203 protein-coding genes and 3 tRNA genes (2 of these 206 cut by a window edge) are annotated in these 230686 nt (G+C 63.2%); 94 read left to right on the forward strand and 112 right to left on the reverse strand.

Annotation, left to right across the window (positions count from 1 at the left end; translation table 11 throughout):
- Positions 1–981 carry the 5' portion of an MFS transporter gene (locus OX462_RS14195; RefSeq protein WP_409028750.1) on the reverse strand. 510 nt of this gene lie to the left of the window's left edge, so the window shows 981 of its 1491 coding nt (coding positions 1–981); its start codon is at positions 979–981; its stop codon lies beyond the left edge, outside the window.
- A gap of 128 nt (positions 982–1109) precedes the next feature.
- Complete coding sequence (locus OX462_RS14200; RefSeq protein WP_409026331.1) at positions 1110–1694, reverse strand: GNAT family N-acetyltransferase; 585 nt, start codon at positions 1692–1694, stop codon at positions 1110–1112.
- Between the two features lie 97 nt (positions 1695–1791).
- Here OX462_RS14200 and OX462_RS14205 point away from each other — a divergent pair, with 97 nt between their 5' ends.
- From OX462_RS14205 to OX462_RS14215, 3 genes are all read left to right on the forward strand, one after another.
- Positions 1792–2673 (forward strand): LysR family transcriptional regulator, encoded by an 882-nt coding sequence (locus OX462_RS14205; protein ID WP_070310845.1) that lies wholly within the window; start codon positions 1792–1794, stop codon positions 2671–2673.
- Between the two features lie 87 nt (positions 2674–2760).
- Positions 2761–3012: a DUF6434 domain-containing protein gene (locus tag OX462_RS14210; RefSeq protein ID WP_409026332.1), complete on the forward strand. Its 252-nt coding sequence runs from the start codon at positions 2761–2763 to the stop codon at positions 3010–3012.
- Positions 3009–3467, forward strand: coding sequence for a hypothetical protein (locus tag OX462_RS14215; RefSeq protein ID WP_409026333.1), 459 nt, complete (start codon positions 3009–3011; stop codon positions 3465–3467). Before OX462_RS14210 ends, OX462_RS14215 begins: the two co-directional genes overlap by 4 nt.
- Before the next feature lie 3 nt (positions 3468–3470).
- Here OX462_RS14215 and OX462_RS14220 read toward each other — a convergent pair whose 3' ends face one another.
- Positions 3471–4526 (reverse strand): NAD(P)/FAD-dependent oxidoreductase, encoded by a 1056-nt coding sequence (locus OX462_RS14220; protein WP_409026334.1) that lies wholly within the window; start codon positions 4524–4526, stop codon positions 3471–3473.
- A 298-nt stretch (positions 4527–4824) separates the two neighbouring features.
- Positions 4825–5091, reverse strand: a complete 267-nt coding sequence (locus OX462_RS14225; protein WP_409026335.1) for a hypothetical protein — start codon at positions 5089–5091, stop codon at positions 4825–4827.
- On the opposite strand from OX462_RS14225, the gene OX462_RS14230 reads away from it, so the two are divergent.
- From OX462_RS14230 to OX462_RS14255, 6 genes are all read left to right on the forward strand, one after another.
- Complete coding sequence (locus OX462_RS14230) at positions 5072–6379, forward strand: flavin-dependent violacein biosynthesis tryptophan-2 monooxygenase VioA (RefSeq protein WP_409026336.1); 1308 nt, start codon at positions 5072–5074, stop codon at positions 6377–6379. The two genes, OX462_RS14225 and OX462_RS14230, sit on opposite strands and share 20 nt — an antisense overlap.
- Complete coding sequence (vioB, locus tag OX462_RS14235) at positions 6376–9390, forward strand: iminophenyl-pyruvate dimer synthase VioB (protein WP_409026337.1); 3015 nt, start codon at positions 6376–6378, stop codon at positions 9388–9390. Before OX462_RS14230 ends, vioB begins: the two co-directional genes overlap by 4 nt.
- Before the next feature lies 1 nt (position 9391).
- On the forward strand, positions 9392–10681 hold the full coding sequence (locus tag OX462_RS14240; RefSeq protein ID WP_121669406.1) for an NADP-dependent violacein biosynthesis oxygenase VioC: 1290 nt from the start codon (positions 9392–9394) through the stop codon (positions 10679–10681).
- A gap of 53 nt (positions 10682–10734) precedes the next feature.
- Complete coding sequence (locus OX462_RS14245) at positions 10735–11799, forward strand: flavin-dependent violacein biosynthesis monooxygenase VioD (RefSeq protein WP_230503136.1); 1065 nt, start codon at positions 10735–10737, stop codon at positions 11797–11799.
- Positions 11800–11808: 9 nt separating this feature from the next.
- A complete protein-coding gene (vioE, locus tag OX462_RS14250; RefSeq protein ID WP_409026338.1) occupies positions 11809–12390 on the forward strand; it encodes a violacein biosynthesis enzyme VioE in 582 nt (193 codons plus the stop codon).
- A 90-nt stretch (positions 12391–12480) separates the two neighbouring features.
- A complete protein-coding gene (locus tag OX462_RS14255) occupies positions 12481–13644 on the forward strand; it encodes an MFS transporter (protein ID WP_409026339.1) in 1164 nt (387 codons plus the stop codon).
- Positions 13645–13948: 304 nt separating this feature from the next.
- Here the strand turns inward: OX462_RS14255 and OX462_RS14260 are convergent, their stop codons facing one another.
- Positions 13949–14491 carry a GNAT family N-acetyltransferase gene (locus OX462_RS14260; RefSeq protein WP_409026340.1) on the reverse strand — a complete coding sequence of 181 codons (543 nt, stop codon included), beginning with the start codon at positions 14489–14491 and terminating at the stop codon, positions 13949–13951.
- A 100-nt stretch (positions 14492–14591) separates the two neighbouring features.
- Here OX462_RS14260 and OX462_RS14265 point away from each other — a divergent pair, with 100 nt between their 5' ends.
- The 4 genes from OX462_RS14265 to OX462_RS14280 all read left to right on the forward strand — a co-directional run bounded on the left by OX462_RS14265 (position 14592) and on the right by OX462_RS14280 (position 18119).
- Positions 14592–15773, forward strand: coding sequence for a citrate synthase family protein (locus tag OX462_RS14265; protein WP_409026341.1), 1182 nt, complete (start codon positions 14592–14594; stop codon positions 15771–15773).
- Between the two features lie 45 nt (positions 15774–15818).
- Positions 15819–16310: a MarR family winged helix-turn-helix transcriptional regulator gene (locus OX462_RS14270; protein ID WP_409026342.1), complete on the forward strand. Its 492-nt coding sequence runs from the start codon at positions 15819–15821 to the stop codon at positions 16308–16310.
- Positions 16311–16343: 33 nt separating this feature from the next.
- Entirely contained in the window at positions 16344–16796 is a 453-nt protein-coding gene (locus OX462_RS14275; protein WP_409026343.1) for a PaaI family thioesterase, read from the forward strand.
- Positions 16797–16940: 144 nt separating this feature from the next.
- A complete protein-coding gene (locus OX462_RS14280) occupies positions 16941–18119 on the forward strand; it encodes a DUF7832 domain-containing protein (protein WP_409026344.1) in 1179 nt (392 codons plus the stop codon).
- Between the two features lie 1134 nt (positions 18120–19253).
- Here the strand turns inward: OX462_RS14280 and OX462_RS14285 are convergent.
- Positions 19254–20273, reverse strand: a complete 1020-nt coding sequence (locus tag OX462_RS14285) for a site-specific integrase (RefSeq protein ID WP_409026345.1) — start codon at positions 20271–20273, stop codon at positions 19254–19256.
- A 221-nt stretch (positions 20274–20494) separates the two neighbouring features.
- Here OX462_RS14285 and OX462_RS14290 point away from each other — a divergent pair, with 221 nt between their 5' ends.
- Together OX462_RS14290 and OX462_RS14295 are read left to right on the forward strand one after the other, a co-directional pair.
- Complete coding sequence (locus OX462_RS14290) at positions 20495–21517, forward strand: DNA-binding protein (RefSeq protein WP_409026346.1); 1023 nt, start codon at positions 20495–20497, stop codon at positions 21515–21517.
- Between the two features lie 10 nt (positions 21518–21527).
- The gene (locus OX462_RS14295) at positions 21528–21692 is read left to right on the forward strand and encodes a hypothetical protein (RefSeq protein ID WP_409026347.1); all 165 of its coding nucleotides are present in this window, start codon (positions 21528–21530) and stop codon (positions 21690–21692) included.
- Between the two features lie 210 nt (positions 21693–21902).
- On the opposite strand, the gene OX462_RS14300 is transcribed toward OX462_RS14295, so the two are convergent.
- The 4 genes from OX462_RS14300 to OX462_RS14315 are packed head-to-tail and all read right to left on the reverse strand — an operon-like array spanning position 21903 to position 23814.
- On the reverse strand, positions 21903–22190 hold the full coding sequence (locus OX462_RS14300; protein ID WP_121669397.1) for a hypothetical protein: 288 nt from the start codon (positions 22188–22190) through the stop codon (positions 21903–21905).
- Positions 22191–22193: 3 nt separating this feature from the next.
- The gene (locus OX462_RS14305; protein WP_230503144.1) at positions 22194–22745 is read right to left on the reverse strand and encodes a hypothetical protein; all 552 of its coding nucleotides are present in this window, start codon (positions 22743–22745) and stop codon (positions 22194–22196) included.
- Positions 22742–23176: a DUF1801 domain-containing protein gene (locus OX462_RS14310; protein WP_070288362.1), complete on the reverse strand. Its 435-nt coding sequence runs from the start codon at positions 23174–23176 to the stop codon at positions 22742–22744. The genes OX462_RS14305 and OX462_RS14310 overlap by 4 nt, the downstream gene beginning before the upstream one ends.
- Before the next feature lie 29 nt (positions 23177–23205).
- Entirely contained in the window at positions 23206–23814 is a 609-nt protein-coding gene (locus tag OX462_RS14315) for a hypothetical protein (RefSeq protein WP_409026348.1), read from the reverse strand.
- Between the two features lie 191 nt (positions 23815–24005).
- On the opposite strand from OX462_RS14315, the gene OX462_RS14320 reads away from it, so the two are divergent.
- The 3 genes from OX462_RS14320 to OX462_RS14330 all read left to right on the forward strand — a co-directional run bounded on the left by OX462_RS14320 (position 24006) and on the right by OX462_RS14330 (position 27852).
- Entirely contained in the window at positions 24006–24992 is a 987-nt protein-coding gene (locus OX462_RS14320; protein WP_409026349.1) for a VirK/YbjX family protein, read from the forward strand.
- 11 nt (positions 24993–25003) lie between these two features.
- Positions 25004–26374 carry a serine hydrolase gene (locus tag OX462_RS14325; protein WP_409026350.1) on the forward strand — a complete coding sequence of 457 codons (1371 nt, stop codon included), beginning with the start codon at positions 25004–25006 and terminating at the stop codon, positions 26372–26374.
- Between the two features lie 125 nt (positions 26375–26499).
- The gene (locus OX462_RS14330) at positions 26500–27852 is read left to right on the forward strand and encodes a serine hydrolase domain-containing protein (protein WP_409026351.1); all 1353 of its coding nucleotides are present in this window, start codon (positions 26500–26502) and stop codon (positions 27850–27852) included.
- Positions 27853–27854: 2 nt separating this feature from the next.
- Here OX462_RS14330 and OX462_RS14335 read toward each other — a convergent pair whose 3' ends face one another.
- The 3 genes from OX462_RS14335 to OX462_RS14345 all read right to left on the reverse strand — a co-directional run bounded on the left by OX462_RS14335 (position 27855) and on the right by OX462_RS14345 (position 31347).
- A complete protein-coding gene (locus OX462_RS14335; RefSeq protein ID WP_139142912.1) occupies positions 27855–28208 on the reverse strand; it encodes a hypothetical protein in 354 nt (117 codons plus the stop codon).
- A complete protein-coding gene (locus OX462_RS14340; protein ID WP_409026352.1) occupies positions 28205–29758 on the reverse strand; it encodes an EAL domain-containing protein in 1554 nt (517 codons plus the stop codon). The genes OX462_RS14335 and OX462_RS14340 overlap by 4 nt, the downstream gene beginning before the upstream one ends.
- A gap of 92 nt (positions 29759–29850) precedes the next feature.
- Complete coding sequence (locus OX462_RS14345) at positions 29851–31347, reverse strand: MFS transporter (protein WP_409026353.1); 1497 nt, start codon at positions 31345–31347, stop codon at positions 29851–29853.
- 84 nt (positions 31348–31431) lie between these two features.
- Here OX462_RS14345 and OX462_RS14350 point away from each other — a divergent pair, with 84 nt between their 5' ends.
- Positions 31432–32307 carry a LysR family transcriptional regulator gene (locus tag OX462_RS14350; protein WP_409026354.1) on the forward strand — a complete coding sequence of 292 codons (876 nt, stop codon included), beginning with the start codon at positions 31432–31434 and terminating at the stop codon, positions 32305–32307.
- Here OX462_RS14350 and OX462_RS14355 read toward each other — a convergent pair.
- The gene (locus OX462_RS14355) at positions 32304–32876 is read right to left on the reverse strand and encodes a helix-turn-helix domain-containing protein (protein WP_409026355.1); all 573 of its coding nucleotides are present in this window, start codon (positions 32874–32876) and stop codon (positions 32304–32306) included. The two genes, OX462_RS14350 and OX462_RS14355, sit on opposite strands and share 4 nt — an antisense overlap.
- A 91-nt stretch (positions 32877–32967) precedes the next feature.
- On the opposite strand from OX462_RS14355, the gene OX462_RS14360 reads away from it, so the two are divergent.
- Positions 32968–33498: a GNAT family N-acetyltransferase gene (locus OX462_RS14360; protein WP_409026356.1), complete on the forward strand. Its 531-nt coding sequence runs from the start codon at positions 32968–32970 to the stop codon at positions 33496–33498.
- Positions 33499–33511: 13 nt separating this feature from the next.
- Here OX462_RS14360 and OX462_RS14365 read toward each other — a convergent pair whose 3' ends face one another.
- The 3 genes from OX462_RS14365 to OX462_RS14375 form a co-directional block, all read right to left on the reverse strand.
- A complete protein-coding gene (locus tag OX462_RS14365; protein WP_070288342.1) occupies positions 33512–34702 on the reverse strand; it encodes a low temperature requirement protein A in 1191 nt (396 codons plus the stop codon).
- Between the two features lie 45 nt (positions 34703–34747).
- Positions 34748–35701 (reverse strand): 2-hydroxyacid dehydrogenase, encoded by a 954-nt coding sequence (locus OX462_RS14370; protein ID WP_121669389.1) that lies wholly within the window; start codon positions 35699–35701, stop codon positions 34748–34750.
- Between the two features lie 638 nt (positions 35702–36339).
- Positions 36340–37011 carry a hypothetical protein gene (locus OX462_RS14375; RefSeq protein ID WP_070308429.1) on the reverse strand — a complete coding sequence of 224 codons (672 nt, stop codon included), beginning with the start codon at positions 37009–37011 and terminating at the stop codon, positions 36340–36342.
- Between the two features lie 233 nt (positions 37012–37244).
- On the opposite strand from OX462_RS14375, the gene OX462_RS14380 reads away from it, so the two are divergent.
- From OX462_RS14380 to OX462_RS14420, 9 genes are all read left to right on the forward strand, one after another.
- Positions 37245–39461, forward strand: a complete 2217-nt coding sequence (locus OX462_RS14380; protein ID WP_070218738.1) for a TonB-dependent receptor — start codon at positions 37245–37247, stop codon at positions 39459–39461.
- Positions 39462–39546: 85 nt separating this feature from the next.
- Positions 39547–40419: a hypothetical protein gene (locus tag OX462_RS14385; protein ID WP_139143635.1), complete on the forward strand. Its 873-nt coding sequence runs from the start codon at positions 39547–39549 to the stop codon at positions 40417–40419.
- An 83-nt stretch (positions 40420–40502) separates the two neighbouring features.
- The gene (locus OX462_RS14390) at positions 40503–41630 is read left to right on the forward strand and encodes a sensor histidine kinase (RefSeq protein WP_070218736.1); all 1128 of its coding nucleotides are present in this window, start codon (positions 40503–40505) and stop codon (positions 41628–41630) included.
- A 170-nt stretch (positions 41631–41800) separates the two neighbouring features.
- Positions 41801–43255 (forward strand): circularly permuted type 2 ATP-grasp protein, encoded by a 1455-nt coding sequence (locus OX462_RS14395; protein ID WP_409026357.1) that lies wholly within the window; start codon positions 41801–41803, stop codon positions 43253–43255.
- Positions 43249–44193 (forward strand): alpha-E domain-containing protein, encoded by a 945-nt coding sequence (locus OX462_RS14400; RefSeq protein WP_409026358.1) that lies wholly within the window; start codon positions 43249–43251, stop codon positions 44191–44193. The genes OX462_RS14395 and OX462_RS14400 overlap by 7 nt, the downstream gene beginning before the upstream one ends.
- Complete coding sequence (locus tag OX462_RS14405; protein WP_409026359.1) at positions 44193–45002, forward strand: transglutaminase family protein; 810 nt, start codon at positions 44193–44195, stop codon at positions 45000–45002. The genes OX462_RS14400 and OX462_RS14405 overlap by 1 nt, the downstream gene beginning before the upstream one ends.
- Before the next feature lie 91 nt (positions 45003–45093).
- On the forward strand, positions 45094–45972 hold the full coding sequence (locus OX462_RS14410) for a proteasome-type protease (protein ID WP_121669383.1): 879 nt from the start codon (positions 45094–45096) through the stop codon (positions 45970–45972).
- A gap of 108 nt (positions 45973–46080) precedes the next feature.
- Positions 46081–47430, forward strand: a complete 1350-nt coding sequence (locus OX462_RS14415; RefSeq protein WP_409026360.1) for an alpha/beta hydrolase — start codon at positions 46081–46083, stop codon at positions 47428–47430.
- Between the two features lie 103 nt (positions 47431–47533).
- Entirely contained in the window at positions 47534–47959 is a 426-nt protein-coding gene (locus OX462_RS14420; RefSeq protein ID WP_409026361.1) for a Fur family transcriptional regulator, read from the forward strand.
- Positions 47960–47972: 13 nt separating this feature from the next.
- Here the strand turns inward: OX462_RS14420 and OX462_RS14425 are convergent, their stop codons facing one another.
- From OX462_RS14425 to zigA, 4 genes are read right to left on the reverse strand one after another with little or no spacing between them, the layout of a single operon-like run.
- Positions 47973–48491, reverse strand: a complete 519-nt coding sequence (locus OX462_RS14425; protein WP_409026362.1) for a GNAT family N-acetyltransferase — start codon at positions 48489–48491, stop codon at positions 47973–47975.
- 44 nt (positions 48492–48535) lie between these two features.
- Complete coding sequence (locus OX462_RS14430; RefSeq protein WP_409026363.1) at positions 48536–49324, reverse strand: HoxN/HupN/NixA family nickel/cobalt transporter; 789 nt, start codon at positions 49322–49324, stop codon at positions 48536–48538.
- Complete coding sequence (locus OX462_RS14435; RefSeq protein ID WP_409026364.1) at positions 49321–50325, reverse strand: CobW family GTP-binding protein; 1005 nt, start codon at positions 50323–50325, stop codon at positions 49321–49323. Before OX462_RS14435 ends, OX462_RS14430 begins: the two co-directional genes overlap by 4 nt.
- 18 nt (positions 50326–50343) lie before the next feature.
- The gene (zigA, locus tag OX462_RS14440; protein ID WP_409026365.1) at positions 50344–51570 is read right to left on the reverse strand and encodes a zinc metallochaperone GTPase ZigA; all 1227 of its coding nucleotides are present in this window, start codon (positions 51568–51570) and stop codon (positions 50344–50346) included.
- Positions 51571–51808: 238 nt separating this feature from the next.
- Here zigA and OX462_RS14445 point away from each other — a divergent pair, with 238 nt between their 5' ends.
- From OX462_RS14445 to OX462_RS14460, 4 genes are all read left to right on the forward strand, one after another.
- Positions 51809–52855, forward strand: a complete 1047-nt coding sequence (locus OX462_RS14445; protein WP_409026366.1) for a hypothetical protein — start codon at positions 51809–51811, stop codon at positions 52853–52855.
- Positions 52856–52969: 114 nt separating this feature from the next.
- Positions 52970–55066: a bifunctional 2',3'-cyclic-nucleotide 2'-phosphodiesterase/3'-nucleotidase gene (locus tag OX462_RS14450; RefSeq protein WP_409026367.1), complete on the forward strand. Its 2097-nt coding sequence runs from the start codon at positions 52970–52972 to the stop codon at positions 55064–55066.
- A gap of 56 nt (positions 55067–55122) precedes the next feature.
- Entirely contained in the window at positions 55123–55815 is a 693-nt protein-coding gene (locus OX462_RS14455; RefSeq protein ID WP_409026368.1) for a tetratricopeptide repeat protein, read from the forward strand.
- A gap of 282 nt (positions 55816–56097) precedes the next feature.
- A complete protein-coding gene (locus OX462_RS14460) occupies positions 56098–57534 on the forward strand; it encodes a catalase (RefSeq protein WP_409026369.1) in 1437 nt (478 codons plus the stop codon).
- Positions 57535–57616: 82 nt separating this feature from the next.
- Here OX462_RS14460 and OX462_RS14465 read toward each other — a convergent pair whose 3' ends face one another.
- Complete coding sequence (locus OX462_RS14465; RefSeq protein WP_141749910.1) at positions 57617–57949, reverse strand: hypothetical protein; 333 nt, start codon at positions 57947–57949, stop codon at positions 57617–57619.
- A gap of 149 nt (positions 57950–58098) precedes the next feature.
- The gene (locus OX462_RS14470) at positions 58099–59277 is read right to left on the reverse strand and encodes a chymotrypsin family serine protease (protein WP_070310791.1); all 1179 of its coding nucleotides are present in this window, start codon (positions 59275–59277) and stop codon (positions 58099–58101) included.
- Between the two features lie 241 nt (positions 59278–59518).
- Between OX462_RS14470 and OX462_RS14475 the strand changes: the two genes are divergently transcribed.
- Positions 59519–60868 carry a hypothetical protein gene (locus tag OX462_RS14475; protein WP_409026370.1) on the forward strand — a complete coding sequence of 450 codons (1350 nt, stop codon included), beginning with the start codon at positions 59519–59521 and terminating at the stop codon, positions 60866–60868.
- On the opposite strand, the gene OX462_RS14480 is transcribed toward OX462_RS14475, so the two are convergent.
- The 12 genes from OX462_RS14480 to OX462_RS14535 form a co-directional block, all read right to left on the reverse strand.
- Positions 60855–61592, reverse strand: a complete 738-nt coding sequence (locus OX462_RS14480; protein WP_409026371.1) for a hypothetical protein — start codon at positions 61590–61592, stop codon at positions 60855–60857. The two genes, OX462_RS14475 and OX462_RS14480, sit on opposite strands and share 14 nt — an antisense overlap.
- Positions 61593–61608: 16 nt before the next feature.
- On the reverse strand, positions 61609–62046 hold the full coding sequence (locus tag OX462_RS14485) for a DUF6678 family protein (RefSeq protein WP_409026372.1): 438 nt from the start codon (positions 62044–62046) through the stop codon (positions 61609–61611).
- A complete protein-coding gene (gene purT, locus OX462_RS14490) occupies positions 62046–63275 on the reverse strand; it encodes a formate-dependent phosphoribosylglycinamide formyltransferase (RefSeq protein WP_409026373.1) in 1230 nt (409 codons plus the stop codon). Before purT ends, OX462_RS14485 begins: the two co-directional genes overlap by 1 nt.
- A gap of 106 nt (positions 63276–63381) precedes the next feature.
- Entirely contained in the window at positions 63382–63879 is a 498-nt protein-coding gene (locus OX462_RS14495) for a VOC family protein (RefSeq protein ID WP_121669370.1), read from the reverse strand.
- A 66-nt stretch (positions 63880–63945) separates the two neighbouring features.
- On the reverse strand, positions 63946–65340 hold the full coding sequence (locus OX462_RS14500; RefSeq protein ID WP_409026374.1) for a TolC family protein: 1395 nt from the start codon (positions 65338–65340) through the stop codon (positions 63946–63948).
- Positions 65330–66673: an HlyD family type I secretion periplasmic adaptor subunit gene (locus OX462_RS14505; protein WP_409026375.1), complete on the reverse strand. Its 1344-nt coding sequence runs from the start codon at positions 66671–66673 to the stop codon at positions 65330–65332. The genes OX462_RS14500 and OX462_RS14505 overlap by 11 nt, the downstream gene beginning before the upstream one ends.
- Entirely contained in the window at positions 66670–68868 is a 2199-nt protein-coding gene (locus OX462_RS14510) for a type I secretion system permease/ATPase (RefSeq protein WP_409026376.1), read from the reverse strand. Before OX462_RS14510 ends, OX462_RS14505 begins: the two co-directional genes overlap by 4 nt.
- Before the next feature lie 102 nt (positions 68869–68970).
- Complete coding sequence (locus OX462_RS14515) at positions 68971–72015, reverse strand: calcium-binding protein (RefSeq protein ID WP_409026377.1); 3045 nt, start codon at positions 72013–72015, stop codon at positions 68971–68973.
- Positions 72016–72316: 301 nt separating this feature from the next.
- Entirely contained in the window at positions 72317–72832 is a 516-nt protein-coding gene (locus OX462_RS14520) for a DUF6000 family protein (protein WP_409026378.1), read from the reverse strand.
- 80 nt (positions 72833–72912) lie between these two features.
- Positions 72913–73449 (reverse strand): hypothetical protein, encoded by a 537-nt coding sequence (locus OX462_RS14525; protein WP_409026379.1) that lies wholly within the window; start codon positions 73447–73449, stop codon positions 72913–72915.
- 94 nt (positions 73450–73543) lie between these two features.
- A complete protein-coding gene (locus tag OX462_RS14530; RefSeq protein WP_409026380.1) occupies positions 73544–75124 on the reverse strand; it encodes a methyl-accepting chemotaxis protein in 1581 nt (526 codons plus the stop codon).
- 292 nt (positions 75125–75416) lie between these two features.
- Positions 75417–75851: a hotdog fold thioesterase gene (locus tag OX462_RS14535; RefSeq protein ID WP_409026381.1), complete on the reverse strand. Its 435-nt coding sequence runs from the start codon at positions 75849–75851 to the stop codon at positions 75417–75419.
- Positions 75852–75993: 142 nt separating this feature from the next.
- On the opposite strand from OX462_RS14535, the gene lpxO reads away from it, so the two are divergent.
- From lpxO to fdx, 3 genes are all read left to right on the forward strand, one after another.
- A complete protein-coding gene (lpxO, locus tag OX462_RS14540) occupies positions 75994–76893 on the forward strand; it encodes a lipid A hydroxylase LpxO (protein WP_070218708.1) in 900 nt (299 codons plus the stop codon).
- A gap of 84 nt (positions 76894–76977) precedes the next feature.
- Entirely contained in the window at positions 76978–77376 is a 399-nt protein-coding gene (locus tag OX462_RS14545; protein ID WP_409026382.1) for a DUF6331 family protein, read from the forward strand.
- Between the two features lie 61 nt (positions 77377–77437).
- Positions 77438–77770: an ISC system 2Fe-2S type ferredoxin gene (fdx, locus tag OX462_RS14550; RefSeq protein WP_070310802.1), complete on the forward strand. Its 333-nt coding sequence runs from the start codon at positions 77438–77440 to the stop codon at positions 77768–77770.
- Positions 77771–77801: 31 nt separating this feature from the next.
- Here the strand turns inward: fdx and OX462_RS14555 are convergent, their stop codons facing one another.
- Both OX462_RS14555 and OX462_RS14560 read right to left on the reverse strand, forming a co-directional pair.
- Positions 77802–79850: a M13 family metallopeptidase gene (locus OX462_RS14555; RefSeq protein ID WP_409026383.1), complete on the reverse strand. Its 2049-nt coding sequence runs from the start codon at positions 79848–79850 to the stop codon at positions 77802–77804.
- Between the two features lie 119 nt (positions 79851–79969).
- Complete coding sequence (locus tag OX462_RS14560; protein ID WP_409026384.1) at positions 79970–80695, reverse strand: hypothetical protein; 726 nt, start codon at positions 80693–80695, stop codon at positions 79970–79972.
- A 156-nt stretch (positions 80696–80851) separates the two neighbouring features.
- On the opposite strand from OX462_RS14560, the gene OX462_RS14565 reads away from it, so the two are divergent.
- Positions 80852–81088: a DUF7661 family protein gene (locus tag OX462_RS14565; protein ID WP_070218704.1), complete on the forward strand. Its 237-nt coding sequence runs from the start codon at positions 80852–80854 to the stop codon at positions 81086–81088.
- A gap of 12 nt (positions 81089–81100) precedes the next feature.
- On the opposite strand, the gene OX462_RS14570 is transcribed toward OX462_RS14565, so the two are convergent.
- From OX462_RS14570 to OX462_RS14595, 6 genes are all read right to left on the reverse strand, one after another.
- The gene (locus tag OX462_RS14570; protein ID WP_070288282.1) at positions 81101–81670 is read right to left on the reverse strand and encodes a DUF1439 domain-containing protein; all 570 of its coding nucleotides are present in this window, start codon (positions 81668–81670) and stop codon (positions 81101–81103) included.
- Positions 81671–81886: 216 nt separating this feature from the next.
- Positions 81887–82825, reverse strand: coding sequence for a hypothetical protein (locus tag OX462_RS14575; RefSeq protein ID WP_409026385.1), 939 nt, complete (start codon positions 82823–82825; stop codon positions 81887–81889).
- A gap of 35 nt (positions 82826–82860) precedes the next feature.
- Positions 82861–83304, reverse strand: a complete 444-nt coding sequence (locus OX462_RS14580) for a hemerythrin domain-containing protein (protein ID WP_070218701.1) — start codon at positions 83302–83304, stop codon at positions 82861–82863.
- A 105-nt stretch (positions 83305–83409) separates the two neighbouring features.
- Positions 83410–84765, reverse strand: a complete 1356-nt coding sequence (gene prsR / locus OX462_RS14585) for a PEP-CTERM-box response regulator transcription factor (protein ID WP_070310808.1) — start codon at positions 84763–84765, stop codon at positions 83410–83412.
- 15 nt (positions 84766–84780) lie between these two features.
- Positions 84781–86883 (reverse strand): XrtA/PEP-CTERM system histidine kinase PrsK, encoded by a 2103-nt coding sequence (prsK, locus tag OX462_RS14590; protein ID WP_409026386.1) that lies wholly within the window; start codon positions 86881–86883, stop codon positions 84781–84783.
- Complete coding sequence (locus OX462_RS14595) at positions 86880–88268, reverse strand: TIGR03013 family XrtA/PEP-CTERM system glycosyltransferase (protein ID WP_409026387.1); 1389 nt, start codon at positions 88266–88268, stop codon at positions 86880–86882. Before OX462_RS14595 ends, prsK begins: the two co-directional genes overlap by 4 nt.
- A gap of 205 nt (positions 88269–88473) precedes the next feature.
- Between OX462_RS14595 and nadB the strand changes: the two genes are divergently transcribed.
- The 6 genes from nadB (at position 88474) to OX462_RS14625 (ending at position 93939) form a co-directional block, all read left to right on the forward strand.
- Positions 88474–90087 (forward strand): L-aspartate oxidase, encoded by a 1614-nt coding sequence (gene nadB / locus OX462_RS14600; protein ID WP_409026388.1) that lies wholly within the window; start codon positions 88474–88476, stop codon positions 90085–90087.
- Positions 90088–90226: 139 nt separating this feature from the next.
- Positions 90227–90412, forward strand: coding sequence for a hypothetical protein (locus tag OX462_RS14605; protein WP_409026389.1), 186 nt, complete (start codon positions 90227–90229; stop codon positions 90410–90412).
- Between the two features lie 249 nt (positions 90413–90661).
- A complete protein-coding gene (locus OX462_RS14610) occupies positions 90662–91453 on the forward strand; it encodes a hypothetical protein (RefSeq protein ID WP_409026390.1) in 792 nt (263 codons plus the stop codon).
- A gap of 198 nt (positions 91454–91651) precedes the next feature.
- Positions 91652–92146, forward strand: coding sequence for a DUF1579 domain-containing protein (locus tag OX462_RS14615; protein WP_121669353.1), 495 nt, complete (start codon positions 91652–91654; stop codon positions 92144–92146).
- Positions 92147–92992: 846 nt separating this feature from the next.
- Complete coding sequence (locus OX462_RS14620; RefSeq protein ID WP_121669352.1) at positions 92993–93418, forward strand: hypothetical protein; 426 nt, start codon at positions 92993–92995, stop codon at positions 93416–93418.
- 83 nt (positions 93419–93501) lie between these two features.
- Positions 93502–93939, forward strand: a complete 438-nt coding sequence (locus OX462_RS14625; protein ID WP_162995642.1) for a hypothetical protein — start codon at positions 93502–93504, stop codon at positions 93937–93939.
- Positions 93940–94093: 154 nt separating this feature from the next.
- Here the strand turns inward: OX462_RS14625 and OX462_RS14630 are convergent, their stop codons facing one another.
- The 5 genes from OX462_RS14630 to OX462_RS14650 are packed head-to-tail and all read right to left on the reverse strand — an operon-like array spanning position 94094 to position 100582.
- Positions 94094–95449 carry a toxin-antitoxin system YwqK family antitoxin gene (locus tag OX462_RS14630; protein WP_409026391.1) on the reverse strand — a complete coding sequence of 452 codons (1356 nt, stop codon included), beginning with the start codon at positions 95447–95449 and terminating at the stop codon, positions 94094–94096.
- Complete coding sequence (locus OX462_RS14635) at positions 95434–96780, reverse strand: toxin-antitoxin system YwqK family antitoxin (RefSeq protein ID WP_409026392.1); 1347 nt, start codon at positions 96778–96780, stop codon at positions 95434–95436. The genes OX462_RS14630 and OX462_RS14635 overlap by 16 nt, the downstream gene beginning before the upstream one ends.
- Before the next feature lie 9 nt (positions 96781–96789).
- Positions 96790–99129, reverse strand: coding sequence for a hypothetical protein (locus OX462_RS14640; protein WP_409026393.1), 2340 nt, complete (start codon positions 99127–99129; stop codon positions 96790–96792).
- Entirely contained in the window at positions 99126–99884 is a 759-nt protein-coding gene (locus OX462_RS14645; protein ID WP_409026394.1) for a PP2C family serine/threonine-protein phosphatase, read from the reverse strand. The genes OX462_RS14640 and OX462_RS14645 overlap by 4 nt, the downstream gene beginning before the upstream one ends.
- Positions 99885–99898: 14 nt before the next feature.
- Complete coding sequence (locus tag OX462_RS14650; RefSeq protein WP_070310824.1) at positions 99899–100582, reverse strand: vWA domain-containing protein; 684 nt, start codon at positions 100580–100582, stop codon at positions 99899–99901.
- A gap of 276 nt (positions 100583–100858) precedes the next feature.
- Between OX462_RS14650 and OX462_RS14655 the strand changes: the two genes are divergently transcribed.
- The 4 genes from OX462_RS14655 to OX462_RS14670 all read left to right on the forward strand — a co-directional run bounded on the left by OX462_RS14655 (position 100859) and on the right by OX462_RS14670 (position 103246).
- The gene (locus tag OX462_RS14655; RefSeq protein WP_409026395.1) at positions 100859–101593 is read left to right on the forward strand and encodes a helix-turn-helix transcriptional regulator; all 735 of its coding nucleotides are present in this window, start codon (positions 100859–100861) and stop codon (positions 101591–101593) included.
- 186 nt (positions 101594–101779) lie between these two features.
- Positions 101780–102229, forward strand: a complete 450-nt coding sequence (locus tag OX462_RS14660; protein WP_409026396.1) for a hypothetical protein — start codon at positions 101780–101782, stop codon at positions 102227–102229.
- A gap of 33 nt (positions 102230–102262) precedes the next feature.
- Complete coding sequence (locus tag OX462_RS14665) at positions 102263–102655, forward strand: hypothetical protein (RefSeq protein WP_070310827.1); 393 nt, start codon at positions 102263–102265, stop codon at positions 102653–102655.
- A gap of 63 nt (positions 102656–102718) precedes the next feature.
- Positions 102719–103246, forward strand: a complete 528-nt coding sequence (locus OX462_RS14670) for a hypothetical protein (RefSeq protein WP_409026397.1) — start codon at positions 102719–102721, stop codon at positions 103244–103246.
- A 26-nt stretch (positions 103247–103272) separates the two neighbouring features.
- Here the strand turns inward: OX462_RS14670 and OX462_RS14675 are convergent, their stop codons facing one another.
- Positions 103273–103728, reverse strand: a complete 456-nt coding sequence (locus OX462_RS14675; protein WP_409026398.1) for a tellurite resistance TerB family protein — start codon at positions 103726–103728, stop codon at positions 103273–103275.
- Positions 103729–104047: 319 nt separating this feature from the next.
- Between OX462_RS14675 and OX462_RS14680 the strand changes: the two genes are divergently transcribed.
- Together OX462_RS14680 and OX462_RS14685 are read left to right on the forward strand one after the other, a co-directional pair.
- Positions 104048–104776 (forward strand): lipid II flippase family protein, encoded by a 729-nt coding sequence (locus tag OX462_RS14680; RefSeq protein WP_409026399.1) that lies wholly within the window; start codon positions 104048–104050, stop codon positions 104774–104776.
- 33 nt (positions 104777–104809) lie between these two features.
- Entirely contained in the window at positions 104810–106507 is a 1698-nt protein-coding gene (locus OX462_RS14685) for an ATP-dependent nuclease (protein WP_409026400.1), read from the forward strand.
- A 115-nt stretch (positions 106508–106622) separates the two neighbouring features.
- Here OX462_RS14685 and purL read toward each other — a convergent pair whose 3' ends face one another.
- Positions 106623–110660, reverse strand: coding sequence for a phosphoribosylformylglycinamidine synthase (gene purL / locus OX462_RS14690; RefSeq protein ID WP_409026401.1), 4038 nt, complete (start codon positions 110658–110660; stop codon positions 106623–106625).
- 184 nt (positions 110661–110844) lie between these two features.
- Entirely contained in the window at positions 110845–111909 is a 1065-nt protein-coding gene (locus OX462_RS14695) for a GGDEF domain-containing protein (RefSeq protein WP_230503463.1), read from the reverse strand.
- 350 nt (positions 111910–112259) lie between these two features.
- Between OX462_RS14695 and OX462_RS14700 the strand changes: the two genes are divergently transcribed.
- Positions 112260–113885 carry a response regulator gene (locus OX462_RS14700; protein WP_070288250.1) on the forward strand — a complete coding sequence of 542 codons (1626 nt, stop codon included), beginning with the start codon at positions 112260–112262 and terminating at the stop codon, positions 113883–113885.
- A gap of 158 nt (positions 113886–114043) precedes the next feature.
- On the opposite strand, the gene OX462_RS14705 is transcribed toward OX462_RS14700, so the two are convergent.
- A complete protein-coding gene (locus OX462_RS14705; protein WP_409026402.1) occupies positions 114044–114796 on the reverse strand; it encodes an SDR family oxidoreductase in 753 nt (250 codons plus the stop codon).
- Positions 114797–114907: 111 nt separating this feature from the next.
- Between OX462_RS14705 and OX462_RS14710 the strand changes: the two genes are divergently transcribed.
- Positions 114908–115831 carry a LysR family transcriptional regulator gene (locus OX462_RS14710; RefSeq protein ID WP_409026403.1) on the forward strand — a complete coding sequence of 308 codons (924 nt, stop codon included), beginning with the start codon at positions 114908–114910 and terminating at the stop codon, positions 115829–115831.
- A 79-nt stretch (positions 115832–115910) separates the two neighbouring features.
- Here OX462_RS14710 and OX462_RS14715 read toward each other — a convergent pair whose 3' ends face one another.
- Positions 115911–116213 carry an HNH endonuclease gene (locus OX462_RS14715; RefSeq protein ID WP_070310833.1) on the reverse strand — a complete coding sequence of 101 codons (303 nt, stop codon included), beginning with the start codon at positions 116211–116213 and terminating at the stop codon, positions 115911–115913.
- A gap of 452 nt (positions 116214–116665) precedes the next feature.
- Here OX462_RS14715 and OX462_RS14720 point away from each other — a divergent pair, with 452 nt between their 5' ends.
- The 4 genes from OX462_RS14720 (at position 116666) to OX462_RS14735 (ending at position 119458) form a co-directional block, all read left to right on the forward strand.
- Positions 116666–117013, forward strand: coding sequence for a hypothetical protein (locus OX462_RS14720; RefSeq protein WP_230503471.1), 348 nt, complete (start codon positions 116666–116668; stop codon positions 117011–117013).
- 990 nt (positions 117014–118003) lie between these two features.
- On the forward strand, positions 118004–118639 hold the full coding sequence (locus tag OX462_RS14725; RefSeq protein ID WP_409026404.1) for a hypothetical protein: 636 nt from the start codon (positions 118004–118006) through the stop codon (positions 118637–118639).
- Positions 118640–118779: 140 nt separating this feature from the next.
- Positions 118780–118974 carry a hypothetical protein gene (locus tag OX462_RS14730; RefSeq protein WP_143450122.1) on the forward strand — a complete coding sequence of 65 codons (195 nt, stop codon included), beginning with the start codon at positions 118780–118782 and terminating at the stop codon, positions 118972–118974.
- Positions 118975–119101: 127 nt separating this feature from the next.
- Positions 119102–119458: a hypothetical protein gene (locus OX462_RS14735; protein WP_409026405.1), complete on the forward strand. Its 357-nt coding sequence runs from the start codon at positions 119102–119104 to the stop codon at positions 119456–119458.
- Between the two features lie 412 nt (positions 119459–119870).
- Here the strand turns inward: OX462_RS14735 and OX462_RS14740 are convergent, their stop codons facing one another.
- The 3 genes from OX462_RS14740 to OX462_RS14750 form a co-directional block, all read right to left on the reverse strand.
- Positions 119871–120506 carry a TetR/AcrR family transcriptional regulator gene (locus OX462_RS14740; protein WP_409026406.1) on the reverse strand — a complete coding sequence of 212 codons (636 nt, stop codon included), beginning with the start codon at positions 120504–120506 and terminating at the stop codon, positions 119871–119873.
- 11 nt (positions 120507–120517) lie between these two features.
- Entirely contained in the window at positions 120518–122944 is a 2427-nt protein-coding gene (locus tag OX462_RS14745) for a membrane-bound PQQ-dependent dehydrogenase, glucose/quinate/shikimate family (RefSeq protein WP_409026407.1), read from the reverse strand.
- A 299-nt stretch (positions 122945–123243) separates the two neighbouring features.
- On the reverse strand, positions 123244–124290 hold the full coding sequence (locus OX462_RS14750; RefSeq protein WP_409026408.1) for an NAD(P)-dependent alcohol dehydrogenase: 1047 nt from the start codon (positions 124288–124290) through the stop codon (positions 123244–123246).
- 178 nt (positions 124291–124468) lie between these two features.
- Here OX462_RS14750 and OX462_RS14755 point away from each other — a divergent pair, with 178 nt between their 5' ends.
- Positions 124469–125428, forward strand: a complete 960-nt coding sequence (locus OX462_RS14755) for an AraC family transcriptional regulator (RefSeq protein WP_409026409.1) — start codon at positions 124469–124471, stop codon at positions 125426–125428.
- Here the strand turns inward: OX462_RS14755 and OX462_RS14760 are convergent.
- The gene (locus tag OX462_RS14760) at positions 125410–128982 is read right to left on the reverse strand and encodes a hydantoinase B/oxoprolinase family protein (protein WP_409026410.1); all 3573 of its coding nucleotides are present in this window, start codon (positions 128980–128982) and stop codon (positions 125410–125412) included. The two genes, OX462_RS14755 and OX462_RS14760, sit on opposite strands and share 19 nt — an antisense overlap.
- 130 nt (positions 128983–129112) lie before the next feature.
- Between OX462_RS14760 and OX462_RS14765 the strand changes: the two genes are divergently transcribed.
- The gene (locus OX462_RS14765) at positions 129113–130666 is read left to right on the forward strand and encodes an NAD(P)H-hydrate dehydratase (RefSeq protein ID WP_409026411.1); all 1554 of its coding nucleotides are present in this window, start codon (positions 129113–129115) and stop codon (positions 130664–130666) included.
- Positions 130667–130776: 110 nt separating this feature from the next.
- Here the strand turns inward: OX462_RS14765 and OX462_RS14770 are convergent, their stop codons facing one another.
- Complete coding sequence (locus OX462_RS14770) at positions 130777–131538, reverse strand: ABC transporter ATP-binding protein (RefSeq protein WP_409026412.1); 762 nt, start codon at positions 131536–131538, stop codon at positions 130777–130779.
- Between OX462_RS14770 and OX462_RS14775 the strand changes: the two genes are divergently transcribed.
- On the forward strand, positions 131537–132226 hold the full coding sequence (locus OX462_RS14775) for an arylesterase (protein ID WP_409026413.1): 690 nt from the start codon (positions 131537–131539) through the stop codon (positions 132224–132226). The two genes, OX462_RS14770 and OX462_RS14775, sit on opposite strands and share 2 nt — an antisense overlap.
- A gap of 167 nt (positions 132227–132393) precedes the next feature.
- On the opposite strand, the gene OX462_RS14780 is transcribed toward OX462_RS14775, so the two are convergent.
- The 8 genes from OX462_RS14780 to tig all read right to left on the reverse strand — a co-directional run bounded on the left by OX462_RS14780 (position 132394) and on the right by tig (position 141699).
- Positions 132394–134316: a SurA N-terminal domain-containing protein gene (locus tag OX462_RS14780; RefSeq protein ID WP_409026414.1), complete on the reverse strand. Its 1923-nt coding sequence runs from the start codon at positions 134314–134316 to the stop codon at positions 132394–132396.
- Positions 134317–134726: 410 nt separating this feature from the next.
- A tRNA-Asp gene (locus OX462_RS14785) sits at positions 134727–134803 on the reverse strand.
- A gap of 17 nt (positions 134804–134820) precedes the next feature.
- Positions 134821–134897 (reverse strand) — tRNA-Asp (locus tag OX462_RS14790).
- 125 nt (positions 134898–135022) lie between these two features.
- Complete coding sequence (locus OX462_RS14795) at positions 135023–135295, reverse strand: non-specific DNA-binding protein Hbs (protein WP_010398442.1); 273 nt, start codon at positions 135293–135295, stop codon at positions 135023–135025.
- Positions 135296–135499: 204 nt separating this feature from the next.
- Complete coding sequence (gene lon, locus OX462_RS14800) at positions 135500–137911, reverse strand: endopeptidase La (RefSeq protein ID WP_034751007.1); 2412 nt, start codon at positions 137909–137911, stop codon at positions 135500–135502.
- 276 nt (positions 137912–138187) lie between these two features.
- Positions 138188–139456 carry an ATP-dependent Clp protease ATP-binding subunit ClpX gene (clpX, locus tag OX462_RS14805; protein ID WP_010398446.1) on the reverse strand — a complete coding sequence of 423 codons (1269 nt, stop codon included), beginning with the start codon at positions 139454–139456 and terminating at the stop codon, positions 138188–138190.
- Between the two features lie 199 nt (positions 139457–139655).
- Complete coding sequence (gene clpP, locus OX462_RS14810) at positions 139656–140273, reverse strand: ATP-dependent Clp endopeptidase proteolytic subunit ClpP (RefSeq protein ID WP_369811567.1); 618 nt, start codon at positions 140271–140273, stop codon at positions 139656–139658.
- A gap of 85 nt (positions 140274–140358) precedes the next feature.
- Complete coding sequence (gene tig, locus OX462_RS14815; RefSeq protein ID WP_046685568.1) at positions 140359–141699, reverse strand: trigger factor; 1341 nt, start codon at positions 141697–141699, stop codon at positions 140359–140361.
- 599 nt (positions 141700–142298) lie between these two features.
- On the opposite strand from tig, the gene OX462_RS14820 reads away from it, so the two are divergent.
- Positions 142299–142481 carry a hypothetical protein gene (locus OX462_RS14820; RefSeq protein ID WP_070218671.1) on the forward strand — a complete coding sequence of 61 codons (183 nt, stop codon included), beginning with the start codon at positions 142299–142301 and terminating at the stop codon, positions 142479–142481.
- Positions 142444–144015, forward strand: coding sequence for a hypothetical protein (locus OX462_RS14825; protein WP_409026415.1), 1572 nt, complete (start codon positions 142444–142446; stop codon positions 144013–144015). The genes OX462_RS14820 and OX462_RS14825 overlap by 38 nt, the downstream gene beginning before the upstream one ends.
- 74 nt (positions 144016–144089) lie before the next feature.
- On the opposite strand, the gene OX462_RS14830 is transcribed toward OX462_RS14825, so the two are convergent.
- From OX462_RS14830 to OX462_RS14840, 3 genes are all read right to left on the reverse strand, one after another.
- Positions 144090–144172: transfer RNA gene (locus OX462_RS14830), tRNA-Leu, on the reverse strand.
- Positions 144173–144347: 175 nt separating this feature from the next.
- Entirely contained in the window at positions 144348–147446 is a 3099-nt protein-coding gene (locus OX462_RS14835; RefSeq protein ID WP_070218669.1) for an efflux RND transporter permease subunit, read from the reverse strand.
- Entirely contained in the window at positions 147443–148606 is a 1164-nt protein-coding gene (locus OX462_RS14840; RefSeq protein WP_083287531.1) for an efflux RND transporter periplasmic adaptor subunit, read from the reverse strand. Before OX462_RS14840 ends, OX462_RS14835 begins: the two co-directional genes overlap by 4 nt.
- Positions 148607–148897: 291 nt before the next feature.
- On the opposite strand from OX462_RS14840, the gene hpnC reads away from it, so the two are divergent.
- From hpnC to OX462_RS14870, 6 genes are all read left to right on the forward strand, one after another.
- A complete protein-coding gene (gene hpnC / locus OX462_RS14845) occupies positions 148898–149779 on the forward strand; it encodes a squalene synthase HpnC (protein ID WP_070218668.1) in 882 nt (293 codons plus the stop codon).
- A 46-nt stretch (positions 149780–149825) separates the two neighbouring features.
- Positions 149826–150659: a presqualene diphosphate synthase HpnD gene (gene hpnD / locus OX462_RS14850; RefSeq protein ID WP_070311986.1), complete on the forward strand. Its 834-nt coding sequence runs from the start codon at positions 149826–149828 to the stop codon at positions 150657–150659.
- 7 nt (positions 150660–150666) lie between these two features.
- Positions 150667–152037, forward strand: coding sequence for a hydroxysqualene dehydroxylase HpnE (gene hpnE, locus OX462_RS14855; RefSeq protein ID WP_409026416.1), 1371 nt, complete (start codon positions 150667–150669; stop codon positions 152035–152037).
- 124 nt (positions 152038–152161) lie between these two features.
- Entirely contained in the window at positions 152162–152317 is a 156-nt protein-coding gene (locus OX462_RS14860) for a hypothetical protein (RefSeq protein ID WP_162995637.1), read from the forward strand.
- A gap of 28 nt (positions 152318–152345) precedes the next feature.
- Positions 152346–153137 carry a DUF1700 domain-containing protein gene (locus tag OX462_RS14865; protein ID WP_409026417.1) on the forward strand — a complete coding sequence of 264 codons (792 nt, stop codon included), beginning with the start codon at positions 152346–152348 and terminating at the stop codon, positions 153135–153137.
- A 10-nt stretch (positions 153138–153147) separates the two neighbouring features.
- On the forward strand, positions 153148–153954 hold the full coding sequence (locus OX462_RS14870; RefSeq protein WP_070218664.1) for a head GIN domain-containing protein: 807 nt from the start codon (positions 153148–153150) through the stop codon (positions 153952–153954).
- A 160-nt stretch (positions 153955–154114) separates the two neighbouring features.
- Here OX462_RS14870 and OX462_RS14875 read toward each other — a convergent pair whose 3' ends face one another.
- A complete protein-coding gene (locus OX462_RS14875) occupies positions 154115–155356 on the reverse strand; it encodes a TIGR03862 family flavoprotein (protein WP_409026418.1) in 1242 nt (413 codons plus the stop codon).
- A gap of 154 nt (positions 155357–155510) precedes the next feature.
- Here OX462_RS14875 and OX462_RS14880 point away from each other — a divergent pair, with 154 nt between their 5' ends.
- Positions 155511–155744: a hypothetical protein gene (locus OX462_RS14880; RefSeq protein ID WP_070218662.1), complete on the forward strand. Its 234-nt coding sequence runs from the start codon at positions 155511–155513 to the stop codon at positions 155742–155744.
- 47 nt (positions 155745–155791) lie between these two features.
- Here the strand turns inward: OX462_RS14880 and OX462_RS14885 are convergent, their stop codons facing one another.
- Genes OX462_RS14885 through thrC form a run of 3 tightly spaced genes read right to left on the reverse strand, consistent with a single transcriptional unit; the run spans position 155792 to position 158764 of the window.
- On the reverse strand, positions 155792–156046 hold the full coding sequence (locus OX462_RS14885; protein WP_409026419.1) for a MoaD/ThiS family protein: 255 nt from the start codon (positions 156044–156046) through the stop codon (positions 155792–155794).
- A 10-nt stretch (positions 156047–156056) separates the two neighbouring features.
- Complete coding sequence (gene glp, locus OX462_RS14890) at positions 156057–157283, reverse strand: molybdopterin molybdotransferase MoeA (RefSeq protein WP_409026420.1); 1227 nt, start codon at positions 157281–157283, stop codon at positions 156057–156059.
- Positions 157283–158764 carry a threonine synthase gene (thrC, locus tag OX462_RS14895; RefSeq protein WP_070218659.1) on the reverse strand — a complete coding sequence of 494 codons (1482 nt, stop codon included), beginning with the start codon at positions 158762–158764 and terminating at the stop codon, positions 157283–157285. The genes glp and thrC overlap by 1 nt, the downstream gene beginning before the upstream one ends.
- 269 nt (positions 158765–159033) lie before the next feature.
- On the opposite strand from thrC, the gene OX462_RS14900 reads away from it, so the two are divergent.
- Entirely contained in the window at positions 159034–159774 is a 741-nt protein-coding gene (locus OX462_RS14900; RefSeq protein WP_070311981.1) for an AAA family ATPase, read from the forward strand.
- 167 nt (positions 159775–159941) lie between these two features.
- Here the strand turns inward: OX462_RS14900 and OX462_RS14905 are convergent, their stop codons facing one another.
- Genes OX462_RS14905 through kbl form a run of 3 tightly spaced genes read right to left on the reverse strand, consistent with a single transcriptional unit; the run spans position 159942 to position 163603 of the window.
- Positions 159942–161342, reverse strand: coding sequence for an L-serine ammonia-lyase (locus tag OX462_RS14905; protein ID WP_409026421.1), 1401 nt, complete (start codon positions 161340–161342; stop codon positions 159942–159944).
- 48 nt (positions 161343–161390) lie between these two features.
- Positions 161391–162356, reverse strand: coding sequence for an L-threonine 3-dehydrogenase, SDR-type (locus OX462_RS14910; protein ID WP_070311979.1), 966 nt, complete (start codon positions 162354–162356; stop codon positions 161391–161393).
- 20 nt (positions 162357–162376) lie between these two features.
- Positions 162377–163603, reverse strand: a complete 1227-nt coding sequence (gene kbl, locus OX462_RS14915; RefSeq protein ID WP_409026422.1) for a glycine C-acetyltransferase — start codon at positions 163601–163603, stop codon at positions 162377–162379.
- A 222-nt stretch (positions 163604–163825) separates the two neighbouring features.
- Here kbl and OX462_RS14920 point away from each other — a divergent pair, with 222 nt between their 5' ends.
- From OX462_RS14920 to OX462_RS14945, 6 genes are all read left to right on the forward strand, one after another.
- Positions 163826–164401, forward strand: a complete 576-nt coding sequence (locus OX462_RS14920; RefSeq protein ID WP_070218654.1) for a helix-turn-helix domain-containing protein — start codon at positions 163826–163828, stop codon at positions 164399–164401.
- A 169-nt stretch (positions 164402–164570) separates the two neighbouring features.
- Entirely contained in the window at positions 164571–165497 is a 927-nt protein-coding gene (locus OX462_RS14925) for an STM4015 family protein (protein ID WP_070288214.1), read from the forward strand.
- Between the two features lie 15 nt (positions 165498–165512).
- Positions 165513–166601 (forward strand): STM4014 family protein, encoded by a 1089-nt coding sequence (locus tag OX462_RS14930; protein ID WP_083287530.1) that lies wholly within the window; start codon positions 165513–165515, stop codon positions 166599–166601.
- Positions 166594–167439 (forward strand): STM4013/SEN3800 family hydrolase, encoded by an 846-nt coding sequence (locus OX462_RS14935; protein ID WP_409026423.1) that lies wholly within the window; start codon positions 166594–166596, stop codon positions 167437–167439. Before OX462_RS14930 ends, OX462_RS14935 begins: the two co-directional genes overlap by 8 nt.
- Positions 167436–168815: an STM4012 family radical SAM protein gene (locus OX462_RS14940; protein WP_409026424.1), complete on the forward strand. Its 1380-nt coding sequence runs from the start codon at positions 167436–167438 to the stop codon at positions 168813–168815. Before OX462_RS14935 ends, OX462_RS14940 begins: the two co-directional genes overlap by 4 nt.
- On the forward strand, positions 168809–169696 hold the full coding sequence (locus OX462_RS14945; RefSeq protein WP_409026425.1) for an STM4011 family radical SAM protein: 888 nt from the start codon (positions 168809–168811) through the stop codon (positions 169694–169696). The genes OX462_RS14940 and OX462_RS14945 overlap by 7 nt, the downstream gene beginning before the upstream one ends.
- Positions 169697–169789: 93 nt before the next feature.
- Here OX462_RS14945 and OX462_RS14950 read toward each other — a convergent pair whose 3' ends face one another.
- The gene (locus OX462_RS14950) at positions 169790–171985 is read right to left on the reverse strand and encodes a prolyl oligopeptidase family serine peptidase (protein ID WP_409026426.1); all 2196 of its coding nucleotides are present in this window, start codon (positions 171983–171985) and stop codon (positions 169790–169792) included.
- A 410-nt stretch (positions 171986–172395) separates the two neighbouring features.
- Between OX462_RS14950 and OX462_RS14955 the strand changes: the two genes are divergently transcribed.
- Entirely contained in the window at positions 172396–174183 is a 1788-nt protein-coding gene (locus OX462_RS14955) for a GGDEF domain-containing protein (protein WP_121669317.1), read from the forward strand.
- 18 nt (positions 174184–174201) lie between these two features.
- Here OX462_RS14955 and OX462_RS14960 read toward each other — a convergent pair whose 3' ends face one another.
- The 5 genes from OX462_RS14960 to OX462_RS14980 all read right to left on the reverse strand — a co-directional run bounded on the left by OX462_RS14960 (position 174202) and on the right by OX462_RS14980 (position 178784).
- Positions 174202–174645 carry a DUF6386 family protein gene (locus tag OX462_RS14960; RefSeq protein ID WP_409026427.1) on the reverse strand — a complete coding sequence of 148 codons (444 nt, stop codon included), beginning with the start codon at positions 174643–174645 and terminating at the stop codon, positions 174202–174204.
- Positions 174642–175118 (reverse strand): DUF4262 domain-containing protein, encoded by a 477-nt coding sequence (locus OX462_RS14965; protein ID WP_070218649.1) that lies wholly within the window; start codon positions 175116–175118, stop codon positions 174642–174644. Before OX462_RS14965 ends, OX462_RS14960 begins: the two co-directional genes overlap by 4 nt.
- A gap of 101 nt (positions 175119–175219) precedes the next feature.
- Positions 175220–176608, reverse strand: coding sequence for a tetratricopeptide repeat protein (locus OX462_RS14970; protein WP_409026428.1), 1389 nt, complete (start codon positions 176606–176608; stop codon positions 175220–175222).
- A 176-nt stretch (positions 176609–176784) separates the two neighbouring features.
- Positions 176785–177414 (reverse strand): 3'-5' exonuclease, encoded by a 630-nt coding sequence (locus tag OX462_RS14975; RefSeq protein WP_409026429.1) that lies wholly within the window; start codon positions 177412–177414, stop codon positions 176785–176787.
- A 119-nt stretch (positions 177415–177533) separates the two neighbouring features.
- Positions 177534–178784, reverse strand: coding sequence for an Hsp70 family protein (locus tag OX462_RS14980; RefSeq protein ID WP_070218648.1), 1251 nt, complete (start codon positions 178782–178784; stop codon positions 177534–177536).
- A 445-nt stretch (positions 178785–179229) separates the two neighbouring features.
- On the opposite strand from OX462_RS14980, the gene OX462_RS14985 reads away from it, so the two are divergent.
- A complete protein-coding gene (locus OX462_RS14985; protein ID WP_070218852.1) occupies positions 179230–180255 on the forward strand; it encodes a LacI family DNA-binding transcriptional regulator in 1026 nt (341 codons plus the stop codon).
- 165 nt (positions 180256–180420) lie between these two features.
- Here OX462_RS14985 and OX462_RS14990 read toward each other — a convergent pair whose 3' ends face one another.
- Positions 180421–180807 carry a YidB family protein gene (locus OX462_RS14990; protein WP_205602352.1) on the reverse strand — a complete coding sequence of 129 codons (387 nt, stop codon included), beginning with the start codon at positions 180805–180807 and terminating at the stop codon, positions 180421–180423.
- 295 nt (positions 180808–181102) lie between these two features.
- On the opposite strand from OX462_RS14990, the gene OX462_RS14995 reads away from it, so the two are divergent.
- From OX462_RS14995 to OX462_RS15005, 3 genes are all read left to right on the forward strand, one after another.
- Positions 181103–181315: a hypothetical protein gene (locus tag OX462_RS14995; protein WP_034751103.1), complete on the forward strand. Its 213-nt coding sequence runs from the start codon at positions 181103–181105 to the stop codon at positions 181313–181315.
- 103 nt (positions 181316–181418) lie between these two features.
- Entirely contained in the window at positions 181419–182126 is a 708-nt protein-coding gene (locus tag OX462_RS15000; RefSeq protein ID WP_409026430.1) for a hypothetical protein, read from the forward strand.
- Positions 182127–182199: 73 nt separating this feature from the next.
- Complete coding sequence (locus OX462_RS15005; protein ID WP_409026431.1) at positions 182200–182673, forward strand: DUF6328 family protein; 474 nt, start codon at positions 182200–182202, stop codon at positions 182671–182673.
- A 19-nt stretch (positions 182674–182692) separates the two neighbouring features.
- On the opposite strand, the gene OX462_RS15010 is transcribed toward OX462_RS15005, so the two are convergent.
- Both OX462_RS15010 and OX462_RS15015 read right to left on the reverse strand, forming a co-directional pair.
- The gene (locus tag OX462_RS15010; protein WP_070218644.1) at positions 182693–183151 is read right to left on the reverse strand and encodes a DUF421 domain-containing protein; all 459 of its coding nucleotides are present in this window, start codon (positions 183149–183151) and stop codon (positions 182693–182695) included.
- Positions 183152–183181: 30 nt separating this feature from the next.
- Positions 183182–184105 (reverse strand): LysR family transcriptional regulator, encoded by a 924-nt coding sequence (locus OX462_RS15015; protein WP_070218643.1) that lies wholly within the window; start codon positions 184103–184105, stop codon positions 183182–183184.
- 103 nt (positions 184106–184208) lie between these two features.
- Between OX462_RS15015 and OX462_RS15020 the strand changes: the two genes are divergently transcribed.
- The 3 genes from OX462_RS15020 to OX462_RS15030 all read left to right on the forward strand — a co-directional run bounded on the left by OX462_RS15020 (position 184209) and on the right by OX462_RS15030 (position 187162).
- Positions 184209–185225: an aldo/keto reductase gene (locus tag OX462_RS15020; protein ID WP_121669312.1), complete on the forward strand. Its 1017-nt coding sequence runs from the start codon at positions 184209–184211 to the stop codon at positions 185223–185225.
- Between the two features lie 19 nt (positions 185226–185244).
- Positions 185245–185661, forward strand: coding sequence for an SRPBCC family protein (locus OX462_RS15025; protein WP_070288205.1), 417 nt, complete (start codon positions 185245–185247; stop codon positions 185659–185661).
- Positions 185662–185944: 283 nt separating this feature from the next.
- Positions 185945–187162, forward strand: a complete 1218-nt coding sequence (locus OX462_RS15030; RefSeq protein ID WP_083287090.1) for an MFS transporter — start codon at positions 185945–185947, stop codon at positions 187160–187162.
- 51 nt (positions 187163–187213) lie between these two features.
- On the opposite strand, the gene OX462_RS15035 is transcribed toward OX462_RS15030, so the two are convergent.
- The 6 genes from OX462_RS15035 to OX462_RS15060 all read right to left on the reverse strand — a co-directional run bounded on the left by OX462_RS15035 (position 187214) and on the right by OX462_RS15060 (position 192337).
- Positions 187214–187969, reverse strand: coding sequence for an aspartate/glutamate racemase family protein (locus OX462_RS15035; protein WP_409026432.1), 756 nt, complete (start codon positions 187967–187969; stop codon positions 187214–187216).
- A 142-nt stretch (positions 187970–188111) separates the two neighbouring features.
- On the reverse strand, positions 188112–188336 hold the full coding sequence (locus OX462_RS15040) for a hypothetical protein (protein WP_409026433.1): 225 nt from the start codon (positions 188334–188336) through the stop codon (positions 188112–188114).
- Between the two features lie 68 nt (positions 188337–188404).
- Entirely contained in the window at positions 188405–188926 is a 522-nt protein-coding gene (locus OX462_RS15045) for a hypothetical protein (protein WP_409026434.1), read from the reverse strand.
- Between the two features lie 183 nt (positions 188927–189109).
- Complete coding sequence (locus OX462_RS15050) at positions 189110–189952, reverse strand: hypothetical protein (protein ID WP_409026435.1); 843 nt, start codon at positions 189950–189952, stop codon at positions 189110–189112.
- A gap of 10 nt (positions 189953–189962) precedes the next feature.
- Positions 189963–191495, reverse strand: a complete 1533-nt coding sequence (locus tag OX462_RS15055; RefSeq protein WP_409026436.1) for a hybrid sensor histidine kinase/response regulator — start codon at positions 191493–191495, stop codon at positions 189963–189965.
- An 11-nt stretch (positions 191496–191506) separates the two neighbouring features.
- A complete protein-coding gene (locus OX462_RS15060; protein ID WP_409026437.1) occupies positions 191507–192337 on the reverse strand; it encodes an alpha/beta fold hydrolase in 831 nt (276 codons plus the stop codon).
- A 238-nt stretch (positions 192338–192575) separates the two neighbouring features.
- Here OX462_RS15060 and OX462_RS15065 point away from each other — a divergent pair, with 238 nt between their 5' ends.
- Together OX462_RS15065 and OX462_RS15070 are read left to right on the forward strand one after the other, a co-directional pair.
- A complete protein-coding gene (locus OX462_RS15065) occupies positions 192576–193823 on the forward strand; it encodes a PepSY-associated TM helix domain-containing protein (RefSeq protein ID WP_070288526.1) in 1248 nt (415 codons plus the stop codon).
- A gap of 311 nt (positions 193824–194134) precedes the next feature.
- Positions 194135–196465 carry a TonB-dependent receptor gene (locus tag OX462_RS15070; RefSeq protein ID WP_409026438.1) on the forward strand — a complete coding sequence of 777 codons (2331 nt, stop codon included), beginning with the start codon at positions 194135–194137 and terminating at the stop codon, positions 196463–196465.
- On the opposite strand, the gene mdcH is transcribed toward OX462_RS15070, so the two are convergent.
- Genes mdcH through mdcA form a run of 9 tightly spaced genes read right to left on the reverse strand, consistent with a single transcriptional unit; the run spans position 196462 to position 203754 of the window.
- Positions 196462–197400, reverse strand: a complete 939-nt coding sequence (gene mdcH / locus OX462_RS15075; RefSeq protein ID WP_409026439.1) for a malonate decarboxylase subunit epsilon — start codon at positions 197398–197400, stop codon at positions 196462–196464. The two genes, OX462_RS15070 and mdcH, sit on opposite strands and share 4 nt — an antisense overlap.
- A complete protein-coding gene (locus OX462_RS15080) occupies positions 197397–198005 on the reverse strand; it encodes a malonate decarboxylase holo-ACP synthase (RefSeq protein WP_409026440.1) in 609 nt (202 codons plus the stop codon). The genes mdcH and OX462_RS15080 overlap by 4 nt, the downstream gene beginning before the upstream one ends.
- The gene (gene madM / locus OX462_RS15085) at positions 198005–198769 is read right to left on the reverse strand and encodes a malonate transporter subunit MadM (protein ID WP_070311222.1); all 765 of its coding nucleotides are present in this window, start codon (positions 198767–198769) and stop codon (positions 198005–198007) included. The genes OX462_RS15080 and madM overlap by 1 nt, the downstream gene beginning before the upstream one ends.
- Positions 198762–199181, reverse strand: a complete 420-nt coding sequence (gene madL, locus OX462_RS15090; RefSeq protein ID WP_409026441.1) for a malonate transporter subunit MadL — start codon at positions 199179–199181, stop codon at positions 198762–198764. Before madL ends, madM begins: the two co-directional genes overlap by 8 nt.
- 54 nt (positions 199182–199235) lie before the next feature.
- Positions 199236–200048 (reverse strand): biotin-independent malonate decarboxylase subunit gamma, encoded by an 813-nt coding sequence (gene mdcE, locus OX462_RS15095; protein ID WP_121669304.1) that lies wholly within the window; start codon positions 200046–200048, stop codon positions 199236–199238.
- Positions 200045–200899 (reverse strand): biotin-independent malonate decarboxylase subunit beta, encoded by an 855-nt coding sequence (locus tag OX462_RS15100; RefSeq protein WP_409026442.1) that lies wholly within the window; start codon positions 200897–200899, stop codon positions 200045–200047. The genes mdcE and OX462_RS15100 overlap by 4 nt, the downstream gene beginning before the upstream one ends.
- Positions 200896–201204, reverse strand: coding sequence for a malonate decarboxylase subunit delta (locus OX462_RS15105; protein WP_409026443.1), 309 nt, complete (start codon positions 201202–201204; stop codon positions 200896–200898). Before OX462_RS15105 ends, OX462_RS15100 begins: the two co-directional genes overlap by 4 nt.
- Entirely contained in the window at positions 201191–202078 is an 888-nt protein-coding gene (locus OX462_RS15110; RefSeq protein ID WP_409026444.1) for a triphosphoribosyl-dephospho-CoA synthase, read from the reverse strand. Before OX462_RS15110 ends, OX462_RS15105 begins: the two co-directional genes overlap by 14 nt.
- On the reverse strand, positions 202078–203754 hold the full coding sequence (gene mdcA / locus OX462_RS15115) for a malonate decarboxylase subunit alpha (RefSeq protein ID WP_409026445.1): 1677 nt from the start codon (positions 203752–203754) through the stop codon (positions 202078–202080). The genes OX462_RS15110 and mdcA overlap by 1 nt, the downstream gene beginning before the upstream one ends.
- 116 nt (positions 203755–203870) lie before the next feature.
- Between mdcA and OX462_RS15120 the strand changes: the two genes are divergently transcribed.
- Positions 203871–204803 (forward strand): LysR family transcriptional regulator, encoded by a 933-nt coding sequence (locus tag OX462_RS15120; protein ID WP_409026446.1) that lies wholly within the window; start codon positions 203871–203873, stop codon positions 204801–204803.
- A 174-nt stretch (positions 204804–204977) separates the two neighbouring features.
- Here the strand turns inward: OX462_RS15120 and OX462_RS15125 are convergent, their stop codons facing one another.
- The 3 genes from OX462_RS15125 to OX462_RS15135 are packed head-to-tail and all read right to left on the reverse strand — an operon-like array spanning position 204978 to position 209842.
- Positions 204978–206798 carry a glycoside hydrolase family 15 protein gene (locus tag OX462_RS15125; protein WP_409026447.1) on the reverse strand — a complete coding sequence of 607 codons (1821 nt, stop codon included), beginning with the start codon at positions 206796–206798 and terminating at the stop codon, positions 204978–204980.
- 3 nt (positions 206799–206801) lie between these two features.
- Positions 206802–207566, reverse strand: coding sequence for a trehalose-phosphatase (gene otsB, locus OX462_RS15130; protein WP_409026448.1), 765 nt, complete (start codon positions 207564–207566; stop codon positions 206802–206804).
- Positions 207566–209842, reverse strand: a complete 2277-nt coding sequence (locus OX462_RS15135) for an alpha,alpha-trehalose-phosphate synthase (UDP-forming) (protein ID WP_409026449.1) — start codon at positions 209840–209842, stop codon at positions 207566–207568. Before OX462_RS15135 ends, otsB begins: the two co-directional genes overlap by 1 nt.
- 260 nt (positions 209843–210102) lie before the next feature.
- Between OX462_RS15135 and OX462_RS15140 the strand changes: the two genes are divergently transcribed.
- From OX462_RS15140 to OX462_RS15155, 4 genes are all read left to right on the forward strand, one after another.
- Positions 210103–211218 (forward strand): mechanosensitive ion channel family protein, encoded by a 1116-nt coding sequence (locus OX462_RS15140; RefSeq protein ID WP_409026450.1) that lies wholly within the window; start codon positions 210103–210105, stop codon positions 211216–211218.
- Between the two features lie 49 nt (positions 211219–211267).
- Positions 211268–212563: a cation:proton antiporter domain-containing protein gene (locus OX462_RS15145; RefSeq protein ID WP_230506021.1), complete on the forward strand. Its 1296-nt coding sequence runs from the start codon at positions 211268–211270 to the stop codon at positions 212561–212563.
- 120 nt (positions 212564–212683) lie between these two features.
- Positions 212684–213865, forward strand: coding sequence for a serine hydrolase domain-containing protein (locus tag OX462_RS15150; protein ID WP_409026451.1), 1182 nt, complete (start codon positions 212684–212686; stop codon positions 213863–213865).
- Positions 213866–213956: 91 nt separating this feature from the next.
- A complete protein-coding gene (locus tag OX462_RS15155) occupies positions 213957–214127 on the forward strand; it encodes a hypothetical protein (protein WP_162995635.1) in 171 nt (56 codons plus the stop codon).
- Here OX462_RS15155 and OX462_RS15160 read toward each other — a convergent pair.
- Positions 214124–214507 (reverse strand): YkvA family protein, encoded by a 384-nt coding sequence (locus tag OX462_RS15160; protein WP_046685558.1) that lies wholly within the window; start codon positions 214505–214507, stop codon positions 214124–214126. The genes OX462_RS15155 and OX462_RS15160 overlap by 4 nt on opposite strands.
- 92 nt (positions 214508–214599) lie before the next feature.
- Here OX462_RS15160 and OX462_RS15165 point away from each other — a divergent pair, with 92 nt between their 5' ends.
- Positions 214600–215715 carry a DNA topoisomerase IB gene (locus OX462_RS15165; protein WP_409026452.1) on the forward strand — a complete coding sequence of 372 codons (1116 nt, stop codon included), beginning with the start codon at positions 214600–214602 and terminating at the stop codon, positions 215713–215715.
- Here the strand turns inward: OX462_RS15165 and OX462_RS15170 are convergent.
- Complete coding sequence (locus tag OX462_RS15170) at positions 215669–215899, reverse strand: hypothetical protein (RefSeq protein WP_139143618.1); 231 nt, start codon at positions 215897–215899, stop codon at positions 215669–215671. The genes OX462_RS15165 and OX462_RS15170 overlap by 47 nt on opposite strands.
- 264 nt (positions 215900–216163) lie before the next feature.
- On the opposite strand from OX462_RS15170, the gene OX462_RS15175 reads away from it, so the two are divergent.
- Positions 216164–219538 carry a hypothetical protein gene (locus OX462_RS15175; protein WP_409026453.1) on the forward strand — a complete coding sequence of 1125 codons (3375 nt, stop codon included), beginning with the start codon at positions 216164–216166 and terminating at the stop codon, positions 219536–219538.
- Between the two features lie 6 nt (positions 219539–219544).
- On the opposite strand, the gene OX462_RS15180 is transcribed toward OX462_RS15175, so the two are convergent.
- Genes OX462_RS15180 through OX462_RS15190 form a run of 3 tightly spaced genes read right to left on the reverse strand, consistent with a single transcriptional unit; the run spans position 219545 to position 222649 of the window.
- A complete protein-coding gene (locus tag OX462_RS15180) occupies positions 219545–220366 on the reverse strand; it encodes a ferritin-like domain-containing protein (RefSeq protein ID WP_070313649.1) in 822 nt (273 codons plus the stop codon).
- 43 nt (positions 220367–220409) lie between these two features.
- Complete coding sequence (gene dsdC, locus OX462_RS15185; RefSeq protein WP_070313648.1) at positions 220410–221330, reverse strand: DNA-binding transcriptional regulator DsdC; 921 nt, start codon at positions 221328–221330, stop codon at positions 220410–220412.
- On the reverse strand, positions 221330–222649 hold the full coding sequence (locus OX462_RS15190) for a D-serine ammonia-lyase (RefSeq protein WP_409026454.1): 1320 nt from the start codon (positions 222647–222649) through the stop codon (positions 221330–221332). The genes dsdC and OX462_RS15190 overlap by 1 nt, the downstream gene beginning before the upstream one ends.
- 288 nt (positions 222650–222937) lie before the next feature.
- Between OX462_RS15190 and OX462_RS15195 the strand changes: the two genes are divergently transcribed.
- Entirely contained in the window at positions 222938–223126 is a 189-nt protein-coding gene (locus OX462_RS15195; RefSeq protein ID WP_409026455.1) for a hypothetical protein, read from the forward strand.
- A 43-nt stretch (positions 223127–223169) separates the two neighbouring features.
- Here OX462_RS15195 and OX462_RS15200 read toward each other — a convergent pair whose 3' ends face one another.
- The 4 genes from OX462_RS15200 to OX462_RS15215 all read right to left on the reverse strand — a co-directional run bounded on the left by OX462_RS15200 (position 223170) and on the right by OX462_RS15215 (position 228515).
- Positions 223170–223391, reverse strand: coding sequence for a hypothetical protein (locus OX462_RS15200; protein WP_139142896.1), 222 nt, complete (start codon positions 223389–223391; stop codon positions 223170–223172).
- 226 nt (positions 223392–223617) lie between these two features.
- Positions 223618–225705: a TonB-dependent receptor gene (locus OX462_RS15205; protein WP_409026456.1), complete on the reverse strand. Its 2088-nt coding sequence runs from the start codon at positions 225703–225705 to the stop codon at positions 223618–223620.
- A 98-nt stretch (positions 225706–225803) separates the two neighbouring features.
- Complete coding sequence (locus OX462_RS15210) at positions 225804–226199, reverse strand: DUF2946 domain-containing protein (RefSeq protein ID WP_409026457.1); 396 nt, start codon at positions 226197–226199, stop codon at positions 225804–225806.
- A gap of 180 nt (positions 226200–226379) precedes the next feature.
- Positions 226380–228515 (reverse strand): TonB-dependent siderophore receptor, encoded by a 2136-nt coding sequence (locus tag OX462_RS15215; protein WP_409026458.1) that lies wholly within the window; start codon positions 228513–228515, stop codon positions 226380–226382.
- 245 nt (positions 228516–228760) lie between these two features.
- Here OX462_RS15215 and OX462_RS15220 point away from each other — a divergent pair, with 245 nt between their 5' ends.
- Positions 228761–230686 carry the 5' portion of a DUF748 domain-containing protein gene (locus OX462_RS15220; RefSeq protein ID WP_409026459.1) on the forward strand. It continues 1536 nt past the right edge of the window, so 1926 of the gene's 3462 nt are visible here — the first part of the coding sequence; the start codon lies at positions 228761–228763; its stop codon lies beyond the right edge, outside the window.

Consider the following 230686-nt stretch of genomic DNA (forward strand, 5'->3'; position numbering starts at 1 on the left):
CAAGACCTTGGCCTTGTCGGCGCGCGGCAGCATGAAACCCGTCAACGGACCGGCAAACACGGATGCCAGCGGCAGCGGCAACAGCAGCAGACCCGCTTCCAGCGGCGACAGCTCACGCACCAACTGCATGTGCTGGCTCAGCGCCAGTTCCATGCCGATCAGGGCGGCGGACGCCACCATGGCGGCGGCCACGGCGCTGGAAAACGGCAGTTCGCGGAACAGGGCGAAGTCGATCAGCGGCCGGGCTTGGCGCTTCTGGCGACGGACGAATTTGAGCATGAAGAAGGCGCCCACGGCGAAAGCAAAGGCGGCCAGCGCATACGACGGCTGCGACTTGCCCAGCTCCTTGATCGCATACACGCCACCAAGCAAACCCATCATGACTTGCAGCGAGCCCTTCAAGTCCCATGGCTTGTCGCGGTTACCGGCCCGTTTCGGCAGGATGACAGTGGCCAATACCAGGGTCAGCAGCACGATGGGCACGTTGATCAGGAAGACGGAACCCCACCAGTAATGTTCCAACAGGAAACCACCGAGCACGGGGCCGAACGCGGCGCCGCCGGAGGCAATCGCCGCCCACACGCCGATGGCGAACGAACGCTCGCGGTTGTCCGTAAAGGTCAGGCGGATGATGGACAAGGTGGCCGGCATCATCAGGGCGGCGCCGATGGCCAGCAGCACGCGGGCAAAGATCAGCCATTCTGCAGCCGGCGAAAACGCGGCGCACAGCGAGGCGATGCCGAACACGGCCAGGCCGGCGAGGAAAACGGGTTTGTGGCTCAAGCGGTCACCGAGGGTGCCGAGGCCGGGCAACAGACCGGAGACGACCAGCGCGTAGACGTTGATGATCCACAGTTTTTGCGAGGAAGTGGCCTGCAAGTCGCGCGTCAGCGCGGGCAAGGCGGTGTAGAGCACGGTCATGTCGACCACGATCAGGAACAGGGCGCTGGAGACGATGGCCAGCGTCAGCCATTTTTTCATTGGATGCATAAACAACTCATGGGTTTTAGTGTAACTTTTAACAACTGTCGGTTTGGATAAATCTGGTGCTGCGCAAATACTTACGTTCCAGGCTGCCACGGGCCTGGCCTTGTCGGGGGCGGCGGGCGTCAGCCACGGTCGCCATCCTTGTCATCCACGGCGGCACTCGCTGTAGTTGCGTCGAGTTCGCGCAGCATGACGACGGAAACGTGCTTGAAGCCGCGGCCCTGGAAGAATTGTTGTGCCGTCAGGTTGTGCGCGCCGCATTCAAGGAACAAGCGGGCGATGCCGTGGCTGCGCAGCTCGTCGGCCACCCACTCCACCAGCAAGCTGCCGATGCCGCTGCCGCGCACGGAAGGCAGCAAGACCAGGTCATCCAGCGCGGCGAACGATTTCGAGGCGCGCTGGCGCGTGTCTATCGATACGAGTGCCATGCCGACGATATCGTCGCCGGACGTGGCGACGGCCAGCAGGGTCGAATCGCCATGTGCCCAGTCGTGCGACAGGGCGGCGCGGATTTCGCCGCGTATGACTTCAGGCAAGTCCGCGCGCCAGTTGCCGGGGGCATCGGCGCGTTCGCCCTGCAGCTCCGAATGGGAGATATAGTCGGCGCTGACGTTGTCAAGATAGAGCTTGCACAGCGCATCTTCGGCGCTGACGTCGTGACACCAGCTGAAGCGGATGGCGGGGGTATGGGCTTGGGCGTTTTTCATGGCGGATCTCGTGTTATTGAATTAGTAAAAGCATTTTATGTCGCCCCTGAATGGCATTCAAGTTAAAATCCATCTGTAAAACAGATAGGTGGATGCCATGCAATGGACTTTGGAACAAATGCGCTACTTTGAAGCGGCTGTCGCGGCCGGTTCTTTTTCGGGCGCGGCGCGCCGGCTGGGCCGCGCGCAATCGGTGGTCAGCACCTCGATCGGGCTGCTGGAAGCGGAATTCGGCGTGGAACTGTTCGACCGTTCGCGCCGCAGCGCCGTGCTGACGGAAGCGGGCAAGGTGATGCACCTGGAAGCGTGCGAACTGCTGCGCCAGGCCGAGCGCTTGCAGCTGCGCGCCCAACTGCTGAGCGAGGCGCCCGAAGCGCAGCTGACCCTGGCCCTGGACGAAGCCCTGCCCTACCTGGCCATCGGCACCCTGGTCAAGGAACTGGCGGCGCGCTACCCGGCGCTGGAACTGGTCATGCTCAACGCCACGGCGTCGGAGGTGGCGCAATACGTGGAGCAGCAGCAAGCCGACGTGGCTTTTCATTTTGACCGTGGCCCGATCTCGCCCGTGCTGGAACAGCAGCACATCGGCAGCGTGGCGCAAGGCGTGTTCGTGGCCAAGGGCCACCCGATGGCGCACGGACAGGAAGTGAGCCGCAACGAGCTGACCCGCTACCGCCAGCTGATCATGGATTCCGAGCTCAACCGCGAACAGGCCTTCAGCCCCGCCGTCTGGTTTTCCGACAGTTTTTACAGCATCGCGGAAATGGTCGCGGACGAGCTGGGCTGGGCGATTTTGCCCCTGAACATCGCCAATTACGACAATTACAAAGGGTATTTGCAGGAAGTGCCGTGCCCTGCCCTGGCTTTATCCAGGCTGCCCGTGCGGCGGCTGGCTATCCATGGCAAGAAGCTGAGCGAGACGAGTTTGTGGCTGACGACCAGGCTGGCGGAGTTGTTGGCGGATGGGCCTAGGGGGTGAGACAGTTGGACGGTCGCTGAACTGTTGCCCATGATCTAGAATGGCACGCTCTGGCCATTCAAGGTAATACAGCAAAGGAAATACAGCATGGAATTCGATTGGCACGGCGGCATTATTTCCCGCCACACTGTCGTTGATGTGCACTACAGGAATACGCAGAACGTCAGGCGCTTCTTGCTTGCCCAATGCGGACCGCAATTTACGTTCCAGCGCGATTTCATGGCCTGGATACGCGACGGCGCCGCGAAAACCATGGGCGATGTTGCCGATGAGTGGCTACGCCTCCACCGCATTGCCCGCCAGCCGCTTGCACGCACGAAAATGGAAAGATTGACATGACGCTATCAACGGTGCTCAGCCACTGGCTCACCATGGCCAAAGACGATGCCGTGGAGATTGATCCCGACGACATCAACCACGAAGCCAGAACCAATATGTGGAGCTTTTCGCCCACGGACGAGGAAACGCCGCAGATTCATGCAGCCGATATCGTCGCCTTCATCGGTGAGGTGATCGCGGCCCGCAGCAGCGCGCTCGCTGGCGAGGACATGCTGTTCTATTGCTGGCACGACGCGCAATGCCGCCAGCTGCGCTTCAGCCTGGTGTCGCGCTCGCATGGACGGCTGCCGTTTCGCTGCGCGCTGCGCGAAACGCAGGATTTATCTCTGATCGCCGAGCGCGTGGTGAACGGGGACTGGCGCAACGAGCACTATATGCAGGCCCCGTCGAAGGACGGCGATGCGCAGGAGCCGGAGCCATTCATCCTGCCCGTGTTCGTGGCGCGGGTGCCTTAAGAATCAGCATGCCAGAAAGCGCGCGGGCCGGCACGCCTCCAGAGCTGGCGCCGGCTGGCCATCGACGATTTCCCCGCTGGCCAGGTGGCCCACGATGGCCGCCAGCACCACGCCCGGATGCATGGCGCACACGTACACGCCGCTCACTTGCGGCAAGTAGCCGATGACGGGTACGCCGTCTGCGGGCATGGGGCGCAGGCCGACGCAGGCGAATGCCGGCACGATGGCTTCGGCGCCCGCCAGTTCTGCCCTAATCGCGCTGGCCGTGCGCTGCGCCATGGCGGCCGGCTGGTTTTCCGGCGCGTCGTCCAGATAATCTTCCGCTGCCAGCATGGTCCCGTCCTCGGCTTGCCGCACTTCCATTGCATGGCTGGAAATGATGCCGCGCACGAGGCCCGGCGGCGCCTGGTAGCGCAGGAAGATGGCGGGCGAGGCGTGGATCTGCAGGCTGGCGCCCAGCTTTTCCGCCAGCGAAGCAGTGCTTGTGCCCGCCGCCAGCACGACCATATCGGCCTCGATGAGGCCCGCGGCCGTTTCCACGCCCGTCACCTGCGCGTCCTGAACGGTAAAACCCAGCACGGGCGTATGCGTGCGGACGGTCGCACCGAGCGCCTCGGCCGCTGCCAGCAAGGCGTGGGTTGCGGCAACGGCGTCGAGCGCGCCCTGCTCCGGTTCGTAGATAGCCTGTTCCGGCGGCTGCCGCAGCTGCGGTTCAAGCCGGGCGATGCGCGAGCGATCAATCAAGATGGATTCGGGCGACACACGCCCATCCTGCGTGCCATACGACAAGGCGCCGTGCCAGCGCATCGTCAAGCCCGGCACCTGCGATTCCAGCTGGCGCCAGGCCGCGATGGCGCCGCCGCGCAGGGCCGCGATGGGATCAATCCCCGCGCAGGAGGTGTTAATCCACGCAAACGAGGTGCCCGTCACGCCGGACGCGATGGCGCCCGCCTCGACCACGGTGACTTGTGCGCCCTTGCTGGCCAAGTGGTAGGCGAGCGACGCGCCGACGATGCCGGCGCCGATGACGACGACGCGTTCTGGAGCACTTTGATTCATAGTTGACAACTTTGCTTATTTATCACAAGAGCGAGTCTACCACGGGCGCCGCAACTCCAGCGCATAGGCATGGCCATCGACAACCTTGCCTACCACGATGGCGATATCTAGAACCCGGCAAGGCGCCGCGCAGCCGTGCGCGAACCCACCAGCGACGCCACCAGCAGCGAAGCAGCCATGGCGGAGCATTGCAATAAGTCGATGAATTCGGACATGGTGCCTCCTGTTTTCGATGAGCGTAGCAACATTCGCGCTTGATCAGCGCGCGCCTTGCAGACGACAACTACATTGATATTTATCAAACTGACAGCCCGATACCCGGGCTATTGTCGGTGCCATCTTTGATTTGAAACAGAAACTCTGCTGCCAAGAATCGACCATACCAGACGCAACGCCAGTTCTCGCCAGGCTCTTCATTTCCCAGCCGATAACGCTCGCCAAGTGCGGTAACACCCAGCGTTCCCCCTCTCTTGCCTGCACGTGCCGGGGAAACTTTTGCTAACGATTTTGCAGCTTTTTTAATGAACGTTAAAAAGGAATTTCGTATGAGCACGTATTCTGACATTTGCATCATCGGCGCCGGCATAGGCGGCCTGACTTGCGCCAATCGGCTGATCGACGGCGCCGCCGGCAGGAAGCTGCGCATCCACGTATTCGACCTGAATGCCACCGTCGGCGGCCGCATCCAGTCGCGGAAAATAGATGGCGAGGAAATCGCCGAACTGGGCGCCGCCCGCTACTCGCCGCAGCTGCATCCGCATTTCCAGCAACTCATGCAGGGTAGCGGATTGCCGCATGCGGTCTACCCGTTCACCGAAGTCATCTCCCACGATAGCGTGCTGGAAGAGCTGAAGGCAACACTGGATGACCTGAGCCCGATGCTGAAAGAGCATCCGAATGACTCCTTCCTCGCGTTCGTCAGCCATTACCTGGGCGCCGCCAAGGCCACCCACATCATCAAGGCGACCGGCTATGACGCATTGCTGCTGCCGATGGTGTCGGCGGTCATGGCCTACGACATCATCAAGAAACACCCGGAAACGCAGCACTTTACGGAAAACGCCGCCAACCAGTGGCACTATGCGACCGACGGCTACCACGCGTTGCTGTGCCAGTTGCAGCACCAGGCCCAGGCCGCCGGGGTGGAATTCCGGCTCGAACACCGCCTGCTGTCCGTTGAAAAATCCGGCGCCGAGCATGTGCTCGCCTTCAGCCACCATGGCGACACGCAGATGCACCGCACACGCCATCTGGTGATGGCCATCCCGCCGTCCGCCATGCCGCGCCTGAGCCTGGATTTCCCGCACGCCTGGAGTCCATTCCAGTACGACTCGCTGCCCCTGTTCAAGGGTTTCCTGACGTTCGACACGGCCTGGTGGGACGCGTTCGGGCTGACCGACAAGGTGCTGATGGCGGCAAATCCCCTGCGCAAGATCTACTTCAAGAGCGACAAATATGTGCTGTTCTATACCGACAGCAAAAGCGCCGCCTACTGGCGGGACAGCCTCGAGCTCGGTGAAGACGTGTACCTGGAGCGTGTCCGCAGCCACCTGGAAGAAGTGCTGCCGCTCGACGGTCAGCCGCTGCCGCAGATCAAGGCGCACTTTCACAAGTTCTGGCCCCATGGCGTCGAGTTTTGCGTGGAGCCGGAAGCCGAGCACCCGGCCGTCCTGCTGCACCGGGACGGCATCATTTCCTGTTCGGATGCGTATACCGCGCATTGCGGCTGGATGGAAGGCAGCCTGATCAGTGCCCAGCAAGCCAGCGGCCTGTTGCTGCAACGGCTAGATCAGCTGGAAGACGTCGCCGCCGCCAACGATACCTTCATCACTACCTCGACCGAGCGCGCATGAGCCTACTTGACTTCCCCCGCCTGCATTTTCGGGGTTTTGCCCGCGCCAATGTGCCGACCGGGAATCGCAATACGCATGGCAACATCGATATCGCCACGAATGCGGTATCGATGGCGGGCGAAGCTGTCGACCTGAGCCGGCCGCCGGCCGAATTCCATGCGCACCTGAAACAGCTTGCCCCCCGTTTCAATGCGGAGGGCAAGCCCGATCCGGACGGTATCTTCAGCCAGGCGGCGGGCTATAACTTTTGCGGCAACAATCATTTCTCGTGGGAGAACGCGAGGATCACGGGCGTCCAGCTGCGCGATGGCGAGGTCGATACGCAAGACGCGCTGGTGGGCGCCAAGCTGGCGCTGTGGGGCCACTACAACGAGTATCTGCGTACGACGTTCAACCGCGCCAGGTGGATCGACAACAACCCGGCCCAGCCGGACACCACGCTGATCTACGCCGGCCAGTTCACCTTGAGCGACAAACTGGCCACGCCAAACACGCCCACCTTGTTCACCGCCGACATCGCGCAGGCGCATTCGGTGCGCTGGCTCGGCAGCGGCCATATCACGGAACGCAGCGGGCATTTCCTGGATGATGAATTCGGCCGCTCCAGGCTGTTCCAGTTTTCCGTGGCAAAGGGGGACCCGCATTTCCTGTTCAATGCGGACCTGCCGCTGCCGGCCAGCATGCATGCCTTGCAGCAAGCCCTGGCCGACGACGAGGTGCTGGGACTGACGGTGCAGTATTGCCTGTTCAACATGTCCACGCCGCAAAAACCCGACTCGCCCGTGTTCTACGATCTGGCCGGCAGCATCGGCCTGTGGCGGCGCGACGAGCTTGCCACCTATCCGGCCGGCCGCCTGCTGCAGCCGCGCCAGGGCAGCCTGGGGCCGGTGCTGGTAAAAGTACATGCGGACCGCGTCTCGTTCAACATGCCGACCGCCATTCCGTTCACCACGCGCGGCACGGGCGCCGTCTCGGAACAGCATCCGACGCATGCCCTGGGCGGCAAGCAGGCGCTGGGCGAGCTGTTGCTGCATGACGGCGCCGGCACCTTGCTGGCCCGGATTCCCGAGCAGCTGTACCGCGACTATTGGCGCCATCACGGCGTCTTCGATGTGCCGCTGCAACATGCCGCCGCCTCGGGTTCGCTCAGCCTGGGCAGCGCACAGGCGCAGTGGGAAGAAGCCGACTGGGTGCTGCAATCGGACAGCAACCAGCTGTACCTGGAAGCGCCGAACCGGAAAAAGCACGAGCAATTTCCGCAGACGATCACCGTACAAAGCCGCTTCCGCGGCGCGCTGGCGGCACCCGCAGACCTTTCGGCGCAGGCCGAGGACGGTGCGCTGCTGGCCGTGCAGCAGCAGCCGTCGCCGCTCGGGCATGGCTATACGGCGCTGACCCTGACGGGCCGCCAGCCGGGCGCGACCAGGATCGTGCTGGGGACCGGCAACGACAAACAGTACCTCGGCGTGCGCGTGCTGCCTGACGACTGGGACCTCGACGACGTACCGGCCGAACAGGTCGACTACGCCTTCCTCTACCGGCATGTGATGAGCTACTACGAGCTCGTGTACCCCTTCATGTCGGACAAGGTCTTCAGCCTGGCGGACCAGTGCAAGTGCGAAACGTATTCGCGCCTGATGTGGCAGATGTGCGATCCGCAGAACCGCGACAAGAGCTATTACATGCCCAGCACCCGCGAACTGTCGCTGCCGAAGTCGCGCCTGTTCCTCAAATACCTGACGCAGGTCGAGGCAAAGGCCAAGGCGGCGCTGCCGCAACCGGCGGCACAGCATGTCATCGGCGGCAAGGCGGAGCTGATCGACGAGCTGAAGAAGGCCATCGACCTGGAATTGTCGCTGATGCTGCAATACCTGTATGCCGCGTATTCGATTCCCAATTACGCGCAGGGGGCGGCGCTGGTGCGGGCCGGCCGCTGGCTGCCGGCCGAGCTGGAACTGGCCTGCGGCGGCGAAGACCGGCGCCGCAACAGAGGTACGCGCGGCGCGCTGCTGGAAATCGCCCATGAAGAAATGATTCACTACTTATTAGTCAACAATGTGTTGATGGCGCTGGGCGAACCGTTTTATAGCGGCACCCCGGTGCTGGGCCAGCAGGCGCGCCAGCGTTTTGGCCTGGACACGGAATTTGCTTTCGAGCCATTTTCCGAACACGTGCTGGCCCGCTTCGTGCGTTTCGAATGGCCCGACTATATTCCCACGCCGGGCAAATCCATCGCGACCTTCTATACGGCGATCCGCCAGGCCGTGGCCGAGCTGCCCGGCCTGTTCGAGAGCGGCGGCGGCAAGCGCGGCGGCGAACACCACCTGTTCCTGAAAGAACTGACCAACCGCGCCTATCCCGGCTACCAGCTGGAGGTGTCCGACCGCGACAGCGCGCTGTTCGCCATCGACTTCGTCACCGAGCAGGGAGAAGGCGTGGCTGTCGATTCGCCACATTTCGCCTCGTCCCATTTCCACCGCCTGCGTGCCGTCGCCGGCAAGTTTTCAGCCTGCGACAAGCCGTTCGAGCCGGCCCTGCCGGCGCTGAAGAATCCCGTGCTGGAAGCGCGCGCGGACTGCAGCGTGGTGACCGACCCGAAGGCGCGCGCGCTGATGCGGCTGTATCAGGGGTGCTACGAACTGACCTTCCTGCTGATGGCGCACCATTTCGCGCAGCAGCCGCTGGGCAGCCTGCGCCGCTCGCGCCTGATGAACGCCTCGATCGACATCATGACCGGCCTGTTGCGCCCCCTGTCGGCGGCCCTGATGAACATGCCGTCCGGCTTGCCCGGCCGCCACGCGGGACCGCCCGTGCCCGAGCCGGTCGGCAGCCGGGTCAGCAGCGACTACAGCCTGGGCTGCGACATGCTGGCGCAGAAATGCCTGGCGCTGGCGCAGTACGCGCGCAGCCTTGAGAGCGATGTCATCGGCATGGCGCCGATAGAAATGTTGGAGTTTTTCAATCAGCAACTTACCGATTTATCTCGGGGAAAGATGTCAAGAGAGGCCTGAAATGCATAAAATCATTATCGTCGGCGGAGGCCTGGCAGGTAGCCTCAGCGCCATTTATCTGGCGCAACGGGGACACGATGTCCACGTTGTCGAAAAACGCGGCGATCCGCTGCTGGAGAATGCCGCAAACGCCGACCCGGTCAACTCGCGCGCCATCGGCGTGAGCATGACCGTGCGCGGCATCAAGGCCGTCCTGGGAGCCGGCATCAATAAACAGGAGCTCGACCAGTGCGGCGAGCCCATCGTCGGCATGGCGTTCAGCGTGGGCGGCCGGCACCGGATACGCGAGCTGACCCCGCTCGAAGGCCTGTTTCCCCTGTCGCTGGACCGCACGGCCTTCCAGCGCCTGCTGAACCGGCATGCCGTCAAGCACGAGGTGAAGTATTACTTTGAGCATAAATGCCTGGATGTCGACCTGGAAAGAAAGAGCGTACTGATCCAGGCCCCGGACGGCGCCGTACGGCAGCTGGATGGCGACCTGATCATTGGCGCAGACGGCGCCCACTCCGCAGTACGGCGTGCCATGCAAAGCGGCGTGCGCCGCTTCGAGTTCAGGCAGAGTTACTTCCGCCATGGCTACAAAACCTTGGTGTTGCCGAACGCGGCGGACCTGGGATTCAGGAAGGATTTGCTGTACTTCTTCGGCATGGATTCCAAGGGGCTGTTTGCCGGCCGCGCGGCCACCATTCCGGACGGCAGCATCAGCTTTGCCCTGTGCCTGCCCTACACCGGCACACCGAGCCTGGGCACGCTGAACCGCGAAGCCATGGCCGACTTCTTCAGCCGCTACTTCGGCAGCCTGCCGCCGGAGCATCGCAAGGAGATGCTGGACCAGTTCATGACGCTGCCCAGTAACGACCTCATCAATGTCCGCTCCAGCACCTTCCACTACAAGGCCAATATCCTGCTGATCGGTGATGCGGCGCATGCCACCGCCCCCTTCCTCGGGCAGGGCATGAACATGGCGCTGGAAGACGTCCACGTCTTCGTTTCCCTGCTGGAAAAGCACGGCAATGCCCTGGGCCCCGCCCTGTCCGAATTCACGCAGCAGCGCAAGGTGCAGGCCGACGCCATGCAGGACATGGCGATCGCCAACTATGAAGCGCTGAGCAATCCGAATCTGATTTTCTTCCTGCAGACGCGCTACACGCGCTACATGCACAAGAAATTCCCCCGTGTTTATCCGCCAGACATGGCGGAGAAACTGTACTTCACATCGGTTCCCTACGATGAACTGCAGCAAATCCAGAAGAAACAAAACGTTTGGTACAAACTTGGAAGGGTAAATTAATGAACATTCTCGTTATCGGCGCAGGACCCGCAGGACTGATCTTTGCCAGTCAGATGAAACAAGCCCAACCCGGCTGGAATATCAGCATTACGGAAAAAAATACCCCGGAAGAAGTGCTGGGCTGGGGCGTGGTGCTGCCGGGACGGCCGCCGCGCCATCCTGCCAATCCGCTCTCCTACCTGGAGCAGCCGGAACGGCTCAATCCGCAGTTCCTGGAAGAATTCAAGCTCGTGCATCACGACCAGCCCAACCTGATGAGCACCGGCGTGACCCTGTGCGGCGTGGGACGCCAGGCCCTGGTGCAGGCCTTGCGCGCCAAGTGCGTGGCGGCCGGCATCGCCATCCGCTATGAAACGCCGCCGGCGGACAAGGCGCAGCTGGAAGCCGAGTACGACCTGGTGGTGGTGTCGAATGGCGTCAACTACAAATCGCTGGACTTGCCGCCCGCGCTGGCGCCGCACATCGATTTCGGCCGCAACAAATACATATGGTATGGCACCACCCAGCTGTTCGACCAGATGAACCTGGTGTTCCGCAGCAATGACCAAGGGATTTTCATCGGCCATGCCTATAAATACTCGGACACGATGAGCACCTTTATCGTCGAATGCAGCGAAGAAACGTACGCCAAGGCGGGGCTGGAGGCGCTGTCCGAACGCGACGCCGCCGCGTATATCGCCCAAACCTTCAAGGCCGAACTCGGTGAGCACGGGTTGCAGAGCCAACCGGGCCAGGGCTGGCGCAACTTCATGACTCTCAGCCGCGACCGGGCCTGCGACGGCAAGTTCGTGCTGCTCGGCGATGCGCTGCAATCGGGGCATTTTTCCATCGGCCATGGCACCACCATGGCGGTGGTGGCAGCCCTGCTGCTGGTCAAGATCCTCCATACCGAAGCCGGCACGGCGGCCGCCCTGGACAGCTTCAACGCGCGCGCCGTGCCCCTGATGCAATTGTTCAAGGACCACGCCAACAGCAGCCGCCTGTGGTTTGAAAGCGTGGGCGAGCGTATCGGACTGAGCAATGAAGAGCTGACCGCCAGCTTCGACGCGCGCCGCAAGGACTTGCCATCGCTGCAGGAAGCGCTGATGGCCAGCCTCGGCTACGCGCTGGGTCGCTAGGGAGCTGCCATGCCGACACACCTCGCCCCGCCGCTGCTGCCGCTGCAATGGAGCAGCGCCTATATCTCCTACTGGACACCGATGCAGGAGGACGACCAGGTCACGTCCGGCTATTGCTGGTTCGACTATGCGCGCAACATCTGCCGCATCGATGGCCTGTTCAATCCCTGGTCGGAAAATGAACATGGGCACCTGCTGTGGATGTCGGAAATCGGCGATGCCAGGCGCGAACAAAGCCGCAAGCAGAAAGTGGCCTACGCAAGGCAGGCGCAGGCAACTGGCGAGCAGCTGCAGGGCACGGCGCTGGCCGACGAGGTCACGCCATTCCATGACTTGTTCCTGCCGCAAGCCGTGCTGCTGGACGGCGGCGCGCGTCACGACGGCCGCCACACCGTGCTGGGCCAGGAGGCGGACGCCTGGGTAGTCGAGCGTGCGGGCAAGCCGCCATCGGTCTTTTACCTGGAGGCCGGCGGCAACCGCCTGCTGCGCATGGTCACCGGCAATGATCCGCAGCACCTTTCGGTACGCGACTTCCCCAACCTGCTAGTCGGCGACATTCCGGATAGCGTCTTTACGTCTTGCAACACCTGACCAGGATGTGGCGCGCGCCCGAGCCCCATGCGGCCCGGGCGCGCGCCCGCCTGGCGAGTGTTTTAGTTATTAATCTCGAAGGATATTGCTATGCCGCTGGTTGTTTACATTCTGGGGTTGACGATCTTTTCGTTAACGACATCCGAATTCATGGTGGCGGGCATGATGCCGTCGCTGGCCCTGGCCATGGACGAACCGGTGACACGGATCGGCTACCTGATCTCGCTCTATGCCATGGGCATGGTCATCGGCGGGCCGCTGAGCACCATTGCCTTGCTCAAACTGCGCGTGCCGAACAAGAAGGGACTGCTGTGGCTGCTGGGCTTTTATATCCTTGCCCAATCCGTCGCCGCGTCGGCCACCAGCTATGACATCCTGGCCATCGCACGCGTGGTCACGGGCGTGGCGGCCTCCACCTGCTTTGGCTTGTCCCTGGCCATTTGTGCCGACATCGTCAACCCCACCGCGCGCGGACGCGCCGCCGCCGTCGTGATCGGCGGCCTCATGCTCGCTTCGGTGGTCGGCGTGCCGGTCGCCACGCTCATCGACCAGCACCTGGGATGGCGCGCCAGCTTCTGGCTGGTGGTACTGCTGGCGCTCTTGTGCCTGGCGCTGATCACCGTGCTGGTGCCGCGCGCCAAGCCGTCCGAAATCGTCAGCCTCGGCAAGGAACTGGGGGAGTTCCGCAACCGCCACCTGTGGGCAGCGTATGCCAGCAGCGGCCTCATCATCGGCGCGATTTTCGCGGCGTTCAGTTACTTTGCGGCCATCCTGACGGAAATTACCGGCTTTCCAGCGTCTTCGATCCCCTGGCTGCTGGGCGTCTATGGCATCGCGAACGTGGTAGGCAATGGCGTGGTCGGCCGTTATGCGGACCGCTACACCACGCCCATCATGGTCTGGGGCATGGTCATCCTGAGCATCAGTCTGGCACTGTTCGCGGTCTTTGCGCACGACAAGGCCATCAGCGTCGCCTTGCTGGTCGTCACAGGCCTCGTGGGCATGTCGATGAATCCCGCCATCATCGCCCGCGTGATGAAAACCGCCCATCCCGGGCCCCTGGTCAACACCGTCCATACCTCCGTCATCAACATCGGCCTGGGCGCCGGCTCATGGCTCGGCGGCCTCGGCATTGCCGCCGGCTACGGCTTGCGCTCCCCACTGTGGGTCGGCGTCGCGCTGGCAGTGCTTGGATTAATCAGCTTGTTGCCTTACCTCGGGCACAGGTCGCGCGATTCGGTGCTGTCGCATTAACGGTATGCGTGCGGACCGTGGCGCCGAGCGCCCCGGCCGCTGCCAGCAAGGCGTGGGTTGCGGCAACGGCGTTGATGGCGCCCTGCTCCGGCTCGTGGACAGCCTGTTCCGGCGTTTGCCGCAACTGCGGTTCTAGGCAGGCAAATCAGGTCCCCGTCACGCCGGACGCGATGCCGCCTGCCTCGACCACGGTGACTTGTGGCCCTTGCTGGCCCGGTGGTAGGCGAGCGACGCGCCGACGATGCCAATGCGTCCTGCGCGTTTTGGGTCCTCATGATTCATATCTGTCAACGTTGCTTATCTATCACCTGGCAGAGTCTACCCCAGCCGAGCGCAACTCCAGTGCATAGGCATGGCCATCGACAACCTTGCCTTCCACGATGGCGATATCGGGCACAGCCATTCCCTGTATGAAACCGCAGCGCTCCAGCACGCGGATCGACGCCGCATTGCCGTCGATGGCGTAGGCGCACAGGCTGGCCAGCTGCCATTCGTTTTGCGCCAGATCAATCAAATGGCGCAGCGCGGCTGTGGCCAGGCCCTTGCCCGCCTGCTGCTGTCCGATGCGGTAGCCGACTTCGGCCGTTTGCGCCTGCCCATCGATATCCTTGAGGTTGGCGCGCCCGATCAATTGTCCGTGTTCGTCCACGATGATGCAGGGATGCATGCGCCCCTGGGCGTGTTCGTCCAGGAATTGCGCGACATGCGCCTGGATGCCGTCGACGCTGTAAAACTCGTCGGGGCGCCGGTCGATATGGCGCTCGAACCAGGCCCGGTTGGCTTGCTCGAAGGCCAGCAGCGGCGCGGCATCGTCGGGGCGCAGGGTGCGAATGGTGTGTGTACTCATGGAGACTCCTGGAAAGGCATGAGTCTAGTGACGCGCCGCCCGGCCCGTCAATCTTGATTCCATCAATCAATATAAAGTGACAGCCGCTACAATGGCCGCCATGAACAACGATCTGTCCGCTGCCGATGCTGCGCGCCTCTTGAACGTCAGCCTGCCCACCCTGTATTCCTATGTGAGCCGGGGCTTGCTGGCCTCCGTCAGCAATGGCGCATCGCGCCGCAAGCGCTATCCGCAGGAAGACGTGCTGCGCCTGGCGGCCCGCAAGAACGACGCCAAACGCGGTGGCCAGACGGCCGTGGCCGCCATGCACTGGGGCTTGCCTGTGCTGGAGACGCGGATTTCCCACATTTTCAATGGACGATTGCTGTACCGGGGCTGCGATGCGACGGCATTGGCCGAGTCCGCGACGCTGGAAGCGACTGCCGGCCTGCTGTGGGACGATAACCTTAGCGACTATTTTCAGCAGGACGCGCCGGCCCTGCCGCCAGGACTGGCCAGCGCGCCGGACGCGCCGCCGCCGGCGCGCGCCATGCTCGCCCTGGCCATGCTGGCGTCCACGTCCGCGAATCTGCCTGCAAGCATGCTGTCATCCGGCCCCGCCCAGATGCGCATCCTGGCCGCCGCCCTGCTCCGGACGCCGCCGTCCGCCCTGCCGCTGCACCTGCAGCTGGCCTGGGCGTGGCATGCCGATGCGCAGCAAACGGAATTGCTGCGCGCGGCCCTCGTGCTGCTGGCCGACCACGAATTGAACGCGTCGACCTTTGCCGTGCGCTGCGTCGCTTCGACGGGCGCCAGCCTGCCCGCCGCGCTGATGGCCGGGTTGGGTGCCTTGTCCGGAGACAAGCACGGCGGCGGCAGCGCGGCGGCCAGGCGCATGTTGACGCAGGCGCTGGCCGCACCGGACGCCAGGGCCGCCATCGGCCAGTATTACAAGACCATCGCACCGGAATTTGCCGGCTTTGGCCATCCGCTGTATCCAGACGGCGACCCGCGCGCCGCGTATCTGCTGGACCGCTTGTCGGTGCTATCGCCCGGACACCCCCATCTGTCCGCCATTCTGTCCGTCTGCGCCACGGCGAGCAAACGGCTCAATGCCCGCCCGAATGCCGACCTGGCGCTGGCCGCCATGGAACTGGCGTTCGGCTGGCCCAAGGGCGCGGGCATGGTGGTGTTTGCGCTGGCCCGCTCGGCCGGCTGGATAGCACATGCCGCCGAGCAAGCCTCCAGCGCGGCACTGATACGGCCACGCGCACGCTACGTGGGGCGCCACCAGCGCGACTGAAAATAGTCGCTTGATTTATTACGCATACGTAGTAGTATACTTCGCATGCGTACCAATACCTCCCCCCTGCCAGACCTTCCCGATGCCGCCGCCTGCCCGCTGGGCGAGCGTTCGCCGCGCCTGTTCAATCTGCTCAACCTGGCCCGGCAGAACCTGTTCCGCTCGGCTGATGCGGTTTTCACCAGCGAACTGGGCTTTTCCGGCACGCAAGTGGTCGCCCTGTTTGCCCTGAAGGGCGAGGAAGGCTGCCAATTGAAGGATCTGGGGCGGGCATTGCAGCTGAAAAACTCGGCCGTAACGGGCCTGGTGGCGCGCATGGAAGAAAACGGCCTGATCGTGCGGGGCCAGTCGGCGCTCGACGCGCGCGCCGGCACCCTGCACATGTCGGCCAAGGGCGGCGAGGTGCTGGCCCATGCCCTGCCCCTGCTCGACAGCCTGAACGAACAACTGAAAGCCGGTTTCAGCGAGGAAGAGCTGGCCATCGTCGCCCGCTTCCTGCTGCACGCCTCGCGCCTGCGTTTTACGCAGGACGTCTGATTCATTCCCCCATCACCACCACAGGAGTTACCCATGCACCCCAACGACATGACCGGCTTGCAACTGATGCAAGCATTCGCGCAAGGCCTGTTCCCCCGGCCCGGCATTTCCAAGACCATGCCCATGGATGCGCACACGATCGAGCACGGTCGCGTGATCTTCACGGCCACGGCGAATGAAAACCATACGAATCCCATGGGCGGCGTGCACGGCGGTTTCGCCGCCACCGTGCTCGACACGGTCACGGGCTGCGCCACGCACACGGTCTTGCCGGCCGGCGAAAGCTACGGCACGACGGACCTGAACATCAAGATGTGCCGCCCCCTGCCCTTCAACGTGACGGTCTTTGCGGAAGGCAAAGTCATCAATGCAGGCCGCAACCTCGTCATTTCGGAAGGCACGATCCGCGACGAAGCCGGCAAAGTGTACGCGCACGCGACGGCCACCTGCATGATCATCCGTCCCCGGGAACAAGCGGGCGCCTGATAAGGCTATTGGAAATCGCCTGGTGGAATCGCCCGGTAGAATGGATAGGCCGGCACCTCGAAACTCAGGGTGTTGGCAGACACCTTGGCAATTGCGCTGCAGTAATAAACAATTGCCATTTCGATATTCTCATGGGGTTACACAATGGCATATGACAGGATTGATTGGCATTCTGGTGGAAAATATCCCGATGATTTGCCGGAAGAGCATGGCGGCATCCATATCGGCATGTTCCTGGCTTGGCTGGTTCACCAGGACATGGCGAGCAATTTCCACCGCACGGATTCCGCCGGGGAGTTAAGGCGCCTGCTCAGTCGGGAAATTACCGGACTACAATTTCTGATCGATGCTTGCGATGGCAAACTATGGGAAGAAGATCTCAACGATCAGGGCAATGCTTTCGCCGTTGACTATTACGACGCAAAGTCGGCATTTGCCCGACAGCATGGCAGTTTTCTGCAAGACTATTGCGACGTGTTCAACCGTCACGCCGCCGCGCACGGCTTTGAGTATCCGAGCGTCTATCACGTCGAGAATACCTGGGAGAAATTCGATCAACTGAAACCCATCCTCGACCAGCGCTACAGCCAATGGCAAGCGTGGTCGGCCGATCCCGTCAACCGTCATGGCGATCCAAAAGCCCAGTTTCTTCACGCTTGCCAGGAAGTGGGGAAATTTCTCGCGTCCCATGGCTTTAAGCCCAACAAGGCAGGAACCGTTTGGAAGAAGGTGGCTGCCGATAAGGACACCGTTTTCGAGGTGTCGTTCGAACCCGAGCGCTATAATTCCCGCAGCGATGTGCGCATGCAGGTGGCCCTCTCCATCGCCAGCAAAGCCCTGAAGAAGTGGCTTGCGGAGAACAGGGGCGGAACCGCTTGCAATGGCGCCGTGCTATTCGGCGGCTTGCTTCGGTCCGAAAAAGATGCCAGCTCCATGATCTGGCAAGTGGCGGGTTTGACGGCGCGCTCCTCGATTGAGCAGATGGGCCAGTTGTTTGTCGAACGCGCCCTGCCGCTTTTCTCCTTGTTTGCCGATCGTCCGCGGGCGCTTGAACATCTTGCGTCGCATGGGGGCGGCTTTCCCGCCATTTGCGATCCATCGCCTACCCCTTTGTCATTCCTGTTGTGCTTTGGGACCCAGGAACAGGCGCAGCGGTTTTTCACTGGATACGTTGCTTCCAGACCATCCCCGTGGCGTCGCAATATCTTTCAGACATACACCCAGCTGCAAGCGAACGAAGTGTGGGAATCTTCCGCCTACTCGCACGAAAGCGACATCAAGCTGGCGTTTCAAAGCGGCCTGGTTTTGCCGCAAAAGTCCTGACTTTGCGGGAGGACTCGCGCCAAGCCAGATTTGCAGACGGTCCGGCAGCTACGTTTTACACATAAATACACGATACACTACCGTTACACGAACAGCTTGCAGCGGTAACAGATGAACCACGTTTCTGAAGTTTGTCCGGGCGGAGCGGCCTGTATCGCCGCCCTAGCAGTCGTTCGACTGATACAGCATATGCTTGTACGGAACGCCTACCTGGAAGAACGCCTGCGCGCAGGCGCGGGCGCGCGCTCAAGGCTGGCCCGCGCCTGCGACGCCGCCAGCATCGAGAGCAAGGATGCTTAAAAGGATTGCTTTTATTGCTCTCGGATTCCTGGCGGGCATTGTCTTCGATATGCTGCCTCATGCGTTTGAGGTCCTTGCAAAGACCAACGTTTGTCGCGAATCATGCTCCAGTTTGCTGAAAGTCATGTCAACCGTCATCTATGCGACCTTGCCAATAACATGGGGCGTGCTCTTGGGCATAGTGACAGGAAAGCCTCACGTGACAAGGATATTGTTCACCAGTGCGCTATTTTCCTTGCTTGTCATGGCAGTATTGACCTGCTTGCTCTACAAGCAGCAACACCCATGATTTTCAAGCTTGTCACAAGACAGGAATCAAGATGCTTTCCTCCTCGCTGGCGGGCAAAAGAATTCGCGTATCAAGTGTTCATGTTCCCCACACCTCCATTGGCACCGCGGACGTGAGCAACGCGAGGCGCACCCTGTCTTGGGAGGTCGAGTGAAACGCATAGGCTTGTCGGTTGGATTTCTCATTGTCGGACTGCTAACAACCTGGGCTGCAATGTATGCCGGCAGTCACATGGCGTTCAGGTTTCATTTCAAGCTGTTGCACCGCGACTCCGGAGATTGCTACGAGATAGGGCCGTGTTCCGTGTCCTGGTGGGTCATTGCCGCGCTGGTGGCCTATCTTCTTGGCCCATCATTCATTTTTACGGTGACGGGATGGCTTAGCGCACGGCCCGGCGTTACCGCATCTAGAAAATTGCGCAGACTCTTGCTGCTGACAGTCCTTACCACGCTACTGTATTTGCTGGGGTATGCCATCAGTTGAGCTGGCATGAACATGTGCGACGGAATAAATGGCGGTCCGCTGCGAGCTGTTGTCGGGCAGCCTCAGCCCGCTGGCGCCTTTTTCCCCTTCAACAAACTCCCCGCCGCATTTTCTTCAAAGCGGCCCGCCTCTTCTATATAGCCATGCACGGTGCCGTCGTGGCGCCAGCCGCCTTGGCGCTTGATGGCCTGGAAATCAGCGCCGGCCCGGTGCGCGCTGGTGGCCATGCCGCGGCGCAGGCTGTGGCTCGATAGTTCCGGCACGTAATCGAGCCCGGCCAGCCGGGCGCAGCCTTCCAATATCGTATTGATGCTGCTCGCGTGCAATCCCTTTCCTCCCACATGGCCCCACTGGTTGACGGTGCGCAAGAGTGGGCCGGCCGCGATGCCCGCCACGCCCAGCCAGGCGCGCAGGGCCGTGGCCGGGCAGCAGACGCCGTCGCCGAACGGGATCGCCTTGACGATGCCCTCCCCCAGTTGATCCGTTTTCGAGCGGGGCAAGGTGATCACCATGCCCTGCGGCTCCCAGCGGATGTCTTCCAGCTTCAAACTTACCAGTTCGCTGCGGCGGAAAGCGCCAAAAAAGCCCAGCTGCAGCAAGGCGCTGTCGCGCAAGGCCTTGTTGGTGCCCAGGGCGGCCAGCCTGGCGACGATCAGTTCCAGGTCTTCCAGCGGCAGCGCCCTCGCCTTCTTTTTCGGCTTGCCGTGCAGGCGGGCGATGCCGGCCAGGGTCTTGCGCACGGTGGGCGTGGACGCGGGGTCGGCAAAGCCCTGGTACACATGCCATTGCGACAGGGCCGTCAGGCGCAGGGCCAGGGTGCGCGCGTTCAGGCTGTCCGCATAGGCCATCAGATAGCGGATGACGGTGGACTCGTCGGCAGGCAGCGCCCCGCCCCAGGCCTGGAAGTGGCGGATGGCGGAACGGTAGGTGCGGCGCGTGTTGTCGGACGTGGCGGCGGCAAGAAACGCCTGGTGGCGCGCGGCCAGCTCTGCATCGACGAGGGCGCCGTGTAACGGCACGGGAGCCAAGGCGGCGCTTTTTGTCACGGCAAGGCGGCGTTTCGGGACAGGCAAATCGGGCATGGCGGCGGCGAAATCGCGGTTTTGTACTGGGAGACACACAGAATAGCATGCAAAACACCTCCATAACATGCGATAAGCGATCTTATCGTGCTTTATATTTTTCAAAAACGATGAAAATTTATATCGTAATATTATGCGATATTACGTATCATGTAATACGTTACTAAATTTCGCTCATAGGTGATTTCATGGCCCGCACCGGCATTCTGTACTCTGATGTTATGAAAGCAGCCCAAATCGTCGCTGCCGATGGGCGCAACCCCACGGTCGACAATGTGCGCGAAGCGCTGGGCAGCACGGGCAGCAAGAGCACCATCGCACCCTTGCTCAAGCGCTGGAAGGAAGAGTTTCAGGGCGCGGGCGCCGTGAAAACGGAGTCAGGCTTGCCGGCCGAACTGATGGAAGCGATGCGCGGCGTCTATGAAAAGCAGCAGCGCGACGTGGCGCAGCAACTGGAAACGGGCATGCAGCAGAACCGCGCCGAACTGGACGCGGCGCTGGACAAGCTGAAGAAGACGGAAAGCGAACGGTTGAAATTGACGGAGGCGCGCGCCGCCCTCACCCAGGAATTGCGCGCCACCCAGCATGCGCTGGCGCAACTGAAGGAAGAACACCATTTCCGCGCCGTCACCCTGGCCACCCTGCACAGCGATAACGCGGGCCTGACGCAGCGCCTGGCCGACCGCGGCGAGGAAATCGCCGCCCTGAACCGCCAGCTGGCGCAGGTGCGTTCGCAGTTCGACCATTACCAGGAAGCGGCCGCGACCCAGCGCAGCGAGGAACGGGCGCAGGCGCAGCAACGGATCAGCCGTCTGGAGCAGGATAACGCGCAGTTGCAGCAACGCCTGCAAGGCCAGCAGGCGACCCTGGTGCAGCAGGACATGCGTTTGGCGCAACTGCAGGCCGAACACACGCGCCTGGCTGATGAAGCGGCCGCCGACCGCGAGGCGCTGGCCACCGTGCGTCCCGAGCGCGACCAGTTTGAATTTCAATATTTGCAGGCGGCCGCCTCGGCCGACGCCCTGCTGGCCAAGCTGGACACGGCCTTGCTGGCGCTGAACGACGCCAAGGTGGCGCTGGCTGCACAGGACAGACAGCTCGACATGCTGGCGGAAAATACCCAGGCAGCGCAGCAGCGCGCCGAAGCGCTGACGCTGGAACGCGATACCTTGCTGCGCGACAATGCCGGCATGGCGGCAAGGCTGGCCCTGCTCATGGATAGCCAGGAGAAACGCGCTGTTTGAGCTTGCCTACATGGTATGGGATCTCTATGACGGTCGCGGGACGGGCCTGGCCAGCGTTCGAGGCTTGCCCCAGTATTTCGCCTGCCAGATGACGGCCGGCGGGGACGAGTACGCACAGCATTTCACCTTGACACCGATCAATGCGACGCTGCTGGCGCTGGCAACTGAGCAATGAGACATCTTCCGCCGCCGGGAGCTGCAATTTCAAACGGGCACCAGTCGCACTGGACAGCCATCGCGGACACCGTGGCGTCGACGTCCGCCAGGATGCGCTCGAGGACGCCATCCAGGCTGCCCTGGTGCCGCTGCTGCGGCAAAGCCGCGCTGCGCGCCACTTTTTACATCTTTTCCTGGATGCCGCCGAGACCAAGCCGTGCCGAGAGTATCAAGCAGGCCGGCGGCGCGCCAGCACCAGGCCGAGCGCCGTATCGGGAAACTTGCGCCATCGCCTGGGCGGCGTGGCACGCACGCGATTCTCGACCGCTGCCAACTGCTCGGCGTCGTCCGCTTTCAGGGTGGACGCCAATAGTTGCTCTTGCGTATGTCTCTCCATGCGATTCGCCCGTGCCTTGGCGGCGTGAATCGCCTTGCGCGAGGATTTACTGTTTTCGCCATAAGTATTGCGGCGGTCTTTGGCGTAACTGAGGTGTTTCTTTTCTTGTGGCGTTTTCATGGGCTACAAACGGCGGTTCAGCACGCTGTCGATATCGTGGGTTTTCAGCTCGGCCTGGACCGCGCCATCCTGCAGCCAGTAGCCTTCGCTTCCCTGTTGCAGCGCGTCCATGTCGAGCGCGCCCAAGGTTGGCGCGATGGCGCCGGCAAGCAAGGCCGCCGCGTCGTCCCATGCCGCATACAACAGTTTCAGGTACCAGCCGTCGTCGTGCGCAAAGGCGAGAAAGCGGCTGCGCAAGGCGGCAGGCGGCGTGAGCGCGCCACGATGGTCAAGCATCGCGGCCACGTCCGCATCGCCGGGGGCCGGCGGCGCGCCCTGCCAATCGGCCCAGGCGTGGCTGCCCCAGGCATGGATATCTTCATGCGCCAGCGCTGGCAATTGCTGCCGCGCCAGGGTCTGGTAGCCAGCAGGTTTCCTGGGCGTCCCGGCGCTGCCCTTGCGCAGCACGATGCCGTCCGCGTCCAGGAGCGCGGGGATGACATCGTTGAATTCGATGCCGGAGGCGACCAGCATGCGCGCGGCCGGGTCGTGCCAGATATACAGATAATGTCTCAAGTGTTCGTTCGCTTTGGTTTTGGCGCCGTATTTGCGGCCACGGCGGCGCGTATCAACGCCTTGAACGCCGCGGCATCGAGATGCTCGCCTTCGTGGATGTCGATGGCCCGGCGCGTGTTGCCGTCCAGGCTGGAATTGAACAGGCCGGCCGGATCGGGCAAGGCGGCGCCCTTGGCGAAGGTGAGTTTCACGGCCAGTTTATACGTTTCGCCTGTGCAAATCATGCCCGCATGCGACCAGACGGGCACGCCGCGCCATTTGACTTCCTCGACCACCTCCGGGTCCGCCTGGTGGATCAGCGCGCGCACGGCGGCCAGGGTCTTGCCGCGCCAGTCCGCCAGCGAGGCGATTTTCGCGTCGATCTGGCTGGCTGCCGGTTCGGTGCCTGCCGCTTCCCCGGCGGGCGGCGTACTTGTTGCGGCTTTTTTCATGGTTCACGTCTCCTTCCTGTGCGCTTGTCTTACTGCGCAGGATCGGCCATGCAGTTGGCAAGCGAAGCAATGAATTGGTCGCGCAAGGCCTGGTATTGGGCGTCCGTGGCAAAGTCGCGCGGGTCGGCCGGCTGGTTCAGCACGTAGGCGCTGGCGACCGTGCCGCTGGCGGCATGCAGCAGCGTATAGAAACTGATAATGCCCGGTGTCTTCGCGATGCTGGCGTTATTCAATCCTAGCACTTCCACGCCCTGGCGCGCGTCCGTTTCCAGCGGCACCTGATGCGACGGCTTGCTGCTGGCCGACATCTCCTGCATTTGCGCCACGATGGTCTCGCGGTCGGCGGCAAACTGGCCTGCGGCGCTGCGTTCGATCTTCAGATTCGCGAGGGGCAAGCTGCTCTTGCGGAACAGCATCAGCCGGTAGCCATCGGCCGTCGAGACCCGGCGCTCCCCCGCCGCCATCTTGACGACGCGCGTGGTCGCGCTGGCCGGCAAGCGGTCCTGCGTTTTGAACTGGAACTGGCTGCGGTTGATGCATTGCGCCAGCGGCGCCAGAGGATCGGCCGTGCGGTCCTGGGCATGGGCGGCCTGCGCGGCGAGCAGCATGGGGATGGCAAGCAAATGGCGGAGTTTCATGGGGTGCAATCATTTCATCGGGTCACAGTGACGCGAGCATAACCGGCGACGTTGCCAAAAGGCAAATGTTTAGTTTCCATCCTCTAAATATCCGTGGGGATAGCTTCTTAATATGAAATTCACCTGGCCCGCGTAGCATTCAAATTGGCAAGGCTCTCATTGTGCAGCGCCTGCCATTTTCCGGCAGAACCATGAATGACATCGCTTTGACCTTGCACCACGGCGCCGCCGTGCCGCCCGCCACGCCACCCGCAGTGCCACTATATTCCGCCAGCGGCCACCGTCTGAAAGCGGCGCTGGGCGCCCTCTTCTTTCCCCGCCAGCGCACGCGCTGGCACGCCTTCCTCGGCAGCATGCCGGGCTTGAACTCGCTGGCGCAGCTGCATCCCTGCCTGCGCTTCAAGATTTACCGCCCATACGCCTCCCGCCGGCTCGGTTGCGCGGATCGCCTGGCATTGCTGGAAGGACATTACCGCTTCCTGTGGCAGGCGGGTGCGCGTGCGCTGGTCGAACGGGCCGCGCGCGAACCCGTGGTGCTGGCCGCGTTCGACGGCAAGGACGGGGCGCAATACCGTTTGCAGCTGACGGCCATCCACGACAGCTACCGCGAGGGTGAACTGTGCCTGCGCCTGACGCGCGACGGCCTGCCCCTGTACCTGGCCAGCTTTTTGTTCGTGCCGCGCGCCGATGGCGTCTCGCTGCAGCTGGGCGCGCTGCAAGGCTTGCGCTCGGAGGCGGGCAAGCTGGCCGTCAAGGACGCCACGCGGGCGCTGCACGGCTGCCGTCCGAAAAACCTGATGGTGACGGCCTTGCGCGATTTTGGCGATTTCTTTGCCTGCACCAACCTGTTCTTGATCAGCAATGACAACCGCATCGCCCTGAATGCGCGCCGGCGGCGCCATATCGCCGCCGATTACGACCAGGCGTGGCAGGAATTGCATGCCTTGCGCATGCGCGACGGCAATTATCACTTGCCCTGCGCGGCTTACCGCATGCCGGATCTGGCCGGGGTGCCATCAAAGAAACGGGCCGATGCACGCCGGCGCGGCGAATTGCTGCTTGGCATGGCCGCCGACATGCGCGCGCAGCTGGCGGCCATGATCGCCGCACCATCTTGCCAAAACGGCTATCTTGCCAGTGATGCTATTATGCTGTATTCCCACCAATCACTTTCCTGACGGAATCGACGATGCCTCCACGCTTACGCACCCTGCTGCTGCCCCTCCTGTCCCTGTCCGGCGGTGCCGTGGCCGCGCCCACCCTCGACGCGGCCATGCGGGAACGGGCGGAAACATTGGTGCGTGACGGCAAGCATGCGAGCCTGGTCATCGCCGTGATCGACGGCAAGGACAGCGCCGTGTACGGCTTCGGCCGCGTGCGGCCCGGCGACCAGGGCGTGCCCGATGCCGACACCGTGTATGAAATCGGCTCCGTGACGAAAACCATGACGGGCTTGCTGCTGGCCGACGCCGTCGTGGCAGGCAAGGCGCAACTGGAGCAGCCGGTGGCCGAACTGCTGCCCGCCTATGCCATCCCCGCGCTGGCGGGCCAGAAAATTACCGTGGGCCAGCTGGCCACGCACTTTTCCGGCTTGCCCCGCCTGCCCGCCAACCTGGTGCCGGCGGACATGGCCAATCCCTACGCCGGCTATGGCGAGGCGCAGCTGCGCACCTTTTTGGCCGGCCATGCGCTGGCGCGCGCGCCGGGCGCCGCGTATGAATACTCGAATCTCGCGTATGGCTTGCTGGGCACGGCCCTGGCCACGCAGGCCAATATGTCTTACGAAGAACTGCTGCAAGCACGCATTTTCCGTCCGCTGGGCATGGCCAGCAGCTCGGCAGTGACGACGCCCGCCCTGCGCGCGCGCCTGGCGCCCGGCCACCTGGCCGATGGCAAGCCGGCCGCGAACTGGGATTTCCAGGCCATCGCGGGGGCTGGCGCCGTGCGCTCCAGCGCGCGCGACATGATTGCCTACATGCAATCGTACATGCGGGCGGCCAGTCGCGCGCAGCAACTGGCCGTGCAGCCGCGCCGGGTACTCGTCGGCGAAGGCGATGGCGACGGCGTGAAAAAGATCGGCCTGGCGTGGATGCTCGACCAGGCCAAGGGCCAGCCCTTTGCCTGGCATAACGGGCAGACGGGCGGCTATGCCAGCTTTGCCGGTTACACCCTGGACGGCAAGCGGGGCGTGGTGGTACTGAGCAGCACGGCGCGCGACGTCGACGCCCTGGGCGTGGGCGTGCTGGTGCCCGGCAGCCTGCCGCCGCCGAATGCCCCGGCGCCGAAGGAAATCGCCATCGCCCCGTCCGAACTGGGGCAATATGCGGGCCAGTATGCGCTGGCGCCCACGTTTGTCCTCAGCGTGCGCCAGGGTCCCGACGGCTTGCTGGTGGGCGCCACGGGCCAGCCCGAAGCGCCCGTGTACGCGAGCGCGAAGGACACCTTCTTTTACAAGGTGGTCGAAGCGCAACTGGTGTTCCAGCGCGACGCCCAGGGTGCCATCACGGGCGTCGTCCTGCACCAGAACGGCCAGGCCATGCCGGGCAAGCGCAAACCTTAGCAAAGCGGCAAAAGTGGCATAAAACTCAGGCGCCCTTCATGTTGGCGCCGTATGCTTCCCAGGGCATGCCAGCCATCTTATCCAGGTGCCGGCGTGCATTCGGCCCACCCTGGACAAGGTTACCCATGACACCCACTTTCGCCCTTCTCCCCCTTTGCCTGCTCGGCAGCGCCGCCCTGGCCGCGCCCGTCCTGGACGACGCCGTGCGCCAGCGCGCCGAGGAACTCACGCGCACGGGCATGCTCCCCAGCATCGTCATCGCCGTGATCGACGGCAAGACCAGCGCCGTCTACGGCTTTGGCAGCGTGCATGCAGGCAAGAATACCAAGCCGGGCGCCGACACCGTCTACCAGATCGGTTCCGTCACCAAGACCATGACGGCCTTGCTGCTGGCCGACGCCGTCGTCGAAGGCAAGGTCAAACTCGACGAACCGGTGGCGGCAGTATTGCCTGAGTACACCATGCCGGCCTTCGACGGCAAGCAGATCAGCCTGCTGGACCTGGCCACGCATTATTCCTCGCTGCCGCGCCTGCCCGACAATTTCGCGCCCAAGGACCCCGCCAATCCGTATGCGGACTACACGGAAGCGAAGCAGCGGCAATTTCTCGCCGCCTACCATCTGCCCCGCGCGCCGGGCACCAAATTTGACTACTCGAACATCGGCTATGCCGTGCTGGGCACGGCCCTGGCCGCACAGGCCGGTACCAGCTATGAAGCGCTGCTGCAAAAGCGCATCGCCGTGCCGCTGGGCATGCGCTCGACGTCGAACACGCCCACGCACGGCATGCTGGCGCGCCTGGCGCCCGGCCATTTGCTGTCGGGCGAGCCGACACCCGCCTGGGATTTGAACGTGGTGGCGCCGGCCGGCGGCGTATATTCGAGCGCGCGCGACATGGTTGCCTACCTGCAAGCGTACATGTTCAAGCCGCTGCGCCCGTATGCGCTGGCGCTCAAGCCGCAGCGGCAGCTGGCACCGGACAGCGAGACGAAAATCGGCCTGGCGTGGCTGCTGGAGCAGCGGCAGGGTCAAAGCTACGCCTGGCACAGCGGCCAGACGGGCGGCTACACCAGCTATGCGGCGTTCACGACGGACGGCAAGCGGGGCGTGGTGGTGTTGACGAACGCGGCGCGCGATATCGACGCGCTGGGCTTGTCCGCCCTGCTGCCCGGCACGCCCTTGCCGCCGCTGAAAAAGCCGCCGGCCGCCATCGAATTGCCGCGCGCCGCGCTGGCCGAGTACGTGGGCGAGTATCCATTGGACAAGGATTTCACGTTGACGGTAACCCTGGGCAAGCAGGGACTGGAAGCGGCAGGCACGGGCGTCGGCTCAGCCCCCTTGTTTGCCAGCGCGAAAGATCAATTTTTCTTCCGCGCCATCGAGGCGGACCTGGCCTTTACGCGCGATGCCGCGGGCAAGATCGCCGGTGCCGTGCTCACGCAAGGCGGGCAGGACGTGGTGTTGCCGCGCAAGCAGTAGACCTAGGCTGCCGGGTCCTGCATGAATTGCTCGACCCGGGCGACGAATTGCGCCTTGCTGCGCGTGCGAAATTCACCGAGGAAGGCGTCGCTGCCCTGGACGATCTTGCCGTGGCGGTCGTATGCCACCTTGCCCATCTCCAGCACGAATTCGCCGGCAGGATCGTCTTCCGGCTCGAAGTGCGAATTGAAACAGTAACCGCTGTCGCGGCAGCTGCCCCACAGCAGCAATGCGCTGCTGAACCATTGCATGGTGTCGGGCCCCGGCTCGACCTCGAACAGGGTGTTGACGGTGATGTGCCAGCCGCCCGGGACGCGCAGCGGCTGCAAGGGATAGGGAAAGCGTGGCTGTTTCATGTGGGCGATGGCAGGCGGCGGCTTGCGTAAAAGGCGAGGAAGTCCAAGGCCGGCAGCGCTTTTGCAAACAGCCAGCCCTGGCCGAATTCGACCTTGCGTTCCAGCAAATAATCGGCTTGCTGCCGCGTTTCGATGCCTTCGGCCACGATCAGCATGTTCAGGGTGCGGGCCATGTCGATGATGTGCGGCGTGACACTGCTGGTGGCCGCGTCCGTGCCGATGGTGTCGACGAAGGATTTATCGATTTTCAAGGCGTCGAGCGGCAGGTTTTGCAGGCTCGACAGGCTGGAATAACCGGTGCCGAAGTCATCGATGGCCACGGCGTGGCCCCGTGCCCTGGCTTTTTCGATGGTGGCGCGGGCCGCTTCCACGTTGATGAAGCCCCGTTCCGTCGCCTCCAGCCAGACCTGCTGCGCCTCGATGCCCGTGCCGGCCAGCGCGCGTTCGAGCACGTCGAGCACCCGGCCCGTTTCGATATCGCTGGCGCACAGGTTGATGGCGATGTGCAGTTCGCGGTCGGCCAGCAGCGCGGCGCGCATGTCGGCGATGACGCAGGCGATCACCTGGTCCGTGATGGGCAGGATGAGGTCGCTTTCCTCGGCCACAGGGATGAACAGGTCGGGCCGTATCATGCTGCCGTCGGGACGGCGCCAGCGTATCAGCGCCTCGGCGCCCACGCACACGCCCGTGTCGAGCGCGATGATCGGCTGATAATGGACAAAGAATTCGCGCCGCTCGACCGCCGTTTCCAGTTCGCCGCGCAAGGACAGCCGGCGGCGCGACAGCCAGATGACGATGCCGACGATGAAGGCGGCCATCAGCAGGCCCAGCGGCAAGAGCAGCAGCTGTTCGCGCCGCAGCCTGTCGTTGAGCTTGCTGCGCGGCTCGATCATGACGGCCGTCAAGCCGTCGCGGTACAGCGTCGCATGGATGTGGCCGTCCGCCGCTGGCTGGCCGGCGAGCAGGGCCTGCACCACGGCCGGGTCGGGATGATGGAGGGTGTCGAGCACGCCCTGCTTGCCGATGGCCACGGCCATCTGGATATCGCTGTCGACGATGACGTCGGAAAAGCGTACGGGATCGATCAGCACCTTGTAGGCGCGGTGGGACAGCCCCACCATGCGCTTGCCGCCGCTGACGACGGGCCGCAGGTTGAAATCGATGCCCATGCCGTTGGCCAGGGTGAAACCGGCAGGCGTGACGGCGATGCGCGCTTCTTCGATGCCCGTGGACGTGCATTTGAGCAAGCCATTTTCCACGTAGCCGATATCGTCGATGCTGCGCGTGGTGATGGTGATGCGGCGCAACTGCAGGATATGCGCCTCCGAGCACGGCGCCAGGTCCAGCGCATCGGCGCTGCGCAGGGCGAGCCCGGCCGACGCGATGGAACGGTGGGCGCGCTCGAGCGCGTAGCCGGCCAGCAGGCGCAGGCGTTCCTGCTCGCCCTGCTCGGCGCGCACGGACGACAAATAGAAGGCCAGGCTCAGGGGGGCGGCCACGCCGATGACGGCGACCAGCACGCTGGTCACGATAATGCGTTTTCTGCGCATGCTACTCCCTGCGATAGTTATATGATTGCCATGTATTTCTCGATGGCATCATATTACAAGTGCGGGCGGCGCACGCGCATCTTGCTGAACAGTTACACTTTTTCCAGCGGCCGCGCCAGCACGAACACCAGCGCCGCCACCACGGCCGCCAGCCCGCCGGCCAGATACAGCACGCTGGCAAAGCCGTCGATGAAAGCGTGGCGCGCCGCTTCCTGCGCCACGGCTTGCAGCGCGGGCGGCAGCTGGCCGAAGGCGTCGGCCGCGTTGCCGGCGACGATGCGCCCTATCATCTCGGGCGAGGCTTTCAAGCCGTGCAGCCACGCCAGTTTCTCGAACGAGGCGGCCGTGCGCATGGCCAGCACGGCGCCCAGCGCGCCCACGGCCAGCACGATGCCGACGAAGCGCGTGGTGGTGCTGATGCCCGAGCCCATGCCCGTGCGCTCGCGCGGAATGCAGGCGAGGATGGCCTTCTGGGTCGTGCCGTTGAGCAAGCCCGCGCCCGCGCCCGTGACGACCATGCCGGCTGCCACCCAGCCGTACTGCAGGCTGGCGGCGGCCAGCGCCGTGGCGACGTTGCCCACGGCGACGATCAGCAAGCCCGTCACCAATATGCCGCGGTCGTCCAGCACCCGCATGGCGCGCGGCGCCAGCCTTGACAACACCACCATGGCGACGGCGAACGGCAGCATGGCGCAGCCGGCCAGCACGGCGGAAAAGCCGAAGCCGTTCTGCAGGTACAGCGGCAAAAAGGTCATCATCACTTGCGCGGCGATGGCATAGCCGAACATGCCCAGCACGGCGCCGACGAACACGCGCCGGCCAAACAGCGATAAATCGACCATGGGCGCGCGCTGGCGCCGTTCCACCAGCACGAACACTACCAGCAGCGCCGCGCCCGCCGCAAAGCGCAGCATGGTGGCATGGCTGGACCAGAGCGCCACGCTGGCGTCGATCAAGCCCCAGATGATGCAGAACAGGCCGGCGGAAAACAGCAGCGCGCCCCATGGATCAAAACTGGCGTTGGAAGCGTCCTTCGATTCGTCCACGTGCCTGCCTACCAGCCACATCAGGATGGCGACGACGGGCAGGTTCAGGTAGAAAATCCAGCGCCAGTTGATGGCGCTCGTGACGAGGCCGCCCAAGAGCGGCGCCACCGTCATGGCCACGCCCATGGCCGCGCCCCACACGGACCAGGCGCGCGCCCTCTCCTTTTCCGCATGAAACGTGTGGCCGATGACGGCCAGCGCGGACGTCAGCAGCAGCGCGGCACCGAGTCCCTTGACGGCGCGCGCCACGTTGAGCACGAACGGCGTCCATGCCAGGCCGCACAACAAGGAGGCCAGCGCGAACACGGCCAGGCCGAACAGCATGACCTTGCGCCGCCCCAGGCGGTCGGCAATGCTGCCGGCGGGCAACAAAAACGAGGCGAACGCCAGCATGTAGGCGCTGACCACCCATTCCACGTCGACGAAGCTGGCGTTGAGCGAGCGGGCGATCGACGGCAGCGAGACGGCGACGACGTTGGTGTCGAGCATGATCAGCGCGCACACGCCCGAGCAGGTATAGAGGGTCCAGTTGGTATTCTTCATGCCTGTATTTTAAGCAGGCTGATGTTATTTCCTGTTATAAGACAAGCGCCTTATAATTTACCCATGGTGAATACAGAAAAAGACATGGAATTGCGGCATTTCCGCTGCGTGCTGGCCGTGGCGCACAGCCTGCACTTCGCGCGGGCGGCGGCGGAGCTCGGTATTTCGCCGCCCGCGCTGACCAAGCAGGTGCAGGAAACGGAGCAGTTGCTGGGCACGCGCCTGTTCCAGCGCAGCAAGCGCGCCGTGTCCCTGACGGCGGCCGGAGAACTGTTCGTGCTGGAAGCGGCGCGCGCGCTGGAGCAGCTGGCGCAGGCGCAGGACGTGGCGCGCCGGGCGGGACGGGGCGAGCTGGGACGGCTGGAAATCGGCTACGTGGCCTCGGCCGCGTACTCAGGCGTGCTGCAGGGCCAATTTGCCCGCTTTCGCGCCAGCCACCCCGGCATCCACATCGGCGCGCGCGAATACGCGATGGACGCCCTGCCCGGCTTGCTGGACCAGGGCAGAGTCGACCTGGCCTTCGTGCGCCCGCCCCTGCACTTGCCGGAAGGAATCGACAGCGTAATCTTGCTGCGCGACCGCTTCGTGCTGGCCGTGCAGGCGGACAGCCCGCTCGCCCGGCTGGAGGTGGCGGCACCGGCCGCGCTGGCGCAGCAGGCCTTCATCGTGCCGGAACAGGAATTGGGGACATTGGAGGTGAGCCGGCGCGGCGGCTTTGCGGCGCAGGTGGTGTCGCGCCCCGGCAGCCTGGTGGCCGTGCTGACGGAAGTGTCGCTGGGCGTGGGCTGCGCCATCGTGCCCCACTCCGTGATGGCCAGCGTGCAATTGCCCGGCGTGGTGTTCCGCGAACTGGCAGCGCCGCAGATCAGCTCGGAAATCGCCGTGGCTTTCCGCCGCCACGAACAGGCGCCCGCCGCGCGCGCCTTCATCGCCCAGCTGCGCTCGGCGGCGCTGGCTTAGCCTCGGTTCTTCAGGACGGCCACGGCGTAGGTGCAAGCGGTGGCCGTTTCATTGCGGAATACGCAGTCGGCCGGCGGACCCAGTTCCAGGCAATCGCCCTCGTCCAGCACGTGGCGGGCCTCGCCTTCGATGAAGACGAGGCTGCCGCTGAGCGCCCAGATCAGCTGGCGCCGCGCCACGTAGGCGGCGGCCGGCATGGCCACCACGGCGCCCGGCGGCAAGGTAATGTGCACGAGGTCGAGCGGCATGTCGGACGCAGGCGACACGTGGCGCCGCACATAGCCGCTCTGCGGGTCGACCCACACGGGCTGCTCAAGCTTGCGCAGCAAGCGGCCCTCGCGCATCTCGGCGCGGGCGATCAGTTCGGACATGCTCAGGCCGAAGGCGCCCGACAGGCGCGCCAGCAAGGTGGCCGTGGGGCTGCAATCGCCGCGCTCCACCTTGTGCACCATCGCGCGCGACACGCCCGAACGGGCCGCCAGGTCCGTCAGCGACCAGCCCAGGCTTTCCCGCTCGAGGCGCACCCGGGCCCCGATGCGCTGGTTCAATTCGTCTGGTTTAGTGGACATGTATCGGCATCCATTCGGATTTTATTGGACAATCAATGAGCTGCGCTCTATGATTTGTCCATTATAGTAGACGACCAGCAAGGAGATCAACATGCACATACGCGATGCCCACGCGGGCGATATCGAGGCCATCACGGCCATCTACAACGATGCCGTCAGCAATACGCTGGCCATCTGGAATGAACGAACGGTCGATGCGGCCAACCGCGCCGCCTGGCTGGCCGACCGCGAGCGGGCCGGCTATCCCGTGCTCGTCGCCATCGATGCAGAGGAAAAGGTAGCTGGCTACGCCTCGTTCGGCGACTGGCGCCCGTTCGAGGGTTTCCGCCATACGGTCGAGCATTCCGTGTATGTGCGCGCCGACCGCCGCGGCGCCGGGGTCGGCAAGGCCTTGATGGGGGAACTGATTATGCGGGCGCGCGGCCTGGGCAAGCACGTGATGGTGGCGGGCATCGAGGCGGGCAATGCCGGCTCGATCGCCCTGCACAAGCAGCTGGGCTTCGAGGAAGTCGGTTTGATGCGCCAGGTGGGCACCAAGTTCGGCGCCTGGCTGGACCTGGCGTTTTTACAGCTGCAACTCGATGCGCGCAGCGATCCGGACGACATCGCGCCGGCCGGATAAGGTCAGGCCGGCATCAGGGATCGATCTCCGGCGGCGGGCGGCGCAGCGCCATATGTTCCCACACGGCCACCAGTACCAGCACGCAGCTCGTGATGCAGGCCAGGATCAAGGGCGAATACAGGCGGCCGTAGGCCATCGGGATCAGCGCCAGGATGATCAAAATGCCCAGCAGATGCGACAGCGGCGGCGCGGTGCGGTCGCTGCTGACCCATTTGAACAGCGCATTGCCCAGCAGATACAGGATCGGGCCGCCCAGCAAGGCGCTGATGCCGGCGAAGCTTGCTTCATCCGGATGCACGAGGGCCAGTTCATCGGCCACGGCACTGACGATCACGCCGCCCACGATCAGCACGTGGATATACGTGTAAGCCTTGCGGGCGATGCGGCCCGGGTCCTTCGAGTGGGCGATGCGGTGGTGGCCCGCTTCGGCGCCCGTGTCGAAATAAATCCACCACATGGCGATGCTGCCGACCAGAGCAGACAAGAAGCTCAGCCAGTTGCCGGCCGTCCATTCCAGGCCCGCGAACGTGGCGCCCGTCACCAGCAAGGATTCGCCCAGGGCGATGATGACGAACAGGCCGCAGCGTTCGGCCATGTGGCTGCCATCGACGTCCCAGTCGGCCGTCGTCGAGCGGCCCAGGCCCGGCATGCCGAACAGCATCCATGGTCCGGCCAGGTCGATCAGCAGGGCCGCTGCCCACCAGAAGATGCGCTGCTCGGGCGACGCGATGCCGCCGGCGATCCAGAAGATGCCGGACAGCACGGCCCACAAGGCGATGCGCTGGAAATTGCGGCGGCGCGCCAGCGCTTCATGGCGCACGGCCCACCAGGCGAACAGGGGCCGGCCCACCTGCATGGCGACATAGGCGCCAGCAAAGCCCAGGCCCCGCGTGCCGAACGCTTCCGGTATCGAGGCCGACATGATCAACCCGCCCAGCATCAGCGCAAACAGGCTGATGCGCACGGGAATGCGCTCGGGGTCGAGCCAGTTGGTGATCCACGAGGTGAAGATCCACACCCACCAGACGGCCATCAGCAGCAAGCCCGTCTGCAGCCAGCCCATGGCGCTCAGGTGCGCCAGCAAGCCGTGCGACAGTTGCGTGACCGCAAACACGAACACGAGATCGAAGAACAGCTCGATCATGCCCACCTTGCCGCTGTCCAGCCCGCCGCGCGTGCGCAACAGCGATTTACTTAATTCCATAGCGACTCTTTCATTCATGCTTGATTAAAACGGTGCATTCCGGGCTTATGCGCTTGCTGGTGTCATTAAGGGCAAGCCGGCGAAGTGGGCGGCCAGGTTATCGACGACCAGTTGTCCCATCGCATGGCGTGTTTCCACGGTCAGGCTGCCCACGTGCGGCGTGAGCACGACGTTGGGCAAGGCGCGCAAGGCGTTTGGCACGCGCGGTTCGTCCGCAAACACGTCGAGGCCGGCCGCGCCCAGGTGGCCATCCTGCAAGGCGGCGATCAGGGCGTCTTCGTCGATCAGGGCGCCACGGGCGATATTGATCAGGGTGCCTTGCGGCCCCAGCGCGTCGAGCACGGTGCGGTCGACGATCTTGCGCGTGGCCGGCGTGCCCGGCGCGCAGACGATCAAATAATCGCTTTCCTGCGCCAGGGCCAGCAAGGACTCCGCGCGCGGCACTCTGGTGCCGGCAATGGCGCGCGGCTGGAAGTAGCGCACATGAATGCCGAAGGCGGCCAGGCGCAGTGCGATGGCTTGCCCGATCTGGCCAAAACCGAAGATGCCGGCCGTCTTGCCGCGCAAGGTAGATGCGGGGGCGATGGCCTCGCGGCGTTCCCAGCCCCCATCGCGCACGAAACGGTCGAGTGCCACGACATGCCGCGCGCTGGCCAGCAGCAAGGCCAGCGCCATGTCGGCCACGTCGTCCGTCAGCACGTTCGGCGTGGTCGTAACGGCAATGCCGCGCTCGCGCGCCACGTCGAGCGCCACGCCATCGAGGCCCACGCCATTGACGGCAACGATTTCCAATGCGGGCAGCAGGCCCATGTCGGCGGCGTTCAAGCCCAGCGCGCCCGTCGTGACGACGGCGCGGATACCGGGTGCGCGTTCAGCCAGCCAGGCGCGGCGTTCATCCGCCGGCACTTGCCAGGCATGGTGGCAGGTATATTGCTGTTCCAGCTGCGCGTTGACGGCAGCCGAGGGACTGGGGGCGAGGATGAGGAGTTCGGGTGGCATGGGCGTCCTGGGTCGTGTCGACAAGATTTGCAGACGCAACTTAGCATATTTGAGACCCAGCCGGGGATGGCATACCCTAATACGCCCCTAAAACCCTGCGCGCCGCGCGGTCTTTGCCTGCGTCGGACTGCCCGATTCGGCCGCAGGTCGGCTTAGCCCAACGGGCGTAAGCCGACAAGCGCTGCCACGCAGCCTGTCAGATTACGCTGCGCTAATCTGACCTACAACTGCGCGCCGCGCGGTCTTTTCCTGCGTGGAGCCACCCGATTCCATCGTAGGTCGGCTTAGCCCAACGGGCGCAAGCCGACAAGCGCCGCCACGCAGCCTGTCAGATTACGCTACGCTAATCTGACCTACAACTGCATGCCGAGCGGTCTTTGCCTGCGTCGGGCTGTCCGATTCCGCCGTAGGTCGGCTTAGCCCGCAGGGCGCAAGCCGACAAGCGCCGCCACGCAGCTTGTCAGATTACGCTGCGCTAATCTGACCTACAACTGCATGCCGCGCGGTCTTTGCCTGCGTGGAGCCACCCGATTCCATCGTAGGTCGGCTTAGCCCAACGGGCGTAAGCCGACAAGCGCCGCCACGCAGCCTGTCAGATTACGCTACGCTAATCTGACCTACATAGCATTCAATCCGGCTCAACCAGGGCAAGGCACGCGTTTGATCTTGCCGCCCGTCTTGAACGGGTCGGCGCCCGCGCCCGGGTTCGCATCCATGCCAAAGCACGTGGCGCCGCCGGGGTTGACGACGCGCGTGGCGGGACGCCCATCGGCCGTCAGGTATTCCTCTACGCGGATGACGGGGCCGCCGCGCCAGGCGGAGGCGACCTGTTTCTGGAACGCGCTGTCGCCTGTGAGGTCGGCCGCGGCCAGCCAAGGCTGTTGTTGCTTGAGTTCGCCGCGCAAAGCCTTGTCGGCGGCGCCCGCAGCCAGCCTGGCGCGCGTGCGCAAATCGGGGCCAGCTGGTGCGTTCGGGGGCGCGACGGACAATTCCTCGGTGGGCATGGTGATGGCTTCTGCTGTCACGGGCGGCATGTCAGGCACGACGGACGGAACCTGAGCCCGCGCGCGCGGCACGGGAATCGGCATGGGTGGCGGCATGGCCATCGGCGGCGCCTGCGGCGCGGGCCGGGGCGGCAGCAAGGTCATGAAGGCCACTTCCGTATATTGCTTGAGCTGCCGCGCCGGCAGCAGGAGGAAATACAGGCCCAGCACATGCATGGCCAGGATCAGCGCGACGGCCGCGCCTTTGAAGCTCAAGCCGCCCCGTAGGCGCATGGAAGCGGACTGTAGATGGCGGTGCAATGGCATGCGGTTTCCTGTGGGCGCCGGGCGCGATGGCTTATTTTAGCGAAACTTGACCATAGGCATTAATAAATCCACAAGGTATCGCCTGGCGCGCCTTTTCTCGCCAGATTCCGGCACCCTGGGGTATCGGATGTTGCACAAATGACGACTTTTTCATCGCTTTCTCACACTTTCCCACGCGCCGCACCGCGCTGGAATATAATGATAATCATTCTCATTAATATCCAGATAACTCCATGCGCACCTTCCACCTCGTCCCTACCCCGTTCGCCCTGGCCGCCTTCCTGCTGGCCAGCGCCGCCGCCCACGCGCAAACCAGCACCGCAGCAGCGGCCGGCGACGCGCCAACCATGCCCACGGTAGTCGTCAATGCCTCGGCCGACGCGTCGGCGCAAGGACTGTCGAAAGCGTATGCGGGTGGCCAGGTGGCGCGCGGCGGGCGCATGGGCATCCTCGGTGCCGTGGACATGATGGACTCGCCATTCGGCAGCACCAGTTATACACAGCAATTCATTGCCGACCAGCAAGCGCGCAGCGTGGGCGACTTGCTGCAAAGCGATGGCGCGGTGCGCATGTCTCGCGGTTACGGCAACTTCCAGGAAGTGTATGTGATCCGCGGCTTCGCCCTCGATTCGGACGACGTGGCGTACAACGGCCTGTACGGCGTCCTGCCTCGTCAATATGTCTCGCCGGAATTACTCGAGCGCGTGGAAGTGTTCCGCGGCGCCAGCGCCTTCCTCAACGGCGCGGCGCCGGGCGGCAGCGGCATCGGCGGCGCCATCAACCTGATGCCCAAGCGCGCCGGCAACACGCCGCTGACGGAATTGACCGTGGGCGTGGAATCGGGCGGCCACGCCTACGCGGCCATCGACGTGGCGCGCCGCTTTGGCGAGCAGCAGGAATTCGGCGTGCGCGTGAATGCCGCCAAGCGCCAGGGCGAAACCGGCATCCAGCGCGAAGACCACGACGTGGGCATGTTCTCGGTCGGCCTCGACTACCGGGGCCGCGGCTACCGCCTGTCGGCCGACGCTGGCTACCAGAATTTCGATTTGACGGCGCCGCGCCCTTCCATCAACACGGGCAGCCTGACGGCCTTGCCAGGCGCACCCGATGCGTCGAAGAACTTTGCCCAGCCATGGAGCTATTCGAAGGAGCATGACGTGTTCGGCACGGCACGCGCCGAAGTCGACCTCGCCAAGGATGTCGTAGCCTGGGCCGCGTTCGGCAGCCGCTCGACGAAGGAAGCGAACAGCCTGGCCCAACCGACGTTGAGCGCGCTCAATGGCGATGCCAGCGTGTACCGCTTCGACAATGCCCGCAAGCAGGAAATCCGCACGGGCGAACTGGGCGTGCGCGGCAAGCTCCATACCGGCGCCGTCCGCCACACCCTGGTGGCCAGCTGGTCCGGGCACTGGAACGAGGCGAAAAATGCGTATGCGATCAGCGATTACGCGGGCTTGCCGACGAATATCTACCATCCGCTGGACGTGGCCATGCCGCCCACCGTGCCCGCGAACTCGGGCGGCGTGATGAGCGACCCGCGCCTGACGCAAAAGACTATCCTCAACAGCTACGCCGTGGCCGATACCATGGCCTTCCTCGACGACCGGCTGCTGCTGACCGTGGGCCTGCGCCGCCAGCAGATCCGCGATGCGGCATATGCCTATGGCACGGCTGTGCAATATTCCAGCTATGACAAGAGCGCCACGACGCCCGTGGCCGGCATCGTCTACAAGGCCGGCAAGAACGTGTCGGTCTACGCCAACTACATCGAGGCGCTGGTCAAGGGCCCCGTTGCCAGCGGTACCTATTTCGATGGCCAGAACGACGTGCCACTGAGCAACAAGGGCGAAGTCTTCTCGCCCTACAAGTCGAAGCAGAAGGAAATCGGCGTCAAATATGACGGCGGCAGGCTGGGCATGAGCGCCGCGCTGTTCTCGACCGCCAAGCCATTGCCGGCCGTGGTCGGCTCGCGAGCCACCTTGTCGGGCGAACAGCGCAACCAGGGCCTGGAACTGTCCGTCTTCGGCACGCCGATGGCGGGCGTGCGCCTGCTGGGCGGCCTGACCTGGCTCGATACGGAACAGCGCAAGACGGACAAGCCGGCCAACAATGGCAAGAACGCCATCGGCGCGCCAAAAACACAGCTCAGCGTGGGCGGCGAATGGGACGTGCCCGACGCGCCAGGCTTGAGCCTGAATGCCCGCACCGTCTACACCTCGACGCAGTATGCGGATCTGGCCAACAGCAAACAGTTGCCGTCCTGGACCCGCGTCGACATCGGCGCGCGCTACCTGACGCAGGTGGCGGGCCATGACGTGACCTTGCGCGCGCGCATCGACAACGTGGCCGACCGCAGCTACTGGGCCTCGGCCGTCTCCTCGTTCGACGCGGGCAGCCTCGTGCTGGCAGCGCCGCGCACCTTCGTCGTATCGGGCAGCGTGGCGTTTTAACCGGACCGACGCGAAGCTGCCCCTTCCCCGGGCCGCTTCGCGTGCGCGCCTGTGCCAACGGCCGGATATGGGCGACAATGCCCGCATGAAACTCCCTGCCCTCCTGTTATTGCTCTGCCTGTCCCTGCCCGCCGCTGCCCAAAAGCAGGCCGCCTGCCCTTACGCGGCCTGGAAAAGCGGTTTCAAGGGCGATGCGCGGGCGCAAGCCATGTGTCTGCTGCGCCCCGTGAAACTGTATGCGCGTCTGGGCGACAGTGCGCCGCTGCCGGCCTTTCTTGCCGCCCACGTCGGCCAGCGCACGGGCATCGCCCCCGTCGCCCTGCGCGCCTGGCTGGCGGAACAAGGCATCGCCGAGGCGGACGCGGGCGGCGCCGTCGATGCACCGCTGTCGCGCGCCGTGGGCCGGCTGGCCGCGCCCATGGCCCGCTATTTCGTCATCCACGACACCAGCTACCCGAATTTTCTCAACGAAACCATTCCCGATCACATCAACGACGCCAGCTGGGATTTCAACGATTTCAACTTGCGCAATCCGGCGCTCGGCGGCGGTCCGAAGGGCCATGTCTACGTGAACCGCCTCGGCGATTCCCTGGCCGTGCGCGACTTTGGCACGGCCGGCTATGCCAGCAAGCTGGAAAAGGACAAGCCGTCGCTGACGGGTCTGTTCCTGCACGTGGAACTGGTGCAGCCGCGCAACTCCGTGCCCGGCGGCGGCAAGGGCAACGATGGCCTGGCGCCCGATCCCGGCTTTACGCCGGCCCAATACGACCGCCTGGCCCTGCTGTATATCGCCGCCAGCGTGCGCAAGGGCACGTGGCTGATTCCCGCCTTCCACGCCGTGCTCGATACGGGCTTTGCGAACGGTCATGACGACCCGCAAAACTTTTCGCTGGAGCAATGGGATGCGGCCCTCAGCCATTTGAGCGCCGTCATGACGGGCGCCCACGCGTCAAATTGAACGCCACCTGCGCGCCGATTTGGAGGATACTTTAGCTCCCGCCTTGCATCGCGCGGATGCCGGGATGTCGATGGGGAGCCGCGATGACCTATGCCTCTGACCAGAAAATGCTTGCGCTGGACATGCCCGCCCGCACGCGGCGCATCTTCAGCATGCGCGATGCCGTGCTGACGCAGTGGGAGCACGAGGTGCGCGCCAAGGTACGCGGCGCCGATGCCTTGCTCACGCCCATCCTCATCAACACCTTGCCCGCCTTCTTCGACAACCTGGCCGAAGCGCTCACGCCAGGCTACCCGCGCGACGACGCCACCAGCAACACCAACGCGCCTGCCGTGCATGGCAACGAACGGGCGCGCATGACCAGTTATGGCCCGGAACAGGTAATTCAGGAATACCAGATTTTCCGCGACTGCTTCGCCGCCGCCGCGCTGGAGGCGGGCGTGCCGCTGCGGCGAAAGGACTGGAAGGTGATCAATGCCTCGATCGATACGGGCATCCGCGAAGCCATCCTGGAATTTACCGCCATGCACGAAAGTTTTCAGCGCCGCATCGCCGCCGGGCTGTCGCACGACATGCGCAATCCCCTGTCCGTCATGCTCAACAGTGCACAGCTGCTGCAGCGGCGCGCGCAACAGCCGGACGTGGCGGCGCTGGCGCTGAAAATTATCGAGCACGGCAAGCGCCTCGACGACATGATCCAGGAATTGCTCGATACGCTCAGCTACCACCGGGGACAAAAGCTGCCCCTCGTCCTGCGGCGCCTCGACGTACTGCCGCTGGCACGGCAGGTTGCCGACAGCGTCAATATCGGCCATCCGGGCAAATGCGTGGTCAGCGGCACCTCCGTGACGGGCTGGTGGTGCGAAAATTCGCTGCGCCGTGCCCTGGAAAACCTCGTCGTCAATGCCGTCAAGTATGGCGACGACGGTCCCATCCATATTCATATCGACAGTTTGCGCGAACGCATGATCTTGAGCGTGCACAACACGGGCAGCAATATCGCGCAAGACCAGACGCAGCGCATCTTCGAATACCTGCGCCGCGAGCACGAAGGCAACGCGCCCGGCTGGGGTATCGGCCTGCCCTTCGTGCAAAACGTGGCGGAAAGCCACGGCGGCAGCGCGCTGGTCGACAGTGCGCCGGAAACGGGCACCACGTTTACCATCGACCTGCCGATCGATTGCCGGCCCTTCGTCACGCCAGGCACCTGATCGCAGCTGCGCCCCATCTGCCGGCAAAATCGCTGCCGTAGCGCACCAAAGCGGTGCGGATGACGGTTTTACGCCACAAAAGTGGTCATTTTTTACATACTTTCGGGCGTGCGCCATTGGCACGCTTCCTGCTGAGCTATAGTCAGACACGGCTCAAGGGAAATCACAACATGGCAAATTTTTTCAATGAAATGACTGCAGATGACGTGGGTACGGACAGCAAGGTACGTGAACACTATCGTGAATTCAACAACTGGCTGGAACAGCAATCGCCCGAGACCATCGCCCGCAAGCGGGCCGAAGCCGACCTGACGTTCCGCCGCGTCGGCATCACGTTCGCCGTCTACGGCGACGATGCCGGCACGGAACGCCTGATTCCGTTCGACACCATCCCCCGCATCATCCCCGCTGCCGAATGGGCGCAGATGCAGACGGGCCTGATCCAGCGCGTGCAAGCCTTGAACATGTTCATCCATGATATCTATCATGAACAAAACATCATCAAGGCGGGCATCATTCCGGCCGAGCAAATCTACAAGAATGCCCAGTACCGCCCGGAAATGCAGGGCATTGCCGTCGCTTCCGACATCTATGCGCACATCGCCGGCGTCGACATCGTGCGCGCGGGCCAGGGCGAATTCTATGTACTGGAAGACAATCTGCGGGTGCCGTCCGGCGTATCCTACATGCTGGAAGACCGCAAGATGATGATGCGGCTGTTCCCGGAACTGTTCGCCCGCAACCGCATCGCCCCCGTCGACCATTACCCGGATATGCTGCTCGACAACCTGCGCTCCGTCGCACCCATGGGCGTCGATGACCCGACGGTCGTCGTCATGACGCCCGGCATGTACAACTCCGCCTACTTCGAGCACGCTTTCCTGGCCCAGCAAATGGGCGTGGAACTGGTCGAAGGCAAGGATTTGTTTGTCAACGACAATTCCGTCTACATGCGCACCACGCGCGGGCCCAAGCGCGTCGACGTCATCTACCGCAGGGTCGACGACGATTTCCTCGATCCGCTGGCCTTCCGCTCCGATTCCTCGCTGGGCGTGCCGGGCCTGCTGTCCGTGTACCGCGCGGGACGGGTCACCTTGGCCAACGCCATCGGCACGGGCGTGGCCGACGACAAGTCGATCTACCCCTTCGTGCCCGACATGATCAAATTCTACCTGTCGCAGGAACCGATCCTCAACAACGTGCCCACGTACCAGTGCCGCAAGGCGGCCGACCTGTCCTACGTGCTGGCCAACTTGCCGAAACTCGTCGTCAAGGAAGTGCATGGCGCGGGCGGCTACGGCATGCTGGTGGGGCCGGCGTCGAGCCTGGCGCAGATCGAGGATTTCCGCCAGCGCCTGCTGGCCAATCCGGACGGCTACATCGCCCAGCCGACCTTGGCCCTGTCCGCCTGCCCCACGTATGTCGAGGCCGGCATCGCGCCGCGCCACATCGATTTGCGCCCGTTCGTGCTGTCCGGCAAGACGATTTCCATGGTACCGGGCGGCCTGACCCGCGTGGCGCTGGGCGAAGGCTCGCTGGTGGTCAATTCATCGCAGGGAGGCGGCACCAAGGATACCTGGGTACTGGAAGCCACATCCGCCTTTGCAGGAGAAAAAACATGCTGAGCCGCACTGCCGATCATTTGTTCTGGATGGCCCGCTACACGGAGCGGGCGGAAAATACGGCGCGGATGCTCGACGTCAACATGCAAACGTCGATGCTGCCCCAGTCCGAGCAGGACGCGGAGCAAGGCTGGCGCGCCACCTTGGGCATTTCTGAGCTGCAAAGCGCGTACGACCACAAATACGGCCGCTTCCATACGCGCGACGTGCTCGACTTCATGGTGCGCGACCCGAACAACCCCTCGTCCATCCTGGCCTGCCTGACGGGCGCACGCGAAAACGCCCGCGCCGTGCGGGGGACCCTGACGACGGAAGTGTGGGAAATCCAGAACGCCACCTGGCTCGATATGCAGAAGCGCCTGAAAAGCAATCTGCTGGAAACGGACCCCAGCGCCTTCTTCGAATGGGTCAAGTACCGCTCGCATCTGTCGCGCGGCGTGACCCTGGGCACCATGCTCAAGGACGAAGCGATTTATTTCATTCGCCTCGGCACCTTCCTGGAGCGGGCCGACAACACGGCGCGCATCCTCGACGTGAAGTTCCATGGCGCGCGCGATACGTCGAAAGACATCACCCAGCGCGACTTTTACTACTGGGCGGCCCTGCTGCGCTCCGTTTCCGGCTTCGAGATCTACCGCAAGGTCTACCGCGACGTCATCACCCCGGAACGGGTGGCGGAATTGCTGATGCTGCGCGGCGACATGCCCAGGTCATTACTTGCCTGCATGGATGACGTGGTGGAAAACCTGAAACATATCCGCAACGACGTGTCGGCCGATACGGAGCGGTTCGCCGGCAAGCTGCATGCGGAACTGAAATTCGGCCATATCGACGACATCATGAAGGCGGGCTTGCACCATACCCTGACTGAGTTTCTGGAAAACATCTATGAGCTGGGCAACCGGGTCAGCCGCGACTTCCTCGTTCCCCTGGCGGCCTGATGCAGCTCACCATCCGCCACGAAACCCGCTACGCCTACAGTGCGCCGCTGGCCTACACCATCCAGCAGCTGCACCTGACGCCGCGTATCGAGCCGCAGCAGCGGGCCCTGTCCTGGCAAATCACGACGCCGGGACAGTGCCACGCCTATACGGATGCCTACGGCAATCTGTCGCACATGCTGACGATCAACGGCAGCCATCAATCGCTGAGCCTGGTGGCCCAGGGCGTGGTGGAAACCATCTACCCGCACAAGGGGCGGCTGAACCTGGTCGATACCCTGTCGCCGCTGCTGTTTACCATGCCGACGCCGCTGACGGAAGCGAACCCCGCCATTGTGGAACTGGCGGCCGCCAGCCTGCCGGACCGCCGCGTAACGGCCGGCACGGGCCATCTGCTGCGCCTGGCCGAGCACATCGTCGGCAAGGTGGCCTATGAAAGCGGCGCCACCATGGTCACCACCACGGCCGGCGACGCCCTGGCCCTGGGGCGCGGCGTGTGCCAGGATCACGCCCATCTGTTCCTCGCCTGCTGCCACGCCTGGGGCATCCCGGCCCGTTATGTGTCCGGCTACATCGACCCGGGCACGACGGGCCACGCGGCCAGCCACGCCTGGGTCGACGCCTGGACGGAAGACACGGATTTCGCAGGCTGGGTCAGCATCGACGTGACCCACGCGCGGCTGATGACGGATGCGTATTGCCGCCTGGCCATCGGGCGCGACTACGATTCGGCCGCGCCCGTGCGCGGCGTGCGCCAGGGCGGCGGCACGGAAACGCTGCACGTGGATGTACAGATCGTGCCCGTGTAAATAGGCAGGAATGAGGCTGGCCGGGGCTTGCGGCGGATACTCAAGCCCCGGCTGGTGTAGAATGCTCCCCCTTTGGATTTGATTTACGACGATGACTTATTGCATAGGTATGCGCCTGAACGAAGGCCTGGTCTTCCTGTCCGACTCCCGCACCAACGCCGGCGTGGACCAGGTGGGCACCTTCCGCAAGATGAGCGTGTTCGAGAACCCGGGCGACCGCATGCTGGTCCTGATGACGGCCGGCAACCTGTCGATCTCGCAGGCGATCCGCCAGATCGTCTCCGAACACGTCGATGCGGACGGACGCAGCATCTGGAACGTGGCCAGCATGTACGACGCGGCGCGCATCGTGGGCGAAGCCGTGCGCACCGTGCACCTGCGCGAAGCGAAGGCCCTGGCCGACTGCGGCATCGATTTCAACGTCAGCATCATTGTGGGCGGCCAGATAGGCGCCGAGCGCTGCCGATTGTTCCAGGTGTATTCGGCCGGCAATTTCATCGAATCGCATGATGAAAACACGTATTTCCAGATCGGCGAAGCCAAATACGGCAAGCCCATCATCGACCGGGTCATCAACCCGTTCACGCGCCTCGATGAAGCGGCCAAGTGTGCGCTGATCTCCATGGATTCCACCTTGCGCTCGAACATTTCCGTCGGCTTGCCGCTCGATCTGCTCGTCTACGAGACGGGCAGCCTGGCCGTCACGCGCTTCGTCACCATCGATGAAAAGAACCAGTATTTCCGCATGATCCGAGATACCTGGGGCGAGCAATTGAAACAGGTGTTCGAAGGCATCGTCGATCCCGTGTGGAATGCGGCGCCAGAGACCACGACGAACGTGCTGTCGTCAAGCAACATGCACAGCAAGCCGGTGCGCGTGGCCATCCCCGAGCATGTGAGCCGCGGCGGCCTGACGGTGGCCCCTCTGCAATCCTTGGCGCAGCAGTTCAGCGACGACAAGCAGCATTGACCTGCCGCGCACCGCGTGCGCGCGGTGCTGGACAAGTCGCTTTCCGCGTGCTTTTATGGCAATATGAGTTGATATTTAATTCATACTGATCAGAGAGGCAGGTAGCGCATGGACTTGATTACTTCCGCCGTCGTGGCGGCCATCGAACATGGCGCGCCGGGCCACGCGCCGGAAGCCGTCGCCAGCCACTATCAACGCCTGAAGCTGGCCATCGCCAAGTTCGACAGCGCCGCCGCCATCCTGGCCGCCATCGCCGCGCTGGAGGCCGAACCCGCCAATACCCAGCTGCAACTGGCCCTGTCGGCTGCCCTCTCCACGGCGAAAGTACCCGATGACATGGAAACCCTGTTCGCCGCGCAAGGCTTGCTCGATGCGCTGCGTCCGCCCGTAGCCCTGCCGCCGGCAGCGCCTGCGGCGCAAACGGCGCCCGCCCCCGCCGACAAAAGCGCCGTCGTGTCGAACTACGCGGTGGTGAAAGTGTATTTCGCCACGGACCGCCAGCGCGACGTGGGCAAGCCGCCGGCCCAGCGCTTCAGCGGCGAACGCAACGTCATGGGAGGCAATGGCCCGCTCAGCTATGGCAGCTGCGACATCAGCATCCCGCGCGACCACCGCATGGGCCAGCTGGAATCGCCGTCGCTGTGGCGCCTGGAATTTCGCGACGACCCGGCCAAGCACGTGGTGGTGCTGTCGGCCGACGTGCAGGACCACGACAACTTCTTTGCCGCACTGAAAACCCAGATCCGCGCGTCGGCCGGCAAGAGCGCCTTTATCTTCGTGCACGGCTACAACGTGAGTTTCGAGGATGCGGCGCGGCGCACGGGACAAATGGCCTACGACCTCGGTTTCGACGGCGCGCCCGTGTTCTACAGCTGGCCGTCGCGTGGTGAAGTGGCCAGCTACACCATCGATGAAAACAATATCGAATGGAGCACGCCCCACATCACGGCTTTCCTGGGCGACTTTCTCGCCAGCACGGAGGCGGCGCAAGTCTATCTGGTAGGCCACAGCATGGGCAGCCGGGGCCTGGCGCGCGCCGTGGCCGACTTGCTGGCCGCGCAACCGCAACTGGCGCAAAAGATCACGGAAATCATCCTGTCCGCGCCCGACATCGACGCCGCCATCTTCAAACAGGATATCGCGCCCAAACTGGCCGGCGCGCGCAACCCCGTCACTTTATATGCCTCTTCGCAAGACCTGGCGCTGGCCGCCTCGAAAGCCGTGCACGGCTACGCGCGGGCAGGCGACAGCGGCGCCGGCATGCTGATCGTGGCGGGCGTGGAAACCATCGACGCCACCGGGGTCGACACGAGCTTCATGAAGCACTCCTACTTTGCGGAAAAACGCTCGGCCCTGTCCGATATGTTTTATCTGATACGCAACCATGCGCGCGCCGACCAGCGCTTTCTCGAGCCCGTCGATACGGCCGCCGGCCGCTATTGGACGTTCAAACCATGACGCCGTTCCATCCGGTGCGGCACGCATGCTAAGATACGGCCCATAGGGTGGCAACGGGCACGGCGATGACGCCGTCAGCCGATCCCCCGCAAGCAGGCTTATCATGTTGACATCATCTTCTACACCGCACGCCGAATCGCTGATCCGCAACACCAACGCCCGCGTCACCAAGACGCGCGTGAAGGTGCTCGACTTTTTAATGACGCAAAGCCGTTCGCTGACCCACCATGAAATCCAGCAAGCGCTGTCACAGGACAGCGATATCGATTCCGTCACCCTGTACCGGGTGCTGGAATGGCTGACGGAAAATGAGCTGGTGCACCGCATCGCGGGCGCCGACCAGGTGTGGCGCTTCAGCGCCGGTGCCGGCCACCAGGCGCACGAGCACGCGCACTTCCAGTGCACCAAATGCGCGAACGTCACCTGCTTCAACGAAGTCAAGCTGCCGCCGCCCGTGCTTCTACCGGAAGGTTTCAGCGGCGGCGAAGTCGATTACCTGATCAAGGGCCTGTGCCCGCGCTGCAAGTAAGACCCTTCTGACATCAATTGAGCAGCAAGGCCAGGTGATGCTCGTCATAAAACAGGTTGCCCACACGCATCGAGCGCGGCTCCGTGCCATACGCGATAAATCCCAGGGACTCATACAGCCGAAGGGCGGCATTGTTTTCCGCATTCACGCTCAAGTGCACTTGCATGATGGCAGGGTCCGTCTCGGCCAGTTCGATGCAGGCGTTCACCAGACGCCGCGCCACGCCATGGCCCCGCTGCGTCACATCGACAAACACGCCCCATAGCACGGCCTTGTGCGACAACTGGCGCAGCGATTCGCGCCGCAAGCCGGCAAAACCCACGAGACGATCGCCATCGAAGGCGCCAAAGCCGCGCTGCAGGGTGCCGCCGGCGATGCGCTGCACGTGTTCCTCCGGCGTGCGCGCCAGTTCATCCTCGCGCGACGCCGAAAACGAGCTGGGCGAATCCAGGATGGCGCGCAGGCGCAGCGCGCAAAAGGCGGTGGTGTCGGCTGGCGTCAGCAGGCGGATAACGATATCGGGTGCGGGCATGGGAGGACTCGGCAGTTTTTTCCCATTATACCCACGCCCTTCCCTTACGCACGCACGCGGCGCAAGCCCAGCAAGGTCCAGCCGTACAGGGCCGCCATCAGCAAGACCATGGCCGCGCCCAGCGCCGCCGTCCAGCTTTCCGGCAGCGACCAGGCCGGATCAAGCTTGCCGGCAGCCATGCAAGCGGCCATCGCCACGCAGATGGCGACGATGGGCCAGCCCAGGCGGCGCCGGAACGCCCGCACGACATCAAGCTTGCCGGTGCGCATGACCTTTGCCGTGACCCAGCCATCGAAGGTATCCGTCACGCCCATGCCGACGGCAAACACCGTCCCCGTCAGCAAGGCTGGCCCCATGCCGCCCAGCGCCACGGCCGCGTAGCCCCAGGCCGCCGCCTGCAAGGCAGTGTCGAACACGAGCGCGAACAGCATGCCGACGAGGATGGCGCCCAGCGGCCCGGACGCGCGCCGCAGCCAGCCTGGCAGCAGCCGGCCGCGCACCTCGGCCAGTTGCGTGCCGGCCAGCAAGCTGCGCGCATTCAGGGCGGCTATCACCAGCAGCAAGACGATGGGCAGCCATTCCAGCCAGCCGAACACGCTTTCCGAAGGAGTGAATTGCCTGGATGCCAGGGCGGCAACGGCCACGATGACCAGCACGCAGACGCCATGGCCGAGGGCAAACAGCGCCCCCATCCACGGCGTCCAGCGCGGGTGGGCCGCCTGGCTGCGCAAGGTGAGGCCATCGACGGCGGCCAGGTGGTCCGGTTCCAGGCCATGCCGCATGCCAAGCAGAAAGATCAGCGCCAGGGCGGGCAAGCCCGCTTCCACGCTCATGCGGCCACCCCGACGGGACTATCCGCCTTGACCACGCAGCGGTCGAGGCCCCGGATCAGCATCTCCTGCGGCAAGTCGCGGCCGATAAAAATGATCTTGCTGGCGCGCGGCTCATCGTCGCGCCACGGTGCGCCCAATTCCGAGCCCATCAGCATGTGCACGCCCTGGAACACGGCGCGGCATGGCAAGTCGGCAACATACAAAATGCCCTTGTAGCGCATCAGCTGGGCGCCGAACAGCTGCACCACGGCATCGAGAAAGTTTTCCACCTGGAGCAGATCGAGGGGCTGGGCCTGGTGGTAGACGAACGATTGCACGCCGTCCCCATGGCGGTGGCCCAGTTCTCCGAGGAAATTCGGCTCCAGCTCGACGATGGCGTTCAGATTGAAACCGCGGATGTTCAGGATATCGCGCAGCGGCACATTGCCAAAGCGCACTTTCTGTATGCTGGCGCGGCCATTGATGGCGACCAGGCGCTGGCGCAGCGCGGCCAGCGCTTCCTTGCCGACCAGGTCCGTCTTCGACAGCAGGATGCGGTCGGCAAAGCCCACCTGCTCCTGCGCTTCCTTGTGCGCCGTCAATTGCTGCTGCGCATGGCGCGCATCGACCACCGTCAGGATGGCGTCCAGCATGTAGCACTCGCTGACGCTGGGTTCCGCAAAGAAGGTTTGCGCCACGGGGCCGGGCGCGGCCAGGCCCGTCGTTTCGATGATGACGTGATCAAACGTGATGCTTCCCGTCACGCGCCTGGCGTGCAATTCGCCCAGGATGCGGATCAGGTCGCCCCGCACGCTGCAGCAGATGCAGCCATTGTTCATTTCCACGATCTGCTCGTCGCTGTCCTGCACCAGCAAGCCATGGTCGATGCTTTCGGCGGCGAATTCATTTTCGATCACGGCGATGCGCACGCCGTGATCGCCCTGCAATATGCGCTTGAGCAAGGTCGTTTTCCCGCTGCCGAGAAAGCCCGTGATGATGGTGACGGGGATCAGTTCTGTCATAGTGTGTTCCTGTTCAAGTTAGTCTTCGAGTTCTTCCATGCGTTGCCATAGTGGAAACGGGTCGGGCAGCTGGCGCCAGGCGGCCATGCCCTGGCGCGTTTCCGTGGTGTTGAGTTGACATTTCTTCAAGTCCGCCTCGATGGCCGCCTGGTCCATGTCCTGGCCGATGAAGACGAGCTCCTGGTAGCGGTCGCCGTACGTTTCGCTCCAGCCCGCCTTCACTTCCGCCAGCGAGGCGGCATCCGTGGGCCAGCGCTCCTTCGGCACGGACGCCCACCACAGTCCCACGGGCTCGATATTCATCAGCTTGCCCGCGCCGGACAGGCTGGCCACCCATTCGGGGCGGCTGGCCAGCCAGAAATATCCCTTGCTGCGCACCACGCCCGGTATCGGCTGCGAAATGTAGTCGTGCAGGCGCTGCGCGTGGAACGGTTCCTTCGCCCGGTAGACGAAGCTGGCGATGCCGTAGGCTTCCGTCTCCGGCGTGTGGCTGCCGGCCAACTCCTGGGCCCAGCCCGGCATGGCGGCCGCCTGCTCCAGGTCGAACAAGTGCGTGCCCAGGATGGCGTCGAGCGGCACGATGGACTGGTTGGTTTCGATGATGCGCGCGCCGGGATTGAGGGCTTTTAAAATGGCCAGCACGCGCCGGCGCTCGTCCGCCGCCACCATGTCGACCTTGTTGAGGACGATGACATTGGCAAACTCGATCTGTTCCGTGAGCAGGTTGGCCAGCTGGCGGTCGTCGCCCTCGCCCGCCGTTTCTCCCCGCTGCTCCAGGCTGTCTTCGCTGTGAAAATCCGCCAGCAGGTTGGCGCAGTCGACGACGGTGACCATGCAGTCGATGCACGCCACGTCGTTCAGGCTGTCGCCGTGCTCGTCCTCGAAGTCGAAGGTGGCGGCCACGGGCATCGGTTCGCCCACGCCCGTCGATTCGATCAACAGGTAATCGAAGCGGTCTTCAAACGCCAGGCGCCGCACTTCCAGCAGCAGATCGTCACGCAGGGTGCAGCAGATGCAGCCGTTCGACATTTCCACGAGTTTTTCTTCCGTGCGCGACAGTGCCGCGCCGGCCGCCTCGGCACTGTCCTTGACGAGCGACGCGTCGATATTGACTTCGCTCATGTCGTTGACGATGACGGCCACGCGCTTGCCTTCGCGGTTGCGCAGTATGTGGTTGAGCAAGGTGGTCTTGCCGGCGCCGAGAAAGCCGGACAGGACGGTGACGGGGAGTTTGCGCTGGGGCATGGGGAATCCTTCGAATTGGTGGGTGCGTGACGGCGGATGCAAATGCAGTTCAATTGCATTTGCGAATTATAATGCAACTTACTTGCATTGAGCATGCTAATCGTCACCTGCCATCCTGAACACGCCGCGCAGTCCAGGCCACCTCCTCAAGGTGCTATAGTGGAATCGCACCGGCTCTGCTATCGAAGCAAGCGCCTGGCGACTGAACAGCTAAATTCTCACAGTGCCCAAGGAATCGATGATCTTACGCAGCCATACAACGTTTTTTGCATTAGTTATTTTGATCATGGGCAGTGCGATTGCCGCGGAAATAAAGCACCCGATCAAGCACTATATTTACTTCAATCACCGGGAACCGCACGGGGAAAACATCCGCGCGGATAAGGCATTAAGCGATCCGCGCTTCAGCGGTGCTCAAATCGTGTACACCTGGCGCAGCCTGGAGCCGGAACAGGACCGTTACGATTTTGCGCCGATCCGCCACGACATCAGCTATCTCGACTCGATCGGGAAAAAGCTGTGGATACAATTGCAGGAAAAATCATTCACGCCGCGCCACAATGTGCCGGCCTACTTGCTCAGCGATCCTCGCTACCAAGGCGGCATCATCAAGCAAAGCATGCTTTCCGCACCGGAACGCGACCCGCATAAAGCGGTCACCGATGATGAATATGGCTGGTCGCCAAAAATGTGGGAAGCGCCGGTACGCGAGCGCTATCAACGCTTGATCCAGGCGCTGGGCAAGGAATTTGACGGGAAAATCGAGGGCATCAATTTCAGCGAAAGCTCGATCGACATTGGCGTGGAAGACGGCAAGGGAAATACGACGTTCCCCGATGATTTCAAGCCGCAACACTATGTCGATGCCATCAAGGACAACATGCAGGTACTGGCCGCGGCTTTTCCCCACACCACCACCATGGTGTATCTGAATTTCCTGCCCGGTGAATGGCTGCCGTGGACCGACAAGGGCTATATGCGCGGCCTGTTTGCGCAAGCGCAAGCGCTGCGGATGGGCGTCGGCGGTCCTGACCTGATGCCGTATCGGAAAAGCCATATGGGCCAGAGTTACGGTTTTATCAAGGACTATCCGGCGAACCTGGTCAAGGGCATGGCCGTACAGGACGGCAACCTGCGCCAAGTCAATCCCCGTACCGGGAAAAAGAATTCAGTCGAAGACTTGCTCGACTTTGCCCGCAACTACCTGGGCCTCGACTATATTTTCTGGGTGGAAGACGAGCCTTACTTCAGCAATGAAGTGCTGAAAAAACTGCCGGCACATTGACAGGCGGTCGCGCCATCGCGCGCGACCCTGTCTCCATGCGCCTTGCACGGCTGTCATCGCCGCGTCATATGGCGGCGTTACAGTCGCGTCCTTTGAATCTTTCCGAGGGCGGTAATGAAAACAAATTGGGTCATGCTGGCGGCGCTGGCAAGTGCGGGGCTGGTCGGTTGCAACGGCAGTTCGAATACAGCGCCAGCCATTCCCGAGGGCACGACGGTCACCGTGGCATTGCTGGAAACGACCGATATCCACTCGAACGTGTTGAGCTACAACTATTACGCGCTGGCCGAAGACACGAGCCTGGGCCTGGAGCGCACGTCGACCCTGATCCAGGCGGCGCGCGCGGAAAACCCGAACAATGTGCTGCTCGACGATGGCGACGTCATCCAGGGCACCTTGCTGGCCGACCTGCAAGCCGTGGCCGCACCCGTTCCTTGCAGCGGCACGCTAGCCGTGCACAAGGCCATGAACGCGCTGAAATACGACGCGGGCGGCATGGGCAACCATGAATTCAACTATGGCTTGCCCTACCTGAGCCAGATCACCAACACGGATTTCGGCATACCGGGCGTGGCCAAGCCCACGGGCACTTGCGGCGCGCCGGCCTTCCCTTCCGTGCTGAGCAATGTCGTCGGCGTGAGCAGCGGCAAGCCCATCTTCCAGCCCTACGCCCTGCTGCCCCGCGATTTCGCCGCCACGGCGCCCGACGGCAGCAAGCTGACCGTGAAAATCAATGTGGGCGTGCTGAGCTTTGTGCCGCCGCAAATCCTCGAATGGGACCAGAAAGTGCTCGCCGGCAAAGTCAGCGTGACGGGCGTGCAGGAAGCGGCGAAACAGTATGTGCCGGAATTGCGCAACAAGGGCGCCGACCTCGTCGTGGCCCTGTCGCATGGCGGCCTGGACACGAGCGCCTACAGCCCGAAGATGGAAAACGGCAGCTATCACTTGACCAGCACGGGCATCGACGCGCTGATGATCGGCCACTCGCACTTGATCTTCCCGAAAGGCAAAGAGACGGGCGCGGCCGCGCTGGACGCCTCGTTCGCCGCCTTCCCCGCCAGCGCGAAGATCGACGCCGTCAACGGCTTCGTCAATGGCGTGCCCACCGTCATGGCGCAAAGCTGGGGCCGCCGCCTGGGCATCATCAAGTTGACGCTGATGTATCAAGGCGGCAAGTGGGTGGTGCAGCCGGCCAGGACGACGGTGGAATCACGCGGCTTCAAGTACACGGACGGCACGACCCTCGTGAAAGCCGACCCGGCCATCGCGCCACTGGTAGCCACCGAGCACGCGGCCACCATCGCCTACGCCAAGCAGCCGCTGGGCATCAGCACGGATTTCGAGATGTCCGCCTACTTCGCGCTGGTGGGCGACGTCAGCGCCATCCAGCTGGTGAACCAGGCACAGCTCGATTACGTGAAAAACTTCATCGCCACCAGCACGGATGCGACCTTGTCCAGCTACAAGAATATCCCCGTCATCTCGTGCAGCGCGCCATTCAAGGCGGGCCGCAACGGGCCGTCGGACTTCACGGACGTGGCCGCGGGCGCGACGCCGGCCGCGCCGATCGGTTTGCAGGTGCGCAATCCGGGCGACCTGTATTTATATAGCAATAACAACTTGCAAGCCGTGAAGATCAAGGGCGCGGACTTGAAGGCGTGGCTGGAAACGTCGGCCAGGCAATTCGCGCAGATCGATCCGAGCGCCACGGCGGAGCAGGACCTGGTGCCGTCGTATGGCACGATCTACAACTATGACGTGTTCTATGCGGAAAACAATGCGCTCACGTACCAGATCGATGTGACGAAAAAGGTCGGCAGCCGTATCGTCAACCTCACGTACAAGGGCGCGCCGGTCGCCGATGGCGATGATTTCATCGTCGCCACCAACGATTACCGCGCCGGCGGCGGCGGCGCCGTGCCGGGCATCGACGGCAGCAAGACCATCATCAAGTCGCCCGATGCGAACCAGGCCGTGGTCAGCAACTACCTGGCGTCGCTCAGCACCAAGGGCGGCAAGGTGACCCTGGCGGCCAATGGCAGCGCGCGCAGCTGGAGCTTCGTCAAGACGGCCACGGCCGGCCCCGTGATCCTGCGCTCGGCGCCGGGCCACCTGGCGCTGGCGCAAGGCAGCGGCATCGCCAGCGTGGCGGCCGAAGGCGGGCTCGATGCCAGCGGTTTCGCCAAGTACCGCATCGACCTGAGCAAATAAGGTCCATGGGCCGGGACTGCGGCAGTTCCGGCCTGTCTTGATGAAAGCTGATCCAGATGAAACACGCACTCTCCCTTCCCGCCGTCGTGCTGGCTAGCGTCCTGGCCGCCTGCCAGGCGTCACCGCCGCCCACGGCGGCCGAAATCGAAGCCGTCGCCATGCATGCGCGCCAGGCGGGCGACCACCAGGCCGAGCGCCAGGTACGCAGCTGGGCCGGCAAGGACATGCCCGTCGCCGAGCGCGAACTGGCGCTGATTTACCAATCCCGTCCAGAACGCCGCGCCGATGCATTGAATCTGTTCGAACAGGCGGCCCGCGCCGGCGATACGGAAGCGGCGTTCGAGCTGGGCCAGATGCTGCGTGCGGCCACGCCGGCCCAAGCCTGGCTGTGGTACCGGCAAGCGGCGCAGCAAGGCCATGCGAAGGCGGCCCTCATGCTGGGTCTGCTGGCGGCGAATGGCGAAGGCGTGCCGCAAGATCCCGTCATAGCGGCGCACTGGCTGGCCAAGTCCAGCGAACTGGGCAATCCACACGCCATGTTCCTGCTGTACAACGCCTACCGCGAAGGCCGCGGCGTGCCGCGCGACCTGGCCAAGGGCCGTGAATTGCTGGAGGAAGCGGCCCACCACGAATACCCGCCCGCCCTCCAGGAACTGGCCATGACGCTGCAGGCGGACGACGCCCTGCGCGCGGGCCACCTGATGAAGGAAGCGACGGAGCACCGGCATAACAACTGGAACAAGTTTTAAGAACTGGGCAAAAGGCCAGTGGCGTGATCGTCGCCTGCCTTTATATACTGGCAACTTGCAAGCGTGCGGGAGCGGCAGCGATGGAGCGCTTATGATGCAAGTACGCCGGCTGAGCTTGCTCGGACGGCGTGGCAAGCCATCCCGTACCAAAAAGTTTACACTGGTTTGCATTTTAGAAATTTTACTCTGGACCAGCCCCGGTGAGTGTGCATTCAGCCCAGCCAGTGTTTGAGTAGCGCCGGTGCGTCCATTGCTCTGCCTAGCCATGAAAGAAAGAGTCCAATGAAAAAGCTGACCACCGCCTTTGGCGCGCCTGTCGTCGACAACCAGAACATCCAGACGGCCGGCCCCCGCGGCCCCGCCCTGTTGCAAGATGTCTGGTTCCTGGAAAAGCTGGCCCACTTCGACCGTGAAGTGATTCCCGAGCGCCGCATGCATGCCAAGGGATCGGGCGCGCACGGCACGTTTACCGTCACGCACGACATCACGCGCTACACGCGGGCCAAGATTTTTGGCGCAGTGGGCAAGCAAACGCCGATGTTTGCGCGCTTTTCCACGGTGGCCGGCGAACGGGGTGCGGCCGATGCGGAACGCGATATCCGCGGCTTCGCCCTGAAGTTTTATACGGAAGAAGGTAACTGGGACCTGGTCGGCAACAATACGCCCGTGTTTTTCATGCGCGACCCGTTGAAATTCCCCGATTTGAATCACGCCATCAAACGCGACCCGCGCACGGGCTTGCGCAGCCCCAACAGCAACTGGGATTTCTGGACTTCGCTGCCCGAAGCGCTGCACCAGGTGACGGTGGTGATGAGCGACCGAGGCTTGCCACGCAGTTTCCGCCACATGCATGGCTTCGGCAGCCATACCTTCAGCTTCCTGAATGCACAAAACGAGCGATTCTGGGTCAAGTTCACCTTTAAAACCCAGCAAGGGATACAAAACCTGACCGACGCGCAAGCCGAGGAACTGGTCGGCAAGGACCGCGAAAGCTCGCACCGCGACCTGTATGAAAGCATCGAAAACAAGGATTTCCCGCGCTGGACCCTGTACGTGCAGATCATGCCGGAAAAAGAGGCAGGCACGTATCACCTCAACCCGTTCGACCTGTCGAAAGTGTGGCCGCACGGCGACTACCCGCTGATCGAGGTGGGCGTGCTGGAACTGAACCGCAATGCGGACAACCATTTTGCGGAAGTGGAACAATCGGCCTTCAACCCGGCCAACGTGGTGCCCGGCATCAGCTTTTCGCCGGACAAGATGCTGCAAGGCCGGCTGTTTTCGTATGGCGACGCGCAGCGCTACCGCCTCGGCGTCAACCACAGCCATATTCCCGTCAATGCGCCGAAATGCCCGTTCCACAGCTACCACCGCGACGGTCAGATGCGCGTCGACGGCAATCAGGGGGGAACGTTGGGCTATGAACCGAACAGCGAGCAGGAATGGGCCGAGCAGCCGGACTTCCGCGAACCGCCATTGAGCATCGAAGGCGCGGCCGACCACTGGAACCACAGGGTCGACGAGGATTACTATTCGCAGCCGCGCGCCCTGTTCCAGCTGATGACGCTGGCACAGCAGCAGGCGCTGTTCGACAACACGGCGCGCGCCATCTCGGGCGCTTCGGAGCAAGTCAAGCAACGCCACATCGGCAATTGCACGCTGTGCGACCCCGCCTATGGCGCGGGCGTGGCCGAAGCGATCAGCCGCCTGAGCAAGTAAGGCAGGCTGAAAGGAACCCGGAAGGCCTGGCAACAGGCCTTCCGCCGCAACGATCCGCGGCCAGGCGGCCAGGCCTGCCTGCCTACCAGCGCTGGATATCGATCTGGCCAGTGACGCTCGTTTCCACCGGATAGCCCTCGACCTGCGACGGCACGCGCCGCTTGACGGACGAGTCGCGCAAATACACGACGAGCGCGTCCTTGCCCACGGCCGTGTGTCCCACGCTGACGCCTTCCACGCCGTCGATGGCCATCAGCGCCCGCTCGTTGCGCCGCTTTGCCGCTTCCAGGCGGCCGTGGGGCGCGGCCGGGGTGTACTGCCCCATGCCCTGTCCAGGAATTTCATCCGGTAAGTACGGCATGGCAGCGTCTTCGAAGACGGCATATGGCGATGGTACGAATTTACTGTTTGACATGACAACCCTCCTGAGGCATTCCATGATACACCCGACCATCCGGCGCTGCAGCGCCGTTCGCCGGGCACAACCATGCATGGCTGCGGCCTCTCATACAATCATCATCGTGCAAAAAGCAGCGTTATGCAAGGCGGCACCTGGCAGCGTGCTCAGGTGTACAAATTGATGTCGAGCGCCGCCACCACGCGCCGCATCTGGTTGGCAAACGTGATGTTGTTGCCGCCCGCAAACAGCAGGCCGACGGGATTGCGCTGCTGGTTCCAGGTCCAGATGGACGAACCCGAATCGCCGCCCGCGCTGAACGCCCCGCTCACGCCCGTGATGGCGATCTGGTCCTGGAACAGCGCGATCCTGCCGCCGCCGTAATTGACGTTGATGGTGGCGCCCAGGCCCGTGATGCGGCCCTGTGTCAATTGCGTCGTGCGGCCGGACTTGCCGACCATCATGCCCAACGCGGGGGCCACCAGCGCATTGCTGATACGGAAGTAGGCGGGCACGCCTCCGCTCAGGTAGACCAGTTCGGGCCGCACGCGGTCAGGCCAGGCCCAGCCGGTGGCGCAATCGACGTAATTGACGCCGCCGCTGAAATTGATGGGCACGAAACGCTCGAGCACGGCCACCTGGTCTTGCGGACAACGTCCCCCGTCGATGGGACCAGGCTGCACGATGCAATCGTTGAACACGCCGCCGTTGGAATTGGCCAGCACGTGATTATTGCTCAGGATCATCAAGCGCCCGCTGCGCGGCGCGCTGCGGCCCACGGCCAGGCAGCCGATGGTGCCAGCCGTGATGCGGAAATGCCCGACCGACACGCCGCCCGGCGCCGGGCGCAAGCGGAAACGGTGCGGTTGCGCATCGATCACGCCCGTGACGACGATATTCACGGGCACCTTGTCGCTGGCCACGGCGCGCACGCCCATGGCCCCCACGATGGCGGCCTTGGCGCGGTCGACGGAGGTGGGTTCGGCCACGTACAGGGTCAGGGCCGGCAAGCCCGGCTCGCCGGACGAGCTGTCGCTGGCGCCCTCGCCCAGGCCGATGGACACGCCCTGGATATTGCCGCCGTCGCTGAAGGCATCGGCCGCGCGCACGCCGCCCGCCTGCGAAATGCTTTGGCGCATGCCGTCTTCGATGCTGCGCTTGATTTCCAGCAATTCCATGCTGACGCCGCTCAAGGCGTCGGGTACCTCCGAGACGGACGCGCTCTCGATCGTATTGTCGTCTTCGCCGGGGGCGGCAAACTGGCCGACGGCCTCTTCGTCGTCCGCGCTTTGTCCCCTGCCGCTGCCGCCAGGCGGGGCGCTGAAACCATTCTCGTTACCTATCATTATGTTCTCCTCGTGGGTCGTCGCAAGACCAGTGTGGACGTGCCGCGCAGGCCAGTATTGATCTGGATTGAACCGCGCTGACGCATGGCTGCCTTGTCTCAATGGGCGCAGCGAGGATAAAAATAGTTCCCTCGTCAAGGTTGAGCGAGATCAGTCGTGCGGGCAGAGGCAGCGTCGTATACTTGACTGGCAGGCTGGAACTGGGCCTGCACACGGCAGCAACGGTATGGATGGGAAAATAATGACGATTCCTGGTAGGCCACACCAATCCGATGACGACGCGCCTGCGGGCGAGCAAGGCCAGCATGCGGGTTTTGTGCACGGCATGGCGGCCTGGGCGGAAAAACACCGCATCAGTCCCTGGCGTGGCAGTTTTGCCGACTTCATCGAGCAAATCCTGCCCGGCCGCGCCGGCCTGCTGACGCGCAGCGCGCACCAGTATCTGTGGGACATGATGCGCTGGAACGGCCAGACCGACGACAGCGGGCGCTTCCGCTGCCGCCTGTTCGACGACGAGCTGTTCGGCATCGACGAGGCGATCGACCGGGTCGCCGCCTACTTCAAGGCGGCCGCCGCCGGCTCCGAAGTGGGCCGGCGCATGCTGTTGCTGCTGGGCCCGCCATCGGGCGGCAAGTCGACCATGGTGATCCTGCTCAAGCGGGGGCTGGAAGAATACAGCCACAGCAGTGAAGGCGCGCTATATGGCATCGCCGGCTGTCCCGTGCACGAATCGCCGCTGCATCTGGTGCCGCACAGCATGCGCGCCGACTTTCGCGCCAGCTATGATGCCGAACTGCACGGCGAACTGTGTCCCCATTGCCGCGCCCGCCTGGAAGAACAGTACGGCGGCGACTTCCTGCGCATGCCCGTCGAACGCATCCACCTGTCCGAGGCGGGCCGCTGCGGCATCGGCACATATGCGCCGCACGATCCCACCACGGCCGACCTGGCCGACCTCGTGGGCTCCGTCGACCTGTCGAAAGTGGCGCAGTACGGCGACGAAGGCGATCCGCGCGCCTGGTCCTGGTCGGGCGCCGTGTATGCGGCCAGCCGCGGCATGCTGGAAATGATCGAAATCCTCAAGGTCAAGCGCGAATTTCTCTACACCCTGGAGCACTTCCCGAACCACCACCGGGCGCTGGCGTCGATGGCCAAGCTGGGATTGCGGCTGAAAAGCGCGCAGCCGGTGGGCGCCCGCTACACGGTCAGTTGCTACTTCGAACGGGCGATCGCCTTCGCGCCGCAGGACGTGACGGCGCGCATGGTGTTTGGCAACTACCTGCTGGCCACGGGCCAGGATGCGATGGCGCTGGAACAGCTGGATGCGGCCAGCCGCCTGGCGCCCGAGCAGGCCACCATCCAGTACAACCTGGGCCTGATGTACGTGAAAAAGAAGGAATACGACAAGGCCAGTGCGCACGCGCAAAAAGCCTATGCGCTGGGCTTCCCCTTGCCGGGGCTGAAGAACAAGCTGAAGGCGGCGGGCAAGTGGCGCGAGCCGCCGCCGGCGCCGGCCATCGTTGAAGCGAAGGAAGCACGGAAAACCGAGGAACCGGCCGTGCCGCCGGTCGAAGAACCTAGCGGGGAATGACGGCCGGCCGCTGGGCCACGCTCCAATGCCCCGTCGGCGAGGCGGCTAGCGCGGCGGCCAGGTCGCGCCGCGATCGCGCCTTGTCGGCGGCCTCGCTGATGAACGCCAGTTCGGCCGGCTGCAGCGCGGTGACGGCGAGCAGCATCACTTCGCCATATGGCGTATCGAACGATGGCGCGATGCTGCTTGCGCCCTGGGCCAGCAGCACGCCCACCTGTTCGTCCTCGTCTTCGAGGCCTGCCGGCGCATCGCGCACGTCCAGCACCATCGAGACGCTGCCGTGGCGCTGCACCAGCAAGTCGATGGAGCCATGGTCGGCCACGTTCTGGCTGACCTGGTAGATCAGGTCGAACAGCCAGGAATACGCCACATCCTTGCCGTCAAAGGCGGACAGCGGCGCCTCGATGCACACTTCCAGCAGGTGGCCGCGCGGCACAAACACGTCGTCGTCATCCTCGAACGGATCGCTCAAGCCATCGCTGGCGATGATGATGGTATCGGCACGGCGGATCACCCTCCAGGCCTGGCGCAGCGATGGCCAGCGGGGGCCTCCCATGAAGGCCGGGTTGACCAGCGGCGCCAGCACGTCAGTGTCTACGGTGCCCAGGGTGGCATAAAAGGCGTCGCGCGCGGCGCAGGCCGCGGCCAGCATCTGCGCGCCCGCTTCCTTGCCGACGACGGCGTCGTCCGGTTGCGGTACTTGTGGAATATCGTTGTCAGGCATATCAATACTCATTGAATTAGTCGGCAGGCGGGAAGTCATGGTAGGAACGGGGCAGATAGCCCCAGATGCGCGCCACCCGGTCCCGCACCTCGAAATCGAAGCCGATGCGTTGGAGCTCCGGCACGATCCACACGCCATGGTCGATGATTTTCTTCGGCAGCAGCATGGCCACGTGTTCTTCCGAGTACAGGCTGATGTCGAACCATTCCACGCCCAGGAACGGGAACGGCGGGTGGTAATCCCACTCCGTGTCCCAGCGCGACACGTAGCCGGACACGGAACCGTAGCGGTACGACGGCACCCAGTCGGTCCGCCCGCGCATGAAGGCCAGCAGTTCGTTCCACTTGCAGTCGTTGGCGGCGCCGGCCAGGTTGCGCCGCGCGATGTGGCCGCGCAGCTTGCGCTTGATGTCGTCGCCGCCGGCGTCGGCCAGCGGCAGGCTGGCCTCTGCCATCAGCGGGCCACCGGCTTGACTTTGGACGCGGCCAGCACGGCGCGCTGGCGGGCCGTGTCGGTATCGTCAGCCGTGGCCAGCGCCACGCCCATGCGGCGGCGGGCGAACGATTCCGGCTTGCCGAACAGGCGCAAATCGGCGCCCGGCACCTTCAAGGCGTCGGCCACGCCTTCGAAGGCGATGCCTTTCGCTTCCAGCTGGCCGTAGATGACGGCCGAGGCACCGGGCGAACGCAGCGCCACGTTGACGGGCAAACCGAGGATGGCTTTCGCGTGCAGCTCGAATTCGCTCTGCACCTGGCTGGCCATCGTGACCATGCCCGTGTCGTGCGGACGGGGGCTCACTTCCGAGAACCACACCATGTCGTCCTTGACGAACAGCTCCACGCCGAACAGGCCCAGGCCGCCCAGGTTGTCCGTCACCTTGCGGGCGATCTCGCGCGAACGCTCGAGGGCCAGCGGCGCCATGCGGGCCGGCTGCCACGATTCCACGTAGTCGCCGTGTACCTGCAAGTGGCCGATCGGCTCGCAGAACTGCGTTTCGATCTGCCCCGAAGCACCGACGGCGCGCACCGTCAGCAGGGTGATTTCGTAGTCGAAGTCGATGAAACCTTCGACGATGACGCGGCCCGTATCGACCCGGCTGCCGCTGGCCGCATAGGCCCATGCGGCGTCCACGTCAGCGGCGCCATCGAGTTTGGACTGGCCCTTGCCCGACGACGACATCACGGGTTTCACCACGCACGGGAAACCGATCTCCTGGCAAGCGGCCTGCAACTCCTGCAGGCTGCTGGCGAAGCGGTATGGCGACGTGGCCACGCCCAGGGTTTCGGCCGCCAGGGTGCGGATGCCTTCGCGGTTCATCGTCAGCACGGCCGCGCGCGCGTTCGGGATGCACGTGATCTGCCCGGCCGCTTCCAGCGCCGCCAGGGTGTCCGTGGCGATGGCTTCGATTTCCGGCACGATCAGATCCGGCTTTTCCAGGTCGATCAGGGCGGCCAGCGCCACGCCGTCGCTCATGTCGATCACGTGCGAGCGGTGCGCCACGGGATGGCCCGGCGCGTTCGGATAGCGGTCGACGGCGATCACTTCCACGCCCAGGCGCTGCAGCGCAATGATCACTTCCTTGCCCAGTTCGCCGGAACCCAGCAACATGACTTTGATGGCGGTGGAAGACAGCGGTGTGCCGAAGGTGCGCGGGGCGATGGTGTTGCTGGTGCTGATAGTCATGGGCAGGGTCAATCTGGCAATGGAAAGATGGCCGGAACTATAGCAAATGCCGGCCATCTTGGACAGGGTGCGCCGCTGGCGTGCGCCCCCTGCCCCGCGTGGCAGGCTAGCCCGCGTACGCCCGCTTGATCTGCTCGATGTCGATTTTTTTCATGCCCATCATGGCCTTCATCACACGCCCGGCCTTGACGGGATCGGGGTCGCCCAGCAGCTTGATCATCAGGGTGGGCACGATTTGCCACGACACCCCGAACTGGTCCTTGAGCCAGCTGCATTGCTGCGCTTCCGGCGGCCCGCCCCGGGACAGCAGGTTCCAGTAGTGGTCGACTTCATCCTGGGTTTCGCAATTGACCTGGAACGAGATCGCTTCGGAAAACTGGAATTGCGGCCCGCCGTTCAAGCCCGTAAACGTCTGGCCATCGAGCTCAAAGGCCACCGTCAGCACGCTGCCCGGCTCCTGGCCGTGGATTTCCTTGCCTTCCTCGCCATAACGCAGGATCTGGCCGATCTTCGAATTGGGAAATATTTCCATATAAAACCGGGCCGCCGCCTCGGCGTTGCCGTTGAACCATAAACATGGGGTAATCTTTTGTACGCTGTGCATGATGTCTCCCTAGTCCGAAACAGGAACGCCTTCCCTGTGCGGGAAGGACCGCCACCAATATAGTCATTATTGCGCCGCCGGGGCGCGCAATTTGCCTCCCCCTTGCGCGACATCGTCGCGCGCCAGCATGCCGGCGCTGGCCAGCAGCCGCAGCCGGGCCGATCGCCATTCCGCCTGGCAACGGATGCGCTCCTGCTGCGCCTCGAGCAGCGCCGACTGCGTGTTCAGCATTTCCAGGATATCGGCCGCGCCCAGGCCGAACCTGCGCCGCACGCTGGCCAGCGCATCCTGCGCCGCATCCAGCCACGCTTGCGACGCGGCCAGGTTGGCCAGCGCCATGCTGGCTTCCGCATGCGTTTTCACCAGTTCCATCAGGGTCTGCTGCTGCACTTCCTCAGCCTCGGCTTCCCTTTGCCCCGCCTGCGCCTGCGCGCCGCGCACCTTGTAGTGGCGCGCAAAGCCGTCGAACAGGGGTATGTTGAGCGAGATGCCCACCAGCGTTTCGCGCGTGGAAGCCGGCGACAAGCCCTGGTTGGGCCGGCCGTTCTGGTAGAGATTGGCCGTCAGGTCGATGCTGGGGCGGCCCTCCGAGCGGGCAATCTCCACCCGTTCGCGCGCCGCCGCCAGCTGCGCCTGCGCCGCCAGGATGGCCGGATGGCGCTCCCTGGCCCTTGCCAGCCAGGCGTGCAGCTCATCCTGCAAACCCCCGTGCAGGCCCGCCGCCGCGCCGTCCGCGTCGTCCAGGGTCACGCCCGCATCGGCCGGCAAGCCCAGGGTGTAGACCAGCACGGCACGGGCCTTGTGGAACTCGCCGTCGGCGCGGTTGGCGCCCAGAGCCGCCTTGGCCAGGGCGCTGGCCGCCTGCAGGGTGTCGCTGTGCGAGCCGAGACCCCGCTGGGCGCGGCGCTGCGTGGCCTGCACCGTTTCATTGGCCAGCGCCTGGTATTCCTGCCGCATGCGCACGCTGGCGCGCGCCGTCTGCGCCTCGAAATACGCGCTGACCGTCGCCGCCAGGGTCTTTTGCAGCACGGCGTCGCGGTTGGCCAGGGCCGCGTCAAGCATGGCTTGCGCGGAACGCTGGCCCGCCGCGCGCCCGCCGAAGTCGAACAAACGCCAGGACAGACTCAGCGAACCCGTATTGCTGTTCAGGCTGCCGGAAGGCGTGTCCGCGCCCGGATAGGCGGTGCGGTCGTGCACCCGGCTCAAGCCCCCATTCAGGGTGGGCAGATAGGCGGCCCTGGCCTCGCCCACGCCGGCCGCCTGCAGCCGGATGCCGGCCCAGGCGCCGTGCACCTGCGCGTTGCGGCACAGGGCCAGGTCGACGGCCGCCGGCAGGGTCAATGGGACTGCGGCTTCATAGGTAGATGGACATGGCGCGGCGTCCAGCATCTGCGCCCGGACTGGCGCGGCGGCCAGGAACAAACCGGCGGCGAAGAAAATGGCGGCGTGCCTAGCGTTCATGCAGCGCCTCCTTCTGGTGCCGCACCAGCGGCGAGAGCACGTATTCGACCACCCTGCGCGTGCCAGTGCGGATTTCCGCGCGCACGGCCATGCCGGCCGACAGCGGCACCAATCTGCCGTCGATAACGATGGCCGGCTGGCGCAAGGTGATCCTGACGGCGTAGACGGGCCCCTTTTTTTCATCCTCGATGGCGTCGCGCGAGACGCTGCTGACGACGGCGGGCACGGTGCCATACTTGGTGTAGTCGAAGGCGTCGATCTTGACGGCGACAGCCTGCCCTGCCTGCACGAAACCCACGTCGCGGTTTTCCAGCATGGCGTCGATTTCCAGCTTGCCCTGGCGCGGCACGATCTGCATCAGCGCCTGCGCGGCCGGGACCACGCCGCCCACCGTATGCAGTTTCAGTTGCTGCACCGTGCCGTCGACGGGGGCCGTCAGGCGCAGCAGGCTGCCGCGGGCGCCCGCACGGCGCGCATCCTGGCCGCTGGCGGCCGCCACTCGCGCCCCTTCCGCCAGCGCGTCGTACGCATCTTTCCGCGTTTGCGCCACCAGGGCCGCCCGTTCGCTGCGGGCCGACGCCAGCTGGCCGGCCAGGTCGATGCGCGCCTGTTCCTTCTCCAGCCACGCGTGTTCGGCCACGTCGCGCGTGGCCAGCAGCGCCCGGTAATCGCCGGCCCGCTGTGTCGCCAATGGCAGCGCCTGCGCGTAGCGGGCGATTTCGCCGTCGAGGTGCGCCAGCCGGGCGCGAAAGCTCGCGTACTGGCCATCCACGTGCGCCTGCGCGGCGGCGCGCTCGAGGGCCGGGATCGCGTCCGGCGCCGCCAGCTTCGGCATCGTCAGGGTGTCGACGGCGGCGATCAGCGCACGCGCGCGGGCCATTTGCAAGGTGGCCGCCACGGCGTCGCCGGCCGCCTTGTCGCGCTCGGCGTCGGGCCCCCGGCTGTCGAGTTCCACCAGCAGCTGGCCCGCCTGCACGGCCTGTCCCTCGCGCACGTGCAGGGCGCGCACGGCCGCCACGTCGACGGAGGCGATGGTCTTGGTGTTACCTGATGGAATGATCTTGCCCGCCGCATGGACAATGATGTCGACCTTGCCAAAAACGGCCCACAGCACCACGCAGCCGACGAGCAGCATCAGCACCCTGGCAGTCAGGCGCAGCGACGGCGACACGGGCCGCTCCTGCAGCGCCAGCGCGGCCGGCAGGAAGGCCGCCTCGTCTTCGCTGAGCACGGGGCCGCTCAACGCAGCGCGGTTGCGCCAGCTGTGCCGCAGTACCTGGCAATAGCGTTTGAACAATTCGCCATATGCGGCGAGACGGTGGCCGGCGCTCATGTTGCGTCCCCTGTTGCGCTCCCGTGCGTACCCTGCTGCAGGCTGTACAAATGGGCATAGATGCCGCCCGGCCGTTTCAGCAGCGCGTCGTGGCTGCCCAGTTCCGCCACCTGCCCCCGCTCCATGACGACGATGCGGTTCGCTTCGCGCACGGCCGACAGGCGGTGGGCGATGATGAGCACGGTGCGTCCCGCGCAAATGCCGCGCATATTGTCCTGGATAATCTTTTCCGACTCGTAGTCGAGCGCGCTCGTCGCCTCGTCGAAAATCAGGATGCGCGGGTCGCCGATCAGGGCACGGGCGATGGCGATGCGCTGGCGCTGGCCGCCTGACAAGCCCGTGCCGTGCTCGCCCACCATGGTGTCATAGCCTTCCGGCAGCTCGCAGATAAAATCGTGGGCGCCCGCCAGTTTCGCCACGGCAATAACCGCATCGATGGGCAGCGCCGGGTCGCTGAGCGCGATATTGTCGCGCACGGAACGGTTGAACAGGATGTTTTCCTGCAGCACCACGCCGATCTGGCGCCGCAGCGACGCCGTGTCGATGACGGCGATATCCTGCCCGTCGATCAGCACCTTGCCCCGCTCGGGGATGTACAGGCGCTGCGCCAGCCGCGTCAGCGTGCTCTTGCCCGAGCCGGAGCGCCCGACGATGCCGATCACCTCGCCGGGCGCGATGGCGATCGACACCTCGCGCAGCACTTCGGCCGCGTCCGGGCGGTAGCGGAAACCCACCTGCTGGAAGTCGATGGCGCCGGCGATGCGCGGCAGGCGCGCCTTCTGGTTGCCCGCGTTTTGGCTGCCCGCTTCCGTGCGGGCGTTGAGGATGTCGCCCAGCCGGCTCATGGAGATGCCCACTTGCTGGAAATCGTTCCACAGCTGCGCCAGGCGCAGGATGGGCGAGGCCACCTGCCCCGCCAGCATGTTGAAGGCCACCAGCTCGCCCACCGTCATCCTGCCGTCGATGACGAGCGTGGCGCCCCACCACATGATGGCCGCCGTCACCAGTTTACTCACCAGGGTGACGCCGCCGCTGGCCAGCATGCCGATATTGTTCGCCGACAGGCCCGCCGAGACATAGCCGGCCAGCTGCTTTTCCCACTGCTGCTGCCAGCGCGGCTCGACGGCCATGGCCTTGACGGTATCGACGCCGCTGATCGTTTCAACCAGAAAAGACTGGTTTTCCGCGCTGCGGTTGAATTTGTCGTTCAAACGCCCCCGCAGCACGGGCGTGAGCAGCATCGACAGGACCGCGTAGACGGGGATCGACGCGAGCACGACCACGCTGAGCGCCGCGCTGTACCACAGCATGGCGGCGATGAAGATGAAGGAAAACAGCAGGTCGAGCACCAGGGTCATCGCGTTGCCGGTAAGAAATGAGCGGATGTTTTCCAGTTCATGGATGCGGGCCACGGAATCGCCCACGCGGCGCGCCTGGAAATACGCGATCGGCAAGGCCAGCAGGTGGCGGAACAGGCGCGCGCCCAATTCCACGTCGATCTTGCTGCTGGTGCGCGCGAAAACATAGGTGCGGATGAGGCCCAGCACGGCTTCGAAGACGATGGCGCAGACCAGGCCGATGGCCACCACGTTCAAGGTCTGCATGGCGTGGTTGACCAGCACCTTGTCCATCACCACCTGGAAAAACAGGGGCGTGGCCAGGCCGATCAGCTGCAGCACGAAGGAAATGAGCAGCACTTCGCCCAGCAGCCTGCGGTATTTGACGATGGCGGGGATGAACCAGCTGAAGTCGAAGCGGGCCGTCTCGCCCGCATAGCTGGCCTTGCTGGTAAAAAAGATCAGTTCGCCCGACCAGGCGGCGAGGAAAGCGTCGCGGCCGAGGATCTGCGGCGGCTGGCCCGGATGCTGGATCAGCACCTTGCTCACGGCGCCGTCGCTGCTGTCGACCTTGCCGAGAATAAAGAAACGCCCGTCGTGACCGATGGCGATGGCGGGCAGCGGCGCTTGCGCCAGCCGTTCGGGCGCCTGGCGCACCTGCTTGGCCGTCAAGCCCAGCCCTTTCGCGGCCAGCAGGACGGTTTGGCGCGTGAACACGGCCTGGCCGAAAGCGTGCTTGAGCTGGGCGCCGTCGGCGGCGATGCCGTGCAGGCTGGCCATCAGCAGCAGCGACAGCAGGCCCGTGTCGGGCGCGGGTTCGGTGGACGAAGTGGCGTGGCGATATGGAAGTACGGTCATCGGATCATGTCGGAAATCAATGGCGCAGCCGGGCCGGCACGTGCAAGGCCGGCCCGGCTGCGCGGGAGTGGAACTACGTGCTCAAGCGATCAACGTAAGCGATCATTGCGCCGCCGCCAGCTGGATCTGCGTCGACGGGTTGCCGTGGCCGGACCAGGGCGCCGATGCGGCCGCGGGCACGGCAAAGCCGGCCATCGCTTGCACCAGCTGCGCCGGATCGGCTTGCCAGGCAGAGGAACCGCCCTGGCTGGCCGCGCCGAATTGCTGCGCGGCACGCCAGTTTTGCGCCAGCGCCGGCGCCAGGATGGCGGCCGTGCCGGCAGGCAAGGTCAGCTGGCCGGCCGGCGGCGGCGTCAGGCCAGCCATCGCCTGCACGAGGTTTTGCACATTGCTACCCAACAAGACGCGGCCATCGGCCATGCGGAATTCCTCGATGCGCACGGCCGTATCGGCAAACCAGTTATTCACGGTGATCTTGTCCGTGGTGCCGATGGTGCTCACTTCCAGGTTGGCGCCCTCCCGGCGGAACCACAGCTGCTCGGCGCTGACGCCGGCCAGGAAGGACACGACGTCATGGCTGCCCGCCTCCTCCGTCTCAGCGATGATGTCGGCGCCGTCGCCGCGGGCGAAGATATAGGTGTCGTCGCCCGCGAGGCCGGCCAGAGTGTCACCGCCCTTGCCGCCTTGGAAGATATCATTGCCGAAGCCGCCAAAGAGAATGTTCTTGAGCTCATTGCCGATCAGCACATCGTCGAACTTGCTGCCGAACAGCATGCCGAAATTGGACAGCACGTCTACGCCGGGACGCGCGGTCAAGGGGCCACCAACGGGCGCGAAGACGGCCGTCACGCCTGTGCTGGCGCCGCTGTAAGTGACCGAGTTGCCGGCACCGGCGCCATCGAGCACATTGCCGCCGGGGGTATCGACATAAAAGACGTTGTTGTTATAGGCGCTGCCAGTCACCTTCAGGCCGGCAGAGGCGAGGCGCACGTATTCGACATTGTCGGCCACCGTGTAATCGACGCTGGTGTAGACGGTATCGTTGCCGCCGTTGCCCCGCTCGACGATGAAGTCGCCACTGTGGTTGACGTAATACGTGTCGTCGCCGCCCAAGCCTTCGAGCAGGTCGGCGCCGGCCGTGCCGTTGATGACATCGGCGTTCGCCGTGCCGACAAAGTGCTGCCCCGTGGGCTGCGTGGGACCGTTGAAGTGCCAGGCCTGGGCCAGCACGGGCGCCAGGGCAGCGGCCGTGGCGGCCGGCAGGGTCAGCTGGCCCAGCGGCGGCGGCGACAGGTTCGCCATCGCCTGCACCAGCAGCTGCACGTCGGCGCCGCGCATGACGTGGCCGGCGGCCGTGCGGAATTCCTCGATGTTCGGTGCAGCCGCGTTCCAGCTGCGGATGGTGATCTTGTCCGTCGTGCCGATGGTGCTCACTTCTAGATCCGCGCCCACCTGGCGGAACCACAGCTGGTCGATGTTCACGCCGGCCAAAAAGGCGATGCTGTCGTAATTGGCGTCGGCCGAGGGCTCGGCGATGACGTCGGCGCCGTCGCCGCGCGCAAAGACATAGGTATCGTCGCCCAGGCCGCCGGTCAGCACGTCGTCCCCCTTGCCGCCTTGCAAGGTATCGTTGCCGAGGCCGCCGGACAGGGTGTTGGCCAGTTCGTTGCCGGACAGCACGTCGTCATGGGCGCTGCCTGTCACGTTGGAAATATTGACCAGCACATCGCTGCCCGGGCGCGCCGTGGCGTCACCGTTGACGGCGATCATGGCGGCCGTCACGCCAGCCTTGGATGCGGCATAGGTGGCCGAAGTGTTCGCGCCGACGCCGCGCAGCACATTGCCGCCGGCGGCATCGACGTGGAAGACGTTCGCGTTGCCGTTGCCCGTCACCGTCAGACCGGCGGCGCTGACATGCACCTCTTCGACGTTGGCGGCCAGGGTGTGATTGACGGTGGTGTAGACTGTGTCGCGTCCGCCGCCCGCCTGTTCGACGACCGCGTCGCCGCCATGGTTGACGTAATAGATATCGTCGCCGCCCAGGCCGGCCATCACGTCGGCGCCCGCCGTGCCCTTGATGATGTCCGGGTTCGCCGTGCCGGTGAAAGTGCCGTTTGTCGGCTGGTTCGGCCCTTCCGTGCGCCAGTTCTGCGCCAGCGCTGGTGCCAGCGCGGCGGCGATGCCGGCCGGCAAGGTCAGCTGGCCCGCCGGCGGCGGCACCAGGACGGCCATCGCCCGCACCAGGTTTTCCACGTCGCTTCCCAGCAGCACGCGGCCGTCGGCTGTGCGGAATTCATCGATGCGAGGAGGCGAGCCGGCGTTATACCAGCCATTGATGGTGATCCTGTCGGCCGTGCCGATGGTGCTCACTTCAAGGTTCGCGCCCACCTGGCGGAACCACAACTGGTCGGCGCTGACGCCTGCCAGGAAGGAGACGACGTTGCGGCTGCCCGCCTCCACCATCTCGGTGATGTTATCGGCGCCGTCGCCGCGGGCGAAAATGTAGGTATCGTCACCCATCGCGCCGAACAGGCCATCGTCGCCTTTGCCGCCCTGCAAAATGTCATTTCCATAACCGCCGGCAAGGAAATTCCTGAGTTCGTTGCCGGTCAGCACATCATTGAACTTGCTGCCGACGATGCTGGCCACATTCCTCACTACGTCAGCGCCAGGACGCGCCACTAGTGGGCCGTCCGCAGGCGCAAAGACAGCCGTCACTCCCGCGCTTGCGCCGCCGTAGTTGACCACGTTGCCCGTGCTGCCGCCATCAATCACGTGCCCGCCAGGGACATCGACGTAAAAGATGTTGTTGGTCGTGGCGCTGCCCGTCACCGTCAGACCTGCGGCGGTCAGGTGGACGTTCTCGACGTTCTCGGCCACCGTGTAGTTGACGCTGGTGTACACGGTATCGGTGCCGCCGTTGGCCAGCTCGACGACCACGTCGCCGCTATGGTTGACGTAATACGTGTCGTCGCCCGCCAGTCCTTCGAGCACGTCCGCGCCCGTGGTGCCGGTGAGTACATCGGCGTTCGCCGTGCCCACGAAACGCTGCGGGGCCGCCAGGCTGTTCAGATAGGCGTCAATGGCGGACACGCCGGCCGCTTCGGAAGATTGCGCGAAGGCGGCGGATTCAAATTTCTTAGTCATATTGCAGTTTCCTGTCGTTAAACTTAAAAAAAATCACGCGTGGATATGCCAGCGCAAGCCGGCATGGAAGACAAAGTCGTGCCGCGTCGAAAGGCAGCTTCGGCATGCACCCTGCAGTGACAGATCAGGCGGGGAAACACTGCCATTTGTCACGCAAATGTCATGAAAGCGGGATGTGGGGAGGGAGTGGCCGTACGGCGTGGGGATGGGACGTCGGCGGCTGGAGCGATGCTAAGTAACTAACCCCCAAGAAATTATTGTGATTTCTGACTTTCAAAACTTCACAAGAATTTCCTGAGGATTACTTAGCGGGCGCCCTGAGAGCTTGCAGCGTGCGCAAGCGGTCCATACTGGCCGCAAACGCCGCGAGTGCATCGTCCAGCGCCAGACCCGGCCGGCTGGCCGCGAAAACGGCCCAGGCTGGCGCGTGGCGCGCCGCCTCATCCCGGCCGTGCTGGCCATCGAGCCAGGCGATGGCAGCCATGGCTTGTTCCTGATCAAAGTACAACTGCGGCTGGCGCAGGTAATGTTCGAGATAGCGGTGCAGGTAGTCGCGGCTGGCAGGCGTGTCGAAAACGGCCAGCGCCAGGCAATACGCGCTGCCCGCGTAGCAGGCCTCGCTGGCCAGCAGCAGGCCGCCCAACTGATCCGTGAAGGCGCCCTGCCCGGTTAGCGCGGCCAGGTAGGCGCCCGCCGCGCGGCTGCGCCAGTCGAATTGCCCCAGCAGGCGGGCGATGACGGCGGCGTCGGCCTGCACCAGCCGCGCCACGCATGCGCTCGCCTGGGGCTGGTGCAAACCCATGTACAGGGGCAGCACCCAGTCGTCGCGCAGGGCCGCCGTCAGCGCTTCCTGCGGCTGCAGCGGCGCGATGCTGCGCAGCAGGTTTTGGAAGGCGTCTACGCGTCGAGGCCGTAAAACACGGCGACAAGGATGGCGATGTTGTTGCAGGCGCGGGAAAAGGTCGTTGTCGCGTAGGCCACGGCCACAGTGGGCGCGCGGTAGCGCAGGTAGACAAAGCTGAACATGGCGCCTGAACCGAGCGCGACAATCGCGTGCAGCAAGCCGCCGCTGATGTAATGCACGATGGCCCACAGGATGGCGCCGATAAAAATGCTCAGCTGCCGGGTGGCGCCCAGGCGCTTGAGGATTTCCAGCGGCAGCAACTGGCCGAGAAACGTTTCCAGGATGGGAGAATAGATGACGACCCAGAACACCAGCAGCGGCAGCGACATTTCGCGCTTGAACTTGGACAGGCCCGTGTGCGCGCCCCAGTATTCGGGCGGCAGCAGCCATTTCGTGAGGAACAGGATGGCAAAGCACAGCGTGCAGGTGAGCAAGCCCCAGCCGAGACCGGCAAGGGCCAGCTGCAGCACGGGCGGCGCCGGCTTGTCGTCGTCCGGGCTGGATAGATCATGGCTGCTGCGCACTTGCATGAGTAGTCCTGGCGGTGATCCAGCGCTCATTGTAGCGCGGAATACGACTATTGGCGCATGGCTGCCGGCGCGCCGTGCCGCCGTGCCATCGGCGTCAGGCCGCTAGGCGCAAAGGGCCGTTCGCCGGCGGGGCCAGTTTGAAAATGCCCACTTCCTGCTCCAGCTGCGCCGCCTGCTGCTGCAATTCGTGCGCGGCGGCGGCCGCCTGCTCGACCAGGGCCGCATTTTGCTGGGTTACGCGGTCCATGTCGACGATGGCGCGGTTGACTTGCTCGATGCCGGCGCCCTGCTCCTGCGTGGCATGGCTGATCTCGGCCATGATGCCCGTCACCCTGCCGATGCCGGCCACCACCTCATGCATGGTGGCGCCCGCCTGCTCGACGAGCACCGTGCCCGTGCCCACCTTGCTGACGGAATCGTCGATCAGGGCCTTGATTTCGCGCGCGGCGGCGCTCGAGCGCTGCGCCAGGTTGCGCACTTCCGTTGCCACCACGGCAAAGCCGCGCCCCTGCTCGCCCGCGCGCGCCGCTTCCACGGCCGCGTTCAGGGCCAGGATATTCGTCTGGAAGGCGATGCTGTCAATCACGCCGATGATGTCGACGATCTTGTTCGACGAGGCATTGATGAGACCCATGGTGTGCACCACTTCGGCCACGGCCTTGCCGCCCTGCTCCGACACCTTCGACGCTTCGCGCGCCAGGTGGTTCGCCTGCTGGGCATTCTCCGCATTCTGGCGCACGGCTGATATCAGTTCTTCCATCGATGACGCCACTTCCTCGAGCGAACCGGCCTGCTGCTCCGTGCGCTGCGACAGGTCGCGGTTGCCGGTAGCGATCTCGGTGGAGGCTGTGGCGATGCTTTCCGTACCGTGGCGCACCTTGCCGACGATGGCAGCGAGGTTGTCGCGCATGGTCTTGATGGCGAACAGCAGGCTGCTGTCGTCGCCGTGGCGCGTATGCACGTCGATGGCCAGTTCCCCGAGCGCGATGCGTCCGGCAATCGAGGCCGCATACGCCGGTTCGCCGCCCAGCTGGCGCAGCAATCCCCGCGTGATGACGGTGGCGACCGCAATACAAATGAGCACGCTGAGCGCGGCCAGCACGCCGATCCAGCGCAGCGACTGGCCGTAGATGGCGCGCGCGGCCACGCTGGCCTGCTCCGATTCGCGCTGCACGTTTTTCAGGACGGCATCGATATCGGACACGATCTGGCGCCGCAGAGGGCTGCACTCCTCGACGAGGAAAGTGCCGTACTGCTCCATCTGTCCCGTGGCGCGGAACTGGCGCGGACGCAGCAATTCCTGCGCCATGGTTTTCAGGCCCGTGCTGACCTTCTCGAATTGCGCATCGCCGGCGAACTGCGGCGCCAGCTTCGCCAGCGCTTCCAGGTACAGCGCTTTCTGGGTGTCGAGGATGGCCAGCTCTTTTTCGGCGGCGGCCTGGTCATGGAAGATATACGCGTTGCGGGCCGCCAGGCCCGTCTGGTCGAGCGCTTCGCGCGCCACATACAGAGGGTCCAGTTTCTCCAGCTGTACTTTGTTTTGCGCGTCCATAGCGCCGGAGATGGCGCCGATGCGCAGCAGCGCGAAAGCGGCCAGCACCAGCATGAGCAAGACCAGCAGCCCGAAGCCTGCGCTCAGGCGCGCGCCTATCGTCAAACGATTGAATGACATCATTGTTGTTATTGCCCTGTATAAAGTTGATTGTTGCCGGTTCCGCCAGGCAAGCCCCGCTAGGGCTCGCCAGACACCGGCGATCTGCTCGCCGTCGTGTTGCCTTTCCCGCATGGCGCAGGATGGGTATCTAACTGGCGTTTTTTGGGCAGTCAGCTTTTAATTTCGGGCAATGTAGTTGCGCGGCTGGAAACCCCGCGCAATACAACAGCACACTGAATTATAAGCGAACAGCGTTATGGATGATTCCACGCGCTCGCTTTTAGTGCCTTGATGCAAGTCAAGAGCCGCCGCGTCAGCCTGCGCCCGGAGTGTCGATAACGGCCATGGTGATGCGCGAGATGCAGCACAGTTTGCCGTCATCGTCGCTGATGCGGATTTCCCAGACCTGGCTGGTGCGGCCCCGGTGGATGGGCGTGGCGCGCCCCGTCACGTGGCCGCCGCGCACGCCGCGCACGTGGTTGGCGTTGATTTCCTGCCCCACGCTGACCTGCTTGCTGCTGTCCAGGCAGGCATTCGCGGCCATGCTGCCCAGGGTTTCTGCCAGCAGGACGGACGCGCCGCCATGCAGCAGCTTGAAAGGCTGCATGGTGCGGTGGTCGACGGGCATGGTCGCCTCGATCCAGTCGGGGCCGAAGGCCGAGAATTCGATGCCCAGGTGGCGCATGGCCGTGCCCTCGCTAGCGGCGTTGAGGGTGGCCAGGTCGAGCGGTGCGTGCCAGATTTCCATTGTTACCCCTTCATTGATGAAATAAAGCCATTGTAGGACAGAGCTCCAGCGCGCGCCGCTTCATCGTTCCTTCACCGTGGCACGGGGTAGCCGGGACATTAACTGGTTATAATTGCCCCATTCTTTCAAAACGAGGTTGTGTATGAAGTGGGCCTTGCTGGGCATTTTTGTGTTTTCTGTTTTACATATTCATTTTCGGGGCAAGGTGCGCCTGCCGTTTCGCCGCCAGATCTTCGACCACTCCTCGTTCATGGCGCCGCTGAACCTGTTCATGCACACCTTTTCCAAGGTGCCGGCCACGCCCTATCTGTCCGTCGATCAATTCCCGGAACTGGCGCCGCTGCAGCAGAACTGGCAAATCATCCGCGATGAAGCGCTGCGCATGCAGGAAATGAAAAAGATCAAGGCGGCTGAAAAGAACAATGACGTGGGCTTCAATTCCTTCTTCAAGTATGGCTGGAAGCGTTTCTACCTGAAATGGTATGACGCCAACCACCCGTCGGCACAGCAGATGTGCCCGCAAACCTATGCGCTGCTGCAATCGATTCCCTCGATCAAGGCCGCCATGTTCGCGGAACTGCCGCAAGGCGGCAAGCTCAACCCGCACCGCGACCCGTTCGCCGGTTCGCTGCGCTACCACCTGGGCTTGCAGACGCCGAACGACGACCGCTGCTTCATCGACGTCGATGGCGAGCGCCACAGCTGGCGCGACGGCCAGGCCGTGATGTTCGATGAAACGTATATCCACTGGGCCCGCAACGATGCCGACAGCGACCGCATCATCCTGTTCTGCGACATCGAGCGCCCGATGCGCTACCGCTGGGCGCAAGGCTTGAACCGCTGGCTGGGCCGCACGCTGATGACGGCCGCCGCCTCTCCCAACGAACTGGGCGACCAGGTGGGCGGCGTGAGTAAATTGTTCCAGATTTCCTGGACCATGGGCCAGTACCGCCGCCGCTTCAAGGCGTGGAACAAGACGGCCTACCAGGTCACCCGCGTGGCGCTCGTGATTGGCATCATCGCGCTGATCTATTTTATTTAAGCGCCTGCTTGCACCGCATGGGAAAACCGCCTTCGGGCGGTTTTTTTTATAATGCGATGCCACCGACCCGGAGAATGTTGAAAAATGACCGAACGCGACCGCCAGTACGATATCCAGATCGGCGACGACGCCTGGATCGAATTCATCGATCTTGACGGCCGCTATGACCAGGCGATCGACATCGATGCCTTGCTGGGGGAACTGTGGCAGCTGATCTGCCGGCTGGAAACGCATTGCGTGGCCGGCTGCTGCGGCATGGATGCCTACGATTTTACGCGCGCAGCCATCGATACGGCCTTGCTGGAACTCGATCGCGCGCAGCTGCATGCCGCGTGCGCGCAGGCCAGGGCCGTCGTGACGGCGGTGGCCAGCGATGTCTTGACGAGCGCCACGATGAATCACTTTGCGGATAAACGCGTGTTCTTGCAATTGCTCGATCATCTCGACGCGTGCATCGTCGCACAGGATCGCGCAGGGGCTTGACCTTGCCAAGGCGGGAAGGCCCAAGGTGACGGTATTGCAAGATAACCGAGGAGAATCCCGCATGCCAAAAATCACCGTCCTGCCCCATCCCGAGCTCGCTCCCGACGGCGCCGTCTTCGACGCGCCCGAGCAAATGAGCATCTGCGACGCCTTGCTGCTTCACAAGATAGACATCGAACATGCCTGCGGCCAGGTGGGCGCCTGTTCCACCTGCCACGTGGTCGTGGTGCGGGGTTTCGACTCGCTCAACGCACTGGGCGACAATGAAGAAGACATGCTCGACCAGGCCTGGGGCTTGCAGCCCCACTCGCGCCTGTCGTGCCAGGCGCGCGTGTCAAACGAAGACCTGACGGTCGAACTGCCCCGGTACACGCTCAACCACGCCAAGGAATAGTCCCCGGCGCGGCGAGCCGCTTAAACCATGCTTACCACATGATCACGCGCTGCTCGGGCGGCAGGTACATCGGGTCGCCCGGCTTGATGCCGAACGCCTCATAAAAGCCGGGCTGGTTCTTGACCGTGCCTTTGGCGCGGAATTCGCCCGGCGAATGGGGGTCGCTCTTGATCTGCGCGATCGCCGCTTCGGGACGCAGTTTCGCGCGCCATTTCTGCGCAAAGCCGATGTACAGGCGCTGTTCGCCCGTCAAACCGTCGATGACGGGCGAGGGCTTGCCGCCCAGCGAACGCTGGTAAGCCTTGTAGGTGATCGACAGGCCGGAATTGTCGCCGATGTTTTCGCCCAGGGTCAGCTCGCCATTGATGTGGTAGCCCGGCACGGGGCTGTAGGCGCCGTACTGCTTGACGAGGCCGGCGGCCAGCGCCTTGAAGGCCGCGCGGTCTTGCGCCGTCCACCAGTTGCGCAGGCGGCCCTTGGCATCGTACTGGCTGCCCGAATCATCGAAGGCATGGCTGATCTCATGGCCGAAGGTGATGCCCAGCAAGCCGTAATTGACGGCGTCTTCCGCTTTCACGTTGAAGAATGGCGGCTGCAAAATGGCGGCCGGGATGGTGATGGCGTTCAGCGCCGGGCTGTAGCTGGCGTTGACGGTTTGCGGCGTCATCGACCATTCGTCGCGGTCGACCGGCTTGCCCAGCTTGGCCAGGTTTTGCTGGCGGCTCCACACGCGCGAGGCGCGCACGTTGGCGATCAGGTCGTTCGGCTGCGTCTGCATGCTGCTGTAGTCGCGCCAGGTATCCGGGTAGGCGATCTTCGGCTTCAGGGCTGCCAGCTTGAGCTGCGCTTCCTTCTTGGTTTCCGGGCCCATCCAGTCGAGCTGTTCGATGCCATCCTTGAACGAGGCGACGAAATTGTCGAACATGGCCATCACGCGGGGCCGGGTTTCCGGCGGCAGATACATGTCCACGTAGCGCTTGCCGACGGCATCGCTGATGGCGTTATCCGTGAAGCGCAGCGCCAGTTGCCACTGCGGTTCGCTTTGCGGCACGCCGCGCAGCACCGTGCCGTCGAAGGCGAAACGCTCCTTGACGGTGGCGCTGTCCAGGTAGGAAGCATAGCTTTCGATGATGCGCCAGTTCAGGTAGCTCTTCCACGATGCCAGCGGCACGGCGGCCACGGCCTCGGAAAAACCGCTGAGGAAGCTGGGCTGGCGTACCACGCCCGAGCTTTCCTTTTTCGCCAGGCCGGCGGCGGCAAAGTAGGCTTTCCAGTCGAAGGCCGGCGCCAGTGCCGCGAACTTGTCGAAATCGACGCGGTTGTACGACTTGACGGGATCGCGCATCTGCACGCGCGTCCACTGCACGGCCGCCAGGCGCGTTTCGATGTCGAGGATCTGCGCCGCGTGTTCGGCCGCGGCCTTGTCGCCGCTCATGGCCAGCATGGTCTCGATATGCTTGAGGTATTTGGCGCGCACGGCTTGCAGCTTGGCGTCGTCATCCTTCAGGTAGTAATCGCGGTCGGGCAAGCCCAGGCCCGACTGGCTGATGTTGACCGTGTAGCGCTCGGGATCTTGCGCATCGGGCGCCACATAGGCGGAAAACGGCGTCTGGATGCCATTGCCTTGCAAATAAGCAAACAGCGCCGGCAAGTCCTTCTTGTCCTTGATGGCGGCGACGCGGGCGAGCTCGGCCTTCAGGGGCTTGAAGCCGGCCGCATCGCGCGCCTTGTCGTTCATGAAACTCGTGTACAGGTCGGCGATCTTGTGCGCCTCGCTGCCGGGCTTGCCCGGGTTCTTGACGGTGGCATCGATCAGGCCGCGCAACTGGCCTTGCGCGATTTCACGCAATTCGATATACGTGCCCCAGACGGATTTGTCAGCCGGGATTTCCGTATTGCGGGTCCACACGCCGTTGACGTAGCCGTAGAAATCATCCCTGGGACTGACGGCCGGGTCCAGCGTTTTCAGGTCGATGCCGGAGACGGGCGCAGCAGCAGTTGCGGCTTGCTGGGCGTACAGCGATGGCGAAGATAAGGCGAGCAAAGCGCAACAGGCGGCGCTGATAAGCGAACGTTTCACGAAGATTCCTTTAATTGTTTTCACTTCATGTTGGAGAACATGCTGTGTCCAGGCATGCGAGGCAGGATTATAGTCGGCCTGCCATCGTGGAAACAATGTCCGTTGAACAATTCCAGTGATCAGCGGCTCAGGAGCTCAAACAGGTCTGCGCCTTGCTTGGCGCCCTGATTGCGCTGCATGTCGGCCAGCGAACCCGGCGTAGGCGCGCCATCGCCGGGCGCGTGATTGAAATAGTTAAAATCGAGCTTGATTTTGTCTTGCAGGCCGCTCGCGTAATTCTCAGGATACTGTGCCTGTTCCAGCTGCGGCAATGCATTGAAATGCGCCAGCGCCGACTTGAAGAAATTGGTCATCTTGCCGGTGGTATTGTATTCCTGCATGGCTTGCGCCACGACCTGGCTGCGCCACGCCTGCTCTTCATCATAGGCCTGCGTATAGGCGGCGCGCCGCTCGTTGACCGTAAATGTCCCGCTGTCGTCGTGCGTGATGGTGGCCAATTGCTCGCGCGACAAGCCCGCAAACGGATTGGGACCCTTGTTATCGATAAACGCGGTCGCGGCAGCGGCCGACCTGGCCGATGCCGCGTCATTCGGTTGCGGCAGCTGCTGTGCGGCGGCCGCCTTGTGTCCGGCGTCCAGCGGATACAGGATGCTGCTGATATTGTCATTGACCCATGCGCCCAGCGATCGATGATCGTAACCCTCGATAGCGGCGCTGGTCGCCGTCGCGGCCGTCGACAAACGCCCGGCCAGGGTCGAAATCACGACCTCGTCCGCGACGGCGCCGACGCCGGCTGGCGCCTGGGTTGTCTGGGCCTTGTCCGATGCTGCCTTGCCTGATGACACCTTGTTGCCTTCCGCGGCAGACAGTGCCCCTGGTTGGATTCCCGCCGTGCTGATATTGACCATTGTCTGCCCCTGGATCAGTAAATGTTACTATATAAGTAAATATTACTATAGCACAACAAATGTCAAACCTGAGCAAGGGAATGGAGCAGCTTGATGCAGGAATACAGATTCAATATTTTCGGCACGCTGATCGCCATCCGGGGCAATCCGGGAGCATGGCGCGCCTTCTACCTGGGTGCGGAAGGCAAGCGCCGCCCCGCCGATTTCATTATTCCGGACGATATTCAAGCAGATGCGCTATGCGAATACCTGGCCGACCTGTTCCATGAAGAGGCGACGCCGCGCAATAACACGGCCAAGCAACTCACCGCTCCCGCATTCCGGGCCTAAGCTACTTCACCGCTACTTCACCGGCTCGAACGTCACCGTCAGCCCGTTGCCCGTGGTCCTGATCTGCGTGGGCACGAATTGCACGCCCGCATAGCGCAATTCGTCGGGCTTGAACGTGTAGATCGGCGTTTCATGCATGAGCTGGTCGGCCACCAGGCTGGCCACCTTGGCGAACTGGCGCTGCTGCGCCTCGTCCATGCCGTCGATGCTCACCTTGTCCACGCTCGCTTCGCTCAGGTAGACGGCGTTGCGCTGCGCGTCGAGCACCAAACGGCCCGACATGGCCAGACTGCCGCGCCAGGTCTGGCGGATGAACGGCGGCATCACGCTGGCGTCCACGCTCAAGGCGACCCGTTCGCGCTCGGGCTGCAAGGACAGCTGCGGGCGGGTCAGCTTGACGTCCAGCACGGACAGCACCCGTTTATCGATGGGAAAGCGGCGCTCGAGGCCTTGCTGCATCTTGCTGAGCGACACATTCACGTCACGCGGGCCGATCAGGGTGGAACACGAGGCCAGCACGCTGCAGGCAAAGGCGGCGATGGCGGCGGTTTTCAGCAAGGGACGGATGGTGCTCACGTTCATGGATAGTCTCGGTGGAAAGATGGCGTCATCTTACACATGCGCCTGCTTTCACGCAAAAACCGGCGCCCACCTTGCGGCGGGCGCCGGTTTTTCTCATGTTGGCCCGCTTAGCGGACGAACAGGGCGATCAGTATGACGATGGGTAATGGAATACCCAACAGCAGCAAGAGGATGGAACGCATGGCAGACTCCTTGATTTAACTAATAGGTAGGGGTTCAGATGGTGACGTGGCGCAGCACGCGCTCATGGTCGCGCTGGCGGCCGCCGAACGTTGCCGCCAGGCTGGCAACGAAAGCGCCGAGCAGCAAGGCGACGAACATCCACAGTGCCGTGTGGGCGCCGGCCTTGCGGGCCGTTTCCGCCGCTTGCTGGGCGGCAGCCTTCGCATCGGCGGCAGCTTTCACGGCACGCGCATAGACGGCGTCGACGCGCGCTTCCGCTTCAGCCTGCGTCACGCCCATGCGGCTGGCCACGACCTGGCCCAGGTAGGCGCGGTCATCGGCGGCCAGGCTGCCCGTGGACAGGCTGGTGGCGAAGATCTTGCCGATTTCCATGCGCTGGTCGGCGACGGTCGCGCCCGGATTCGCCACCGCTGGCGTGCCGGTGGCAGCTGGCGCTGGCGCCGCGCGCAGCAGCATGTCCGAGAAATAATCGAGCGGATTGGCGCCGCCGCCCTCGCCTTGCCTGGCGCTGGCTGCACCTGCAGCACCTGCGCCCGCCCCTACGGCCGGGCCAACTGCCGCCGCCACGCCGCTGCCCGCATCGATGGCGCCGCTCAGCACGGCGCGCGTGCCGCCGGCCAGCACGGCCACGGTGATCAGGGTGGCCACGGCCCAGGCCAGCAAGCCGTGCGCCGTATCGCGGAAATGCACTTCATCCGTATGAATGGCGCTCCATTTCACGCGCAGACGGCCCGCCATGTAGCCGCCGATGCCGGAGGCGGCCAGTTGCATGAAGGCCAGCCAGGCGATGGTCGACACGCCGATGGCCGTGGCGTTGAACGACCACGGCGATACGGACGACAGGCCCAGGCCCACGCCGAGGATCAGCAGGATGAAGGACAAGGCGGCCGCCGCGGCGGCGCCCGCCAGCACGGCGCCCCAGGACACGCCCGGATTGTTCAGGTCCGATACGGACAATTGTGTAGCTTGCATGAAATACTCCCTTGGTTGTTGATTTTTTATGCCGTTCAGGCGGCGACGCCCGTCAGCTGTTCCTTGCGCGCGGCCATTTCCTTGCCCAGTGCGTCGAGGTCGACGGCCGTATCGCGTACCTTGGGAAACATATCGCCCTCTTCTTCCTGGACGTGGTGTTCGATCTGCTCGGACAGGACCTTGACCTTGGCGTCGTACAGGTCGTCGGCGGGGTCCATCGCGGTAATTTGCGCGATGAGTTCCTTGGCGCTCGCGTGCTCGACGAGGGCTTCATCCATCAGGTCGCCATCGTGGATGGGACGACGCACGGCCGGGTAGAAGATTTCTTCTTCCAGCTGCGTGTGCACGGTCAATTCCTGGCAGATCTGGTCGGCCAGCTTTTTCTTGGTGGCAAATGAGCGGTCGCTCAAGCCTTCATATTGGGCAAACAGGGCTTTGACGGCCTTGTGGTCCTGCATTAATAAACTGATCGCATTCATGACGCCTCCTCGTTGTTGATGAGGCTAGGATGCGCCACGGCGGCGCCTGCGTATGTGCGACGCCTTACACAATCTTGATATTTGATACACATCAGTGCACGGACACTATTTGATGCCGTGGTGGTTCATCAAGTCGTACAGCGTGGGCCGGCTGACACCCAGCAGTTCGGCCGCCTTGGCGATATTGCCGTCGGCCCGCGCCAGCGCGCGCACCATGACCTTGTATTCGGCTCCGTCGCGTGCCTGGCGCAGGTTCAGCGATTCGTCCTGGGGCGCCGCCTGGGCGCTGGCGGGCAAGCCCAGATCGTCGGCGGCGATCTGCGGCCCGTCGCTCATGATGACGGCCCGCTTGATGCAGTTTTCCACTTCGCGCACGTTGCCGGGCCAGCCATAGCTTTCGATCAGCTGCAGCGCGCCGGCGCTGAAATGCAGGCTGCCGCGGCCTTCGCTGGCGCAGAATTTGTTCTTGAAATGATGGGCCAGCAAGGCCGCATCGCCAGCCCGCTCGCGCAGCGGCGGAATGCGCAGCACGATTTCGCTAAGGCGGTAAAACAGGTCTTCGCGGAAACGGCCCTGTTCGGCCAGCACCTTTAAATCCTGGTGCGTGGCGCAGACGATGCGCACGTCGACGGCGATCTCGGCCCGTCCGCCCACCCGTTCGATGATTCGCTCCTGCAGGAAACGCAGCAGTTTCGCCTGCAGCGCCATCGGCATGTCGCCGATTTCATCGAGAAAGAAAGTGCCACCGTGGGCCAGCTCGATCTTGCCCAGCGTTTGCCGCGCCGCGCCCGTAAACGCCCCCCGCTCATAGCCGAACAGCTCGCTTTCCAGCAAGTTTTCCGGGATGGCCGCGCAATTGATGGCGACAAAACGCTGGGCATGGCGGCTCGACAGCGCATGCAAGCCCCGCGCGATCAGTTCCTTGCCGCTGCCCGAGTCGCCCAGCAGCATCACGCTGGCCGACGAAGGCGCGACTTTTTCCACGCTGCGGCACAGTTTGAGCATGCCGGGATCGCGGCTGACGATGCCCGCCAAGGGGGAATCGGCCTGCGTCTGCAGCATGCGGCGGTTTTCCTGCTGCATCGCGTGCAGGTAAAACGCGCGGGCGATGACGAGGCCCAGCATGTCGGCCTCGAACGGTTTCTGGTGGAAATCGTAGGCGCCCAGCGCGATGGCTTTCAAGGCATGCGCGCGTTCCTGATTGCCCGACAAAATGATGACTTTCGTGTCCGGCGCCAGCGCGAGGATTTGCTGCAGCGTGGCCAGGCCTTCCGTGGCGCCGTCCGGGTCGGGCGGCAAGCCCAGGTCCATCGTCACGACGGCCGGCTGGTGGCGCCGCACCAGCGCCAGCGCCGCCTCGCGCTCGCCCGCCAGCAAGACCTCATAACCGTCGAAACTCCAGTGCAGCTGCTTTTGCAGGCCGGGATCGTCTTCGATGACTAGCAACTTTTGCTTGGCCATGCGTATCAGCTCCTGTCAGTGAATAGGGCAACGGAAGTCTGGGGTCAGCGCCGGCGGCTCTGCCCCCAAAGGCGCATGCAGCGGCAGGATCACGCGAAACGTCGTGCCCACCTGCGGTTCGCTGCGCACTTCCAGGCTGCCGCCCACTTCGCGCAAGTATTCGCGGCTTTCGAACACGCCGATGCCCATGCCCGCCGTCTTGGTCGTGTCGAACGGCTTGAACAAGCGTTCGCGGATGAACTGTTCGCTCATGCCCTGCCCCGTATCGTCAAGCTCGACCACGGCCGTGTGCTGCTCGCGCCGCAGCCGCACGTCCACCTTGCCATCGCTGGCCGTGGCCTCGATGGCATTCTGGATCAAGTGGCCCAGCACCCGTTCCAGCCGCGCGCGGTTGGCCAGCACCGTCAGTTCGCCATCGACGATTTCCAGCCGGGGCGCCGGCGCCAGGCTTGCCTTGGCGGCCACGGCCTGGCGCAGCAAGCCATCGAGCAGCAGCGGCGCGGGCGCTTCCGGCGCTTCGCCGCGCGCCAGTTTCTGTAGCAGGGTCTTCATTTTCTGCACGGAATGGTCCAAGGTGCCCAGCATGTCTTCCTGGAAAGCGGGATTGGCACGGTGCTTTTCTGCATTGCTCAGTAACAGGGATAGCTGGAACACGAGGTTCTTGAGGTCGTGCACGATGAAAGTCGACATGCGGTTGAACGACTCGAACTGGCGCGCCACCGTCAGCGTATCGAGCGATTCGCGGTGCGCCAGATAGCTGGCGGCCTGGCTGCCGGCAATTTTCAGCACGTCGAGGATTTCCCAGTTCAAGCCGATGTGCGTGCGGGGCCGCGCCAGCGCGACAAAGGCGAACAGCTGGCCATGCAGCATCAGGGGCACCAGCAGCCACACGTCGGGCAGCGCCAGCAGTGCGGGCGGCAACAGCAAGCCGCCGTACTGGCGCGGGTTGTGCTCGCAGTCGGGCACGTCGATCACCCATTGCCGCGCCTCCAGAAACTGGCACAGGCTGCCGGACGCCGGCTCGCTCCACGTGCTCGGCGGCCAGTTCCAGCTGGCGGCCGGGGCAAACAGGCCAGGTTCGCGCAGTATCCACAGCGCGCCGGCGCGGCTTTCCACCAGTTTCGCCATGGCCTGTATCGTGCGTTCGCCCAGGGCCGGCCCGTCTTCCGACAAGGCCCGCGTAAACCGCAGCCATTCTTCGCGGTAGTCGAAGATGGCATTGTAAAAATGTTTATTGATAGTCACCTTGAGCTTGGCGCGCAGGCTGCCCGAAAACAGCACGCCCGCCAGCAGCAGGGCCGCGCCGCCCAGGTAAGCCATCTGCATCAAGGAACCCCAGGTGCCGCCGAAGTAGCGCAAATAATAGGCGCTGGCCGCCATGGCCAGCAGGTAAATAGCCGAGCCCAGCAAGGCGGCCGAGCGGTACAGCATCTGGCGCGAGACGGACAAGCCCAGCGCCCAGCCCGGATTGCGCGCCGCCGAGACGGCCAGCAGCGGCGCGCACAGGGCGTCGACGATGCCGCGCGCGGCCCAGATGTCATCGTTGACCGCGCGAAACAGCAAGGCGTCGCTGTACAGATAGAAATCGTAGGCAAACAGCCCGCCCACGCCCAGGCACGCAAACTTGATGCCCCAGCGTTTCAAGGGCGGCGTGTTGCGGTACCACTGTTCCACCAGCAACATGCCCAGCACGGCCAGCAGCAAACGGCAGACACTGGCGATGATGCGCGCCGGCAAAGGCAGCGCCAGCCAGGAGGAAGCCATGGAGAGCAGCCAGGGCGCCAGCGCCGTGAGAACGATGCCGGCCAGCACGAGGCGCAAGCGGGGCCGCGACGGTTCGATCAGCAGCAGCAAAAACACCAGCCAGGCCAGGGTGCGCAGCAATTCGAGCGCGTCGCCGGCCAGCGCGATGCGCTGCCCCAGCAGCACCAGCACCACCGTGCCCGTGGCCCAGACTCCCGTCGCCAGGCACGCGACCAGCAAGGCGCGCACGTTCTGCCGCGCACGCCAGTTGCTGATCAGCAGCAGCGCCAGCACGAAGAAAGCCAGCGACGCCAGGCCATGGCTGAGCGCGGCCGCGTCGGCCGCCGCCAGCCAGGCCGACTGTACCCGCATCATCGGCTGCCCTTGCCAAACAGCACCACCTGCACCGTGTCGAGCAGGATCAGCAGGTCCAGGAACAGGCTATTATTTTTCACATAATACAGATCGTATTGCAGCTTCTTGACGGCATCGTCGACGGAAGCGCCATACTGGTAGCGCACCTGCGCCAGACCCGTGATGCCAGGCTTGATGTTGTGACGAATGTTGTAGTACGGCACCTGCTCCTTCAATTGCTCGACAAAATACGCGCGCTCGGGACGGGGGCCCACGAAACTCATTTCACCGCGAAACACATTGAGCATTTGCGGCAGTTCGTCGATGCGCAGCTTGCGGATCAGATTGCCCACGCGCGTGATGCGCGCGTCGTTGGCCAGCGCCCAGATGGGCCTGCCGTCGCGCTCGGCATCGCAGCGCATGCTGCGAAATTTCAGTACCTTGAAAGGCTGGCCATCGCGCCCCACCCGCTCCTGCTGGTAAAACACGGGGCCGCCGTCTTCCAGGCGGATGCACAGGGCCGTCACCAGCATTACGGGCAGCGTGGCAAGGCAGATAACCGCGCTGGCCGCCAGATCGAACAAACGCTTCGACGCGGCGCGGAAAAAACTCTGGTCGAAACCGCCGCCATAGATCAGATAGCTCGGTTGCAAGGAGTCGATGCGGATCTGGCATGCTTCGCGCTCGAAAAACGTGGCCGCGTCGATCACCTTGACGCCGCCCAGCGCGCATTCCAGCAATTGCTTGGCAGGAAACGCGCCATTGCGCCGGTCACTGACGGATACGACGATTTCATGCGCGGCATGGCGCTGCGCCGTGGCCAGCAGCGACGGTCCGGCCGGCAGCAAGGCCGAGGCCGGCACGCAGCATTGCTCGCCCGCCACATCGATGCAGCCGACCACCGTAAATTGATGGAAGCCGATCTTGCTGGCCGCCAAGTCCATGCATTCGCGCGCCAGCGCCCCGCCGCCCACCAGGATCAGCCGGCCTTCCATCAGCGCCGATTGCGAGGATTTGAATACCACCAGGCGCGCCAGCAGCACGCCAATGGCGCCCAGGCCGAAGATCATCGCACTGCCGCGCCCGAATTGCAGCGCCGGAATGAAGCGTATCAGGACGCTGAGCACGGCAAAACCCAGCGCGAACGAAGGCAGGATGCGCAATAAGGTGTTGCGGATGTCTTCGCGCGAGCGGTGCTGGTACATGCCCAGCGCACTCATGCTCAGGACGATGACCAGCGCAAAGATGGCGGACGACAGGTAAATATCGCCCACGCGCAGCACGCGGCTGCCGTCCGCCAGCCACAGCAAGGACGTCAGGGTGGCCGACAGCAGCAGGAGCAGGATTTCCAGCAACAGCAAGATAAACGCTGTTTTCGAGACATAATGGCTGAAGATGCGGATCATGGTTCCCCCTGCGGCAAAAAGCACCAGGCGGCGCGCAAGGCGGGCCGCTGCTGGTCTTGCCATGATGGCGAACTGTTCCAAGAAGACATTGATGCGCCACAAGCTACAGCCCCAGCTATCTTTCGCTGGCAGAATTTATCTCAATACATTACCGAATGAGGGGAAATGGCATATAGTATGCTTCCCCTAAAAGAAGATAAATGTCATGAAATTTGATGTAGCGATTGTCGGCAGTGGCCTGGCGGGTTTATCGGTTGCACTGCATTTAGCTGAGACGCGCACCGTCGCGATCATTTCCAAACGCGCGCTGCTCGATGGCGCCAGCAACTGGGCGCAGGGCGGCATCGCGGCCGTGCTGGACTCGGGCGACAGCCACCAGCAGCACATCGAAGACACCCTGATCGCCGGCGGCGGCCTGTGCGACGAGAGCGCCACGCGCTACATCGTCGAGCACGGCCGCGAAGCGATCGAATGGCTGATCGAGCAAGGCGTGCCGTTTACGCGCGACGCCTCGGCCGAGCTGGGTTTTCATTTGACCCGCGAGGGCGGACACAGCCAGCGCCGCATCATCCACGCGGCCGACGCCACAGGGCACGCAGTGCAAGTGACCCTGGAAGAAAAGGTGCGCGCCCACCCGAACATCAGCCTGTTCGAACACCATTGCGCCATCGACCTGATCACCTCCGACAAGCTGGGCATGAAACCAACGCAGCGCAATGCGCAACCGCATTGCCACGGCCTGTACGTGCAGGATGAGCAAACGGGCAAGGTGCACACCTTTGCCGCCGAGCACACCGTGCTGGCCACAGGCGGCGCCGGCAAGGTGTATTTATATACGACGAATCCCGACACGGCCAGCGGCGACGGCATCGCCATGGCCTGGCGCGCCGGCTGCCGCGTGTCGAACATGGAATTCATCCAGTTCCACCCGACGTGCCTGTACCACCCGTACGCGAAATCGTTTTTGATCACCGAAGCCATCCGTGGCGAAGGCGGCTTGCTGAAACTGCCGCCCGAAGCGGGCGCGGCGGCAGGCACGCGCTTCATGCTGGCCCACGACGAGCGGGCCGAACTGGCGCCGCGCGACGTGGTGGCGCGCGCCATCGACTTCGAGATCAAGAAACGGGGCCTCGACTACGTGCATCTGGACATCAGCCACAAGCCGGCCGAGTTCCTCATCGAACACTTCCCGACGATTTACGCGCGCTGCCTGGAACTGGGCATCGACATCACCAAGCAGCCGATACCCATCGTGCCCGCCGCCCACTACACGTGCGGCGGCGTGGTGACGGATTTGTCCGGCCGCGCCGACTTGCCGGGCCTGTACGCCGTGGGCGAGACGGCTTGCACGGGCCTGCATGGCGCGAACCGTCTGGCGAGCAATTCCTTGCTGGAATGCATCGTCATCGGCCGCGCCTGCGCGCAGGATATCGAAAGCAAGGAAAAGCTGGGCACGCCGTATTTGCCCGACTGGGATGAAAGCCGCGTCACGGATGCGGACGAGGAAGTGGTGATTTCCCACAACTGGGACGAGCTGCGCCGCTTCATGTGGAATTACGTGGGCATCGTGCGCACGACCAAGCGCCTGGAGCGGGCCCAGCACCGCATCGCCCTGCTGAAGGAAGAGATCGACGAGTACTACCGCAACTTCCGCATCACGCACGACTTATTGGAATTGCGCAACCTGGTCGACGTGGCCTCGATGATCGTCAACAGCGCCCTGTCCCGCCGCGAAAGCCGCGGCCTGCACTTCAGCCGCGATTATCCGGAAACGTTACCTAAGGCCATCGCCAGCGTGCTGACGCCGCCGCACCGCTAAGCCACCAGGCGCTTCCATCATGGAACTCATGCAAGGTCCGGGGTCGTACCCTGAGGGTACGACCCCGGACTGTGTCTTGGGGGAACGCCATTTGCCGGAGGCGCCCCCGCTTCAGGCATCGCGCAATCACCGAAACGTAATGCAAATGTTGAATAAAAGACTTTTTGATGCCATTGCATCCGCGGCGGACCTGGATGACCCTGCAGAACAAACTTCAGCTCAGCGCTTCATGATTGATGCTATTGGAAGAGTGACTGCGCAATTGCCTGAGGTTGCCAGGTCAACAGCAGCTGTGGCGAATCGATACATCACCGGTGAAACGTAGGATGTATGTTTTAGGGCGGAACCGGGTAACGACGGCAACCGGCCATAAGCAGACAAAAAACCACGGGAAAGACCATGAAGATCAAACCCTTTCCTATGAAATCCTTGTCGGCCGAGGTGGTAACGTACTACAGGGATCAAGGCCATATCACCGGCCCGTTTAGGATCAGCGCCTGGACCGGCCCCGGGCAGTACACGGTCACGTAGCGTCAGGCTTGACTGCCTGTCGCCCATCATTTAAGTTGATGCAATGGAAAAACAGACTGAAACGACGCCACTCGATCTGCGTTCTGCCGCATGGGCAAGCCTGACGGATGGTTACGGCGGCGCTGAAAAAATTCCCGCGCTGCTGCAGGACCTGCGGCGGGGCGACGCCGAGGCCCTGGACGATTTGTATGGCCATATTTGTCACCAGGGTTCGATTTATCCGGCTTCGGTCGCCGCATTCCCGCACCTGGTTTCCCTGGCGGCGACGCTGACTTCGCCGGACCTGCGCGCCGGCGTGCTGTCGCTGGCGGCCTCGATTCATGAAAGCGCCGGCTTCGACAAGGAATTGAAGGCATCCCCTTATGCCGCGGCCTTTAATGCCGCAGTCCCGGCCGCGCTCGTCATGGCAACCGCCGACCTGCGGCAGGTCGAAGACACGGTGAGCGGCATCTACCTGCTTAAGGCCGCCGCATCATTCGCCGGATTTGCCGGCGTGGCGCAAGTGCTGGGCGGCTTTGCCAACGAGGAGTTCTGCCTGGCATGTCCTGCCTGCGGCGTAGAGCTCTATGTGTGGCCGGTAGCGCAAGGGCTGTCGGTCGCCGCCGAGGATCCCGTCTTTACGCCAACAGCGAAAACGCTGCTGGTGATTGCCGGCCCTGCCGACAATTCACCCCACCTTGCCGCCTTTGCCTGGTTGCAAGCGCAAACGGACGCTTTGCCATTGCTGGATGACATCGCGTTTCGCTTGCCTTTCCTGTTTGGCAGCGCATGTTGCGCCGGATGCGGTCACGCTTTTTCACTGATGGATGCGCTGCTTAACGATGCAGTGGATTAATCCGGCAGCCTCACTGGAGCGCGCTTATTAAAGTCAGACACAAAACAACAATGTTTGACACAGGAGGCTGAGGTAGACATGGTCTCGGGAAGTTCCGCTTTCGGCCAATAGCGGACAGTTGAATATTTTTAACAGGGCCGTAGCTTTTACAATTTTCCCATGCAAAAATAACCATTTAATCCTCAGTCAGGAAAAACAATGGCATTGGAAACCCTCGCATCAGCGCCGAACGACTTTGACTTTGTCATAGGCGACTGGGCAGTGATTCATAAACGACTCAAACAGCGACTCGCGGACTGCCACGAGTGGGTGGAGTTCGACGGAGCAATGTCGACACAGAAGATTTTAGGTGGCTTTGGCAACCTTGAAGACAATGTTCTACATTTTCCGGAAGGAGAATTTCGAGCAATCGCACTGCGCTCTTATGACCAGTCAACAAAAAAATGGTCAATCTGGTGGCTTGATGGTCGATTTCCTGGTCAAATCGATGTTCCAGTCGTGGGCGAATTTAAAGACGGCGTCGGTACGTTTTTTGCAAAAGATACTTTTGCAAACTTGCCTATCACGGTTCGATTCTTATGGAGTCAGGTAGGGCCGGATGAACTTCGCTGGGAGCAAGCATTCTCGACCGATGACTGCAATACTTGGGAAACCAATTGGACAATGAGCTTTCATCGTCGCCTATCAATTTGACACGATATCCGGAACTATTGGAGGAAATCCGGGCATCGCTGACTTCGGATTTTCGAAAGGCAGCTAAGGGGCGCAACCTGCCAACGACGGCAACCGGCCAAAAGCCGACGTTGCCGCCAAAGATGACAACATATTGAATCGACATTGATGACGCCGCGAGAGATTCAAACCCTGATGAGAAAGTTTTGCTACTTCCGCGTTTCAGCGGCGGACGGATATCACCACCTCATAAAAGAGAACGTACTCGACGTGAATTTGGTGGATTCTTTGATTAGGGAATATGTAGGCACGAAGGACGTCATTGTTTACGCAAGTTCGCACCAGTGCGCCTTAGTCTCGTGCACTGAGGCTTACGAGCTTATCTGCGAATACAGGCGCAACGACGCCTCCGCAACTGTCCAGGTGGTGGCATCTGATTTTTCCGGGCGGGTCATGGTTGAGCCAATAGGTACAGGCGTTGGGGAACATCGCAAGGTGCTATTCTGACCTCCGACAGTATCCGGCCAGAAGCAGACGTATTCACGCTTTCGCATATACTGCACTGAACGAAGTGCCCCGGGAGAGGATGATGACTGAGAATAATGCACGACGACTTGCCTTCGCTGGTGCGTCATTGATCGCAGGTTTGATTTTGTTATGTGCGATGTTGAACTTCACTTTTCCGGAAGAGAGAATCTATAGAAATGGCTTTTGGATCTGCTTAGGCCTACTTTTTCTTTACGTGCGAACCGTGCCGAAAAAAATTTGGGTTCCCGATTGATTGGTTCGACTCAACCGCTCCTGCTCCCGGTGACGACAGCATACGGCCAAAAGCAGACAGGGCTGAAACGGCGAATAAGGAAAAAAATGAGTTACGTTGACGACGCGCTATTAGAATTGGATCGCCTCTATTGGCCTCGTACTATCATGGCGAGCTTATCTGGTTTGTATAGGCAGTACGAGGAACCAGAACGACAGATCAACACAATGAACCAAGGGCTAAAAACATTGCCGTTCATTTCGTATGCAAAAATCGGCTCGTTATTTGGATATGAGAAAGACGCAGTCGCTGCATATAACGACGCGGTTAAGTTGGCTTACTCTTGCATTGGGTGGGAGTTTGTTGGACTGTGCTCTGCCCTAGTCTATGGCGCACCCAAAACACGACGTCCTTGGGATGAGTATGTGCAATCCGGCGAAGAGTGTCTTAATGCGTACTTCCTTTCAAACGAAGCGTTTGATGATTTTGAAGCCTATATTTTGGAGCCGGCCAGGAGTGTGCTAGCCGATTAGCCGTTACTTCGACCCACTGAGGATTATGTCCGGTTTGGGGCGGAACCTGCCAACGACAGCTGCCGGCCAGAAGGAGACCTTCAATGAGCGCCAAAAATACAATACCAAGCCGTCATCAGTCGGTTTTGAAAGCTTGCTCGGTCCCCTTAGACTGGCGGGAAAAACGTAGTGATTCTCGAATAGAACTTGCACTTCAATCTGGAATAAGAATCTATCTTCAAGACTTGAGTGTTGAAGAAATTGTGGATTGTCTTGATAAACACCCTCAACTTGTCCGTGAATGGGAGATTGATATCGAAGACAGACGTGGTTCTGGAGGGTGGTCCTACGGTAAAAATGGCGATATATACGAGCTTGGAGAGGTGGGTAATGGCATGGTTTTTAAAAAAGTAGCTACTTTCGAAAGTAGACTAGAGGTCTGCGCAGTATTTGCTTTACTCTCAATCGCTGTATATTTAAATACTGAAATACCGGCAGCTGACTTGGCGCTGAAGCGTAGACGACTCTATCAGACGTCTTAATCGCGAGGGTCTGCAACGGGGCGGAACCTGCCGACCACAAAAGGCCCGGTCCGGCACAAACGGCCATGCGCCAAGGTCTCGTCCGGGCTGGCAGCGGTGTTTTACGCCAGCAGCACAGTGCTGCGACCGGACGAACCGTGGACGCCAACCAGTGTCATTCCCGTACCTGTACCTGTACCTGTGTGTACGACATCTTGGCAGACGCACCCATACACTCCCCCTGCGGCTCGTCCGCCACATAGCGGCATTCGCTTTCCAGGCTGCCATCTGCGCGCCAGTGCCGGGTCCAGCCCTGGCGCTCGCCATCGACGTATTCGATCAGCTGCTTCGGCTTGCCATCGGCGTACCAAGAGCGCAATGCGCCCTCCTCGCGGCCGCCCTCGTTCCACTGTTTCTGCACGAGCAACACGCCTTGGGGGCTGAAGCGCTGTTCGCTGCGCAGCACGTAATGGCCGCTGTGCGTGCGCTTGCTGGCGACCTTGCCGTCCGGATAATATTCGACGCTGTCGCCGGCGGGCTTGCCGTCCACATAGCTTACCGTGCTGCGTACCTTGCCATCCGGGAAATAGCCGGTGCTGGGGCCCGTCATGATGCCATTCACATACAGGCTGCGGCTTTCCACGCTGCCATCGGGATAGAACAGCAGCAGCTCGCCGTCCGTCTCGCCCTTGACCCGCGTCATGCGCGTGCGCAGCTTGCCGTTTTCATCGAACGTTTCCACCACACCATCGGCGCGGGCGCCGTTGCGGTAGGTGCGCGACTCGATCAGCTTGCCACTCTGGTGATAAGTCTGCTCTTCGCCTTCCTGCACGCCATTGCGCCAGCTGCCGCGCATGGAAACCTGGCCGTCCGGGTAATAGCGGGTCTGCACGCCTTCCTGCACGCCGCGCCCGTCCTGCTCCACCAGCATTTCCAGCTGACCATGCGGGTAATACATGCTGTAGTTGCCCACCAGCTTGCCGCGCAGGTAATCGGGGGCGTCGACCTGGCCCGTCAGCCGCTTCGGCTCGTCTTCGCGCACATGATAGATCTCGACTTGCCAGGTGCCCGGCGTCTTGCCGGGCGGCAGCGGAACGACCAGCGTATAGCGCGCATGTTCCTTCACTTCGCCGCGCGACAGATGGTGATTCAAATACAGGCGCGCCTTGCCGTCCGCACACGCTTGCGGCTCGCAGCCGCCCAGCTTGCTGACTTCGGGCATGGCGAGCGCTGCGCCGGGTGCCGGACACGATCTGATGCGCATCAGCAAGGGCGTCGCCTCGCGTATCAACGGCGCCAGCTGCTGCTTCATGGCCGCGTATTGCGCTGCGTCCAGGTGCACGGACAAGGCATCCATGCGCACCTGGCGCCCGCCGCAACCGTTGTCACTGGCCAGTGTCAGTACATCGCCGCCGCCCTTGCCGGCCTCGGCCTTGATCGCGCTGACCACTTGCCGCTGTTCGATCTCGGCGTGGGCCAGCACCGGCAACAGCAGCATGGCGCCAAGCACGTGCTTCACAAGGCGCGCCATGCTTGCTCCTTGCGCTGCAGTTCCGGCGCCGGCGGCGCCTCCCCGCATGCGCCCTGGGCCTTGCCGGCCACATAGCGGCATTCGCTTTTCAGGCTGCCATCCTCGCGCCAGCTGCGGCTCCAGCCGTCGCGCCGGTCGTTCACATACTCGATGGCTTGCTCGGGCTTGCCGCTTTCGTACCACGAGCGCGACGTGCCCTGCTCGCGCCATTGCGCATCCCAGCGTCGTTCCAGCACCAGCACGCCCTGCGGACTGTAGCGCTGCAGGCTCAGCAGCCCGCCCTTGGCGCCGTACCGCTGGCGGCTTTGCACCTTGCCGTCGGGATAGAACTCCAGCGCTTCCCCGACCGGCAAATCGTCGACCTGCGTCATCCTGGCGTGCACGGCGCCATCGGGGTAGTAATTCGTCGTCACGCCATTGGACTTGCCGTCCTTCATTTCTGAACGGCTGGAGATTTTTCCATCCGGGAAATACGTGAGCATCTCGCCTTCCATCTTGCCGCCACGCAAAGTGTAGCTGGTGCCGGGCTTGCCATTTTCATCGAAGGTTTGCACGGGCCCGTCCAGGCGCTGGCCGTCGCGGTAGCTGCTCGTCTCGCTCAGCTTGCCCGTCGCGTGATAGCGCTGGTGCTCGCCCTCGGGCATGCCGTGGCGCCAGTTGCCGCGCAGCTCCAGCGTGCCGTCCGGATAATACTTGCTGCCGATGCCGTGCTGGCGGCCTTGCCCATTCTGCGCCACCTGTTTCTCGACCTTGCCATTCGGGTAATACGTGACATAGCCGCTCACCAGCTCGCCGGAGGCATAATCGGCGCGGTTGACCTGGCCGGACAGGCGCAGCTTGTGGTCGGCGACGCTATAAATATCGACCTTCCACGTGCCTGGCAGCTTGCCTTTCGGCAAGGGCAACAGCAGCACGTTGGGCGCTTTTTCCTGCTCGATGGGGTAGAAACCTTCGTGCAGGTACAGCCGCGCCCGGCCATCGGCACAGGCGGCTGGCGTGCAGGCGGCGATCTGGCGCACGATGGGCACGCTTGCATCCTCGGGGCATTTTTTCAGGGTGACGAGCATGGGCGTCTTGCTGCGGATGTGCCGGGCCAGATCGGCTTTCAGCGCGTCGTACGGCGCCTCGTCCAGATTGACCGAGCGGGCATCCATGCGGATCTGCTTGCCGCCGCAGGCCGTCGTGCCGGCAATCGTGAACACGTCGCCGCCTTCGCTGTCGGGTTCGACGGCCATGCTTGTCAGCAGTTGACGCTGCACGATGTCCGCCTGCGCCAGACCCGGGGTCAGCAGGCAAGCGCCAAGCAGCGCACATAAGGTCTTGATTTTCATGGTATTCCTTTAATTTTCCGTCGTGGCGGCCACGCCGGCCGGCACGAAGCTGACCCGGCCGTTACGATAGCGCACCAGCACCACCACCTTGGCCTCCCGCAATTGACCGTGCTGCACGGCCGGCAAGTAGGTCCAGCGCTTCACGCTGTCGAGCAGCACCTTGTTGAGCATCGGCTCCATCGGCAACTCGGCCGCCGCATAGCTGAGCGTGCCGTCGGCCGCAATGGTCAGGGTCAGGCGGTTTTCACCCGTTGCATGCTGTTCGTCCAGCACGCCGTAAGTCACGGTCGTCATCGTCTCGCGCTGCACGCCGCCGACCTGGTCCCGCAGCGGTGGCATGGCCTTCAGTCTGGCCGCCAGCAGCGCGCCATCGGCCAGCGCCTTGTCCCAGCGCTTCTGGTAATCCCACCCCTGAACCAGGCGCAGCATCTTGGCGTTCAGGTCCATGCGTTGCATCGTGCGGGCGACGCCATTGTCGGACGGCTGGCCCGGCTCGGCGGGCAAGGCGTTCTGCACGGCATAACGGTAGGCCGTCAGCTGCGCCAGCGCCACCATGTTGACGGCATCGCGCTCGTCGCCGCCACGCAGCAGCGCCGTCGCCGCGATGCCCAGCCAGGCCGTGCCATCGGTCGGGCGTGCCCACAAGGCTTGCTCGAAGTACTGGCGCGCGGCCTGCGGTTCGTTCAGGCTCAGGTGCATGCGCCCCATGGCCGCCGCCACCAGATGGTCGCGCGGGTTCGCTTGCAGCAAGTCAAGGTAGTTAGCCACCAGCGCCGGCTCATAGCCAGGCACCCAGCCCAGGCCTTCCAGCAAGGACGCACGCAGCTGCGCCTGGACAGGGTCGCCGCCGTAGACAGACGATTTTTGCTCTCCGGCACGGTACAACAGCTGCAAGCCCCGCGTGACGGCGTCATCGTCGCCCTTGCTGACCGCTTGCGACAGGCTGCGCACGGCCTTGCGCGCATCGGACGGCTGGAAACCGGCCGCCTTGCGGGGGCGCCAGCTGAATACTTCCAGGCTGGCCGCCTGGTCGGCTTGGGCCTGCATCGCGGCCTTGTCCTTCGCCTCGTCGGGCGACGAGGTCCAGGCCGTAAAGCCGATCAGGAACAGCACGATCAGCAGCACCACGACGGCCCAGCCCTTGCCCGTGATGCCGCCCCCCGTGTTGCCCGCCACGGGGATGAACACCGGCGCCTGGCCCGGCGCCGTATGGTGCGCGCCGCGCTGCTGCGGCAACGATGGCTGTTGCGGTTGCATCTGCTGCGCCTGCACCGAGGCTTGCGCGGCCGAGGCTATGACCTTGTCGCGCGCGCAGGCCGTGCAGCCCTGGCCCGCAAAATGCTGATGTTCGGGATTCACGGCGCACACTGTCAACTTGCCGCCGCTGCGCTGCGCATAGCCTCGCAGCAATTGCGCCCAGTCGGCCGCAGATGGCCGCTGGGAGTTTGGCGACTGGGAAAACGCGCGGTCGAACATGGCGCGCAATTCGGGCGGCATCAGCGCGTGGCCGCTGGTGGCGTTCGGCGCCATGTTCTTGTGGCGCTTCACGCCATACGCGTAATAACCGTCGCGGATGCGGCCGGGAATGTCGGTGGGTGCCTGCGCATTGCCGGGCCGCCCGCTGTACGGGTGGATGCCGAAGTTGAGCAACTGAAAGATGACGACGGCCAGGGCAAAGCGGTCTTGCGCCAGCTCCGTGCCCGCAGGCATGCCCTTGCGCTGGAATTCCGGCGCCAGGTAGTCGGCCGTAAATTGCTCGGCAGGAAAACGCTCCGCATGACCCTGGATGCTGAAACCGTCGCAGTCGAGCATGGCGATGTACAGTGAATCGCGGTAAAAGCGCAGGTTCACGGGTTTTAAGTCGACCACGTAATGCTGCTGCTGGTGCAGCGCGTCGAGGACGGCGGCCAGATTGGCGGCCAGGGTCAGCTTGGGACCGAGTCCCGTGGGCAAGCCGGCCGCGCGCGCTTGCCGCTCCTGCATGATCTGTTCCAGCTCGGCCGTCTGCGCCATGTCCAGCAGGGGCATGACGAAACCGGCGAAGCCGCCCTGGCCGTCGAACACGGCCGCTTGCGGCCACGCGATCTGCACATAGCGCTTGCCGTTTTCCAGCTGGTCGGGCAATTCGGGCAACAGTTCCAGCATCGCTTCGAGCTTGCGCCGGTTGGCGGCCCGGTCCAGATGCGGGTGGTACAGCTTGGCCACCTGCGCGGGCGCGCCGGGCAGCAGATACACGCTGCCCGCCCCGCCGCTTTTTATCAGTTTGCCCAGCACCAGGCTACGGACTTTATCCAGCCATATCTTGCCGCCCGGACTCAGACCGGGCGTGACTCCCTGCTTCCGGCTCATGCGCGCAAGGCCAGCAGCAGGGTCTTGTCGTCGCCCGTGATCTGATGCGTGCGCGGGTCGGCCAGGGTGGACGCCAGCGCCGTATTGCCCAGCTCGCTGCTCTCGACCGTGCGCAGATAGCCTTGCACGGCATCCATGAACGGCGCGTACAGCGCTGCATTGTTCTTGCTCATGGCAAACGGCATGCAGCCGTCCGACATCAGCACGACGCCGCGCACGGCTTGCGGAATCGCCAGCAGGCGCAGCTGTTCGCGCCAGCGCTCGCCGCTGATGAAGTAGGTTTCATTGGCGTATTCGCCATTCGCAGGCAGCGAGATCAGTTCGCCACCGTCCATCAGTTGCGCCACGCCCAGGCCATCGCCCAGGTGGAAGAAGAAGCCGGCCTCTTGCCCCATGACCACGCCGACGACCGTGCAGGCGTAGTCGTCCAGGGTGGCGTTGGCGGCACGGGCGATGTCGTCGAGCGCGGCGCGGATCTGCGCCAGGGTCGCCGCCAGCGCGCCGTCATGCAGATCCTGCACGGTGGCGCCCTGCTCCAGCCGTCCGGCCAGCGCCTGCACGGTGTGCGCCGCGACAAACTGCGCGCCCTGCTCGCTGAGGCGGGCCGAACCGGCGCCATCGCAGACGATGGCCACCAAAACGTCGTTCACGACGGCGTGCGCGTGCGCATCCTGGCAAGGGATGTCTTTATCCAGGTGCGCCTTGCCCGTGACGGAGGCGCCGAACACGCGCCAATGCTGATTTGCTATCGCCATGGATCAACGGGCTTTCACGTACTCACGACAGACCAGCCGTCCGTCGAAGCCAGCTGCGCCTGCGCGCCGGGGCGCGACTGCGACACCACCTGCATGCTGGCGCTCAGCCACAGGAACAGCTCGCGGAATTGCAAGCCTTTCAGCTGCTTCACGCCCCGTTCGCCACGGCTGGAAAACTGCCCCAGCGTATCGATGTTCGCATGGTCGCCCACGGCGATGGGGAAGATCGCCACTTTATTCGCCTGTTCAGCCGCGCGCGCCTGCTCGGCGCCGCGCTGCCAGCGGTCCGTCGGCTCGCCGTCCGACATCAAAAACAGCCACGGCCGCGTGTACGCCACACCCGCCGCGCGGAAGCGCTGCTTTTCCTGCTCGATCTCGGCCAGGGCCAGTTCGACAGCCGCCCCGGTCGGCGTGGTGCCGTTCGCTTCAAGCCGGGGCGCCGTGAAATCCATGGCGTCGCACCAGGTGCTGGCCACCACGGCTTCATCGTGGGCGCCGTATTGAATCACGAGGATGCGCACGCGCTTGGCGGCGATCACATCGGACTTGAGTTCCTGTTCCAGCAAGGCCAGGCCATCGTTGAGCAGCGCGACGGGTTCGCCCGCCATGCTGCCGGAGCAGTCGAGCACAAGCACCAGCGGCGTGCGTTGTTCGGTGTTGTCGACCAGGGCGACGTCGGGAATCATTATTGAACTCATGGGCAATCGGTAAATGTGAAATCGGACATAGTGCGAATCTTACATCATGGCCGTGATTTACCCGCGCGAGTTTCCTACAGAACACTATCCAGAAGGACAGGCGCGAACCATTGCGGCACCGATATCTTTGTACTATCTTGATAGTTGCCCAGGACAGAAGGCAGCGAACAGACCTTCCTCACAAAGGTGGGACGAATCGCTGCGCAACACCGCCCTTACCCAGTTCCGCACCTGCGCGCCTGCGGCACACTGATGTAGTCAGAATTGGGGGCAAGCATGGACACAGGTACAGCAACGGCGGATGTGGGGAAACTGATCGCCGCCATGTACGACTCGGCCTGCGGCGCGGGCGACTGGCCGCAGCTCGACAGCGCTGACCTGAATGGCCAGCAATGGCAGGAACTCTTGCCGCATCTGCAACGCGCCCTGTGCCTGCAGCAGCGCCTGCGCGAAGCGCAACTGGCCAGCCACTGCGCGCTGGCGGCGCTCGACGCCATGGGCGCCATCGTGCTGGTGCTCGACGCCAACCTCGGACTGCGTTTCGCGACGCCCGCCGGCCACGCCTTGCATGCGGCGCAACTGGCGCACGGCGCGCCGCCCGACCTGGCGCGCGCCGTGCGCATGGTCATCGCCAGCACCGGCGGCGCAGCGCAATGCCAGTCGCTGCGCCTGGCGCGCAAACAACAAGGTCCCCTGGCCCTGACAGTCACCCCGCTTGCCGATTGCCAGCCCCCATGCGCGCTGCTGATCGCGCGCGATCCCACCCAAGCGAGCACGTCTGTCACTGCCTTGCGGCAGCTGTTCGACTTGACGCAAGCCGAAGCGCAAGTGGGCAAGGCACTGGCGCAAGGGGCCACCATCGAGGAAATCGCCGCGCGCGGCGGCATCAGCGTCAATACCGTCAAGACGCATCTGCACCACACCTATTTGAAGACCGACACGCGCCGCCAGGGCGAGCTGATCGCGCTGATCCACAGCGCGACGGCGCACCTGACCGTGTTGGATGCCTGAGGCCGTGTCATCCGATCGGATGATGTGCGCGGCATCTTGCCTGCCTACACTGGCAAGACCGGGCGCCCCCGCCTTGCCAAGGTCACCACGGCGCATGCGGGCCACCCGGCGCGATTTCCCTGGCATCGACAACAATATCGCCGCGCCGGCAGCGGACGGCATCAAAGTTCAAGGATGGGTAGAAAAATGAAAACATGGATCTTGGCCGGCACCCTGGGCATCTGCGCCCTGCTGGCAAATGCACAAACGCTTCCCGACAGCCAGACCGTCGTCATTCCAGGCGGACGCATGCAGACGATCGAACTGCCCGCCCACAGGCACTTCATGAGCGCGCAAGAATTTTCTCCGTTCCGCGGCGGCTATGAGTTGTCGAACGGCCAGGTGCTCCACCTGCGCAATATAGGCAGCATCGGCGCCATGATGTATGCGCGCATCGATGACCAGGAAGAACACCGCATCGTCGCCAGCAGCAGCAACAGCTTCGTGGCGCTCGACCGGCAACTGGCCATGCGCATTGACTTGCGCGACGATGGCAGCGTGGGCGGCGAAGTGCTGATGGTGGTGCCGGCCGAAAAACTGGCCAGCGGCGACATCGTGCCCGCCCATGTGCAAAGCATGAGCCTGGCATCGCGTTGACGCAGCAAGCCGCCTTCCGCATGGGTGACAGCCATGAGCAAGCAATATTCTGTGCAACAGCAAAACGCGCTGACCCTGGCCGCCATCAAACAGACGGCGGCCTGGTGGCGCGCCCGCCCCCTGCCCGACGCCTTGCGCCAGTGCGCGGCCAGCCATGGCGTGGCGCTGGACACGGCCATCATGCTCGACCTGCAACTGGCCTTCCCCGACCTCCCCCTCGTCTGCGGCAAGCTGCTGAGCGCCGATGGCCGCTTCATCCATTTCGAAATGGACCTCGACGACGACCTGCGACCCTTGCCTGGCAGCGTGGCGTGGGACGACATCAGCGCCAGAGTTGACTTGGCCCCACACAAGCGCGGCACGGGCGTGGGCTATGGGGTGTTGTGCAAGAAAGTGCTGCAGGAATTGAATCGCGGCGCGCCCTAGCCGAACCGCTGCCGGCACATGCTATGATCGGCGCCCCGATCATGAGACAGATGGCAACGGCACATGCAACACTCACCCGGCAACAATCCGCTCTCGACGCTGCTGCGCGGTGGCCTGCGCCTGCTGGCCTGGCCCCTGCTGGCGCTGGTCAGCGCCGCCTGCACCAGCACCACGCGCCATCCGGCCAGCGAACCCACGCAAGTGACCCTGCGCTTTACCTATGACGACGGCAAGCCGATGCGGCATGACGATTACCTGGCCCAGGCGCGCCAGGAAACATACATCAAGCGCTGCAGCAAGATAGGCAGCACCACTGTCTGCGACGTCGGCTCGGATCCACTGTTCATGGGCGGCGACGCCCCGCTGGACGCCAACGGCGAAGTGCGCGTTACCCTGCACTCTACCGGTCCCATCGGCAACAATCCGACCACGCATTGCATCAAGGGCAAAGGCTACGTCTTTGATTCCGGCGACTGGAAGCGCGGTCCCTTCAGCCCCGGCCAGGTGATCGAGATCCGCTACAGGATACGCGAAGTGGACATGGCGTGCCCCTGGTCGTCGGGCACGCCGCCGTGGTGGGACAAGAGTTAAGCCAGCCGGGGCCGGCTGGCCTGGCTTTACTGCAACTCGAACTCCGCTGGAGTCAAGCCCAGCTCGCGCGCGATCTTGCTGGCAACGCGCTGCTCATTGGCGTCGAAATTGCCGTCCGACGAAGCGACGGCGATAATCATGCGCACCAGCAAGCGCGACGCCTCCACATTCGACTTCATCTTGCCCAGCGCCTGATACGCCTTGGCTTCGCCGATATCCTTGTCGAACTCCAGCTGGCCGACATAGTCCTGGAAAGCCTTGATCACGTCCGTGGCGGTAAACACGGATAGCGCATCATTGCTTTCAATAAACTTCACCATCTTCTGCTTCTCTTCCGCACTGACGCTGCCGTCGGCCATGGCGATCAGGGCCGATCCGGCCATCGCGGCGTTCAGGAAATCCTTGTTCTTGTACTTCAGTGCCTCGGTTTTCAGTTCACTTGCCTTGGACTTCAGCTTGCTCAAAAAGGAATCGAAACTCATGGCGTACCTCCGGGTTGGTGTGGGTGCGGCAGCGCTCTACGTTGCCACTCCCACCCAACTGAGGGCACATGCCTCAAATGCAAGCGGCGGGAACGAGCCTTGCCTCCGATAAAAGCATGGCCAAACCCAGAACAAGTGCCGGGGTCAGACCCGTCGGGTCTGACCCCAGTTTCTGCCTTGGGGTGAAAAACTGCCGTCAGCATACAAACACACAAAACATGACGAAAACGAATTAACTTGAAAATTGCCTTATTCGCAGTTGAAAAATAAATAATTTCATGGCAGCATGGAATTACATTTTCCATACTGCAAGGTTGTGATGGACAAGCAATTGCTGCTGATTTGCGCGCTGACGTTCATCATCCACATCATCGGCACCCTCGCCTATTCCGTGCGCATCGCCGGCATCCGCACGCGGCGCATCGCTGTGTCGCTGGCCCTGTTCAGCATCCTGATGCTGCTGTCGCGCACGTCGAACTCGTTCCTGGGACCATTCATGGCCAAGCGCGTGGAAACGGGCATAGACCAGCATGTCGCCGCCAGCACGCTATTGCTAGACTTCCGCTGGCTGCTGTTCTCCGCCAGCCTGGCGACGATAATCGGCGCCATACTGATCCCCACCTTCCAGCGCGCCTTCTGCCGCGCCGTCGAGCATTTCCAGGTTCACAGGTCGGTACCGAAACTGCTGCTGCACGCCGTCTTCAAGGGCGGCTTGTCCTACCTCAAGACCTCCGCCAGCCTGCCCAAGCCCGCCAACGTCACGGGCCTGCGCCAAAAATCCGGCGTCTCCGTCTCCATCGTCATCGCCACGGCCCTGTGGACGGTCGGCGTCTTCGCCGCCCTGTACGCGGGCGTGCTCGACCCCAGCGTGCGCGTCACCTCCAGCACCCTGTCATCGATCATCAACGGCGGCGCCACCATCATGATGGCCGTCTTCAACGACCCGCACATGTCGGGCATGACGGATGACGTCATCGAAGGAAAGATCGAAGAATCGCAGTTTAGACGCGCGGTGGTGATTGTGGGGGTGCAAACGTTTTGCAAATGAAAAATATATTTTTAAATTTTAAGAAAAATTAATATGAAACTAGAATCCATTAAGATAAGAAACTTCCGCACAATAAGAACCGAACAGACTATAGATCTAAGTAACGGCCTAACGATAGTTGGCCCAAATAGCAGCGGAAAAACAAATATTTTAAAGGCCATTGAATTAGTATTCACTGGATACGAAAATTCTGCAGGCTATAACTACGATTCAGATTTCTCCTTCGACTCATCCGGCCAAACCAGTATCGTTGCCAATTTCAGCGGCGATATTCATGGCGAAGACTCTGACTTCTTCGTCATATACAAGGAACTTTGCTTATTACTAGAAAAGGAAATTGATGTCCTTCCGAAATTTTCTTTATATCTATCATTCGCCTCAAAGTCTAGCAACCCTAGCTATAGACTATTTTCAAATGAAAAATACAAAGCTGGGGCACAAGCAAAATTCTCAAAAAAACAAATTCAAGCAATAAATTTACTTCTAAATAAATTCATCTGCCACTATGTACCATCATCAAAAAGCATAAATGATTTATACTCCTCCCTTTTATTGCCATTCGTCAAAAAATCCATATCAAAAATAATAGATGAAAAAAATTCAGAAATTAAGATAAGACTAAAAGAAATATCAAGCCATTTGGATTCTCAACTGAAAATAGCAGGTCTTGGGCACATAAATTCCGAATTTAGGTATCCAAGCGATTCACTTGAATTGTTACTGGGGTCTTTTGAGTTTCATTTATCGGACCCCTCTTCGACCCCAGTCGACAGAAAAGGTATGGGAATTCAAGCGGCCTCCATATTGGCATCATTTCTTTGGATCACAAAAGAAGAAAGAATATCAAAAAAGAATACAATATGGTTAATTGAGGAACCCGAGTCATACCTTCATCCGCAGTTAACAGAATCTTGCTTGGGCATGCTCAATGAGATCGCCAAAGAATCCTTACTTGTCTCTACAACGCACTCTTTAGGGTTTGTTGACAAAAATCCGAATAAAATATTAGGAACTGAAGTAGTAAACGCTGAGACAAAAACCAAAACATACAGCAACTATCTTGATGCCACCAATTCAATCAGAAGATCATTAGGTGTAAAGTTCAGTGATTTTTATAATTTAGGATTAATAAATATATTTGTTGAAGGCAAAAGCGATAGAGAGATTTTTAGTTGGGCCTTAGAAAAAATACCTGACGATGGAAAAGGAAACACCTTATGGAAATACTTAAGAAATGCAGATTTCTTAGACTTCACCGGCGTATCCGGCCTAGAAGGATTCATGAAAGCCACATATGAATTTATCCAAAAAGAACGCCCAGTAATTGTGGTTATGGATGGCGATGATGCAGGACAAAAGGCACTTAAAAATCTACAACAATATTTCGGCCAAAAGAAAATCCCTTTTGAGGCGAACAAAGATTCCATAAGCCTACCAACCGGCTTTACTCTCGAGGGTCTTTTCCCTCATGATTGGATTGCAACCGTGTATGCAGAACATCCAAACTGGTTTATTAGCTACTTAATAGATGTCGACGGGAAATTACAGTCATTTGACATGAAAACTGAAGCAAACAAAGATCAATTGAGAAAACACCTAGTCAATAAAGCTGAAATTTCCGAAAATTATGACTGGGCACAAAAATTTAAAAAAATATTTTCAGTACTAGATGCGGAGCTTGAAAAAAAATACATAAAATTATACGGACACGAAATAAGTCCCGCAACATAATATTACTTACAGTATTATTAGTAAACAAAAAGCCGCTGTCTCCCGGCAGCGGCTTTCTCACTCCTACCCCAGCAGCAGCGCCTTGAACTCCGGCGCTGCCCTGCAAGCGAACTAATTACCCCACAAACTTCCGTGCATTCCTGAACATGCGCATCCACGGCGAATCCTCGCCCCACGCTTCAGGGTGGTACGACTGCTGGACGCTGCGGAACACGCGCTCCGCGTGCGGCATCAGCACGGTGAAGCGGCCGTCTGGCGTAGTGACGGAGGTGATGCCTTCCGGCGAGCCGTTCGGGTTGTACGGATACGCTTCGGTGGCGGCGCCCTTGTTGTCGACGAAGCGCATGGCTTTGGTGACCTGGGTGATGTCGCCCGTTTGCGAGAAGTCGGCGTAGCCTTCGCCGTGGGCGATGGCGATGCCGGCTTGCGTGCCGGCCATGCCGTTGAAGAAGATCGATGGGGAATCCATCACTTCGACCATGGCAAAGCGGCCTTCGAATTTCTCCGACTTGTTGCGCGTGAATTTCGGCCAGGCGTGGGCGCCGGGGATGATCGATTTCAGGTTGCTCATCATCTGGCAGCCGTTGCAGATGCCCAGGCCGAAGCTGTCCGTGCGGTTGAAGAAGCGCGCGAACTGTTCCGCCAGGCTGGCGTTGAACAGGATGGTTTTCGCCCAGCCTTCGCCCGCGCCCAGTACGTCGCCGTAGGAGAAACCGCCCACGGCGATGACGCCCTGGAAGTCGTCCAGTTTCACGCGGCCCGCGATCAGGTCGCTCATGTGCACGTCGACAGCGGTAAAACCTGCCTGGTGCATCACGTACGCCGTCTCGATGTGTGAGTTGACGCCCTGCTCGCGCAGGATGGCGACACGCGGACGCACGCCGGTGGCGATGAATGGCGCGGCGATGTTCTCGTTCTGGTCGAAGGTGACGATCGGCGACATGCCCGGGTCTTGCACGTCCAGCAGGCGGTCGTATTCGGCGTCCGCGCAGGCAGGATTGTCGCGCAGGCGGGCGATGCGCCAGCTCGTTTCGCTCCACAGGCGGTGCAGGTCCGCGCGCGGCTGGGTGTAAATGAGCTTGGCGTCGCGCGTGAATTCGATCACGTCGCGGTCGTTCAATTTACCGATGATATGGCTGCAGGCGCCCAGGTTGAAGGTGCGCAGCACGTCCATGACCAGGGATTTTTCTTCCGCGCGCACCTGGATCACGGCGCCCAGCTCTTCGCTGAACAAGGCGCGCAGGGTCAGTTCGTTGCGGCGTTCCGCCACCTGGCCCGTCCAGTTCTTGGCGTCGCCCCAGTCGCTCGAGTGCTCGCCTTCCATGGTCAGCATGTCCAGGTTGACGGACATGCCCGTGTGACCGGCGAAGGCCATTTCCGTCAGGGTGGCGTACAGGCCGCCGTCCGAACGGTCATGGTAGGCCAGCAGCTTGTCGTCGCTGTTGAGCTTTTGGATGGCGGCGAAGAAGCCTTTCAGGTCTTCCGCGCTGTCCACGTCCGGCGTTTCATTGCCCAGCTGCCCCATGACTTGCGCCAGGGCGGAGGCGCCCAGGCGGTTCTTGCCGCGACCGAGGTCGATCAGGATCAAGGACGTATCGCCCTGGTCCGTTTTCAGCTGCGGCGTGAGCGACTTGCGCACGTCCGTCACTGGCGCGAACGAGGAAACGATCAGGGACACCGGCGAGGTGACGGATTTCGCCGCGCCCGTGCTCTCGTCTTTCCAGGTCGTGCGCATCGACAGCGAATCCTTGCCGACGGGGATGCTGATGCCCAGCGCCGGGCACAGGTCCATGCCGACGGCTTTCACGGTGTCATACAGGGCCGCGTCCTGGCCAGGCTGGCCGCAGGCGGCCATCCAGTTGGCGGACAGCTTGATGTCGGAAATGTCGGCAATCGCCGCGGCGGCGATGTTGGTGACGGCTTCGCCCACGGCCATGCGGCCGGAAGCTGCTGGGTCGATGACGGCCAGCGGCGTGCGTTCGCCCATGGCCATCGCTTCACCCAGATAACCTTCGAAGCTCATGGTGGTGACGGCGCAATCGGCCACCGGCACTTGCCACGGTCCCACCATCTGGTCGCGCACGGTCATGCCGCCCACGCTGCGGTCGCCGATGGTGATCAGGAACGATTTGTCGGCCACGGTCGGCAGCAGCAGCACTTTTTGCGCTACGTCCACCAGGTCCATGCCCGTCAGGTCGATGGCCGGGAAATCGTTGGCCACATGGACCACGTCGCGCTGCATCTTCGGTGGCTTGCCCAGCAAGACGTCCATCGGCATGTCGACCGGTTCGTTACCCAGTTCCGGGTCGATTAGTTTCAGTTGACGCTCTTCGGTGGCCACGCCCACGGCGGCGAACAGGCAGCGTTCGCGTTCGCACATGGCTTTGAACAGAGGCAGGCTTTCCGGCGCGATGGCCAGGACGTAGCGTTCCTGCGATTCATTGCTCCAGATTTCCTTCGGCGCCATGCCCGATTCTTCCAGCGGGATCTTGCGCAGGTCGAAAATCGCGCCGCGCTTGGCGTCGTTGGTGATTTCCGGGAACGCGTTCGACAAGCCGCCCGCACCCACGTCGTGGATCGAGATGATCGGGTTGTCCGCGCCCATTTGCCAGCAGGCGTTGATGACTTCCTGGGCGCGGCGTTCCATTTCAGGATTGCCGCGCTGGACGGAATCGAAGTCCAGGTCGGCCGTGTTGCTGCCGGTGGTCATCGACGAAGCGGCGCTGCCGCCCATGCCGATGCGCATGCCCGGGCCGCCCAGCTGCACCAGCAGGCTGCCGACGGGGATGTCGTTCTTGTGCGTGTGCTGCGCCGAGATATTGCCGATGCCGCCCGCGATCATGATGGGCTTGTGGTAGCCGAAGACGGCGTCTTTGTCTGCGCCGACGTTCTGCTCATACGTGCGGAAGTAACCGCCCAGGACCGGGCGGCCGAATTCGTTCGAGAACGCGGCGCCGCCCAGCGGGCCTTCGATCATGATCTGCAGCGGCGACGCGATGCGTTCCGGCTTGCCGTATTGATCTGCATCCGTACGGCCCGCCAGCGGCGCCGTCACGGAAGCGGCCGTTTCCCAGCTGCGCACGGCGTCCGGCAGCGACAGGTTCGACACGGTGAAACCCGTCAGGCCAGCCTTCGGCTTGGCGCCGCGGCCCGTCGCGCCTTCGTCGCGGATCTCGCCGCCCGCGCCCGTGGACGCGCCAGGGAAGGGAGAAATCGCCGTCGGGTGGTTATGCGTTTCCACCTTCATCAGCGTGTGCGTCAGTTCCGTCGATGCCGCGTATTCGTGGTTCGCACCGCGCGGGTAGAAGCGCGAGACCGTAGCGCCTTCCATGATGGACGAGTTGTCGCTGTAGGCGACGACGGTGCCTTTCGGCTGCAGTTCATGCGTGTTCTTGATCATGCCGAACAGCGACTTGGGCTGCGCCACGCCGTCGATGGTCCAGTCGGCGTTGAAGATCTTGTGGCGGCAATGCTCGCTGTTCGCCTGCGCGAACATCATCAGTTCCACATCCGTCGGATTGCGGCCGGCCTTGGTGAAGGCGGCATCCAGGTAGTCGATTTCGTCTTCCGACATCGCCAGGCCCAGTTCCGTGTTCGCCGCTTCCAGCGCGCGCTTGCCCTGCCCCAGCAAGTCGATCGATTCCAACGGACGCGCTTCCAGCGTGCGGAACAAGTCCTTGGCGTCGTCGGCGCTGCGCAGCACGGATTCCGTCATGCGGTCGTGCAGCAGGTCGGCCACGGCCTGTACTTGCTCGTCCGTCAGTTTGCCGGCGCCGATGGCGCTGCCCAGGATGCCCGATTTCAGGTTGATGCGGAAAGCGATGCCGCGTTCGACGCGCTTGATGTGCGCCATGCCGCAGTTGTGCGCGATGTCGGTGGCTTTCGAGGCCCACGGCGAGATCGTGCCGAAACGGGGGATGACGAAGAATTCTTCGGCAGCGCCTTCCGTATTGTCGGCCTGGGCCGGCTCGCCGTACGTCAGCAAGGCGCCAAGGCGCGTGCTGTCGTCGGCCGTGAGCGGCGCGCTGGCATCGATGAAATGGACATAGCGTGCTTGCACGGCAACGATCGCAGGCGAGACGGCTTGCAGTTGGCTTAACAGACGGTGGCTACGGAAATGGGACAGGGCATTGGAACCCGGCAGTATCAACATGATTGGAAGGTGGTTGATGCAGCGTGGCTGCGGGTTAAAGGTAGGTATGACAATATCTTTCGTACGGCAAATTTCCTTTGCGCGCATTATACCCGTTTTACCCCTGCTTTATTACCGGAACTTATGGCTTTCCGGCCATTTTGCCCCTGAAAGCGGCAGTTTTTGCCAACTTGCAACAACAGGATCAGGCAATCACATAGCGGTTCTTGCCCTGGCGCTTGGCCAGGTACAGCGCCTCGTCGGCCAGGCGGTAACTGTGGCTCAGCTCCTTGTCCCGGTCCAGCTCGGCCACGCCCACGCTGATCGACACGAACTGTGCCGCATGGAAAGCCTGGCTGACGGCGGCGACCAGGGCGCCGGCGAAGGCGCGCACGGCCTCGCGGTCGCCCGCGTAGACGATGCCGAATTCCTCGCCGCCCAGGCGTCCGCACAGATGGCTTTGCGCCTTGTCCGCGATGATGGCGGCCGTGCGCATGAGCACCGCGTCGCCCGCATCGTGGCCCTGCTGGTCGTTGATGATCTTGAAATCGTCGATGTCGATCATCAGGAAATGCAGCATGCCGCCGTGGCTTGCGCCATGCATCTGCTGGGCCCGCTGCGTGAACATGCGGCGGTTGTTCAAGCCCGTCAGGCTGTCCTGGAAGGCCAGCCGCGTCAATTCCACCTTGGCGTGATAGTTACGCAGGCGCAATAAGCTGAAGCTGACGTTCAGCGCCAGCCCGAACAGCACGCTGACGGCGATCATCAACGGCACCCAGGGCTGGTCGGGCAAGCCAGCGTTGACCGGATACAGGCCGTGGCCCACGTTCCACCACACGCCCGCCACCACGGCCAGGTAGCTGAGACCGCCATTGAAGATGGAAGCGATGGCCAGGGTCATAAAGACACCCACGGGCAAGACCCAGAAGCTGGCGTGGTGGACAGCATCGGCCATGGTGCGCAAGCCGAAGGTCAGCGCCAGCACGGCGCAGGCACCCGTCATGGTCAGCACGGGCAAGGTGGTGCAGCGGGCGCGCACGGCCAGACTCGCCAACATGCCCAGCAAGGCCAGCACGGCGTGCGTCAGGTTCGGATGGTAGGCCGGCGGCATCAGCAGCCAGGCCAGACTGAAGGCGATGATGCCCATCACTTGCGTGATCAGGCCGACCCGGTGCAATTCCGCAAAATACGTATGCTGCTGTTCGCTGTTGCCGCCAAAGGCAAGGGGAACGGCAATGCGCCGCAAGGTAGACAGTTCAGGAACGCGCATGACGGGTATCGACACCAGAGAGGGATAAAGCGCCCGTTAAAGCCTTGCGCATGCCTTGCCGCGACGTGGTGCGGCATGCAACAGGTGTTGCATTTTAGAATACTATCACGGTAGTCAGGGAATGGCCGGAAAAACAGGCGCCCGCACCGTCGCAAGGGGCGCTCATGTCATGAAATACAACGCCGGACGGCGCTGGACGCGCCTGCCCTTGCGCACGGCACCCGATTGCATGCATTTTGCTGGCAGTGTCGGGCGGCTTTGCAGTATGCTGATAAAAAACAATACTGCCAGGCAGCTACATATAAGAAGAGTTCCCGCAAATGACCGAACAGATGAACGAGAGCTGAACCATGCCAGAAACTAGCGACTTATCTGTCCTGATCGTCGACCCGAACCCCAGCATGCGGGGCAATCTGCACAATATGCTGAACCAGGCCGCCATCACCAAGGTGGAATATGCCGTCAATGCCGGCACGGCCATCCGCTTGCTGATGAAGAAACCGTTCGACATCATCCTGTGCGAATACGACCTTGGCAGCGGCACGGATGGCCAGGATGGCCAGCAATTGCTGGAAGACTTGCGCCACCATAAGCTGATCGGCCTGTGGACGATCTTCATCATGCTGACCTCGGAGGCCATCCACAGCAAGGTGATCAGCGCAGCGGAGCTGACCCCGTCCGACTACATATTAAAACCGTTCACCGTCGACGTGCTGAGCGGCCGCATCGCGCGCGCCATCGAGCGGCGCGCCGTTTTTCTGCCCACGTATCAGCTGATCGACAAGGGTGACCTGCGCGAAGCCGTGAAAAGCTGCCGCGCGGCCGAACTGCAGCACCCGCGCCTGGCGGCCGATTTCGCCCGCCTGCGCGCCGAACTGCACATCAGCCTGGACGAATGGAAGGAAGCGGAACAGCTCTACGCCGACATGCTGGCCACGCGGCCCATGGCCTGGGCGCACCTGGGCCTGGCGCGCACCCTGTTCGAACAGCAGCGCCACGAGGATGCGCAGGAAGCGCTGCTGGAACTGGTGGAGACCTATCCCCGCTTCATGGCCGCCTACGACTTGCTGGCGCAAAACCATGAAGCCATGGGCCAGCAACTGCAGGCCAAGAAAATCCTCGAGGACGCGGTGGCCATCTCGCCGCACATGGTACGCCGCTTGCGCCACCTGGGCGGCATCGCCTTCGACACGGGCGACATCGGCGCGGCCGAACGAGCGTATAAACAGGTCGTCACGAAGGCCAAGTACTCCGAATTCCGCGACCCGGAAGACCACGTCAACCTGGTAAAAACGCTGGTAAAAAAGGGCGACGCGCCGCAAGCGAGCGGCGTGCTGCGCGACATGGAGCGCTCCCTGCGGGGCAGCGCCAACGTGGAAGCATGCCGCGCCATCTCGGCCGCCATGCTGCATGAACTGTCGGGCAACGACATCGCCGCCGCCACCGAACTGCAACTGGCCGCCGCCGCCCTGGACGACGCGCGGGGCCTGTCGACGCAGCTGAAGGTGGGCCTCGTGCAAAGCTGCCTGAAGAACAACCTGGAACAGGCCGCGTCCGACGTCATGATGAAACTCGTCAACGAAGCCGACAGCGACGTGACGATGGAAGCGGCCGTCGATGTCTTTGAAAAAGCGGGCCGCCACGACCTGGCGCAAGGCATGGGTCAGCAGATCACGAACCAGGTGCAGGAATTGATGCAGGATGCGGCCAGCAAGGCGGAAAGCGGAGAACTCAAGGGCGCCGTCTTCGTGCTGCGCCAGGCCCTGCGCAAGACGCCGGGCAACCTGCCCGTGCTGTTCGCCTCCGTCGAGGCCATCCTGCGCCAGCTCAACATGCTGGGCTGGGAAGCCCCGCTCGCTGAACAGGCGCAGCACCAGATGCAGGTGATCCGCAAGATCGACCCCAGGCATCCGCAGCTGGAGTCGCTCAAGCAGCAGTATGCGGCTACGCAGCACAAGTATGGTATTGCGACCTGACTCTTGCCTGCGCCCTGCCTGTCAATCGACAACAAGCCGTTCGACAAGGTGGGCCGTCCCATCGCCGCCGTTTGCGCAATTGAATACTCTGTTTCAAAATGAAGCCCGCTCACGCATTCGGAGCGGGCGCATCCGTATAGTTCGGCAGTTGTGTGACGTCAACCGTTAAGCGTACGGCCGCCGTCAACGATGATTTCGGAGCCGACAGTCCAGCGGGACTCGTCGGAAGCGAGGTATAACACCGCCTTGGCCACTTCCTCCGGCGTGCCGAAGCGGCCGAACGGAATCGTTGCGGTAATGTCCTTGTTGAGCTGATCGCGGTAGGCATCCGGGATGCCGAGCTTGTCGTACAGCGGCGTTTCGACCGGGCCGGGACTGACGGCGTTGACGCGAATGCCGCGTGCCAGCAGTTCGCCCGACAGCGTTTTCGACAAGTTCAAGAATGCGGCCTTGGTCGCGGCATATACCGATGAATGCGCCGAGCCCACGTGCGCGCTGACCGATGTGTTGAGCACCACCGATGCGGGGTTCGCGAACACTGGCAGCAGCGCCTGGATCAGGAAATAGGGACCCTTGACGTTGATGTCGAACGAACGGTCGAACATTTCCTCCGTCCACGCTTCGATCGGTTTCCAGACGGATACGCCAGCGTTGAGAAAAGCGATATCGAGCTGGCCGTAGTGCGCCTGGACGGCTTGCGCCAACTCCTGTTGGGCGGCGAAACTGGCGGAATCGGCGCGCAGCACGAGAACCTCGGCGCCAAGTTCTTTCCTGGCCTTCTCGATGGATTCCGGATTGACGCCGGTGACGATGACGCGCGCGCCTTCGGCGAGGAACTGCCTGGCTGTTTCAAGGCCGATGCCGCTGGTGCCGCCGGTGATAAGAGTACGTTTTCCTTGCAAGCGGGACATAAAATTCTCCTGTAGGTGATTCATGGTCAACCAGCGTTGGCTGACCTGCCGCGGGAAGAACTATGCGCTCATGCTTGAAATTCGATAAGATCGTATCTTTGCATATGATTCATGCTCAAATTGCATGAATCGGGGAGAGTAACTTTGGACCGGTTTCTTTTGATGACATGCTTCGCGCGCGCGGTGGAGACGGGGAGCTTCTCCGCTGCCGGCCGCGACCTGGGCCTGGGGCAGCCCAACGTCAGCCGTCATGTGGCGGCGTTGGAAGAGCATCTGCAGACGCGGCTGCTGCACCGCTCCACGCGCAAGCTTGCCCTCACGCCCGAAGGGGAACGCTACTATGCGGAAGTGCGGCGCATCCTTGACGCCGTCGACGAGTCCGAATCGTCCTTCAGGGAGAACGTCGATCCGTCCGGATTGCTGCGCGTCGCATGCCCGACCGCTCTGGCGCATGCATTTGTGTTGCCGCATGTCCCCGCCTTTCTGGAGCGCTATCCCGGCTTGGCGCTCGATCTCCAGATCAATGATCGCTATGTGGGTCTCGTCGATGAAGGAGCGGAACTGGCAATTCGGATCGGCCATCTGGAAGACAGCGCCCTGCGCGCGCGGCGCATCGGCCTGTTCGAGCGCGTGTTCGTCGCCAGCAAGGGCTATCTCGCCAGACGCGGCGTGCCGGTCACGCCCGATGATCTGCGCGGGCACGATTGCGTGATCTACACGCTGCTGTCGTCGGGTGCCACATGGCGCTTCCGCGATACGGAAGTAGCAGTATCGGGAAAGGTACGGGTAAACTCACCCGAGGCCGTGCGCGAACTGGTCAATGCGGGACTCGGTATCGGACATGGGCCGCAGTGGCTGTTCGAGGAAGGACTCAGGAATGGCAATTTGCAGCTGCTCCTGACGGCGCACACTGCCCTGCCCGTTCCGGTTCAAATCGTCTATGTCGCAAACAGGCTGCTGCCAACGCGGGCCGTCGTGTTCATGGACTTCATCGCGGAAGCGTTTTCAAAGGTACCGGCACTGAACATCCGCTGAGCGGCCTCTGTCCGCCGCTTGCCGCCGCAAGCCAGAGCGGCGCCGTGAACACCCGTTCACGGCACAGGGCAAGGTTCGATCAGCGCGGGAGTTTATACCGTACCAGCAGCGTCGGTCCCTTGCCGCCGGATGGCGTCAGCAGAATCTCGTCACCGGGCTGCATCTCTTCATACATCACCGTGCAACAAGTCGGCATCGAGTGGCCGCGCGCCGGATACACGCCAACGTCCGTGTGCAGGGTCGCAGCGCGTACGTCCACGCTGGACTTGCCAGCCTTTCCTTCTTCTTGCAGCTGCTTGCGCAGTGCGGTGACGAAGTCCCCTTTGCTGAGCCTGGCAGGTGCCTGGCTGGCTGGCGGGCGAGTGCTTGCATCGTTTTTCATGGTAGTTTCTTTCAGTGTATACATTTCCGCCACTATATCATTCGCCCCTGGTGCAACGCGACCCGGGGCGGAACGAGTCCATCGCCCCGGCCGGAGCAGCCGCGGCAGAGCGCCTGCTTCTGCGCGTGATAACGTTACAGTTGGCGACAACAGCCTGGCCCATCTTCTGCCGGGAGCGCTCGATGGGACCGGCGATTTTGCATGCTGATGATGCAGTTGCCATCAGAATCGGCGCGACATGGCGTCTGGCGTCTGGCCCAAGCAGAAGCTTGCGCTGGCCGCTTGACTTTAGCGTACTCCAAGGTGCTGCGACCACCGATAGAATCCGCCGCCACAAACGGCCATTCACGTTGAGGTGACAATGCGTGACTTTTCTCGCTTGATAATTCGTTATGCTCGTGGGCCGCTGGCGGCCAGCAGCGGACGCCCAACTCGCGACTTAAAGGAACTAAGTGGCCTATCATCTGATGATATTTAAACAGTCTACAGCGATTGAGCCAACCATCAATCTGTACTTGGGTTCCGCTCAGACCGTGTATCTCTATTGGGAAGCCGCTAGCTTCGATATCGGGCTGCCAACGATTAGTACAATTACAGAACGAGCTGATTCTGAGGCGGGATTCTGCCTTTCGGGTGCCACGCTTACTGCTTTTAAGGTGGAGTTGGAGATGCTATACAAACACTGGAATACATCACACAAAGGCCACGAATTGCCGCCTACGCATTGTGAACTGATGCGTGCAGTGATTTTAGCATTGGACGATGAGTCGTTTGACAACGCAACGCTGATGATTGCATAGCTCGCTGGTAGGATTTGAGAGTCCACTTTGGGGCGTAACCTGCCAACGACGGCAACCGGCCAAAAGCCGAAGCTCGCCGTGGCCGCAAACAACGTGTAGTCGTATAGAGGTTTGAAGATGCGAAATACATGCAGTATATGCAGTCGAAAACTGGACCAGAAAGATGACCCTCTATCAGTTGACTGTGGTGGCGACTGTTGGGGCTGCATCGGTGAAATTGAAGCAGACATGGGCGACGAGTATTCGTTAACCAAGGTAAGGGAGGAGTTTGCGAAAGGACTCCGCCCACGATGGGTTGATACGAGCTCCAATTTATCATCAGAGGTTAAGATATAACAAGACGGCAACCGGCCAGAAGCGGACGACTGACGTTACCCTTCATTACTCAATTTAAGTATGCCAAGTTACGTAAAAAGACACTGGGACTAGACTAGAGGTGACAGGTACGATGCATGGGGTACGTCCTGGTGGTACTTTGAAGTCGATGGTGCAGGCTGGGTTACCCGACAAATAGAACAGTATGATTCTGGTCCGCTGCTTTGCTATAGTGCCGAGCATGAGAGCGACGAATTTGGCGGGATCTCAGAAAAGCCTCTCGATTTATCGGAGTCAGGGTACAGTGCGATTTCCCATCAAGAGTTCGAATCAATTTGGAGAGCCGCATAGTGCTTCCGTTATCGGCCAGGAGCAGACTGTCATTTTTATAGCCGGAAAACAGGATAGTATTGATGGTTAGCATCGAGATAGAGAAGAGAAAGGCTGTTCGACTACAGTATCGTGAGCTCTTCGATGCGCTATCAAAGCTACTGTTCGAGGCTGACCCAATTGGTATTAATTTTGAAACGAACACAGACGAATACGAACCAGAGGTCGGGACAATTATTCCCCGACTGAGGCATGCCAAATCTGAAGCCGATGCGCAACTTTTAGTTCACGAGGAATTTTGTAGATGGTTCGACAGCGAGACTGCCGGGCCGATAAGCGATTATCGTGACCTCGCTTCTCAAATTTGGGATGAATGGCTACGATGCAAATAATTGCAGTGGGGCTGACGGCGGCCTTCGGCCAAGAGCAGCCATTCGCGTTGACGTGACAATGCGTGACTTTTCTCGCTTGACATTTCGCTATGCTCATGGGCCGCTAGCGGCCAAAAGCGATTCACGCGACTTTATTAATTGCCATCTGTCCGGTTTGAGGCCATTCATGATTCAAGTAGAAGTTCTCGACGAAAGCGTTTCATGGCCATTCACAATTCCTCCCGGCCGGAGCAATCACGATGGGGCTCCACCGCGTGTGGCCGAACTCTGCGTAGATGCCAAGTATTGGCATTTAATTGGGTGGAAGGACTGTAGTTCGAACTCCATTGGAATAGCCAGAAAAAACCAAGTAATTTCAATTGACGTTGAAAACATAGAGGCCTTATCAGTCTGCTTCATGCGCAGAGCGAAGGGTCCTGGCTTTGTTTCATTTGAGGTAAGGATGTTGGAAAATCGACGCTCTGTGGTCTTCTTCGCGGCGGACCATTTTAATGAAGATGCATTACTCTGGCTTCAGAGCAATGCCAACAGACTGGCGGCCTTATTTAGTATGCCAATAACAATCAACGACTATGGCTCGGACTACTAGCTATCAGTCCAATCGCGAAGGTCCGAATTGGGGTGGAACTTGCCAACGACGGCAACCGGCCAGGAGCAGACGGACGAAAGATAGTGAAACCGCGTCGAGCAGAGATAGGTATGGTAAAAATTAACACAACAGGAACTATCATGAATTCTGAACATCCAACTCATCAGGTTCGAGTTGAGTATGACCCGGAAAAAACAGGAGGCTATTTCATCGTTGAATGGTGGGACGGTAGTGGAGGTCCAAATCCAAATCGTGCTTTTGATTCATGGGTGGAGACTTTGAGCGGCGTGTCTCAGTTCATTGCCGAGTCTGGATGGAAAATCCGTTGGCAATAAAATATAAGGCTTAAACCGGCCAGAAGCAGACGGACTACTGGACGTCGATATCATCTCAACTGTAGTGGAGGCGAGAATTCAAAGCTATCTATTCGCATCGTCAAACGAACCAAGTGCAACAGCGTCTTTGTCGATTGAAGCCTTAATGGCGGCGGCCTGTGCCGAGTTTTTCTCGGTTACGCTCGCCAGTGACGACGAATTGGAGTTGCTGATGGGTTTGCTCGGCATTGAACCATTGCGCTCAATATCGTTGCGGCCTAACACTGAGTTCCTTGCCATCTTTGATTATACCGATAAGTTTTTACCTCAAATGACTCAGGAAGACTTTGACGTATTTTATGAAAAATGGCTACGCTTAACTCACCGAGATTCAAATATGGATGAGTATGGACAGCTGTTATTTCTTCAAGGGCGGGCTGCTAGCTGGAACCGGATGGCGAGCAGGTTCATACTCCGTGAAGCCCCAATGACATCAGCAGAGTGACTCCAACCGGCCAGGAGCGGCCATTCGATAATTTCCAAGGAACGCGATGACCGAAGATCTGTGTCTCAGGATTGCTGAGAAATATTTGTCGTCAAATGCCATTGAGTACATCCTTCCTGGCCGGATTGGCAGCAAAGAGCCGAGCAGGTGGGAGGCGATTTACGTCGTTCCAGCAGTAACGGACCCCACGGTGGCAGTTGTCGATCCTCCAGATGTACGAGTTTGGGTCACACTTCTTGACGGTCAAGTGGAATGGATACACCAAATGTGAACGGCTGCTTTGGGGCGATAGCGGACGTACACGGCAGTCAGCGACACGACAGTCAGCGACAGGATGACCGGCGGGTTCTTGGGAGGAGCGATGCTATGGCTAAAGCATGCTGCCCGATGGGCTCAAGTCTCTTTTCGCCGCTTACCTGCGCTCCACCCTCGCCACCACCAGCTCGATCAGCTCCGCGATCAAGGGCCGGAACGTGGCGGCATCGCCGCCCTGCCCCAGCATGACGGTGCGCGTGGTCAGGTGCGAGAAGACGGCGTCGAACAGGATCTGCGGCAGATTGGAAAACGAGGTGGCGGGCGCGATGCGGCCCTGCGTGCGCTGCTGCTCCAGCAGGCGCAGGATCAGGGCGTGCCACACTTGCGGGCCGTGCTCGTACCAGGTCTGGCCCACGGCCGGCACGGCGGCCGCGCCCGTGACGACAAGGCGGTAGAAATCCACGTGGCGGGGGCTGGTGACGACGGCCACCAATTCATCGAGGATCAGCTGCAAACCCTGCTCCAGGCCCGCCTGCGACGTATCGAGCTGGCGCAGCGCGATGATGAAGTCGGCGCACAGGTACTCGACCACGGCCACCAGCAGTTCCTGCTTGCTGCCGAAGTAGCGGTAGGCGGTGGCTTTCGAGCCGCCCGCCTCGGCCACGATGGCGTCCATGCTGACGCCGTCGTAGCCGGAGGCGAGGAAGAGGTCCGCCGCCGCCACCAGCAGCTTGCGCCGCCGCTCCTCGCTTCGGGTACTCGGGGAAGCGGGAACGGTGCGCAACTGGGGCATGAAGCAAACTCTTACTGTGTCTTGGGAAGCGCGTATGCTATCACGTAATCCCCCCGGTCCGGGCTCTGGCGGGCACCGCCCGCGACCACCACGACGTACTGGCGGCCCGACGTGGGCGACACATACGTCATCGGCGTGCCTTGCGAACCGACGGGCATGCGCGCCTTCCACACTTCACGGCCGGTGGCGATATCCATGGCGCGCAAATAGTAATCCTGCGTGCCCGCATAAAACACCAGGCCGGACGCCGTACTGACGCCGCCGCCCAGGGTCGGCATGCCCAGCGGGATGGGCAGGCTTGCGCGCACGCCGTGGATGACGGCATCGCGCACCGTGCCGGCCGGGCGCTCCCACACTTTCGTGCGCGTTTTCAGGTCGATGGCGGCAAACACGCCCCAGGGCGGGCTTTGGCACGGTATGCCCAGCGGCGAATTGAAGGCCTTGTGATCGATGACGAACGGCGTGCCATCCATCGGATAGGTACTGCCCACGCCGTGGCCAGCCGTCAGCTTGGCCACGTCCACCGTTTCGCGCGGCACCAGCCTGACCACCTGCGGCATGCGGATATCGTTGACGAACATATAGCCGTTTCTTTCATCGACGGCCGCGCCACCCCAGTTGAAGCCGCCGTAGTAGCCTGGATAAATCAAGGTCTCTTGCGTGCTTGGCGCCGTGAACTCCCCTTTGTAATTGAGCTTGCGGAAGCTGATGCGGCAAGCCAGCTGGTCGAAGAAGGTGGCACCCCACATGTCGCGTTCCGTCAGCGTTTCCGCGCCGAGGGCCGGCATGCCGGTCGAATATGGCTGCGTTTTGGATACCCAGTCGCCGGCCGCATGCTCTTGCGGCACGGGCTTTTCCACCACGTCCGCAATCGGCTTGCCCGTGCGGCGGTCCAGCATGAAGATCTGGCCCCGTTTGGTCAGCTGCACCAGCGCGGGTATTTTTCCACCCTTGCCGTCCGGGACGTCGTACAGGGCGGGCTGCGCGGCCACGTCGTAATCCCAGATATCGTGGTGAACGGTTTGATACGTCCAGCGCTCGCGGCCCGTGGCCATGTCGAGGGCGACGATGGCCGACGAATACTTCTCTGTCAGCGGCGGACGCTTGCCGCCCCAGAAGTCCGGCTGCTCGTTCCCCGTCGGCAGGTAGACCAGGCCCAGCGCATCATCGAACGCGGGCGCCGACCACATGTTCGGCGTGCTGCGCGTGTAGGTCTGCCCTTCCGGCGGCAGCTTCGTGATGGCCGGATTACCGAGGTCCCAGGCCCACACCAGCTCCCCCGTGTCGGCGCTGTAGGCGCGCACGACGCCCGACGGTTCATCGGTCGAGCGGCCGTCGAAGACCCAGCCGCCGAGGATGATCAGGTTGCGCGCCACGGTGGGTGCGGACGTATAGGCGTAGTACGGCACGTTCATCTTGACCTTGCCCAGGCCGACCGTCAGGTCGACGGAGCCCTTGTCGCCAAAACCCTCGCACTGCTTGCCCGTCTGCGCGTCGATTTCGATCAGGCGCGCATCCATGGTCACCTGCACGATACGCTTCGCGCACGCGCCCGCCACCGGCGCACTGGCCGCCTGCATGCCCTCGAACTGGAACGGCTTTGTCACTTTCGCCGGCTCGTAGTAGCCGACGCCGCGGCAGCGGTTCCACGTCTTCGTGTTGGCCGGCTTCGGATCGAAGGTCCAGCGTTCCTTGCCCGTGTCCGCGTCGAGCGCGATGACCTTGCTCGTCGGCGTGCACGTATAAATGGTGTCGCCGATCTGCAGCGGCGTGTTTTGCGATTCGGATGCCCCTTCGGCCAGCTCGCCCGAGCGGTAGGTCCACGCCACTTGCAGCTGCTCGACGTTGGCCTTGCCGATCTGCGTGTACGGCGCAAAGCGTGTGCCCGACGGTCCATAGCCGTAATGCGCCCAGTTGGCGCTGCCGTCATTGATGGCCGCCACCGCATCCTGCTGCGGCTGCGCCGTGGCCTCCGTCACGCCATGCGGCTTGAACATCGAGGCGAAACCGGCCGCCAGCACGACGGCAAACAGCGCCGCGAAACCGCGCGACTGGCCACCGTGAGCACGCCCGGCCAGCCACGGATGCAGCAAGGCGGCCACCAGGCCGATGACGAGGAACGGCGCCAGGCGCGGCACCATCGGCCAGAAGGCAAAGCCGATTTCCCACACGGCCCAGCTCAGTGTCGCGACGAGCAACGCGGCGATGACGGCACTGGCCAGCGGTTTGCGGCGCAGATACAGCACGCCGGCGAGAATGAGGCCCAGGCCGGCCGGCAGGTAATACCAGGAACCGCCAAGGGTGATGAGTTCGATGCCGCCCGCCGCCAGGGCCAGGCCGGAAAAACCAAGAAAGATACCGAAAGCCGTCAGGGCAAGCCGCTTGCCCCTGAAGACCGCCGGGATCGCCGGCGCGCCTTTATTTACTGAAGTGTCCATTTTTTATCCATGACGCCTCCCCTGCCCAGGCAAGCACGCCGGGGATGGCTGGTTTTTTAAATCTACGTAGTGAAACTGTACTGTACGGTTTCATTTTATGCCGATTTTTGACGCAAGGAAAGAAAAATTGACATTGGTGCTTGATTTTGGGCGGGGATGGGGAACTGGCAGGGTTGTCGGATTACGCGCCTAGGCGCTAATCCGACCTACCGCACTAATCAGACGAACCGGACCGCTGGACATGCGTAGGTTGGATTAGCGCAAAGCGCGTAATCCAACAAACACGGGGGCGCCGGGTGTTACAGGGATGCCATGTCGATCACAAAACGATACCTGACGTCGCTCTTGACCACGCGCTCAAACGCCTCATTGATATCCTGGATGCGGATGATCTCGATGTCGGACACGATATTGTGCTTGCCGCAGAAATCGAGCATTTCCTGGGTTTCCTTGATCGAACCGATCATGGAGCCGGACAGGCTGCGGCGCGCGCCCACCAGGCCGAAGGCGTTCACGGGCGGCACGGCGCCATCCGGGATGCCGACGATGACCATGTTGCCATCGACTTTCAGCAGGTTGATGTACTGGTTCCAGTCGATGGCCGCGCCCACCGTGCAAATGATCAGATCGAAGGTGCCGGCCAGCTTGCTGAACGTTTCCGCGTCGTTGGTGGCGTAGTAATGGTCGGCGCCCAGGCGCAGGCCGTCTTCGCGCTTCGACAGGGTCTGGCTCAGCACCGTCACTTCGGCGCCCATGGCGTGGGCGATCTTGACGCCCATGTGGCCAAGGCCGCCCATGCCCAGGATGGCGACCTGCTTGCCGGGGCCGGCCTTCCAGTGGTTCAGCGGCGAGTACAGGGTGATGCCGGCGCACAGCAGCGGCGCGGCCGCGTCCAGCGGCAGGTTGTCGGGAATCGACAGCACATAGCCTTCCTTGACGACGATGCTGTCCGAGTAGCCGCCCTGCGTGGCCGTCTTGCCGTCCGCTTCCAGGCCGTTGTAGGTCTGGATCAGGCCCGGCATGTACTGCTCCAGATCCACGTTGCGCGTTTTGCAGGTGGTGCAGGAATCGACGAAGCAGCCCACGCCCACGTGGTCGCCCACATTGAACTTGCTCACATTGGCGCCGACGGCCGTGACGACGCCCGCGATTTCATGGCCGGGCACCATGGGGAAGGCGGCACCGCCCCATTCGTCGCGCGCCTGGTGGATGTCGGAATGGCATACGCCGCAGTATTTGATCGAGATGGCCACGTCGTCTGCGCGCGGGGCGCGGCGCTCGAACGTGAACGGTTGCAGTGCGGAAGTCGGGCCCAGTGCGGCGTAGCCTTTGGCGATGGTGGTCATGAAAACTCCTGTATCTGTAATGTGTGGCGAGGGGTGACGCGTGCCGTGCATGCGATTGCACAAGTGTGCCCCAGATGCCGCGCCGCCGTTACCGCGATCCTGCAAGACCTTTGCACGATCCTCCAAATCTGCGTAAGATCAGCCCCTGCCCTCCCTCGCCTCACGCATACTGACCTCCATGCCCACGCCACTTACTCCGCAAGATGAAATCGCCGCCCTGATCATCCGCCACGCGCCGCGCACGGGCGACTTCACGACGGCCATCGGCAACCTCACCTTCCACCGCCAGTCGTCCGTCACGGAATCGCTGTTCCATGCGGCGCGTCCCAGCGTGGCCATCATCGCGCAAGGCGCGAAGGACGTCACCCTGGGCAGCGAAACCTTCCACTACAGCCGCATGCAGTATCTGCTGACGTCCGTCGACCTGCCGGTGCAGGTGCGCGTGGTGGAGGCGAGCGTGGAGCAGCCGCACCTGTGCGTGGTGCTGGGCATCGACATCGCCGACGTGGCCGCGCTGCTCGACAGCGAAAGCGCCAGCGGCGCAGCCGGCGCGGCGCAGCAGAAAATCCTGCCCGCCACGCGCGGCATTTCCGTCAGCGACGTGTCGGCCGAACTGCTCGACGCCATGCTGCGCCTCGTGCGCCTGCTCGACAAGCCGGAGGAAATCGCCACGCTGGCGCCCTTGATCCGCCGCGAGCTGACCTACCGCCTGCTCAATGGTCCCGTCGGCGCGCGCCTGCGCCACATGGCGCTGGCCAGCAGCCAGTCGCACCAGGTGGCGCAAGCCATCGACTGGATCAAGCACCACTACGCGCATCCGCTGCGCATCGAGCACCTGGCCGGCATGGCGAACATGAGCATGTCCTCGCTGCACCACCACTTCAAGGCCATTACGGCCATGACGCCGATGCAGTACCAGAAGCTGCTGCGCCTGCAGGAGGCGCGGCGTTTGATGCTGGTCGAGCAGATCGACGCGGGCACGGCCGGCTACCGCGTCGGCTACGCCAGCGAATCGCAGTTCAGCCGCGAATACAGCCGCCAGTTCGGCCGCGCACCCATGCGCGACGTGGGTCAGGTGCGCGCGCAGCTGAGCGGAGCCAGTGCCAGCGCTGACCTGGCCTATTCCGTCTTGCCGTAACCGCCGCCGCCCGGCGTCTCGATGACGAACACGTCGCCGGGGCACATATCGGTCTTGCCGATGTGCGCGAGCTGCTCCACCGTGCCATCCGCGCGCTCGACGTAGTTGCGCCCCAGCGCGCCTGGCGCGCCGCCGTCCATGCCGAACGGCGGAAAAATGCGGTTGTTCGACAGGATGGCCGCCGTCATGGGTTCCAGAAAGCGCACGCGGCGCACGCCGCCATTGCCGCCCTGCCAGCGCCCCGCGCCGCCGGAACCGGCACGGATGCCGTAGCTGTCGAGGCGCACGGGGAAGCGCCACTCGAGGATTTCCGGGTCCGTCAGGCGCGAATTGGTCATGTTGGTCTGCACCACGTCCGTGCCGTCGAAACCGGGACCGGCGCCCGAGCCGCCCGATATCGTCTCGTAATACTGATATTTCTCGCTGCCGAACGTGAAATTGTTCATCGTGCCCTGCGAGGCGGCCATGGCGCCCAGCGCGCCGTACAGGGCGTTGGTGATGCAGGTCGAGGTTTCCACGTTGCCCGACACAACGGAGGCCGGATACTGCGGATTGAGCATGGAGCCGGACGGAATGATCACGGTCAATGGCTTCAGGCAGCCCGCATTCAGGGGAATCTCGTCGTCGACCAGGGTGCGGAACACGTACAGCACGGCCGCCATGCAGACGGCGGACGGCGCATTGAAATTGTTCGGCAGCTGGCCGGACGTCCCCGTAAAGTCGAGGACGGCGCTGCGCTGCGCCACGTCCACCTTGATCGCCACCTCGATGCGCGCGCCGTTATCCAGGTCCAGCGCGTAGCTGCCATCCTTCAAAGTGGTGATGACCCGGCGCACGGCTTCCTCGGCATTGTCCTGCACGTGGCCCATGTAGGCTTGCACGACAGGCAAGCCGAAATGCGCGACCATGTTATGCAGTTCGTCGGCCCCCTTCTGGTTGGCCGCCACCTGGGCGCGCAGGTCGGCCAAATTCTGCTGCGGGTTGCGCGCCGGCCAGCTGGCGCCCGCCAGCAGGGCCAGGGTTTCCGCTTCGCGCAGCAAACCGGTGGCGCCGTCGACCAGCTTGAAATTGTCGATCAACACGCCCTCTTCCTCGATGCGCGTGGAATCGGGCGGCATGGAGCCGGGCGTGGTGCCGCCGATATCGGCATGGTGGCCGCGCGAACCGACATAGAACAGGATGGCGTCGCCCGCTTCGTCAAACACGGGGGAAATGACCGTCACGTCGGGCAGATGCGTACCGCCGTGGTACGGGTCGTTCAGCATGAAGACGTCGCCGGGCCGCATGGCGCCCGCATTGCGCGTCATGACGGTGCGGATGCTCTCGCCCATGGAACCGAGGTGCACGGGCATGTGCGGCGCGTTGGCGATCAGGTGGCCTTGGGCGTCGAAGATGGCGCAGCTGAAATCGAGCCGTTCCTTGATGTTGACGGAATGGGCCGTGTTCTGCAGGCGCAGGCCCATCTGCTCGGCGATCGACATGAACAGATTATTGAAAATTTCCAGCATCACGGGGTCGGCATTCGTCCCGATGGCGACACGCTCCGGCACCGCGACGACTCTGCGCAAGATCAAATGGCCGTGCGCCGTCACGTCCGCGCGCCAGCCCGGCTCGATGACGGTGGTGGCATTGGCGTCGCTGACGATGGCCGGGCCGTCAATAGTATCGCCGGGCCGCAGGCTGTCCGCCCCATACAGGCTGCTGTCGCGCCACGCGCCGGCGCAGTACATGGCCACCGTCTGCACGGGCGCCAGCGCGCCTTCACGGGGCGCATACGCGGGCGCGGCCGGTTCCGGCGCATCGGACGCGCCGATGGCTTCCACGGAAATGGCTTCGACGATCAGGGCGCGCGCCGGCATCAAAAAGGAAAAGCGTTTTTTGTATGCAGTTTCGAATTGCGCCTGCATGCCGGCGGCCGTGTCGAACAGCACGACGAGGGACGTATCCGTGCCTTCGTAGCGCAGGTGCACGCGATGCACGAGCGCGATGCGCTCCCCGTCCACGCCCTGGCGCAGCAAATCGTCCCGCGCCTGCGCGCCCAAGGTCTCGAAATGGCGCGCCAGGTCCACGCCCAAGGCCGCCTCGATGGCCCGTTCGCGCATGGCGCTCTGGTCGGCCAGGCCCATGCCGTAGGCCGACATCACGCCCGCCAGGCTGTGGATGAAGACCGTGCGCATGCCCAGCGCGTCGGCCACGAGGCAGGCATGCTGGCCGCCCGCGCCGCCAAAGCTGGTGAGCGTATAGTCGGTGACGTCGTGACCGCGCTGCACGGAAATCTGCTTGATGGCGTTGGCCATATTGCCCACGGCGATGGCAATATAACCTTCGGCCACCTGTTCCGGCGTCGAGTCCACCGTGCGCGCCAGCGCTTCGAACTGGGCGCGCACGGTGGCCGCGTCCAGCGCTTCGTTCGCGTCGGGGCCGAAGACACGGGGGAAGAAGGCGGGCTGCAGCTTGCCCAGCATGACGTTGCAGTCGGTGACGGCCAGCGGGCCGCCGCGCCGGTAGCTGGCGGGGCCGGGATTGGCGCCCGCGCTGTCCGGCCCCACCTTGTAGCGGGCGCCGTCGAAATGCAGGATGGAGCCGCCGCCCGCCGCCACCGTGTGGATGCTCATCATGGGGGCGCGCATGCGCACGCCGGCGATCTGCGTCTCGAACACGCGCTCGAACTCGCCCGCGTAATGCGACACGTCCGTCGAGGTGCCGCCCATGTCGAAGCCGATGACTTTATCGAAGCCGGCCAGCGCGCTGGCGCGCACCATGCCGACGATGCCGCCGGCGGGGCCGGACAAAATGCTGTCCTTGCCCTGGAAGGCGCGCGCATCCGTCAAACCGCCGTTCGACTGCATGAATTGCAGGTGCACGCCGGGCAGCTCCATCGCCAGCTGGTCGACATAGCGGCGCAGGATCGGCGACAGGTAGGCGTCGACCACCGTGGTGTCGCCGCGCGCCACCAGTTTCATCATGGGGCTGACCTCGTGCGACACGGACACCTGCGTAAAACCGGCATCGCGCGCCAGCTGCGCCAGCCGCGCCTCGTGCGCATGGTAGCGGTAGCCGTGCATCAGCACGATGGCGATGGCGCGCACGCCACGCGCATGCGCGTGTGCCAGCGCCGTACGCGCGGACGACTCGTCGAGCGGCGTCACCACCTCGCCATGGGCGCCCAGGCGTTCATCGATCTCGATCACGTCGCCGTACAGCAGTTCCGGCAGGATGATCTGGCGCGCGAACAGCTGCGGACGGTTCTGGTAGGCGATGCGCAAGGCGTCGCGAAAACCGCGCGTGATGGCCAGCACGGTGGGCTCGCCCTTGCGTTCGAGCAGTGCATTGGTCGCCACCGTCGTGCCCATCTTGATGGCGCCCACCTGTTCCACGGGCAAGGGCGCGCCGGACGCAAGGCCCATCAGCTGGCGCATGCCGGCCAGCGCCGCGTCGCGGTACTGGCCCGGATTCTCCGACAGCAGTTTATGCGTGGCCAGGCTGCCGTCAGGACGGCGCGCCACGATGTCCGTAAAGGTGCCGCCCCGGTCGATCCAGAATTGCCAGTCCATCGTCCTGCCCCCGTGCTTATGTGAGATGGCTATTGTAGCCGCCAAACAGGGACGCGTTTCAGGCGTGCGCGCCTTGCCTTTCGCCCGCTTCGGCCTTATGTTGAAGGCATGCTGACTAACGGAACACCCCATGACCCCGATCGACTTTGCCGGTAGCACCCTTGCGCTGTACTCCATCGCCGAACTGCGCGCCATCGAACAAGCGGCCCTGCGCGACCTGCCGCAAGGGCTGCTGATGCAGCGCGCGGGCCAGGCCGCCGCCAGCGCCGCCCTGAAGCTGCTGCACGCCCAGGAGGATGGCGACGAGGCGGGCCACCGGCGCGTGCTGGTGCTGGCCGGCCCCGGCGACAATGGCGGCGACGCGCTGGAAGCGGCCGCGCACCTGGCCGCCAGTGGCACCGAGGTGCTGATATGGCTGGCGCCCGAAGCAGCGGCCACGTCGCCCGAACGCGAACAGGCCCTGAACCGCGCCCGCAACAGTGCCGCGCGCTTCATGGATGCGGCGACGTCCATGGCCTCGGCCGCCGTGGGCGCCGCGCCGTGGCACCTGGTCATCGATGGCCTGTTCGGCATCGGCGCGTCGCGCCCCCTGGAAGGCGAATGCCGCGACATGGCGCAGCTCGTCAACAATCTCGATTGCCCGGTGCTGGCCCTCGACGTGCCCAGCGGCCTGCATGCGGACACGGGCGCCATCGACGGCGTCGCCATCCGCGCCACGCACACGGTCACCTTCATCGGCGACAAGCCGGGCCTGCACACGGCGAATGGCCGCGACTACGCGGGCGAAGTGGAAGTGGCGGCGCTGGCCATCGACCCATCGCTGCTGCCCGAAGCCAGGGCCCAGCTGGGCGGCCTGCACCTGTTCGCGCGCCAGTTGCAGCCGCGCCGGCAAAATACGCACAAGGGCAGCTACGGCAGCGTGGCCGTCATCGGGGGCGCGCAAGGCATGGCCGGCGCGCCCATCCTGGCGGCCCGCACGGCCCTGCATGCGGGCGCGGGAAGAGTCTACATCGCCTTTCCCGACGCGCCGCCCGCCTTCGACAGCGGCCAGCCGGAGCTGATGTGCCGCCGCGCCCAGGACGTGGATTTCTCGGGCCTGCACTTTGCCGCGCTGGTGGCGGGTCCGGGCCTGGGCGACGATGCCGATACGGTGGAACTGCTGCAGCGCGCCATTGACAGCGACAGCCCGCTGCTGCTCGATGCCGATGCGCTGAACCTGATGGCGGCCGAGCCGGAGCTGCAATCGGCGCTGGCCGTGCGCACGGGCGCGGGCGCGACGATATTGACGCCGCATCCGCTGGAAGCGGCGCGCCTGCTCGACATGACGGTAGCCGAGGTGCAGGCCGACCGCCTGGGCGCGGCGCGCCAGCTGGCGGCGCAGCTGGGCGTGATCGTCGTATTGAAAGGGTCGGGCACGGTGATCGCCGCGCCCGATGGCCAGGTGGTCGTCAACAACACGGGCGGCCCCGCGCTGGCCACGGCCGGCACGGGCGACGTGCTGTCCGGCCTGTGCGGCAGCCTGCTGGCGCAAGGCTGGCCGGAATGGGAAGCGGCGCTCGGCGCCGTCTGGCTGCACGGGGCGGCGGCCGATGCGCTGGTGGCGGCAGGCAGCGGCCCCATCGGCTTGACGGCGGGGGAATTGATCCCGGCGATACGCAGCTTGATCAATGCCTTGTCGGCATAGGTAGGCGGTGCGGTGGTGTTGGATTACGCTGCGCTAATCCAACCTACGGCCCGGAAGTCGGGTAGGTCGGATTAGCGCGCAGCGCGTAATCCGACAATCACCACCAGCAATCACACCAGCCTGCCCGCCGCAATCGTGATGGTGCGGCCGCAACGGGCCGCAATTGAGCTGTCGTGCGTGACGAGCACCAGGGTTGAACCCCGTTCACGGTTCAACTCGAACATCAGCCGGATCACGGCCTCGCCCGTGGCGGCGTCCAGGCTGCCCGTGGGTTCATCGGCGAACAGCAGCGGCGGTTCCGTGACGAAGGCGCGGGCCAGCGCCACGCGCTGCTGCTCGCCGCCGGACAGGTATTTCGGATAGTGTTTCAGGCGGCTGCCCAGGTTGACTCTGCCCAGCATGGCTTGCGCCTTTTCCTTCGCATCGGGGTCGCCCCGCAATTCCAGCGGCAGCATGACGTTTTCCAGCGCCGTCAGGTGGGCCAGCAGCTGAAACGATTGGAACACGAAACCGAGCTTTTCCTTGCGGAAACCGGCGCGGCCATCTTCGTCGAGGGCGAAGATATCGGTACCGTCGAGTACCACCTTGCCGTCGCTGGGCGTGTCCAGCCCGGCCAGCAAGCCCAGCAAGGTGGACTTGCCGGACCCGGAGGCGCCGACGATGGCCAGCGTCTCCGCCGTTTGCACGGTAAAATCGACTTGATGCAGGATGGTCAGCTCACCATCGGCATCGGGTACGCGCTTGGCCAGCTGGACCACTTCGATGGCCGGCCGGGCATTTTGGCTGTTTTGACTGTTGAGTGCGGCAGGCCGCTGGGCCGCCGCGTCGGACGGGAGAAAACTGGTGGAAGTCGCTTTAGGGAATTCGGGCATGCTGATCTATCTTAAAAAATTTCGTGAACAAATAAGTGTCAAGGGCGGCAACCGCCTGCGGCGGCGCACGCTGTCCCTGCTTCCTGCGGCAGCCCTGCTCCTGGCCTCAGGCATGACGAACGCCTATTCTGCACCAAAAACGCTGCTGGTGCTCGGCGATAGTCTCTCGGCCGAGTATGGGCTGGCACGCGGTACTGGCTGGGTGGCGCTGCTGGAACAGCGGCTGCAAGCGCAAAAGAACGACACGCGCATCGTCAACGCCAGCATCAGCGGCGAGACCACCAGCGGCGGCCGCGCCCGCCTGCCCTCGCTGCTGGCCAAGCACCAGCCCGACGTCGTGCTGATCGAACTGGGCGCCAACGACGGCTTGCGCGGCTTGCCCGTGGCGGCCGCCGAAGCGAACCTGCGCGCCATGGGCGAGGCGGCAAAAAAATCGGGCGCGCAGGTGGTGCTGGTGGGTATGCGCATGCCGCCCAACTATGGCCGCGCTTACGGCGAGCAGTTTTATGGCGTGTACGGCAAGCTGGCCAAGGAATGGAAGGCGCCGCTCGTGCCCTTCATGTTCGAGGGCATCGCCGACCAGCCGCAGCTGTTCCAGGCCGACCGCATGCACCCGAATGCCAAGGCGCATCCGACCATTTTGAAAAATATCTGGCCGCGGCTGGCGCCGTTGCTGGGGGCGAAGTAAGCCGGTTCATAAGCTCACTCAATTTTCACCCCGAAGGCCGAACTGCCGGGGTCGGACCCTGAGGGTCCGACCCCAGTCTTACGCCGGTGGGTTAAATAAAGTTCCCGACTCACAGACAAAAAAATAGCCGCTTGAGAGCGGCTATTTTTATGCGTGGAAACTAAATCTTACGGTGCCGGCGCTGGGGCCGCTGGCGCGGTGACCGGTTTGACGATCTTCACCTTGGCCTTGGCTTTCAGGTATTCGACGTAGTCGAACATTTCCTGTTGCGCCAGGATGCCGCTGATCTGGTCTTTCTCTTGCTGGCGGCGCGCCGCGTCCACTTGCGCCGGCTGCTGCACCTTGGCGATGCGGTAGATGCCGTAACCCAGGGCTGGCAAGTCCACGCCCACGTACGCTGGCAGCTTGCTCGTGTCCGCCTTCATGACTTGCGCGATGGCGGCGCGGTTGATACCGTCCAGCTTGCTGCGCGACACCCATTGCGCCGCGCCGAAACCGCTCGCATCACCCGAGGCTTTCAAGGCGGCGAGCTTGGTCTCGCCCGCTTTCTTGGCCAACTTTTCCGCTTCTTCCATGGTCACGCGCTGACGGATCATCGCTTCGACTTCGGCCAGCGGACGCTTCGAGGCGGGCTTGAATTCCACCACGCGGCCGGCGATCAGCACGTTCGGTGCGACGGTGACGGCTTCCGTGTTGCGCTTGTCTTTCAGCGAATCGTTCGAGAAGATGGCGGTGAGGAACTTGGCGTTGTTGAACGGCGCCTTGCCCAGTGCCGGCGACGGCGTGCGCGACAGGTTGGCGGCGGTTTCCACTTTCAGCTTCAGCTTGTCGGCCACCGGTTTCAGGCTGTCCGATTGCTCGTAGACCGTGTTGGTGAACGTTTCCGCCATTTCCGAGTATTTCTTGGCAGCAAATTGCTTGCGCAGGTCGGCCGTGATTTCGCCGCGTACTTCATCGAGCGCACGCACGTGCTGCGGCTTGAGCGAGGTGATCGTCAGGATGTGGTAGCCGAAATCGGAAGCGACGACGTCGCTGATTTCGCCTTGCTTGAGCTTGCTTACAGCGCTCAGCAGCGGTGCCGGCAAGCCATCCTTGCCGATCACGCCCAGATCGCCGCCCTGTTCGGCGGATGCCGGATCTTCCGACTTGGCTTTCGCCACGGCGGCGAAGCTGGCAGGCGCCTTGCGTACTTCCGCCAGGATCGCTTCGGCCTTGGCCTTGGCGGCGGCCTTGTCGGCGGCCGATGCGTCTTTCTTGACGGCGACCAGGATGTGGCTGGCCTGACGCGCCTCTGGCGTCGTGTAGGCTTTCTGGTTCTTCGCGTAGTAGGCAGTCACGTCAGCGTCGTTGACGTCGACTTGCTCGCCCGCAGCGCTGTCGTCGAGCACGACGTATTCGATCTTGGCTTGTTCCGGGATTTCGAAGAACTTGCTGTTCTTGTCATAGAAGGCCTTGATCATGGCGTCCGTCACTTTGACTTCCGGCACGTACTGGGCGATCGGCAACAGCAGTTCCTGCACTTCACGCTCTTCCGAGGTGATGTCGGACAGGCGCTTGGACACGGTGTTCGGGGCGAAGGCCGTGCCTTGCACGGCGCCGACTAGTTGCTGCAGGGCCAGGTCGCTGCGGCGGCGCGCATCGTATTGCTGTGGGGACATGCCTTGGGCGGCCAGCATGGCCTTGTAGCGTTCCAGGTCGAATTTACCGTCCGGCAAGGTCAAGCCTGGAATTTCCAGCACTTCCTTTTGCAGCACGGCATCGCTGATGACCAGGCGGCTACGGCCCACTTCGGCGGCCACGGCGCGCTCGGCGATCAGGTTGTCGAGGATGCTCTTGCGGGCTTCCGGCGTGTCAAACATTTTCTGGTCGAACTGCTCGCCCATCATCTGGCGGTAGCGGTCGATCTGCTGGCGTTGCGCTTCTTCATATTGCTGCTGCGTAACGACCTGGTCGCCGACCTTGGCGATGGTGTTCGCGCCATCGCCGAAGCTTTGGTAGCCGCTGATACCGACCAGTGCAAAAGACGGGACGATGACCAGCATCAGAAGAAACTGCATCAAGCGTCGATGGGTACGAATAAATTCAAACATGGTCAGCCAATTCGGGATGAGTGGATCACTATAAAAAAAGGCGAACATGCGTTCGCCTTGATTTCTTCGGCGGAATGGACGGGACAGATGTCCACTTCCCCTTTAGATTCAACAACTTGGCGCTGGAACTAAAGCAGGATTCTGACGCCCAAGCCATTATCTCCTGATTCTACAATGCCCATAGCGCTATAGCAAGGGTAAATCAGGGCGCGCGCCCTGCCCTGGCACCGCCTGAACGGCAAGGCGCCAGGGCAGGCATTAAACCGGGCGCAGCTTAAAGCGGATTTAAATCGAGGTGCGTTTTATTCAAAACGGCAGGAAGGGATTCTAAAAGACGTCGCACCGAGATAATCTGGCGCTGAAAAAGAAAAACCCGCGCTACTTATTCAGCAGCGCGGGCTTCTATATTCTGGCGGAGCGGACGGGACTCGAACCCGCGACCCCCGACGTGACAGGCCGGTATTCTAACCAACTGAACTACCACTCCTTAAGAGCGTATTTTTTTGGCGGAGCGGACGGGACTCGAACCCGCGACCTCCGACGTGACAGGCCGGCATTCTAACCAACTGAACTACCACTCCGAAAAATACACAGTACTGCTTGCATTTGCATTCAAGGCTGCAATTCGCAGAACGTCAACCTTGAAATCGCGGCACCCGAAGGCGCCGCCAAATGTTTCCGGTGATTGTCACCTCACCGAAGTCCGTTAGTTTACAGCATCCTTCAAAGCTTTACCAGCTTTAAATTTTGGAACTTTTGCTGCTTCGATCGTGATCGCTTCTTTGGTACGCGGATTGCGGCCGGTACGTTCAGCGCGTTCGCTGACCGAGAAAGTGCCAAAACCAACCAGCGTTACGCTGTCGTTGTTTTTCAAAGTTTCCGTCACGCCGCCGATAACAGCGTCGAGTGCGCGCGCAGCGGCGGCTTTGGAAATGTCAGCTTTTTCAGCAATGTGGTCGATCAATTCAGTCTTGTTCACTAGCATCCCCAATTACAAAGGTATAAAACGTTTACCGTATCGTTGCGGCACTTTTGGCACCACAGCTGTCCGGCGAAAAAAATGTGCAGGCGTATTAAACAAGCCACACTGTATATGTGTCAAGCGCTTTGGGGGCGCAATTCACGTTTCAATATAAAACAAGCGCTCTAAAAGCGCTTGTTTGGGGAAAACAGGGGTAAAACGTTAGTGTTTTACTACCTCGCCGGCCGCGTCAGGCTTGGCCGCGGCGGCCGTGACAGCCTCCACCGCAGCGACGTCCGCCAACGCTTCAGGCATGCGTTCGAGGGCGATTTCCAGCACTTTGTCGATCCAGCGCACCGGTACGATCTCCAGCTTGTTCTTGACGTTGTCCGGAATGTCGGCCAGGTCTTTCACGTTTTGCTCTGGAATCAGGACCGTCTTGATGCCGCCGCGATGGGCTGCCAGCAGCTTTTCCTTCAGGCCGCCGATCGGCAATACTTCGCCGCGCAAGGTGATCTCGCCCGTCATCGCCACGTCGGCGCGCACGGGAATGCCCGTGAAGACCGACACCATCGCCACCGTCATGGCCGCGCCAGCCGAAGGACCATCCTTCGGTGTCGCGCCTTCCGGCACGTGGATGTGGATGTCGCTCTTTTCGAACACGTCCGCCTTGATGCCCAGGCGCTGTGCCCGGCTGCGCACCACCGTGCGGGCTGCCTCGATCGACTCTTTCATGACGTCGCCCAGGGTCCCCGTGCGGATGATGCCGCCCTTGCCCGGCATCGACACGGCTTCGATGGTCAGCAGATCGCCGCCCACTTCCGTCCATGCCAGACCGACCACCTGGCCCACCTGGTTTTCTTTCTCTGCGACACCGAAATCATAGCGGCGCACGCCGAGGAACTTGTCCAGGTTCTTCGAGTTGACGATGACTTTCTTGTCGGATTTCTTCAGCAGCAGCATCTTGACCACCTTGCGGCAGATCTTCGACACTTCACGCTCGAGCGAACGCACACCGGCTTCCCGCGTGTAGTAGCGGATGATGTCGCGCAGGGCCGACTCGGCCACCGAGATTTCCTCTTCCTTCAAGCCATTGTTCTTGATCTGCTTCGGCAGCAGGTAACGCTGCGCGATGCTGGTCTTTTCATCTTCCGTGTAACCGGACAGACGGATCACTTCCATGCGGTCAAGCAAGGCTGGCGGAATGTTGTACGAGTTCGACGTGGCCACGAACATCACGTCGGAGAGGTCGAAATCGACTTCGATGTAATGATCGGAGAACGTGTGGTTCTGTTCCGGGTCCAACACTTCCAGCAGGGCCGACGAAGGATCGCCACGGAAATCGGCGCCCATCTTGTCGACTTCATCGAGCAGGAACAAAGGATTGCGCACGCCGACTTTCGACAGCGATTGCAGGATCTTGCCCGGCATCGAGCCGATGTAGGTGCGGCGATGGCCGCGGATCTCGGCTTCGTCGCGCACGCCGCCCAGGGCCATGCGCACGAACTTGCGGTTCGTCGCGCGGGCGATGGACTGGCCCAGCGAGGTCTTGCCCACGCCCGGAGGACCGACGAAGCACAGGATAGGCGCTTTGAGCTTGTCGACGCGCTGTTGCACCGCGAGGTATTCCAGGATGCGTTCCTTGACCTTGTCGAGGCCGTAATGGTCGCCTTCGAGCACTTTTTCCGCATTCGACAGGTCGTTATTGACCTTGGATTTCTTTTTCCAAGGCAAGTTGACGAGGGTGTCGATGTAGTTGCGCACAACGGTGGCTTCGGCCGACATCGGCGACATCAGCTTGAGCTTTTTCAACTCGTTGGTGGCCTTGTCGAGCGCTTCCTTCGGCATCTTGGCCGAAGCGACTTTTTTCTCCAGCTCGTCGAGGTCGGCGCCATCTTCGCCCTCGCCCAGTTCTTTCTGGATCGCCTTGACCTGCTCGTTCAGATAGTACTCGCGCTGCGACTTTTCCATCTGGCGCTTGACTCTGCCGCGGATGCGTTTTTCCACCTGCAGGATGTCGAGCTCGCCTTCGAGCTGGCCCAGCAGGTGCTCGAGGCGCTTGGCCACGCTGAAAATTTCCAGGATGACTTGTTTTTGCTCCAGTTTCAGGGGCAGATGCGCGGCCACCGTGTCGGCCAGACGGCCGGCATCGTCGATGCCCGACAAGGATGCCAGGATTTCCGGCGGGATCTTTTTGTTCAGTTTGACGTACTGGTCGAACTGCTGCACGATCGCGCGGCGCATGGCTTCGACTTCCGACTCGTCGCCAGGCTCGGACTCGAGCGGCGTCAGGTCGGCGATGAAGTGCGTCGGCGCATCGCTGATGTGGTTGATACGGGCACGCTGCGCGCCTTCGACCAGCACCTTGACGGTGCCATCGGGCAGCTTCAGCATTTGCAGAATATTGGCAACACAGCCAATTTCATAGATATCCGAAGGAGACGGCTCGTCCTTCGCGGCTGCTTTTTGAGCGGCAAGCATGATGCTCTTGCCCTGCTCCATCGCAGCTTCCAGCGCCTTGATCGACTTTGGACGGCCAACGAACAGCGGTATCACCATATGCGGGAAAACGACGACATCCCGCAACGGCAATAACGGCAGTTGAGTTTGCTCAGTTAATTTGGAAGTTGTCATGGCGTACCTTATAGAAAGCGTGTTTACGATGTTGGCGCTCGCTGCCAAAACACAAGACCGGCGAGAATAAATAATTCTGTGAAACAAACATTTTTCTGTCTATTTCGCAAAACACACCCGCATGACGGTAATAAATGCAGTTTTCACAGTAAAAAAGCCACGCGCAGCTAAGCGCCGCGAGTGGCTTTCCGATTGAAGCCTGCACTCATTGATTTAAATTGTACTGCCATGCATTAAGGAATCAAAATCCTTTTTATGCATTTGTCTCGGCAGTAATCAATTTTCTCCGGAGGCCTTGGCAGTCTCTTGATAAATCAACAAAGGTTTGGCGCCACTGGTGATGGTATTTTCGTCGATGACGACCTTCACCACATTTTGTTCGCTCGGCAGTTCGTACATGACGTCCAGCAAAGCATGTTCCAGGATGGAACGCAGGCCACGGGCGCCGGTCTTGCGCGCCAGCGCCTTCTTGGCGATCGCATGCAGGGCGGCCGGACGAATCTCCAGTTCCGCGCCTTCCATCTCGAGCAGCTTCGAATACTGCTTGATCAGCGCATTCTTCGGCTCGACGAGGATCTGGATCAGCGCCTCCTCCGTCAATTCCGCCAGGGTGGCGATGACGGGCAGACGGCCGACCAGTTCCGGGATCAGGCCGAACTTGACCAGATCTTCCGGCTCCGCTTGCAACATCAGTTCGCTGGCCGAGCTTTGCGACTTGCTGCGCACCGTGGCCGAGAAGCCGATGCCGCTCTTTTCGGAACGGTTGGCGATCACTTTCGACAGGCCGTCAAAGGCGCCGCCGCAGATGAACATGATGTTGGTCGTGTCGATCTGCACGAAATCCTGGTTCGGATGCTTGCGGCCGCCTTGTGGCGGCACGGAAGCCATCGTGCCTTCGATGAGTTTCAACAAGGCTTGCTGCACGCCCTCGCCCGACACGTCGCGCGTGATGGACGGATTGTCGGACTTGCGCGAAATCTTGTCGATTTCATCGATGTAGACGATGCCGCGCTGGGCTTTCTCGACGTCATAGTTGCAGCTTTGCAGCAGCTTCTGGATGATGTTTTCCACGTCCTCGCCCACGTAACCGGCTTCGGTCAGCGTGGTGGCGTCGGCGATCACGAACGGCACGTTGAGCATGCGCGCCAGGGTCTGTGCCAGCAGGGTCTTGCCCGAGCCGGTAGGACCGACCAGCAAGATGTTGCTCTTGGCCAGTTCGATGTCGTCTTTCTTGCCCAGGTGCTTGAGGCGCTTGTAATGGTTGTACACCGCCACCGACAGGATGCGCTTGGCAGTCTGCTGGCCGATCACGTACTGATCGAGCAAGGCGGCAATTTCTTGCGGCGTCGGCAGGTCGGATTTGGTACCGGTCACCGTCTCGATGCTCGACGTTTCATCACGGATGATGTCGTTGCACAGGTCGATGCACTCGTCGCAAATGAATACGGACGGGCCGGCGATGAGTTTCTTCACCTCGTGCTGGCTTTTGCCGCAGAACGAGCAATACAGTAATTTTTCGCCGCTAGAGGATTTTTTGTCTGACATAAGGCATTTTGGTTGGAACTGCATTAACAATATTGCAAAATCGCAAGCCGGAGTGCGGTAGTTGCCGGAAAGGCAGCTACCCATGGCGCAAGTCAACAACGTGCACAAGCTCCATGCTACCCGAAATAAAAGCGAAACGCCCGAACGTTTGATCGCCCGGGCGTTTACTTACTTGCTTAGCAATACCGGTAGGGGCTCATCAAGCGCGGCTGGTCAACACTTTGTCGATCAAACCATACTCAACGGCCTCGTCGGCGGACATGAAACGGTCGCGGTCGGTGTCCTTGGCGATCTGTTCGATCGTCTGGCCCGTGCGCTCGGCCATGATGCCGTTCAAGCGGGTGCGCAGGTAAAGGATTTCCTTCGCCTGGATCTCGATGTCGGACGCCATGCCTTGCGAACCACCGGACGGCTGGTGAATCATGATGCGCGAGTTCGGCAGCGAGAAACGCTTGCCCTTGGCGCCAGCGGCCAGCAGGAAAGCGCCCATCGAAGCAGCCATGCCCGTGCACAGGGTCGAGACGTCCGGCTTGATGAACTGCATGGTGTCGTAGATGGCCATGCCGGCCGAGACCGAACCACCTGGCGAGTTGATGTAGAGCGAGATTTCCTTTTCCGGATTTTCGCTTTCCAGGAACAGCAGCTGGGCGACAACCAGGTTGGCCATCTGGTCATTGACCGGGCCGACCATGAAAATCAAGCGTTCCTTCAGCAGGCGCGAGTAAATATCATACGAGCGCTCGCCGCGACCGCTTTGTTCCACCACCATCGGCACCAGGCCGAGCATCTCTGTGTCCAGCGCCGGATTACGGTTCATACCTGTCATTTCATTTCCTTGTGAAGCAGTTAGAGGGCGCCGCCCCGGCCTGACGGCCGGGAGCGGCATCCGGATACCAACTGGTTTACGCTTGTGCGTTGCTTCCCATCAGTTCGTCGAAAGCAACTGCTTTCGTCGTGACTTTCGACAGGCCCAACACGTAAGTGACGACGTTTTCTTCCAATACAAGGGCTTCGATCTCACCCAGACGACGACGGTCGCTGTAGTAGTACTTCAGCACTTCGCGTGGATCTTCGTAGCTTTGGGCGAAGTCTTCGATCTGCGCCTTGACTTGCTCAGGCGTAGCCTGCAGGTTGTTATCGCCCACCAGTTGCGACAGGATCAGGCCCAGGCGTACGCGACGCTCGGCTTTTTCCGCGAACAGTTCTGCTGGGAAAGGCACGTCCTTGACGTTCATGCCGCGCTGCGCCATGTCCTGGCGGGTCATTTCGGCCAGGCGCTCGGAATCCTGAGCGATCAGCGTTTTTGGCACTTCCAGCTCAGCAACTTTGATCAGCGCGTCCATGACGGCTTCCTTGTTGCGTGCTTTTACGCGGCCAGCGACTTCGCGCTGCAGGTTGACTTTGATGTCTTCGCGCATTTTGGCCAGGTCGCCATCGGCAACGCCCAGCGATTTGGCGAATTCGGCATCGACTTCCGGCAGGTGCGCCCATTCCAGCTTTTGCAGCGTGATGGTGAACGAAGCGGTTTTGCCGGCCACGTCTTTACCGTGGTAGTCCTCTGGGAACGACAACGGGAAAGTCTTCGACTCGCCCACTTTCAGGCCCAGGGTCGCTGCTTCGAATTCCGGCAGCATGCGGCCTTCGCCCAGCACGAAAGCGTAGCCTTCAGCTTTGCCGCCTGGGAATTCAACGCCGTCGATCGAGCCGACGAAGTCAACGGTCACGCGGTCGCCGTTGGCAGCGATAGCCTCACCGCCGTCGCCGTGTTCGCCAGCTTCGCCCTTGGTGTGGAAGTGCACGCGCTGCTTGCGCAGGATGTCGATGGTCTTGTCGATTTCGGCTTCCGACACGTCGGCTTGCACGGTTTCGATTTCAACGGCCGTCAGGTCGCCGATGGCGACTTCCGGATACACTTCGAACGTGGCGTCGAAAGCCAGCTGGCCTTCGGCGGCTTCTTCTTTCGGCACGATGTTCGGGAAACCGGCCACGCGCAGATTGTTTTCGTTGGCGGCGTCGTTGAACGCGCGGCCGACTTTGTCATTCAGCACTTCGGATTCAATTTGGTAGCCGTATTGTGCTGCGACCATTTTCAACGGCACTTTGCCCGGACGGAAGCCCGGTGCCTTAGCCGTACGGGCTTGCACTTTCAGGCGCTTCTCAACTTCCGTGCGGACGTCCGTCAGCGGGAAGGAGATCGTGATACGACGTTCGAGTTTGCCCAAGGTTTCGACTGCAGTTGCCATGTAAAAAATCGTCCAAAAAATAAACACTGTTGGTGCGAGAAAAGAAGACCCGACCCCTTGCGCCATCACTGGCGCAAGACATGGGTCCAGCTTCACTCGCTCGCATATTCATCTGTAAAAGCACTGAAAACAGGACGATGGACCTGGTCTACCCGGCGGAGGGAAAAACCCGCACCAGGCACCAAACAATCCGCCGCTTCCAGTACTGCGACAGGGCTCCGAGCGTCCAACCCTGCTTCTCAGTAAATGCAGGGCCGGCCATCATTCGGTAAAGCGTGGCATTATAACAAAGGACTTCGGGAAAGTGGCTGGCTTTGCAGCCACGCCACAGAGGATACCGGCGGCGGCGAACGAATCGCTACAGCCTGGATGGCCCTGTCTTTACTCTTGCCCCGGCATTCTTTATTTCGCCAGAGACAGGCTTTCCAGCCTGCTTCGTTCATTAGTATATGCGAACTGGCGCCCCGTCCGAAACAAAGAAATGCGCTCCTGGCGAAGATTTCGGCCAAAAAACCTTTGATTTACCTCAATTTGGCCATTTTTCAGGCAAACCTAAGCCGCGCATCCCCTCTCCAAGTGAATTTAAAGGAGAAAACATCATGAGCGATAGCACATCCAGCAACTCCAGCAATGCCAAAGCCAAGCTGCAAATGGTCCTCAGCCGCCTGCTCGACGGCGTCACGGACGACGATCTGCAAAAAATCCAGACGGAAGTCGATGAAATGGAATTGCGCATGAAGGGCGATGGCCACCACGACCACGACCACCCTACCGTCGCCTGACCCGGCAGTGGCTGCGCCTACCCTGCGAGCCGCTCCACCGGATGCGGACGTGCTGGCCGCCGTGGAAACGGCGCTGGTGACCCACCGCGCCTTTGGCGACAGCGGCTACATCCGCGACCAGCTGGCCGTCGCCTACCGGCGGCGCCTGCACAAGCTGGGCGGCACCCTGCCCGAGGCCGAACGGCTGGCCGGCGCGCTCGATACGGCGCCGCCCGCGCGCCAACGCCAGTTACTGGGCGACACGGTGCTGCGCTGCGCCGTCCAGCACGCCATGCGCCAGCTGCACTTGGGTGACGAGTACGGACTGCCCCTGCCGCAATGCGCGGCACTGTTCCGGGCGGCCAGCGAGCACCTGGAAGCGGGCCTGCCCGGCGGCCCGCTGGTGGCCCATCTGCCGCCCGTGGCACGCTTGCACGAGGGGCGCACCATGGAAGAAGCGGACACCGAATGTGACACCTGCATATGGCATGCCTGGCAGGAAGGCACGCCGTATGCGCGCGCTTTCCTTGCCGTGATGGACGATAACTACGGCGCACCGCTGGCCACGCCCACGCCGCAGGAACGGGCGCTGCTGCGCCGCGGGCTAGGCTTGCTGGAAACCCTGCTGCCCCGCCTGACGGCCAGCGCGCTTTCTCATGTCCAGTTGATCGCCCTGTTTCCCAAGCTGGGCACGTGGCGCGGCAAGGCGTCCAGCTCGCAATTTCGCGTCAATGGCAGCGTGTTCCTGAACCAGGAGCTGATCGGCAACCCCTGGTGGCTGGCCGAGCACTTGCTGCACGAGTCGCTGCACCAGAAACTGTACGACTTCCGCCACGGCCACAGCCTGCTGGCGCCCGACTATGCGCGCGACGACGGCGCCAAGGTCTGCTCGCTGTGGAACGCGCCCGATGATGACGGCAATCACTACTGGGATGCCCATCGCACCCTGGCCGCCTTTCATGTATATGTCCACCTGGCGTTGCTGTGCCTGCTGGCCGAGCGCCAGGAAGCGGCGCTGGCGCCACAGTACGGCCCCATCGGCCAGCACATGAGCGGCAGCCGGCGCGCCATCGACCGCGCCCGCTACCTGGGCGAACAATTGCACAGCACCACCTGGCCGGAACTGGGATTGGCCGGGCGCCAGATGACGCATTGGCTGCTGCACGTGCTCGACGCACTCGACACGCAACGGCGGCCCAGCGGCGCCACCTTGCACCTGCTGCTCGACCTGTACGAACGCCAGAGCCGCAAGCTCGACACTTTCCTCGCGCGGCAGCCGCCGCCCCGCAGCGACACGCTGGCCGCCCAGGCGCAGCAAGAGGTCGCGATGACGCGCGAGGCGCTGTACCTGCTGGATCAGGAAGCACCGCAGTCAACCCATGCGCAGGAGTACAACTGGCCGCAGGCACGGCAGCGCGTCTTGCAGGCACTTTGGCCGCTGACTGAAGATGATAAATTAATGAAAAGAAGCGGCTACCCGCAGGCGCAGGCACTGATTGCGCAGATGGTGCAACAGTCGAGCCGGCAACTGGGCGCACTCGGCGCACTGGGCTGATGAAACTGGGCTGATGAAATAAGTTCAGGGAAAATTTTGATGGTGCTGCACTTCCGGGCTGGAACAACCCGGATTGGTGCGGATGGGGAGACTCGAACTCCCAAGCCGAAGCACTGGCTTCTAAGACCAGCGTGTCTACCAATTCCACCACATCCGCATTTGTACTACTTTGTGCTACTTGCCACAGGCTGCTGCCCCTGATTTTAACAACTCGTGGGCGATCTGGCTACCGTGGACTGATAGAGCAAGCCCTCGGTAAAGCAAAGGCGGCATTCTACTGGATTTCCCAGAGGAATGCCGCCTTTTTTATGACTGCACCTTGGCGTTGCCTACTAGCCCTCTTTTGCGGTCGCAGGCTCCGGCTTCTTGACCCGGAACCAGGCCGCATACAGGGCCGGCAGGAACAGCAAGGTCAAGGCCGTTGCCAGGATCAATCCCCCCATGATGGCGACCGCCATCGGTCCCCAGAAGACCGAACGCGACAGCGGGATCATGGCCAGCGCCGCGGCGGCGGCCGTCAGCACGATGGGTCGGCAGCGGCGCACGGCCGAGTCGATGATGGCGTCCCATGGCGTCGAACCGTCATTGATGTCTTGCTCGATCTGGTCGACAAGGATCACCGAGTTGCGGATGATCATGCCGAACAGCGCGATGATGCCCAGGTTGGCCACGAAACCAAGTGGCCGGCCCAGCGCCAGCAAGGCAAACGCGGCACCCGCCACGCCCAGCGGCCCCGTCAGGAAGACCAGCAAGGAACGCGAGAAACTGTGCAGTTGCAGCATCAGCAAGGTGAAGATGATGAAAATGGCCAGCGGCAAGTTCGCCGAGATCGACGCTTCCGCCTCGCCGCTGTCGGCCGCCACGCCTTTCACGACGATGCGGTAACCGGCCGGCATTTTGGCGCGCAAGGCATCGAGCTGCGGCGCCAGTTGCGTCGACACGGTGGCGCCCTGGATGCCGTCGATCACGTCGGACTGCACGGTAATGGCCCATTCGCGCTTGTCGCGCCAGACCACACCCGGTTCCCATACAAAATGCGCGCGGGCCAGCTGCGAGATGGGCACGGACTTGCCCGTCGCCGTCGGGATATTCGTGTCATTCAGCACGGAAATCGTCGCCCGTTCGGCCAAAGGCTGGCGTACCTGGATATCGATCAGCTTGTTGTCTTCGCGGAACTGGCCGATGACCGTGCCCGACAGAATTGTATTGGCCGCCTGCATCACCGTTTTCGAGGTAACGCCCAGCGCACGCATCTTGTCCTGATCCAGGTCCAGGCGCAGCACTTTCACCGATTCATTCCAGTTATCGTTCACGCCCAGGGTGTTCGGATTGGCGCGCATAATGTCCTTGACCTGGTCGGCAATGGCCCGCACACCGGCCACCTCCGGCCCCATGACGCGAAATTGCACGGGATACGGCACCGGCGGCCCGTTCGGCAACAGTTTCACCCGGCCCCGCACTTCCGGGAAATCTTTCTTGAAGACGTCGACGATTTGCTGGCGCAAGCGTTCGCGGTCGGCCAGGCTCTTCGGCAAGACCACCACTTGCGACACGTTGGTCTGCGGGAAGATCTGATCGAGCGGCAAGTAGAAACGGGGACTACCCGTGCCCACGTAGCTGGTGACGCTTTCCACGCCGTCGAGCTTGCCAACAAAAGCCTCGAATTTCTTCACCTGTTTCTCGTTAGCAGCAAACGTCGTGCCTTCGGGCGACCACAGTTCCACCATCAGCTCCGGACGGCTGGAATCGGGGAAGAATTGCTTTTCGATAAAGTTAAAGCCGTAGATACCCAGCGCAAAGATGGCCAGGGTGGCGGCAATCGTCGTCTTGCGCCATTCCACGCACCAGGTGACGGCGCGGCGGAAACGGCGGAAGTTCGGCGTGTCGAACAATTCATGGTCGTTATGCGCGTGCGGTTTCACCTTCAGCAAGATGTAGCCGATATAGGGCGTGAAGACGACGGCCACCACCCACGAGATGATCAGGGCCAGCGCATTGACGGAGAACAAGGAGAACGTGTATTCACCGGCGGCCGACTTGGCCAGGCCGATGGGCAAGAAGCCCGCCACCGTGATCAGGGTGCCCGTCAGCATGGGCATGGCCGTCGACGTATAGGCGAACGTGGCCGCATCGAAGCGGGACATGCCCTCTTCCATCTTGCGCACCATCATCTCGACGGCGATGATGGCGTCATCGACCAGCAAACCCAGCGCGATGATCAGCGCGCCCAGCGAAATCTTGTGCAAGTCGATGTCGAGCAGGCGCATGAACAGGAAGGTGACGGCCAGCACCAGCGGGATGGTCAGCGCCACCACCAGGCCCGGGCGCACGTCGATGCGCAGCGGCTTCGTGTGCAAGCCCAGCGCGACAAAGCTGACGGCCAGCACGATCAAAATGGCTTCGATCAGGGTATGCACGAATTCGCCCACGGAAGCGGACACGGCTTCCGGCTGGTTCGACACGCGCTGCAATTCTATGCCAACCGGCAACTCGCCCTTCATGCGCGTCACCGTTGCCTGCAAGGCCTTGCCCATGTCGATGATGTTGCCGCCCTTTTCCATCGACACACCCAGGCCGATCACTTCCTTGCCATTGAAACGCATCTTGTCCTTGGGCGGATCGACGAATTCGCGTTTCACCGTGGCAAAGTCACCGAGGCGGAAGGTGGTGCCGTTGGCGCGCAATTCCAGGTTTTCCAGGTCCTTGACCGTCAGCATGGCGCCCGTCACGCGCACTTGCAGATTGTCCGTCGGCGTCACCAGCACGCCCGTGGCGTTGATGCTGTTTTGCTCGGACAATTGCTGCACGATGGCGTCGAAAGGAATGCCCAGCTGGGCAAATTTCTTGTGCGAAAAGATAATATTAATCTTTTCATCCTGCACGCCAAACAGTTCCACTTTCGACACCTGCCCCACGGCCAGCAGTTCCTGGCGCACCTTGTCCGCGTAATCCTTCATTTCGGCATAGGTAAAACCGTCGCCGGACAGGGCGAAGATGGAGCCGTAGGTGTCGCCGAACTCGTCGTTGAAGAACGGGCCCACGACGCCGGCCGGCAAGGTGCCCTTGATGTCGCCGATCTTTTTGCGCACCTGGTACCAGGCGGCGGCCGTTTCCTTGGGCGGCGCCGATTCGCGCAGCTCCAGCAGGATCAAGGTTTCGCCCGGCTTCGAATAGCTGGTGATCTCGTCGATGTATGGCGTTTCCTGCAGTTTCTTTTCCAGCTTGTCCGTCACCTGCTCGGCCATCTGCAGCGCCGTGGCGCCGGGCCAGTACGCTTGCAGGACCATGGCGCGGAAGGTGAACGGCGGATCCTCATCCTGACCCAGGTTGGCGTAGCTGAGCATGCCGCCGATCAGCAGCACGGCCATCAGGTAGCGCGTCAGCGGGATGTGTTCGAGGGCCCAGCGCGACAGATTGAAGCCGCCCTTCATTTGGCCGCACCCACGCTGACGGCGGCAGCGGCGACATCCGGCTTGCTGGCCAGTTCGGCGCCGAGGATGGTCACTTTCTGGCCAGGCTTGAGCAGGTTGACGCCGGCCGTGACCACCGTCTGCCCCGCTTTCACGCCCGAGGCCAGCAGCAACTCATTGCCCGCCACGCCGCCCACCGTCACCGGCACGAGCTTCACGGCGCCGTTTTCCACCACCCAGACGGAGCTTTGCGACTTTTCATTGAACAGGGCCGTCAGCGGCACCTTGATCTGCGGCGTGGCCGTCTGGGAAGCGAACTGCACCACGGCCGTCATGCCCAGGCGCACTTGCGGCGCGTCCGGGATGCTCACCTTGGCAGTATAGGTGCGCGTGGCCGCATCGGCCACGGGCGACACTTCGCGGATCTTGCCCGGCAGCGCCTGCTTCGGGTCGGCCCACAGACGCACGACCACATCCTTGACACTGCGCAAGGTTTCTACCTTGTCTTCAGGAATGCCGATCACCACTTCCTTCTCGCCGCTCTTGGCCACCACCACGACGGGCGCGCCGGGCGCCACCACCTGCCCTACTTCCGCATCGATGCGCGTGACGACGCCGTCCGCATCGGCCAGCAGGCTGGCATAGCCGGACTGGTTCGCCTGGCCCCGGTACAGGGCTTGCGCCGCTTCCACGTTTGCCTGCGCCGCCTTGTAGGTGGCGTCCTTGCCATCGAGCACAGCCTGACTGACGAAATTTTTCTCGCGCAAGTCCTGGTAGCGCTTCAATTCCGCGCGCGCCAGGTCGCGGTTCGTTTCCGCGCTGACCAGCGAAGCCTTGGCCTGCGCCTGCGACAGCTGCAAGTCGACAGGATCGAGTTGCATCAGCACTTGCCCCTTCTTGACGCTGGCGCCCACGTCGACCTTGCGCGCGACGATCTTGCCGCCCACGCGGAAACCCAGCTGCGACACGACGCGTGGCACGACTTCGCCCGACAGCTCGGCACTCACGTCAACATTACTACTAGACAACACGATGGCACGGACGGGACGCACGTCTTCCACTTTGACGGCAGGCTTGGAACAGGCCGCCAGGGTAGTCGCAAGGGCCGCGGCGGCAATCAGCCGCAAGGCAGGAAGTGCGGATGCGCCGGTCTCGCGGCGCAGGGTTTTCAGGGCAAACAAGGTATTTTCCTTTACTATGCGGGCTGCAATATTTTTATGCGGAGAAACTTTTTGCCTGTCCTTTGGGCCAAGCCAAACTTTTTCGCACGCGATATCCTTAAATTTGTGACAATATCAGTTTGGTCGTAGCGGGGGACGATTTTCCGCTAATGACTTTCTGGTTATTAATTATAATCGTGCGTAAAAGTTTTTAGTGACTTTTGCGTCATTAATCTTGAGACGTACAACGTCCGGCCACATTCCAGCGTTTGCGGGAGTGCCGGACAAACGCAAGACTAGAGAAGTGTGTTCATGCCTGTAGACCATTACGAAAATTTTCCTGTTGCATCATTTTTACTGCCGCGCCGCCTGGTGCCCGCCGTAGAAGCCATCTATGCCTTCGCCCGCAGCGCCGACGACCTGGCCGACGAAGGCGACGCCACACCGGCCGAACGCCTGGCCTTTCTACACGCCTACGAAGAGGCGCTGGGCCGCATCGCCCGCCAGGAAGGCCATGCCGGCGAGAACGCCGCCATGTTCGAACGCCTGGCCGCCGTCATCGCCAAGTTCCAGCTGCCGCTCAAGCCGTTCCACGATTTATTGTCCGCCTTCAAGCAGGATGTGGAAACGACGCGCTACGCCAGCTACGATGACGTGCTCGATTACTGCGCCCGCTCCGCCAACCCCGTGGGGCTGCTGATGCTGCATCTGTACGGTGCGGCCGATGAACAGAATGTACGCGATTCCGATGCCATATGTTCAGCTTTGCAACTAATTAATTTCTTGCAAGACGTTGCCATCGACCAGCAAAAAGAGCGCATCTATCTGCCGATGGAAGACTTGAGCCGCTTTGCCGTCTCCGCCGCCGCCTTCGAGCGGCCCGAGGCGCACGGCAAGTGGAGTGCCCTGATGCGCTTCGAAGTGGCCCGCGCGCGCGCGCTGATGCTGTCCGGCGCGCCGCTGGCCCTGCGCTTGCGCGGACGCATCGGCTGGGAACTGCGCCTGGTGGTGCAAGGGGGCTTGCGCATTCTCGAATGCATCGAAGCCGTCAATTACGACGTGTTCCGACGCCGTCCCAAGCTGGAGAAACGCGACTGGCTGATCATTTTCTGGCGCGCCCTGCGCATGTCGCGCAAAAGCCTGCATCAAGAGACACAAGTAAAAACGGCTTTTCCCCCGTCGCCCACTCTGTAAGACGATAGAATAGCGGCTTCGATCTGCAACCCTTGCTCTTTTGACTATGTCTCCCGACGAATACTGCCAACAAAAGGCCGCCCAGAGCGGCTCCAGCTTCTACTACAGCTTCCTGTTCCTGCCGGCCGAGCGCCGCAAGGCCATCACGGCCCTGTACGCCTTCTGCCGCGAAGTCGACGATACGGTCGATGAATGCACGGACGAAGCCGTGGCACGCACCAAGCTGGTCTGGTGGCGCAAGGAAGTCAAGGCCATGTACGAGGGCAACCCCACACATCCCGTGATGCGCGCGCTGCAGCCGCACCTGGACATGTATCAGCTGGAAGAAAAGCATTTGCAGGCCATCATTGACGGCATGGAAATGGACTTGAACCAGACCCGCTACCTCGATTACCAGGCCATGAGCCGCTATTGCTGGCACGTGGCCAGCGTGGTCGGTATCTTGTCGGCCAGCATCTTCGGCGCGACCCGCCCGGAAACCCTGCTGTACGCGGAAAAGCTGGGCCATGCCTTCCAGCTGACCAACATCATCCGTGACGTGGGCGAAGACGCGCGCAAGGGTCGCATCTACCTGCCGATCAGCGAATTGCAGCAATTCAATGTGACGGCGGCCGATTTGCTGAACGCGCGCCACAGCGAAAACTTTGAAAACCTCATGCGCTTCCAGGTGGCGCGCGCGCAAAAAGCCTACGACGAAGCGTTCGCCCTGCTGCCGGCGGAAGACCGCCGCGCCCAGCGCCCGGGCCTGATCATGGCCGCCATCTACCGCACCCTGCTCAACGAAGTCGAGCGCGACGGCTATCACGTGCTGAACCAGCGCATCTCGCTCACGCCGATCCGCAAACTGTGGCTGGCCTGGAAGACCTGGGTTCGTGGCTGACAGTAGCGTGAAGCAACGCTACGCCGTCATCGGCGCCGGCTGGGCCGGCTGTGCGGCGGCCATGGAACTGGCGCGCGCCGGCCATGCCGTGACCGTCTACGAGGCGGCGCGCACCTTGGGCGGGCGTGCGCGCCGGGTCGAACGGGAAAAGACGGTGCTCGACAACGGCCAGCACATCCTGCTGGGCGCGTACACGGAAACCTTGCGCCTGATCAAGCTGGCGGGGCAAGACCCGGCCGAGCTGATCCTCACCCTGCCCCTGCAGATGCGCTATCCGCCCGGCACCAAAGGCATGGATTTTCTCGCGCCGCGCCTGCCTGCGCCGCTGCACCTGGCATGGGCCTTGCTGCGCGCCAAGGGGCTGCAGCGCGCCGACAAGCTGTCCCTGATGCGTTTTTCCACCGCCATGCGCTGGATGGGCTGGCAGCTGTACAACGATTGTACGGTAACCGAATTGCTGCAGCGCTTCGACCAGACGGACACCTTGAACCGCCTGATGTGGCACCCGCTGTGCCTGGCAGCCTTGAATACGCCGCCCGAGCGCGCGTCGGCCCGCGTCTTCATCAACGTGCTGCGCGACAGCCTGGGCGCATCGCGCCGCCGCGCCTCCGACATGCTGATCCCGAAAGCGGACCTCTCCACCCTGTTGCCCGACGCGGCCGCCCGCTATGTGGAACAGCATGGCGGCGCGGTGCGCACGGGCGCCAAGGTGGCCGCCTTGCACGCCTTGCCCGATGGCCGCTGGCGACTCGATGATGGCGTCGATGATGGCGAACACTATGACGGCGTCATCGTCGCCACCTCATCCGTGCAAGCGGCCAGTCTGCTGCAAGGCGTGCAGGACGCGCGCCTCGATGACGTTATTACCAAAATGCAGGCCTTCACACCGGAAGCCATCAGCACCTGCTACCTGCAGTACGACGCCAGCGTGCGCCTGGACTTGCCATTTTACGCGCTTGTCGATGCGCCAGAGCAACAGCACTGGGGGCAGTTCGTCTTCGACCGGGGCCAGCTCGACGCGAATCAGGCGGGCTTGCTGGCCGTCGTCATCAGCGCGTCCGGCCCTGCCGCCGAGCAAGGCCATGGTCCGCTGGCGCAGGCGATCGCCGCGCAGCTGGCGCAAGTGCTGCAGCGCCCGGAACTGGCGCAACCGGCCTGGAGCCAGCTGATCACGGAAAAGCGCGCCACCTTTGCCTGCACGCCGGACCTGGCGCGCCCCGGCAATGCCAGCGGCATGCCGGGCCTGCTGCTGGCCGGCGACTACACGGCCAATGACGACCGGACGCAGGACTATCCGGCCACCATCGAAGCGGCCGTGCGCAGCGGCGTGGCGGCGGCCAGGATGGCGAACACGGGCAAGGCGGCAAAACAGACTTGACGGTGCATCCCGCCCTGGTGTCGCTCGCCCCCGCGAAATTGCATTCTGTCGCACCGTGCTGGTGCGCTCGCGTGCGCTTGGGTACAGTCTGATCATCGACAACGGCCATGCCACGGAAAATACCATGCACACCACCTTGCACTTGAAAAACAGCTTGAAAGCCGTGGCGCTGCTCGCTTGTGTGCTGCTCGCCACCGTCATCGTCATTCACGGACAGCAAGTGCCACAAACGCCATTGCTGCTGAGCCAGGCAAGCATGCTGCTGCCGGCGGTGGGCTGAGGCGGCGAAGCGGAGTAACAGGAAGAATATGATGAACAAGCAAGACTATCTCGAGGCACTGCGGCGCGCGCTGGCAGGCTTGCCGCCGGACCTGGTGGCCAAGACCCTCGATTATTACGAACAGACCTTCATCGAAGGCGCGGCGGCCGGCCGCAGCGAGCACGAAATCGCCGACGACCTGGGCGACCCGAAAAAGATCGCCCTCACCTTGCGCAGCAGCACCCACCGCCAGGCGTTCGAGCAAAAGAAAACTCCCGTCAACCTGCTGCGCCTGCTCGTCTCGCTGGTGGGCCTGGCCATCTTCAACCTGTTCATGGTCGTGCCCGCCGCAGTCTACGCAGCGCTGCTGGCCACCCTGTATGCCGCCGGCCTGAGCTTTTACCTGGCCGGCATCGCCATCACGGCCAGCGGCTTGTCCGGCGCCAACGAACTGGTGCTCGAGGGGCCGCTGCGCCACGTCTTCATTCATGGCGACGAGGGCGGCGAAGGCGACGAACGGCGCGAAACGCGCATCACCATCGGCGACAAGGGCATCGAAATCGACCATGTGCCCGGCCCCTTGCAGCGTGAACCGGCTGAAGCGGAGGCACCCGGCGCTTCGTCGCGCATGATGGAGCGGGCCGAAGCGCTGGCCGGCGGCGGCATCCGCATCTCCACCGACATGGACCGCGATGCGCGCACCACACAAACCGTCTTCGGCGTCGGCATGCTGCTCGGCGGCATCGCCATATTCCTGCTCAGTCTGGTGGTCACGCGCTATACCTTGATCGGTATCAAGCGCTATATCGCCATGAATGTCTCCCTGCTCAAAGGTCACTAGAAAGGCTGCCATGAAACGCTTGCTCAAAGTCGGCCTGTCCATGCTCTTGCTGGCCATGGTCCTGATCGCCATGTCGTATGCGGCGCTGCGCGCCAAGGGGATCAGCAATCCCAGCAGCGCTGCCGGCCGCGCCGTGCGCAGCGACACGCGCCCGATTTCCGCCAATATCAACAGCATCGATCTGGCCGGTCCCATCGACCTGGTGCTGCGCCGCGGCGCCACGCCATCGCTGAAAGTGAGCGGCGAACAACGCCTGCTGTCGAACGTCGACACGACGGCCGACGGCACGACCCTGCATATCGGCCCGAAAGGCATGCTGTTCCACCATCGCCAGCCGCTGCAGGTGGAACTGGTGCTGCCAACCCTCGTGCGACTGGAAGTGCACGGCAATGGCGACAGCAGGATCACGGGATTTTCCGGCGACAGTTTCATCCTGGAACTTATGGGTTCAGGCGACGTCAGCTTCACGGGCCGCTACAAGCAAGTGCAAGCGACTGTCAACGGCAGTGGCGATCTCGACATCAATGCCGGCAACAGCGACAGCGTCGTGCTGGAAATGGTCGGTTCCGGGCGCATCGCCGCCAGCGGCAACACGAAATTCCTGCGTGCCGACCTGAGCGGCTCAGGCGACATCGATGCCGAACACCTGGCGGCCGACAAGGCCAGCGTCAGCCTGCAAGGTTCGGGCCAGAGCACCGTCTTCGTGCGCGACGCCGCCAACCTGACCCTGCGCGGCAGCGGCGACATCCACGTGCACGGCAACCCGCGCCAGCGCGAGACCCAGAAAAGCGGGTCGGGCGACATCATCTGGCATTAATGATGACGCAGTTCACAATCTACTGCGCGGCGCGATTTGCGGCTGGCGATGCTCGCTGCCTCGGCGGCCCCGTACCAGAGTACAGCTGCGCTTCTCAGCCACAACTCGGGGCCGCTCGCTACGATTGTGAGCTGCGTCGTGGCGTTGAAGCATTTCTCTTTCAGCAATTCTTTTCCAGCCACGCCACCGCCTGCTCGCCGGCCGCCTTGCCTTGCGCCAGGCAGGCCGTCAGCAGGTAGCCGCCTGTCGGCGCTTCCCAGTCCAGCATTTCCCCCGCCACGAACACGCCAGGCATGGCGCGCAGCATGCTGCCGTCGATGCCGTCGAAGTCCACGCCGCCGGCGCTGCTGATCGCTTCATCGATGGGGCGCGCACGCTTGAGCGTGACGGGCAGCAGCTTGATGGCGGCCGCCAGCCTGGCTTCGTCGGCAAAGTCGGCCGCGCTCAGGCATTCGCGCAGCAAGCCCGATTTCACGCCCTTGATGCCCAGCCGGCTATTCAGGTGGCTGGACATGGAACGGGCGCCGCGCGGGCGCGTCACTTCCTCGAACACGCGTTCATGCGTGTGGTCGGGCGCCAGGTCGAGCCAGATGGTGGCGTGGCCGTCGCGTGCGATCTGCTCGCGCAGCGCGGCCGACAGCGCATAAATCAGGCTGCCTTCGACGCCGCCCGCCGTGATGACGAACTGCCCCTGGCGCTTGATGATCAAGCCGTCGATGTCATGCGCCGTGATGGCCACGGTCGCCAGCGGTTCGCCCGCATGGCGGCTGCTGAAATGTTCGCTCCAGTCCACGTCGAAGCCGCAATTGGCCGGCGCCAGCGCTTCCACGGCCACGCCCTGCCCTTGCAGCAGCGGCACCCAGGCGCCGTCCGAACCAAGCCGCGCCCAGCTGCCGCCGCCCAGGGCCAGGATCACGGCGTCGAAGGCGCACAGGCATTCGCCGTCCGGCGTGGCGAAGGCCAGCTGGCCGTCGCGCCAGCCCGTCCAGCGGTGGCGCATGTGAAATTGCACGCCCGCTTCGCGCAGGCGGTGCAGCCAGGCGCGCAGCAGGGGCGCCGCCTTCATGTCCGTGGGGAAGACGCGGTTCGAGGAGCCGACAAAGGTCTCGACGCCCAGGCCGTGCACCCAGTCGCGCACCTTTTGCGGCCCGAACTGGTCCAGCGCCGGTTTCACGCGGTGCGCCTGCCGGGCGTAGCGCGAGACGAAGGCCTGGTAGCCTTCCGCGTGCGTGATGTTCATGCCGCCCCGCCCCGCCAGCAGGAATTTGCGGCCGACGGACGGCATGGCGTCGAACAACTCCACCCTCGCCCCCTGGTCGCTGGCCGCCTGGGCGGCCATCAGGCCGGCGGGGCCGCCGCCGATGACGGCGATGTGAAAGGGAGGAAGGCTGGAATCGGTCATGGCAGGCTGAAAGACGGTGAAAACCCCGGCATTTTAGTCGAGATAAGGCCCGGAGATGGCAAGAATGCCGAAAAATGATGCATACTGCGCGCAGAGGCCGCAGCGACCGGCGGCTTGACTTCACGCGACAACGCGACGACAAGAGGAGAAACACATGGGTGCAGGATTCTGGATTTCCCGTTATTTGCTGGCCAGCTCGATCTTATTCATCATCCTGACGGTGGTCGAGTACAGCAAGGGCACGACCAGCCAGACCGACATCCTCAGCGCGCTGGCCTGGTCGCTGGTGGCGTCGGCCATCTTCATCGGCTCGAAATACTGGCGCTACAGGAAGGCCGTCGCCTGCGCCACGTGCAGCGGGGACAAACCGAAAACCAGATCGTCATGAAAAAACGGCCACTTCGATGAAGTGGCCGTCTTGTTTGAGAAACGGGATCAGCCGCCCGTTACGGGCGGGAAGAACGCCACCTCGTCGCCTTCGCCGATCACGGTGTCGGCATCGCACATCACCTGCTTGTGCGCCGTGCGCAGCGCGCGGCCCTGGGCCAGCGCGTACTCCCAGTTGCCGCCCCGGGCAATCAGCAGGTTTCTCACCTCGCCCACCGTCAGCGGCCCGGCCACTTCCAGCACTTCGTGACCCTTGCCCACCAGTTCGCGCACGCTGGCAAAAAATCGCAGATTGATCTTCATCGATACTTCCTTAGTACAGCAATTCGTTAAACGGGATAAAACGCAGCATGTCGCCGCGCGCAATCGACAGCCCCGGCGGGCAATCGATCAAACCGTCGCCCCACACGGTGGAGGTCAGCACGCCCGAACTCTGGTTGGCGAACAATTCCAGCTCGCCCTCATCATTCACTTTGGCGCGCAGGAACTCGTTGCGCTTGTCCGCCTTCAGGCGCTCGAACGCGGCCGGCAGCTTGTAGCTGCGCGGCGCCAGGTTGCCCGCCACGCCCTGCAGGCGCAGGATGAACGGGCGCACGAACAGCAAAAATGTGACGAAGCTGGAGACGGGATTGCCGGGCAAGCCGATAAAGAACGCCTCCCGCACTTCGCCAAACGCCAGCGGCTTGCCCGGCTTGACGGCGATCTGCCACATGTTCAGCCGCCCTTCCGCTTCCACGGCCGGCTTGATGTGGTCTTCCTCACCCACGGACACGCCGCCCGAGGTGATGATCAAATCATTGCCCTGCGCCGCCTGGCGCAGCACGGCGCGCGTCGCTTCCAGGCTGTCGGGCACGATACCCAGGTCCGTGATCTCGCAGCCGAGGTTTTCCAGCAGGCCGCGCAAGGTAAAACGGTTCGAGTTGTAGACGGCGCCAGGTGCCAGCGGTTCGCCCGGCATGGCCAGTTCGTCGCCCGTGAAAAACACGGCCACGCGCAGCTTGCGCAGCACGGGCAGCTGCGCCAGGCCCACGGAAGCGGCCAGGCCCATTTCCTGGCTGCGCAGGCGCCGGCCCGCGCCAAGGATGATGCCGCCGGCGCGGATATCCTCGCCCTGACGGCGCACCCATTCCCCGGCTTTCGGCACGTGGTTGACCGTCACCACGCCGTCCGCCGCCGTGCACTGCTCCTGCATCACGACGCAGTCGGCGCCTTCGGGGATCAGGGCGCCCGTAAAAATGCGCGCCGCCGTCCCCGGCTGCAAGGGCTGGCCCACGTGACCGGCCGCGATGCGCTGCGACACGGGCAGGCTGGCCGCACCGCTGGCGCAATCGCTGGCGCGCACGGCATAGCCATCCATCTGCGTGTTGTCGCGCTCGGGCACGTTCAGGGTCGACGTTTGCGCCGTGGCCAGCACGCGGCCGTTGGCGCGCATGGTGTCGACCAGCTCCACCTCGGTCACCGGGCGCGCCGCGCCCAGCATGAAGGCTTGCGCTTCGGCCACCGACAGCATGGGTTTGCGTACAGTGCTGGCGTCCGTCATCACAAGCCCGTATTGGCGGCGATATACGCCTTCATTTTTTCCACGTCCGTGCCCATCACAACGAACTTTTGCGGCAAGTCCTCGATGTTTTCGAAGCCGGCCGGGCGTTCCGCGTCCACGCCCAGCGCTTCGAGGATGGTTTCGTTGAACTTGGCCGCCAGCGCCGTTTCCAGCACGATCATCGGCACGTTCGGCTCCAGGTGTTCGCGCGCCACCTTGATGCCGTCGGCCGTGTGCGTGTCGATGGTGATGCCGTAGTCGTCGGCGACGTCGCGGATGGTGTCGAGGCGGTCCTGGTGCGTGGACTTGCCCGACTTGAAGCCGTATTTGGCTACCAGCTTGAATTCATCGCCGTCGCTGCCAGGCTTGCCGGAGAGGTCAAAGCCGCCATGCGTTTCCACTTTCGTGAACAGGGCGCGCACACGCTCGCTGTCGCGGCCCACGAGGTCGTAGACGAAGCGCTCGAAGTTCGACGCTTTCGAGATATCCATCGACGGGCTGCTCGTGTGGTACGTCTCGGCCGACTTGCGCACGCGGTAGACGCCCGTGCGGAAGAATTCATCGAGCACGTCGTTTTCATTCGTCGCCGCCACCAGTTTCGAGATCGGCAAGCCCATCATGCGGGCGATATGTCCGGCACAGATATTGCCGAAGTTGCCCGACGGCACCGTGAACGACACTTTCTGCTCGTTGCTGGTGGTGGCCGCCAGGTAGCCGCGGAAGTAATACACGACTTGCGCCACGACGCGCGCCCAGTTGATGGAATTGACGGTGCCGATCTTCTGTTTGGCCTTGAACGGCAGGTCGTTCGACACGGCTTTCACCATATCCTGGCAGTCGTCAAACACGCCTTCGACGGCGATATTGTAGATGTTCGGGTCTTGCAGGCTGAACATCTGCGCCGTCTGGAAGGCGCTCATTTTCTTGTGCGGCGACAGCATGAAGACGCGGATGCCCTTCTTGCCGCGCATCGCGTATTCGGCCGCGCTGCCCGTGTCGCCCGAGGTGGCGCCGAAGATATTGAGTTCGGCGTCGTGCTTGGCCAAGGTGTATTCGAACAGGTTGCCCAGCAGCTGCATGGCCATGTCCTTGAAGGCCAGGGTCGGGCCGTTCGACAGCGCCTGCAGCATCAGCGTGGTCGATCCGCCCTTGACGACGTTTTCTTCGAGCACGCGCAGCGGCGTGATGTCGGCTGCGTTTTCGCCGGCGCGGGCGTTCTTGTAGACTGCCTTGGTATAGGTTTTCGCCGTCAGTGCCTTCAGGTCCGCGGCCGGGATATCGGTGGCGAACTTCTTCAGGATTTCGCAGGCCAGGTCGGCATACGACAATGTGCGCCAGGCATTGAGCTCGGCACCAGTGACTTGCGGGTAGTGTTCAGGGAGATACAGTCCGCCATCGGGGGCCAGGCCGCCCAGGAGGATGTCGGAGAATTGCTGCGGATTCGATGGCGCTTTGTCAGCGCGGGTAGACACGTAATGCATAGATTTGAAGAGTCCAGTTGAGCTGAGTGCGGTTGATCATGAATGGCAGCGGATATTATAGTGCCAGCGGCCGTCCAAGGCGAATCGCGTGGCGCCAGCCTGATCAAGATGTGACAATTGGAGAGCCTGCTTATTATCAAACAAGCCATAATTGTATGAGATCAAGCCCGGCGAACATGACCCGCGTATGCACTGGCGCGCGCCGACGATTTAGGCCACACTGAGCTTTCTGCCCTGCAAAGTGCCAATAATGGAGTCGAAAACCGGCCATGTCGCTGAGTAAAAAACCATATCTGCAAAGCGCCGCGCTGCGCTCCGACGCTGTCGTCGACCTCGATCACTATCCGTTCACCATCCCCGCCATCCGCGACTTCGTGCACATGGATTTCCACCCCGACGTGACGTTTTTCGTGGGCGAGAACGGCAGCGGCAAGTCGACCATGCTCGAGGCGCTGGCCGTGGGGCTGGGCTTCGGCAAGGATGGCGGCACGCGCAACGTGCGCATCGCCCTGCCGTCGGACGAGGAATCGGGCTTGCATGCACACTTGCGCCTGAGCAAGAGCTATAAAAAACCCGAGGACAGCTATTTCCTGCGCGCCGAAAGCTTTTTCAACGTCGCCACCTACATGGACGCCATGCCGGAATACCTGGGCAGCTACGGCGGCAAGTCGCTGCACGCGCAGTCTCACGGTGAAGCGTTCATGGCGACCCTGATCAACAAGCTGCGCGGCAAAGGCTTGTATTTGCTGGACGAACCGGAGGCGGCCCTGTCGCCCAGCCGCCAGATGGCGGCTTTATCGGTGATCCATCAGCTGGTGCAGGACGACTCGCAGCTGATCATCGCCACCCACTCGCCGATACTGCTCGCCTACCCGAACGCGAAAATCCTGATGTTTACAGGCGGCGGCATCCATGAGGTGGCGTATGAAGACACGGAACACTATGCCGTGACGCGTGATTTTTTAAATAACTACCCGCGGAGGCTGGAGCAGTTGTTTGAGGAGGAGTGAGGTGGTGGCTTGCTGCTTTGGTGATGTCGGCTTACTTATTTGGTGATGTCGGCTTACGCCCTGCGGGCTAAGCCGACCGGCGCCGACATGCGCCAACCTGCGTTGCTTGCGTCATGGCGTAGGTCGGATTAGCGCTGCGCGCGTAATCCGACGCCACCACCAGCGCATCAGCAAGCGGCGTGGTTGACTGTAATCACGTGGATGGCCAGGCCGCCCAGGGACGTTTCCTTGTACTTGTCCTGCATGTCCGCGCCCGTCTGGCGCATGGTTTCGATGACTTCGTCGAGGCTGACGAAGTGCGTGCCGTCGCCCTTCAACGCCAGCGAGGCGGCCGTAATCGCTTTCACGGCGCCCATGCCATTGCGCTCGATGCACGGGATCTGCACCAGGCCGCCGATGGGGTCGCACGTCATGCCCAAGTGGTGCTCGATGCCGATTTCGGCCGCGTTTTCGATCTGCTCGTTCGTGCCGCCCAAGGCCGCCACCAGGCCGGCTGCCGCCATGGCGCAGGCCACGCCCACTTCGCCCTGGCAGCCCACTTCGGCGCCCGAGATCGAAGCATTGCGTTTGCACAACATGCCGATGGCCGCGGCCGTCAGCATGAAGCGGCGCACGCCGCCGACCGGATCGCTGGGGCGGCAATCCTGCGCGTAGTAGCGCAGCACGGCCGGGATGATGCCGGCGGCGCCATTGGTCGGCGCCGTGACCACTCGGCCGCCCGCCGCGTTTTCCTCATTGACAGCCATCGCGTACAGGCTGACCAGGTGGACGGCGTCGTGCGGCAAGTCGTTGGCGCGGTTGTCCGACGCTTTCGCTTCCTGCGCCAGGCGCCACAGTTTGGCGGCGCGGCGCTTGACGTTCAAGCCGCCCGGCAGGTTGCCCGTCGTTTCCAGGCCGTGCGCGATGCAGTCGCGCATGACGTGCCAGATGCGGTCCAGGCCCGCGTTCAATTCCTCGTCGCTGCGCTTGACGCACTCGTTCGCGCGCAGCATTTCCGGGATCGACAGGCCGCTTTCCACGCCATGCGCCAGCAACTGCTCCATGGTGTCGAAGGGGAAGACGACGCGGGCGGACGCGGCCGATTCCACGGCAGCTTCCGCCTGCGCCTCGCCTGCCTCGCGGATAAAGCCGCCGCCGATCGAGTAATACACCTTGTCGACGCGGCTGCCATCAAGCAGTTTCAACGTAAAACGCATGCCGTTCGGGTGTTCGGGCAAGGATTCGCTCTTGTGCCAGATCAAGCCCGTGGCCGCCGTAAACGGCACCACGTGCGTGCCCAGCAGCGCGATCTCGCCGGCCGCCTCGATGGCGGCCAGCTTGCTGTCGACTTCGTCGGGTGCCACGTCTTGCGGCGTTTCGCCCATCAGGCCAAGAATGACGGCCTTGTCCGTGGCATGGCCCACGCCCGTCAGCGCCAGCGAGCCATACAGGGCCGCCTCGACGCCCACCACCTGGTCCAGCGGACCGTATTCGACCAGAAAACGCCGCGCCGCCACCATCGGCCCCACCGTGTGGGAACTCGACGGCCCGATGCCGATCTTGAACAGGTCAAATACGCTCATATCCATGTAGTGTCTCTTTATATTAGTATGTTTTTATGAATGCCGGTGCTGAATTCAGGCCGCCTTGGCCGCCTGCCCCGCATCGACATTGGCCAGCATGTCGGTGACCATCTGCTCGACGCCGATCTGCGCCTTCCAGCCCCAGTCGGCGCTGGCCTTGCTGTCGTCCAGGCTTTGCGGCCAGCTGTCGGCGATGGCCTGGCGGCTGTCCGGCTTGTAGCTGATCTTGAAGTCGGGCACCATGCGCACGATCGCCTTCGCCAGCTGCTCGGGGTTGAACGACACGCCGGCCACATTGTAGGACGAGCGGATCTTGATCGATGCCGCCGGCGCGTCCATCAGTTCGATGGTGGCGCGGATCGCGTCGGGCATGTAGATCATCGGCAGCGTCGTACTCGCATCGAGGAAGCAGTCATAGCGCTCGCCGCGCAAGGCCGCATGGAAGATGGCGATCGCGTAATCGGTGGTGCCGCCGCCCGGAGGCGACTTGTAGCTGATGATGCCAGGGTAGCGGATGCTGCGCACGTCCACGCCATACTTGTTGAAGTAGTATTCGCACAGGCGCTCGCCGGCCAGCTTGCTGATGCCGTACATCGAGGTCGGGTCCATCACCGTCATTTGCGGGGTGTTCACTTGCGGCGTGTTCGGGCCGAAGGCGGCAATCGACGACGGCCAGAAGATGCGCAGCGGCTTGCCCGCTTCGCCGCGCTCGCGCGCCAGTTCCAGGATATTGAGCAAGCCATCCATGTTCAGGCTCCACGCCTTCAGCGGGGCCGCTTCGCCCGTGGCCGACAGCATGGCCGCCAGCTGGTACACCTGGGTGATGTTCTCGTCGGCGATGATCTTCGCCAGGCCGTCCTTGTCCAGCACATTCAACTGCGCGTAGCGCCTGGCCTGGTACAGATTGTTCGTGCCGATGTCGCTGGCGATGACGTTGTCAGCGCCGTGCTGCTGCGCCAGCGCGCCCACCAGTTCACTACCGATTTGGCCGTTTGCGCCAATGACTAAGATGCGTTCCATGCTATTTTCCTGAATTCTTGTTAGTTGGTCGTGGTAGTGGCGGTCAGCAGACCCAGTTCCTTGCCGGCCTGCTCGAAGGCGGCCAGCACCTGCACCAGCTGCTCGCGGGTATGCGCGGCGGACAGCTGCACGCGGACCCTGGCCTGGCCCATCGGCACGACCGGGTAGAAGAAGCCCGTCACCAGCACGCCCAGTTCATACAGGCGGGCGGCGAATTTCTGTGCCACGGGGGCGTCGAACAGCATCACGGGAACCACCGGATGGGTGCCCGGCTTGATGGTAAAGCCGATGCGTTCGATCTCGCTGCGGAAGAACGCCGTGTTGTCATGCAGGCGGTCGCGCAGTTCCGTCGACTTGGCCAGGCGCTCCAGCACCGACAGCGAAGCGCCGGCGATCGATGGCGCCAGCGTGTTCGAGAACAGGTAGGGGCGCGATTTCTGGCGCAGGGTGTCGATGACTTCCTTGCGCGCCGAGGTAAAGCCGCCCATGGCGCCGCCCAGGGCCTTGCCCAGGGTGCCCGTGATGATGTCGATGCGGCCCATCACATTGTGGTGTTCGTGCGTGCCGCGGCCCGTCGCGCCCATGAAGCCCGAAGCGTGGCATTCGTCGATCATCACCAGCGCGCCGTACTTGTCGGCCAGGTCGCAGATCTTGTCGAGTTGCGCAATCGTGCCGTCCATCGAGAAGACGCCGTCCGTGACGATGACTTTATGGCGCTTGCCGGCGGCAACCGCCGCCTGCAGCTGCACTTCCAGGTCGGCCATGTCGTTGTGCGCATAGCGGTAGCGGCCGGCCTTGCACAGGCGGATGCCGTCGATGATGGAAGCGTGGTTCAGCGCGTCCGAGATGATGGCGTCGTTCTCATCGAACAGCGGTTCGAATACGCCGCCGTTGGCGTCGAAGGCGGCTGCGTACAAGATCGTGTCCTCGGTGCCCAGGAAGGCGGAAATCGCCTGTTCCAGTTCTTTATGTACGGTTTGCGTGCCGCAGATAAAGCGCACGGACGACAGGCCGTAGCCGTATTTTTGCGTGGCGGCAATAGACGCTTCCTGCGTCTGCAGGTCGCCGGACAGGCCCAGGTAGTTGTTTGCACACATATTGATCAGGGTGCGGCCATCGTCGCACACCACTTCAGCGCCCTGGCGCGAGGCGATCACGCGCTCGGGCTTGTACAAGCCCTGCTGGCGCAGTTGATCGAGATTCTGTTGCAGACCGCTGAAAAAGGTGTTCTTCGCTTGCTCGCTCATGATATTCCTTGTGTCCCTGATGTATGCGTGTGGTGTGCGTGTGGTTTCAGCCGCCATAGGGAAAAAGCCGCCGCTTGACCGGTGCGCGCACAATGCTGTACCGTGAAGCGCTGTTTGAAGTCTACACGTTTCCATGTTTTTCTTCAAAATCCACTATTTCGAACTGAAATTCAATATAGTGGATATTACCCAAGCCTTTTGAACTTTGCAAGCCACCTGCCGATGAAAACCAGCGTTTCGACCAATTCTCCCCCTGAAGTGGGTGCCACCCTGCAACGGCTGCGCCTGGCGCGCGGCCTGACACTCGAGGATTTGTCGCGCATCGCGGGCGTGTCGAAGTCCATGCTGTCGCAGATCGAGCGCGAAAAAGCCAATCCCACCATCGCCATCACGTGGCGCCTGGCCAACGCCCTGGGCGTGCAGATCGGCGAATTGCTGTCGAGCGCGGAAAAAGCCGTGGAAACCATCCGCATCACGGATGCCCACGAAACCCCCACCCTGCCCGGCGACCACGCGGGCTACGTGCTGCGCATCCTGGGACCGATGGAACTGGCCGGCAAATACGAGTGGTATGAAGTGACCCTGGCGCCCGGTGGCGAACTGGCGTCGCAGCCGCACGACCCGGGCACCACCGAGCATTTGACGGTCATCCACGGCAACCTGGAACTGGAAGTGGGCGCGGCGAAGAAAAAGGTCAAGAATGGCGGCACGGCACGCTATCCGGCGGACCAGCCGCATACGATACGCAACCTGGGCAAGACCGAGGGCAAGGCTTTGCTGGTGGTGATCCATCGATAAGGCACGCCAGCAGTGCGCAATATGTCCATATGGCTATGCTAAGATTTTAGTATAGACAAGATTTCCAGGCCTGGATGTCTTCGCAGAGCGTCGCGGCACATCCCGGCTCGTCCCTCCGCCACACTGCGCGCGGCATCCAGGCCTCCACCGCCTACACGGAGCCACAGCGATGACCATTTCCGACAGCACCACCACCTTCCACAACAAGACAGTCGTCCAGTACGACCCCGACCTGCCGTTCGATGCGTCACCGGGCATCGTCTACCGCCTGTCGCTCGAATACGACGACAAGCGCAAGATGGACGAGCTGATCGCCGGCTTCCTCGACAAAGCCGACAAGGGCGCGCTCGAAGCGCTGATCATCGGCATGTGGGGCGACCCGTACGAATCGGGCGCCGACGAAGTGATGGCCGCGCTGATCGCCCACGCGCCGCAGCTGCCGAAGCTGCGCGCCCTGTTCATCGGCGACATGACTTACGAGGAATGCGAAATCTCGTGGATCGTGCAAGGCAGTTACAAGCCCCTGCTGGACGCCTTCCCGCTGCTGGAAGAATTGCGCATCCGTGGCGGCAATGAGCTCGTCATCGAGCCGTTCGCGCACCAGCACCTGCGCCGCTTCACCATCGAAGCGGGCGGCCTCGATCAAAAGATCGCCGAAGCGCTGGCCCAATCGAGCATGCCGCAGCTGGAACACCTGGAGCTGTGGCTGGGCACGGACGACTATGGCTTCTCGGGCGACGTGGACCTGTACCGCAAGGTGCTGGCGCAGCTGACCGTGCCGACCCTGCGCTACCTGGGCTTGCGCGACGCGGAAATCGCCGACGACCTGGCCGTCTGGCTGGCCGAGGAACCGCTGGTGGCGCAGCTCGACACGCTGGACCTGTCGCTGGGCACCATCGGCGACCTGGGCGCCGTGGCCGTGCTCAATCACACGCAGCTGGGGAACCTGAAGCGCCTGGACCTGTCGCACCATTACATTTCCGAGGAAAACCAGGCGAAACTGAAGGCGCTGCCTTTCGAGGTGGTGCTGGACGACCCGCAGGAAGCGGACGAGGACGACGGCGAAAGCTACCGCTACGTGGCCGTGGGCGAATAAGCGGAGCTTCGCCCTTTGCACACGCAACTCACCCTGCTGGCGACACAGGGCAGCAAGCGCGTGCGCCTGATGCAGGCGGCGCGCGCGCAACTGCGCCTGCCGCCCGCGCAAGTGCTGGAATGGCGCGACTGGCTGGCGCAGCCGGTGCTGCTCGATGTTGCACTGAGCCAGCCAGGCTTGCTGAAAATCGAACCGCCCGGCGACGATCCCGCCGCCCACCGGCTGTTGCTGCAGGCAGGCTGCAGGCTGCTGGAGCGTCCGCCGGTCGCTGCGCCCGAACACGGCGAACTGCTGGCCATGGATGCGTGGTTTGCCGGTTTTACGGCGGCCATGGCGGCCCTGGCGGCGCAATTGCTTGAGCTGCCGCACACGCGCGTATTCAATGCGCCGTCCGACATCAGCCGCATGACGGACAAGCTGGCATGCCAGCGCCACCTGGCCGCGCACGGCGTGCCGATACCTGACTTGCTGGGACCAGTGCACGGCTACGAGCATCTGCAGGCGCTGCTGCACCAGCATGACCTGGACCGCGTCTACCTGAAACCGCGCTACGGCTCGTCCGCATCGGGCGTCGTCGCCTACCGGCGCAACCGGGCCGGGCGCCAGCAAGCCACCACCTCGGCCGCCTTGCAGCATGGGGACGGCGCGGCGCGCCTGTTCAACGTCAAGCGCATGGCGCGCTACGAGACGACCGCCGACATCGCCGCCCTCGTCGACGCGCTGGCCGCGCAGGAGCTGTACGCGGAAGGGTGGCTGAACAAGCCCCGCTGCGGCGACAGCCATTACGACCTGAGAGTCGTGACCGTGGCGGGCCAGCCAGCGCACCGCGTGGCGCGCATCGGACAGCAGATGATGACGAATCTGCACCTCGACAACCGGCGCGGCGACGCGTCCGGCCTCTTGAACGCAGCCGATCTGGCCGCGCTGGAAGACACCGCCGCCCTGGCCGCGCGCGCCTTCCCCGCCAGCCACGTGACGGGCTACGACCTGGTCGTGCGCCACGGCCAGGCCCATGTGCTGGAAGCGAACGCCTTCGGCGACCTGCTGCCCGGCCTGCTCTGGCAAGGCATCGATACTTACACGGCACAACTGGCCCATGCTTAAAGAAACACCGATCATCCCCGACATGCACGCCGTCGTCGGCAGCCACGACATCGTCTTCCTCACGCTCGACACCCTGCGCTTTGACGTGGCGCAAGCCCTGTACGAGGCGGGCGAATTGCCCGTGCTGGGGCGCTTTTTACCACCGGGCGGCTGGGAACGCCGCCACTCGCCCGCCACGTTCACGTATGCGGCGCACCAGGCCTTCTTCGCGGGCTTCCTGCCCACGCCGGCCGCGCCGGGCCGCCACCCGCGCCTGTTCGCCAGTGCTTTTGCGGGCAGCGAAACGACGTCGACGCACACGTTGGCCTTCGAAGAGGCCGACCTTCCCGCCGCGCTGGCCGCGCGCGGCTACCGCACCATCTGCATCGGCGGCGTGGGTTTCTTCAACAAGCAGACCGCCTTGGGCTGCGTGCTGCCGGCGCTGTTCCAGGAAAGCCACTGGAGCGCGGGCATGGGCGTGGCCGGCCGTCATTCGACGCAAAAACAGGTGGCGCTGGCGACCCAGCTGCTGGCGCAAAACGATCAACGCACTTTTTTGTTCATCAACGTGGCCGCGCTGCATACACCCAACCGCGCCTACCTGCCCGGCTGCCGCGCCGACTGCCTGGACAGCCATGCCGCCGCCCTGCGCTATGTGGACGGGGCGCTGGCGCCCCTGTTCGCCGCCTGCGGCGCGCGTGCGCCCACGTTCGCCATCGTCTGCTCGGATCACGGCAGCGCGTATGGCGAAGACGGCTACCGGGGCCACCGGGTCGCCCACGACAGCGTGTGGAACGTACCTTACGCGCACTTTTTCATTGATTCTTTACCACCGCATTCCAAGGGAGCCGCACCGTGAATCCATCCGAACAGCCGGGCACCCTGGCGCAGCGCATGCGCCACACGCCCTACCAGGCGTATTCCTATTCGTATCCGCACAAGGCGGCCTACCGCGCCTTGCCGCAGGCGGCACCCCTGGCGCCCCTGTGGGCGCAGCAGGACCGTTCCGCCCTCTTCGCCTACATCCACATCCCGTTCTGCGAGATGCGCTGCGGCTTTTGCAACCTGTTCGCCATGGCCCGCCCAAGCGCCGACATGGTCGAGCGCTACGTGCAGCAAGTGCTGGTGCAGATGCGCGCACTCAACGGCGCACTGGGCGAACGGCGCTTCGCCCGCTTCGCGCTGGGCGGCGGCACGCCCACCTATCTGTCGCCCGCGCAGCTGGGCACCCTGCTGTGCGGCGCGCGCGACATCCTCGGCATCGACCTGCAGCACACGCCGGCCGGCATCGAAGCGTCGCCCGAAACCATCACGGCGGAACGGCTGGCCGTGTGCCGCGCGCATGGCATCGACCGGGTCAGCCTGGGCATCCAGAGCTTTGCCGCAGGCGAAATGCGCGCGCTGGCCCGTCCGCAGCAAAACGCCACCGTCCATCACGCCATCGGTCTGATACGCGCGGCCGGTTTTCCCACCCTGAACCTGGATCTGATCTACGGCATCGCGGGGCAAACCGTCGCCAGCCTGCTGGCCTCCATCGACAGCGCGCTGGCCTTCCGGCCCGAAGAGCTCTATCTGTATCCGCTGTATGTGCGCGAACAGACGGGTCTCGGCAAGGTAGCGCGCCGCCAGGGCGCGCAGTCGCTCAACCCCATCATGCTGGCGCGCGATGGCGACAGCCGTCTGGCCCTGTACGCGGCCGCGCGCGACCATTTGCGCGCGCAGGGCTATGAGCAGGTCTCGATGCGCATGTTCCGCGCCCCCCATGCGCCGGAACAGAATGGTCCTTCGTACTGCTGCCAGAACGACGGCATGGTGGGCCTGGGCGCGGGCGCCCGCTCCTACACGTCGCGCCTGCATTATTCGAGCGAATACGCGGTGGCGCGGCTTGACACCATCAACATCATCGACAACTACCTGGCGCTCGACGAGGCGCGCTTCGCGCAGGCCGAACACGGTTACCAGCTCGATGAAGAAGAACAGCGCCGGCGCTACGTGATCCAGTCGCTGCTGACGGAACCGGGCCTGGACCGCGACGCCTACGCGGGGCGCTTCGGCTCCCGCTGCGAAGCAGACTTGCCGCAGCTGGCCGAGCTGCACGCGCTGGAATTAGTGGAAGAAAATGGCCCGCTGCTGCGCCTGAATGACCGGGGCTACAGCTACGCCGACACCATCGGCCCCTGGCTGGCATCCGAGACGGTGCGCGCGCTGATGGCCGAAGGCGGCCAGACGTGCTGACAACGCAGCCTGGCGCTTTGTCCCTGCTGTACCGGGGCACGCTGGCCAGCTGCAATTACGCCTGCGGCTACTGCCCGTTCGCCAAGAAGCGCGACAGCCGCGCCGCGCTGGCCCGCGATGCGCGCGAAGTGGCGCGTTTTACCGGCTGGGTGGCGCAGCAGACGCGCCCCATCGGCGTGCTGTTCACGCCTTGGGGCGAGGCGCTGGTGCGGCGCCACTACCGGAGCGCGATGCAGACACTGGCGGCGCTGCCCCACGTGCGCCAAGTGGCGCTGCAGACGAATCTGTCCGGCCCCCTGGACTGGCTGGAGAACATGGACGCGCTGGAAAAGGTCGGCCTGTGGTGCACCTACCACCCGGACCAGACGACCTTGCCCCGCTTTCTCGCCCGCTGCGCGCGGCTCGATGCCATGGGCGTGCGCTATTCCGTCGGCGTGGTGGCGATGAACGAGCACCTGGACGCCATCCGCGCCCTGCGCGCAGCGCTGCCCGCCCACGTCTACCTGTGGCTGAACGCCTACGACCGGCGTGGCCCCGGCTATTACAGTGGGGAAGACCTGGCCTGGTTTGATACCGTCGACCCGTGGTTCGCGCAAAACCGGCGTCCGTCTCCCTCGCGCGGCAAACCGTGCCTGGCGGGTGAAGCGTCGCTGTCCGTCGATGGCGACGGCGAACTGGCGCGCTGCCACTTCGTGCCCGAGCGGCTGGGGAATTTATATGAGGATGACCTGGCCGACATGCTGCAGGAACGCCGCTGTCCGCGTTTCAAGTGCGATTGCTACATCGGCTATGCGCAGCGCAAGGATTTGCCGTTTCAGGCGGTGTTTGGAGAGGGGGTATTGGCGAGGATTACGGAAGCAGGCCAGCGTAGGTCGGATTAGCGGCGGCACGCCGCGTAATCCGACATCGTGCTGACATGACAGGTGGTGTCGGATTACGCACGGCGATGCCGCGCTAATCCGACCTACCCGGTTTTACTGCGCCGCCACCTTGGCCGGCTCCGCCACTGCCGGCGTCATCTTCAGCGAACGGCTGAGGAAGCCCCAGCGGTCGGCCACTTCTTCGATCTGCTTGGTCGTCGGCTTGCCGGCGCCATGGCCCGCCTTGCTGTCGATGCGGATCAGCACGGGTGCCGGACCGCCTTGCGCTGCCTGGGCAGCGGCGGCAAACTTGAAGCTGTGGGCAGGCACGACGCGGTCGTCGTGGTCGGCCGTGGTGATCATGGTGGCCGGATAGCAGCCGCCCGCCTTCAGGTTGTGCAGCGGCGAGTATTTCACGAGCGCCTTGAACTGTTCGGCGTCGTCCGACGAGCCGTAGTCAGGTACCCAGCCCCAGCCCACGGTGAACTTGTGGAAACGCAACATGTCGAGCACGCCCACCTGCGGAATCGCCGCGGCGAACAGGTCGGGACGCTGCGTCATGGCCGCGCCCACCAGCAGGCCGCCATTGCTGCCGCCGCCGATCGCCAGCTTCGATGGCGAGGTGACCTTGTTGTCCACCAGCCACTGCGCCGCGCCAATAAAGTCGTCGAACACGTTTTGCTTGTTCAGCTTGGTGCCAGCCTGGTGCCACGCTTCGCCGTACTCTCCGCCGCCGCGCAGGTTGGCCATCACGTAGACACCGCCCATTTCTACCCAGGCAAGATTCGCCACGGAGAAGCTCGGCGTGAGCGAAATATTGAAGCCGCCATAGCCGTACAGGTAGGTCGGATTCGTGCCATCGAGCTTCATGCCTTTTTTCGAGACGATGAACATCGGCACCTTGGTACCGTCGCGGCTGGTGAAGAATTGCTGGCGCGTTTCAAAGGCATTCGGGTCGAAATCGACTTTCGGCTGGCGGTACACCGTGCTCTTGCCCGACTTCATGTCGTAGCGATAGATGGTCGCCGGCGTCGTGAAGCTGGTAAACGAGTAGAACGTTTCCGTGTCGCCACGCTTGCCCGCAAAACCACCGGCCGAACCGATGCCCGGCAAGGCCACTTCACGCACCAGCTTGCCGTTCAGATCGACGATCTTGATTTGCGTTTGCGCATCTTTCAAGTAATCGAGCACCAGCTGGTTGTTGATCAGGTTGACGGCGACCAGGGTTTCCGCGCTTTGCGGCACGATCTCTTTCCAGTCGGCAGGCGCAGGTTTGCGCGTATCGATGGCGATCACGCGCGATTTCGGCGCCTTGTTGTCCGTCTTGAAGAAGAAGACGGGGCCATCATTGTCGATGAACGAGTACGATGCGTCGAACTCTTCCAGCAAGCCCACAACCTTGGCATTCTTCTGGCGCAAGTCCTTGTAAAAGACGCGGTTCTTGCGTTCCGTGCCCTGCGTGGCCGTGATGATCAAATAATTGCCGTCATCGCTGACGGTGCTGCCGCCAAACGCCCATTCCTTCTGGTCGGGACGGTCGAAGACGAGCACGTCGTCGCTTTGCGGCGTGCCGATCTTGTGGAAATACAGTTTCTGGAAATAATTGATATCGGCCAGCTTGGTCGCTTCGTTCGGCGCGTCATAGCGGCTGTAGAAGAAACCGGTGTTGTCCTTGGTCCACGAAGCGCCCGAGAACTTGGCCCACTTGATGTGGTCCGTCAAATCCTTGCCCGATTCGATGTCGCGCACTTTCCACTCGTTCCAGTCGGAACCGGACGCGGACGTGGCGTAGGCCAGGTACTTGCCGTTCGGGCTGATCGAGGTGCCGGCCAGCGCCACCGTGCCATCGGTGGACAGGGTGTTCGGGTCCAGCAGCAGGCGCGGTTCGTCCGTCAGCTTTTTCACCGTGTACAGCACGGCCTGGTTCTGCAAGCCGTCGTTGCGGCTGTAGAAGTAGCGGCCGCCCTGCTTCGTTGGCGTAGAGAAACGCTCATAATTCCACAGCTTGGTCAGGCGCTGCTTGATCGCCGCGCGCTCGGGGATGGTGCCCAGGTACGACTGCGTCAGCTTGTTTTGCGCCGTAACCCACTCGCCCGTTTCCGCGCTGTTGGCGTCTTCCAGCCAGCGGTACGGATCAGCGATGGTGGTGCCGAAATAGCTGTCTTGCTGATCGACTTTTTTGCTGACCGGATACGTCACGGGAGCGCCGTCGCCGGCCGGGCACGATGGCATCGCGGCGTTTTGCGCCAGGGCATTGCCACCGAAAGCGGCCAGCAAGCTGCATATGAGGGTTGCACTACGTAATTGCATGGGTTGTTGTCTCATTGTTGGATGTCGAGGAAAGCAAGCCGCACACACACCGCGGCTGCCCATGTTGACTTTCGCCAAGAGAAATCATAGCGCGGATTGCTACTTTTAAAGCACAGTTATCCGATGGATTTGCCGTCTTTTGTTTGGCAAATTCACATGGATTACCATGATAAATCTCGCTTTCGGTGGAATCGGCAAACTGACGTTCACACAAGAAACATTATCAAAAGCAAAGTCGTTTCATCAAGCTGTCATAAATCTTCTTTACTATCGGCAACATGTTCATGGCCCGTCCAGAGGCCGTGCCGCCACGTCCGCCTATGTACACTCTCGCCCTCCCCTCCGCCACCGCCGCGCCGGCCCCCGCGACGCCATCGAACGTGGCTTACCTGAAGCCCCCATCGGCCAGCATGAGCATCGAAGGGACGGATGCCTTGCACGACATCCTGGCGGGCCGCAAGCTCAGCGCGCTGTTCCAGCCCATCATCCACATGCACAGCGGCGACATCATCGGCTACGAAGGCTTGATACGGGGTCCGTCCGACAGCCCGCTGCACGCGCCGATGAATCTGTTCAAGGTGGCGCGCGCGCACGACCTGACCCTGGAAGTGGAACACCTGTGCCGCCAGGTCGTGCTTGAACGCTTCGCCGAGCTGCAGTTGCCAGGAAAACTGTTTCTCAACGTCAGCCCCGAGTGTTTGTTGCTGCGCAATGCGCGCCATGGCGAAACCCTGGAATACATCGAACACATCGGCATCAACCCGGACCGTGTCATCATCGAGCTGACGGAAAACCAGCCCACCTATGACTACGAGCTGATGCGCGAAGCGGTACTGCATTACCGCAACATGGGTTTTCAGATCGCCATCGACGACCTGGGCGAAGGCTTTTCCAGCCTGCGCCTGTGGTCGGAACTGCGGCCTGAATACGTGAAGATCGACATGCATTTCATCCAGGGCATCAACAACGACCCCGTGAAACTGCAGTTCGTGCGCTCGATCCAGGAAATCGCGGAAAAATCGGGCACCCTGGTGATCGCCGAAGGCATCGAGGCGCAGACGGAATTGCTGGTCTTGCGCGACCTGGGCGTGGCGTTCGGGCAAGGCTACCACCTGGGCCGGCCCAACGCGGTGCCGGCGCGCGCGCTGCCCGCCGAAGTGGTGCAGGCGCTGGGGCGCAATGGCGTGGCCGTGTATCCGCAACGCAGCAGCCTGGAAAAGAACGGCGCCAGCATCCGCAAGCTGCTGAACAAGGTAGCGGCCGTCTCGCCGCAGTTCAATAATAACGAGGTCTACGACATTTTCCTGAAAGAACCAAAGTTGATGATCATCCCCGTCGTCGACGACGGCGTGCCGCTGGGCCTGATCAGCCGCTTCGAAATGATCGACCACTTCGCCCGTCCCTACCAGCGCGAACTGTACGGCAAGAAATCATGCAGCCTGTTCATGGATGCCACGCCCCTGATCGCCGACCACGAGACGAGCTTGCAGGAACTCAGCTACACCATGGTGCAGTCTGATGCTCACCACCTGTTCAACGGTTTCATCATTACCGAACACGGCCGCTACCTGGGCATGGGCACGGGCCACGACCTGATGCGCGAAATCACGCAGATGCAGATCAATGCGGCCCGTTACGCCAACCCGCTGACGCAACTGCCCGGCAACGTCCCCATCAACGAGCATATCGACCGTTTATTGCACAGCGGCAGCCGCTTCTGGGTCTGCTATTGCGACCTCGACCACTTCAAGCCCTTCAACGATGTGTACGGCTACCGCAAGGGCGACGACGTGATCCAGCTGACGGGAGAAATTCTCAGCAGCCATTGCGACCCGAACCGCGACTTCATCGGCCACATCGGCGGCGACGATTTCATGATTCTGTTCCAGAGCGAAGACTGGGAAACGCGCTGCCAGGCCATGCTGGACGACTTCGCGGCCGCCATCCCCGCCTACTACAGCACCAGCGACTGCGAACGGGGCGGCTACATCAGCGAAGACCGGCAAGGCAAAAAAGTGTTTTATTCCTTGATCAGCCTGTCGCTGGGCGCGATCAAGGTCGAGGCGCACCAGTATTACACGCACCATCAGATCGCCACCCAGGCGGCGGAAGCGAAGAAACAGGCGAAGAAAATCCACGGCAACAGCCTGTTCCTGGACCGGCGGCAAGGCGCGGCCGTGGCCCGCATGGACGCCTAGCCAAGGTGCAACGGCGCATCAAATACGCACGAGGTCGGCAAACGCATTGCTGCTGCGCGCATCGGGCACGAATGCCAGGCTGATGCGCGCGCCATCGCGGCGTGCCTGCACGCGGTAGCTGCCCACGGGCACGTCCACGAACAGGCCGCCGTATGCCGTGTCCGGTTCCAGGCCGCCGCCCGTGACGTCTTCGCCGGCGCCGATGAAGATGCGGCCCGAGGCCACAACCAGGTGCACGCTCGCATGCGGCTCGGCAAGTTCCCCGTGCAAAACCACGTCATACGCGCCGTCGCCGCCCACGTTGAAAAACGCCGCCTGACCCGCATTCACGGCCGCAAGTTCCGCGCTGGGGAGGCTCCACCAATCGCAGTCATCGTCGAGCTTGTGGCGCAAGAGGGCCGGGTCGAACACGCACAAGGTCGCCGTGCCGGTCAGAATGCGGACGGAGGTGCCTGCCGTCATGCGGCCAGTGGCGCCGGCCCCAGCAGGGGCTGGCTCTCCACATACTGCGCGCTCGCTTGCGCCTGCCACGGAAAATGGCCATCGCGCGACGGCCAGACGATCTGGTACAAGGTAAAATCATCGCCCTGGTAATACCAGCGCGCATAGCCGACGTAGTTGCGGTATTGCTCGACGGGCACGCGCACGAAGGCGCACGGATGGCCTTCGAGCAAGGCGTCCGTGGTGGCCGTAAAATCCGTGATGGCGCCGCTGCGCACGGCATCGAGCGCCACGTCGAGTATCTGGTGGGCCATGGCGCGCGGCAAGCCCATGATCAGCAATTCAGGCTGGCCAAAGCTGTGGCCGGCGCCTATGGTAAACGCATAGCCGGGCCCCTCTTCATCGGCGCCGATATGGACGCCATGCCAGCCATGCGTGGCGATGTCGTCGATAACTTTTTGCTCGGATGCATCCTCACCTGCCTGCCTTACCATGCTCCACCTTTCACTTTGCCGAAAACCGCGCCGCCTTCGCGGCATGCTCTTGGGCAATTATCGCATGCAGCGCGCATCGCTGCGCGCACGGCGCCGGCGCGTCATTCGACCGGCGGCAACGGCGGCGAGCGCACCTGATGCCATTGCCGCACGCGCTGCTGCGCCTCCTGCAGCTGTGCCGGCGCCAGCCTGGTGGCGGCCGCTTCCCTGGCCCTGATCGCCCCGCTATCGCCCCCCTCGGCCGCCAGCGCCAGCCACATATAGCCGCAGACGCGATCCTTCTCCAGGCCGCGCCCGCTGTTGTACATGCCGCCCAGGTTGTACTGGGCCAGCGCATGGCCCTGGCCCGCCGCGCGCGCATACCAATGCACGGCCAGGCCATCGTCTTGCGGCACGCCATGACCATTCGCATACATGACGCCCAGGTTATTTTGCGCGCTGGCATCGCCCTGCTCGGCAGCCGTGCGGTACCAGCGCACGGCGCACACCTCGTCACGCTCCACGCCCTGGCCGTTGGCATACATCACGCCCAGGTTGAATTGCGCATTCGACGCGCCTTGGGCCGCCGCCTTCGCATACCAGTCCAGCGCCTGGCGCAAATCGCGGGCAACGCCGCGCCCGCCGGCAAACATGCCACCCAGATTGTATTGCGCCATGCAATGGCCTTGCAGGGCGGCACGCCTGTACCAGACGACGGCGCGCGCCTCGTCCTTGTCCACGCCCTGGCCGCGCGCCAGCATCAGGCCCAGGTTGAACTGGGCGTCGGCGTCATCCTGTTCAGCCGCCCGCTGCAGCCAGGCATAGGCGCGCAGCTGGTCGGGCGCCACGCCCAGCCCTTCCGCATATGCCACGCCGAGTTGCCGCTGCGCCACGGCCAGGCCCTGGGCGGCGGCCTGGCGGAACCAGGCCAGCGCCTGGGCATCGCTTTGCACCACGCCTTGCCCGCGTTTGTAGACGAGCCCCAGGTTCAGCTGCGCCTGGGCATCGCCCTGCAAGGCCGCCTTGCGGAACCAGGCCAGGGCCAGCGCATCGTTTTTTTTCGCTCCCAGCCCCTGCGCATACGCTTCGCCCAGCAAGGATTGCGCACTGGCCACGCCCTGCTCGGAGGCGCGGTAGAACCACGCCAAGGCCAGCTCGTCGCTCTGCAGCACGCCGCGCCCCTTGCGGTACATCTGCCCCAGGTTTTGCTGGGCCGAAGCATCGCCCTGGGCGGCCGCGCGGCGAAACCACAGCACGGCGTCTGCATCGCTCTGCGCCACGCCGCGGCCGTGGTAATACAGGGCGCCCAGATGGTTCTGCGCGAAAGCCAGCCCTTGCAGCGCGGCCAGGCGCAGCCAGACAAAGGCGCGCGCATCGTCCTGCGCCACGCCTTCGCCCTTCTTGTACATCAATCCCAGGTTGAACTGGGCATACGCATTGCCCTGCTCGGCAGCCGTGCGGAACCAGATATATGCTTCGTGGCTATCTCTGGCAGTATGGTGCTTGTCCATGTGCGCCCCCATCCACATCGCGCTTGCCGGCGGCACGCGCAAAACGGCGGCCCAGGGTGGCGAAATCGTGTGTTGCTTAAATTTTAAATTCGATGCGGGGGAAGGACTTGAGCAGGCTCAAAGGAAATAACAAAATTATATCGTTTTGATGAGCCTGCTTAGACAGGCTAAGGCGCTCAGCGGCGCGATGGATGCTTTTGCAGGAATTGCGGCACCTTGGCGGCGGCCAGCTTGTTCAGCGACACCAGCAGGTCGGCATCGACATCGGCGATGCCGTAGCTGCTGCGCAAGTGGCGGCCGATATGGATCAGCACTTGCGCCGCCACTTCCGCATCCGACTCGGCCCTGTGGGCGGCGCTCTTGAAGGCGATACCCAGCTGGCTCGACAGCAAGCCCAGCTTGTAGCTGGCCATGCCGGGAAACACGCGGCGCGACAGTTTCAAGGAACACACGAGCGACTGGTACGCGGGCGTCAGGTTCAGCCTGGCGCTTTCGGCGCGCAGGAATTTTTCATCGAAGCTGGCATTGTGCGCCGACAAGGCGTCGCTGCCGATAAAATCCAGCAATTGCGGCACCACCTCGGCCACGGGCGGCGCCTTGTCCACCATGGCCTGCGTGATGCCCGTCAAGCCCGTGATGAACGCGGGAATGCGCGCATTGCAGTTGATCAGGGTCACATAGCGGTCGGTGATCCGCCCGCCCTCGATGCGCAGCGCCGCCACTTCCGTGATGCGGTCGCCCATGTCGGGCGACAAGCCGGTCGTCTCGAAGTCGATCATGACGATCGGTTTGTCAAACACATGCATGGGGCGCTCTTTCGTGGGTGCAACAGTGGGTGTATCGATAAAATGCGCAGGGCAAGGCACCGCGTCGCAGACAGTACACTAGTACGGCAAGACGCGGCAACGCCGCCATGCACATTTTATCAACCAAATTTACGTACCGCGTCCAGCGCGAGGCCCGCACCGATGCTGCCGAACAGATCGCCCTCGACCTTGCGCGCGGCCGGCACCAGGGCGGCGATCTTTTCGCGCAACAAGCGCACACCGCTCGAGCCGCCCGTGAAGAACACGGTGTCGACGGCGTCCGGCGCCACGCCCGCGTCGCGCAGCAGCCGCAGCACGGTTTCTTCCACGGAGCCGCACAGGTGGCCGATGGCGTCGTCGAATTGCGCACGTTTGAGCAACAGGCTTTGCGCGGGCGACAAACGGTCCAGCTCCAGCTGCACTTCGGCCGCGTCGGACAGGGCGATCTTGCCCTCTTCCACTTTCATGGCCAGCCAGTGGCCGGCGCGCTCGTCGATCAGCGTTTGCAGCCGTTTCACTTTGTCTTGCTCGCGTGCATCGCGGCACACGTCGGCCAGCTGTACCCAGATCTTCTTCGTGTAGGCCAGGTTGATCGTGTGCCAGGTTGCCAGGTTGAAATAATAGCTGGACGGCACTTCGCTATTGTTGTGCAGGCGGCTGCCATAGCCGAGCAAGGGCATGACGGAGGACAGGCTCAGGTATTTATCGAAGTCCGTGCCGCCGATGTGCACGCCGCCCGTGGCGAGGATATCGTCGCGCCGTTCCATTTTTTTCGCCCGTTCCGGCGACAGGCGCACGAGCGAAAAGTCGGAAGTACCGCCGCCGATGTCGGCGATCAGCACCAACTCTTCCTTGTCGATTTGCGACTCGTAGTCGAAGGCGGCGGCGATCGGCTCGAACTGGAAGGCGACGTCCTTGAAACCGACGGAGCGGGCCACTTCGGCCAGGGTATCCTGCGCCAGCTGGTCCGCTTGCGCATTATCGTCGATAAAGAAGACGGGACGGCCGAACACGGCGGACGTGAATTCGCGGCCGGCGGACTGCTCGGCACGGCGTTTCACTTCGCCGATGAATTGCGCCAGCAACATGCGGAACGGCAAGGCGCGGCCACCCACTTCCGTCTGGCCATCGATGAGGCTGGTGCCCAGCAAGCTCTTCAGCGAGCGCATCAGACGCCCCTCGTAACCGGCCAGATAGCCGGCCAGCGCCGCGCGGCCAAAACTGACTTCCTCGTCTTCCGCATTGAAGAAGACAACGGACGGTAAGGTCGTCTTGCCATCTTCCAGGCCAAGCATGGTGCTCTGCCCGGGACGCGCCCAGCCTACCGTGGAATTTGACGTGCCGAAATCGACGCCGCAAGCATTGGCCATGTCGACCCTTCCCTGAATAAAGGGGCGTTATGTTATCAGAAGGCAGGCCATTGCACCAGAAAAACCCGTTCAGCCCGGTGAACATCCCAAGCTTGCTTTGCATTCGGTACGGGCCCCACGCAAAAGCTCCTGTTGGAAAATTGATGCCGGGACCCGCCGGGACGCCTCCGCCCCTATGGCAGCGGCCCCTGCGACAGTGCCGATTGCGGGGCCAGCACACCACTTGCCATTCAATCAAATTATTTGCAACATGGATAAGAAAACAGTCTTGCCACATGGAAATATTTTCGCTATGCTCATTTTTCCCGCCCAGGCCGCCACAAGCGGCCGGGCCTGCAGGAATACTTTGAGACAGGTTGCTTGCCAGACCAATATGCGAAAAAAGAATACTGTAGCCCGGACACCCGGCACCACTGCCCGCGCCATACCCGGTGCCGGACGGCGCGTGACCTCGTATGACGTGGCCCTGCTGGCCGGCGTGTCGCAATCGGCCGTGTCGCGCTGCTTCAAGCCGGGCGCCAGCGTCTCGCCCGCCACGCATGCCAAGGTCATGCAGGCAGCCATCACCCTCGATTACATCCCCAACGCGGCCGCGCGCAGCCTGATTACGCGCCGTTCGAACCTGGTGGCCGTCATCATTTCCAACCTGGCCAATCTGTACTATCCGCAAGTGTTGTCCGACCTGAGCCAGCAAATCGCCCGCCAGGGCAAGCGTTTATTGCTGTTTACCCTGGAGCGCGAAGCGGACATCGGCAAGGTCTTGAGCGACGTGTGGCAATACCAGGTCGATGGCGCCGTCGTGGCCGCCTGCCTGTCGGACGAGCAGATGGCCGAATTCGGCCGGCGCGACGTGCCGCTGGTGCTGTTCAACCGCAGCCCGCGCGAACACGCCGTGCACGCGGTGCTGTGCGACCAGGGCGAAGCGGCGCGCCTGCTCGTCTCGCGCCTGGCCGAGGCGGGCCACCGCCAGTTCGCCGTCATCGACGGCCCCGGCGACTCGGCCGTCGCGCAGGAGCGCAAGACCGGCGTGCTGGACCGGCTGTTCACACTGGGCTTGCCCGCGCCCATCGTCGTCAGCGGCAACTACGATTACGCCAGCGGCGGCCATGGCTTGCGCAAAGTCATCGACCGCCTGGGACGCGTGCCGGACGCCGTCATTTGCGGCAACGACATCATGGCCATCGGCTGCCTGGACACGGCACGCCACCAGATGGGCATCCAGGTGCCGCTGCAAATGTCCGTGGCCGGCTTCGACGCGCTGGAAGCATCGGGCTGGCTCAGCTACGACATCACCACCCTGCGCCAGCCCGTGCAAAAGATGGCCGCCGATGCCGTCGCCATGCTGGGCGAGCTGATGGAGCGGCGCGGCGGCATCGCCGAGCGGCGCCGCTATTGTTCCTATCTGGTCGAGGGGAGTACGGCCAGGCTGACCGGCGCGCCTCCCCACTTCGGCATGATGGCCGCCGCCTGAAAAACGCCCATGGCGTTGTTGCCTGCCCCTCGCCGTACTCGCGTACTGTCTTCGGGGCGGCGCCTAGCCCTGGGCGTTTTTCAGACGTTCATAGTTCGCACACAAAACCTTGCACATAAAAAAACCTCGCATCGCTGCGAGGTTTTTTGTTGTGGCATCGGCTGCTCAACCGAAGATCTTGCCCTTGAGCATATTCAAGCCCTGGCTGACCAGGTCATTGCCTTCAGGTACTTGACCGTTCGGCGTCAGCTTGTCGATCAGCTGGGGCAGCAAGGCGGCCAGGCCGCCCGAGGCCGCGTCCGGGGCGACGCCCGCTTTTGCAGCGATCTCGGTGATCGTGTCGGCGCCCAGCGCATCCTTGATCTGATCGCCGGAGACGGGCGCATTGGCGCCGGTGCCGATCCAGCTGGCCACTTGGTCGCCCAGGCCGCTTTCCTGGAATTTCTGCAGCAGGCCGGGCAAACCGCCATGCTGGTTGACCAGGTCCATCACGCTGGCCATCAGTCCCGACGAGGCTTCGCCGTCCGCACCCTTGTTGCCCAAAGCGCTCATCGCCTGTCCTGCAAGTTGATCTAGCAAACTCATCGTATTCTCCTGAACGCTGTCAATTGGTGCCGCATACAGCGGCATCCGGTAAGGCCGGCGCATAGTCGCCGACACACGCAACAATTATACTATACATAATTCAAATGCTATAATTACAATTTAACAGGCGGAACAAAACCAGGCTCGGCCGCAGCCTCACCCACCTCCATCATATTTAGTTCGGCACAACATGCAAGCGTAAATTGACGAGTTACAAAACCGTGTAGAATTAATTTTCCTACTTACTGAGGAGTATCAACACATGAACATCAATAAAGCGGTAGACAAAGCCTACGAAAAAAAGACGTTCAAGGAAATTGCCGATGCCCCCGTCGATGCGCTGCAAGGCGTGAGCGAGAAGGATGCGGAACTGCTCAAGCAGGCGTTCAATATCAAGACCGTGCGCGATCTGGCGAACTTGAAATACTCGAAGTGGGCGCGCGCCATCGTCACCCTGGCCGATACGGAAGAATAAACCGGGCCATGCCGCAGGCATTCCCGTCAGCACGGCCCGCCCCAGCCGGCGGGCTTTTTTACGCCATGGCGGCTGGCAAGCCGGTCGCCGCGCGGAGGCGCGCTTGCCCACGCCGCTGACCCTGCCCGGCATCTGCTGGCCCCTGCAAGCGAGCACGGGCCATCTCGCCGTCACCACGCAGCATATCACCGGGCACTTTCGCGCCGGCGCGGGCTGCGATGCCATCGTGCTGTGCGACATGCTGCCGACTGGAAAATTTCGCAACGGCGCGGCGCGCCACTGGTGCCGCACGCACCAGTGCTACTGGGGCGCCAAGGCCGACCTGGCCGACTGGCAGGCGACGCGGCAGATGCGCTGCCGCCAGCACGCCAGCCCCATGGGCTATGTGCTGTATCCGGAACTGTTCGACCCCGGCCGCTTTCACGCCACCACCTTGCGCCTAGCCCCCGATGGCTTGCTGCAACTGCGCGCGCTGGCCAATGACGGCGGCAGCCTGCTGGCGCGCGACGCGGCCGCGCTGGCCATCGATTGCCGCGCCCTGCCTGGCCTGTTCCCGCCCGACATCGTCCAGCTGAACCTCACGCCGCCCGCCGCGCAAGCCTACGCCGCCGCCTTGCAGGCAGGCACGCCGCTGGACTGCAGCGACTGCGCCCGCTGCGGCCATCCGCACCTGGACCTGGGCAGCTTCGCGCGGGAGCCGCACCGCCGCCACAGCTGCGGCCATTGCGGCCATGACGCCTCGCACAGCGCAACGGCCATCGTCTCGACACCGCTGTGGCGCTTGCGCCAACACATCGCGCATTGCTTCTGAAGGTGCGCGCGCCCACAGTCAGCGCGGGCGCCTGCGCGTAGACTGGTCCCTTCACTACCTCAAGGACCACCCCATGCCACACGCGCGACAGCAGCAAAACGATGACCAGCCAAGCGACGAAGGCGACCTGTCCGACCTGCTCAGCGAGTTGCGCATCCTCTTGCCGGGCGCGCAGATGCTGACGGCCTTCCTCATCATCCTGCCCTTCAACGGCGGCTTCGCGAAGATCGTGCAGACGGAAAAGGTCGTCTTCCTGCTGACGTTTTTCCTGTCCATGACCAGTCTGGTACTGCTCAGCGCGCCAGCCATCCAGCACCGCGTGATGCGCCCCCTGCAAGACCGCGAACGCTTCAAGCGCGTGGCCGACCGCATCATGATGTGCGGCGCCTTTTCGCTCGCGCTGGCGTTTATTCTGGGCACCAATCTGGTGATGTCGGAAGTCTTTGGCCACCTGCCCGGCATCGTCGCCAGCATCCTGATGGGCACGCTGATCGTCTGTATGTGGTGGCTGCTGCCCCTGCACTTAAAACGCAGCAAGAAAATATAGGCGTGGCTGGCCGCCGCGGCTATTTTTGCAGAATGGTGATCTTGCCGTCCGCTTCCAGGAACGCGCATTTCATGTCCGGCAAGGGACAATCGGCCTCGCGCAGCGCTTGCTCGACATCGCCGCCCGCCACCCTGCATTTCTTGACGACATCATCGAAAATCACGCCATCGCGGCCCAGCAGCACGGGCGTGCCATCGACCAGCTCGGCGAGCTTGCGGCTGCGCGAGGTGATCCACGCAATCAGCATGTTGAGGCAGATCAGGGTCAAGGCCAGCACCAGGCCGGCGGGAACGGAATCGTCGCCACCGGACAAGGCATTCGATACGGCTTCGCTCAGCAACATGACCACCAGCAAGTCGAACGGCGTGAATTGCCCCACCGTCCGCTTGCCCGTCATGCGCACCATCAGCAGCAAGGCAAGGTAGACGATGACGGCGCGCACCACCAGTTCCCACACCGGCACCTCCAGATCGAACATGGCAATCCTCCCGACAGATGATTGCCTTATTTATACGTCTTTTTGCCCCGCCATGGCCACACCGCTGGCTTGTTCCAGCAAGGTTGCACGGAAGATCCCCACCAGCGGGCGCAAATTCACCTTGTGCCAGGCCAGCCACAATGGCGTGCGGTAGCTGAACCACGGCAGCTCGCGCACGACGACGCCGGCCGGCGCGTGCTGGCGCAGGCTGTGCTGGATCATGGCCATGCCCAGGCCCGCCGCCACCAGACCCAGCGCCGTCAGCGGCTCCGTTGCTTCCATGCGGATATCGGGCGTAAAGCCGGCGCGCGCGCAGGCGGCGATGAAGTTATCGTGTTTCAGCACGCTTTCTTTGTGCAGCACGGCAATCCACTCCTGGCCCGCCAGGTCCTCGGGCGTCAGATCCGCCTTGTGCGCCAGCGGATGCGTCTCCGGCAAGGCGAGCAGCATGGGGTCGCTCAGCACCTGCGCGCAATCGAGGTCCGGGTCGTTCGGCAGCGGCGGTTCGCACAGCAGCGCAATATCGAGGCTGCGCTGGCGCAAGCCCTCGATCTGCTCGGCCGAATGCAGGTTATACAGGGCGACGTGCACTTGCGGCCGCGTGGCGCGCAAGGTGCGCAAGCCGTCCGGCAAGACGCCCGCATGCATGGCATTTTCGATGTAGCCGATGCACAAGCCCCCTTCATCACCGCGCCCCAGGCGCTTGGCCAGCGCTTCCAGCCGGTTCCCGTGGGTAATAAAAGCGCGCGCTTCGGCCAGGAAAGTATGGCCGTCGCGCGTCAGGCGGATGCGCTGGGCGCTGCGCTCGAACAAGGTCAGGCCCAGCTTCTCTTCGAGCTGGGCGATTTGCCGGCTCAGCGGCGATTGGGAAATATGCAGGCGCTCGGCGGCCCGTCCCACATGTTCTTCCTCGGCGACGGCGATGAAATATTGCAATTGGCGTATGTCCAACATGTCAGACCTTTCAGGACTCAAGTTGCGCCAATTATGTCTTGGACAGGCTTAACTTGTCCAGCTATTCTGTCTCCATTGACTCACTCATTGAAGGAAAAACACCATGACGATCAAACACTTACTGACAGGCAAACTCGGTTTCGGCACGGCGCCGCTGGGCAATATGTTCCGCAACATTCCCGAGGCAGAAGCGCTGGCCACCGTTGACGCCGCCTGGGAATCAGGCATCCGCTATTTCGATACGGCCCCGTTCTACGGCGCCGGCCTGGCCGAGCTGCGCCTGGGCGCCGCCCTGAAGCAGCGCCGCCGCGACGATTACGTGCTCAGCACCAAGGTCGGCCGCCTCATCCTCGACGAACTGGAAGACCCGGCTGCCCGCGAACTGGGCGAAAAAGGCGGCTTGTTCGAATTCGGCCGCAAGAACAAAATCGTCGACGACTATTCGGCCGACGCCACCCTGCGCTCGATCGAAGACAGCCTCAAGCGCCTGGACACGGACCGCCTCGACATCGTCTGGGTGCATGACATTGCGCAAGACTTCCATGGCGACAACTGGCTGGCGCAATTCGAGATTGCCCGCACGGGCGCCTTCCGCGTGCTGACCCGCTTGCGCGAAGAAGGCGTCATCAAGGCCTGGGGCGTGGGCGTGAACAAGGTGGAACCGCTGGAACTGACCCTGGATTTAAGCGAAGCGCAGCCCGATGCCTTCCTGCTGGCCGGCCGCTACACCCTGCTCGACCATGAACGGGCGCTGCAGCGGATGATGCCGGCCGCGGCAAGCCAGAACGTCGACATCGTCGTGGGCGGCCCCTACAGTTCGGGCATCCTGGCCGGCGGCGCGCACTTCGAATACCAGAAAGCCTCGCCCGCCATCATTGCCAAAGTGGAACGTATCAAGGCCATTGCCGCGCGCCATGGCGTCAGCGTGAAGGCAGCCGCCCTGCAATTTTCCTTGGCCAATCCGGCCGTGGCCGCCGTGATCCCCGGCGCCAGCCGTCCCGAACGCCTGGCCGAAGATCAGCAAGCATTGCACAGCGTCATCCCCGCCGCGTTCTGGCACGACATGCGCGCCGAACAGCTGGTAGCCGCCCATGCTCCGCTGCCAACCGGCTCCAACTAATAGATACAAGGAACGCACCATGGCCCATACCACCACCTCCATCGACATCGCCGCCACACCGGAAAAGGTCTGGCAACTGATCGGCGGCTTCGACTCGCTGCCCGACTGGCTGCCCTACATTCCCAGCAGCACCTTGAGCGACGGGGGCCGCATCCGCCACTTGGCCAATCCGGCCGGCGACGTCATCGTCGAGCAACTGGAAGCGTACGACAACACGGCGCGCAGCTACAGCTATTCCATCCTGCAGGCGCCGTTTCCCGCCAGCGATTATCTGTCCACCCTGCAAGTCGAACCCCTGGCAGGCGGCGCTGGCGCGCGGGTCACCTGGTCGGGCCGCTTCACGCCCGTGGGCGCGAGCGAGCAGGAAGTAACCGACTTGTTCCACGGGATCTACGTGGCGGGACTGGAAGCGCTGCAGCAAACGTTGGCGAAGTAAGACCATTTCCGCCACAGCCAGGTTTTCTTCGCCTGCCCTGTGGCGGAATCGCGCGCATTCCGTGTTATCGTTAACAACAAGCGCCATCGCTGTTGTGTGCAGTGCAGCAGATTTTAGCCGCCGCCCAGCAGAGCTTGCCCGAATCTTTTACAATGTTGTCCTTGGGCAGTTGTTATAGCCCGAAAATACCGGCCAGCCGTCGACTCTGGTGGCGCATTGCCACTTCCGGCCGGGCCACTGCGCGCCTCTCCACCCTGTCATTCTTTACCCAAACAACAAGAACATGCACGCCTCCGTAGACCCATTGATTCCGCGCGTCACCGCGCCTTTTGGCGCTGGCTATGCCGACCTGGCCCTGGCCATCGGCGGCCTCGCCATCGGCACGGGCGAATTCGCCTCCATGAGCATCCTGCCCGTCGTGGCCGACGACCTGGGCACGACATTGCCCCAGATGAGTCACATGATCAGCGCCTACGCGCTGGGCGTGGTCATCGGCGCGCCCCTGATCACGATCTTCCTGGCGCGCATGCCGCGCCGGCTGATGCTGATCTGTTTGATGCTGATGTTCGCTGGCGGCAACCTGCTCAGCGCCATCGCCCCCAACTACGGCTTGCTGGTCGTCGCCCGCTTCGTCGCCGGCATCCCGCATGGCGCGTATTTCGGCGTGGCAGCCTTGGTGGCGGCCGCCCTGGCCGAACCGGACCGGCGCGGCCAGGCCGTTGCCCGCGTGCTGATGGGCCTCACGGTCGCAAATATCTTCGGCGTGCCGCTGGCCACCTATATCGGCCAGACCCTGGGCTGGCGCTCGGCCTTTTTGCTGGTCGCCGCGCTGGGTTTGCTGACCATGCTGATGGTGCGCATCTTCGTGCCGATGGTCGCCGCCGGCGATTCCAGCCCGCGCCGCGAACTGGGCGTGTTCCGCCGCCTGCAAGTGTGGCTGACCCTGCTGATGGTGGCGATCGGCTTCGGCGGCATGTTTGCCGTCTACACGTTTATTACGCCAACCTTGCTGGAAATCACGAAAGTCTCGCCCCTCGTCATCTCGATCTTGCTGGCCATCATCGGCGTGGGCATGACGGTGGGCAACCTGATCGGCGGCTGGCTGGCCGACCGCTCGCGCCTGTGGACCATCTTCGGCGTACTGCTGTGGAACGTGGCCGCGCTGGCCGCGTTTACTTATACCAGCAGCAATGTCTGGCTGACGGCGATCAACCTGTTCGCCATCGGCGCCGGCATCGCCGTCGCCCCGGCCGTGCAGACGCGCCTGATGGACGTGGCCGGCGACGCGCAAACGGTGGCCGCCGCCCTCAACCATTCCGCCTTCAACATCGCCAACGCCCTGGGCGCCTGGGCCGGCGGCATCGCCATCGCCATGGGCATGGGCTTGCGCTCGACGGGCTGGGTCGGCGCCATGCTGGCCTGCGGCGGCATCGTCGTGCTCGGCATTTCCGTGCTGGTGGAAAACCGCAGCCGGAATGTGGGCGGTGTGCAGCCGGCTTGATGGTGTGAAATGAGCGGCAGCCCCCTGCGGGCGCCGCGCACATGCAAGCGGCTAGTCTTCGACGGCAAACGCCACCGCCGCCTCGCAATGAATGGCTGTGGTATTAAATAGCGGCAAGTCGATATCGCCGGGCTGGATCAGCAGCGGAATCTCCGTGCAGCCCAAAATCACGCCCTGCGCGCCTTGCCGCCGCAGTTTCTCGATGATCTCCAGGAAAATGTTCCGGCTCGCATCGGTAAAGATATTCTGCACCAGTTCCGTGTAGATAATATCGTGCAGGATATCCTGGTAGGCCGCGTCGGGCGTCGCCGTCGCGATGCCCTGCTGCTCCAGCGCATCGCGATAAAAGCGGCCCGCCATCGTTTGCTTGACGCCCAGCAAGCCAACCTTGCGCACACCCGACTGCCGCACCCGCTTCGCCATTTCCTCGACGATGCTGATAAAAGGCAAGCCGATGCGCGGCACGACGGCCGGGGCGAAACGGTGGGCGCCGTTTGCGCACAGCAGGAAGAAATCCGCGCCCATGCCTTGCAGGCGACGCCCTTCCGCGACGAGGAATTGCTCGATGGCGCGGGAATCGGGCTGCGCCGCGTGCGCGACGAAATCGGCCTGGTCGATGCTGACCAGCATGATGCGCGCGCTATGCGCGGGGCCGAGGCACGCCACCAGCATTTCATTAAGCAAACGATAATATTCTAGGGTGGAAGCCCAGCCGATGCCGCCGATGAGCCCTATCGTCTTGTTTTGCATGTACCTTATTCCCCGCAAAATGATTGCGAAAATTATACGGCGGCCATCGCCAGCCATGTTCTGCCCATCAGGCGTCCAGCCACAGGAACAAGGCTTTATCCGGTGTGGCGGATCGATGCCAGTTCGCTTTCAACTCCATCAGGAATCCTGCCAGATCGACGGGATTGACCTCCAGCCCGGCCCATGGCGCGGTCTGCTCCTATGCCACCGCGATATCGGCCAGATCGTCGGCCGCCATCCGCTCGAACGCCTGCGCAATCGCAGCGCTGAACATGTACAGCTCGCGGCCCGGAAAAGGCACATGCCGGATGGCAGGCACCGTCGAGAACGTCAGCAATTGCCCCAGCGACACAAAATCCAGTTCGCCGGGCAAGGTGATGCCGGTGACGGGAAAGAATCGAAAGCATCCTGCCAGCTGGCACATGCGCGCATCTCGGCTTCGGAACAGACAAAAATATCGATTTTTTTCATAGTACAGTCAGATGCCCCTTCTCAAGCACAGCCCACATCATGCCGGTCCGACGTCGCGCGGCTGTATTCGCCCTCAAACGCGGCCAGGCTCTCCGCCTGCGCCCACAGGCTGGCGATGTAGCGGAATTCATCCTCGAACGGCTGCTCAAATTCGGGCACATCCGTCGCATACTCGCAATTGCGGCTCAGCATGACCAGCCAGTCGGGATAGCGAAGCGCCGGGTACAGGCGGGTCAGGATGGCGTCGAGCGACGACACGCTTTCCCGGCCTGCCAGATAGGCGGCGCGCAATTCGACGATGAATTTTCCCGCCAGAAACTGGTCACTGAGACGCTGCACACCCCGGTAGCGCTCGATGATGGCCTCGGCCAGGGGCAGCACCTCATCGCGGCCGCGGGCGCTGGCCAGCAGCACGACCTCGAGGTCGTCGCCTTCCTCATCCAGGCGCAAACGCTCCACGGCCCAGTCGACACAGCGGTCCGCCGGGCCAAAACCCATGTGCAGTTGAAAAAAGGCGATTTCCAATTCTGTCAGTTGTTCCATGTTTTTCCATTCAATACCGGTGATTGTCATGCCGACACCGGGTGGAGTTCGCTTGCATCCCGTATCGCGGTTTCACGCATTTGTTCCCCGCCTGCCGCTGCCGAGCAAGGCTGACAGCCAGCGCGGCCACCGCTCCCGCACGCCGCCGTTGTCTGCCGAATCGCGCCAGCAGTCGTCATAGGGCTACAGCTCATCATGGGCCTTCGTGCTGCTGACCAGGCATCGCTGCGTCAGCAGCTCAATTCTTTCCGCCAGGGTCAGCACCGGAAACCGGCCGTCATCTGCCGTATCGGCCCCTTTCGTGGCCAGATCATACTTGCCATCCACATTGTAAAGTCGCGTATCGCCGACGACATAGTCGCGGCGGAATGACGTGCGCCATTGCGAATTGCTGCCCCATCCATCCGACAGGTCGTTGACAGGGCGTCCCTTGCGGCGGTCAGCCCAGTACAGCGTCGATGCGTCGGCGATGCCGGGCTTGAAAATTGTCTTGCCAGCGCAGACATCGACGCCGCCACGCGAAAACAGCATGTTGCCGAGCATCACGCACGGCCATCGCCATGCCAAGATCGCGGCGCGCGCATGCGCAGACCCAGCGGGCTGCAGCTCGACTATCTCGTGATAAAAAGGCGAAAATTGTGCCGGCCGCAGCACCGTCATGCCCAGCGCCTCGACGAAAGCCTCATACTCGGCGAGCGACAGCGGTGGTCCGGCCCAGCCTTCGCCATTGCCGCGCCCCTGTTGCAAGGGCAAGACCAGCACCTGGCCTATGCGGCTGAACGCGTGGAGTACCCACAATTCCTCTTTGCTTGCCGGCGGAACAGGATTTCCTTGCCTTTGCGCAAATGAACGCAGCCAGCCCAGTAGCTGCGGATTGTCGCGCAACCAGGGAAGGAGCAGGTCCGCATACACGCCATCGCCTGCATAATTGAGCAAGGCATCGTGCAGCGCGCGGGCGCCATCCAGCAAGTCAGGCAGATGCCATTCTTCCTGGATCACGCTGCGCGATGATTGTTGATACAGCATATGGCGCTCACTACGCCTGCAGCATCTTTTGCAGCACCGCATCGAGCTCATAAAAATCTACGGGCTTGGTCAGGTGCAAGTCAAAGCCCGCGTCGGACGCCATCTTGCGGTCCTTGTCCTGGCCCCAGCCCGTGACGGCCACGAGGATGGCGTGCTGGCCGCAGGGCTCGCTGCGCAACAGCCGCGCCACGTCGTAGCCGTTCATGTGCGGCAGGCCGATGTCGAGCAGGATCACGCGCGGCATAAAAGTTTGCGCCGCCGCCATGCCAGCCGCGCCATCGTAGGCCGTGCGCACTTCATAACCGAGGATGTCGAGCGCCAGCGCCAGGCTTTCTGCCGCGTCGGCGCTGTCGTCGATGACCAGCACCTTGCCCTCGCGCGTGCCGGCCAGCAAGCGTCGGTTGGGCTCGGGCGGCGCCTGCAGGGGCACGGCGGGCAGCGGCAGGCGCAGTTCGAACGTGCTGCCCTGCCCCACGCCGTCGCTGCGCGCACTGATGCTGCCGCCATGCAATTCGGCCAGGCCCCGCACAAGCGACAAGCCGATGCCCAGGCCGCCCTGCGCGCGCGACAGGGCCGGCTCCAGCTGCGAAAACATGTCGAAGACGGTGTCCAGGTGCTCGGGCGCAATGCCGATGCCCGAATCGCGCACGCGAATGTGCACGTCATTTTCCGTACAGGCCACTTCCAGCCCGATGACGCCGTTGGCGGGCGTGTACTTGACGGCGTTGGTCAGCAGGTTGGCGATCATCTGCCCCAGGCGCGTGGCGTCGGCGTCGAGCCAGATCGGCTGCGGCCATTGCTCCACGTGCACGCTGTGGCCCGACTGCGCCGCCAGCTCCGCCACGCTGTGCAGGGCCGCTTCCACCACGGGCGCCAGCTCCACGCTGGCGCGGCGCAATTCCAGGCGCCCCCGCGTGATGCGCGACACTTCCATCAGATCGTCGACCAGGTGCGTCATGTGCCCCACTTGCCGCCCCAGCACGTCGCGGGCCCAGCGCAGCTGCGGATCGTCCAGCTGCGCCAGGCGCAGCACTTCCAGCACGTTGCGGATCGGCGCCAGCGGATTGCGCAACTCGTGCGCCAGGGTCGCCAGGAACTCGTCCTTGCGCCGGTCGGCGGCCGCCAGTTGTTCGTTGAGCTCGCCTGCTTCCTTGCGCGCCAACTGCAGCTGCTGCTCGTATTTGCGGCGGTCGCTGGCGACAAAGACGGCGATCTCGTCATAACGCACGCCCTCGTGCACGCGCCGCACGGCGTTGAACAGCATGGGGATGGATTGCCCGTGGCGCTGGCGCATGTCGAGCAGGATTTCCGACACGCTGCCCTGCACCTGCATCAGCGGCAGCCAGTGCGTCTGATGGAACACGCGCCCGCCGATGGTCAGCAAGTCCTGCAGTTTCTTTTTCCCGAGCAATTCCCCGGCGCCATAACCGAGCCAGCCGCAAAAGGTGGCGTTCGCCTGCACGATGGTCCCGTCGGCCGTGCACAGCAACAAGCCGCAGGCCGCGTGCTGGAACAAGGTACTGGTATCAGGCAAGGAAGGCATCGCGTCCCGCATTACAGGTGCAGGCCGTCGAGAAAGTGGCGGATGGCGCGGTAGCTGGCATCGGGCACGCTCATGTGCGGGCAATGGCCTATATTCTCGACCACGTGCAGGCTGCTGTGCGGCAGCGTTTCGCGCAAGTACACGCCCACGGGCGGCGGCGCGATGAAGTCGTCGCTGCATTGCACGATCAGGGCCGGCGTGCGGTTGTGCGGCAAGCTGGCGCGGTGATCGGACAAAAACGTGGCTTGCGCGAAATGCCGGGCGATGGCGGGGTCGGTGCGGCAAAAGCTGCTTGCCAGGTCCTCGCCCAGCGCCGGCTGGCCGGGTGCACCCATGATGGCCGGCGCCATGCCGGCGGACCAGCCCAGGTAATTGCTGTCCATGGCATCGAGCAAGTCGTCGATATCGGCACGGCTGAAGCCGCCCCGATAGCCGGCCGCCGCATCGTCGACATAGCACGGCGACGGCGCCAGCATGACTTGCGCGGCGAACAGCTCCGGCTCGGCGATGCTGGCCAGCAAGGCGCTCATGGCGCTGACGGAATGGCCCACGCAAATGACGGGGCCGCCGCCGACGGCATGGATGACCTGGCGCAGATCGGCGCCATGCGCGTCAAGCCGCGCATAGCGATCAAAATCATAGGCACCCAGATCCGAAGCGCCGCTGCCGACCAGGTCGAACAGCACGGTGCGGTAGCGGGGACGGAACAGCGGCTCCAGATAGCGCCACATGGTCTGGTCGCAGCCAAAACCGTGCATGAACACCATTGTGGCTGCCGCGCCCGCCTGCGATGCACCGCTGCGTTCGCTTACGCGGACATTGTTCCGATCTTCTATACGCATGCCGCTTCAGCCTTGGATATTTCCATGTGGAATGTAAATTAATTTATTGCTAGCATCTTAACATGCGCGATTTGACCTTGGGCAACACCATTGGCGCTGGACAAACGCCTGGCTACGGCGGATAATGAGAACGATTCCCATTATCAAACTACCAGGCGTATGCCTGGCGTTTTCCTGTGCGCCGCTCTGGCGCCTGCTGGCGGCAACAAGCCGGTTTCATGTTGAAGGTTTGTACCGCATGCGCGCTTTCTGGACTGTCATACACCGCTGGGCCGGCCTGACCATCGCCCTCTTCCTCATCGTCGCGGGACTCACGGGCGCCGTCACGTCGTGGGACCACGAACTCGATGAATGGCTCAACGCCGACATCATGGACACCCCGGGCCGCGGCCCCCTGCAGGCGCCGTTTGCGCTGGCGCACAAGGTGGCCGCCGCCGACCCGCGCGTGGAAGTCAATTACATGACCCTGGGCCTGGAAGAAGGCCATGCGGCCGCCTTCATGGTGCGCCCATTGACCGATACGGCCACGGGCAAACCGTTCGTGCTCGGCTACAACACCGTCTACATCGACCCCGTCACGGCGCAGATCACGGGCACGCGCGATTCGACGGCCATTTCCCTGTCGCGCCGCAGCCTGATGCCGTTCTTGCGCCATCTGCACTACAGCCTGCACGTGCCCGCCTTCTGGGGCACGGACCGCTGGGGTTACTGGCTGATGGGGAGCGTGGCCCTCATCTGGCTGCTCGACAGCATGGTGGCCTTGTATCTGACCACGCCGCGCCGTTTGCGCCAGCGCGCCCCGGACGAAGCGCCGCGCCACCGCGACGCCGCCAGCTGGTGGCAACGCTGGAAACCGTCGTGGGTGGTGCGCTGGGCGGCCGGCGGCTACAAGCTCAATTTCGATCTGCACCGCGCGGGCGGCCTGTGGGTGTGGGCCGTCATCATCGTCGTCGCGTTCACGTCGTTCTCGCTGAACCTGTACCGCGAAGTGTTTTACCCCGTCATGTCGCTCGTCTCCACCACCACGCCGGGACCGTATGAAACGCAGACGCCGGCGCCGTACGGCAGTTACATCACGCCCGTGATCGGCTTCGAGCAGGCGGTGGACATTGCGAAAAAGCAAGCCGTGCAGCGCGGCATCACGGCGCCCATCGGCGGCATTTATTATGGCGGCAATTATTCGTTCTACAACGTCTCGTTCTTCGACCCGGCCGACGAGTTCGGCACGGCCGGCATGGGCTTGTCGAACCTGTACGTCGACGGCATGGACGGCAGCATCATCGGCCAGCACAAACCCTGGGAAGGCACGGCCGCCGACGTCTTCGTGCAACTGCAATTTCCCCTCCACTCGGGCCGCATCCTCGGCTTGCCGGGGCGTATTTTGATGTCCTGCATGGGGCTGATGGTCGCCATGCTGTCCGTGACGGGCATCGTCATCTGGGAAAGAAAGCGCCGCGCGCGCCGGCTGCAGGCGAAAAGCCGCTGACACCCGCCTCAAGTAGCGCCCCATAGGGCGCAGGCGGACTGACTCAGCCTGCGCCGCACGCATTGCCACCGGCACGATCATGTGCAACGCGCAACGCCCCTCGCACCTCAGCACTTTGCACCACAGTCGCCGGCACATGCCGGCCGTCTGCGCTGCGCGCTTGCCGTGCGCCAGACATCCCAAACCCTCAAATGCAGTTTACTTGCATTAGCATGGCGTGCCGGCTATTATTGCAACTCGATTGCATCTATACCATCGCGCTGCGCCTGCATCCCGCGCCAGCACCCCATTCCGCCTTTTTAGAGAGATCCATGCGCCATCACGTATTCGCAGCTGCCATGCTGTCCACCGCCCCACTCGCTTATGCGGCAGACGACGTCACCCTGCAAACCATCAAGGTCCGGGCAGACAAGCCTTCAAACATCGACAGCGTCGTTCTGGTCGAGAATACGCAAGCCCAGAACAGGACGCTGGGCGGCATGCTCGAGCATGTCTCGGGCGTGCAAAGCAGCGCCTTCGGGCCGAATGCGGGCGCACCGGTGATCCGCAGCCTGAGCGGCAGCCGCGTGCAGATCCTCGAAGACGGCCAGTCCATCCTCGGCATGAATGCGCTCAGCGGCGACATCGACATCCCGTTCGATCCCCTGTTTGCGCGCAGCGTCACCGTCAACAAATCATCCGATAGCGTGCGTTTCGGCGGCAATGCGATCGGCGGCAGCGTCGACGTCGATTCCGGCCTCGTTTCCCGCAAGATGGAGAGCACGCGGAAGGATGTGGAACTGGTGCTGCGCAAGGGCTTCAATGATGCGAACGCGCAAGGCTTGCGCGCGAACTTCAACGACGGGCAGCGCTTTTCGACGAATCTGCAGCTGTCATTCCAGAAGATCGGCCATTACGATATTCCCGGCAACAGCAAGGCAGGCGTGTGCAACAGCCAGCTGTTCCCCGCGAAGGGCGGCGTGAATACCTTTCTGGCCGACAGTTGCCAGAAGGAAGCGCGGATCCAGCAAGTCTACAACAAGGCGTCGCAGCCGTTTATCGACCAGTTCATGAAGGAAAATCCGGACTGGGCGGACGGCGATTTTTCCTTCTATACCAATCAGCCGACCTCCGTCTGGCAACGCAAGACCTACGTCAATCCGGCCAACCCCGCCTACGTGCCGGGCACGCCATCGATGACCCAGAACAAGATCAACAAGGACGTGACGCCCGATTACCACGGCACCCTGGGCAACAGCCACGCCAGCAATGCCCACTTTGGCGTCGGCAGCACCTACTTTTTCGATCGCGGCTACGTGGCCGTCAGCCTCGATGCGAAGGAAAGCGAATATGGCGTGCCGGGCTTTTCCATGGAAAACAAGTCGTTCGGGGCGAACTATGACGAGGGGCTGCCCGTCGGCGTGATCATCAAGCAGGATAAATATGCGCTGGAAGCGCATCTGCGCGACCCCGTCGCTTACATTGAAAGCGCACAACTGCGCGTGTCCCGCCTGAACAATACGTCGGGAGAACGCCTCGGTGCCGCCAAGGCGAATGACTACCGGTTTGACACGAATCAAGCCGAGCTCCTGCTGGCGCAGCGGCGCGCCGGTCCCTTGAGCGGCTTGCTTGGCCTCAGCTACAAGGCCAGGGATATCACCGGCAGCGGGACGCAGCTGTACCTGCCCGACGCAAGCACGCTCAGCCGCGCCCTGTTCGTCAAGCAAAACCTGGAATTCGACTGGGCCACCTTCGATGCGGGCTTTCGCCATGAAAACGTGGCGCATGACATCCGCAAGAGCGGATTCAGGACGTCGCGGAATGCAAGCAACTCCAAACTCGACGACAAGTCGTTCAGCCTGAACAGCTATAGCCTGGGCGCTTCAACCAGGCTTGGCCAGCTGTTCGGCGCAAAGCTGCGCTACTCGGCGTCGGAAAGAGCGCCCGACGTCAATGAGTTGTATGCGAGCAACCGCCACTATTCGATCATGACCCAGGAAGAAGGCAACCAGAACTTGAAGGCCGAGCGCGCGAGGAATACGGAACTGACCGGTTTGTTTGCCAATCGCGGCTTCCAGCTGTCCGCGACGGGCTACGTCATGAAATACGAGAACTATCTCTACCTTGGCCATTCGGGCGCCCAGATGGCCAATCGCCTGCCATTAAAATACTGGAAGCAGACCGATACGACGGTCCGGGGATTCGAGATCGATGCCTCACAGACCGTTCAACTCGGCGCCTACGGCAAGCTGAACCTCTCCGCATTTGCCGACCTGGTCAAGAACAAGGCGGACAATCCCGACAAGCTGCGCGCGCACAATGACGGCGCCTACCTGCCCAACATGCCCACCAACCGCTACGGCGCCAATCTGCAGTGGGAAAACCAGGGCTGGAAGACGCGGTTGTCAGGCACCCGCTACGACAAGCAAAAGTACCTGGGCAAGAGCGTCAGCGAGGAAGTGCCGCTCGACGGCTACACCATGGTGAACTTCCAGGTAAGCCGCGCACTGCAGGTGCGGGATTCGCCGTTTGCCAGCGTCGAGGTGTTCATCAGCGGCAGCAACCTGCTCGATGTCGATGCCAGGCCGCACAATTCCCCGCTGAAATACATCGCGCCCTTGCCGGGCCGTGGCTTCCAAGTTGGCCTGAGCGCCAGGCTTTAAGGCACGCTGCCGTTGCGCTCCCGCCCCACCAGCGCCAGCAGGCTGTCGCCCCGGTTGCCGTCGCAGCAGACGGCCACGCCATCCGTGAAGTCGGGCGCCGTCAGGCGCGTCAGCACGCTGCCCGGGGGCATTTCCAGCGCCAGCCGGGCGCCCCGTTCCCACGCCAGGCGCGCCGTGGCGGCCCATTGCACGCGCTGGGCCATGTTGGCGGCCAGGCTGTCGCGGATGCGGGCCGGGTCGAACAGCGCGCGCGCCGCACTGCTGCTCAGGTAGACGAGCGATGGGCGGCGGACAAACACGCCCTCGAAGGCGGCGGCCATTTCGGCGGCGGCGCCTTCCAGCAGCGGACAATGCGACGGCACGCTGACGGCCAGGCGCTTGGCCTTGCCGGCGCCGTGCGCGAGGGCCTGCGCCATCACGGCCTCCAAGGCAGGCTCGCTGCCGGCAATGGCGATCTGGCGCGGCGCATTCAGGTTGGCGATATACACGGGCGTGGCGGCGCCATGCACCCGGGCCAGCAAGGGTTCGAGTTGCGCCGGATCCAGGCCGATGATGGCCGCCATGCCGTAACCGGTGGGATACGCCTGCTCCATCAACTGTCCGCGCCGCGCCACCAGGCGCACGGCATCGCCGTAATCGAGCGCGCCGGCGACGACGGCGGCCGCATACTCGCCAATGGAAAAGCCGGCCACCATGTCGGGCAGCGCGCCGCGCGCGGCCAGGGAGCGCGCCATGGCCACGCCCGCGATCAGCAGGCACAGTTGCACGGCCCGCGTCGACGCCAGCGCGCAAGCCGTATCCAGCGTCAAGGGATCGCAACCCAGCACGGCCGCCGCTTCGGCCAGGGTATCGGCCACCGCCGCGTCGTCGGGCAGCGCGTGCAGCATGCCCGGAGTCTGGGCGCCCTGGCCGGGAAAGGTAAACAATACGCTCATGCAAGCTCCCATGGCGTAGCCGTCAGCACGGGACCGCGATCCGTCTTCAGCAAGACCCGGCCCCGGTCCGCCGCCCACTCGGCATACGCAAAGCCGCCATGGCCCGTGTCGATCTGCAGGTCCAGCCGGCACGCCGTGACCTTGGCGGCGATGGCGCGCAAGGCCTCGGCCTGGGCGGCGTCCGGCGGCGCGCCGATGCGCAGCACGAGATCGAGATCGCTGTCGGCGCGCAGCACGGGCAAGCCGCTGGCCAGGGCGAAACCCACGCCGCCCGTCGGGCCCCAGGCCCAGCCCGTGGCGCCGAGCAGGGGCGCCACCAGCCGCAATGCGTCCAGCGCGGCGCAGGAAAAATCAGGCAGCGGCATCCTCCCCACCGTTTCAGGCGTTACGCGGCGCACGACGGCGGCAGCGTCCACTTCGCACGCCTGCCGCTCGCTGCGCAGCAGGCCGCGCACGCCCACGGGAATGCGCCCGGGCGCGCAGCTGGCGCGCCGCACCACCAGCGGCGCGGCGGCCAGCCACGCGGCATCAAGCCAGGCAGGCAAGGATGCACCGTCCGGCATGCCGGACACCCACAGCAAATCATGCGCGCGCCAGCCGTCCATCAGGCCACCACCGCCTTGACGGCGAAGAACAGCAGCGAAGGCCCCAGCAGACAGCCCAGGCCCGTGTGAAACGTGGCCACCAGCGCGCCATACGGCACCAGTTTGCGGTCGGTGGCGGCCAGGCCCGCCGACACGCCGCTGACGGTACCGGCCAGGCCGCCGAAGACCATCGCCGAACGGGGCGTTTTCAGACGCAGGAAGCGCGCCGCGACGGGCGTGCCCACCATCACGAGGATGGCCTTGATGAGGCCTGCCGCGATACTGAGGGCCATGACGTCCGAGCTGGCGCCGATGGCCGCGCCCGTGACGGGGCCGACGATGTAGGTGACGGCGCCGGCGCCGATGGTGGTCATGCTGACGGCGTCCGAATAGCCAAACGCGTAAGCGACGCCGGCGCCGACGAGAAACGGCAGCACCACGCCCAGCAGCAGCGCCACGAGGCCGATCAGGCCCGCCTTGCGCGCCTCGGTCGCCTGCACTTCGAAGGCGGTGGCGACGATGGCGAAGTCGCGCAGCATGGCGCCGCCCATCAGGCCGATGCCGCCGAACAGCGACAAATCGGCCAGGCCCTTGTGGCCGCCGCTATGCACGCCGCCCCAGTAAGCGAGCCCCAGGCCGATCACGATGGCGATGGCCGAGCCGTGCACGCGGCCGAAGGTCAGGTATTTCGACAGCGCCATCGAGACCAGCATGATCAGGCCGACAAAGGCGAAGGCCGTCACCAGGCCATTGTGGATGGCCGCTTTTTCAAAGAGTTCAAGCATGACGGTGCTCCTTGACCAACATCGACTCCGCTTCGGCGGCGGCCGGGTTTTCCATGCGCGCGGTTTCCATCCGGTTCATCAGCGAGATCACGGCGCCGCAAACGAGCACGGAACCGATGGCGGCGAGGACGGCCACTGGGCCGCCGCGCAGGGCCGCCACCACATCCTGCTGGGCCGCCATCGCCACCACCACGGGAATATACATGGCGCCCCAGTATTCGACGCCCCGCTCCGTCATCTGCGGCAGCCAGGATCGGCGCTGCATGTAGAACCGGGCGCAGATCAGCAGCAGCATGGCGATGCCCACGCCGCCCACGTTGGTCTTGACGCCCATCAGCTGCCCGAGCAGGTCGCCCAGGAAGATGCCGAGCAAATGGCACAGGGCCAGCAGTGCGGTTCCGTAAATGATCATGATTGTCTCCGTTATTGGAATAGGAATGACTTGGTGTCTTCTCTGTTATTTCACTTACCACTGCTGCCGTAGCACCTCCCTGACTTTTGCCGACGCCTGGCGATGCGGCGCGCCCAGGCGGCTGGAAAGGTCCCTTTCCGGATCGGCGCGGATGTCGGCCAGCGCCGCCTGCAGGCAGGCGTCGACGGCAGCCGTGTCCTGCGCCGAAGGATGGTCGGGCTGCGCCACCTGCAAGGTTTGCCACAGCAGGCCCAGGGTCGCGTAATTCTTGACGTCATAAGCCATCGGTGGAATCGTCGCGGCCAGCGCTTCGAGCGCTGCCACCGTGCGCAAGGTGATGCGCGCGGCCGAGGCCTTGCCCATCGCATGCACCATCACTTGCGGATCGTCGAGCGCGATCAGGCGGTTGGACTGGTAGCCGTGCGCCAGGAACGCGCCCGACATGGCCTTGCCGACGATCAGGCCGATGACGGGATGGCCGGCCAGGCGCGCCTCGGCGTAAGCCCCCGCCGCGCCGGCCAGCGCCTGGTGGATGCCGTACGCCTCTTCGCGCCGGCCATACGCCTGGCTGGCCACGTCGATGACGGCAACAAACGGCCGCTTGACGGCCAGGTCGCGGTCTTCAACAACCACCTGCTGCACGGCGCGCGCCAGCTGCCACGCCTCGACCAGGCCGATTTCACCCGTGCGGGCGCGCGTAAAACGGTTGTCCGGGTCGGGCAGCACGGCCAGATAGCGCGCCGGTGCGCCGGCCAGCGGCGCATCGACCACGCGCACGGACGGTGGATAATCAGGCAGGGGCGCAGCGTTGTGCGTCAGGGCCGCCAGCCAGACGGCGCCGCGGCTCGTGTCGGTGATGGCGTTCATGCTGCGGCTCCTTTGCTGTAGATCAAACGCACGGCTTCCGGCGTGGCTTGCACGGCCGCGTCGACATCGGCCAGGCGCGCCAGGTAGCTTTCCGCCTGGTCGCTGCGGTGCCGGGCCGGCACGCCGCGCGCGAACAGCTCGGCCACCATGGCGCGCATCTGCGCCGTATCGTCTTCCACATAGGCGTCGGCCAGGCCGCTCTTAAAACGCTGTTCGCCGCCCGTCAGGCTCCATATAAATGGCTTGCTGCGCGAGTCGAATTCGTCCACGCCCGCCTCCTGCTCGATCACGGCGGGGCCATTGAGACCCAGTCGCGCTTCACGCGTCACTACTAAATAGCTGCACAAGCCCGCCGCGATCGACATGCCGCCGTAGCAGCCCACCGTGCCGGCCGTGATGCCGATGACGGGCTGGTAGCGGCGCAGGTCGACGATGGCGGCATGGATGTCGGCAATCGCCGCCAGGCCCAGGTTGGCTTCCTGCAGGCGCACGCCGCCCGTCTCGAACAGGATCACGGCGCGCGTCGGTACGCCCTGGCGGTTGTCGCGCGCCGCCAGTTCCAGCGCGCCGGCAATCTTCGCGCCGCCCACCTCGCCCATGCTGCCGCCCTGGTAGGCGCCTTCGATGGCCAGCACCACGGCCGGCTGGCCGTCGAACAGGCCCTTGGCCACCACCACGCCGTCGTCCGCCTGGGCCGTCACGCCCTGCTGCGGCAGCCACGGCGACGCGATGCCGCAGAACGGGTCGAGCAGTTCGCGCATGCTGCCCGCATCCAGCAGGGCTTTGGCACGGCTGCGCGCCCCCCGTTCGATGAAGCTGTCGCGCTCAAGCAGTTGTTGTAATGTACTCATGCCGCCCTCCCCGCTTGCAATTCTTCGTAGGCCTGCTCGATGCGCATGCGCACGACGCCCGGCGTGGCGCCGCAGTCGTTGATGACAATGCGTGCCGCCGGCAGCAGCTCGCCGCCGAACACGCGCAGCAAGAGCGCGTCCCAGACGGCGCCCTTGCCGTCGACGGACGTGTTGACGACGATGCGGGTCACGCCATCGTCGGCGGGCTGCAGCAGCACTTCCAGGTCGCCCGAACCGACGACGCCGGCCAGCGCGCGCCCCGATGCCGGCTGCCCGGCGGGGAATGTATAGTCACGCGTCTCCATGCGCTTCTCCTTCTTGTAATCTGTCCAGGAACAGGGTCGCCGCCAGCAGATCGGCCGCGCCGCCCGGCGACACGCCGCGCGCCAGCGCCGCCGCTTCCAGCGCCAGCAGCGCCTGCGTTCCGGCATTGGTAGCCGCGCCGCCGGCCGCCAGCACCCGCGCCGCTCCCGCCTGCAGGTCCAGCAAGGCCGCCTCGCCCCCGCGCGACAGCACGCAGGTGTCGTCCAGCTGGCTGATAATCGCCAGCAAGGCATTCAGGCGCGCTGTCGTCTCGTTGTCGCCGCGCGCCCGCGAGGCGCGCAGCTGCGCCAGTCCGGCACCCGTCACGAGGGGAAAGCCGGCGCGGGCCTGGCCCCGCGCCCCGTCCACCTGGTACTGGCGGCACGCCAGCTCGCCCTTGTTGCCGGTGGCGCCAGGCGCGCCACGATCGTGCAAACGGGCCAGCGCGCCGGCCCGCGCCGCCACGGCGTGCGGCGCCAGCGACGCGCCGCGCGCGCCCTGCTGCGCCGCCACCGTCGCCAGCAGGCCCAGCGCCCAGATGGCGCCCCGGTGCGTGTTCACGCCGCCCGTGGCCGCCAGCATCAGCGCTTCGCCTTCGCGGCCGAGGGCGCCGATGCGCTGGCGCAGGCCATCGTCATCGTCGCTTTCCCAAGCCGCTTGGGCCATGGCGGCAAACACGGGTTCCAGCACGCAGGCCGAATGGCACATCAGGGCCCAGTTCAAGTCCGTGTGCGCGCCCCGGCTGCGCAAATCGACCAGGCCCGGTTTCGGCGTCAGGGTCGCTTCGTCGAGCAGCGCCTGCAGCACCTGCCGTCCCAGCGCGGCGGCGCGTTCCCGCACCGGCGTCATTGTCATCGTCGTCATCATCGTGCTCATTACCAGCTCCTGAATTTGGCGGGGGGTTGATACAGGCCGTCCGACCACTCGACCAGGTCGGCGATGCTTTTCGCCGCCAGCAGCGAGCGGTTCGCCGCGCCGCGCTGCACGCCGATATCCTCGGGCAGCGCGATCAGGCCGTCGGCGCGCAATGCCGCCGTGGTCTTCGGGGCGTGGCGCAGGCCGATCGGCGTCACGCCGGCGACCGCCGCCAGCATGGCCTTGCGCTCGTCTAGCGAACGGGCCTTGTACAGGTAGGCGATGCCTTCCTCCGTCAGCACGTGGGTGACGTCGTCGCCATAGATCATCACGGGCGCCAGCGGCATGCCGCTGGCCTGGCCCACGGCCACGGCGTCGAGCGATTCGACGATCGTCGGCTGGCCGCCGTCCTGGAACGTTTCGACCATCTGCACCACCAGTTTCTTGCCGCGCGCCAGCGGGTCGTCCGTCTCGATCAGGTCCAGCCAGGCTGGCGTCGGGTGGCGCCGCCCGTGCGGGTCGTGGCCCATATTGGGCGCACCGCCGAAGCCCGCCAGCCGGCCGTTGGTGACGGTTGACGAATTGCCCAAGCCATCCATCTGCAAAGTCGCGCCGATGAACAGGTCGACCGCGTACTGGCCCGCCAGCTGGCACAGGGCGCGATTCGAGCGCATCGAGCCGTCGCGGCCCGTGAAAAACACGTCGGGCCGCGCGGCCGCATAGCCTTCCATGCCCAGTTCCGCGCCGAAGCAGTGCACGCTCTCGACCCAGCCCGTTTCGATGGCGGGGATCAGGGTAGGATGCGGGTTGAGCACCCAGTTGCGGCAAATCTTGCCCTTCAAGCCCAGCTGCTCGCCATACGTGGGCAAAATCAGCTCGATGGCGGCCGTATTGAAGCCGATGCCGTGATTGAGCGACTGCACCTGGTGTTTTTCATACACGCCGCGGATCGCCATCATGGCCATCAGCACGTGCACGGGCTTGATCACGCGCGGATCGCGGGTAAACAAAGGCTCGATGAAGAACGGTTTATCGGACTGCACCACGAAATCGATCCACGAGCCGGGCACGTCGACCCGGGGCAAGTCGCTGACGTCGTCCACGATCTGGTTCACCTGGGCGATGACGATGCCGTCGCGGAAGGCGGCCGATTCGACCAGGGTGGGCGTGTCCTCCGTGCTGGGGCCCGTGTACAGATTGCCCTGGCGGTCGGCCATGTAGCCGGCCACCATGACAACGTTGGGCGTGAGGTCGACGAACAGGCGCGCATACAGCTCGATATACGTATGGATGGCGCCCACTTCCAGCAAACCGTCCTGCAGGAACTGGGCGATGCGCAGGCTTTGCGTGCCGGCGAAGGAAAAGTCCAGCTTGCGGGCGATGCCCCGTTCGAACAGGTCCAGGTGTTCGGGCAGGCTGACGCTGGGCATGATCAGGTGCAGGTGATTGATCTTGTCGGGGTTGACCTGGGTCAACATCCGGGCGAGGAAATCGGCCTGCTTCTGGTTATTGCCTTCAAGGACGACGCGGTCGCCCGGCGCGAGCAGCGCTTCGAGCACGGCGACCATGTCGCCCGGTTGCAGCACGGGGCCGTTCGCGTACTGGCGCACGGCGTCGAGGCGGCGGCGTTTCTCGGTGCGCCGCGTGTCCCATTGTTTTTGCCGCTGCGCTGGCGCTGCTGTGGCGGTTGACATCATGCCTCCGGAATGAGCTATCGAGTCCAGACGATAAAACGAAAGCGCCAGCGCGACAATCAACCTGCTACCATGTTCATTACTCTGAAGTTAATGAACTCCCTTGAGAGAGGCTAGTCATGGCCATCAACGAAGAAATTACCCTGAAAAAGCTGGAAGTATTTCTCAGCTTCATGGAATTGAACAACCTGGCACGCGTTGCCGATGCGCTGGGCCAGAGCACCGTCAGCGTGCACCGCGCCCTGCACTCGCTGGAAGACGGCTTGCGCTGCCCCCTGTTCAAGCGCGAGGGCCGCAGCCTGATCCCGCTGCATACGGCCTATACCTTTGCCGAATCGGCGCGGCGCGCGCTGGCCGAATGCGAGGAAGGCGTGCGCAAGGTGCGCGAAATGTCGGGCATCAACCCCGTGCGCCTGAAGATCGGTTCGCTGTATTCATTGACCCTGCACTGCATCCCGCAGCTGGTAATCGCCCTGAAACTGCGCCGGCCGGGCCTGGACATCGACCTGACCCTGGGTTCGAACCGCGACCTGCTGCAAAGCCTGGCCGATGGCCGGCTGGACGCCATCATCATCGGCGTGCAGGAAGACGAACAGCATGCGGGGCTGGTGGCCGTGCCTCTGTTCCAGGACGACGTCTACCTGGCCGCGCCGCTCGCCTCGCCCTATGCGGGGGCGGCATCGGTGGACTTGCAACAGTTGCGCGACGACAAATTCGTCACCCTCAACGAAGGCTTCGTCACCTCGCAAAGCTTCAACCACGCGTTTGAGCTGGCGGGATTCGTGCCCGACACGGCCATGCGGGTGGGCGACATCTTCTCCCTGATCAACTTAGTGAGCGGCGGCATCGGCTACAGCCTGCTGCCCGGCCGCGTACGCGCCTTCAGCTCGCGCATCGAACTGCTGCCCCTCGACGCGCGCTACGGCTCGCACCAACAAATCACCCTGCTGATGCAGAGCAGCCGCGAGCGCGACCCGAATTTGCTGGCGCTGGCGGCGGAGTGCAGGTTGTATGGGCGCAGGGAGCCTGCTTTACCCAAAACTTTGACTTAATATCTAAACAATGGCAAATCAAACCAAGGCCCGGGTCTCCAGCCCGGGCACCTCGGGCCCAGCGGGCATGAAAAATGCCTAGGCAAGGCGCTCGGGCGCAGACAGTACGAATGTACGGCAAGCCCAAGCAACGCAGCCGTGGACAACTCTCAGGTCCACGATCCAGGCCCGCACTTAAATAGCACTATCCCAAGGCGCCGACAACCGCACGGCACAGTTAATCAAGCCCACCATCGAATACGTTTGCGGAAAGTTCCCCCACATCTCTCCCGTCACCGGGTGCGTGTCTTCCGACAGCAGGCCCAGGTGGTTGCGCGCCAGCAGCATGGTTTCGAAGATCTTGCGCGCCTCGTCTTTCCTGCCGATGCGCGCCAGGGCGTCGATGCGCCAGAAGGTGCAGATGTTGAAGGCCGTTTCCGGTTTGCCGAAGTCGTCGGGGGCTTCGTAGCGGCGCATGTAGGGGCCGTCGCACAGCGACGCTTCCAGCGCGTCGACGGTGGCGATGAAACGGGGGTCCATGGGGTCGATGAAGTTGACTTCCGCCATCAGCAGGACGGAAGCGTCGAGGTCGCGCCCGCCCAGGCTTTCGGCAAACGCCTGGCGTTCCTCGCTCCACGCTTCGCGCAGTAATCTCTCGCGGATCAGCACGGCGCGGCTGTTCCAGTGATCGGCGCGGTCCGGCAAGCCCAGTTTATGGGCGACCTTTGCCAGGCGGTCGCAGGCGGCCCAGCTCATCAGCATGGATGAAGTGTGGACGCGGGCGCGCGTGCGCAGCTCCCACATGCCCGCGTCCGGTTCCGCATGCAATCGGAAGGCCTGGTCGCCCACGGCTTCCAGCGCGGCAAACTCGGCCTTGCCGGCGCGGTGGAACAATCGGTGGTCGAGGAAGGCCTGCGCCGCCCCTAATACAATGTTGCCGTAGACGTCGTGCTGGAAGTGTTCCTGCGCCTGGTTGCCCACGCGCACGGGGCCGTTGCCCCGGTAGCCGGGCAAGTGGTCGAGTATCGATTCGGGCAGCTGCTCTTCCAGACCGATGCCGTACAGGGGCTGGATGTGGCCGCCTTTCGAGCGGGCGACGATATTCGTCAGCCAGCGCAAATACTCTTCCATCGTGCCCACTTCCGACAGGCTGTTCAATGCCCGCACGACGAAGAAGGCATCGCGCAGCCAGCAATAGCGGTAATCCCAGTTGCGGCTGCTGCCCGGCGCTTCGGGGATGCTGGTGGTCATGGCGGCGATGATGGCGCCCGTGTCTTCATATAAAGATAGTTTCAAGGTGATGGCGGCGCGGATGACCACGTCCTGCCATTCCAGCGGCACGGCCAGGCGGCGCGTGTAGGTGCGCCAATAGTTGATGGTTTCCTTTTCGAAGATGCGCGCCGTCTCGTCGATGCCGCCGGCCAGGGTTTCATCGGGGCCCAGCAGGAAGTTGGCCGTGCCGCCCAGCACGAAATACGTTTCGCTCAGCACATAATTGAGCGACACATCGGTGTTCAGGCGCAAGGTCTGTTCCGGTCCCACGTAGCGGATGTGGTGGCTGCCCTGCGTGATCTGCGGCGCCAGCCGGCCCCAGTCGTAACGGGGGCGCAGCCGTACGCGGATGCGCACGGCGTGGTCGAGCGGCCGGACGCGGCGGATCAGCATCAGCGGGCGGAACATGCGGTCGCGGCTGAGGAAACGGGGCGCGAAATCCGTGATTTCCACGCCGCGCCCCTGCGTGTCGTACAGCCGCGTGCGCAGTACGGCCGTGTTTGGCTCGTAGAATTGCTCGCTGCGCGCAAAGTCCTCGATGTCGATGGCCCACACGCTGCCGTTTTCCGTGTCGTCCAGCAAGCGGTTGAAGACGGGATCGCCGTCGAAACGGGGCAGGCAAGACCAGACGACCTGCCCCGCCTGGTCGATCAGGGCGTTGAAGGCGCAATTGCCTACCACGCCGCAATTCAGGGACGCTTGCGCGGACGGTTGGCTGGCGCGGGTGTCATGGGATGTCGTCATGGGCTACTCCTTCGATGTCGGGGATACGGCAGCGGCCAGCAGCGCAGTGCGCAAGGCGCCGGGGCTGGCCAGGCGCAAGGTGGCGGCGCTGGGGCCGCTGCCCACTTTGACGCCCTGCCCGCCTGCTTGTTGTACAAAGGCAAAGCCTGCCTCGTCGGTGGTGTCGTCGCCCGCGAACACGGGCCGGCGGCCGGCGAATGGGCTTTCCTGCATGAAGGCGGCGATGGCACCGCCCTTGTCGGTGGCGGCCGGCTTGGCTTCCAGGACCATTTTGCCATGCAACAGCAATATCCCCGGGCACGCTTGCACGGCGGCCGTCATTTCCTGCAGGCACAATTGCTCGAGGTGGGGTGCCAGCCGATAATGCAGGGCCACGGCTCCCCGCTTCCGTTCCACCAACAAGCCGGGGTGAATCGCCGCCAGCGATTGCGCGCGCGCCAGCACGGGCGCCACGTCGGGCGTGGCGGCCACGTGCAACTGGCCATCGGCGCCGCGCCGCTCCACGCCGTGCACGCCGGCAACAGGCAAGACCAGGGGCGCCAGCATGGCGTCGATCTGCGCCACGGGACGGCCGGAAATGAGGGCCAGCGCGCCGCCATGGCGCTCGGCCAGCAGCGCCAGCGCTTCGATGACGCCGGGCGCCACGCGCACGCCGTCGGGCGTGGGCGCCAGGTCGACCAGGGTGCCGTCGAAGTCGAGGAAGACGGCTGTTCCGGGCTCACTCAGCAGCTGCAACAGGGCTGCGCTATCGTCAGGGAGATCGGCCATCACATCCCCTTGCGCCGCTTGATGCGGCTGTGGGCGTCGATCTTGGTCATGACCTTGTCGCGCTGGCGCAAGCGGGCCGCGTCCAGCAGCATGCGCCCGGCCCAGCGGTAGACGTTGAAATGTTTGACTCTCGCCCGCATGCTTTTCATGCGCTCGCGCTGTTCCACGGGCGGCATCACGAGGGCGCGGTACAGGGCCTCGGCGCCCTGCTCGATGTGGTACGGGTTGATGATCAGCGCTTCATGCAGCTCGCGCGCGGCGCCCGTGAATTGCGACAGCACCAGCACGCCCAGTTCGTCGTCGCGCGCGGCGATGAATTCCTTGGCCACCAAATTCATGCCGTCATGCAAGCTTGTCACCATGCACACTTCCGAGGCCCGGAAATAGCGCTGCAGATCGTCCTGGCCATGGTGTTCCGCTTTCAGCAGGATGGGCACATAGTCGCCGCTGCCGAAGCGGCGGTTGATGCGCTCGACCATCTTGCGCACGCGCGCATCGAAACTTTGATATTCGTCAAGCGAAGCGCGGCTGGGGGCTGCGATCTGCACGAACGTAAAATTGCCCACCATGCCGGGCTGCTGCTCCAGCATGCGCTCGACGGCCTGGAAGCGCTCGACGATGCCTTTCGTATAGTCAAGGCGGTCCACGCCGATGCCCAGCAAGTGGTCAGGCGCCACGCCCAGCTCGGCACGGATTTGCGCGCGGCACGCGGCCACGTCGGGCTGCGCCGGATCATCCTCGGGCCAGGCGATCGAGATCGGGTAATCCTCGACCTGCGTCATCTCGCCGCCATACGAAATGGTCGACGCTTCCGGCTCGATGCGGGTTTCCAGATAGCGGTCCACCGTTTCGAGGAAATTCTTGCGGTGGAATGGCGTATGGAAACCCAGGATCGTGCTGCCCAGCAAGCCATCGAGGATTTCCTCGCGCCATGGGCAAATGCCGAACGATTCGGAGTTCGGCCAGGGGATATGCCAGAAAGTAATAATCGTCGCCTTCGGCAAGGCTTCGCGCACCATGCGCGGCAGCAAGGCGAAGTGATAATCCTGCACCAGCACGACGGGGTTGTCCGTCTTCGCCTCGGCGATCACGGCATCGGCGAAGCGGCGGTTGACTTTGACGTACTGCTCCCAGTCGGACGAGCGGAACACGGGACGCACGTGGGCGATATGGCACAGCGGCCACATGCCCTCATTGGCGAAACCATAATAGTAGCCCTGCTCTTCCTCTTCCGTCAGCCACACGCGGCGCAAGGTATAGCTGGGATTATCGGGCGGCACGGGCACGTGGTCGAGCTTGTCGACCGTCTCGCGGTCGGCGGAACCGGCGCCATGCGCGATCCATGTGCCGGAGCACGCGCGCATCACGGCTTCCACGGCCGTCACCAGGCCGCTGGCCGGGCGCTGCACGCGGATATCGCCGCTGCCGTCATCGGCTTTCGTGTGGATATACGGTTCGCGGTTCGACACGACGAGCACCTGGTCGCCCTGCAAGTCCGCTTCCAGCAGCGCGCGCAGCTTGTCCGGCGTCCAGTCGGACGACCAGCCGTTATCGCCCTGGCGTTCCAGATGGTATTCCTGCAGCAATTCGCGCAAGTCGCCGATCAGCGGCTGCATTTCCGGCGGCGGCGCGGGCGCGGCGGCGGGCGCCGTGGCGGCGGCCACTGCGCCATTGCTTTTCGGCAGCAACTCGCCCCGTAAAATATCCTTCACGGCCGACAGCCAGCCGCGCCAGCTCAGGTGGGCAACGAACACGGTCATCAGGGAAATGAGCACGGCCAGCACGGCCAGGAAGGCAAAGATGAAGCGCTTGGTATCGGTATTGCGGCGCTCGACAAAGCTCATGTCCTGCACCAGCACCAAACGGCCCAGCTGCGATGCATCCTGCATGACGGGCGTTTCGCTCAGGTGGACTTGCCCTTGCGGCAATTGCGCCAGGGATTTGTACAGGCCGCCCGTCGATGGCGTGCTCCAGCAGCCGATCGAGGCCGGGTATTGCGCGGACTGGTACAGCAAGTGGCCCCCGTTGTCGCAAAAGCCGATGGCGATCAGGCGTTCGTCGCGCGTGGCGCCCTGGAACAGTTCGCCGATGCGCGTGGCGTCTTGTGCGGGCAGGTATTCGGTGAGCGAGGGGCGGAGGGTTCCAGCGAGCAATTCTGCCCGACTGTCGAGGTCGCGCACATACCAGCGCAGGGTAATGTTATCGAGCAGCGGTACCACGATATAGGCAAACAGTCCCAGCACAAGGGCAAGTGGCAGGATGAAGCGCAAGGACATTCGGAGTGATCGTACTATCATCGGTTTCCTTTGCAAAAACAAAAAGCATGGCAAGTATGGCTATGTTTCCAATGCGGCGACGCCCGCTTGCTTTCCGTATTGAAACGTCAACGTGGCATGGCGCAGCGCAGCAATTTCTTCCAGTATCCACCTTGACCGAAGTCTTATCCGTACGGCAACGCACGCCCCCGCGACGTCATCTGCCCGTAAAATACCCGCTTCCGACATCCATTTCACTTATCAATAAGGAGTTTTCGCCTATGGATCTCAGCACGTTTCACTCGCTGATGGGAGGCCCGCTGCGCTCGGCGCTGACCGTGCTCGTTTCCGCCCTGCTCGTCACGGTGGTCGCCATCGGCGTGCACCGGGCCGGCATCGGCTTGCTGAAAAGACTGGCCCAGGGCCACGCGCTGGCCAGCAACGTGGCGCGCGTAGCGTTCCGCGCCAGCCAGCTGTGCCTGATCGTCTTCGGCCTGCGCATGGTGCTGGCCAGCGCGCCCGACGACACGCCGGGCCTCGTCGCCATGTCGCACCTGGCCAGCGTGGCGCTGATCATCGCGCTGACCTGGCTGGCCATGCAATGCATCGAGTCGCTCAGCATCACGATTTCCCAGATCAATCCCGTCGACGCGGCCGACAACCTGCGCGCGCGGCGCCGGATCACCCAGGCCCGCGTGCTCACGCGCAGCGCGCATGCCATCGTCGTCCTGCTGGGCGTGTCCTTCGTGCTGCTGACCTTGCCCGGCGCGCGGCAGATCGGCGCCAGCCTGCTGGCCTCGGCCGGCGTGGCGGGCCTGGTAGCCGGTATTGCCGCCCGGCCCGTGCTCGGCAATTTCATTGCAGGGCTGCAAATTGCGTTTTCGCAACCGATCCGCATCGACGATGTGCTGATCGTCAATGGCGAATGGGGCACGGTGGAGGAAATCAAGGGCACCTACGTGGTCGTGCGCGTGTGGGACGAACGCCGGCTGATCGTGCCGCTGCAGTGGTTCATCGAAAATCCGTTCGAGAACTGGACGCATACCTCCTCCGACATCCTCGGCACGGTGTTCCTGTGGCTCGATTTCAGCATCCCGATCGAGCCCCTGCGGGCGGAACTGACGCGCATCTGCGCATCCGCCAAGCAATGGGACGGCCGCGTCTGCACCGTGCAGGCGACGGATTCGAACGAGCGGGCCGTGCGCGTGCGTTTCCTGATCAGCGCGGTGGATTCAGGCACGGCGTTTGAATTGCGCTGCCTCGTGCGCGAGCAGATGCTGGCCTTTATCACGACCAATTATCCGCACAGCCTGCCCCGCTTGCGCTCCACGCTCGACCCCATCGAGCTGCACGCCATGCAGGCGCAGAACGATACGGTACAGTTGCACAAGGCATAACAAAACCTGCGGCGCGCTGCCCCGGCCCATGCGCCGCTAGAATAGGAGCATGAGCACCACCGCCTGGTTCATCCTGATCGGTTGCCTGATGCTGGCGCGTGGCCTGGGCGCCGACGGCATCGCGCGCCTGCCATTGACCTCGGCCATGGCTTACCTGGGCGTGGGCCTGCTGCTGGGCCCCCTGTTCCTCGGCCTGTTCTCGTTCGACCTGGTGCAACAGGCGCCCCTGCTGGAAACCCTGACGGAAATCGCCGTCCTCATCTCCCTGTTTTCCGCCGGCGTCAAAATGCCCGTGCCCTTCAGCCTGGCACGCTGGCTGCCCTCGCTGCGCCTGGCGTGGCTGTCGATGACCATTTCCGTGGCCCTCGTGGCGGCCTTTGCCTGCCTGCTGCTGGACCTGCCGTTGGGCGCGGGCATCCTGCTGGGCGCCATCCTCGCACCCACCGACCCTGTGCTGGCCACCGACGTTCAGCTGCGCCATGCGGGCGACAGCGAGCAATTGCGCTTCATGCTGACCAGCGAGGCGGGCATGAACGATGGCAGCGGTTTTCCTTTCGTCATGCTGGGCCTGGGCTTGCTGGGCTTGCATGAACTGGGGCCGCATGGCGCCACCTGGCTGTGGCGCGATTTACTCTGGGCCAGCGCGGGCGCCATCGCCCTGGGCGCGGCCGGCGGCGCGCTGCTGGCCTGGCTGGGCTGGCAGCTGCGCGCCAAGGAGCCGAAGCATGAAGTGCTCGATGACCTGGCGGCCCTGGGTCTGATCGCCCTCGTCTATGGCGTGTCCACCTGGCTGCACGCGTGGGGCTTCCTGGCCGTCTTCTTTGCCGGCGTGGCCTTGCGCCAGACGGAACTGCGGCTGGCCGGCGCGCCGAAAGACCGGCAAGGCTTGCTGCAGGCGGAGGAAACCCATGCCGTGTCCGCCGCCAAACCGCACGACAGCGAAGTGACGCTGACCGTCAGCGGCGAAGCCCTCGTCTTCAAGGAACATCTGGAACGCTTGTCCGAACTGACCCTGGTGCTGTTGCTGGGCGGCGCCGTCACGGCCGCCGCCTGGAGCTGGCGGGCGTGGAGCGTGGCGCTGTTCCTGTTGCTGGTGGCGCGTCCGGCCAGCGTGATGCTCGGCTTGCTGGCTTCCGGCACCAGCGTGCGGCTGCGGGGGCTGGCCGCCTGGTTCGGCGTGCGCGGCATCGGCTCGCTGTACTACCTCAGCTATGCCATCGCGCATGGCTTGCCGCGCGGCCTGGCGCGCGAACTGGCCGACATCACCCTCGTCGTCGTCATCCTCTCCATCGTCGTGCACGGCCTGACGGTCAAGCCTTTGCTGGAACGCTACTGGCGCAAATAACTGGCCAAACAAGCACCCGCCGCCCCCTTTGTCATTGCTGCAAAGCAATGATTTGTCAATTGCCCCTATGGCGGACGGAAATATTGTTAAGATAATTAAAAATGGCAAAAGAGAGAATCAATGAAACGACGAAGCATGCTGGGACTGGGCGTCTCACTGGCCCTGCTGCAAACGGGCTGCGCCACCGATCCGGCCAGGCTGGCGTGGGAAACGGAATTTGACGGCTTCATGCGCGATGGCCTGGCACGCACGGAAACGCCGGGCATGAGCGTGGCCGTGGTGCGCGGCGAACAAACCGTCTTCGCGCGTGGCTATGGCTGGGCCGACATCCAGGCCGGCAAGAAGGCCGATGCGAACACGGTGTTCCATGTCGCCTCCGTCAGCAAACTCGTCACGGCCACGGCCGTCATGATGCTGCTGGAACAGGGCGCCTTCCAGCTCGACGACAAGGTGGCGGCCTACCTGGACTTTCCGCTCATGCATCCGAAGTTTCCCGACGTGCCCATCACCTTTCGCCATTTGCTCAGCCACACCTCGGGCATTTCCGACGCCGTGTACGACAAGACGACGGCGTTTGCCGTCCAGGGCGACCCGCGCTTGCCCCTGCGCGACTTCGTCAAGGGCTATCTGTCGCGCGGCGGCGCCTGGTATGACGCGGATGTGTCGTTTGCCGCCCGGCCCGGCACGGAATGGCGCTACAGCAATGTCGGCATCGCCCTGCTCGGCTATCTGGTCGGCCGTTTGAACCCCGATGGGCTCGACGCCTACACGCGCGAGCACCTGTTCGAACCGCTGGGCATGGACAGCACGGCCTGGAACCTGGCCGGCTTGCCGCGGCGCGCCGTCGTCGCCCAGCCGTACGCGCACAAGGAGCCGGGCCTGCAAGCGCTGCCGCCCGTCGGCTATCCGGACTGGCCGGCCGGCCTGCTGCGCAGCTCGGCGCAGGACTTTGCCCGTTTCCTGGCCATTTTCAGCAATGGCGGCCGGGTCGATGGCCACCGCTACCTGCAAGACGCGACGCTGCAACTGTTTTTCGCCCCGCAAGCGGCCCCCGTCGTGCCCGCCGATTCATCCGTGCAGCAAGCGCTGGTGTGGCTGCTGCGCGACGTCGACGGCCGGACGCTGGCCACGCACAGCGGCGGCGACCCGGGGGCCGCGTCCGTCGTCTGCGTCGACCGGGCCCGCAAGACGGCCGTGCTGGCCTTCGCGAACGTCAGCGCCGACAAGGAGTTTCGTTCATTCCAGAAAGAAGTCGTGCTGCGCCTGCTCGCGCACGGGGCCGGCGGCGCGCCAGCCAGGTAGGCATGGCGCTTGTGTGAACAGGCGCACGGTAGCGCCTGGGCAAGAACGTATGCTGTGCTGGTCAAACTTGACCATCAACGAGGAGACCAGCATGACGAACCGCATCGGCAACAAGGACGTGGCGCAGCAGCGCAGCAAGAGTGAAAAAGCCCGCATCAAGGCGCAGAACATCGCCGCCGAGGCGGTGAAGAAGGCTGAAGCCAGGGCCAGGTACCGCAACGCCGTCAAAGGCCAGCCGGGTCTGCCCGCTGCCGGCGGTTAGGCGCCGAACCAGCCGCGCAGTTTCTCGGCGGCCCGTTCCTTGACCTCGGCCGTGATGTAGGTGGCGACGGTGGCGACGGCCGCCGCCAGCACGGCCAGGTCATCCGCATAGCCGACCACGGGCGTAATGTCGGGAATCGCATCGATGGGTGAAATGAAATAGCCGAGCGCGCCGTAAATGGCCGTCTTGGCCCACAGCGGGGTGTTCGGCTGCTGGGCCGCGTAGTACAGCCACAGGGCTTTTTCGATGACTTCGCGCCCCGCCGTCTTGGCGAACTTGACGACCTTGTCCCAGAAGCTGTCATCCGTGTATTTCTTTTCATACTGCTTGTCGGCCTGGGGGGCGTGGTCTTCTTCCAGATTCTTTTTTCTGCCAAACATCTGCTGCTCCTGTCTGCCGCGCACGGCGTTACGAATGCGCACCTTAGCATAATGGCGCGCCGGGTGGGCGGCCTGCAAGGTAAGCTATCGTCATGGAAATATCTGCCACCACCACGGCCCGCGCCGCCGGCCTGCGTTACACGGGCGACCATCAGAACGGCATCGCCCGATCGGGCAAGCCCGGCAAGTTCCGCTACCGCGACGCGGACGGCCAGATCGTGCGCGATAGCGCCGCCTTGACGCGCATCAAGGCGCTGGCCATCCCGCCCGCCTGGACGGACGTGTGGATCTGCCGGCACGCGAATGGCCATTTGCAGGCGACGGGCCGCGACGCGCGGGGCCGCAAGCAGTACCGCTACCATGCGCGCTGGCGCCAGGTGCGCGACGAAGCGAAATATGAGCGCATGCTCAGCTTTGGCCGCGCCCTGCCCGCCATCCGCGCCGCCGTCGCGCGCGGCATGCACCTGCCGGGCTTGCCACGCGAAAAAGTGCTGGCCACCATCGTGCACCTGCTGGAATTGACGATGATGCGCATCGGCAACGAAGAATATGCGCGCACGAACAAATCGTTCGGCCTGACCACCCTGCGCACGCGCCACGTGCAGGTCGACGGCAGCGCCGTGGCCTTTCACTTCAAGGGCAAGAGCGGCGTGCGCCACGATATCCGCCTGAGCGACCGCAAGCTGGCCACGGTGCTGCGGCGCATGCGCGAGTTGCCGGGCCAGGAACTGTTTCAATACATCGATGACGCTGGCGCTCGCCACGGCGTCGATTCGGGCGACGTCAACGATTATCTGCGCGAGGTGACGGGCGAAGACTACACGGCCAAGGATTTCCGCACCTGGTCCGGCACCCTGCTGGCCGCGCTGGCCCTGCAGGCGTTCGAGCAGGTCGATTCCGATGCGCAAGCCAAGAAAAACATCGTGCAGGCGATCGAGTCCGTGGCGAAAAAACTGGGCAACACGCCGACGATCTGCCGCAAGTGCTATGTGCACCCGGCCGTGCTGGAATCGTATCTGGAGGGCAGTTTATTGGAAGGCATGCGCGCGCGGGCGCAGGAGCAATTACGGGAAGAACTGCCGGCGCTGGCGCCGGAGGAAGCGGCCGTGCTGGCTTTGCTGCAGCAGCGCTTGCAAGCGCAGGCCGCCAGCAAGGCGGCGGTCAAGCCTGGCGCGCGGGCTGGCGCTGGCACTGGGCCGACAGCGTGAGGGCATCGCTGCGGCACACGGGCAAGGTGCCATGCCCCGCTTCGCGCGCCACGGGGGCCGGCGCGGCATCGCCGTTCTGCGCCTCGCCCGCATTCATCAAAGTGGCCGCCAGGGTCGAAAAGGTGAACAGGCAGATCAGCAGGAATGGCTTGTTCACGTGAAGGGACTGGTCTGGCTTTTGCATCGCATACTCCGTCGGACTGGTTGGCTGTTGCAGCATGGACACGATCATCGCGTGTTTCCACAAGGCATACAATCAGACGGTTTCGACAAGATGGGTAGGACAGCGCTGACAGACTCATCCATAAGGGCCGGTGTCGGCAGATTTGACACCTGCTCCGGCCCGTCCCAGCCAACCCCTTGTTTTTGCAGCATAATCCAGACAGGAACGTTTCCTGCTTGACCTCTCGCCTGGGCACGCTTGGCGCCAGTCAACGGGGGAACGATCATGAGCTTTATCAAACAAGTGCTGCTGGCGCTGCTGCTATGCGTAATGTCGGCCGCGCACGCCACCAGCATCGGCTACACGGCGACGTCGCTGGGCGGCACGCAGTGGCGCTACGACTACACGGTCAGCAATACCACCCTGGCCGTGCCCATCGAGGAATTCACCTTGTTCTTCAGCGTGGGCCAGTACGCCAACCTGCACGGCGTCGCAACGGCGCCGGGCTGGGACGTGCTGCTGGTACAGCCCGATCCCGCCATTCCCGCCAGCGGCTACCTCGACGCGCTGGCGCTGGCCGGCGGCATCGTCCCCGGCGCCACGGCCACGGGCTTTTCCGTCACCTTCGATTACCTTGGCGCGGGCAGCCCTGGCGCCCAGCCGTTTAGCATCCTCGACCCCGTCTCCTTCATCGAACTCGACACGGGCATCACGCAGCCGGCCGCCGTGCCCCTGCCCTCGACACCATGGCTGCTGCTGGCTGGCGTGCTGGGCTTGGCGTGCCTGCGGCGCCGGCAGCTGGCCGGCGCCGCGCTGGCCACAGGCCTGGCGCTCGGCCTGTGCGCCTGCGGCGGCCCCAACGATCCCACGCAGTCGCCCGCGCCGAAGGTCATGCTGGCGGCAGCGGCAGCCACAGTCCAGGCCGCCGGCGACTTTGAAGTGACGATGCTCGATAAAGTGGCTGAACAGCGCGTCAGCCGCACGGTCTGGGACTACACTTACCGCGTGCACATCCGCAACAATGGCAGCGAGGCGGCCGGCAATGTGCAAGCCGTGCTGGCCAGCGCGCCAGAAGGCAGCACCATCATCGATGGCGACGTGCAGGCCGGCAGCATCGGCGCGGGCGCCACCGTCACGCCCGCTGACACCATCACCCTGCGCATCGAGCGCAGCATCGCCTTCCAGAGCGCCGGCCTGACCTGGACTTTCAGCGCCAGCACCGGCATCGCGCTCGACCCCGTGCGGCCCGCGCAAGTGGTCGTGCTGCCGCTGTCCGGGCTGGGCTTTCCCGATGGAGCCGACAGCGTCAAGGCCAGCGGCGCCGTCACGGACGTGCTGCTGCAGGAAGGCAGCCTGCGCTTTTCCACGCCGGGCGACACGGGCGTCGACCAGCATGCGCAATTTTCCCTCAGCAAGGGCGGCAAGGTCACCATCCTGGATCTGCTGATCCAGACCGAACTGCCGACGGCCGTGGAAACCTATGTGGAGCCGAACGACGACGGCAGCGTGCCCGCCGCGGCACCCGTGCTGGCCATCACTGGGCTGGGGCCGAACAACCGCCTGCAGCCGGGCGGCCTGGGATTGCGCCTCGTGGGCGCGGCCCCCATGGCACTGCAGGATGACAGCGACGGTCTGCTGTCCGGCCCGGATGGCATGGCCATCAGCCTCAAGAGCTACTGGACGTTCGATGCGGCCAGCGGCACCTTCAGCATCGGTGCCACGGCCATGCAGCAACTGCTGGCATCCTTGCCCAACGGCAGCTACGACCTGAATCTCAATTTCGTCTCGCAGGATGGCGAGTTCACGGCCAGCTATGCCTTGATCGTCATCAAGTCCGGCATCGTGCTGCAAGGACAGCTGCTCACGCCCGCAGGCGGCAATGCCACGGGACTGGCCGGCAAGAAGATGTTATTGGCCGGCTACAACAACCGCCAGCGCCAGGTAGCCGTGGTCGACGCCACGGGCGCCTTCCACTTCAATGGCGTGCTGCCCGACACCTATCAGCTGACCTTGAACGACCTCGCCCATCCGAACGTGGTCAGCGTCAGCGCCGTCGTCTTCAACAGCAGCAGCAACGTCAATGTCGACATCGTCTACCCGTATGCGGCGAGCCCGGCCTTGCGCGCCGAGGCGAAGACCTATACCGCCGGCAGCGTCACGCAGGATGGCGCCGCGCCGCCCGCGCGCGAGGTGCCCGCCAGCCATCGCGCCGCGGGCGACGTCACGCCGCAGGATGACGCGGACAGCAAGACCTTCACGGCCACGGCGGCCGCGCAAAACCAGACCATCAGCTCGCCCATCGCCTTCACGGTGCCCAAGGACACGAAAAACGTGGGCGTGAAAATCACCGTCAGCACGGCCGAGTATCCCGTCTACACGACGGCGCAAAGCCAGTACAACGATACCTGGTCCTATTCCGTGACGGGGCTGCCCGGGGTCAACCTGGCCGCCGCAGGCGCCGTCAACCAGAGCCACTTTACGCAGGGCACCATCGTCAGGACCGAGTGCGTCGATGTCAGCAAGCAAACCAAGGATGGGGCATTGACCCTGGGCGGCAATGTCAGCGCCACGAATATCGGCGACAGCGCTCTGGCCACCGTGACGACGGTGGAACTGAGCCTCGCGTGCAAGGGCTTGAAGGTGACGCTGGCAAAATTCCTTTCGCCCAACAAGGATGCCCACCCCGTGTTGCAGCCGATCAAGTTGACGGGCAATCTGGCGGGACCGTATGTGTCCGTGTCGCAAGGAAGTGCCACGGCCACGCACACCTTGCCGCTGGAATTGCACTACACGCCGGCGGCGGCGACGATTACGGAAGTCAATATCGGCATTGCGTCCGGCGGCGGCGATCCCGCCTTCAGCACGCAGAATTTATTGTCCCAGACCAATACCAAGACTGCCGGCACCGTGAAATTTCCCAGCCTGGTGCTGCCCGCCTTTGCCGGCGCCAAGCTCGACAAGAAGGCCGTCGTCACGGTGCGCCTGAAGGGCCGCATCGACAATACCGATGCCAGCTCCGACCCGGCCGAAGGGGGACAAGTGGCGTTCAAGGGCGACACGGCCTATATCCCCCTGTACCTGGCCAACTACGAGGCGGCGCTGGCGGCGCGGCGCTACGGCACGCGCGATCCTGGCGGCGATTCGTGGGCCACGCGCCTGGCCATCGCCTGGCTGGCGAGCAAGGCTTACCGTTTCGACGACATCAGCGGCCAGCACGTGACGCAGACGGCAACGGGCCGGTCCATCCTCGGCCACAGCGGCCACAGCGACGGCCAGCAGATCGACTTGCGCTACGCGGACGGCGCCGGCGGCTATACGGACGCGCTGGGCGGCCAGAACGACGGCGCCGCCATTCACCAGCTGATCAACGACGCAAAAGCGGAAGTGGTGGCCAACCCCGCGCAAAAGCCGAAACTGACGGCGCTGCTGGCGTGGATCGCGGCGAACCGGGCCATGCTGGCCCAGGAAGCGGCGCCGGCCAGCACGCGCATCATCTACATCGGCCCCAGCTTCATCAAGCTGGCCCTCGTCGACGGGCGCTTTTCCGCCGCGCCGGCCGACAAGATCCCCGGCGCGGGCGCCTGGACCAAGCCGGCAAAAGTGCACATCGAGACGGGACACCTGAGCCACTGGCACATCAGCCTCACGGCCCATCCGTAGGCAAGGTCAGGCGGGCAGATCGGACAATTCCAGCTCCGAAAACCCCGCCCGCCGCCGCGCTTCCAGGTTGAACGGGCCGCGCAGGGTGGGCGCCTCGTAGCGCAGCGCCAGTTCCGCATACGTCGCGCGCAGCTCCAGGCCGCGCTGCGCGCACAGATAGCCGTACCAGCGGTTGCCGATCTCGACGTGCCCCACTTCGTCGCGCAAGATGATGTCGAGGATGGCTGCGGCGGCCATGTCGCCCGCCTGCGCCAGCTTGGCGCGCAGCGGCGGAATCGCATCGAGGCCCCGCGCTTCCAGGGTGCGCGGCACCAGCGCCATGCGCGCCAGCACGTCGCCGCGCGTCTTGTCGACCATTTCCCACAGGCTGTCGTGGCCGGGGAAGTCGCCATACGTGTGGCCCAAGACCTGCAGGTGCGCCTGCAGCATGGCAAAGTGCGTCGCTTCCTCCTTCGCCACGCGCAGCCAGTCCGTGTAGTATTCAGCCGGCAGGTCCGGGAAGCGCCACAGGGCATCGAGCGCCAAATTCATCGCGTTGAATTCGATATGCGCGAGCGCGTGCACCAGCATGGCGCGCCCTTCCGGCGTGATCATCGAACGCCGCCCCACCAGGCGCGGCGGCACCAGTTCCGGACGCTCGGGCCGGCCCGGCACGGCGCCCGTGGGCGCCAAGTCCGCCTTTGCGTCGAGCGCCAGCGGCGCCGCGGCCATGGCGGCCACCATCGCCACCTTGGTTGCCGGGTCCGGTTCCAGCAGGCAGGCCAGCGCAGTGCTGCGTAACTCGCGCAATTGCGCCGGCGCGGTCGAAGTCGATGGGGTTGGCTGCATGGGTGTTCTTTCTGGCGTGTGCTTCAACAAGGGGCGCAGTGTATCAAATTGCCTGCCCCAGCAGCCAATCGAACAAGGCCTGCACCCTCGCCGGCAGCGGCCGAGCGGCATGCACGAGGTAATACGCCTGCGGGCTGGGCAAGTTGAAAGGGCCGAACGGCAAGACCAGCTGGCCGCTGGCCAGCCACGGCTGCACCAGCTGGCGCCGGCCCATGGCCACGCCCGCATGGTGGATGGCCGCCTGCGCGCACAGGTCGGCGCGGTCGAAGCGCAGGCTGCGCGCCGGCAAGGTCACCTCCGGCGCCTGCCCGTCCAGCCACAACCGCCACTCGGCGTCGGGCGCGCAGGCGGGCCAGGCCAGGGTGTCGTGCAGCAGCGTCGCGCTGGACAGCTGATGCGGCGCGTCAAACAAGCCGTGTTCGCGCGCATAGTGCGGGCTGCACGCGGGCGCCAGCCATTCCTCCATCAGCTTGCGCGATGCCAGGCCGGGAAAGTGGCCGTCGCCATAGTGCAAGGCCAGGTCGACCTGGCCGGCGCGAAAGTCCACGCTTTCATTGCCCACGCGCAAGTCGACCGACACGTCCGGATACTGTGCAGCGAAGCCTGCCAGGCGCGGCACCAGCCAGCACTGGGCGATGGACGGGCGCGCATGCACGGTGATGCTGCCCGCCAGCGCATTGCCGCCGGCCAGCGCCGCCTGCAAGCCGTCCCAGCCGATTTGCAGGGCGGCAAAGATGCGCTCGCCGTCGGCCGTCAGTTTGACCTGCCGCGTCAGGCGCTGGAACAGCCGCAAGCCCAGGCTGCTTTCCAGCCGCGCGATGCGGTGGCTGACGGCACTGGGCGTGAGCGCCAGTTCCTGCGCGGCCAGCGCGAAGCTGGCATGGCGCGCCGCCACGAGAAAGGTGTGCAGGTTGGCGAACTGGCTGGCCGTCAGCGTGGACATGCGCGGCATGCCGGGCGGCATCAGGCGGCTCCGGCCGCCAGCAAGGCGCGGCCGCGCGCCACGTAGGCAGCCATTTCCTGCTCGGGCACCATGCTGCCGCCCGTACCCCACACGAGGTGGGTGGCCGTTTCCAGCTGCGCCTGGTATTGCGGCGCGGCCAGCACGGCAGGGATGCCCGCGAAACCGGCCACGGCGGACGGTTCCAGGCGCAAGCCTTGCGTTTGCTCAAGCGTCGCCAGCAAGCGGTACAGTTCTTCATCGGTGACGGTGGCGTAGCCGTCGATCAGCCGCTGCATGGCGCGCCCGACGAAGCCGGACGGGCGTCCCACGGCCAGTCCATCGGCGGCCGTCAGGTTGTCGATGCGGATCTCCTGCACACTAATTCCCTCGTGCAAGCCCGTGTGCACGCCCAGCAGCATGCACGGCGAGTGGGTCGGCTCGACGAAGACGCAGTGAACAAAATCGCCAAAGGCCAGCTTCAAGCCGAAGGCCACGCCGCCGGGACCGCCGCCCACGCCGCACGGCAGGTAGACGAACAGCGGGTGATGCGCATCGACCGCGACGCCGGCCGCTTGGAACTGGGCTTGCAGGCGCTGGCCCGCCACCGCATAGCCGAGGAACAGATCGTGCGAATTTTCATCGTCGACGAAGTGGCAGGTGGGGTCGTTCTCCGCCTGCTGGCGCCCCGCTTCCACGGCCACGCTGTAGTCGGTCGCGTACTCGACGACGGTGACGCCGTGGATGCGCAATTTATCCTTCTTCCATTGCCGCGCATCGGCCGACATGTGTACGGTGGCGCGAAAGCCCAGACGCGCGCTCATGATGCCGATCGACAAACCGAGGTTGCCCGTGGACCCGACGGCGATCGCATACTGGCCAAAGAAGGCGCGCACGGCGTCGCTGGCCAGCACGCTGTAGTCATCGCCCTCCTTCAGCAAGCCCGCGTCCAGCGCCAGCATTTCCGCATGTTTCAACACTTCATAGATGCCGCCGCGCGCCTTGATCGAGCCGGAAATGGGCAAATGGCTGTCCTGCTTGAGCCACAGCTGACCGCTCGTCATGTCTAAGGCCGCCTGCATGGCGGGCAGCGGCACGACGGGCGACTCGATGACGCCGCCGCTGGCCTGCGTTTCCGGAAACGCCTTGGCCAGGTACGGCGCAAAGCGCGCCAGGCGCGCGCTGGCATCGGCCACGTCGTCCGCCGTCAAGCCCACATCCTTCAAACCCTCGGCCGCCGGGGCGATGCGGGGATTGAACCAGCTCAAGGGCTGCAAGGCCATCAGTTCTGTAATCAGGGGAAATTTTTCGCGCAGCGCGGCGATGGCGGGAGTGGGCAGCATGGCAACCTCGTGTAGGAACAAGCCATGATTAGAGCGCATCCGGGCGCCGCTGGCAAACGATGGTTGATCAGGCAATGCATGAGGGAATGTCATCTATCCCGCATTCATCCCCAGGCACTAACCTTGGCCCATAGCTAAATTTAATTCTTGAAGGCACTATCGATTAAAGAAAAATTTCCACAAAGTCACAAAAATAAGTTATCTTAAAGGCAAATAAAGGAGACATTTTTTCTCTTTTCTACCGAGGCAAAAATGCGCTCCAAGAATGACAAAGTTACTGCTACGAATATGGATATCCTCGACTGCGCAAGGCAGGACGATTTGACGGCCCAAAAGATCGAGGTCGGCATTATTTTCCAGGAAATGCTCGATACCGCCACGGCCGCCGCCTACCTGGCCAAGAACAAGGTGCCGATCGCCACCGCGCTGCGCGTGCTGACGGGCTCACGGCGAAAAAAGAGCGGAGGTGGAAGTTGATGGCTCTGCGGCCGGTGAGCGGGGAATGGTCTGCCTGAACAGCTCAGGACTTCAAGGGAGGAGGCGCCACTTCATACCAAACCCGTATCCCTCGCTCAACCTTGGCTAACGCCGTCCAGCCTCGCGTTTCCGTGATGGTTTCGATGTTGACCGGACGAACGCCGGTTTTTAACAGCCATTCATTGGCCAATACCAGCGACCGGTCCATGCCATCGGAAAGCGGACTGCCCGCAGTGGTCGAACGAAAATCTTTAAATGCGATCATGGACACCTTTTATTCAGTCAGCTTCATTTGAGCAGATAAAGCCTTCAGCCTCCGCTATCGCACCCATGTGCGCCAAACGCCTGAAGCTGGCGCCAGAGAGCATAACAAATTACCATCAAGAAACATGCGCACATTGTCACGACCACATGGCGCTCACCGATGCGGCGTTGCCAGCGTGCGCCTTCCTGCCGCATCGGCGGCAGGAAGGCGCACGCTGATAGCAGGCTTAGAACTTCAGCTGCAGCCCCAGGTCAATCGACCGTCCCTCGGCCGGCAAGGCTTGCAGCGCCCCGCCGTTCGCTTTCAGCCCAGACAGATACACGCCGCCGAGCGGGTCCGCATACGCGCGGTTGAACAGGTTGCTCACGCCGGCGCTCAGGCTGGCCATCTTGTTCAATGCCACGCTGCTGCGCAGGTTGACGAGCGCATAGCCGCCCGTTTCCGGTTCGAAGCGGCGGGCATCGACCTTGTCCTTGCGGGCCACGATCTTCGTTTCGATGCGGCTGCTCCAGGCGCCCAGCTTGTGCTCGACGGCCAGCAAGGCGTTGAACGGCATCATGCGGTACAGGTCGCCGCCATCGCTGCGCTTGCCCCGCGTGTAAGCCGCATTGCCCGTCGCCATGAAGCGGCCCCAGCGGGCGCTGCTGGCCAGCGGCAGCTGCCAGGCCAGATTCGCGCCGTACAATTTGGCGTCGTGGTTGGCAAAGCGCAGCAAGTTGCCGTTCGCGCCCATTTTCATATACGGGTGGAAAGACGACAGCACGTCGACGTCGATGTAATTGTCGACCTTGCTGTAATAGGGGTTGACGCGCAGGAACCAGCCCTCTTCGCCACCGCCATGCCAGTCGGCCGTGAACGCGGCTGTGTACGCCGTCTCCGGTTTCAGGTCGATATCGCCCACATAGCCGTTGCCGTCGCCAAACCAGTTGGTCATGGTCATGGCCATCGAGCCGCGGCCCCACGAGTAGCGCTCGTACAGGTTGGGCGAGCGCACCTTGCGCGCCAGCGCGAATGCATAGCTGCTGGCCGCATCGGGCGTGAATGTCGCTTGCGCGGAGGCATCGATATTCGTGTCGCGCTGGCTGCGGCTGCGCGCATTGAAGGCCTTGGCGGCCATCAGGTCCGGCATGTTCATCATATTGGTGCCGTACGATTGCACGTCGCCCGACTCCATGCGCACGGATTCGCCGCGCACGCCCAGCACGCTCGTCCAGCGCGCATCGTGGCGCGTTTCCAGCTCGCCGAACAGCACGGCGCGGTCGCGCTTGCCGTCATTGATGTTCAGGTAGGTGCGCGGCCCCATCATCATGGAACCGGGCACGGCCGGCCAGTAATCGTCGAGGCGGAAACCGTGCCGCTCCTGACCCAGGCGCAACTCGCCAGCCCCTGTCGGCAGACTGGCCATCAGCGCATAACCGGTGTTGCGGCCATGCGTAATCATCGGCATCGTGCCCTTGCGCTCGGGCGTGAAAAAGCCCATTTCGTGGTCCGTCTGCTGCCAGTAGGCGCGCGCGTCCAGCACGCCCCAGGCAAATGTGCCCTGGTAAGCGAGATTGGCGAACTGGCCATGGTTGTCCGTCATGTCCATGTACTGGTTGGGAAAACCCTGGTACGGGATGTGCTGCACGCCGGCGCGCAAGGTCAGCTGCTGACCATCGCCCTTCGCCGCCAGCACGATGGCCTGGTTGATGCTTTCAAACATGCTGGCCAGCACGGTATTGCCGTGGCCGTCTTCATAGCTGTGGCCACGCGTATAGGCGCCGCTGTAGCCGATGCTGAGCACGTCGCTGGCGGCCGTGGCGTGCACGCTGGTCGCCACGCTGTTGTTGACGCTGCGCCCCGACACGGCAAAGCTGCCTTGCGTGAGCAGGCCCGCGCCCGGCCGGGCGAAGACGGGCGCGTTCGATTGCACCTCGATGGTGCCGCCGATGCTGTCGCCGCCCGCGCTGACGGGGGTCACACCCGCGATCAGGCGGATGCGCTGCACTTGTTGCGGATCAATGTACGACAACGGCGCATTCATGTGATTGGCGCAGGCGGACGTCAATTCCATGCCGTCGATGCGAATCTTGAGGCGGTCATCGGCAAAACCATTGACGACAGGCAAGCCGGACACGCCGCCGCCGGCCGCCACGCTGTAGCCGGGCGTGCTGGAGAGCATCAGCGCCGAGTCGGCGGCAGGACGGTAGCCGTCGCCTATGGCCGTGACGATGACTTTCATTTCCGGCAAAACGGTGGTGCCTGCTTCATTGTGGGTTTGCGCCACGGCGGGCATGGCGATGGCGAGGGAAATCAAGAACGGTAAATGTTTCATGGTGCTGCTTTCAGATGCTGTATAGGTAAGATGAACAGGCGCAAGCGCAACACAGCACATGGCCGCGCGGCGCAAGGCAGTTCAGGGAAAGGGACAGATCAGAAAGCGGCGGGAGGCCCACGGGGCTGGACGGGCGTCCAGGCGAACAGGGGCGTGGCGGATTGGTAGAACAGCTCGGGCAGCAAGCCCGTGAGGAGCTCGCCGGAAGCGAGCACGAGGGTGGTGGGCGGTATCGACAAGGTGTCCGCATGCATGCTGCAGCAGGGGCAATCGCCCATGCGCATGCTGCCCTTGGAAGTATCAGGCGCGTCAGTGGACAATGTTGCGGGCAACATGTTCATGCCGCCCGCCACCGAGCAGATTTCCAGGCTGGGCACGGCCAGGCCGCTGGCGACCGTCAGCGCGCGCGACACCGTAGGGGCGAGCGTGGCCAGGAAGATGGCGATACACGCGATCCACAGGACGATGCCGGCCTTGCCTTTGCTGATGAACATGGCAACATTGTATCAGGGCAAGGCCCCTGCGCACAGGGCGCAAGTCAAACCTTGCTTACAACGCCTAACAAAACCGTAGCGAGCGGAAGGGAGCTGTGGCTGAGAAGCGGAACTGTGCTTGAGCACAGTGAGCATCGCAGGCCGCAGATCACGACGCGCAGTAGGTTTTGATAGGCGTTCTTACAAATCCACCTTCATCGACAGCTTGATGGCGCGCGGCGCACCCGACGCCAGCCGCGTGCCCGCGCCGGCCCAGTAGCGCTTGTCGGCCGCATTTTCCACGTTCAGCTGCCACACGACGGCCTTGTCCATCACGCGGCTCGCATAGCGGGCGCCCGCGCTGAACAGGCTCACGCCGCCGAGGAAGGCCTGGTTCAGGTCGTTGACGGGACGGGCGCTGTAGTAATACGCGCCGCCGTTGACGGACAGGCCAGGCACGGCGTCGAAGGCATAAGCCAAGAAGGCGCTGGCCGTGCGTTTCGACGCGTTTTCCGGCGCCTTGCCATTGTAGTCGGCGTTGATGTGCGCAAAGCGCGGGTCGAGCAGCTGGGCCGACGTCTGCCACGACAGCTGACGCGTCAGCTTGCCTTGCGTCGAGATTTCCAGGCCGCGGTAGCGCTGTTCGCCGTCCGACGTGAAGACGTTGCTGCTATTCGTGTAATAGCCGGGGCGCGTGATGTCGAACAGCGCGGCGGACAGCAAGGTGCCGCCCGGCGTCAGCCAGCGCGCACCGAGCTCCTTCTGCTTGCTCACGCCGGGCGCCATCTTGACGCCCTGGTTCACGGTGCCCGTCGGGCCCGTCTCGCCCTCTTCCAGGCCCCGCGCCGTGGACGCGTAAAACGACAGTTCGGGCGTGGCCTTGTAGATCAATGAGGCCATCGGCGTCGTCTTGCTGACGTCGTAGTGGCTGGCGCCCTGGTCGCTCTGATAACTGCTGCGGCGCACGCCGATGACGCTTTGCCACTGCGGGCTGAAGACCATGCGGTCGAGCGCGTACAAGCCCGTGTCGCGCGTCTCGAGCGCAGCCGTCGTCGGCGCCGTCGGCTTGGGACCGAACACGACATTCGTCACGGGTACGGGGCTGTACAGGTTTTGCGACGCGATCGTGTAGTTGCTCTGGTAGATAGGATCTTGCGACTTGTCCGTGCGCGAGGCGCCCAGGGTCAGTTCATGGGCAATCAAACCCGTATTAAAGTTGCCGGCCAGTTCCGCGCGCAGCAAGTCCGACGCCGTCACGCTGTGCTGGATATTGCCCGTGATGCGGCCCGCGCCCGTGGCCAGCGCCGCCGCGTTATTCAGGCGGAAGATGGCCAGGCGGCGGTCGCGCGCCGTTTCCGAGTGGCCCGCCTCCACCGTCAAGGCCCAGCCATCCGTGATGGCGTAGTCGGCGCGCAATTGCGCGTTTTTCGTCTGCGCCTCGAAATTCGACCAGTCGGGGCCGATCAAGTTGCGCGGATCGACGGCGCGCGGCAGGTTGATCACGCCTTTCACGGCGGTGGGCAAGGCCACGCCCGCCTGCTCCGTCACCTTGCGGCGGTCGTATTCCAGGTCGGATTTCAACAGCAGTTTATTTGTCACCCGCCAGTCCAGCGCCGTGGAGAGAAAGCTGCGGTTGCCATTGCCGACATGATCGAGGTAGGAACCCAGGGTGCCGCCGGCCGCGTTGATGCGCACGCCGAATTCCTGCTGCGCGCCGAAACGGCGGCCCACGTCGACATTCGCCACGGCACTGCCCCGGTCATCGAGGCTCAAGCCCATGCTGGTGACGGGCTTGCTGCCCGCCCGCTTGGTGACGAAGTTGACGACGCCGGCCGGCGACGTAAAACCGTAGTACAGGGCCGAGGCGCCCTTCAGCACTTCCACCCGTTCCTTGTTTTCCATGGGCACTTGCGAGAAATTCATGATGGGCATGGAACCGTTGAGGCGGTAATTCGTGCGGTTTTCCACGGCGATGCCGCGTATCACCAGCTGATCCCACGTTTCGCCGCCATTTTGCTGGCGCGTCACGCCCGCCGTATTGCGCACAGCATCGTACAGGCCGGACACGGCTTGCTGCTCCAGCAATTCGCGCGTGATCACGTTGACGGTCGACGGCACGTCCATGATGTTGGCGCCGCGAAAGCTGCCCGCCTCCGTCGTGACGGGCACCAGGCCTTGCGCGCGGGCGCCCGTCACTTGCACGGCTTGCATGACTTTCTCATCGCCAGCCGTCAGATCGTCCTGGCCGCTGGCGGCATGGGCCGCATGGGAAGCGAAGGCCAGCGACAGGGCCGCGGCGACTGGAAGTAAGCGGGTGCGGGGAGAGACGACAGACATGACATCGGGCTTTCAATGAGAAAATATGTACGGATGGAAACTTACGGTTAGCGCGCATGATACCGATAATGAGAATCATTATCAAGTAAGAGTGGGTTTGTGTGAGTTTTACAGGAGAAACAAGGCCACCCTGGCGCCTGTTATCACTTGAACACGTTTGGATTTTGCAGACGAGGCCGCAAAGAGGCATACTGACAGTCACGGCGTGCAGGATGTGCCGCCCAACAAGATCAAAAGGTAAGTTCGTGAACACAATCGACAACAAAAGCGTGCAGACGAAAACATTTCGCTGGAAACGCTGGCAGCGCTGGGCCGTCGGCACCGGCTGCGTCCTGGCCGCCTACAGCGCGGCCGGTTTCTGGCTGGTACCCTACGTCATCAAAAACCAGCTGCCCAAATTTGCAGAAAAAGAACTGGCGCGCCAGGCCAGCATCGCCGACGTGCGCTTCAACCCGTTCACCTTGCGCCTGGAAGCGGACCAGATCGCTTTCAAGGAAGCGGCCAGCGCTGGTGGCCAGAGCGGCGCGCCGCTGCTGTCCATCGGCGCGCTGGCCGTGCAACTCGAATGGAAATCCATCGTGCGCCGCGCCTGGAGCCTGGCGGAAATCCGCATCACGGCGCCGCAGGCGCAGTTGACCATCACGCCGGACGGCAAGTTCAACCTGGCCGAAGTGCTGGCCACCTGGCAACGCAATCATCCGGACAAGAGCGACGGCGGCATGCCGCGCCTCGTCATCGCCCGCTTTGCGCTGGAACAAGGCAAAGTGGACTGGCAAGACCAGAAGGCGGGTTATGCGGATAACTTCACGCCGATCAACTTTACACTCGACAATATCTCCACCCTGCCCGATGCCAACGGCAGCTACAGCCTCAGCGCCGACGCGGCGCGCGGCGGCAAGCTGCACTGGCGCGGCACGGCCTCGCTCAGCCCGATTCGCGGCGAAGGCGAGTTGATACTGAACGACGCTTCCCTGCCCGGCCTGGCCGCGTATTTGAAGGCGTACACGCGGGCGACGGTCACCAGCGGCAAGCTGTCGGCCCGCCTGCCCTACGCCTTTTCCTATGCCGACGGCACGCTGCAAGCGACGGTCAAGGGCGCGGGCCTGGCCTTGCGCGACCTGGCGCTGGTGCAAGATGGCAAGGGCGCGCCATTTACATCGCTGGACACCCTGGGCATCGCCGGCGTGAACGTGGATCTGGCGCGCCAGAACGTCACGGTGGATAAAATCAACTTGTACGGCGGCAAGGTGGCCGTGCGCCGCGACAGCAAGGGCGAGATCGACGTGGCGAACCTGATGCTGCCGGGCAATCCCGCACCTGCAGCACCGGCCGCCGCGCCAGCCAAACCTGGCAAGTGGAAGGTGGATTTAAAACAGCTGGCGCTGGCCAATGTGGACGTCTCCACCATCGATGAAACCGTCTCGCCAGCCCTGCAATTGAGCGCGAAACAGTTGCAACTGCAGCTGCAGCTGGGCTTGCAACAAGGGCCAGCGGGCTTGGCCACCGTGATCGACGGCGCCAATTTCAGCCTGGCCGACCTGGCCATGCAACGGGGCGCGCAAACGCCGTTCAAGCTGGCCCAGCTGGGCTTTACGGAAGGCAAGATCGACCTGGCGGCGCATAGCGTGCACCTGGGCGCCGTAACGGCCAGCGGTGCGCAGATTGACCTGGCGCGCAACCGCCAGGGAGAGTTTGCGATTGCGCAAAAACTGCCCGTGTTTTCCTCCGGCAAGGCCGACGCAGGCAAGGAAAGCCCTTCCGCGCCGTGGTCCACGACGGTAGACAAGGTGGAACTGAGCAAATTCGGTGCCCGTTTCGAAGACGCGGGCACAGGCATCAAGGGCACGCTGCAGGATGCCAGCCTGTCGCTGCACAAGGTCAGCAACGACATGAAGCAGGCGCTGCCGTTCGAGCTGGGCGTGGGCCTGCGCGAAGGCGGCTTGCTCACGGCCAACGGCAAGTTCGTGCCGGGCACGGGCGCCGTCGATGCGCAACTGAACCTGAAACAGCTGACCCTGGCGCCCGTGCAACCGCTGCTGGCGCAGCATCTGAAACTGAAGCTGGCGGGCGGCACGCTCTCCGGCAGCGGGCGCCTGACGACGGGCGGCGGCGCGCCGAAAGCGCCGAAAGTACGCTATGAGGGCGGCGTGGATATCGCCGGCCTCGTGCTC

Source organism: Janthinobacterium aestuarii, assembly GCF_046113285.1.
In the GTDB taxonomy this organism is placed as follows: domain Bacteria; phylum Pseudomonadota; class Gammaproteobacteria; order Burkholderiales; family Burkholderiaceae_D; genus Janthinobacterium.

What these genes read in the sequence shown, in the direction of transcription:
- hpnD (WP_070311986.1), top strand. Translation starts at nt 149,826, where the DNA reads ATGTCTCCCGACGAATACTGCCAACAAAAGGCCGCCCAGAGCGGCTCC.
- OX462_RS15120 (WP_409026446.1), top strand. Translation starts at nt 203,871, where the DNA reads ATGGCCATCAACGAAGAAATTACCCTGAAAAAGCTGGAAGTATTTCTC.
- OX462_RS14515 (WP_409026377.1), bottom strand. Translation starts at nt 72,015, where the DNA reads ATGACTAAGAAATTTGAATCCGCCGCCTTCGCGCAATCTTCCGAAGCG.
- madM (WP_070311222.1), bottom strand. Translation starts at nt 198,769, where the DNA reads ATGCTTGAACTCTTTGAAAAAGCGGCCATCCACAATGGCCTGGTGACG.
- OX462_RS14445 (WP_409026366.1), top strand. Translation starts at nt 51,809, where the DNA reads ATGATCTTACGCAGCCATACAACGTTTTTTGCATTAGTTATTTTGATC.
- OX462_RS14415 (WP_409026360.1), top strand. Translation starts at nt 46,081, where the DNA reads ATGGACTTGATTACTTCCGCCGTCGTGGCGGCCATCGAACATGGCGCG.
- OX462_RS15080 (WP_409026440.1), bottom strand. Translation starts at nt 198,005, where the DNA reads ATGGACGGCTGGCGCGCGCATGATTTGCTGTGGGTGTCCGGCATGCCG.
- OX462_RS14365 (WP_070288342.1), bottom strand. Translation starts at nt 34,702, where the DNA reads ATGGAATTAAGTAAATCGCTGTTGCGCACGCGCGGCGGGCTGGACAGC.
- OX462_RS15070 (WP_409026438.1), top strand. Translation starts at nt 194,135, where the DNA reads ATGCGCCATCACGTATTCGCAGCTGCCATGCTGTCCACCGCCCCACTC.
- OX462_RS14420 (WP_409026361.1), top strand. Translation starts at nt 47,534, where the DNA reads ATGTTGACATCATCTTCTACACCGCACGCCGAATCGCTGATCCGCAAC.
- vioE (WP_409026338.1), top strand. Translation starts at nt 11,809, where the DNA reads ATGCCGACACACCTCGCCCCGCCGCTGCTGCCGCTGCAATGGAGCAGC.
- madL (WP_409026441.1), bottom strand. Translation starts at nt 199,181, where the DNA reads ATGATCATTTACGGAACCGCACTGCTGGCCCTGTGCCATTTGCTCGGC.
- OX462_RS15010 (WP_070218644.1), bottom strand. Translation starts at nt 183,151, where the DNA reads ATGTTCGATCTGGAGGTGCCGGTGTGGGAACTGGTGGTGCGCGCCGTC.
- OX462_RS15190 (WP_409026454.1), bottom strand. Translation starts at nt 222,649, where the DNA reads ATGCTGCCCACTCCCGCCATCGCCGCGCTGCGCGAAAAATTTCCCCTG.
- OX462_RS14755 (WP_409026409.1), top strand. Translation starts at nt 124,469, where the DNA reads ATGCCCACGCCACTTACTCCGCAAGATGAAATCGCCGCCCTGATCATC.
- OX462_RS14960 (WP_409026427.1), bottom strand. Translation starts at nt 174,645, where the DNA reads ATGACGGCAGGCACCTCCGTCCGCATTCTGACCGGCACGGCGACCTTG.
- OX462_RS14255 (WP_409026339.1), top strand. Translation starts at nt 12,481, where the DNA reads ATGCCGCTGGTTGTTTACATTCTGGGGTTGACGATCTTTTCGTTAACG.
- OX462_RS14860 (WP_162995637.1), top strand. Translation starts at nt 152,162, where the DNA reads ATGCACACCACCTTGCACTTGAAAAACAGCTTGAAAGCCGTGGCGCTG.
- OX462_RS15160 (WP_046685558.1), bottom strand. Translation starts at nt 214,507, where the DNA reads ATGTTTGGCAGAAAAAAGAATCTGGAAGAAGACCACGCCCCCCAGGCC.
- OX462_RS14245 (WP_230503136.1), top strand. Translation starts at nt 10,735, where the DNA reads ATGAAACAAGCCCAACCCGGCTGGAATATCAGCATTACGGAAAAAAAT.
- OX462_RS14290 (WP_409026346.1), top strand. Translation starts at nt 20,495, where the DNA reads ATGAAAGCAGCCCAAATCGTCGCTGCCGATGGGCGCAACCCCACGGTC.
- OX462_RS14765 (WP_409026411.1), top strand. Translation starts at nt 129,113, where the DNA reads ATGACCCCGATCGACTTTGCCGGTAGCACCCTTGCGCTGTACTCCATC.
- OX462_RS14340 (WP_409026352.1), bottom strand. Translation starts at nt 29,758, where the DNA reads ATGCGCAGAAAACGCATTATCGTGACCAGCGTGCTGGTCGCCGTCATC.
- OX462_RS14700 (WP_070288250.1), top strand. Translation starts at nt 112,260, where the DNA reads ATGCCAGAAACTAGCGACTTATCTGTCCTGATCGTCGACCCGAACCCC.
- OX462_RS14475 (WP_409026370.1), top strand. Translation starts at nt 59,519, where the DNA reads ATGACGATTCCTGGTAGGCCACACCAATCCGATGACGACGCGCCTGCG.
- OX462_RS14385 (WP_139143635.1), top strand. Translation starts at nt 39,547, where the DNA reads ATGAAACTCCCTGCCCTCCTGTTATTGCTCTGCCTGTCCCTGCCCGCC.
- OX462_RS14695 (WP_230503463.1), bottom strand. Translation starts at nt 111,909, where the DNA reads ATGCGCGTTCCTGAACTGTCTACCTTGCGGCGCATTGCCGTTCCCCTT.
- OX462_RS14980 (WP_070218648.1), bottom strand. Translation starts at nt 178,784, where the DNA reads ATGGCCAATGCTTGCGGCGTCGATTTCGGCACGTCAAATTCCACGGTA.
- OX462_RS15105 (WP_409026443.1), bottom strand. Translation starts at nt 201,204, where the DNA reads ATGGAGACGCGTGACTATACATTCCCCGCCGGGCAGCCGGCATCGGGG.
- OX462_RS14685 (WP_409026400.1), top strand. Translation starts at nt 104,810, where the DNA reads ATGAAACTAGAATCCATTAAGATAAGAAACTTCCGCACAATAAGAACC.
- thrC (WP_070218659.1), bottom strand. Translation starts at nt 158,764, where the DNA reads ATGCATTACGTGTCTACCCGCGCTGACAAAGCGCCATCGAATCCGCAG.
- OX462_RS14625 (WP_162995642.1), top strand. Translation starts at nt 93,502, where the DNA reads ATGAGCGCCAAAAATACAATACCAAGCCGTCATCAGTCGGTTTTGAAA.
- OX462_RS14205 (WP_070310845.1), top strand. Translation starts at nt 1,792, where the DNA reads ATGCAATGGACTTTGGAACAAATGCGCTACTTTGAAGCGGCTGTCGCG.
- OX462_RS14605 (WP_409026389.1), top strand. Translation starts at nt 90,227, where the DNA reads ATGCAAATGTTGAATAAAAGACTTTTTGATGCCATTGCATCCGCGGCG.
- OX462_RS15020 (WP_121669312.1), top strand. Translation starts at nt 184,209, where the DNA reads ATGACGATCAAACACTTACTGACAGGCAAACTCGGTTTCGGCACGGCG.
- OX462_RS14375 (WP_070308429.1), bottom strand. Translation starts at nt 37,011, where the DNA reads ATGCCATTGCACCGCCATCTACAGTCCGCTTCCATGCGCCTACGGGGC.
- OX462_RS14875 (WP_409026418.1), bottom strand. Translation starts at nt 155,356, where the DNA reads ATGACCGATTCCAGCCTTCCTCCCTTTCACATCGCCGTCATCGGCGGC.
- OX462_RS14885 (WP_409026419.1), bottom strand. Translation starts at nt 156,046, where the DNA reads ATGAAGATCAATCTGCGATTTTTTGCCAGCGTGCGCGAACTGGTGGGC.
- OX462_RS14655 (WP_409026395.1), top strand. Translation starts at nt 100,859, where the DNA reads ATGGACACAGGTACAGCAACGGCGGATGTGGGGAAACTGATCGCCGCC.
- OX462_RS14275 (WP_409026343.1), top strand. Translation starts at nt 16,344, where the DNA reads ATGCACCCCAACGACATGACCGGCTTGCAACTGATGCAAGCATTCGCG.
- OX462_RS14280 (WP_409026344.1), top strand. Translation starts at nt 16,941, where the DNA reads ATGGCATATGACAGGATTGATTGGCATTCTGGTGGAAAATATCCCGAT.
- OX462_RS15040 (WP_409026433.1), bottom strand. Translation starts at nt 188,336, where the DNA reads ATGTGCCAGCTGGCAGGATGCTTTCGATTCTTTCCCGTCACCGGCATC.
- OX462_RS14505 (WP_409026375.1), bottom strand. Translation starts at nt 66,673, where the DNA reads ATGAGCGCCGGCCACCGTCTCGCCGCATATGGCGAATTGTTCAAACGC.
- OX462_RS14935 (WP_409026423.1), top strand. Translation starts at nt 166,594, where the DNA reads ATGCTTAAAGAAACACCGATCATCCCCGACATGCACGCCGTCGTCGGC.
- OX462_RS14920 (WP_070218654.1), top strand. Translation starts at nt 163,826, where the DNA reads ATGAAAACCAGCGTTTCGACCAATTCTCCCCCTGAAGTGGGTGCCACC.
- OX462_RS14950 (WP_409026426.1), bottom strand. Translation starts at nt 171,985, where the DNA reads ATGCAATTACGTAGTGCAACCCTCATATGCAGCTTGCTGGCCGCTTTC.
- OX462_RS15055 (WP_409026436.1), bottom strand. Translation starts at nt 191,495, where the DNA reads ATGCCTTCCTTGCCTGATACCAGTACCTTGTTCCAGCACGCGGCCTGC.
- OX462_RS14210 (WP_409026332.1), top strand. Translation starts at nt 2,761, where the DNA reads ATGGAATTCGATTGGCACGGCGGCATTATTTCCCGCCACACTGTCGTT.
- OX462_RS14645 (WP_409026394.1), bottom strand. Translation starts at nt 99,884, where the DNA reads ATGGCGATAGCAAATCAGCATTGGCGCGTGTTCGGCGCCTCCGTCACG.
- OX462_RS15035 (WP_409026432.1), bottom strand. Translation starts at nt 187,969, where the DNA reads ATGGCTGGCGATGGCCGCCGTATAATTTTCGCAATCATTTTGCGGGGA.
- OX462_RS14760 (WP_409026410.1), bottom strand. Translation starts at nt 128,982, where the DNA reads ATGGACTGGCAATTCTGGATCGACCGGGGCGGCACCTTTACGGACATC.
- OX462_RS15205 (WP_409026456.1), bottom strand. Translation starts at nt 225,705, where the DNA reads ATGAAACATTTACCGTTCTTGATTTCCCTCGCCATCGCCATGCCCGCC.
- dsdC (WP_070313648.1), bottom strand. Translation starts at nt 221,330, where the DNA reads ATGCCGCCCGGCATGCCGCGCATGTCCACGCTGACGGCCAGCCAGTTC.
- mdcE (WP_121669304.1), bottom strand. Translation starts at nt 200,048, where the DNA reads ATGAACGCCATCACCGACACGAGCCGCGGCGCCGTCTGGCTGGCGGCC.
- prsK (WP_409026386.1), bottom strand. Translation starts at nt 86,883, where the DNA reads ATGATGCGGGTACAGTCGGCCTGGCTGGCGGCGGCCGACGCGGCCGCG.
- OX462_RS15155 (WP_162995635.1), top strand. Translation starts at nt 213,957, where the DNA reads ATGACGAACCGCATCGGCAACAAGGACGTGGCGCAGCAGCGCAGCAAG.
- OX462_RS14870 (WP_070218664.1), top strand. Translation starts at nt 153,148, where the DNA reads ATGAAACGCTTGCTCAAAGTCGGCCTGTCCATGCTCTTGCTGGCCATG.
- OX462_RS14750 (WP_409026408.1), bottom strand. Translation starts at nt 124,290, where the DNA reads ATGACCACCATCGCCAAAGGCTACGCCGCACTGGGCCCGACTTCCGCA.
- OX462_RS14865 (WP_409026417.1), top strand. Translation starts at nt 152,346, where the DNA reads ATGATGAACAAGCAAGACTATCTCGAGGCACTGCGGCGCGCGCTGGCA.
- OX462_RS14465 (WP_141749910.1), bottom strand. Translation starts at nt 57,949, where the DNA reads ATGTCAAACAGTAAATTCGTACCATCGCCATATGCCGTCTTCGAAGAC.
- OX462_RS14620 (WP_121669352.1), top strand. Translation starts at nt 92,993, where the DNA reads ATGAGTTACGTTGACGACGCGCTATTAGAATTGGATCGCCTCTATTGG.
- OX462_RS15170 (WP_139143618.1), bottom strand. Translation starts at nt 215,899, where the DNA reads ATGCAAAAGCCAGACCAGTCCCTTCACGTGAACAAGCCATTCCTGCTG.
- OX462_RS14270 (WP_409026342.1), top strand. Translation starts at nt 15,819, where the DNA reads ATGCGTACCAATACCTCCCCCCTGCCAGACCTTCCCGATGCCGCCGCC.
- OX462_RS15200 (WP_139142896.1), bottom strand. Translation starts at nt 223,391, where the DNA reads ATGATCGCATTTAAAGATTTTCGTTCGACCACTGCGGGCAGTCCGCTT.
- OX462_RS14770 (WP_409026412.1), bottom strand. Translation starts at nt 131,538, where the DNA reads ATGCCCGAATTCCCTAAAGCGACTTCCACCAGTTTTCTCCCGTCCGAC.
- mdcH (WP_409026439.1), bottom strand. Translation starts at nt 197,400, where the DNA reads ATGAGCGTATTGTTTACCTTTCCCGGCCAGGGCGCCCAGACTCCGGGC.
- OX462_RS14240 (WP_121669406.1), top strand. Translation starts at nt 9,392, where the DNA reads ATGCATAAAATCATTATCGTCGGCGGAGGCCTGGCAGGTAGCCTCAGC.
- OX462_RS15210 (WP_409026457.1), bottom strand. Translation starts at nt 226,199, where the DNA reads ATGTTCATCAGCAAAGGCAAGGCCGGCATCGTCCTGTGGATCGCGTGT.
- OX462_RS14470 (WP_070310791.1), bottom strand. Translation starts at nt 59,277, where the DNA reads ATGATAGGTAACGAGAATGGTTTCAGCGCCCCGCCTGGCGGCAGCGGC.
- OX462_RS14405 (WP_409026359.1), top strand. Translation starts at nt 44,193, where the DNA reads ATGCAGCTCACCATCCGCCACGAAACCCGCTACGCCTACAGTGCGCCG.
- lpxO (WP_070218708.1), top strand. Translation starts at nt 75,994, where the DNA reads ATGAAGTGGGCCTTGCTGGGCATTTTTGTGTTTTCTGTTTTACATATT.
- OX462_RS15005 (WP_409026431.1), top strand. Translation starts at nt 182,200, where the DNA reads ATGCCACACGCGCGACAGCAGCAAAACGATGACCAGCCAAGCGACGAA.
- OX462_RS14500 (WP_409026374.1), bottom strand. Translation starts at nt 65,340, where the DNA reads ATGAACGCTAGGCACGCCGCCATTTTCTTCGCCGCCGGTTTGTTCCTG.
- OX462_RS14395 (WP_409026357.1), top strand. Translation starts at nt 41,801, where the DNA reads ATGGCAAATTTTTTCAATGAAATGACTGCAGATGACGTGGGTACGGAC.
- OX462_RS14315 (WP_409026348.1), bottom strand. Translation starts at nt 23,814, where the DNA reads ATGAAACTCCGCCATTTGCTTGCCATCCCCATGCTGCTCGCCGCGCAG.
- OX462_RS15140 (WP_409026450.1), top strand. Translation starts at nt 210,103, where the DNA reads ATGGATCTCAGCACGTTTCACTCGCTGATGGGAGGCCCGCTGCGCTCG.
- OX462_RS14680 (WP_409026399.1), top strand. Translation starts at nt 104,048, where the DNA reads ATGGACAAGCAATTGCTGCTGATTTGCGCGCTGACGTTCATCATCCAC.
- OX462_RS14450 (WP_409026367.1), top strand. Translation starts at nt 52,970, where the DNA reads ATGAAAACAAATTGGGTCATGCTGGCGGCGCTGGCAAGTGCGGGGCTG.
- OX462_RS14965 (WP_070218649.1), bottom strand. Translation starts at nt 175,118, where the DNA reads ATGGTAAGGCAGGCAGGTGAGGATGCATCCGAGCAAAAAGTTATCGAC.
- mdcA (WP_409026445.1), bottom strand. Translation starts at nt 203,754, where the DNA reads ATGATGTCAACCGCCACAGCAGCGCCAGCGCAGCGGCAAAAACAATGG.
- OX462_RS14615 (WP_121669353.1), top strand. Translation starts at nt 91,652, where the DNA reads ATGGCATTGGAAACCCTCGCATCAGCGCCGAACGACTTTGACTTTGTC.
- OX462_RS14455 (WP_409026368.1), top strand. Translation starts at nt 55,123, where the DNA reads ATGAAACACGCACTCTCCCTTCCCGCCGTCGTGCTGGCTAGCGTCCTG.
- OX462_RS14905 (WP_409026421.1), bottom strand. Translation starts at nt 161,342, where the DNA reads ATGGATATGAGCGTATTTGACCTGTTCAAGATCGGCATCGGGCCGTCG.
- OX462_RS14460 (WP_409026369.1), top strand. Translation starts at nt 56,098, where the DNA reads ATGAAAAAGCTGACCACCGCCTTTGGCGCGCCTGTCGTCGACAACCAG.
- OX462_RS14545 (WP_409026382.1), top strand. Translation starts at nt 76,978, where the DNA reads ATGACCGAACGCGACCGCCAGTACGATATCCAGATCGGCGACGACGCC.
- OX462_RS15030 (WP_083287090.1), top strand. Translation starts at nt 185,945, where the DNA reads ATGCACGCCTCCGTAGACCCATTGATTCCGCGCGTCACCGCGCCTTTT.
- clpP (WP_369811567.1), bottom strand. Translation starts at nt 140,273, where the DNA reads ATGAACCGTAATCCGGCGCTGGACACAGAGATGCTCGGCCTGGTGCCG.
- kbl (WP_409026422.1), bottom strand. Translation starts at nt 163,603, where the DNA reads ATGAGCGAGCAAGCGAAGAACACCTTTTTCAGCGGTCTGCAACAGAAT.
- OX462_RS14300 (WP_121669397.1), bottom strand. Translation starts at nt 22,190, where the DNA reads ATGAAAACGCCACAAGAAAAGAAACACCTCAGTTACGCCAAAGACCGC.
- OX462_RS14265 (WP_409026341.1), top strand. Translation starts at nt 14,592, where the DNA reads ATGAACAACGATCTGTCCGCTGCCGATGCTGCGCGCCTCTTGAACGTC.
- OX462_RS15135 (WP_409026449.1), bottom strand. Translation starts at nt 209,842, where the DNA reads ATGTCCTTGCGCTTCATCCTGCCACTTGCCCTTGTGCTGGGACTGTTT.
- OX462_RS14990 (WP_205602352.1), bottom strand. Translation starts at nt 180,807, where the DNA reads ATGAGCGCTTTGGGCAACAAGGGTGCGGACGGCGAAGCCTCGTCGGGA.
- OX462_RS14480 (WP_409026371.1), bottom strand. Translation starts at nt 61,592, where the DNA reads ATGCCTGACAACGATATTCCACAAGTACCGCAACCGGACGACGCCGTC.
- OX462_RS14660 (WP_409026396.1), top strand. Translation starts at nt 101,780, where the DNA reads ATGAAAACATGGATCTTGGCCGGCACCCTGGGCATCTGCGCCCTGCTG.
- OX462_RS14670 (WP_409026397.1), top strand. Translation starts at nt 102,719, where the DNA reads ATGCAACACTCACCCGGCAACAATCCGCTCTCGACGCTGCTGCGCGGT.
- OX462_RS14370 (WP_121669389.1), bottom strand. Translation starts at nt 35,701, where the DNA reads ATGCCACCCGAACTCCTCATCCTCGCCCCCAGTCCCTCGGCTGCCGTC.
- OX462_RS14705 (WP_409026402.1), bottom strand. Translation starts at nt 114,796, where the DNA reads ATGTCCCGCTTGCAAGGAAAACGTACTCTTATCACCGGCGGCACCAGC.
- OX462_RS15050 (WP_409026435.1), bottom strand. Translation starts at nt 189,952, where the DNA reads ATGCTGTATCAACAATCATCGCGCAGCGTGATCCAGGAAGAATGGCAT.
- lon (WP_034751007.1), bottom strand. Translation starts at nt 137,911, where the DNA reads ATGACAACTTCCAAATTAACTGAGCAAACTCAACTGCCGTTATTGCCG.
- OX462_RS14820 (WP_070218671.1), top strand. Translation starts at nt 142,299, where the DNA reads ATGAGCGATAGCACATCCAGCAACTCCAGCAATGCCAAAGCCAAGCTG.
- OX462_RS15175 (WP_409026453.1), top strand. Translation starts at nt 216,164, where the DNA reads ATGAGCTTTATCAAACAAGTGCTGCTGGCGCTGCTGCTATGCGTAATG.
- OX462_RS14635 (WP_409026392.1), bottom strand. Translation starts at nt 96,780, where the DNA reads ATGAAAATCAAGACCTTATGTGCGCTGCTTGGCGCTTGCCTGCTGACC.
- OX462_RS14710 (WP_409026403.1), top strand. Translation starts at nt 114,908, where the DNA reads ATGCTCAAATTGCATGAATCGGGGAGAGTAACTTTGGACCGGTTTCTT.
- OX462_RS14215 (WP_409026333.1), top strand. Translation starts at nt 3,009, where the DNA reads ATGACGCTATCAACGGTGCTCAGCCACTGGCTCACCATGGCCAAAGAC.
- OX462_RS14345 (WP_409026353.1), bottom strand. Translation starts at nt 31,347, where the DNA reads ATGAAGAATACCAACTGGACCCTCTATACCTGCTCGGGCGTGTGCGCG.
- OX462_RS14740 (WP_409026406.1), bottom strand. Translation starts at nt 120,506, where the DNA reads ATGCCCCAGTTGCGCACCGTTCCCGCTTCCCCGAGTACCCGAAGCGAG.
- OX462_RS14975 (WP_409026429.1), bottom strand. Translation starts at nt 177,414, where the DNA reads ATGCATGTGTTTGACAAACCGATCGTCATGATCGACTTCGAGACGACC.
- OX462_RS15100 (WP_409026442.1), bottom strand. Translation starts at nt 200,899, where the DNA reads ATGAGTACATTACAACAACTGCTTGAGCGCGACAGCTTCATCGAACGG.
- vioB (WP_409026337.1), top strand. Translation starts at nt 6,376, where the DNA reads ATGAGCCTACTTGACTTCCCCCGCCTGCATTTTCGGGGTTTTGCCCGC.
- OX462_RS14425 (WP_409026362.1), bottom strand. Translation starts at nt 48,491, where the DNA reads ATGCCCGCACCCGATATCGTTATCCGCCTGCTGACGCCAGCCGACACC.
- OX462_RS14780 (WP_409026414.1), bottom strand. Translation starts at nt 134,316, where the DNA reads ATGTTTGAATTTATTCGTACCCATCGACGCTTGATGCAGTTTCTTCTG.
- OX462_RS14355 (WP_409026355.1), bottom strand. Translation starts at nt 32,876, where the DNA reads ATGTCCACTAAACCAGACGAATTGAACCAGCGCATCGGGGCCCGGGTG.
- OX462_RS14295 (WP_409026347.1), top strand. Translation starts at nt 21,528, where the DNA reads ATGGTATGGGATCTCTATGACGGTCGCGGGACGGGCCTGGCCAGCGTT.
- OX462_RS14525 (WP_409026379.1), bottom strand. Translation starts at nt 73,449, where the DNA reads ATGCAAGTGCGCAGCAGCCATGATCTATCCAGCCCGGACGACGACAAG.
- OX462_RS15180 (WP_070313649.1), bottom strand. Translation starts at nt 220,366, where the DNA reads ATGCAGCCAACCCCATCGACTTCGACCGCGCCGGCGCAATTGCGCGAG.
- OX462_RS14335 (WP_139142912.1), bottom strand. Translation starts at nt 28,208, where the DNA reads ATGAAACAGCCACGCTTTCCCTATCCCTTGCAGCCGCTGCGCGTCCCG.
- OX462_RS14200 (WP_409026331.1), bottom strand. Translation starts at nt 1,694, where the DNA reads ATGAAAAACGCCCAAGCCCATACCCCCGCCATCCGCTTCAGCTGGTGT.
- OX462_RS15165 (WP_409026452.1), top strand. Translation starts at nt 214,600, where the DNA reads ATGGAAATATCTGCCACCACCACGGCCCGCGCCGCCGGCCTGCGTTAC.
- OX462_RS14325 (WP_409026350.1), top strand. Translation starts at nt 25,004, where the DNA reads ATGCCTCCACGCTTACGCACCCTGCTGCTGCCCCTCCTGTCCCTGTCC.
- OX462_RS15150 (WP_409026451.1), top strand. Translation starts at nt 212,684, where the DNA reads ATGAAACGACGAAGCATGCTGGGACTGGGCGTCTCACTGGCCCTGCTG.
- OX462_RS14650 (WP_070310824.1), bottom strand. Translation starts at nt 100,582, where the DNA reads ATGAGTTCAATAATGATTCCCGACGTCGCCCTGGTCGACAACACCGAA.
- nadB (WP_409026388.1), top strand. Translation starts at nt 88,474, where the DNA reads ATGAAATTTGATGTAGCGATTGTCGGCAGTGGCCTGGCGGGTTTATCG.
- OX462_RS14630 (WP_409026391.1), bottom strand. Translation starts at nt 95,449, where the DNA reads ATGGCGCGCCTTGTGAAGCACGTGCTTGGCGCCATGCTGCTGTTGCCG.
- OX462_RS14330 (WP_409026351.1), top strand. Translation starts at nt 26,500, where the DNA reads ATGACACCCACTTTCGCCCTTCTCCCCCTTTGCCTGCTCGGCAGCGCC.
- OX462_RS14970 (WP_409026428.1), bottom strand. Translation starts at nt 176,608, where the DNA reads ATGGACAAGCACCATACTGCCAGAGATAGCCACGAAGCATATATCTGG.
- OX462_RS14610 (WP_409026390.1), top strand. Translation starts at nt 90,662, where the DNA reads ATGGAAAAACAGACTGAAACGACGCCACTCGATCTGCGTTCTGCCGCA.
- otsB (WP_409026448.1), bottom strand. Translation starts at nt 207,566, where the DNA reads ATGGCCGATCTCCCTGACGATAGCGCAGCCCTGTTGCAGCTGCTGAGT.
- OX462_RS14400 (WP_409026358.1), top strand. Translation starts at nt 43,249, where the DNA reads ATGCTGAGCCGCACTGCCGATCATTTGTTCTGGATGGCCCGCTACACG.
- OX462_RS14640 (WP_409026393.1), bottom strand. Translation starts at nt 99,129, where the DNA reads ATGAGCCGGAAGCAGGGAGTCACGCCCGGTCTGAGTCCGGGCGGCAAG.
- OX462_RS14430 (WP_409026363.1), bottom strand. Translation starts at nt 49,324, where the DNA reads ATGAGCGTGGAAGCGGGCTTGCCCGCCCTGGCGCTGATCTTTCTGCTT.
- OX462_RS14495 (WP_121669370.1), bottom strand. Translation starts at nt 63,879, where the DNA reads ATGCACAGCGTACAAAAGATTACCCCATGTTTATGGTTCAACGGCAAC.
- fdx (WP_070310802.1), top strand. Translation starts at nt 77,438, where the DNA reads ATGCCAAAAATCACCGTCCTGCCCCATCCCGAGCTCGCTCCCGACGGC.
- OX462_RS14435 (WP_409026364.1), bottom strand. Translation starts at nt 50,325, where the DNA reads ATGACAGAACTGATCCCCGTCACCATCATCACGGGCTTTCTCGGCAGC.
- OX462_RS14925 (WP_070288214.1), top strand. Translation starts at nt 164,571, where the DNA reads ATGACCATTTCCGACAGCACCACCACCTTCCACAACAAGACAGTCGTC.
- clpX (WP_010398446.1), bottom strand. Translation starts at nt 139,456, where the DNA reads ATGTCAGACAAAAAATCCTCTAGCGGCGAAAAATTACTGTATTGCTCG.
- OX462_RS15145 (WP_230506021.1), top strand. Translation starts at nt 211,268, where the DNA reads ATGAGCACCACCGCCTGGTTCATCCTGATCGGTTGCCTGATGCTGGCG.
- OX462_RS14570 (WP_070288282.1), bottom strand. Translation starts at nt 81,670, where the DNA reads ATGAACGTGAGCACCATCCGTCCCTTGCTGAAAACCGCCGCCATCGCC.
- OX462_RS14955 (WP_121669317.1), top strand. Translation starts at nt 172,396, where the DNA reads ATGAGCATCGAAGGGACGGATGCCTTGCACGACATCCTGGCGGGCCGC.
- OX462_RS14225 (WP_409026335.1), bottom strand. Translation starts at nt 5,091, where the DNA reads ATGTCAGAATACGTGCTCATACGAAATTCCTTTTTAACGTTCATTAAA.
- prsR (WP_070310808.1), bottom strand. Translation starts at nt 84,765, where the DNA reads ATGGCCAAGCAAAAGTTGCTAGTCATCGAAGACGATCCCGGCCTGCAA.
- OX462_RS14220 (WP_409026334.1), bottom strand. Translation starts at nt 4,526, where the DNA reads ATGAATCAAAGTGCTCCAGAACGCGTCGTCGTCATCGGCGCCGGCATC.
- OX462_RS14730 (WP_143450122.1), top strand. Translation starts at nt 118,780, where the DNA reads ATGAATTCTGAACATCCAACTCATCAGGTTCGAGTTGAGTATGACCCG.
- purL (WP_409026401.1), bottom strand. Translation starts at nt 110,660, where the DNA reads ATGTTGATACTGCCGGGTTCCAATGCCCTGTCCCATTTCCGTAGCCAC.
- OX462_RS15195 (WP_409026455.1), top strand. Translation starts at nt 222,938, where the DNA reads ATGGATATCCTCGACTGCGCAAGGCAGGACGATTTGACGGCCCAAAAG.
- hpnC (WP_070218668.1), top strand. Translation starts at nt 148,898, where the DNA reads ATGCCTGTAGACCATTACGAAAATTTTCCTGTTGCATCATTTTTACTG.
- OX462_RS15110 (WP_409026444.1), bottom strand. Translation starts at nt 202,078, where the DNA reads ATGAGCACGATGATGACGACGATGACAATGACGCCGGTGCGGGAACGC.
- OX462_RS14575 (WP_409026385.1), bottom strand. Translation starts at nt 82,825, where the DNA reads ATGCAAGCTACACAATTGTCCGTATCGGACCTGAACAATCCGGGCGTG.
- OX462_RS14825 (WP_409026415.1), top strand. Translation starts at nt 142,444, where the DNA reads ATGGCCACCACGACCACGACCACCCTACCGTCGCCTGACCCGGCAGTG.
- OX462_RS14910 (WP_070311979.1), bottom strand. Translation starts at nt 162,356, where the DNA reads ATGGAACGCATCTTAGTCATTGGCGCAAACGGCCAAATCGGTAGTGAA.
- tig (WP_046685568.1), bottom strand. Translation starts at nt 141,699, where the DNA reads ATGGCAACTGCAGTCGAAACCTTGGGCAAACTCGAACGTCGTATCACG.
- zigA (WP_409026365.1), bottom strand. Translation starts at nt 51,570, where the DNA reads ATGCCCCAGCGCAAACTCCCCGTCACCGTCCTGTCCGGCTTTCTCGGC.
- OX462_RS14535 (WP_409026381.1), bottom strand. Translation starts at nt 75,851, where the DNA reads ATGGAAATCTGGCACGCACCGCTCGACCTGGCCACCCTCAACGCCGCT.
- OX462_RS14230 (WP_409026336.1), top strand. Translation starts at nt 5,072, where the DNA reads ATGAGCACGTATTCTGACATTTGCATCATCGGCGCCGGCATAGGCGGC.
- OX462_RS15060 (WP_409026437.1), bottom strand. Translation starts at nt 192,337, where the DNA reads ATGCGTATAGAAGATCGGAACAATGTCCGCGTAAGCGAACGCAGCGGT.
- OX462_RS14565 (WP_070218704.1), top strand. Translation starts at nt 80,852, where the DNA reads ATGCAGGAATACAGATTCAATATTTTCGGCACGCTGATCGCCATCCGG.
- OX462_RS14835 (WP_070218669.1), bottom strand. Translation starts at nt 147,446, where the DNA reads ATGAAGGGCGGCTTCAATCTGTCGCGCTGGGCCCTCGAACACATCCCG.
- OX462_RS14285 (WP_409026345.1), bottom strand. Translation starts at nt 20,273, where the DNA reads ATGCCCGATTTGCCTGTCCCGAAACGCCGCCTTGCCGTGACAAAAAGC.
- OX462_RS14360 (WP_409026356.1), top strand. Translation starts at nt 32,968, where the DNA reads ATGCACATACGCGATGCCCACGCGGGCGATATCGAGGCCATCACGGCC.
- OX462_RS15215 (WP_409026458.1), bottom strand. Translation starts at nt 228,515, where the DNA reads ATGTCTGTCGTCTCTCCCCGCACCCGCTTACTTCCAGTCGCCGCGGCC.
- OX462_RS14745 (WP_409026407.1), bottom strand. Translation starts at nt 122,944, where the DNA reads ATGGACACTTCAGTAAATAAAGGCGCGCCGGCGATCCCGGCGGTCTTC.
- OX462_RS14310 (WP_070288362.1), bottom strand. Translation starts at nt 23,176, where the DNA reads ATGAAAAAAGCCGCAACAAGTACGCCGCCCGCCGGGGAAGCGGCAGGC.
- OX462_RS14380 (WP_070218738.1), top strand. Translation starts at nt 37,245, where the DNA reads ATGCGCACCTTCCACCTCGTCCCTACCCCGTTCGCCCTGGCCGCCTTC.
- OX462_RS14350 (WP_409026354.1), top strand. Translation starts at nt 31,432, where the DNA reads ATGGAATTGCGGCATTTCCGCTGCGTGCTGGCCGTGGCGCACAGCCTG.
- OX462_RS14595 (WP_409026387.1), bottom strand. Translation starts at nt 88,268, where the DNA reads ATGATCCGCATCTTCAGCCATTATGTCTCGAAAACAGCGTTTATCTTG.
- OX462_RS14880 (WP_070218662.1), top strand. Translation starts at nt 155,511, where the DNA reads ATGGGTGCAGGATTCTGGATTTCCCGTTATTTGCTGGCCAGCTCGATC.
- OX462_RS14485 (WP_409026372.1), bottom strand. Translation starts at nt 62,046, where the DNA reads ATGGCAGAGGCCAGCCTGCCGCTGGCCGACGCCGGCGGCGACGACATC.
- OX462_RS14410 (WP_121669383.1), top strand. Translation starts at nt 45,094, where the DNA reads ATGACTTATTGCATAGGTATGCGCCTGAACGAAGGCCTGGTCTTCCTG.
- OX462_RS14675 (WP_409026398.1), bottom strand. Translation starts at nt 103,728, where the DNA reads ATGAGTTTCGATTCCTTTTTGAGCAAGCTGAAGTCCAAGGCAAGTGAA.
- purT (WP_409026373.1), bottom strand. Translation starts at nt 63,275, where the DNA reads ATGACTATCAGCACCAGCAACACCATCGCCCCGCGCACCTTCGGCACA.
- OX462_RS14665 (WP_070310827.1), top strand. Translation starts at nt 102,263, where the DNA reads ATGAGCAAGCAATATTCTGTGCAACAGCAAAACGCGCTGACCCTGGCC.
- OX462_RS14715 (WP_070310833.1), bottom strand. Translation starts at nt 116,213, where the DNA reads ATGAAAAACGATGCAAGCACTCGCCCGCCAGCCAGCCAGGCACCTGCC.
- OX462_RS14530 (WP_409026380.1), bottom strand. Translation starts at nt 75,124, where the DNA reads ATGATGTCATTCAATCGTTTGACGATAGGCGCGCGCCTGAGCGCAGGC.
- OX462_RS14580 (WP_070218701.1), bottom strand. Translation starts at nt 83,304, where the DNA reads ATGAATGCGATCAGTTTATTAATGCAGGACCACAAGGCCGTCAAAGCC.
- OX462_RS15045 (WP_409026434.1), bottom strand. Translation starts at nt 188,926, where the DNA reads ATGGAACAACTGACAGAATTGGAAATCGCCTTTTTTCAACTGCACATG.
- OX462_RS14320 (WP_409026349.1), top strand. Translation starts at nt 24,006, where the DNA reads ATGAATGACATCGCTTTGACCTTGCACCACGGCGCCGCCGTGCCGCCC.
- OX462_RS15015 (WP_070218643.1), bottom strand. Translation starts at nt 184,105, where the DNA reads ATGTTGGACATACGCCAATTGCAATATTTCATCGCCGTCGCCGAGGAA.
- OX462_RS14390 (WP_070218736.1), top strand. Translation starts at nt 40,503, where the DNA reads ATGACCTATGCCTCTGACCAGAAAATGCTTGCGCTGGACATGCCCGCC.
- glp (WP_409026420.1), bottom strand. Translation starts at nt 157,283, where the DNA reads ATGACGGACGCCAGCACTGTACGCAAACCCATGCTGTCGGTGGCCGAA.
- OX462_RS14260 (WP_409026340.1), bottom strand. Translation starts at nt 14,491, where the DNA reads ATGAGTACACACACCATTCGCACCCTGCGCCCCGACGATGCCGCGCCG.
- OX462_RS14510 (WP_409026376.1), bottom strand. Translation starts at nt 68,868, where the DNA reads ATGACCGTACTTCCATATCGCCACGCCACTTCGTCCACCGAACCCGCG.
- OX462_RS14900 (WP_070311981.1), top strand. Translation starts at nt 159,034, where the DNA reads ATGTCGCTGAGTAAAAAACCATATCTGCAAAGCGCCGCGCTGCGCTCC.
- OX462_RS14775 (WP_409026413.1), top strand. Translation starts at nt 131,537, where the DNA reads ATGCTGATCTATCTTAAAAAATTTCGTGAACAAATAAGTGTCAAGGGC.
- OX462_RS15025 (WP_070288205.1), top strand. Translation starts at nt 185,245, where the DNA reads ATGGCCCATACCACCACCTCCATCGACATCGCCGCCACACCGGAAAAG.
- OX462_RS14995 (WP_034751103.1), top strand. Translation starts at nt 181,103, where the DNA reads ATGAACATCAATAAAGCGGTAGACAAAGCCTACGAAAAAAAGACGTTC.
- OX462_RS15125 (WP_409026447.1), bottom strand. Translation starts at nt 206,798, where the DNA reads ATGACGACATCCCATGACACCCGCGCCAGCCAACCGTCCGCGCAAGCG.
- OX462_RS15065 (WP_070288526.1), top strand. Translation starts at nt 192,576, where the DNA reads ATGCGCGCTTTCTGGACTGTCATACACCGCTGGGCCGGCCTGACCATC.